Annotated in this window: 183 protein-coding genes, 3 tRNA genes and 1 riboswitch (2 of these 187 only partly in view); of the genes, 77 read left to right on the top strand and 109 right to left on the bottom strand. The window is 63.0% G+C overall.

Annotated features, from left to right (window positions below):
- The 3 genes in view from LDN82_RS07630 to LDN82_RS07620 are tightly spaced (at most 42 nt apart) and all read left to right on the top strand, a layout consistent with a single transcriptional unit that may run on beyond the window.
- Positions 1-720, top strand: partial view of a DUF2156 domain-containing protein gene (locus tag LDN82_RS07630; RefSeq protein WP_224166938.1) — the 3' portion only. Its footprint begins 1,779 nt before the window's first position; the window shows 720 of its 2,499 coding nt (coding positions 1,780-2,499); its start codon lies beyond the left edge, outside the window; its stop codon occupies positions 718-720.
- 25 nt (positions 721-745) lie between these two features.
- Entirely contained in the window at positions 746-2,029 is a 1,284-nt protein-coding gene (locus LDN82_RS07625; RefSeq protein ID WP_224166937.1) for an alpha/beta hydrolase-fold protein, read from the top strand.
- 42 nt (positions 2,030-2,071) lie between these two features.
- Positions 2,072-2,479, top strand: a complete 408-nt coding sequence (locus LDN82_RS07620; protein ID WP_224166936.1) for a hypothetical protein — start codon at positions 2,072-2,074, stop codon at positions 2,477-2,479.
- 46 nt (positions 2,480-2,525) lie between these two features.
- Here the strand turns inward: LDN82_RS07620 and LDN82_RS07615 are convergent.
- The 10 genes from LDN82_RS07615 to LDN82_RS07570 all read right to left on the bottom strand — a co-directional run bounded on the left by LDN82_RS07615 (position 2,526) and on the right by LDN82_RS07570 (position 14,034).
- Positions 2,526-2,598, bottom strand: a tRNA-Asn gene (locus LDN82_RS07615).
- Positions 2,599-2,714: 116 nt separating this feature from the next.
- A tRNA-Asn gene (locus LDN82_RS07610) sits at positions 2,715-2,787 on the bottom strand.
- 86 nt (positions 2,788-2,873) lie between these two features.
- Entirely contained in the window at positions 2,874-4,769 is a 1,896-nt protein-coding gene (gene dnaG / locus LDN82_RS07605) for a DNA primase (protein WP_224166935.1), read from the bottom strand.
- A 54-nt stretch (positions 4,770-4,823) separates the two neighbouring features.
- Positions 4,824-6,140: a deoxyguanosinetriphosphate triphosphohydrolase gene (locus LDN82_RS07600; RefSeq protein WP_224092138.1), complete on the bottom strand. Its 1,317-nt coding sequence runs from the start codon at positions 6,138-6,140 to the stop codon at positions 4,824-4,826.
- Between the two features lie 64 nt (positions 6,141-6,204).
- On the bottom strand, positions 6,205-7,386 hold the full coding sequence (gene dusB / locus LDN82_RS07595) for a tRNA dihydrouridine synthase DusB (protein ID WP_224166934.1): 1,182 nt from the start codon (positions 7,384-7,386) through the stop codon (positions 6,205-6,207).
- Between the two features lie 40 nt (positions 7,387-7,426).
- Positions 7,427-8,899: a YibE/F family protein gene (locus LDN82_RS07590; protein WP_224166933.1), complete on the bottom strand. Its 1,473-nt coding sequence runs from the start codon at positions 8,897-8,899 to the stop codon at positions 7,427-7,429.
- A 55-nt stretch (positions 8,900-8,954) separates the two neighbouring features.
- A complete protein-coding gene (locus LDN82_RS07585; protein ID WP_224166932.1) occupies positions 8,955-10,328 on the bottom strand; it encodes an FAD-binding oxidoreductase in 1,374 nt (457 codons plus the stop codon).
- A gap of 213 nt (positions 10,329-10,541) precedes the next feature.
- Entirely contained in the window at positions 10,542-11,504 is a 963-nt protein-coding gene (locus tag LDN82_RS07580) for a GNAT family N-acetyltransferase (protein WP_224166931.1), read from the bottom strand.
- A gap of 2 nt (positions 11,505-11,506) precedes the next feature.
- Positions 11,507-12,892 (bottom strand): glycine--tRNA ligase, encoded by a 1,386-nt coding sequence (locus LDN82_RS07575; protein ID WP_224166930.1) that lies wholly within the window; start codon positions 12,890-12,892, stop codon positions 11,507-11,509.
- A gap of 137 nt (positions 12,893-13,029) precedes the next feature.
- Positions 13,030-14,034, bottom strand: a complete 1,005-nt coding sequence (locus LDN82_RS07570) for a DMT family transporter (RefSeq protein ID WP_224166929.1) — start codon at positions 14,032-14,034, stop codon at positions 13,030-13,032.
- Between the two features lie 23 nt (positions 14,035-14,057).
- On the opposite strand from LDN82_RS07570, the gene LDN82_RS07565 reads away from it, so the two are divergent.
- Positions 14,058-14,285, top strand: coding sequence for an RNA-binding S4 domain-containing protein (locus LDN82_RS07565; RefSeq protein ID WP_224092129.1), 228 nt, complete (start codon positions 14,058-14,060; stop codon positions 14,283-14,285).
- Positions 14,286-14,352: 67 nt separating this feature from the next.
- Here the strand turns inward: LDN82_RS07565 and LDN82_RS07560 are convergent, their stop codons facing one another.
- Positions 14,353-15,003, bottom strand: a complete 651-nt coding sequence (locus LDN82_RS07560; protein WP_224166928.1) for a phospholipase — start codon at positions 15,001-15,003, stop codon at positions 14,353-14,355.
- A gap of 68 nt (positions 15,004-15,071) precedes the next feature.
- Here LDN82_RS07560 and LDN82_RS07555 point away from each other — a divergent pair, with 68 nt between their 5' ends.
- The 3 genes from LDN82_RS07555 to LDN82_RS07545 are packed head-to-tail and all read left to right on the top strand — an operon-like array spanning position 15,072 to position 17,531.
- Positions 15,072-15,917 carry an SGNH/GDSL hydrolase family protein gene (locus LDN82_RS07555; RefSeq protein WP_224092127.1) on the top strand — a complete coding sequence of 282 codons (846 nt, stop codon included), beginning with the start codon at positions 15,072-15,074 and terminating at the stop codon, positions 15,915-15,917.
- Positions 15,918-15,946: 29 nt separating this feature from the next.
- Positions 15,947-17,086, top strand: coding sequence for a winged helix DNA-binding domain-containing protein (locus LDN82_RS07550; protein ID WP_224092125.1), 1,140 nt, complete (start codon positions 15,947-15,949; stop codon positions 17,084-17,086).
- A gap of 43 nt (positions 17,087-17,129) precedes the next feature.
- Positions 17,130-17,531, top strand: a complete 402-nt coding sequence (locus LDN82_RS07545) for a hypothetical protein (protein ID WP_224092123.1) — start codon at positions 17,130-17,132, stop codon at positions 17,529-17,531.
- 6 nt (positions 17,532-17,537) lie between these two features.
- Here the strand turns inward: LDN82_RS07545 and LDN82_RS07540 are convergent, their stop codons facing one another.
- Entirely contained in the window at positions 17,538-18,659 is a 1,122-nt protein-coding gene (locus LDN82_RS07540) for a homoserine O-acetyltransferase (RefSeq protein ID WP_224092107.1), read from the bottom strand.
- Between the two features lie 14 nt (positions 18,660-18,673).
- Positions 18,674-18,788: riboswitch (SAM riboswitch) on the bottom strand.
- 151 nt (positions 18,789-18,939) lie between these two features.
- On the bottom strand, positions 18,940-20,295 hold the full coding sequence (locus LDN82_RS07535; RefSeq protein ID WP_224167492.1) for a bifunctional o-acetylhomoserine/o-acetylserine sulfhydrylase: 1,356 nt from the start codon (positions 20,293-20,295) through the stop codon (positions 18,940-18,942).
- 187 nt (positions 20,296-20,482) lie between these two features.
- Here LDN82_RS07535 and LDN82_RS07530 point away from each other — a divergent pair, with 187 nt between their 5' ends.
- Positions 20,483-21,121: a VOC family protein gene (locus tag LDN82_RS07530; protein ID WP_216925364.1), complete on the top strand. Its 639-nt coding sequence runs from the start codon at positions 20,483-20,485 to the stop codon at positions 21,119-21,121.
- Between the two features lie 160 nt (positions 21,122-21,281).
- Here the strand turns inward: LDN82_RS07530 and LDN82_RS07525 are convergent, their stop codons facing one another.
- The gene (locus tag LDN82_RS07525; protein WP_224166927.1) at positions 21,282-22,049 is read right to left on the bottom strand and encodes a type II CAAX endopeptidase family protein; all 768 of its coding nucleotides are present in this window, start codon (positions 22,047-22,049) and stop codon (positions 21,282-21,284) included.
- 112 nt (positions 22,050-22,161) lie between these two features.
- On the opposite strand from LDN82_RS07525, the gene LDN82_RS07520 reads away from it, so the two are divergent.
- Positions 22,162-22,818, top strand: coding sequence for a histidine phosphatase family protein (locus LDN82_RS07520; protein WP_224166926.1), 657 nt, complete (start codon positions 22,162-22,164; stop codon positions 22,816-22,818).
- A 41-nt stretch (positions 22,819-22,859) separates the two neighbouring features.
- Here the strand turns inward: LDN82_RS07520 and LDN82_RS07515 are convergent, their stop codons facing one another.
- From LDN82_RS07515 to tdh, 16 genes are all read right to left on the bottom strand, one after another.
- On the bottom strand, positions 22,860-23,651 hold the full coding sequence (locus LDN82_RS07515) for a DeoR/GlpR family DNA-binding transcription regulator (RefSeq protein WP_224092101.1): 792 nt from the start codon (positions 23,649-23,651) through the stop codon (positions 22,860-22,862).
- Between the two features lie 23 nt (positions 23,652-23,674).
- The gene (locus tag LDN82_RS07510) at positions 23,675-24,529 is read right to left on the bottom strand and encodes a class II fructose-bisphosphate aldolase (protein ID WP_224166925.1); all 855 of its coding nucleotides are present in this window, start codon (positions 24,527-24,529) and stop codon (positions 23,675-23,677) included.
- Entirely contained in the window at positions 24,511-25,512 is a 1,002-nt protein-coding gene (locus LDN82_RS07505; protein ID WP_224166924.1) for a hexose kinase, read from the bottom strand. Before LDN82_RS07505 ends, LDN82_RS07510 begins: the two co-directional genes overlap by 19 nt.
- On the bottom strand, positions 25,509-26,444 hold the full coding sequence (locus LDN82_RS07500; protein ID WP_224166923.1) for an ROK family protein: 936 nt from the start codon (positions 26,442-26,444) through the stop codon (positions 25,509-25,511). Before LDN82_RS07500 ends, LDN82_RS07505 begins: the two co-directional genes overlap by 4 nt.
- Before the next feature lie 8 nt (positions 26,445-26,452).
- Positions 26,453-27,370: an SIS domain-containing protein gene (locus LDN82_RS07495; RefSeq protein ID WP_224166922.1), complete on the bottom strand. Its 918-nt coding sequence runs from the start codon at positions 27,368-27,370 to the stop codon at positions 26,453-26,455.
- 202 nt (positions 27,371-27,572) lie between these two features.
- Positions 27,573-29,054: a potassium transporter TrkG gene (locus tag LDN82_RS07490; RefSeq protein ID WP_224166921.1), complete on the bottom strand. Its 1,482-nt coding sequence runs from the start codon at positions 29,052-29,054 to the stop codon at positions 27,573-27,575.
- Positions 29,044-30,225, bottom strand: coding sequence for a hypothetical protein (locus LDN82_RS07485; protein WP_224166920.1), 1,182 nt, complete (start codon positions 30,223-30,225; stop codon positions 29,044-29,046). Before LDN82_RS07485 ends, LDN82_RS07490 begins: the two co-directional genes overlap by 11 nt.
- On the bottom strand, positions 30,222-31,034 hold the full coding sequence (locus LDN82_RS07480; RefSeq protein WP_224166919.1) for a hypothetical protein: 813 nt from the start codon (positions 31,032-31,034) through the stop codon (positions 30,222-30,224). Before LDN82_RS07480 ends, LDN82_RS07485 begins: the two co-directional genes overlap by 4 nt.
- 93 nt (positions 31,035-31,127) lie before the next feature.
- The gene (locus LDN82_RS07475; RefSeq protein WP_224092085.1) at positions 31,128-31,526 is read right to left on the bottom strand and encodes a hypothetical protein; all 399 of its coding nucleotides are present in this window, start codon (positions 31,524-31,526) and stop codon (positions 31,128-31,130) included.
- An 18-nt stretch (positions 31,527-31,544) separates the two neighbouring features.
- Positions 31,545-33,521 carry an amino acid transporter gene (locus LDN82_RS07470; RefSeq protein WP_224166918.1) on the bottom strand — a complete coding sequence of 659 codons (1,977 nt, stop codon included), beginning with the start codon at positions 33,519-33,521 and terminating at the stop codon, positions 31,545-31,547.
- Positions 33,522-33,675: 154 nt separating this feature from the next.
- Positions 33,676-34,359 carry a response regulator gene (locus LDN82_RS07465; protein WP_224092072.1) on the bottom strand — a complete coding sequence of 228 codons (684 nt, stop codon included), beginning with the start codon at positions 34,357-34,359 and terminating at the stop codon, positions 33,676-33,678.
- Positions 34,356-35,870, bottom strand: a complete 1,515-nt coding sequence (locus tag LDN82_RS07460) for a DUF4118 domain-containing protein (protein WP_224166917.1) — start codon at positions 35,868-35,870, stop codon at positions 34,356-34,358. Before LDN82_RS07460 ends, LDN82_RS07465 begins: the two co-directional genes overlap by 4 nt.
- A 100-nt stretch (positions 35,871-35,970) precedes the next feature.
- On the bottom strand, positions 35,971-37,209 hold the full coding sequence (gene hutI, locus LDN82_RS07455) for an imidazolonepropionase (RefSeq protein WP_224166916.1): 1,239 nt from the start codon (positions 37,207-37,209) through the stop codon (positions 35,971-35,973).
- Between the two features lie 11 nt (positions 37,210-37,220).
- On the bottom strand, positions 37,221-38,318 hold the full coding sequence (locus LDN82_RS07450) for an FAD-dependent oxidoreductase (protein ID WP_224166915.1): 1,098 nt from the start codon (positions 38,316-38,318) through the stop codon (positions 37,221-37,223).
- Positions 38,319-38,572: 254 nt separating this feature from the next.
- Entirely contained in the window at positions 38,573-39,766 is a 1,194-nt protein-coding gene (locus LDN82_RS07445; RefSeq protein ID WP_224092061.1) for a glycine C-acetyltransferase, read from the bottom strand.
- Positions 39,767-39,813: 47 nt separating this feature from the next.
- The gene (gene tdh, locus LDN82_RS07440; protein ID WP_224092059.1) at positions 39,814-40,860 is read right to left on the bottom strand and encodes an L-threonine 3-dehydrogenase; all 1,047 of its coding nucleotides are present in this window, start codon (positions 40,858-40,860) and stop codon (positions 39,814-39,816) included.
- A gap of 107 nt (positions 40,861-40,967) precedes the next feature.
- Between tdh and LDN82_RS07435 the strand changes: the two genes are divergently transcribed.
- Positions 40,968-41,897, top strand: a complete 930-nt coding sequence (locus LDN82_RS07435; RefSeq protein WP_224166914.1) for a LysR family transcriptional regulator — start codon at positions 40,968-40,970, stop codon at positions 41,895-41,897.
- Here LDN82_RS07435 and LDN82_RS07430 read toward each other — a convergent pair.
- The 5 genes from LDN82_RS07430 to LDN82_RS07410 form a co-directional block, all read right to left on the bottom strand.
- A complete protein-coding gene (locus tag LDN82_RS07430) occupies positions 41,894-43,078 on the bottom strand; it encodes a Gfo/Idh/MocA family oxidoreductase (RefSeq protein WP_224166913.1) in 1,185 nt (394 codons plus the stop codon). The two genes, LDN82_RS07435 and LDN82_RS07430, sit on opposite strands and share 4 nt — an antisense overlap.
- A 28-nt stretch (positions 43,079-43,106) precedes the next feature.
- Complete coding sequence (locus tag LDN82_RS07425; RefSeq protein ID WP_224166912.1) at positions 43,107-44,159, bottom strand: LacI family DNA-binding transcriptional regulator; 1,053 nt, start codon at positions 44,157-44,159, stop codon at positions 43,107-43,109.
- 47 nt (positions 44,160-44,206) lie between these two features.
- Positions 44,207-45,865: a sugar ABC transporter substrate-binding protein gene (locus tag LDN82_RS07420; protein WP_224166911.1), complete on the bottom strand. Its 1,659-nt coding sequence runs from the start codon at positions 45,863-45,865 to the stop codon at positions 44,207-44,209.
- 69 nt (positions 45,866-45,934) lie between these two features.
- Positions 45,935-46,858 (bottom strand): carbohydrate ABC transporter permease, encoded by a 924-nt coding sequence (locus LDN82_RS07415; RefSeq protein ID WP_224092042.1) that lies wholly within the window; start codon positions 46,856-46,858, stop codon positions 45,935-45,937.
- Positions 46,859-46,889: 31 nt separating this feature from the next.
- Positions 46,890-47,915 (bottom strand): ABC transporter permease subunit, encoded by a 1,026-nt coding sequence (locus tag LDN82_RS07410; RefSeq protein ID WP_224092040.1) that lies wholly within the window; start codon positions 47,913-47,915, stop codon positions 46,890-46,892.
- A 212-nt stretch (positions 47,916-48,127) separates the two neighbouring features.
- Between LDN82_RS07410 and LDN82_RS07405 the strand changes: the two genes are divergently transcribed.
- A complete protein-coding gene (locus tag LDN82_RS07405; RefSeq protein WP_224092037.1) occupies positions 48,128-49,141 on the top strand; it encodes a formylglycine-generating enzyme family protein in 1,014 nt (337 codons plus the stop codon).
- Positions 49,142-49,204: 63 nt separating this feature from the next.
- Here LDN82_RS07405 and arr read toward each other — a convergent pair whose 3' ends face one another.
- The 6 genes from arr to LDN82_RS07375 all read right to left on the bottom strand — a co-directional run bounded on the left by arr (position 49,205) and on the right by LDN82_RS07375 (position 55,283).
- Entirely contained in the window at positions 49,205-49,615 is a 411-nt protein-coding gene (arr, locus tag LDN82_RS07400) for an NAD(+)--rifampin ADP-ribosyltransferase (RefSeq protein WP_224166910.1), read from the bottom strand.
- Between the two features lie 37 nt (positions 49,616-49,652).
- Entirely contained in the window at positions 49,653-50,213 is a 561-nt protein-coding gene (locus LDN82_RS07395) for a DUF5666 domain-containing protein (RefSeq protein WP_224092033.1), read from the bottom strand.
- Positions 50,214-50,308: 95 nt separating this feature from the next.
- Entirely contained in the window at positions 50,309-51,817 is a 1,509-nt protein-coding gene (gene gatB, locus LDN82_RS07390; protein ID WP_224092031.1) for an Asp-tRNA(Asn)/Glu-tRNA(Gln) amidotransferase subunit GatB, read from the bottom strand.
- On the bottom strand, positions 51,817-53,385 hold the full coding sequence (gatA, locus tag LDN82_RS07385; protein ID WP_224166909.1) for an Asp-tRNA(Asn)/Glu-tRNA(Gln) amidotransferase subunit GatA: 1,569 nt from the start codon (positions 53,383-53,385) through the stop codon (positions 51,817-51,819). The genes gatB and gatA overlap by 1 nt, the downstream gene beginning before the upstream one ends.
- Before the next feature lie 5 nt (positions 53,386-53,390).
- Entirely contained in the window at positions 53,391-53,687 is a 297-nt protein-coding gene (gatC, locus tag LDN82_RS07380; RefSeq protein ID WP_017199363.1) for an Asp-tRNA(Asn)/Glu-tRNA(Gln) amidotransferase subunit GatC, read from the bottom strand.
- A 156-nt stretch (positions 53,688-53,843) separates the two neighbouring features.
- The gene (locus LDN82_RS07375) at positions 53,844-55,283 is read right to left on the bottom strand and encodes a CitMHS family transporter (RefSeq protein ID WP_224166908.1); all 1,440 of its coding nucleotides are present in this window, start codon (positions 55,281-55,283) and stop codon (positions 53,844-53,846) included.
- A gap of 198 nt (positions 55,284-55,481) precedes the next feature.
- Here LDN82_RS07375 and LDN82_RS07370 point away from each other — a divergent pair, with 198 nt between their 5' ends.
- Complete coding sequence (locus tag LDN82_RS07370) at positions 55,482-57,227, top strand: ATP-binding protein (protein WP_224167491.1); 1,746 nt, start codon at positions 55,482-55,484, stop codon at positions 57,225-57,227.
- On the top strand, positions 57,220-57,879 hold the full coding sequence (locus LDN82_RS07365) for a response regulator (RefSeq protein ID WP_224166907.1): 660 nt from the start codon (positions 57,220-57,222) through the stop codon (positions 57,877-57,879). Before LDN82_RS07370 ends, LDN82_RS07365 begins: the two co-directional genes overlap by 8 nt.
- 13 nt (positions 57,880-57,892) lie before the next feature.
- On the opposite strand, the gene LDN82_RS07360 is transcribed toward LDN82_RS07365, so the two are convergent.
- Both LDN82_RS07360 and LDN82_RS07355 read right to left on the bottom strand, forming a co-directional pair.
- Entirely contained in the window at positions 57,893-58,285 is a 393-nt protein-coding gene (locus tag LDN82_RS07360) for a RidA family protein (protein ID WP_224092023.1), read from the bottom strand.
- A gap of 70 nt (positions 58,286-58,355) precedes the next feature.
- Positions 58,356-58,868 carry a GNAT family N-acetyltransferase gene (locus LDN82_RS07355; RefSeq protein ID WP_224166906.1) on the bottom strand — a complete coding sequence of 171 codons (513 nt, stop codon included), beginning with the start codon at positions 58,866-58,868 and terminating at the stop codon, positions 58,356-58,358.
- Positions 58,869-58,920: 52 nt separating this feature from the next.
- On the opposite strand from LDN82_RS07355, the gene LDN82_RS07350 reads away from it, so the two are divergent.
- The 5 genes from LDN82_RS07350 to LDN82_RS07330 all read left to right on the top strand — a co-directional run bounded on the left by LDN82_RS07350 (position 58,921) and on the right by LDN82_RS07330 (position 63,608).
- Complete coding sequence (locus LDN82_RS07350) at positions 58,921-59,238, top strand: hypothetical protein (RefSeq protein WP_224166905.1); 318 nt, start codon at positions 58,921-58,923, stop codon at positions 59,236-59,238.
- A gap of 165 nt (positions 59,239-59,403) precedes the next feature.
- Positions 59,404-60,522, top strand: coding sequence for an ABC transporter substrate-binding protein (locus tag LDN82_RS07345; protein WP_224166904.1), 1,119 nt, complete (start codon positions 59,404-59,406; stop codon positions 60,520-60,522).
- A 2-nt stretch (positions 60,523-60,524) separates the two neighbouring features.
- On the top strand, positions 60,525-61,454 hold the full coding sequence (locus LDN82_RS07340; protein WP_224166903.1) for an ABC transporter permease: 930 nt from the start codon (positions 60,525-60,527) through the stop codon (positions 61,452-61,454).
- A complete protein-coding gene (locus tag LDN82_RS07335) occupies positions 61,430-62,173 on the top strand; it encodes an ABC transporter ATP-binding protein (RefSeq protein ID WP_224166902.1) in 744 nt (247 codons plus the stop codon). The genes LDN82_RS07340 and LDN82_RS07335 overlap by 25 nt, the downstream gene beginning before the upstream one ends.
- 67 nt (positions 62,174-62,240) lie before the next feature.
- Positions 62,241-63,608 carry an LLM class flavin-dependent oxidoreductase gene (locus tag LDN82_RS07330; RefSeq protein ID WP_224166901.1) on the top strand — a complete coding sequence of 456 codons (1,368 nt, stop codon included), beginning with the start codon at positions 62,241-62,243 and terminating at the stop codon, positions 63,606-63,608.
- A 44-nt stretch (positions 63,609-63,652) separates the two neighbouring features.
- On the opposite strand, the gene LDN82_RS07325 is transcribed toward LDN82_RS07330, so the two are convergent.
- The 17 genes from LDN82_RS07325 to LDN82_RS07245 all read right to left on the bottom strand — a co-directional run bounded on the left by LDN82_RS07325 (position 63,653) and on the right by LDN82_RS07245 (position 94,187).
- Positions 63,653-64,861 (bottom strand): AAA family ATPase, encoded by a 1,209-nt coding sequence (locus tag LDN82_RS07325; protein WP_224166900.1) that lies wholly within the window; start codon positions 64,859-64,861, stop codon positions 63,653-63,655.
- A gap of 33 nt (positions 64,862-64,894) precedes the next feature.
- The gene (locus LDN82_RS07320) at positions 64,895-65,719 is read right to left on the bottom strand and encodes an inositol monophosphatase family protein (protein ID WP_224166899.1); all 825 of its coding nucleotides are present in this window, start codon (positions 65,717-65,719) and stop codon (positions 64,895-64,897) included.
- Positions 65,716-68,013, bottom strand: coding sequence for an NAD-dependent DNA ligase LigA (gene ligA / locus LDN82_RS07315; RefSeq protein ID WP_224166898.1), 2,298 nt, complete (start codon positions 68,011-68,013; stop codon positions 65,716-65,718). The genes LDN82_RS07320 and ligA overlap by 4 nt, the downstream gene beginning before the upstream one ends.
- A 68-nt stretch (positions 68,014-68,081) precedes the next feature.
- A complete protein-coding gene (locus tag LDN82_RS07310) occupies positions 68,082-72,542 on the bottom strand; it encodes an FtsK/SpoIIIE domain-containing protein (RefSeq protein WP_224166897.1) in 4,461 nt (1,486 codons plus the stop codon).
- Entirely contained in the window at positions 72,539-73,243 is a 705-nt protein-coding gene (locus LDN82_RS07305) for a hypothetical protein (RefSeq protein WP_224092011.1), read from the bottom strand. The genes LDN82_RS07310 and LDN82_RS07305 overlap by 4 nt, the downstream gene beginning before the upstream one ends.
- A gap of 48 nt (positions 73,244-73,291) precedes the next feature.
- On the bottom strand, positions 73,292-75,004 hold the full coding sequence (locus LDN82_RS07300; RefSeq protein ID WP_224092003.1) for a serine/threonine-protein kinase: 1,713 nt from the start codon (positions 75,002-75,004) through the stop codon (positions 73,292-73,294).
- On the bottom strand, positions 75,001-76,662 hold the full coding sequence (locus LDN82_RS07295) for an FHA domain-containing protein (RefSeq protein WP_224092001.1): 1,662 nt from the start codon (positions 76,660-76,662) through the stop codon (positions 75,001-75,003). Before LDN82_RS07295 ends, LDN82_RS07300 begins: the two co-directional genes overlap by 4 nt.
- Complete coding sequence (locus tag LDN82_RS07290; protein WP_224166896.1) at positions 76,649-77,551, bottom strand: protein phosphatase 2C domain-containing protein; 903 nt, start codon at positions 77,549-77,551, stop codon at positions 76,649-76,651. The genes LDN82_RS07295 and LDN82_RS07290 overlap by 14 nt, the downstream gene beginning before the upstream one ends.
- Complete coding sequence (locus tag LDN82_RS07285) at positions 77,548-78,933, bottom strand: RDD family protein (RefSeq protein ID WP_224091998.1); 1,386 nt, start codon at positions 78,931-78,933, stop codon at positions 77,548-77,550. The genes LDN82_RS07290 and LDN82_RS07285 overlap by 4 nt, the downstream gene beginning before the upstream one ends.
- Positions 78,926-81,445, bottom strand: coding sequence for a transglutaminase domain-containing protein (locus LDN82_RS07280; protein WP_224166895.1), 2,520 nt, complete (start codon positions 81,443-81,445; stop codon positions 78,926-78,928). Before LDN82_RS07280 ends, LDN82_RS07285 begins: the two co-directional genes overlap by 8 nt.
- On the bottom strand, positions 81,442-82,659 hold the full coding sequence (locus LDN82_RS07275; RefSeq protein ID WP_224167490.1) for a DUF58 domain-containing protein: 1,218 nt from the start codon (positions 82,657-82,659) through the stop codon (positions 81,442-81,444). Before LDN82_RS07275 ends, LDN82_RS07280 begins: the two co-directional genes overlap by 4 nt.
- A gap of 106 nt (positions 82,660-82,765) precedes the next feature.
- Positions 82,766-83,737, bottom strand: a complete 972-nt coding sequence (locus LDN82_RS07270) for a MoxR family ATPase (protein WP_224166894.1) — start codon at positions 83,735-83,737, stop codon at positions 82,766-82,768.
- A 54-nt stretch (positions 83,738-83,791) separates the two neighbouring features.
- Positions 83,792-89,881 carry an Ig-like domain-containing protein gene (locus LDN82_RS07265; protein WP_224166893.1) on the bottom strand — a complete coding sequence of 2,030 codons (6,090 nt, stop codon included), beginning with the start codon at positions 89,879-89,881 and terminating at the stop codon, positions 83,792-83,794.
- Between the two features lie 612 nt (positions 89,882-90,493).
- A complete protein-coding gene (locus tag LDN82_RS07260) occupies positions 90,494-91,672 on the bottom strand; it encodes an adenylate/guanylate cyclase domain-containing protein (RefSeq protein ID WP_224091990.1) in 1,179 nt (392 codons plus the stop codon).
- The gene (locus LDN82_RS07255; RefSeq protein ID WP_224166892.1) at positions 91,662-92,276 is read right to left on the bottom strand and encodes a PH domain-containing protein; all 615 of its coding nucleotides are present in this window, start codon (positions 92,274-92,276) and stop codon (positions 91,662-91,664) included. Before LDN82_RS07255 ends, LDN82_RS07260 begins: the two co-directional genes overlap by 11 nt.
- A complete protein-coding gene (locus tag LDN82_RS07250) occupies positions 92,269-93,222 on the bottom strand; it encodes a biotin--[acetyl-CoA-carboxylase] ligase (protein WP_224166891.1) in 954 nt (317 codons plus the stop codon). Before LDN82_RS07250 ends, LDN82_RS07255 begins: the two co-directional genes overlap by 8 nt.
- Positions 93,223-93,278: 56 nt before the next feature.
- Positions 93,279-94,187: an NAD(P)-dependent oxidoreductase gene (locus tag LDN82_RS07245; protein WP_224166890.1), complete on the bottom strand. Its 909-nt coding sequence runs from the start codon at positions 94,185-94,187 to the stop codon at positions 93,279-93,281.
- A gap of 216 nt (positions 94,188-94,403) precedes the next feature.
- Here LDN82_RS07245 and LDN82_RS07240 point away from each other — a divergent pair, with 216 nt between their 5' ends.
- The 5 genes from LDN82_RS07240 to LDN82_RS07220 all read left to right on the top strand — a co-directional run bounded on the left by LDN82_RS07240 (position 94,404) and on the right by LDN82_RS07220 (position 100,072).
- Positions 94,404-95,987, top strand: a complete 1,584-nt coding sequence (locus LDN82_RS07240; RefSeq protein WP_216925413.1) for an acyl-CoA carboxylase subunit beta — start codon at positions 94,404-94,406, stop codon at positions 95,985-95,987.
- A gap of 44 nt (positions 95,988-96,031) precedes the next feature.
- Positions 96,032-96,220 carry an acyl-CoA carboxylase epsilon subunit gene (locus LDN82_RS07235; protein WP_224093913.1) on the top strand — a complete coding sequence of 63 codons (189 nt, stop codon included), beginning with the start codon at positions 96,032-96,034 and terminating at the stop codon, positions 96,218-96,220.
- Between the two features lie 74 nt (positions 96,221-96,294).
- A complete protein-coding gene (locus LDN82_RS07230) occupies positions 96,295-97,977 on the top strand; it encodes a DUF885 domain-containing protein (protein WP_224166889.1) in 1,683 nt (560 codons plus the stop codon).
- A 106-nt stretch (positions 97,978-98,083) separates the two neighbouring features.
- Positions 98,084-99,517 carry a dicarboxylate/amino acid:cation symporter gene (locus tag LDN82_RS07225; RefSeq protein WP_224166888.1) on the top strand — a complete coding sequence of 478 codons (1,434 nt, stop codon included), beginning with the start codon at positions 98,084-98,086 and terminating at the stop codon, positions 99,515-99,517.
- 102 nt (positions 99,518-99,619) lie between these two features.
- Entirely contained in the window at positions 99,620-100,072 is a 453-nt protein-coding gene (locus LDN82_RS07220) for a YbjQ family protein (RefSeq protein WP_224166887.1), read from the top strand.
- Between the two features lie 7 nt (positions 100,073-100,079).
- On the opposite strand, the gene LDN82_RS07215 is transcribed toward LDN82_RS07220, so the two are convergent.
- Positions 100,080-101,366 (bottom strand): HNH endonuclease signature motif containing protein, encoded by a 1,287-nt coding sequence (locus tag LDN82_RS07215; protein WP_224167489.1) that lies wholly within the window; start codon positions 101,364-101,366, stop codon positions 100,080-100,082.
- A 180-nt stretch (positions 101,367-101,546) separates the two neighbouring features.
- Here LDN82_RS07215 and LDN82_RS07210 point away from each other — a divergent pair, with 180 nt between their 5' ends.
- Entirely contained in the window at positions 101,547-102,266 is a 720-nt protein-coding gene (locus LDN82_RS07210; protein ID WP_224166886.1) for a TetR/AcrR family transcriptional regulator, read from the top strand.
- Position 102,267: 1 nt separating this feature from the next.
- Complete coding sequence (locus LDN82_RS07205) at positions 102,268-104,793, top strand: MMPL family transporter (protein WP_224166885.1); 2,526 nt, start codon at positions 102,268-102,270, stop codon at positions 104,791-104,793.
- Between the two features lie 166 nt (positions 104,794-104,959).
- Here LDN82_RS07205 and LDN82_RS07200 read toward each other — a convergent pair whose 3' ends face one another.
- Positions 104,960-105,634 (bottom strand): HAD family hydrolase, encoded by a 675-nt coding sequence (locus tag LDN82_RS07200; RefSeq protein ID WP_224166884.1) that lies wholly within the window; start codon positions 105,632-105,634, stop codon positions 104,960-104,962.
- Positions 105,635-105,713: 79 nt separating this feature from the next.
- Here LDN82_RS07200 and LDN82_RS07195 point away from each other — a divergent pair, with 79 nt between their 5' ends.
- Entirely contained in the window at positions 105,714-106,370 is a 657-nt protein-coding gene (locus LDN82_RS07195) for a nucleoside triphosphate pyrophosphatase (protein ID WP_224166883.1), read from the top strand.
- A 60-nt stretch (positions 106,371-106,430) separates the two neighbouring features.
- On the top strand, positions 106,431-108,302 hold the full coding sequence (locus LDN82_RS07190; protein WP_224091928.1) for a biotin carboxylase N-terminal domain-containing protein: 1,872 nt from the start codon (positions 106,431-106,433) through the stop codon (positions 108,300-108,302).
- 83 nt (positions 108,303-108,385) lie between these two features.
- Here LDN82_RS07190 and LDN82_RS07185 read toward each other — a convergent pair whose 3' ends face one another.
- Positions 108,386-109,795 (bottom strand): MFS transporter, encoded by a 1,410-nt coding sequence (locus tag LDN82_RS07185; protein WP_224091926.1) that lies wholly within the window; start codon positions 109,793-109,795, stop codon positions 108,386-108,388.
- A gap of 293 nt (positions 109,796-110,088) precedes the next feature.
- Here LDN82_RS07185 and LDN82_RS07180 point away from each other — a divergent pair, with 293 nt between their 5' ends.
- The 4 genes from LDN82_RS07180 to LDN82_RS07165 all read left to right on the top strand — a co-directional run bounded on the left by LDN82_RS07180 (position 110,089) and on the right by LDN82_RS07165 (position 116,163).
- On the top strand, positions 110,089-111,501 hold the full coding sequence (locus LDN82_RS07180; protein WP_224091923.1) for an MFS transporter: 1,413 nt from the start codon (positions 110,089-110,091) through the stop codon (positions 111,499-111,501).
- Positions 111,502-113,748 carry a molybdopterin oxidoreductase family protein gene (locus LDN82_RS07175; protein WP_224166882.1) on the top strand — a complete coding sequence of 749 codons (2,247 nt, stop codon included), beginning with the start codon at positions 111,502-111,504 and terminating at the stop codon, positions 113,746-113,748.
- Entirely contained in the window at positions 113,745-115,310 is a 1,566-nt protein-coding gene (locus LDN82_RS07170; protein WP_224091911.1) for an FAD-dependent oxidoreductase, read from the top strand. Before LDN82_RS07175 ends, LDN82_RS07170 begins: the two co-directional genes overlap by 4 nt.
- 103 nt (positions 115,311-115,413) lie before the next feature.
- Entirely contained in the window at positions 115,414-116,163 is a 750-nt protein-coding gene (locus LDN82_RS07165; protein ID WP_224166881.1) for an MBL fold metallo-hydrolase, read from the top strand.
- A gap of 28 nt (positions 116,164-116,191) precedes the next feature.
- Here the strand turns inward: LDN82_RS07165 and LDN82_RS07160 are convergent, their stop codons facing one another.
- A complete protein-coding gene (locus LDN82_RS07160) occupies positions 116,192-117,601 on the bottom strand; it encodes an NAD(P)H-quinone dehydrogenase (protein ID WP_224091906.1) in 1,410 nt (469 codons plus the stop codon).
- 110 nt (positions 117,602-117,711) lie between these two features.
- Here LDN82_RS07160 and LDN82_RS07155 point away from each other — a divergent pair, with 110 nt between their 5' ends.
- Positions 117,712-118,530 carry a purine-nucleoside phosphorylase gene (locus tag LDN82_RS07155; RefSeq protein WP_216926922.1) on the top strand — a complete coding sequence of 273 codons (819 nt, stop codon included), beginning with the start codon at positions 117,712-117,714 and terminating at the stop codon, positions 118,528-118,530.
- A gap of 7 nt (positions 118,531-118,537) precedes the next feature.
- Here LDN82_RS07155 and LDN82_RS07150 read toward each other — a convergent pair whose 3' ends face one another.
- Entirely contained in the window at positions 118,538-119,833 is a 1,296-nt protein-coding gene (locus tag LDN82_RS07150; RefSeq protein ID WP_224166880.1) for an Ig-like domain-containing protein, read from the bottom strand.
- Positions 119,830-120,501: a hypothetical protein gene (locus tag LDN82_RS07145; protein WP_224091900.1), complete on the bottom strand. Its 672-nt coding sequence runs from the start codon at positions 120,499-120,501 to the stop codon at positions 119,830-119,832. Before LDN82_RS07145 ends, LDN82_RS07150 begins: the two co-directional genes overlap by 4 nt.
- A 502-nt stretch (positions 120,502-121,003) precedes the next feature.
- Between LDN82_RS07145 and LDN82_RS07140 the strand changes: the two genes are divergently transcribed.
- From LDN82_RS07140 to LDN82_RS07130, 3 genes are all read left to right on the top strand, one after another.
- Complete coding sequence (locus tag LDN82_RS07140; protein WP_224166879.1) at positions 121,004-122,605, top strand: glycoside hydrolase family 68 protein; 1,602 nt, start codon at positions 121,004-121,006, stop codon at positions 122,603-122,605.
- A gap of 93 nt (positions 122,606-122,698) precedes the next feature.
- A complete protein-coding gene (locus LDN82_RS07135; protein WP_224091898.1) occupies positions 122,699-124,336 on the top strand; it encodes a glycoside hydrolase family 32 protein in 1,638 nt (545 codons plus the stop codon).
- A gap of 101 nt (positions 124,337-124,437) precedes the next feature.
- On the top strand, positions 124,438-126,183 hold the full coding sequence (locus tag LDN82_RS07130) for a phospho-sugar mutase (protein WP_224091896.1): 1,746 nt from the start codon (positions 124,438-124,440) through the stop codon (positions 126,181-126,183).
- An 18-nt stretch (positions 126,184-126,201) separates the two neighbouring features.
- On the opposite strand, the gene nirD is transcribed toward LDN82_RS07130, so the two are convergent.
- Positions 126,202-126,570 carry a nitrite reductase small subunit NirD gene (nirD, locus tag LDN82_RS07125; RefSeq protein ID WP_224091886.1) on the bottom strand — a complete coding sequence of 123 codons (369 nt, stop codon included), beginning with the start codon at positions 126,568-126,570 and terminating at the stop codon, positions 126,202-126,204.
- A 282-nt stretch (positions 126,571-126,852) separates the two neighbouring features.
- Between nirD and nirB the strand changes: the two genes are divergently transcribed.
- From nirB to LDN82_RS07085, 8 genes are all read left to right on the top strand, one after another.
- Positions 126,853-129,513, top strand: coding sequence for a nitrite reductase large subunit NirB (gene nirB, locus LDN82_RS07120; protein WP_224166878.1), 2,661 nt, complete (start codon positions 126,853-126,855; stop codon positions 129,511-129,513).
- Positions 129,514-129,521: 8 nt separating this feature from the next.
- On the top strand, positions 129,522-130,556 hold the full coding sequence (cobA, locus tag LDN82_RS07115; RefSeq protein ID WP_224091884.1) for a uroporphyrinogen-III C-methyltransferase: 1,035 nt from the start codon (positions 129,522-129,524) through the stop codon (positions 130,554-130,556).
- A 10-nt stretch (positions 130,557-130,566) separates the two neighbouring features.
- A complete protein-coding gene (locus LDN82_RS07110; RefSeq protein WP_224091882.1) occupies positions 130,567-131,724 on the top strand; it encodes a uroporphyrinogen-III synthase in 1,158 nt (385 codons plus the stop codon).
- A 185-nt stretch (positions 131,725-131,909) separates the two neighbouring features.
- Positions 131,910-132,929: a LacI family DNA-binding transcriptional regulator gene (locus LDN82_RS07105; protein WP_224091879.1), complete on the top strand. Its 1,020-nt coding sequence runs from the start codon at positions 131,910-131,912 to the stop codon at positions 132,927-132,929.
- Positions 132,930-133,070: 141 nt separating this feature from the next.
- Positions 133,071-134,366, top strand: coding sequence for an extracellular solute-binding protein (locus LDN82_RS07100; RefSeq protein ID WP_224091877.1), 1,296 nt, complete (start codon positions 133,071-133,073; stop codon positions 134,364-134,366).
- A gap of 86 nt (positions 134,367-134,452) precedes the next feature.
- Positions 134,453-135,415 (top strand): sugar ABC transporter permease, encoded by a 963-nt coding sequence (locus tag LDN82_RS07095; RefSeq protein ID WP_224166877.1) that lies wholly within the window; start codon positions 134,453-134,455, stop codon positions 135,413-135,415.
- A gap of 1 nt (position 135,416) precedes the next feature.
- Positions 135,417-136,304, top strand: coding sequence for a carbohydrate ABC transporter permease (locus LDN82_RS07090; RefSeq protein WP_224091875.1), 888 nt, complete (start codon positions 135,417-135,419; stop codon positions 136,302-136,304).
- A 35-nt stretch (positions 136,305-136,339) separates the two neighbouring features.
- Entirely contained in the window at positions 136,340-137,875 is a 1,536-nt protein-coding gene (locus LDN82_RS07085; protein WP_224166876.1) for a glycoside hydrolase family 32 protein, read from the top strand.
- A gap of 12 nt (positions 137,876-137,887) precedes the next feature.
- Here LDN82_RS07085 and otnC read toward each other — a convergent pair whose 3' ends face one another.
- The 4 genes from otnC to LDN82_RS07065 form a co-directional block, all read right to left on the bottom strand.
- Positions 137,888-138,517 (bottom strand): 3-oxo-tetronate 4-phosphate decarboxylase, encoded by a 630-nt coding sequence (otnC, locus tag LDN82_RS07080; protein ID WP_224091873.1) that lies wholly within the window; start codon positions 138,515-138,517, stop codon positions 137,888-137,890.
- Positions 138,514-139,800 carry a 3-oxo-tetronate kinase gene (gene otnK / locus LDN82_RS07075; protein ID WP_224091870.1) on the bottom strand — a complete coding sequence of 429 codons (1,287 nt, stop codon included), beginning with the start codon at positions 139,798-139,800 and terminating at the stop codon, positions 138,514-138,516. The genes otnC and otnK overlap by 4 nt, the downstream gene beginning before the upstream one ends.
- On the bottom strand, positions 139,793-140,509 hold the full coding sequence (locus LDN82_RS07070) for an aspartate/glutamate racemase family protein (protein WP_224166875.1): 717 nt from the start codon (positions 140,507-140,509) through the stop codon (positions 139,793-139,795). The genes otnK and LDN82_RS07070 overlap by 8 nt, the downstream gene beginning before the upstream one ends.
- 99 nt (positions 140,510-140,608) lie before the next feature.
- On the bottom strand, positions 140,609-141,511 hold the full coding sequence (locus LDN82_RS07065; RefSeq protein ID WP_224091866.1) for a LysR substrate-binding domain-containing protein: 903 nt from the start codon (positions 141,509-141,511) through the stop codon (positions 140,609-140,611).
- Positions 141,512-141,679: 168 nt separating this feature from the next.
- On the opposite strand from LDN82_RS07065, the gene solA reads away from it, so the two are divergent.
- A complete protein-coding gene (solA, locus tag LDN82_RS07060) occupies positions 141,680-142,864 on the top strand; it encodes an N-methyl-L-tryptophan oxidase (RefSeq protein ID WP_224091864.1) in 1,185 nt (394 codons plus the stop codon).
- 60 nt (positions 142,865-142,924) lie between these two features.
- Positions 142,925-143,599 (top strand): haloacid dehalogenase type II, encoded by a 675-nt coding sequence (locus LDN82_RS07055; RefSeq protein WP_224091862.1) that lies wholly within the window; start codon positions 142,925-142,927, stop codon positions 143,597-143,599.
- 72 nt (positions 143,600-143,671) lie between these two features.
- On the opposite strand, the gene LDN82_RS07050 is transcribed toward LDN82_RS07055, so the two are convergent.
- Positions 143,672-145,120: a sugar porter family MFS transporter gene (locus LDN82_RS07050; protein WP_224166874.1), complete on the bottom strand. Its 1,449-nt coding sequence runs from the start codon at positions 145,118-145,120 to the stop codon at positions 143,672-143,674.
- A gap of 133 nt (positions 145,121-145,253) precedes the next feature.
- On the opposite strand from LDN82_RS07050, the gene LDN82_RS07045 reads away from it, so the two are divergent.
- The 3 genes from LDN82_RS07045 (at position 145,254) to LDN82_RS07035 (ending at position 148,604) form a co-directional block, all read left to right on the top strand.
- Positions 145,254-146,273 (top strand): LacI family DNA-binding transcriptional regulator, encoded by a 1,020-nt coding sequence (locus LDN82_RS07045; RefSeq protein WP_224166873.1) that lies wholly within the window; start codon positions 145,254-145,256, stop codon positions 146,271-146,273.
- A gap of 204 nt (positions 146,274-146,477) precedes the next feature.
- Positions 146,478-147,377: a helix-turn-helix transcriptional regulator gene (locus LDN82_RS07040; protein WP_224091852.1), complete on the top strand. Its 900-nt coding sequence runs from the start codon at positions 146,478-146,480 to the stop codon at positions 147,375-147,377.
- Between the two features lie 27 nt (positions 147,378-147,404).
- Positions 147,405-148,604, top strand: a complete 1,200-nt coding sequence (locus tag LDN82_RS07035) for an MFS transporter (RefSeq protein ID WP_224166872.1) — start codon at positions 147,405-147,407, stop codon at positions 148,602-148,604.
- 84 nt (positions 148,605-148,688) lie between these two features.
- Here LDN82_RS07035 and LDN82_RS07030 read toward each other — a convergent pair whose 3' ends face one another.
- From LDN82_RS07030 to LDN82_RS07020, 3 genes are all read right to left on the bottom strand, one after another.
- Positions 148,689-149,066, bottom strand: a complete 378-nt coding sequence (locus LDN82_RS07030; protein ID WP_224091849.1) for a metalloregulator ArsR/SmtB family transcription factor — start codon at positions 149,064-149,066, stop codon at positions 148,689-148,691.
- A complete protein-coding gene (locus LDN82_RS07025) occupies positions 149,035-150,312 on the bottom strand; it encodes an MFS transporter (protein WP_224091847.1) in 1,278 nt (425 codons plus the stop codon). The genes LDN82_RS07030 and LDN82_RS07025 overlap by 32 nt, the downstream gene beginning before the upstream one ends.
- Positions 150,313-150,475: 163 nt before the next feature.
- Positions 150,476-151,072 (bottom strand): dihydrofolate reductase family protein, encoded by a 597-nt coding sequence (locus tag LDN82_RS07020; protein ID WP_224167488.1) that lies wholly within the window; start codon positions 151,070-151,072, stop codon positions 150,476-150,478.
- Between the two features lie 196 nt (positions 151,073-151,268).
- Between LDN82_RS07020 and LDN82_RS07015 the strand changes: the two genes are divergently transcribed.
- The 11 genes from LDN82_RS07015 (at position 151,269) to LDN82_RS06965 (ending at position 163,086) form a co-directional block, all read left to right on the top strand.
- On the top strand, positions 151,269-151,694 hold the full coding sequence (locus LDN82_RS07015; protein WP_224091845.1) for a hypothetical protein: 426 nt from the start codon (positions 151,269-151,271) through the stop codon (positions 151,692-151,694).
- 149 nt (positions 151,695-151,843) lie between these two features.
- On the top strand, positions 151,844-154,576 hold the full coding sequence (locus LDN82_RS07010; protein WP_224166871.1) for a GMC oxidoreductase: 2,733 nt from the start codon (positions 151,844-151,846) through the stop codon (positions 154,574-154,576).
- Positions 154,573-156,603, top strand: a complete 2,031-nt coding sequence (locus LDN82_RS07005) for a hypothetical protein (protein ID WP_224166870.1) — start codon at positions 154,573-154,575, stop codon at positions 156,601-156,603. The genes LDN82_RS07010 and LDN82_RS07005 overlap by 4 nt, the downstream gene beginning before the upstream one ends.
- Positions 156,600-157,655, top strand: coding sequence for an alpha/beta hydrolase (locus LDN82_RS07000; protein ID WP_224166869.1), 1,056 nt, complete (start codon positions 156,600-156,602; stop codon positions 157,653-157,655). Before LDN82_RS07005 ends, LDN82_RS07000 begins: the two co-directional genes overlap by 4 nt.
- Complete coding sequence (locus LDN82_RS06995; protein WP_224166868.1) at positions 157,652-158,638, top strand: acetoacetate decarboxylase family protein; 987 nt, start codon at positions 157,652-157,654, stop codon at positions 158,636-158,638. Before LDN82_RS07000 ends, LDN82_RS06995 begins: the two co-directional genes overlap by 4 nt.
- Complete coding sequence (locus LDN82_RS06990) at positions 158,635-159,117, top strand: DUF1772 domain-containing protein (RefSeq protein ID WP_224166867.1); 483 nt, start codon at positions 158,635-158,637, stop codon at positions 159,115-159,117. The genes LDN82_RS06995 and LDN82_RS06990 overlap by 4 nt, the downstream gene beginning before the upstream one ends.
- Positions 159,114-159,608 (top strand): hypothetical protein, encoded by a 495-nt coding sequence (locus LDN82_RS06985; protein WP_224166866.1) that lies wholly within the window; start codon positions 159,114-159,116, stop codon positions 159,606-159,608. The genes LDN82_RS06990 and LDN82_RS06985 overlap by 4 nt, the downstream gene beginning before the upstream one ends.
- Entirely contained in the window at positions 159,605-160,966 is a 1,362-nt protein-coding gene (locus LDN82_RS06980; protein WP_224166865.1) for a patatin-like phospholipase family protein, read from the top strand. Before LDN82_RS06985 ends, LDN82_RS06980 begins: the two co-directional genes overlap by 4 nt.
- Positions 160,967-161,108: 142 nt before the next feature.
- Complete coding sequence (locus tag LDN82_RS06975) at positions 161,109-161,984, top strand: FAD-dependent oxidoreductase (RefSeq protein WP_224166864.1); 876 nt, start codon at positions 161,109-161,111, stop codon at positions 161,982-161,984.
- Between the two features lie 129 nt (positions 161,985-162,113).
- Positions 162,114-162,806 (top strand): deoxyribose-phosphate aldolase, encoded by a 693-nt coding sequence (gene deoC, locus LDN82_RS06970; protein WP_224091772.1) that lies wholly within the window; start codon positions 162,114-162,116, stop codon positions 162,804-162,806.
- 52 nt (positions 162,807-162,858) lie between these two features.
- A complete protein-coding gene (locus LDN82_RS06965) occupies positions 162,859-163,086 on the top strand; it encodes a hypothetical protein (RefSeq protein WP_224091770.1) in 228 nt (75 codons plus the stop codon).
- 124 nt (positions 163,087-163,210) lie between these two features.
- On the opposite strand, the gene LDN82_RS06960 is transcribed toward LDN82_RS06965, so the two are convergent.
- From LDN82_RS06960 to mfd, 4 genes are all read right to left on the bottom strand, one after another.
- Entirely contained in the window at positions 163,211-164,647 is a 1,437-nt protein-coding gene (locus LDN82_RS06960; RefSeq protein ID WP_224166863.1) for a glycosyltransferase family 4 protein, read from the bottom strand.
- A gap of 72 nt (positions 164,648-164,719) precedes the next feature.
- Positions 164,720-165,439 (bottom strand): glycosyltransferase, encoded by a 720-nt coding sequence (locus LDN82_RS06955; RefSeq protein ID WP_224166862.1) that lies wholly within the window; start codon positions 165,437-165,439, stop codon positions 164,720-164,722.
- A gap of 126 nt (positions 165,440-165,565) precedes the next feature.
- On the bottom strand, positions 165,566-166,375 hold the full coding sequence (locus tag LDN82_RS06950; protein ID WP_224166861.1) for a metal-dependent hydrolase: 810 nt from the start codon (positions 166,373-166,375) through the stop codon (positions 165,566-165,568).
- 4 nt (positions 166,376-166,379) lie between these two features.
- Positions 166,380-170,012: a transcription-repair coupling factor gene (gene mfd / locus LDN82_RS06945; RefSeq protein WP_224166860.1), complete on the bottom strand. Its 3,633-nt coding sequence runs from the start codon at positions 170,010-170,012 to the stop codon at positions 166,380-166,382.
- A gap of 57 nt (positions 170,013-170,069) precedes the next feature.
- Between mfd and LDN82_RS06940 the strand changes: the two genes are divergently transcribed.
- The 4 genes from LDN82_RS06940 to nhaA all read left to right on the top strand — a co-directional run bounded on the left by LDN82_RS06940 (position 170,070) and on the right by nhaA (position 173,874).
- Positions 170,070-171,641 carry an SDR family oxidoreductase gene (locus tag LDN82_RS06940; protein ID WP_224166859.1) on the top strand — a complete coding sequence of 524 codons (1,572 nt, stop codon included), beginning with the start codon at positions 170,070-170,072 and terminating at the stop codon, positions 171,639-171,641.
- A gap of 49 nt (positions 171,642-171,690) precedes the next feature.
- Positions 171,691-172,188: a DUF2505 domain-containing protein gene (locus LDN82_RS06935; RefSeq protein WP_224091751.1), complete on the top strand. Its 498-nt coding sequence runs from the start codon at positions 171,691-171,693 to the stop codon at positions 172,186-172,188.
- Between the two features lies 1 nt (position 172,189).
- On the top strand, positions 172,190-172,411 hold the full coding sequence (locus LDN82_RS06930; protein ID WP_224166858.1) for a hypothetical protein: 222 nt from the start codon (positions 172,190-172,192) through the stop codon (positions 172,409-172,411).
- Between the two features lie 164 nt (positions 172,412-172,575).
- Positions 172,576-173,874: a Na+/H+ antiporter NhaA gene (gene nhaA, locus LDN82_RS06925; RefSeq protein WP_224166857.1), complete on the top strand. Its 1,299-nt coding sequence runs from the start codon at positions 172,576-172,578 to the stop codon at positions 173,872-173,874.
- Between the two features lie 22 nt (positions 173,875-173,896).
- On the opposite strand, the gene sufU is transcribed toward nhaA, so the two are convergent.
- The 10 genes from sufU to LDN82_RS06875 all read right to left on the bottom strand — a co-directional run bounded on the left by sufU (position 173,897) and on the right by LDN82_RS06875 (position 188,664).
- A complete protein-coding gene (sufU, locus tag LDN82_RS06920; protein WP_223936373.1) occupies positions 173,897-174,349 on the bottom strand; it encodes a Fe-S cluster assembly sulfur transfer protein SufU in 453 nt (150 codons plus the stop codon).
- Between the two features lie 59 nt (positions 174,350-174,408).
- Complete coding sequence (locus tag LDN82_RS06915; RefSeq protein ID WP_224166856.1) at positions 174,409-175,737, bottom strand: cysteine desulfurase; 1,329 nt, start codon at positions 175,735-175,737, stop codon at positions 174,409-174,411.
- 115 nt (positions 175,738-175,852) lie between these two features.
- Positions 175,853-178,291 carry an ATP-binding protein gene (locus tag LDN82_RS06910; protein WP_224166855.1) on the bottom strand — a complete coding sequence of 813 codons (2,439 nt, stop codon included), beginning with the start codon at positions 178,289-178,291 and terminating at the stop codon, positions 175,853-175,855.
- Between the two features lie 467 nt (positions 178,292-178,758).
- On the bottom strand, positions 178,759-181,422 hold the full coding sequence (locus LDN82_RS06905) for a LuxR family transcriptional regulator (protein WP_224166854.1): 2,664 nt from the start codon (positions 181,420-181,422) through the stop codon (positions 178,759-178,761).
- Positions 181,423-181,460: 38 nt separating this feature from the next.
- Positions 181,461-184,202 carry a LuxR C-terminal-related transcriptional regulator gene (locus tag LDN82_RS06900; protein ID WP_224166853.1) on the bottom strand — a complete coding sequence of 914 codons (2,742 nt, stop codon included), beginning with the start codon at positions 184,200-184,202 and terminating at the stop codon, positions 181,461-181,463.
- Positions 184,203-184,344: 142 nt separating this feature from the next.
- Positions 184,345-184,929, bottom strand: coding sequence for an aminoacyl-tRNA hydrolase (gene pth / locus LDN82_RS06895; protein WP_224166852.1), 585 nt, complete (start codon positions 184,927-184,929; stop codon positions 184,345-184,347).
- 177 nt (positions 184,930-185,106) lie between these two features.
- Positions 185,107-185,682 carry a 50S ribosomal protein L25/general stress protein Ctc gene (locus LDN82_RS06890; RefSeq protein WP_224091717.1) on the bottom strand — a complete coding sequence of 192 codons (576 nt, stop codon included), beginning with the start codon at positions 185,680-185,682 and terminating at the stop codon, positions 185,107-185,109.
- A gap of 303 nt (positions 185,683-185,985) precedes the next feature.
- Positions 185,986-186,966 carry a ribose-phosphate diphosphokinase gene (locus LDN82_RS06885; protein WP_159697849.1) on the bottom strand — a complete coding sequence of 327 codons (981 nt, stop codon included), beginning with the start codon at positions 186,964-186,966 and terminating at the stop codon, positions 185,986-185,988.
- Between the two features lie 2 nt (positions 186,967-186,968).
- On the bottom strand, positions 186,969-188,468 hold the full coding sequence (glmU, locus tag LDN82_RS06880; RefSeq protein ID WP_224166851.1) for a bifunctional UDP-N-acetylglucosamine diphosphorylase/glucosamine-1-phosphate N-acetyltransferase GlmU: 1,500 nt from the start codon (positions 188,466-188,468) through the stop codon (positions 186,969-186,971).
- Between the two features lie 124 nt (positions 188,469-188,592).
- A tRNA-Gln gene (locus tag LDN82_RS06875) sits at positions 188,593-188,664 on the bottom strand.
- Between the two features lie 263 nt (positions 188,665-188,927).
- Between LDN82_RS06875 and LDN82_RS06870 the strand changes: the two genes are divergently transcribed.
- Positions 188,928-189,527 (top strand): TetR/AcrR family transcriptional regulator, encoded by a 600-nt coding sequence (locus LDN82_RS06870; RefSeq protein WP_224167487.1) that lies wholly within the window; start codon positions 188,928-188,930, stop codon positions 189,525-189,527.
- Between the two features lie 148 nt (positions 189,528-189,675).
- Here the strand turns inward: LDN82_RS06870 and LDN82_RS06865 are convergent, their stop codons facing one another.
- From LDN82_RS06865 to LDN82_RS06835, 7 genes are all read right to left on the bottom strand, one after another.
- The gene (locus LDN82_RS06865) at positions 189,676-190,572 is read right to left on the bottom strand and encodes an IS3 family transposase (RefSeq protein ID WP_263422302.1); all 897 of its coding nucleotides are present in this window, start codon (positions 190,570-190,572) and stop codon (positions 189,676-189,678) included.
- A gap of 17 nt (positions 190,573-190,589) precedes the next feature.
- Positions 190,590-190,889, bottom strand: a complete 300-nt coding sequence (locus tag LDN82_RS06860; RefSeq protein ID WP_224090242.1) for a transposase — start codon at positions 190,887-190,889, stop codon at positions 190,590-190,592.
- A gap of 814 nt (positions 190,890-191,703) precedes the next feature.
- A complete protein-coding gene (locus LDN82_RS06855) occupies positions 191,704-193,536 on the bottom strand; it encodes an ABC-F family ATP-binding cassette domain-containing protein (protein ID WP_224166850.1) in 1,833 nt (610 codons plus the stop codon).
- A 36-nt stretch (positions 193,537-193,572) separates the two neighbouring features.
- Positions 193,573-194,565 (bottom strand): 4-(cytidine 5'-diphospho)-2-C-methyl-D-erythritol kinase, encoded by a 993-nt coding sequence (locus tag LDN82_RS06850; protein WP_224091703.1) that lies wholly within the window; start codon positions 194,563-194,565, stop codon positions 193,573-193,575.
- Positions 194,562-195,443 carry a 16S rRNA (adenine(1518)-N(6)/adenine(1519)-N(6))-dimethyltransferase RsmA gene (rsmA, locus tag LDN82_RS06845; RefSeq protein ID WP_224166849.1) on the bottom strand — a complete coding sequence of 294 codons (882 nt, stop codon included), beginning with the start codon at positions 195,441-195,443 and terminating at the stop codon, positions 194,562-194,564. Before rsmA ends, LDN82_RS06850 begins: the two co-directional genes overlap by 4 nt.
- Positions 195,444-195,469: 26 nt before the next feature.
- Positions 195,470-196,612 (bottom strand): resuscitation-promoting factor, encoded by a 1,143-nt coding sequence (locus LDN82_RS06840; RefSeq protein WP_224166848.1) that lies wholly within the window; start codon positions 196,610-196,612, stop codon positions 195,470-195,472.
- Between the two features lie 294 nt (positions 196,613-196,906).
- Positions 196,907-197,803, bottom strand: coding sequence for a TatD family hydrolase (locus LDN82_RS06835; protein WP_224166847.1), 897 nt, complete (start codon positions 197,801-197,803; stop codon positions 196,907-196,909).
- Positions 197,804-197,961: 158 nt separating this feature from the next.
- On the opposite strand from LDN82_RS06835, the gene LDN82_RS06830 reads away from it, so the two are divergent.
- The 3 genes from LDN82_RS06830 to LDN82_RS06820 are packed head-to-tail and all read left to right on the top strand — an operon-like array spanning position 197,962 to position 203,114.
- Positions 197,962-199,050, top strand: a complete 1,089-nt coding sequence (locus LDN82_RS06830; RefSeq protein ID WP_224166846.1) for a MoxR family ATPase — start codon at positions 197,962-197,964, stop codon at positions 199,048-199,050.
- A 12-nt stretch (positions 199,051-199,062) separates the two neighbouring features.
- On the top strand, positions 199,063-200,613 hold the full coding sequence (locus LDN82_RS06825) for a DUF58 domain-containing protein (RefSeq protein WP_224166845.1): 1,551 nt from the start codon (positions 199,063-199,065) through the stop codon (positions 200,611-200,613).
- Entirely contained in the window at positions 200,610-203,114 is a 2,505-nt protein-coding gene (locus LDN82_RS06820) for a DUF3488 and transglutaminase-like domain-containing protein (protein ID WP_224166844.1), read from the top strand. The genes LDN82_RS06825 and LDN82_RS06820 overlap by 4 nt, the downstream gene beginning before the upstream one ends.
- 155 nt (positions 203,115-203,269) lie before the next feature.
- Here LDN82_RS06820 and LDN82_RS06815 read toward each other — a convergent pair whose 3' ends face one another.
- Both LDN82_RS06815 and rsmI read right to left on the bottom strand, forming a co-directional pair.
- Entirely contained in the window at positions 203,270-204,751 is a 1,482-nt protein-coding gene (locus LDN82_RS06815; RefSeq protein WP_223936356.1) for an NAD-dependent succinate-semialdehyde dehydrogenase, read from the bottom strand.
- 160 nt (positions 204,752-204,911) lie between these two features.
- Positions 204,912-205,733 (bottom strand): 16S rRNA (cytidine(1402)-2'-O)-methyltransferase, encoded by an 822-nt coding sequence (gene rsmI, locus LDN82_RS06810; RefSeq protein WP_224167485.1) that lies wholly within the window; start codon positions 205,731-205,733, stop codon positions 204,912-204,914.
- A 214-nt stretch (positions 205,734-205,947) separates the two neighbouring features.
- Here rsmI and LDN82_RS06805 point away from each other — a divergent pair, with 214 nt between their 5' ends.
- A complete protein-coding gene (locus LDN82_RS06805; RefSeq protein WP_224166843.1) occupies positions 205,948-207,777 on the top strand; it encodes a phospholipid carrier-dependent glycosyltransferase in 1,830 nt (609 codons plus the stop codon).
- A gap of 10 nt (positions 207,778-207,787) precedes the next feature.
- Positions 207,788-209,620 (top strand): AMP-dependent synthetase/ligase, encoded by a 1,833-nt coding sequence (locus tag LDN82_RS06800; protein WP_224166842.1) that lies wholly within the window; start codon positions 207,788-207,790, stop codon positions 209,618-209,620.
- A gap of 12 nt (positions 209,621-209,632) precedes the next feature.
- Here the strand turns inward: LDN82_RS06800 and LDN82_RS06795 are convergent, their stop codons facing one another.
- Together LDN82_RS06795 and LDN82_RS06790 are read right to left on the bottom strand one after the other, a co-directional pair.
- Positions 209,633-210,745: a TIGR01906 family membrane protein gene (locus LDN82_RS06795; protein WP_224166841.1), complete on the bottom strand. Its 1,113-nt coding sequence runs from the start codon at positions 210,743-210,745 to the stop codon at positions 209,633-209,635.
- A gap of 154 nt (positions 210,746-210,899) precedes the next feature.
- Positions 210,900-211,895, bottom strand: coding sequence for a stage II sporulation protein M (locus tag LDN82_RS06790; RefSeq protein ID WP_224166840.1), 996 nt, complete (start codon positions 211,893-211,895; stop codon positions 210,900-210,902).
- 129 nt (positions 211,896-212,024) lie between these two features.
- Between LDN82_RS06790 and LDN82_RS06785 the strand changes: the two genes are divergently transcribed.
- Entirely contained in the window at positions 212,025-212,828 is an 804-nt protein-coding gene (locus tag LDN82_RS06785; protein ID WP_224091645.1) for an RDD family protein, read from the top strand.
- A gap of 29 nt (positions 212,829-212,857) precedes the next feature.
- On the opposite strand, the gene LDN82_RS06780 is transcribed toward LDN82_RS06785, so the two are convergent.
- The 5 genes from LDN82_RS06780 to LDN82_RS06760 all read right to left on the bottom strand — a co-directional run bounded on the left by LDN82_RS06780 (position 212,858) and on the right by LDN82_RS06760 (position 217,597).
- On the bottom strand, positions 212,858-213,682 hold the full coding sequence (locus tag LDN82_RS06780; protein ID WP_224166839.1) for a pentapeptide repeat-containing protein: 825 nt from the start codon (positions 213,680-213,682) through the stop codon (positions 212,858-212,860).
- Positions 213,683-213,890: 208 nt separating this feature from the next.
- The gene (locus LDN82_RS06775) at positions 213,891-215,111 is read right to left on the bottom strand and encodes an Ig-like domain-containing protein (RefSeq protein ID WP_224166838.1); all 1,221 of its coding nucleotides are present in this window, start codon (positions 215,109-215,111) and stop codon (positions 213,891-213,893) included.
- Between the two features lie 146 nt (positions 215,112-215,257).
- Positions 215,258-216,736, bottom strand: coding sequence for an adenosylhomocysteinase (ahcY, locus tag LDN82_RS06770; RefSeq protein WP_224166837.1), 1,479 nt, complete (start codon positions 216,734-216,736; stop codon positions 215,258-215,260).
- A gap of 55 nt (positions 216,737-216,791) precedes the next feature.
- Positions 216,792-217,010 carry a hypothetical protein gene (locus LDN82_RS06765; protein WP_224166836.1) on the bottom strand — a complete coding sequence of 73 codons (219 nt, stop codon included), beginning with the start codon at positions 217,008-217,010 and terminating at the stop codon, positions 216,792-216,794.
- Positions 217,011-217,189: 179 nt separating this feature from the next.
- Complete coding sequence (locus LDN82_RS06760) at positions 217,190-217,597, bottom strand: DUF3499 domain-containing protein (protein ID WP_224091641.1); 408 nt, start codon at positions 217,595-217,597, stop codon at positions 217,190-217,192.
- Between the two features lie 111 nt (positions 217,598-217,708).
- Between LDN82_RS06760 and LDN82_RS06755 the strand changes: the two genes are divergently transcribed.
- Complete coding sequence (locus LDN82_RS06755) at positions 217,709-218,227, top strand: metallopeptidase family protein (RefSeq protein WP_224166835.1); 519 nt, start codon at positions 217,709-217,711, stop codon at positions 218,225-218,227.
- A 21-nt stretch (positions 218,228-218,248) separates the two neighbouring features.
- Here the strand turns inward: LDN82_RS06755 and LDN82_RS06750 are convergent, their stop codons facing one another.
- Genes LDN82_RS06750 through LDN82_RS22565 form a run of 3 tightly spaced genes read right to left on the bottom strand, consistent with a single transcriptional unit; the run spans position 218,249 to position 223,888 of the window.
- Positions 218,249-219,946 carry a DUF5719 family protein gene (locus tag LDN82_RS06750; protein WP_224166834.1) on the bottom strand — a complete coding sequence of 566 codons (1,698 nt, stop codon included), beginning with the start codon at positions 219,944-219,946 and terminating at the stop codon, positions 218,249-218,251.
- Positions 219,939-223,313 carry a glycosyltransferase gene (locus LDN82_RS06745; protein WP_224166833.1) on the bottom strand — a complete coding sequence of 1,125 codons (3,375 nt, stop codon included), beginning with the start codon at positions 223,311-223,313 and terminating at the stop codon, positions 219,939-219,941. The genes LDN82_RS06750 and LDN82_RS06745 overlap by 8 nt, the downstream gene beginning before the upstream one ends.
- A gap of 29 nt (positions 223,314-223,342) precedes the next feature.
- A complete protein-coding gene (locus LDN82_RS22565; RefSeq protein WP_263422286.1) occupies positions 223,343-223,888 on the bottom strand; it encodes a WhiB family transcriptional regulator in 546 nt (181 codons plus the stop codon).
- 366 nt (positions 223,889-224,254) lie between these two features.
- Between LDN82_RS22565 and LDN82_RS06735 the strand changes: the two genes are divergently transcribed.
- Entirely contained in the window at positions 224,255-224,950 is a 696-nt protein-coding gene (locus tag LDN82_RS06735; protein WP_224166832.1) for a TIGR03089 family protein, read from the top strand.
- A gap of 2 nt (positions 224,951-224,952) precedes the next feature.
- Here the strand turns inward: LDN82_RS06735 and LDN82_RS06730 are convergent, their stop codons facing one another.
- On the bottom strand, positions 224,953-225,519 hold the full coding sequence (locus tag LDN82_RS06730; protein WP_224091633.1) for a GtrA family protein: 567 nt from the start codon (positions 225,517-225,519) through the stop codon (positions 224,953-224,955).
- A gap of 273 nt (positions 225,520-225,792) precedes the next feature.
- On the opposite strand from LDN82_RS06730, the gene LDN82_RS06725 reads away from it, so the two are divergent.
- The 5 genes in view from LDN82_RS06725 to LDN82_RS06705 are tightly spaced (at most 52 nt apart) and all read left to right on the top strand, a layout consistent with a single transcriptional unit that may run on beyond the window.
- On the top strand, positions 225,793-226,932 hold the full coding sequence (locus tag LDN82_RS06725; protein ID WP_263422301.1) for a 5-(carboxyamino)imidazole ribonucleotide synthase: 1,140 nt from the start codon (positions 225,793-225,795) through the stop codon (positions 226,930-226,932).
- Positions 226,929-227,492 carry a 5-(carboxyamino)imidazole ribonucleotide mutase gene (purE, locus tag LDN82_RS06720; RefSeq protein ID WP_224091629.1) on the top strand — a complete coding sequence of 188 codons (564 nt, stop codon included), beginning with the start codon at positions 226,929-226,931 and terminating at the stop codon, positions 227,490-227,492. Before LDN82_RS06725 ends, purE begins: the two co-directional genes overlap by 4 nt.
- An 11-nt stretch (positions 227,493-227,503) precedes the next feature.
- Entirely contained in the window at positions 227,504-229,144 is a 1,641-nt protein-coding gene (locus LDN82_RS06715; protein ID WP_224166830.1) for an LCP family protein, read from the top strand.
- A 52-nt stretch (positions 229,145-229,196) separates the two neighbouring features.
- Positions 229,197-230,447 carry a mannose-6-phosphate isomerase, class I gene (gene manA, locus LDN82_RS06710; RefSeq protein ID WP_224166829.1) on the top strand — a complete coding sequence of 417 codons (1,251 nt, stop codon included), beginning with the start codon at positions 229,197-229,199 and terminating at the stop codon, positions 230,445-230,447.
- 3 nt (positions 230,448-230,450) lie between these two features.
- Positions 230,451-230,686, top strand: the beginning of a protein-coding gene (locus LDN82_RS06705; protein ID WP_224091625.1) for a peptidoglycan bridge formation glycyltransferase FemA/FemB family protein. The gene runs 700 nt beyond the window's last position; only the first 236 of its 936 coding nucleotides appear in the window; its start codon is at positions 230,451-230,453; its stop codon lies beyond the right edge, outside the window.

The raw sequence follows: 230,686 nt of genomic DNA, 5'->3' as shown, positions 1-230,686 counted from the left end.
GTCCAGGCCATGACGTTCAAAGGCAAGGAATGGCAGAACGTCCGGACCGCGCTGAACAGGGCGGAGAAGCTGTCCATCAAAGACCACTGGTACCACTACGCGGAGATGCCTCCGGGGATCCGGGCACAACTTGCCGAAATCTCGGAAGAGTGGGTGGCGGACAAGCCCCTCCCCGAGATGGGGTTCACGTTGGGCGGTCTCGATGAACTGAAGGATCCCGAAGTCATGTGTTGCGTCGCGGTGGACGACGACGGCCTGGTCCATGGGGTCACAAGCTGGCTGCCGGTCTTTACCGACGGAGTGGTGTCGGGTTGGACCTTGGACTTCATGCGCCGCCGAACCACTGGTTTCAAAGGGGTCATGGAATTCCTGATCGCCTCCGCTGTTACGCACTTCAAGGACGACGTTCCGCGCATCTCGCTGTCAGGCTCCCCGCTGGCCAACACGGGGGCAGCGACGGACGACGGTGACCACAGTGCCTTGGACCGGGTCCTGGCAATGCTGGGCAATGCACTGGAGCCCATGTACGGCTTCAAGTCCCTGGCAGCTTTCAAATCGCGGTTCCAGCCCGAGCACCGCACTCTGTACATGTATTACCGGGATCCGCTGGCCCTGCCTTCCATAGGCCTTGCTGTTGGGTCGGCGTATTTGCCGGGGTTGTCCCCCGCACAGAGCGCCGGTTTGCTACGCCAAATGGTTGCCCGGGAACCCGCCGCATGACTGCCGCCGGACGGACGCGGCAGTCATGAAGGGCCTCCTGGAAATCGAGATCAGCGGCCCTGTGGTCATGACGATAGCGGTGATTATCGGCGTCGGGCTTTTCCTGTTGCTGTTCCTCAGGCCGTCTTCGCGTTGGGTCATCACCGCGGTGGTTGGCATTGTGGTGACAGCAGCGCTGGGTTGGTTGACGGTCTGGATCGTGGAGGATGTCCTGGACGTCTTCCACGTGGGCCTGACACCCCGGGTGTGGTTCTGGGTGATCACAGGCTTCGCTGCACTTGGCCTGGCCGCGGTTAGTTTTCGCCACAGTCCCCGGTGGCGGAAGGCCGTGGCGGCGATATCGATTCCCGTGTTCCTCCTGGTCACTGCGCTGGGCGTCAACATGGAGTTCGGGCTCAACAGGACCCTGGGCTCAGCGCTGGGGATTTCCACTGAGGAAGCCATCCAACTGAGCAAGCCGGACCCGGATGCTCCTGTCCCTTCCGGGCCCCTCTGGCAGAACTGGAAACCGCCAACCAACATGCCAGCAAAAGGCGAAGTGGGAACGCAGGTCATTCCACCCACCGCCTCGGGTTTCAATGCCCGCCCTGCCGGGATCTACCTGCCGCCTGCTGCCCTGACGGAGAACCCACCCCGTTTGCCCTTGTTTGTCCTCATGATGGGCCAGCCGGGCCTGCCTGACCCCCAGTACGTTTCGGCCGCGTTGGACGAATTTGCTGCGAAGAACAATGGCTTGGCGCCCATCGCGATCGTGGCCGACCAGATCGGACCGGATCAGGACGACACTCTATGCCTGGATACGGCCAAGTACGGAAACGTGGAGAAGTACATCAACGTTGACGTGGTGAACTGGGCCAAGGCGAACCTGAACATCCTCCCGGACCGCGATCATTGGACCATCGCCGGATACTCCAACGGCGGGCAGTGCGCCATCTCCTTTGCGCTCAAATACCCGAAGATGTGGGGCAATGTGGTGGATATCTCCGGCGAGGAGTTTCCCGGGGCGGAGGACCCTGCAGGCAACCTTGCAGAGATCTTTGGCGGCAACCAGGCAGCCTATGACGCCCAGAAGCCCATCAACATCATGAAGGGCAAGCAATTTCCAGACACCACTGCCGTTTTCACCGTCGGCTCGGATGATGTGACCTATGTTGCAGCTGCGAAGGCTGTCTCGGCAGCTGCAAAAGCTTCCGGAATGACGGTGACCTATTACGAGGTGCCAAACGGCGGGCATGTAGGCATCGCATTGAACGCCGGCCTGACAAAGGGCTTTGAGGTGCTGTATCCGAGACTCGGCTTGTCCCCCTAGGCAGCCCTGTTGCCGGCCCGTCCCCGGCGATAAAGTTGAGATGTGCCACATTGGCAAGAGCTGCAGCCGCTTCCGGCACCTTGGCAGCGTCGGGATGAACGCATCCTGCCGCTGTGGTGGGACCGGCTGTGCTCCGTGACCAGTCCCCAGTCCGCTGCCCTCTATGCGGCAGGCCTTTTCACGGATGACCGGCGCCGGCCCATCGCCCAGTGGTACAACCCGGAAGCCGACGCCGCGTTGCTGGTTGCCCCCGAGACCTCACCTGAGTGGCCGGTCCAGCGCTTTGGAATCTTCTATGCACCGCCGGGTGGTGGGTTCACCCGCGTGTACTCCGCTCCCCACGAGTGGCATCCGCGCGAACCGCGGACACCCCCTACCGAACAGGAAGCCTTCCTGGCAGCCGTGGCCGAAGCCGCACGGTTCCTCCAGGTGGAGATGGATTTCGTGTAAAAAAGTGGACCCCGCACCAGTACGAAACCGGTGCGGGGTCCTTGCGCTCCTCCGACTGGACTTGAACCAGTAACCCTTCGATTAACAGTCGAATGCTCTGCCAATTGAGCTACGGAGGAATGAAGCGGTTATGACTTTAGCAAAGGTTTTAGGCGAATGCGAATCGGACGGAGATACCCCCTGGGGGTATAAAAAATACCCCCGTTCCGAAACTCCGGAACGGGGGTATTGTGCGCTCCTCCGACTGGACTTGAACCAGTAACCCTTCGATTAACAGTCGAATGCTCTGCCAATTGAGCTACGGAGGAATGAAGCGGTTACTAGCTTAACAGGGCCCCGCCGGAAAACGAAATCGAGCCTCCAGGCCGCTTCCGAGGGCCCTCGGCAGGGACCCTCAGGAGTCTGAACGCAGGGCTCGACGCTGCATTTCCAGCACCATCAGTTCGCGGTTCAGCCGCTGGAATTCCTCGGGAAATGCTGCTGCGTCAAGGCGCTGCAGCTGGCCCATCTTGTCCGCTTTAATGCGGGTGATCTGCAGTTCGAAAAGCCTCGCCAAAATGTCCCGGCAATACCGTTGCATGGCCTCCGGGGTACTGGCCGGCAAAGGAGTTACCGCCAACTCCGAAACCAAGGGCCGAAGAGGCTCCGGGACTTCCTGCCGGATGTGCTCCACCCATGCCACCGGATCAGCTGCGTGGGCCAGGCCTGTGGCACGCACAGCTGCATGCACCGCCGCATATGCAGGAGTGGCAAAATAGGACGCCTCAAAGCGCTCCCATGCCCCGTCGCCCAGGACTGAGGGCTCCTGGAGGACGACTTCCAGCGCTTGGCGCTCCATCCCTGCCACGGGGTCCCGCGGATCGGGACGATTGAAGACCTGACCGTTCGATGCCTGACCGTTCGACGATGCCGCCGTCGTCGTGGGTTGTTCCGCAGCACCGGACGGACTCGCGCCGGATGCCGCGCGCTTGGCTGCCGCCCCAACGTAGCGGCTGACTTCCTCAATCGGCATCCCCAACCAGCCAGCGAGTTCGCGTATGTAGGCGGGGCGGATGCCGGAGTCGCGGATTTGTGCCACAACGGGCGCCGCTTCCCGCAGCGCTGCGACCCGGCCTTCTACCGTGTCCAGGTTGTGCCTGCGGAGCGAGGCACGGATCGCGAACTCGAAGAGCGGCTTCCTGCTATCGATGAGTTCACGTACTGCGGCGTCGCCCTTGAGTTGACGAAGATCACACGGATCAGCGCCAGTGGGTTCCACCGCAACGTACGTTTGCGCGACGAACCGTTGGTCTTCCTCGAAGGCGCGGAGGGCGGCCTTCTGGCCGGCGGCGTCTCCGTCGAAGGTAAAGACAACCTCTCCCCCGGTGCCGTCGTCCGAAAGCAGGCGCCGGGCGATCTTGATGTGTTCGGTGCCGAACGCGGTGCCACAGGTGGCGACCGCCGTCGTGACTCCTGCAAGGTGGCAGGCCATGACGTCGGTGTACCCCTCAACCACCACCAGCTGCCGGTCCTTGGCGATGTTCCGTTTGGCGATGTCGATCCCGTAGAGGACCTGGGACTTTTTGTAGAGAGTGGTTTCAGGCGTGTTCAGGTACTTTGGACCCTGATCGTCCTCGTAGAGCTTCCGGGCGCCGAACCCGATGGTGTCGCCGGCGATGTCCCGGATGGGCCAAATGAGCCTGCCACGGAAGCGATCATAGATGCCCCGGTTTCCTTCCGAAAACATGCCCGTAAGTTTGAGTTCAGCATCGGTAAACCCGCGGCCACGCAGGTGCTTAAGAAGCGAGTCCCAGCCCTGGGGCGCATAGCCCACGCCGAAGTGCTCTGCTGCCGCACGGTCAAAGCCCCTCCCAGCGAGGAAGTTGCGGCCCTCGGCCGCTCCGGGGGTCAGCAGTTGGGCACGGAAGAACTCATCGGCGATCTTATGGGCATCCAGGAGACGCTGGCGCTTGCCCACTTCTTCGCGGCTTGGACCACTGCCACCGTCCTCGTACCGCAGCTCGTAGCCAATTCTGGCGGCCAGCTTTTCCACTGCCTCGTGGAAGGAGCTGTGGTCCATTTTCTGGACGAAGGAGATGGCATCCCCGTCTTCGCCGCAACCGAAGCAGTGATATCTGCCCACTTGGGGGCGCACAGTGAAGGATGGTGAGCGTTCATCGTGGAAGGGGCACAGGCCCTTGAAGCTGCCCAGGCCAGCACTCTTCAGGGTGACGTAACCGTCAACGACTTCCTTGATATCCGTGCGCTGGCGTACTTCGTCGATATCTTCACGTTTGATCAAGCCAGCCACGTGACCATCCTAGCCGCTCCGCCTTGACGGCCCTGTGCTACCAGAGCGACGGTGCTACCAGAGCGACGGCAGGCTCCCCACCAGGCGCTCGTACATGGCCAGCGCGGAACCATCCGTCAAAGACGCCACCTGGTCAATCACTACCCGCAGCCGGGCGCCATCATCGGCAGCGTCACGCCAGTCAGCAGCGAACATCGGCTCGAGGTGGCGGTCGCCCGTGGCATTCAGAACGCCCACCAGAGCGTGCAGGACTTCACGCTGGCGTTCGTAGACGGGCTGGCGGTGGTCCGTGGAAATGACGAATGTAGTGGCCAGGCCCTTCAGGACCGCGATTTCGGTCACGGTGTCCTCCGGGACCATGAGCTCGGCGCCATAGCGGGTCAGGTTGGCAGGGCCGAAATGGTCCCTGGTGGTTTCCATGGCGCTTTGGCAGAACCGGCCGATGAGCTGGCTGGTCATGTCTTTCAGCGCGGCCATGGATTTCCGGCTCCCGTCAGCCTCACGGACCCACACTTTGGTGGCTTCCAGCCGGGCAAGGGCAGCATCGATGTCAGCAGGATCGTTGTGTGGGAGGTACCACTGCTTGGTGTAGCCCACAACGCGGGCACGGTGGTCCGGATTCTCCATCCACTTCAGTTGGAAGTGGCCTGCGACGATTGCGTCTTCGACGTCATGGACCGAGTAGGAAATATCGTCCGCGAGGTCCATCACCTGGGCCTCAATGCAGGAGCGGTTACCCGGAGCGCCCTCACGCAGCCATTCGAACACGGGAAGATCGTCCTCATACGCGCCAAACTTGCTGGTGCGGTGGCCATGGATGACGGGGGCGTCGACGGCGGACCACGGGTACTTGGACGCAGCATCCAGGCTGGCGCGGGTCAGGTTGAGCCCGGCGGGCCTGCCGTCCTCGGCAAGGACTTTCGGTTCCAGGCGCGTCAACAACCTCAGCGTCTGCGCGTTGCCTTCGAAGCCGCCAATAGTATGTGCGACTTCGTTCAGTGCTGACTCACCATTGTGGCCGAAGGGTGGATGGCCAAGGTCATGGCTCAGGCATGCGGTATCCACAACGTCCGGGTCGCAGCCCAGTGAACGGCCAAGTTCGCGGCCTACCTGGGCAACCTCCAGGCTGTGCGTCAGCCTGGTGCGAACGAAATCGTCCGTGTCCGGAGCAACAACCTGCGTTTTCGCGCCCAGCCGCCGCAGGGCCGAGGAATGCAGGACCCGTGCCCGGTCACGTTCAAAATCGGAACGGTAGTTGGTTTTTCGCGGCTCTTCCACCCACCGCGCAGAATCCGCTTCGGTGTAGCCCGGAATTGCCTGCACGTAGTCGTGCGGCGTTCCGGTGCGTCCAAGCATCGCTTCGGTTCCCATGGGTATCTGCCTCCTTCAAGCGCCGTTGTATGGTGCCTCTTGAGCCAGTCTTACACGTGTGAAGCTAGCCTCCTGACACGTCCAGCTCTGCTGCGGAGATTTCGGCACTCTGTTCCGCGTTCAGCTGACGGCTCATGAGCCAATCCTTAGGCAGCGCAGGCTTCTTCGGTGATCCGGCACGGCCGCGCGGGCCCTCGGAATCGATGCCCGGATACGGCAAATCCATGTCCAGTTCATCAAGGAGTCCGCGCAGGACCTCGAGGGTGGGAACGGTGGCCAGCTTGGCGCGAAGCTCCCCGCCAACTACGTAACCCTTGAAGTACCAGGCCATGTGCTTACGGATTTCCCGCAGTGCCTTGTATTCATCGTTGCCGAAGGTCTCCACCATGAGCTCTGCGTGACGGTAGACGCCTTCGGCGACCTCCCGCAGCCCCGGACGGTGCCGCTGATCGCTGCCTTCGAACGCCGCCTGCAGGTCACCGAACAGCCACGGGCGTCCCTGGCAACCACGGCCTACCACCACGCCGTCCACACCGGTTTCCCGGACCATACGGACAGCGTCCTCTGCGGACCAGATGTCACCGTTTCCCAGCACCGGAATGTCAGGCAGCGCCTCACGAAGGCGGGCAATTGCGGACCAGTCAGCCTGGCCGGAATAGAACTGGGCGGCGGTACGGCCGTGAAGGGCGACGGCGGCCACTCCCGCATCGCGGGCGATCCGTCCGGCGTCGAGGTACGTCAGGTGGTCCTCGTCAATGCCCTTGCGCATCTTGATGGTGAGCGGGATGCCACCCTTGGAGGCTTCCTTCACCGCGGTCTGCACGATAGACGTGAACAGATCGATCTTCCATGGCAGCGCGGAACCACCACCGCGCCGGGTGACCTTGGGCACCGGGCAGCCGAAGTTGAGGTCAATGTGGTCAGCCCGGTCTTCTTCGACGAGCATGCGGACAGCCGCGCCGACCGTTACGGGGTCAACACCGTAGAGCTGCACGGAACGGACTTTCTCGTCCTCATCATGGGAGATGATGCGCAACGATTCCGGGGTCCGTTCCACCAGTGCACGCGAAGTAACCATCTCGGCCACGTACAGGCCACCACCGTATTCACGGCAGAGCCTGCGGAAGGCCGAGTTGGTGATGCCCGCCATGGGGGCAAGGATCACGGGAGTGTCCACGGTGATCCCACCGAGCTGCAAAGGCGGAAGCTCAAGCTTTGGGGCAGGGGGGGTTGCTACTACAGTCACCCATCCATTGTTGCAAATCAGGGCAAATCGACCCTTTGCCCTACGGAATCGGTTTTTCCCCGTCGCCCCGGCGCTCCGCCTCACGCTGGGCACGGCGGCTCCCCGGGCGGGCAGGCTTGCCGGCCGCGCGCGGAGACCGGCCGCCGTCGAGCGTTTCGGCCCTGCCGGAACCCACGACGGCGGCCGCAGCAGCGAGCGTACCGGTATCGTCCACGTCCTCCGGATTCACGGACAGTGCGGGCGCAGGGACGGCACCCTTCACGCCTGTGGCCTTGACCACCAGGACAGCTATCAGTGTGGTAACCGGGATGGCGAGCACCAGTCCGATGGAGCCGACCAATGTCCGGATGACTTCCTCGGACAACTCCGCACTGGTCAGGGCCTCGGCAAGTGGGCGGTCGTAAAGCATCACGATGATCAGGATCGGAAGGGCGGCACCAGCGTACGCGAAGGCAATCGTGTAAACCGTGGAGGCGATGTGGTCCCGGCCAATCCGCATGGCCGAGGAGAACAGCTTCCGGGCACTGGTGTTCGGGGCCAGTTCGTAAAGTTCCCACACAGCAGATGACTGGGTAATGGTGACGTCGTTGAGGACGCCGAGCCCGGAGATGATCAGGCCGCACAAGATGATGCCGGAGATTGAAATCTTGTCCGACATATTTATCAGCGTTGCAGCGTCATGGTCACCGACGCCTGCAAGGTTGGCAGCATCCGTGGCCCACGCCGCCAACAGCGCCGTAATGCCCAACCCGAAGATGGTTCCGAGCAGGGCCGTGGACGTCCTCGCCGAGAAACCATGGGCGAAGTACAGGACCCCGATCATGATCACCGTTGAACCCACCAAAGCCAGCATGAGTGGCGGCTTCCCCTCCACAAGCCCCGGCAGGATAAAGCTGACCAGCACGGCATAAGCGCCAACCAGTCCAAGGAGTGCCCGGAAGCCACGCCAGCGCGCCACAGCGATCACCACCACCGCATAGAGCACAGCCAGCAGGGCAATCGGCAGGCTCCGCACGAAATCCACAAAAACGTACGACGGCGAGCCGTTGGCCTGCGCCGCGCCTTGGACACCGGAAAGGTTCAGATAGCGGATCGAATCCCCCACATTCACGCCATGGGATTTAGCGACGTCGGGGTTGATCACCACCTTGACGGCTTCCCCGCCCTTGTCCGGCTGCGTGAAGGCGAAAGTGCAGTCGGATCCGCCGGACTGGCCTGGATCGGTTTGGCCTGCACCGGTTTGGCCGGTTTGTGTGCAGCTTTCCTGCACCACGCTCTGGATCTTTCCGGTATCGAAAGTCACCCCCGGGGCATCCTGGTAGGGACTCGCGAAGGAGATTCCCTCCCGGCTGCCCGAGGGCCACATGACCATCATGGCAATGACAGTGAGCACCCCAAGTGGAACCAGCACCGCAGCCAGGAGCCAGTTGGCGCGGTTCCGGGAGGCAATCGCCTGCGGGGTTGGCTCGGAACTTTCAGAATGACCGTGACCGTGGGAGTGTCCGTGACCCATCAGCTGCAAAACCTCATGGTTTCAAGCCTAGCCGGGTCACACGCAAACCCTTCCCTCAGGCTGGCTTGATGTTCTGGTTCACGTGGAAAAGGTTGCCGGGATCGTACTTGCTCTTGACCTGCACCAGACGATCCCAATTGGGGCCGTAATTGTCAGTGACCCGGTTCTGGTCTTCAGCGTCCATGAAGTTGATGTACCCGCCCAGCGCCGAGTGCGGTGCAAGGGCCGCCGCATAGCCTCGCGCCCAGGCGATGTTGGCTTCGTTATCCGTGGGTTCCATCCATTGGGCGGCAATGACGGGCGCAAACTTCATGTCACGGTGCGCAAAGGCTGTGTCATGGACGCCAACGCGTGAGACGGCGCCGTCGATGGGGTAGATGTGGACAGCCGTATTGACGCTGGTGACCGTCGCACCATGCTCAGCGTGAGCCTGGATGGCGCCATCACTGAGCTCGGGGAGGAAGTTCGCCTTCCAGTAGCCCTGCATTCCTTTCTGGTTGAGCGCATCGAAGGCAACGTTCAGGGCTGGGTACGGCATGGGAGCTACCAGTGAGCCCGCAACAGGGGCTGCGTCCAGGAAAGGCTGCCACCGCGCTTCGCCTTCTCCCAAATCCCCCGTCCACATCCCAACCACCACACAGACGGGCTTGCCGTGCCACTCTTCGGGTAGGAACGGGACTGGCGGGCCCTGGTGGAATCCCAGGAAAGCGCCGAACTCTTCGGGCGCGTTCGCGATGTAATCGCGGTAGAACCGGGCGACTGTGTCAGTATGTTCTGCGCCGTAGAGGATGACTCCGGCATGGACCATATCAACAGGATGGAGTTTGAACTCGAACGAGGTCACCACGCCGAAGTTGCCACCACCGCCCCGGAGCGCCCAGAACAGGTCCTCGTTCTGGTCCTCGCTGGCCACCAGGAACTTTCCATCAGCCGTGACCACATCGGCTGAAACGAGGTTGTCGCAGGAGAGACCGTACTTTCGGGCAAGGTAGCCTATTCCCCCGCCCAGGGTCAGTCCCGCAACTCCCGTGGATCCGACGATCCCGCCAGTGGTCGCCAATCCGAAGGCGTGCGTTGCGTGGTTGAAATCAGCCCACGTGGTTCCGCTTTCGGCCCGCGCAGTTGCGGTCTCCGGATCAACCCGCACCCCTGTACGGTTGACGAAGTCCAGCACCAGGGCGTCATCCGCTGTTCCAAATCCAGGAGCACTGTGTCCGCCGCCCCGAATGGCCAGGGGCATGGAATTCTCCCGTGCGAAGTTCACCCCCGCAATCACATCCGCAACTTGGGCCACCCGGACGATGCCCGCCGGACGTTTGTCGACCATGGCGTTAAAGACTGCCCGTGCCGAATCATATTCAGGGTCTTCGGGAGTGATGAGCTGTCCGCGCAGCTGATCCCGCAGCCCGTCCAAGGTCGTTCCGTTCATTGTTGTTACCGCCGATTCAGAGGAGACCGGAGCTGTTCCACAGACGCCGCTTCCCTCCGAGTGTGCCGGCGCGTGGCTTACGTCGCCTTCCTACTCCTGCGCCATGGCCGCGTCAAGGCTTTTCCACCACGAATGCGGGCTGAGCTTAAAGCGAGGATCCCGCCCTGCCCATCGGCGATGGGCAGGGCGGGATCCGGACATGCGAGTACGTGGTCAGTCGCTCACGATCAGTGTGTCAGCGCCACGAACGTGGGCCTTGCCCGACTCCAGCAAAGGTGCCAGAACGCTGCGCAGCGCCGTCATGGATTCGTCCACTTCCAACAGCACGGGGTGCTGGTACGCAATAAGCGCCAGAAGATCCCGTACGGCAGCTTCGGCGTCGTCGGCGGACAGCATGGGATCGTGACCCAGGAAGACATCCGAGGGCTCCTCGGAGTTCCCCTGGGCGTAGCTGATGGCGAAGGCCTGGATCTTACCTTTTCGGCTGGCCGGCACTCCCCCGCCAAAGGCGCTTGCCTTCGGAGCACGAAGCACAATGGCTCCGTGCGCCCCGGTGAGATCGTGCAGGAAGAGCCGCTGCACCGTAGCAATGCTGAGCTCGCCCGGGCTGTCCCAGTGGTGGACAGCTGAGTAGTAGCGGCCCACCACTTCGCTGAGTTCCACGGATCCGGTGGCGAGGTCCTCCACGCGCTCCGAGGCAGCTTCCTCGGAACCGTCGCCGAACCGCGGGAGCTTCAGCGGCTCAGGCTCCACTACTACCAACTGGGAACGCTGGATGGGTCCCAGGCCTGCGGCTTCGGCGAAAGCAGCCCCCGGGGTGCCCGGTTCAACCTTGCTGCGGAGCTTGGAAACGCCCGACGGCGAGTTCCCGGCTTCGCGGCGCAGCATGGTCAGCAGGGTGGCACCGACGCCGTTCCGGCGATGGTCCTTGGCAACCTCGATGTAAGCCCAGAGACGTTCCGGGTGCAGGGACGCTTCGTGAACCACGCCGGCCGCAACGGGGATGCGAACGCCGTCAACGACGTCTTCGGCAACGATGCAGCGGCGCCAAGGCTGGTTGCTCGAGGGCGCCAAAGCAGCACGGAACTGTTCTGCAGGGAGGGTCTCCGGGCCGCCCCAGATTTCCAGGAGGGCGAGGTCGTCGCCTTCCTTCCACTCGCGGTATTCCAAGGCCACGGTTAGGCGCCGATCAGTCGTGCTGCCAGGTAAGCCTCAACCTTGTCCAGGGACACGCGTTCCTGGCTCATGGTGTCGCGCTCACGGATGGTCACGGCCTGGTCTTCGAGGGTATCGAAGTCCACGGTGATGCAGAACGGAGTACCGATCTCGTCCTGGCGACGGTAACGGCGGCCGATGGCGCCGGCGTCGTCGAAGTCGATGTTCCAGTTCTTGCGCAGCTGGGTGCCCAGCGCCTTTGCCTTCGGGGACAGGTCCTCGTTGCGGCTCAGGGGCAGGACAGCTGCCTTGACCGGGGCAAGCCGCGGGTCCAGCTTCAGGACCGTACGGACGTCGACGCCGCCCTTGGCGTTGGGTGCCTCGTCTTCGGTGTAGGCGTCAATCAGGAACGCCATGAAGGAGCGGGTCAACCCGGCAGCGGGCTCGATCACGTATGGGGTGTAGCGCTCATTGGTGGCCTGGTTGAAGTAGCTCAGGTCCGTCCCGGATGCCTTGGCGTGCGTGGAGAGGTCGAAGTCCGTGCGGTTCGCGATGCCCTCGAGCTCGCCCCACTCGGAGCCTTGGAAACCGAAGCGGTACTCGATGTCCGTGGTGCCCTTGGAGTAGTGGCTCAGCTTCTCAAGCGGGTGCTCAAAGAAGCGGAGGTTTTCTTCACGGATGCCCAGGCTGGTGTACCAGGACATGCGCTCCTTCATCCAGTACTGGTGCCATTCCTCATCCGTGCCGGGCTCGACGAAGAATTCCATCTCCATCTGTTCGAACTCGCGGGTACGGAAGATGAAGTTGCCCGGCGTGATCTCGTTGCGGAAGGACTTGCCGATCTGGCCAATGCCGAACGGTGGCTTCTTCCGGGACGTGGTGAGGACATTGTTGAAGTTCACGAAGATGCCCTGGGCCGTTTCCGGACGCAGGTAGTGCATGCCCTCATCGTTGGCCACCGGGCCAAGGAAGGTCTTCAGGAGGCCGGAAAATTCCTGCGGCTCGGTCCACTGACCACGGGTGCCACAGTTGGCACAGGCAATGTCCTTCAAGCCGTTCTCGGCGGGGCGGCCCTTCTTTTCCGCGTACTCTTCCTCAAGGTGGTCGGCACGGTAGCGCTTGTGGCACGAGAGGCATTCCACCAGGGGGTCCGAGAACACCTCGACGTGGCCGGAGGCTTCCCAGACCTGGCGGGGCAGGATGACCGAGGAGTCCAGGCCTACGACGTCTTCGCGGCCGCGGACCATGCTCTGCCACCACTGGCGCTTGATGTTTTCCTTCAGTTCCGCACCCAGGGGTCCGTAATCCCACGCCGAACGGGAACCACCATAGATTTCACCGGCCTGGAAGACAAAGCCCCTCCGCTTGGAGAGGGAAATGACCTGGTCAAGGACGGATTTTGCTGCCATGGGTACTCCATTTGTTCTACAGGGCCGCTGGGTGCGGTCCGCGGTGGTTGCCCCGGATTCCGAACGAGGTTGTCCGGCGGGGTGGGCTGGGGAATTGGTGCGGATAATAACTGTGCAGAAAAGCTGCGTGTCCTAGCCTACCGGCCTTTGCCCGGGACCTTTCGTGCGAATGCTCCCCTGGGCCAGGGCAGCGTGGCCACGACGATCGCCGCGAGCGTCAATACCGTACCCAACACCGTGGGCAAGGCGACCACCGCACCGGGACTGGGGATCACGACGTCGAGCACTAAAGAACCCACCAGCTGCCCGGCGATCATGCCCAGACCGGTGACCAGCACGCCAAGGCTTCGGACCAGGAGCGCCGCAAGCCCAATGAAAAGGCAGCCCATGGGGCCGCCCAGGTAGAACCACCATTCACCCGGAAGCGGGTTGCCGGCGCCTGCCACGGAAAGCTTGATCAGCCAGGCAATCCAGAGGATGACGGCACCGGCGATGAAGTTGACCAGCGTGGCTGCGACAGGGGTCCCGTAGTGAACAGTGGCGGTTCCGTTCATGGCTTGCTGGAAACTCATGAGAAACCCTGCAGCCAGTGGCAACAGGACGGGCAGCACCAGGGAGGCGACGTCGGTATTGCCCCCGAACCGCGGGGAAACAGCCCAGGCAACGGCGGCTACCGTCAGCACACTGCCCAGGATCCGCACTCCGGTAATGGACCGTTTGCCGCCGGGACCTATTCCCATTCGGTCCACAAGGAGGCCGCTCAGGGTCTGCCCGGTGACCACCGCCACAGTGAACAGCGCAACCCCCAGCAGGACCACAGTGAATGTTTGCGCGATGACGAAGAGTGCACCGATCCCACCGGCCATGACGTAGAAGCGGGGAAAGCTACGGCTGCGGACCGCCGGGACGATGCGCCGAAGGCCTGCCCTGCCTTTGGGTGTGGCGAGGGAAATGGCCGCAATGAGGACGAGGCCTGTGGTGAAGCTCACCACGGCTGCGGCGATGCCATCGTCCAGCCGGGCCCCGAGAGCCCCGTTGATCCTTCCTTGAAGCGGAATGACCAGCCCAGTTGCTACTGCAACAGGGAGGCCAGCGGCGAGCGGAAGGGTGGAACGACGGGAAGACTGCGGCACTGACACCACACTACGTCAGGCATCATTGCTTTATGAGCAACCCGGAAATCGAAGAGGTCCCCATCCGCGACGACATGATCCGCCTCGGTCAGCTGCTGAAGCTGGCCAACCTGGTGGAGGACGGCGTGGAGGCCACCGAGCTCATTAAGAATGGCTTGGTGAAGGTCAACGACGAGATCGACGAACGCCGGGGCCGCCAGCTGCACGCCGGCGACACCGTCACCGTCAACGGCCAGACCGTAAGGATTATCTCCGCCTGAAGCAACGCGGGGTCACTTAAGGCCCATGGTGAGGCCATTTATGGGCCGTAAGTGACCCCGCGTTGCGTTAAGATGCGAGGACTTTGTGCGTCAGGAATTCGCCTACGTGGCCGATTTCCTGCTGATTAATGCCATGCCACATGCCTGTGTAGAGCACCTTGGTGAGGTCCACGTGCTTGCGCACCCACCCCATGGTGTATTCGATCTTGTCCGGAGTAATGACGGGGTCCTGCTGGTCGCGGCCCCAGAACATCGGCAAGGTGCCGTCCAGTTCGGCATCGCGGAAGGCGGGGTCATCGCCGGCGTCCACCACGAAACCCGAAAGCCCGACGACGGCAGCGAAGTCCGCGGGACGGTACCGGAGCATGGTGGTCGCCATGGCCATGCCCATGGAGAAGCCGAGCAGCGTCACTGAAGAATGATTGGCTTTGACCGTATCCAACCATTCAAGGGCATACTCGGCGGCAAGCTTTACTGCTTCCAGGGAATAGTCGATTGACGCAGTGAGCGGGAACCAGGTGAAGCCGGGGCCCATGGGCATCGGCGCGCGCAGGGAAGCCACCACAAACCCTTCGGGAAGCAGGCCCGCGAGGCTGAAGAGATCGTCCTCATTGGAGCCATAGCCGTGCAGCAGCACCAGAAGCGGCTTGCCCTCCCGTTCAGCTTCGTCATGGGACCACAGGACAACGGGCGCGGGGAATGCAACGGCTTCAGTCATGGGTCTATTCTTGCAGTTACTGATGAGTAACAACCTACGGTGGCGTAGGTTCGCAGATTCAAGGCAGGATGGAAAGCGTGAGTGACGTCAATTCATTGGTGAAGCCGGGCGAACCGGTTCAAACACACCCTTGGAGCCGTTACGTGGCACTGGGGGATTCGTTCACGGAAGGCATCGGCGATCCCGAGCCCCGGAACCCCGGCGGCTTCCGGGGATGGGCTGACCGTGTAGCGGAGGAACTGGGCCGCGGTCATGAGGATTTCGCTTATGCCAACCTTGCTATCCGTGGGCGGCTGCTGCAGCAGATCGTGGATGAACAAATTGGTCCTTGCCTGGAACTTCAGCCGGACCTTGTCTCGATTTCAGCGGGCGGCAATGACCTCATCCGGCCCGGTGGCGACCCGGACCTCTTGGCGGAGAAGCTGGATGCTGCTGTTCAGGAACTGGCCTCCGGTGGGGCGACTGTGGTGTTGTTCAACGGACCGGACACCGCGTCCTCGGTGTTGGGCCGCATCCGTGGCAAGGTGGCCATCTACAACGAAAACCTGAGGACTGTAGCTGCACGGCACGACGCCATCATCGCGGACATGTGGTCCCTGAGGCAGTTGGCCGATCCGCGGATGTGGGACGAAGACCGCCTGCACTTCTCACCTCTGGGACACCACACCATCGCGATGATGGTCCTTGAAGCGCTGAACGTCCAGCACACCCTTGAGCCCCTGGTGCCCAAGCCCCTGCCGGTCCGCACCTGGCGCGAGGCCCGATCCTCGGATCTGGTGTGGGCCCGCGAGTACTTTGTTCCGTGGGTTATCCGCAGGTTGCGGCATCGATCCTCCGGTGACGGCATTACCCCCAAACGCCCGACGCCGGGACCGGTCTTCGGCCCCAACGGCACCATGCTGCCGCGCGGCTGAGCTGATGGGACTGCGGCCGGGAGGATTCGATGCAGCCTAACAATGTTGTCCCCCTGCGCCTGCGCCGTCAGCAGCTGCGGGCTCCCTACGGCGAAAACGTTGATGATGTTCTGCGCAACCTCCTGGCGGTGCAGTCGCAGGAATTTCCGTATGCCAGGTGGAGCCTCGCCCAAAGGGCGGTCGGGAGCACTGCCGATGAGGTGGAGCAGGCGGTGGCTGACGGCAGGATCCTCCGGACGCATATCCTGCGGCCGACGTGGCATTTTGTGCACCGTGACGACCTCGGCTGGTTGATGGGTTTGTCTGCAGATCGCCTTCATCAAGGCAACAAGGGCATGTACCGGCAGGCGGGAGTTGATGAGCACGCAGCCGCCCGCAGTGGGCACATCCTTGCCGAAGCGGTGGCCGGTGGAGCCCACAAAACACGCGAAGAACTAGCCGGAATACTGGAAAAGGCGGGGCTCCCCGGCAAAGGCCTTGGCTTCGTTTACCACCTCATGCACGCCGAGATCAGCAAAATCCTGGTGAGCGGCAGCCCGGTCCGTTCTGCAGGGGGTGCACTGAAACAGACATACGCCTTGTTCGAGGAACGTGTGCCCGACGGCAATACGTCCCTGATGGAGGACGGCGACCGCGAATGGGCCTTGGGCCAGCTGGCCCTGCGGTACTTCAGCAGCCGGGGACCTGCCACCATCAAGGACTGTGCCGCGTGGTCCGGACTGACCATCAAGGATGTACGGCTTGGCTTGCAGGTAGCTGAAGAGTCCGTTCCGGGCGCCTTGGCAACCGTGGCGGTCGACGGCTTGGACTTCTACTTGCCAGCAGAAGATGTGGAGGCACTTGCAGCGACTCCCCCACCAGGTGACGATGGGCCAGGACTTCCCCGTGTCGATCTCATCCAGTGCTACGACGAGTACGTGATGGGCTATTCACAATCGAGGCACTACCTCGGCGGCAGGGCGCCCTATTTCCCCGAGGGCGATGCTCCAATTCACGTGGTGTTGCTCGATGGCAGGTTGACCGGATGGTGGCGCCACAGCTTCTCGGGTGGGATCTGCGAACTCGACATCAGAATGAACAGGCCACTCACAACAGCCGAACAACAAGCTTTGGAGGCAGAAGTGGAACGCTACGGGAGGTTCCTGGGCATGGAGACAAAGCTGGTGTGAAACTGCGGGACTAAGCTGGGTTAAGACCTAGGAGGCCTGCACCGTGAACAATCTGATCTTCTGGATCATCGTCTGCTCGTGGCTGATTCCCATGGGGATACGCATGTACAACAAGTCCCGGGCGCGGCGGCTCCAGGACCGCAATTTCCCGGGCCCGAATTATCCGGGCCCCGGCTATCCCCCGCAGAATCTTCCGGGACCGGGTTACCCGCAGCCGAATTATCCGGGCTATCCCACGCAGCCCACCACCATCCGCCCTGCCGATGCCCCACCGCCGCCAGGACCGGCGTCGAACGCTTCTTCACCTACGTTTCCGAGCCACCGCGGCTCTGAGCAGCAAGGCTTCCGCGCGCGCAAGCTGGCCGAACTGGACCTCAAGTTCAGCAACGGCGAAATTGCCATGGAGGATTACATGAAGCAGCGCGGCGACATCATGAACGGCTGAGCCGGCTTAGGCGAAGAAGGCCTCGCGAAGCTGCTTCGATAGTTGGCCGATTTCGGTCAGGAAGCCATCGTGGCCGATGGGGGCCTCGATCACGTGGACGGGCACATTGCCTGGCAGGTTTTGCGCCAGTTCCACTGACTGGGCCGGAAAATAGAGGCGGTCGGAATCGACGGCTGCCACAAAGAATTCAGCAGTGGCGGCAGCCAAGGCTTCCTTCAAGGTGCCCCGGCCCCGTCTGATGTCGTGGGACATCAGCGCCTCGGTGATGGCGATGTAACTGTTCGCATCGAACCGGCGCACCAGCTTGGTGCCTTGGTGGTCGAGGTAGCTTTCCACTTGGTAGCGGCCACGCTCCCCCAGGACCGCAGCGGCCAGGGGCGTCTCCTGGTGCTGGGCTTCCCGGCCGAAGCGGACATCAAGCTCCAGCGCTGACCGGTACGTGATGTGCGCTATCCGTCGGGCCAGGGCAAGGCCTGCCTCAGGAGTTGGTCCACCGTAGTAATCGCCGTTGTTGAAGTTCGGGTCCTGGCGGATGGCGAGCGTCTGCGACTGGGCGAAAGCAATTTGCTCGGCTGTGCTGTAGGCGCCCACAGAAATAACCGCGCACCGCTGAACACGCTCAGGGAAGGTGACCGCCCACTCAAGTGCCCGCGCCCCACCCATGGAACCGCCAAGGACTGCGTGCCATGCCTTGATCCCCAAGGCATCCGCGAGCCGGGCTTCAGCCACCGTGCTGTCGCGCAAGGTGATCAGTGGGAAGCGGGATCCCCAGGGCCGTCCGTCCGGCGCCTCTGACGATGGGCCCGTGCTGCCGTAACAGCCGCCGACAATGTTGATGGAGATAACGAAGAACCGGTTGGTGTCGATCGTCGCGCCGGGACCAACGAGTTGCTCCCACCAGCCTTCCTCATCAGTAGCACCGCGGGCCACATGCGTGCTGCCCGTCAGTGCGTGCTGAACCAGGACTGCGTTGGACGCATCCGCATTCAACTGCCCCCAGGTTTCGTAGGCAAGCACAACATCCGGGAGAAAACCGCCGGCTTCAAGTTCCAGTGAACCTACGCCGGCGTACTTGACCGTCCCGTCTTCTTTGCCCGGTTTGGGGGGTGCTGTAGCAGTAATGGTCATTCCTTTGACACCTAACCTCGCGCTTGCCTGCCGCCTTGCGTGCGACAGGCCAGGTCTTCACCCGGGGCACCCCACCGCGGAGGAGGGTTGCCGGCCAGCAAGCCGGGGCTGTCGCTGGCACTCATGACCTAATACGTAGAGTCTAGGAAAAATACCGCTGTCTTGGCGAAGAATGTGACAGCTGTGTGACGGTTTGGCGCCGCTTCGTTCAGGAACACGCACCGCGAAGGGCCGCCCGGCGAATTTTCGACGGCGGGCGGCCGCTCCCCCAGCAGCGCGATTAAGCGCCTTTGGCAGCCCGGAAACCGGCCTCAAGATCAGCAATAATGTCGTCCACGTGCTCTATTCCCACGGAGAGGCGGACAAGGCCTGGATTCACGCCCGCAACCAGCTGCTGTTCGACCGTGAGCTGGCTGTGGGTAGTCGACGCCGGGTGGATAACCAGCGAGCGGACGTCACCGATGTTGGCAACATGGGAGTGCAACTCCAGGCCGTCCACGAATCGCTTGCCGGCCTCGACGCCACCCTTGATGTTGAATGCCACCACTGCACCGGTACCCCTTGGCCCGTACTTACGGCCGCGGTCGTACCAAGGGCTGGACGGCAGGCCCGCAAAGGCAACCGATTCGACGTCGTCATGGGCTTCCAGCCATTCAGCCACTTTGGTGGCGTTCGAGACGTGACGCTCGACGCGCAGGCTCAGGGTTTCCAGGCCCTGGGCGATGAGGAAGGCGTTGAACGGGGAAACCGCCGAACCCAGATCGCGCAGCAACTGCACGCGCGCCTTGAGAATGTAGGAGAGGTTGGCTCCGAGCGCGCCATCCTTGCCAAGGTCCCGGGCGTAAACGAGTCCGTTGTAGCTGGGGTCCGGAGTATTGAATCCGGGGAAGCGCTCCGGGTCCTTGCCGAAATCAAAGTTTCCGGAGTCCACGATCACGCCGGCGATCGCCGCGCCGTGGCCGCCCAGATACTTGGTAGCCGAGTGCACCACGATGTCCGCACCCCACTCGATGGGACGGATGAGGTAGGGGGTTGAGAGCGTGTTATCCACGATGAGTGGCACGCCAGCCTCGTGCGCAGCGCGTGAAACACCCTCGATGTCCAGCACGTCCTGGCGCGGATTGGACACAACCTCGCCGAAGAACAGCTTGGTGTTGGGCTGCACGGCGTCCCGCCACTGGTCCAGGTTGTCCGGATCCTCCACGAACGTCACGGAGATGCCGAACTTCTTCAGAGTGTGCGCCAGCAGGTTGTAGGTGCCACCGTAGAGGCTGGGGCTCGCGACGACATGGTCTCCGGCCTCGGCAATGTTCAGGATAGCGAAGGTTTCCGCGGCCTGTCCTGAGCTAAGGAGCAACGCGCCCAGCCCGCCTTCGAGGCTGGCGATCCGCTGCTCCACGGCGTCTTGTGTTGGGTTGCCGATCCGCGTGTAGATCGGGGCGAGCTCGGCCAGTGCAAAGCGGTTGGCTGCGGACTCTGCGCTCGGGAAAACGAAGGACGTGGTCTGGTAGATCGGAAGCGACCGCGCCCCCGTGGCAGAGTCGGGCTCCTGCCCTGCGTGGATCTGGCGGGTTTCGAAAGACCATCCTTGGGACATTGGGTTCTCCTCTTCGTGGCGCGCGGGTTTGCCGTTGATCGCTGTAGGCGTGGGCTGGAGCCAGTCTAGGAAGCGTCCGGACACTTGGACAGCTTTGTGACGAAGGCAGTATTTTTCAGTCTTTACGCGACCCGGCGTGAAGCGTTCCGGCGGCGCACAATAACATCCCATGTTAGTAAGGCTTCCCTTAGCTGAGACCCCGATCACAAAGTGCCAAGATGAAGCCATGCGCATGGATCACGTCTCTTACGCTTGTGAACGAGATGGCCTTTTGGCCACCACCGAACGAATTTCCGCAGCTCTGGGAGTGGACGCAGTCCGGGGCGGAGTGCACCCGCGCTTCGGTACCCGGAACATGATCATTCCCTTGGCGGATAACAAATACCTGGAAGTCGTAGAGGTCCTGGACCACCCTGCTTCCGACAAGGCACCCTTTGGCCAGGCAGTCCGCGCACGCTCGGCGGCAGGCGGCGGTTGGATGGGCTGGTGCGTCGCCGTTGACGACCTCGCCCCCTTCGAGGAACGCCTCGGCCGGTCCGCAGTTCCGGGCAACCGCAAGTTCCCGGATGGCCGCGAACTCGTATGGCAGCAGATCGGCATTCTCGGCTTGATCGCCGATCCCCAGGTGCCTTACCTGCTCAAGTGGGAGGGCGATCCCTCACTGCACCCGTCCAAGGTCTATGAGAGTGACGTCAAGATGTCCAGCCTCACCATTGCAGGCTCGGCGGAACGCGTTACCGAATGGCTGGGCGAGCCCGTCGAGAAGCCGCTTGAGGACGTCGCTGTCCAGTGGATGGCCCCGCACGGTACGCCTGGCATCATGTCCGTCACTTTCGAAACCGCATCCGGCGCCGTCACCATCTGACGCACACCTTCCCTGGGGCCTGGTCCCCTCCAGTCCAGCATGTTGGGTCACAGGTCCAGTGTGTCCGGTCAAGCTTCGGCCGCCATCAGCGGGTGCCAACGACGTCACCCACCGATGGCGGCCGAATTTCTCTTTAACGGTGCCCTGGCTCCACGGCTGTCTAGCCCAGGCCTATCGCCTTGCCGAAGAGGCTGAAGCCAACGAACGCGACGATGTCCAGCAGCGCATGCGCAATGACCAAAGGCATCACCCGCTTCGTCTTGGTATAGATCCAGGCGAAGACCAAGCCCATGGCGAAGTTGCCGATGAACGGCCCGAAGCCTTGATACAAGTGGTAGCTGCCGCGAAGGGCCGCGCTCACGACAATGGCCAGCGGCGTGCTCCAACCGAATTTTCCGAAACGGTCCATGAGGTATCCCACGACGATCACTTCCTCAACGATCGCGTGGCGAATCGCGGAGAGAATCAACACAGGCACTGTCCACCAGTAAGCCTCCAGGCCGCTGGGCACAATGGCGGTGGTGATTCCCAGGGCACGGCCGGCCGCGTACAAGCCAAGTGACGGGATGCCAATGACTGCCGCGAGTCCCAATCCGTGCAAAAGGTCCTTGCCGGGGCGTGCGAAGTTGAACCCCAGCCGGGCAAAGCCACTTGCGCCTTCCCGCCCACCCTGGGCATGCGATGACAGGAAATAGAACACCAGGACCACCGGCACCAAAGCGAAGACAATGTCCAACAGTTGATACGTGAGGTCGAAGTACTCGCGGGTGCTTTGGGACCTGTTAAGAGTGGAGGTTGCCTCGGACAGCGGCGCCCGCGTCATCTTGTCCAGGAGCTGCACCACGGAATACACAGCTGATTGGCCCAAAGACAGGCCCAGTACGATGAGTACTTCGGCGCGCAGGCGGCGGCGGGAAGCAAGGAGCATGTACCTATCTTGCCTGCAGTTCCTGCCACTTTGCCGTGAACTGTGCACGTTCCCGCTCCATCCGTAGGCAGACCCTATGCTTGGTGGGATGAGTGCCCCAGGGAGAATCTTCATGATCCGGCACGGCCAGTCGGCCGCGAATGCCGACACGTCAATCTACAACCGTGTGCCGGACTACCGCATTCCGCTGACCGAACCCGGAATTGAACAGGCCCGGATAGCGGGCGAAGCCCTTCGGCGGAAGCTCGACGGCGAGCAGGTCTGTGTTTATGTCTCCCCCTATTTGCGGGCGTACCAGACTCTTGAGGCGTTGGACCTGGGACCGCTGATCGAGCGCGTCATCGAAGAACCCAGGCTCCGTGAGCAGGACTGGGCCAACTTTCAGATTGCCGGGGAGATCGAGGACCAGAAGGAGCTGCGCAACCTTTACGGCCACTTCTTCTACAGGTTCCGCGAGGGCGAGTCAGGCTCGGATGTCTACGACCGCGTGTCCTCGTTCATGGAGACCCTTTACCGCCATTGGGAAAAGCCGACGTATGCCCCAAATACCCTATTAGTCACTCATGGACTGACCATGAGGCTGTTCTGCATGCGCTGGTTCCACTGGACTGTTGAGTATTTCGAATCGCTGAACAACCCGGACAACGCCGAACTCCGAACGTTGGTAAGGACCGACGACGGCCAGTACAGCCTGGACAAACCGTTCAGCCAGTGGGTGCCAAGGGATGTTGACGATTCAGTGCTTCACGCGCCGAGAATGCGTTTCTAGCGGAAACGGCTGGTTACGGGACCGGTTGGTTGCAGGACCGGTTAGTTGGCAGGTGCGACGATAACTTCCGTGCCCTTGGCTTCAAACGCGGCCTTATCTTCAGCGCTGATCCCGGCGTCCGTGATGAGGTGCCGGAAGTCATACCCTGCCATGGCCGCAAAGGAGCGGCGACCTACTTTCGAGGAGTCAGCCACCACGTAGGATTCAGTGGCCCGGCGCGCCATGACGGTATTCACCATGGCCTCGCCTTCATCGGTGATCGTGGGGCCGAGGTCCGGGTCAACACCGTTGACCCCAATGAACGCAATGTCCAGGGCAACCTTCTGCATGATCACGTCGGTGTAGGGCCCCACGAGCTCGTAGGAACGCGGATTCAGGATGCCTCCGGTAACCATGATCTTGATGTTCGGACGAACGGCGAGCTGCGAGGCAATGTTGATCGCGTTGGTCACCACCGTGAGGGTTGGCCTGTTGGACGGTGCGTTGAGGTCCTCACGGGTGGACAACAGCTGCGCCAGCGCCGTGTTGGTGGTTCCCCCGCTCAAGCCGATCACGGCTCCGGGGCGGATCAGGGCCGATGCCGCCTGGGCGATCTCCTGCTTGGCCAGGGCGTGGTCGTCACGGTTATAACGGCCCGGGAGATCGTATGCAACGGATCCGGTGGTGGCGCCACCGCGGGTACGGCTCAGCAGGCGCTGTTTCGCAAGGCTGTCCAGGTCCCGGCGTGCCGTGGCCGGTGACACGCCAAGCCGCGTCACGATGTCCTCGACTTCCACATGGCCGGATTCGGCCAGGAGGTCAAGGATGGCAGTCAGCCGATCGGTGCGGGTCATGACGAGCCTTTCGCGGGGTCTGGCTATTTCGCTTTGGCGAACAGCGTGAGCATACGTGCGGATTCCAGCGCCAGTGCGTCCCGGCCGGCCTTGATGTACTTCCGGGAATCCACCACTGCGGGGTTGGCATCGAGGTACTCACGGACGGCACGGGTGAAGAACCCGTTCAAATGTGTGGATACGTTGATCTTAGTCATACCTGCCCCGATTGCGGCTACGAGCATGTCGTCTGTGACGCCTGAAGAGCCGTGCAGGACCAGTGGTTTTCCGACAGCAGACTTCAGCCGCGTGATCAAGTGCAGGTCCAATGCGGCGCTGCGTTCGGTCATGGCGTGGGAGGATCCAACGGCGACGGCGAGCGCATCTACACCCGTTGCTTCAACAAACGCCTGCGCCTCCGCGGGGTCGGTACGGACACCGGGTGCATGGGCGCCGTCCTTGCCTCCCACTTTGCCGAGTTCGGCCTCCACGTAAACGCCTCGCTCGTGGGCGTAGCGGGCTACCCGTTGTGTGACTTCGACGTTCCATTCGTAGGGCAAGTGCGCGCCGTCGAACATCACGGAGCCAAAGCCCAGGTCCACGGCCGCGATGGCGAGGTCCTCGGATTCGGCATGGTCCAGGTGAACGGCGACGGGCACTGATGCTTCGCGGGCGATCGCCAAAGCCGCCACCGCGATCGGTTCCAGTCCGCCGTGGTATTTGGCGCAGTTTTCCGAAATCTGCAGGATCAGTGGAACTCCCGCTGTCTCGGCGCCCGCCACCAGTCCCTCCGCTGTTTCCACATGGATGACGTTGAACGCGCCTTGGCCCGTGCCGTTGGCCGCGGCCTTGTCCATCAATTCCCGCGTGCTGACAAGGGTCACCGGGTCTCCTTCCATGTCACGATGAGTTGTTCTTCAAGTTCCTGGCACCTGGGCGAAATCTCGCCTGCTGCAGGCATGAGCACCGCCGCGGCGGACCAGGCTGTGGCCCGGCGCAGAATCTCGCGGGGTTCCGTAATGCCTTCGGCGAGGGCGACGGCGGCAGCCGCCACACCGGCGTCGCCCGCCCCTGTGGGGTTGCCGCTTAGGGGCCCGGGGAGGCGGGCACTCCAGTACCCGCCGGGCGCTGCGTGGTCGAAGGCGAGCATTCCGTCCGCACCGGCGCTGACGAGGACCGTCCGGGCGCCCATGGCAATCAGCGAGAGTGCGGCGGCTTCCACACCCGGCTCCCCCGTGGCTTCCGCGAGCTCGTGGTGATTGGGTTTCAGGACATCGGCACCCGCCTGGGCTGCGGTGATGATTCCGGGTCCAGAGGTGTCAATGATGGCCGGGATGCCGGCGTCGTGTGCCAGCTTCACCAGGGACGGGTAGAAATCGGCGGGTGCATCCGGTGGCAGGCTGCCGGACCCCACCAGCACAGCGGCCGGACCTTCTCCGTCATCGCCGTGCAGGGCTTTAACGACGGCGGCGGTCAGCGAGCGCCAATCGTCCGGCAGGAGTGCCTGGCCCTCCTCGTTGAAGATGGAGGTTTCGCCGGCGAGGGTGTCCACGAGCGCGATGCTGCGGCGTGTCTCGGCGGCGACAGACACCAGCGCATGCGGCACCCCGCTCGTCCAAAGTTCAGCGGCCAGGGTCTGGCCCGCGGCTCCTCCGGTAGGAGCGATGGCCAGCACGGGATGGCCTACTTGGTGAACCACCCTGGCAACGTTGAGCCCTTTACCCCCGGCACGGCTGATGGGTGTGGGAACCCTGTGGCTGGCGCCTTCGGTGATTCCGTGGACTGTGTAGGTCATGTCGATGGCCGGATTGGGGGTCACGGTGACAATCCGGGTTGCGGCATTTGGGGACGTGCCGTTGCGGGCCGCGTCCGGAGCGGTCATCGCGCACCATCCAGGAGCGCTCGTGCGTTCAATGCCGCTCCAAGGAGTCCGGCGTCCTGGCCAAGCTGGGCCTGGATGAGGCGTGGGCGTCGTTGGAAGTCCAGGATTTGGTCAACCCGGGCACGGAGCGGTTCGAGAAGGTCCTCGCCTGCTTCGGCCAGGCCTCCCCCAATCACTACCGCTTCTGTGCCGATGATGTTCACGCACTGGCAGATCGTGAAGGCCAGGGCGTCCACGGCATCTGCCCACACACGGGCAGCTACGGCATCTCCCTTCTGGGACCGGAGCAGGACGTCGCGGGCACCGTCCACGGCATTCCCCGACTTCCTGCTGTACCGTTTGGCGATGGCGCCTGCCGAACCCACGGCCTCGAGGATGGTGGCCCCTGTTGCGTCAGTTCCGGCGTCGGGGTCCGGTACCTGGGCGTGGCCGAGTTCGCCGGCGAAACCACCGGCGGTGACGGCCACACCACCGGAGAAGACTGCGGCGGCGATTCCTGTGCCCACCACCATGACCACGACGTCGTTGAACTCCTTGGATCCGCCGAAAGCGTGTTCCACGGCAGCGGCGGAGCGGACATCGTGATCGAACGCCACGGGAAGCCCCAGCCTCTTCTCGGCCTCAGCAGTGAACGGGAAGTTACGCCACCCGAGGTTCGCGGAGTAGATCCCGATTCCTCCCACGGAATCCACGATGCCAGGGACGATGACGCCCGCTGCTTTGGCCGGGATGTGCGGAAACTCGGATGCGAGCTCATCAGCGAGCCCTGCGAGCCTGTCCAGCACCGCTTCCCCTGGGTGCGCTGGATCCAGGGGCGTGGGTACCCGGCGCATGCCCAGGACGTTTCCGAAGGCATCCACGAGTCCGGCCTTGACGTCTGTACCACCAACGTCGAAGGCCAGGACCGCTGATTCTGCCTGCCCAAGAACCATGACGGGGCCTAGGCGGAGGGGTCGAGAATGACGGAGCGCGTCAGGTTACGGGGCAGGTCCGGGTTCAGCCCACGGACGCGGGCACGTTCAAGGGTTACTTTGTGGACGCGGGCCAGTTCAGCCAGCGGGTGCTTGTCCGTGTGGATGTAAAGGGCACCGGTAGCAGCCATGTCCTTGTCAAGGCCCTCCGGCTGTGCGCCGAACAGCCAGGTCACGCGTCCTGGCGCAGCGATGGAGATGGGACCATGGCGGTATTCCATGGCCGGGTAGGACTCGGTCCAGCCCTGCACGGCTTCGCGCATCTTAAGTCCTGCCTCGTGGGCCAGGCCAACCGTCCATCCGGTACCGAGGAAGGTGAATTGCTCAGCATCCAGGAGTTCCTGCGGCACGGGACCTGTCACTGCGTCCCTTGCGTCTTCGATAGCTTGCTTCAGGTCAATGCCAAGGCTGGCGAGCAAGTACACCAGTGCCGAGGTAGCGAACCTGGTCTGCACCACGGATCGCTCATCTGCGTACGGGAGTCCGATCACGGTATCGGCCAGGTGAGCGATTGGAGACGCCGTATCGCCAATGATGGCGACAGTGGGGACGATGCCCTTCAGCCCCGTCAGGATCTCCAGCACCTCACTGGTGGTGCCGGACCGCGTAATGGCCACAACGGCGTCGTACTGGCGATCCACACTGTTGCTGTTCAGGAAAGCCTCCGACGCCGCGAAGGCATCAGTCACGCCTTTGCCCGCGGATTCACGGGCGGCAGCATAGCTCTGGGCCATGAACCAGGAGGTGCCACAGCCGATGACGGCGATCCGCTGACCGTCGGCGGGAAGCAACTTCTCAGCACCGGCCTGGTCGATGGCCCGCTGCCAGACGTCGGGCTGTGATACCAGCTCTTCTTCCATGAAGGCGCCCAGTGTGTTCTCGCTCATCGTGTGTTTCACTCCTGCTCATCCAGTGACGTTTTATGATCTATAGAAACACTAAACGATCAATTTCGATCTCACAAGGATCATCTACTGGAGTGGATCAGGCAATTGGGCGCGCCAGTAGTCAGAACGCTCGTGCGGTCCGGCGAGCGGAAACAGTGCAGGAAACAGTGAAGCGGAGCAGCGAGCGTCCAACCTGTCCCTGTTAGCCGATGATGGGCCGTTCTTCGGGCAGGTTGAACAGGCGGGGGCGGGAGGACAGCGCCAGTGCGGAAGCGACCGTGACGGTCCCGATACGGCCCGTAAACATCAGAACCATGAGTACCCACTCAGCCGATGGAGGAAGGTTGTACGTGATTCCTGTGCTCATGCCAACCGTGGCGAACGCCGAGATGGATTCGAACAGGACCTTCTCCAGGCTGTAGTCGGTGAACATGAGCAGCAGCATGGTTCCGGTAATGACCGCAGCAATGCCGAGCAGGGCTACCGAAAGGGCCTGCCGAACCGAGGCAGGGCTAATGGACCGGTGGGCTATGGTCACATCGTCCCGGCCCCGGACTTCGTTCCAGATGGCGAACGCCAGGAGGAGGAAAGTGGTGATCTTGATTCCACCCGCAGTTCCAGCGCTACCCCCTCCGATGAACATCAGAATGTCGCTGACCATCAGCGTCTCTGGTGAGGCCACCCCGTAGTCGATGCTGTTGAATCCCGCAGTGCGCGGGAACACACTTCCGGCGAGGGAACCGACGATCTTCCCCGGGAGGGACAGCGGCCCCAGCGTTTCGGCCCGGTTCCATTCGAACGCGGCGAACAAAACGAAGCCGGCAATGAGCAGGAAGACCGTACCGAAGACTGTAAGGCGCAAATGAACCGTCCAGTTACGGACCCGCAGTCCCCCGCCGTTGAGCAAATGGATGAGGACGGGGAAGCCGAGACCACCTGAAATGATGGCCAGGCAGATGGGGACCAGGATGTAAGGATCTTCGCGGAAACTGATCAGGTTGTCGCTGTAGAGCGCGAACCCGGCGTTGTTGAAGGCTGACACTGCGTGGAAGACGCCATGCCATAGCGCAACAGCTGGGTTGGAGTCGTAGGCGAACCAGAACCGGACAGCCAGGACTGCAGCCGTTACCGCCTCAAAAACGACCATGATCCGGGCAACCCGGAACAGCACGGAGCGGACATCCCCGAGATTGAGGGTGTGCGTTTCCGACTGCACAACAAGCTGGCCGCGCAAGCCGATGCTTTTGCGGACCAGCAGGGCCAGCAGGGTCGCGAGGGTCATAATGCCGAACCCGCCAACCTGGATCAATGCCAGAATCACGACATGCCCGAAAGGGGTCCAATAGGTTGCCGTGTCAACGGTAATCAGGCCCGTGACACACGTCGCGGACACGGCGGTGAACAGGGCCGTCATGAGCGAGGCTGGATCAGTGCCGTTGCGGGAGACAGGCAGCATCAGCAGGGTTGCGCCGAGGAGGATGACCGCCAGGAAAGCGAGGGGTACTGAGCGGACTGGGTGCGAAAGGGCGCGCCCAAAGACGTTCTCACGCCGTGTCTGTGGGTCCCGGCGCTTCCACCGCAGGCGTGTGTTGCCGTTCCCAGCCTGGGGTGGTCCAGGGGTCCGGTTCGGCTTTGGGTTGGCCGATGACTTGGGGTTAGCCGACGGCTTGGGGTTAGCCGACATGGATGCCTGGCCGAAGGTCGGGGTCGGGTTCGTTTTCGCGGATGATTTCCCGGACCACAGGAGCGGTGTCGCCGCGGCCCAGCAGCAGGTAGCGCATCAGGTGTGCCAGGGGGTTGCCTTCGGACCATTCGAAATAGGCGTGGGGACGAACGCCTGTGGCGTTGCGGAGAGCCAGGAGGATCGCAGCGATCGCGTTCGGCGCGGCGGGGCTTTGGGCGCGCAGGACGCGGTGACCGGCAACTTCGACGCCGGTAACGGTGAGGGTATCGCTGAAGCTGGACGGGTCACTAACGTCGATTTCGAGGAAGATGACGTCGGCGGAGCCAGGTACCGGGTTCATTTCGCGCTGGTCGGTTTCCTTGGCCGCGTATTCGGCAGCGTCCCGTGCTTGAGGGCGATTGGCAATGAGGTTGAGCCGGCCGTCATAGTCGAGGGAATCTGCGATAAAACGACGCGCATTCTCGTCGAATTGGATTCGATCCACCCGCAACTCGGTCGTCCGGCTGACCCTGGAAACGAGGGACACCACGATGATGCCCAGGATGAAGAAGCCGGAGATGGTGAGTCCGTCAGGTTTCTCAATGACGTTCGCTATCAGGGCGTAAAGCAAAATGAGAGTCAGGACTATGAAGCCGCCGGCGGCCCGCCGTCGTTTTCGGCGAAGGGCGGAGATCGTCACGGCAGCCGATCCGGAAACCATCATGGCGAGGATCCCCGTGGCATAAGCTCCTGCCTGGGCGTTCACGTCTGCTTTGAATCCGATGGTGATCAGGATGCTTACGGCTGTGTAGACGAGGACGACGGGGCGCACTGCCCGGGTCCAATCCGGAGCCATGCCATAGGACGGAAGATAGCGCGGGACGATGTTGACCAGTCCCGCCATGGCCGATGCCCCGGCAAACCAGAGGATGAGGATACTGCTGATGTCGTATACCGATCCGAATCCTTCACCGAGCCTTTGGTGTGCCAGGTAGGCCAAGGCACGGCCATTTGCTGCCCCGCCTTCCCGGAAAGCTTCTGCGGGTATCAGAACGGTCGTGACGAAGCTGCTGCCGATCAGATAGACGCTCATGATGACAGCAGCGGTCGTAAGGAGTTTGCGGGTGTTCCTGATACGGACGGCGAGCCGTTCCCCGGGTGTCGTACCGTTCGCCGAGACCAGTGGCATCATGCTGACGCCGGTCTCGAATCCTGAAAGGCCCAGTACGAGGAGTGGGAAGGCGACAAGGGCAGGCAGGACCAGACCAGCCCACCCAAGCCTCCACCGGACGCGGCAGTCAGTGCTTCGGACCAGGAGGACAACAGAGCCGGAGAAGCTGCGATGTCCACGATCCCAACGCCGATGATGATGGCGTTCAGTCCCAAAAACACGGCTACGAGCGGGATCGCCACGGCCACGGCCTCGCTGAAGCCCATCAGGAACACCCCGCCCAGGATCAGGAGGAGAACCACCGTCACGGCGACTGCTTGGCCTTCAAGGAAAGGCGGAAGGAACGGGTTCTCCAGAAGGTGTACTGTTGCGTCGGCCGCGGACAGTGTGATGGTGATGATCCACGATGTCGCAACAAAGCCGAGAAGGACGAGTACGAAAATCTTGCCGCGCCAGAAAGGCAGCAGGTTCTCCAGCATGGCCACGGATCCCTGTCCGTGGGGACTTTCCTTTGCCACCCTTCGGTACATCGGCAGCATGCCCAGCAATGTCAGAGCAACGATTAACAGGGTCGCCAGCGGCGAAAGCGCACCCGCTGCCAGGGCTGCTATGCCGGGTAGGTAGGACAACGTTGAGAAGTAATCGACACCCGTCAGGCACATGACCTTCCACCAGCTTTGTTGGGTGGCATGGTCCTCAACGGATTCAGGACCGACGGGCTGATGGACACGGTGTTCCAACAACCATCGCACCAGCGGATTTCCTGATTGCCGTTTGCGTTCAGGGTTTGGGATGCTGTCCGGAATGTCCTTCCGGGCCGATGTTGTCACTGCCTCGTCTTCCTGTCTGCCGACGTGATCCCGGGGAGCGTAGCACCGGAGAAAACGTGGAAACAGGAAAATCGGGGATCCTTTACGGTTCCTTTACGCCCCGCCCCCTTCACGCCGGAATTGTGTTCCAGCACGCGGGATGCCCGCGGCAACATTTGCAGCCTCCTCATAGCTGGAGGGTAACTTTTGGCGGAAGGCGGCATCAGCGTCCACACGGAGCACGTCGGCGGCCAGCACCCGTACGTGAACAAGCTCCTCGTAGGATTCGCTGCAGCCGAGGACGTCTCCACGAACGTTGGGTCCGTGAGAAGCCGGGTCAGAGGATACCTGGAAAATGATCCACCAGGTATCGCCGGCATTGTCCCTGAAGAGGTAGCCCCCCGGAGGGCGATACGCTGCGCCGTCTACACCGCGTCCTCCGTAACCCTCCACTGAGTCCGGCGGTGCAGCGAACCTCACTCCGCCGTCGGTATCGCCTTGATGCGGGCCCATGCGGGAACACCTCCTTGGTCAGCCGACGTGGACCCACGGGCGTTGGGTGACATCGGGCACTGCCTCACGCAGCACTTCCCTTGTGACGGGAGCGATTTCGCCCTCGCCCAGGAACAGGAAGCGCAGGAGATTGGTGAAAGGATTTCCTTCGGTCCACCGGAAGTAGATATGTGGCATGAGCCCGGTGACGTCCCGGATATGGAGCAGGACGGACGCGATCGTGTTAGGTACCACGGGGCCGTGGACCTCCAGGATCCGGTACCCGTGCCGCGTCACGCCGTGTACTTGTAGTTCCGTTTCGAAGTCAGATGAATCGTCGACGATCACTTCGAGGAAGATGGCTTGCTGTTCCAGCGGCAGATGGCTGACCTCGATCGCTGAAGTGAGCTTGTCCCGGTACGCTTCGGCGGTGAGCCGCAGCGGTTCGTGGGCGATGATTGCGATGGGGCCTTCGAGGGTGTCGGACATGAATTCCAGGGCCTGGCGATCCAGATGGACGCGTGTGGCGTGGAGTTCGAAGGAGCGGCGGATGCGCGAGAGCAGGGAAATCACGATGATGCCCAGAATGAAGACTCCGGCGATCCTGATGCCCTCGGGCCGTTCGAAGATATTGGCGATCGTGGTGTATGTGAACACCAGGGAGATGATGCCAAAGCCCATGGTGCGTTTTCGCTGCCTGCGCCGGCGTGCAGAGAGCGTGACGGCAACGGCTGCCGAGGTCATGAGCACAAGAACGCCGGTGGCGTAGGCGCCGCCCTGGGCATCGACGTCGGCTTCAAAGAGGAAGGTGATGAGGAAACCGATGAGGGTGAAGACGAGCACCAGGGGGCGGACGGCTTTGGCCCAGCCTGGGGCCATGCCGTATCGGGGCAGGTATCGCGGGACGAGGTTCAGCAGTCCGGCCATGGCGGAGGCTCCGGCGAACCACAGGATTGCGATGGTGCTGATGTCATAGATGCTGCCGAATCCCACGCCGAGGTACTCGTGGGCGAGGAAGGCCAGGGCGCGGCCGTTGGCTTGTCCGCCGGGTTGGAATTCCTGTTCCGGGATCAGTACGACGGTGATGAAACTGGTGGTGACCAGGAATCCGCTCATGATGACAGCTGCGGTGGTGAGCATTTTGCGGGTTCCGCGGATGCGGCCTTCGGGGTTTTCCTCTGTGTCGGTGTCGTCTCCGCGGACCTGGGGCATGACGGCGACGCCTGTTTCGAAGCCTGACAGGCCGAGGGCAAGTTTGGGAAAGACGAGCAGGGCGATTCCCACCACCATGACCGGGTCCCCGTGCGAGGTCCAGAGCGCGTTCCACCAGCCGCCCATGGCCACCGGGTGCGTGAATACCTGGGCGAGGGTTACGGCCACGACCACGGCATTCAGGCCCAGGTAAAGGACGACGAGGACGACGGCCACTCCGATGGCTTCCTTGAAACCTCGGAGGAAGACCGCAGCCAGCAGAGCCAGAAGGAAGAGCGTGACGAGGATGTTCTGGCCCTGCAACCAACCTGGGGCGACAGGGTTCTGGATCAGGTGTGCACTTGCGTCCGCGGCGGAGAGGGTCATGGTGATCATGAAGTCGGTGGCGGCGAATCCGAGCAGGATGAGGACGAAGAGCTTGCCGCCCCAGCGTGGCAGGAGGCGTTCAAGCATGGCAATGGAGCCTTCGCCGCGATGACTTTCCCGGGCCACGCGGCGGTAGACGGGCAGGGCGCCGAACAGGGTGACGACGATGAGCACCATGGTCGCCAATGGTGAGATCACACCGGCGGCCAGGGCCGCGATTGCCGGCTGGTAACCCAAGGTGGAGAAGTAATCGACGCCGGTCAGGCACATGACCTGCCACCACGGATGCTTCTTCTCATTGGCCGCAGTTAGTCCGCCGGGACCCTGGTGCGTGCCTTTGCTGTCCTGGAGCCCGAACAACAACCAGTTTTTCAGCGCGGCTTTGCCGCCCGGCTTGGGCGCCGACGGGTCAGCCGGGGGCCTGCTCAACGTGGTCATGGTTTCCCTTCCGCGCGGTCAATGCACCGCGGTCACAGCCGAAGCTAACACCGACAGAAGGCATTGAAACGGGATAGGCATTTCTATTTACGAATCATTTACGCCCCTCCGGAACGCCCCGGCTGTCCCTTGAAGACATGCCCGTCGCTGCCGGTTACGGCTCGAAGCGGTAACCCATTCCGGCCTCGGTGAGCAGATGCCTGGGACGGGCAGGGTCGGCTTCAAGTTTGCGTCGCAGCTGTCCCATATAGACGCGGAGGTAATGCGTTTCTCCGTCGTAACCCGGGCCCCAGATCCTGGCAAGCATCTGCTGCTGGGTGATGAGCCGTCCCGGGTTGCAGACCAGCAGTTGCAGGATGGCCCATTCCCGCGGGGTCAGCCGTACTGGTGAGCCATCGCGTGTCACTTTCTTCTTTTCGAGGTCCACTGCGAAGTCCCCGACGTCGACAATCACAACTTGTTCGCCGCCGTCGGACGTGCCCAGACGGCGTTCGGCCACGCGTAACCGTGCCAGTAGCTCATCCAGGCCAAACGGTTTCGTGACGTAGTCATCCGCGCCGGCATCCAAAGCGCGGACTTTGTCCACGGACCCTTGCCGGGCAGACAGGACAATGATCGGGGTACTGCTGGAACGGCGGATCGCAGTGATGACGTCAACGCCATTAATGTCCGGAAGTCCAAGATCCAGAACGATGAGGTCCGGGTGGTTGGCCGTGGCCTGCTGCAGAGCAGCGGTGCCGTCCAGTGCCGTGAGCACTTGATATCCCTCAGCACGCAGATTTACCTGCAAAGCGCGCAGCAGTTGGGGTTCGTCGTCTACGACGAGTACAGTCCTCATGGCTCCCTTCGTTCCGGGGTGCCGGGTGCGTGATGTGGGTTTCCGTCCCCGGTGGAAAGAGGAAGGCGGATGACAACGGTCAGTCCCCCTCCTGGTGTCGGTTCCGCCCTTAGTTGGCCGCCCATCGCTTCGGTAAATCCTTTCGCAACGGCCAGTCCGAGTCCTATTCCCAAGCCCGCCGGCGCGTCGTCCAGCCGCTGGAACGGCTCAAACATCGCGATCACATCCGCGGCGGCCACCCCCTGGCCGTGGTCCACAATCCTCAGTTCTCCACAGGGGCGTCCTTCAATCGTGGCAACCCCTGGCCTATTGGCTGGTCCATTGGCAGGTCCCACGATGGCGATATCCGAGCCCGCCGCGTATTTCAGGGCATTCTCGACGATATTGGCAATGACGCGTTCCAGCATGCCGAGGTCGGCATCAATGGCTGGCGTGTCAGGAGCCAGATCGATCCGGATCGCTCCTGCCGGCAGACCCCGCAGCGCATCTTCGATGGCATCACGCCAGGTCACCGAAGATGTGAGCGGGGCGGTGGATCCGCTGGAGATCCGCGACATGTCCAACAGATTGCCCACCAAGGAGTCAAGACGGTCCGCGTAGGAGTCGATGGTATGGAGCATCTCGTCCTGCACGTCTTCGGCAAGCCGTCCCTTCTGGCGCTGCAAGGCGGTCACGGCCAGCTTGATTCCGGCCAATGGCGTCCGCAAGTCGTGGCTGACGGCATTCAAAATGGACGTCCGTATGCTGTTGCCCTCAGCCATTTTCGTGGTCGCCTTCAGCCGGAGCTGGAGTGCATGACGTTGCCGGAGTAAAAGCAGGTGGGTCGCGTGTGCCGCCAGCAGCCGCCGCTCTCCGGCGGTGAGGGTCCTGCCGGAAACCACAAGGGCCGTCCCGGTATCTGCCATCTCATACGCACCGCCGCCTGATTCAGCCGAGCCCGGAGGCTTTGGCTGCGGTTCACCCGACTGGGCCTGGAGTTCCCAGCCCTCGCCTGTTCCGGGGGTCCTGGTAAACAAGCCCACCGAGCGGACCTGAAAGGTCTCCCGGACCTTATCCAGAAATGCCGCAATGGTGTCGTTCTCGATCAGGGCGTCCCTCGCCAACTCCAACAGTGTCCCCGCCTCGGCACGGGCATGAATAGCCTCCTGGGCCCGCTTGGCCGAGAGGCCTACGACCAAGGACACAGCAATCCCCGCCCCCAAAAACACGAACAAGGCAAACAGAATCTGCGGGTCATTGATTCTGAAAGTCCCGACCGGTTCGGTCTCGAAATAATTCAGCAACAACGAGTCCAGAATCGCGGCCAGCACGGCAGGCCAGAGACCGCCGATGAACGCCACCGCCATCACTCCGGTCAAATGCACCAGTACATGGGTGGCAAAGTTCAGATCCGGGGCTAAGGACATCACCGTCGTGGCCAGTACGGGGATGAGTACCGCCAAAATAAACCCCGCCGTGGTCCTGGCCCGGCCCAGCCCTCCTGAGCGTATCCGAAGAATTCCCCTTGCCATGTCCACAGTCTGTCAGCTGTGCCAGCGTTCTGGCTGAATGCTGGATCAGAAAGGGCGACGTCCCCACCGGAACGCCGCCCTACCTTGCTTTCAACCTGCCTTAGACGGCGCGAACGCCCGCCCGCCACACAGAATGCGTCAGGGGAATCCCTGGCCGGTACGCCAAGTGCGTTGCCGACGGCGCCTTCAGCATGTGAAGGTCCGCGCGATGACCGACGGCGAGCGAACCCACCGCCCGTTCGCCGTCGACGTCGTTCCCTGACTCCCGACCCAACGCCAGCGCGCCGCCGTACGTCGCCGCCCGGACCGCTTCATGGACGCTGAGGTGCATCTGCAGGACCGCCGTGGTCACACAGAAGGCAATGGAACTCGTGTAGGAGGTGCCAGGGTTGCAGTTGGCGGCCAGGGCGATCTGGACGCCCGCATCGATCAGCTCCCGGCCAGGCGCGAGCGGCTGTCGCGTGGACAAGTCACAGGCAGGCAAGCACGTTGCGACGGTTCCACGGACGCCACTGCCCGTGGCCGGGTCCCATCCCGCCCAGGTTCCCGCGAGCGCGTCAATGTCCTTGTCCGAAAGATAGTTCACGTGGTCCACGCTGGCGGCCGCGAACTCCACGGCCAACGCCACACCTGGCCCCTCGCCCAACTGGTTGCCATGCACGCGCAGTCCCAACCCGGCATCCCGGGCAGCCGTCAGGACCCGGCGCGACTGCTCCTCCGTGAAGGCACCGCGCTCGCAGAACACGTCCGCCCAGCGCACGTGCGGCAGGACGGCGTCGAGCATTTCACCGCAGACCAGGTCCGTATACTCCTCCGGATCGGAGCCGGCCGGCACCAGATGCGCGCCGAGATAGGTGACCTCGTCCACCAGCGCCGCGGCGATGCGTGCACTCCGGGCTTCGTTCTCCACGTCCAAGCCGTAGCCGGTCTTGCTCTCAAGGTAGGTAGTTCCCTGCGAGACGGCTTCCTCCACCCGGTCCTGCACCAGGCGGGCGAGGTCGTCGTCGCTAACGCTGCGCGTGGCACCCGTGGTGACGGCAATCCCGCCGGCGCTATAGCTCTGCCCTGCCATCCGGGCCTCAAACTCGGCTGTGCGGTCACCGGCGAAAACGAGGTGGGAGTGCGAGTCGACCCAGCCGGGCAGGACGGCGCGGCCTTCGGCGTCGATCTTTGTATCGGCCACGGGAGCATCGTTGCTGGACCCGATCCAGGCAATGCGCTCGCCTTCGAACACGATCGCGGCGTCCTTGAGGACACGATGCTCCAGGTCCTGGGTCATCAGCTCGCCGATGTTGGTGATGAGAGTGCTGTTTTGTCCTGGACTGCTGATTCCGCTCATGTCCCTATTGTTCAGCGCCGGATGGACCAGCGGACGGCCGCAAGCTGCTCAGCTGTCCGGGATTCCGGACTGTCGGCCTCTACGTTTCCCAGGATGAGGTCTGCGGCAAGTTCAGCGATGGCCGAGGACGTCTGGAATCCATAGCCGCCCTGCCCCGCCAGCCAAAAGAACCCCTTCGCTTCGGCGTCGAAACCAACCACGGGGATTCCGTCCGCAGCTTCCGTGCGCAGCCCCGTCCACGCCCGGTCCACTGAACGGATGCCCAAGGATGTCAGTGAGTTGAGCTTGCTGATGAGTTTGTCCACATCGCCGGCATAGGGTTTGGCGTCTTCGGCACCGCTGGGCACGGTTTCCGACGGAGAGATGAGCACCTGGTCACCCTCGGCGCGGAAGTAGAACGAGTGGTCGGCGGCAGCCACCATTGGCGTTTGCCGCGTCAACGATTGCTCGACGTTCACAATCGCCGCAGTCCGCCGATACGGCTGCAATCCCAGCTTCTCCACGCCGCTGATAACGGCCAACTCATCCGCCCACGCACCTGCGGCGTTAACCACGACGGCGGACTGGAAACCTTCCGTTCCGGCACCCACCTGCCAGCCGCTTCCGAGCCGCTGGGCCGAGTGAACGCGCGCACCGGTGATGATGTCGGCCCCGGCGGCCTCGGCCCTCGTCCGGTGATCTTCCAACAAGGCGGGTGCATCGCAACCAAACGAGCCATTGTCCAATCCTGCCGCCGTGAACGAGTCCGGCTTCAGGACCGGGCAGAGCTGCATGGCTTCTGCATGGGTGATTGTGTGCATGTTGCCGCTGGCCTCTGCCTGGACAGTTTCCTCATCGCCCACCAGCATGAAGCCGCGCGGGGTAAGGACGGGCTCAGGAAGTTCGGCGTCGCGCGCCCTCATCATTTCCAAGGTCCGGACAGTCAACTCCTGCACCACGGGCGGACCGTAGCTTGGGATCAACTGGCGGGCCGACCTCGAAGAAGTATGGAAAGCCAACGACTGCTCCGCCTCCACCAGTGCCACAGTGCACTTCCCTGCAAGCGCGGACGCCAGGGAAAGCCCCGCAATGCCGCCGCCAACGATTACCACGTCATAATTCGAAGCCATGGCTCCATCCTGTCAGAAGGCATGACGGGTGCCCAGATCGATGCGCTCTCACATCCAACCCCCAAACGGCCCGATCTTCTCTCACATCCAACCCCCAAACGGCCCGATCTTCTCTCACATCCAACCCCCACCGGCCCGATGCTCTCTCCCTTGCGTCAAGAAAGTGAGTGAACATCCGCCGGAAGCCCGCAGGATGTGAGAGCGGATCCGGTCAAAAGGGGCAGGATGTGAGAGAACATCGGGGGCAGGGCAGCTTACGCGACCGCTGCGCGACTCTTCACGAACGCCTGAACGCACGCTTCGACGTCGTCCGCGCTGTGTGCGGCGGAAAGCTGGACGCGGATGCGGGCCGCTCCCTTCGGCACCACCGGGTAGCTGAAGGCGGTGACGAACACACCGTGACCGAGCATCTCGTCGGCCACCTTTGCGGCCACGACGGCATCCCCGAACATGACGGGAATGATGGCGTGTTCGCCGTCGAGCAGCTCGAAGCCTTCCTCGCTCATGCGGCGACGGAAGAGGGCAGCGTTCTCGAACAGGCGGGTGCGGAGTTCACCGGATTCCTGCACGAGCTCGATCGCCTTGATGGTGGCGGCCACGATGGCGGGCGCCAGGGAGTTGGAGAACAGGTAGGGGCGAGCTTTCTGGCGCAGCATCGCGACGATCTCGCCACGGCCGGAAACATAACCGCCGGAGGCGCCACCGAGGGCCTTGCCGAAGGTACCCGTGAAGATGTCCACGCGATCCGAAACACCAGCGTGTTCGGGAGTACCGGCACCCGTGGGGCCCATGAAGCCGACGGCGTGGGAATCGTCCACCATGACAAGTGCGTCGTGCTTCTCGGCGAGGTCACAGATGGCTTCAAGCGGCGCGAGGTAGCCGTCCATGGAGAACACACCATCGGTGACGATGATCTTCCGACGGGACCCCTCGGCCTCAACGAGCTTGGCCTCAAGGTCAGCCATGTCCTGGTTGGCATAGCGGAAGCGCTTGGCCTTGCTCAGGCGAATACCGTCGATGATGGATGCGTGGTTGAGGGAGTCCGAGATGATGGCGTCTTCAGGGCCGAAGAGCGACTCAAACACGCCGCCGTTGGCATCGAAGCAGCTGGAGAACAGAATCGTGTCCTCGGTGCCCAAAAACGCCGAGACACGCGCCTCGAGTTCCAGGTGAAGATCCTGGGTGCCGCAAATGAAGCGCACAGAGGCCATGCCAAAGCCGCGCTCGTCCATCGCGGACTTGGCTGCGGCGATGATGTCAGGGTGGTCGGCAAGGCCAAGGTAGTTGTTGGCGCAGAAGTTCAGCACGGTGTTGGCTGGCTGGCCGAGTTGGCCTGCGGCGATGTGGCTGGCCTGCGGGGAATCGATGTGGCGTTCAGTCTTGAAGAGGCCCGCGCTGCGGATCTCGTCGAGTTCGCCTTGGAGTTGGTCTTTGATGGCTGAGTACATGGGGTGCTCCTGAATACGTCGGGAAGGGTTCGGTGGCGGCAGCGGGGTTACAGTTCGGTCCAGTCGAGGACCACTTTGCCGCCGGTGCCTGCGCGGGCGATCTCGAAGCCCTTTTCCCAGTCGGCTGCGGACAGCTTGTCGGTGACGACTGCGGAGATGTTCCGGTGCAACACGGGGTTGGAAGAAAGCATGGCGCTCATCGCGTACCAGGTCTCGAACATCTCGCGGCCATAAATGCCCTTGAGCGTGAGCATGTGGGTGACCACCTTGCCCCAGTCGATGTCGATGGACTGGCTGGGAAGTCCCAGCATGGCGATCCGCCCGCCGTGGTTCATGTTGTCGATCATCTCAGGCAGGGCGGTGGGGTGTCCGGACATTTCCAGGCCGATATCGAATCCTTCGCGCATACCCAGCTCCCGCTGTGCATCGCGGACGCGCATCCTGGAAACGTCGACGGCGAGGTCAACACCCATTTGACGGGCCAGTTCCAAGCGCGGAGCGGATACGTCAGTGATAGCGATCTTGCGGGCGCCTGCGTGGCGGGCGACGGCGATGGCCATCAGCCCGATGGGTCCCGCACCGGTAATGAGGACGTCTTCGCCCACCAAGGGGAAGCTAAGCGCGGTGTGGACGGCATTGCCGAAGGGGTCAAAGATGGCGCCGAGTTCCGGCGTGACGGATTCGTCGTGGTGGACCCAGACGTTGGTCTCCGGAATGACCACATATTCGGCGAAAGCACCATCCCGCTGCACTCCAACGGAGACGGTGTGGATGCACATCTGGCGGCGCCCTGCACGGCAGTTGCGGCAGATTCCGCAGACGACGTGGCCTTCGCCGGAAACGCGGTCCCCTACTTTGACGTCACGGACGTCCTCGCCGACTTCCACCACTTCACCGTAGAACTCGTGGCCCGCGATGAGCGGCGTTTCGATGATGCTTTGAGCCCAGGCATCCCAGCTCTGGATGTGGAGGTCGGTACCGCAGATGCCCGTGGTCATGACACGGATCTTGACGTCGCTGGGTCCCGTTTCGGGCTCGGGGCGGTCAACGAGTTCGAACCCTGCGTGTGGTCCGGATTTGTAGAGAGCCTTCATGGGATTCCTCACTGCTGGGGCTGCTTCGCTGCTGCTGACTCCATTAGAGCGCCGCCAACGATTTAGCACAACTAGATTCTTCTCAATCAACGATTTAGGATTTACTAATGGAAATACATCAGTTGCAGATGCTCCGTGAACTCGGTGACCTCGGGAGTGTAAAAGCTGTGGCTGAGACTCTTATGGTCACCCCATCGGCCGTTTCGCAACAGCTCGCACTCCTGCAGAAATCGGTGGACGTTCCACTGACGCGCAAGGAAGGCCGCGCCCTGGTGCTGACCGACGCCGGAAAGGTCCTCGCCGAGGCCGGGGCCGCCGTCGTGAACGCCATGGCGGATGCGCGGGCGGCGATCGGCGCCTATCACGACGCTCCCTACGCGCCTGTGAGCGTCAGCGCCTTCCACAGCGCGGGACAGGCGCTGTTTGCGCCGTTGGCAGCGCTGTTGGCGTCCGACGGCGGAAGGTCGCCAAGGCTTCGACTCTCGGATGAGGATGTGGCGCAGGAAGATTTCCCGGGGCTGGTTGCACGCTACGACCTCGTCCTGGCACACAGGATGGACAACAGCCCGCCCTGGCCCGAAGACAAAGTGGCCGTGATCCCGCTGGCGGACGAGCCCCTGGACGTCGCCCTGCCCGCGGACCACCCGCTGGCGTCCCGGCGCGAACTGAATCCGTCCGACGTCGTGGGTGAAACCTGGGCGACCAGCCGCGACGGCTACTCCCCCGCGGACGTGCTCGCCGCCGTCGTTGCCGTGAGTGGACGGCCCGCCGAAGTGCTGCACCGCATCAACGACTACTCAACTGTTGCCGCGCTTGTTGCGGCGGGCGGTGCAATCGGACTCCTGCCAAGGTTCACGGCACGGCGCGTCCTGGATGCCGGTGTTGTGCTGCGGCCCCTTTCCGGCGTGAACTCGGTGCGGAAAATCGACATCCTCGCACGCCCGGAAACGCTGAAACGGAAATCGGTCATGACGGTTTGCGAGTCACTTCAAACCGTCATGACCGAACTTATCGAGCTATCCAGCCCCGCTGGCTAGTCGCGGACCAAGGCGGGCTGGCCGGCCTCGAAGTATGCCACGAGCCCGGCAGGCAGGGCAGGGACTTCCCGCGCGCAGCCGTCGCCGCGCAGCGATTCGGTGGCGAGGATGCCGGCCGCCACTGCTTGCCGTGCAGCCACCGGACTGGTTTGTGTGGGGCCGCCCTTGGAGGCGAAGCGCAGGAATTCCTCAATCAGGCGCGGGTCTGCGCCCCCATGGCCTCCGTCACCGTCCTGGATCGTGTGCACCTCGTCCGGTGGAGCGTAGCCGGAAGTCCGGCTGGTCCAGACGTTGATGGTCTGCCCTGGCCCGTCGCCAAAGTTCTCGATTCTGCCTTTGGTGCCGATGATCGTGTAATTGCGCCAGTAATCGGGTGTGAAGTGGCACTGCTGGTAAGAGGCCAGCACACCGTTGTCCAGGACCATGTTCATCATGGAAATGTCCTCGACGTCGATCACCTCCGCCAGATCCTTCTGCTCCGTGGGGGGCCAGTTCTCCACGGAGAACCATTCGCCCATGCGCTTGCCGGAGTTGTTGCTGCGCCTGCTGACGTTGCCATAGACCGCAAGATCGCCGACGGCGGCAACCCGCTTGGTGTACCCGCCGGCAAGCCAGTGGATCACGTCGATATCGTGCGCGCCCTTTTGGAGGAGCAACGAGGTGACATTGGCGCGCTGGGCATGCCAGTCCTTGAAGTAGTAGTCCCCACCATCGCCAACAAAGTGCCGGCACCAGACGGCCTTGACCTCACCGATCCTGCCCTCCTGGATGATGTGGCGCATCTGTACTACAACCGGCATGTGCCGCATGTTGTGCCCAACGTAGAGGCGCGTTCCGGTCTCATACGCCGTCTTCAGGATCAGGTCCGCTGCCTCCAAAGTGATATCCAGCGGCTTTTCGCAGAAGGTCGCAATGCCGGCCTTAAGCGTACGGACCGCGACGGCGGCATGCTGGTTATCGGGCGTTAACACCAGGACGGCGTCCAGGTCGCTGGCGAGCACTTCTTCGAGGTCGCTGGTGATGCGGGCCGAGGGAATGGCCGCCGCGGCATCCGCCCGTCCCCTCTCGCTCACGTCGCAGACGATGGTGACTTCAGAGCCCTTGCCCGGCTTGTGGGCGTGTCTCCACAACCCGGAGCGCAGACCGAAACCCACGATGCCGACCTTCAAATCCTTTTCCATGAGGTGCAATTTCCTTCTGCTGGTTCGTCTAATAAAGTCTGGTTGCGGAGCTGCGGTGGGGTGCCGATTCGCGCACGAACAGGTGCCATGGGAAGTCCAGGACCGCAGGCTCACGCCTGGCGTCAGGCGCAGCGGATGAAGTAGCCCTCTGCAAAAGAAGCCTGGCAAGCTTGCCGAAGAAATCCACGGGGCCCACCGTGCTGAGCGACGGCGACATGCGCTCCCCCTCCACCGTGTTGCCCACACCGATGATGTCCACGTCCACGCCAACGGCGAGCCCGATCCGTTGAGCCGCATTGATGGCTGCGACGGCGGCGAAGTCCGTGGTGGCGTAGATGGCAGTAGGCCGGTCCGGCAGGCTGAGCAGCCGCGTTGTGGCAGCATAGGCACCGGCAGATGTGCCATCGAAGAGGCCCACGTAATCCTCGTTATCCGGGATGCCGGCTTCCGCCAAGGCATCTGCGTAGGCCCGGTAGCGGGTGCCGCCAGGGGCGCCGGCGGCCGTGGCCGGGGTGAGGCAGGCGATCCTCCGATGGCCGTGGAGGAGGTGCTCCACGGCCATCCGGCAACCCGGGCCTGCAATGGACCTGATGACGTCAAAGCCCTCGGGTTCAAGCCCTTCGTCGAAAACCACCAGCGTGGTCCCGTGCTCCGCGAGCTTCCGCAAGGCATCCCGCTGGTCGGGACGGACTGCATCCACGAAGACGGCATCGGCGTTATGAGTGCCAAGGACCTTCACCCAGTCGGCGTCGCCGAGGATCATCGGCGTGATTCCCAAGGGAGCTGCCGCCTTTTGCACCGCCTCGATGACGGATAACGACCAAGGATCGGAGAGCATCGTCAATGACAGGATGACGGTGTTCGTCCGCCCTGTCCGGATAGCCCGGGCAGCCTGGTTGGGGCGGTAGCCCAGGCGCTCCGCAACAGCCTTGACCTTCTCCGCCGTCGGGTCCGAAACTCCGGGTCCCGCGTCACCGCGCCGACCCGACAACACATAGGAAACCGTGGCCGTGGAAACGCCCGCGAGTTCGGCCACCATACGGATGGTGGGCCGGACGCCTGTGTTACCCGCTTTTGCCATGAGTTCCCCCTGCTTGTTCGTTTCTGATGCCGTCTTGTTTTTTGAGGCTAACTCCTGAATACGGGAGCAGCGGGATCCAACGCGGCCTGGTATTCGTCGCGCATCTTGTCACCACCTTCGCTCTTCCAGCGCTTGACCGCATCCTTGAGTTCATCGATCCTGGCCCGTCCGGTGATGATGTCCACCACCTTGTCGCGGAGCTGTTTGGTGATCTTCGCCCCCATCTTGGCGTTCGTATCCGAGTAGGAACCATTGGTGGGGTTGCGCCATGCGAGCTCCAGCAATTTTTCTTCCTGCTGGCTGACATAGCGGGTGTCGTCGTCGAATCCCGGATTGAAGATGACGTTCTCCGGGCTGGACATGATGTTCAACGCTGAAACCAGACCGGGGGCATTGGTGGTTCCAGTCTCCGTACGCACGGGGTTGCCCGAGCCGTCCAGTGTGTAGTCCTGGCCGAGCTCGCCGAAGTTCTTCTGCATGTACTCAACCGTGCCGAAAGGTGCCGACAGGTAATTGATGAGGGCCAGGAGTTCACGGATCTTGCCTTCCCCGGCCTTCTTGAACGGCGTGAAACCCACCGTCCCATAGCCCATGTCGTAGGTTGGCTTGACCTTCCCGTCGGCGCTGAACGGAATAAGGATGTCGAACTTTGCGGTCTTGTTCAGTGCCCGGTAGCTACGGAGGTCATGGGGACCCACCACCACCTGTGCCGCCACACTGCCATTGGCAACCCGGGAACGAATGTCCGTGGCCTTGGAATCCGGGTAGAAAACGCCGGCTGCAAACATCCTGGCCGTGAATTCAACGCCGGCCATGTACTCGTCCGTTTCGTACAAATGCGTCAACGTCCGGTCCTTGTTGACGGCCCAGCTGTTCGGAGCGCCAAACCACTCGGTAACCATGTGCAAGGCATTGATATAGGCCGGCTCAAGGGCATACTTCTGATCGCCTGGACGCGTCAGTTCCTTTGCCTTGTCCAGGAACTCGTCCGCGCTCGCGGCCTCAAAACCACCTACTTGCGCCCAGACGTCGTGGTTGCCCAGGTACACCTGACCGAACGGGGTGCTCGGGATGGGCGCTCCCCAGATCTTGCCGTTCACGACGGCGGTCTTCCAGGAATCGGGCTTGAGCGCCGCCAGGTTGGGGTACTCAAGCACTGCGTCACCGGAGAGGTAGGGCGTCAGGTCCTGAAACTTCGCCTCGAGCATGGGGCCAACATTGGGAATTCCCTGGTTCGGTGGAACCCACATCATGTCCGGCAGCTCATTGCTGGCCAGGACGGTGGCGAACTTGGCCGGATAGCCGTCTCCGATGTCCTCGGCAATCTGCAGTTCCAGGTCGCCGCCGAGCTTGGCGTTGAGCCGTTGCCAGAAGGGGTTGTCCTTCAGACCGGGACTCATGGTGTCGAAGGTTTCCGTCAGACCGGTCACCTTGCCCTTAAGCGGCGGAGCCTTCACGGACTGCACGGCGGTGGGCAGCTTGAAGTATCCGGCTTGCAGGCCTTTGGCGTTGCCGGCAAGGTCTGGAGTTACGCCGGTGAATTCCTTGTAGGTGGGCAGCTTGACCGAAGCGGAGGCTGCGGCGCCTCCAGTGCCTGCGGCTCCGCCACCACCGCAGGCGGACAAGCCGACGGCGGTCACGGCCAGGCCTGCGAGGCCAAGGAAACCGCGGCGGCTGAATCCAGCCTGTGAGGTAGTGCTCGTCATGGCATAAGCCTTTCTGGTTGTTTGCTGGTAGTTGATGCTGTGCTTGTTGCAGGTATGCCGCGGGAACGGCTAACCCTTCACGGCGCCGGTGATGACGCCCTTGGCGAAGTGCTTTTGAAGGAACGGGTAAACCATCAGGATGGGAACCAGGGCCACCACTACTACGGCCATCTGGATGGATTGCGGAGGCGGTGTGGTGGTAATTCCGAGCTGGTCTGCCGCCCCGCTGCCCTGTACTACGAAGTTGCGGAGCAGCAACTGGATGGGCCATTTACTGTGGTCATTGATGTAGAGCAGTGCGTTGAAGAACGAGTTCCAGAATCCAACGGCATAGAACAAGCCGACGACGGCGATAACGGCCTTGGACAGTGGCATGACGATCCGCCAAAGGATCTGCCAGTCGTTGGCGCCATCGATCCTGGCGCTTTCGATCAATTCGCCCGGGATGTTCATGAAGAACGATCGCATCACCACGAAGTTGAAGGCGCCAAATATGCCCGGAAGGATCAGCGACCACAGGGAATCCAGCAGCCCCAGCTGTCGAATCATGAGGAAGGACGGGATGAGGCCCGGCGCGAACAACAGCGTGAACAACACCGCAAGCACCACGGGGCGGCCGAAGAGGACTGACCGGCTGGTGGCGTATGCCATGGTGATGGTGACGAACAGCGCCAGGATGGTGCCCACGGCGGTGATGAGCATGCTCACCCCCAGGGATTGCAGGACCATGGGGCCTTTGAAGATCGTGGCGTAAGCCTCCAAGGTGGGACGTTCCGGCCAGAGCACGAATCCACCGGCCTGTACGAGTTGTTCGGTGTCCGCCAGGGACGTGGACACCACCAGGAGGATAGGGGTCAGGATGGAAAGGCTGAAAAGGACGAGGACCACGGCCTTTACCGTTTGGTACAGAGGAGAAGGGCGTTCCTTCCAGACGGGTCGTTTAGGGCTGTAGGTCAATTCCCGCGGTTTCCTCGTGAAAAATGTTGTTGCCATAGGGTTCTCCTTGTGCAGCAGCCGCGTGGGCTCAGCGTGCTTGCTTTGCAAAAATTCCGTCTTCGCCGAAGCGGTGGGCAAGTTTGTTGGCGCCGTAGATCAGCAGGGCACTGACCACACCCTTCGCCAGGCCCGCTGCGGCACCTGAACTCCAGCCGCCACCGACCACGCCCGTGTAGTAGGTAAAGGTGTCCAGCACTTCCGCCGCCCCGGCACCCACGGCATCGCGTTGGAGGATGAACTGCTCAAAACCGACAGAGAGAATGTCGCCAATGCGCAGGATCAGGAGGAGCACGATCACCGGCCTTAGCCCAGGCAGGGTGATGTGCCACATCCGGCGCCAACGTCCCGCGCCGTCAGCGGCCGCTGCTTCATACAAGGAGGCATCGATGCTTGCCAGGGCGGCGAGGAAAATGATCATGGCCCAGCCGGCGTCCTTCCAGATCATCTGGACAACCACCATCAGGGGGAAGGTTTCTGGATTGGTCATGAACGGAATCGGATCCATGCCCATATCGCGGAGCAGGTTATTGACGAAGCCCGCACCGCCCAACATCTGCTGGAAGAATGCGATCACCAGGACCCAGGACAGGAAGTGGGGCAGGTAGGCAATGCTCTGGAAAATCCTGCGGATCCGCGTGCTGATCAGGGAGTCAACAATCAGTGCAAGCACCAACGGCACCGGGAAAAGGAAAACCAACTGCCAGGCCGCCAGGTAGAGCGTGTTCCAGAAGGCATGGATGAAGTCGGGATTGCCGAACAGGTCCACGAAGTTCTGCCAGCCAACAAAGAGGCTGTCCCCGATGCCGAGGTAGGGCTGGTAGTCCTGGAACGCGATGACGTTGCCCAGGATGGGGATGTAGAAGAACAGCAGCAGGAAAGCGATGCCCGGGAGCATCATCAGGAGCATCTGCTTGTCGCGCCTCAGCCTTGAACGGAAGCTTTGTTGAGGTGCCCTGTTGCCCTTGCGCCTCCCCGTGCCGGATTTTCCCGGCAATGGCTCCGGGACGCGGCGCGCTTCCGGCAAAGCCGGAGCTTGTTGCGTCGTCGAGTTCATGCTGTCTCCTCAGTGCTGGGGCAAGGGTTATCAGTGTTGATTGAAGAGTGTGATTCAAAACACTCCCGTTAACCGTTTAACAAACGATAAACGACGACCAACATGTTTGCAAGATCATGATTGAAACTAAGGATAGAAATCAGTTTTGATCATTCTTGGCGGTGTGGCCCACCCCACTAAGATTGATGGAGAACCGCAGAGGGAAGGCTGACATGGCAGATTGCTGCAGCCCGGGCGCCGGCGCCCGGGAACACACCACACCCGGACTGACGCTCCCACTACGCGCGGCGGGCGGACACCGGAACCCGACGACCGGCGTCGTACGTTCGGGCCACGACGCCGCGGCAGCGGGTCATGGCGACGTCCAGATCCCGTCCGGGACCTTCGCCATGGGCGATCCTTTCGGTGAAGGGTACGACGGAGACGGCGAGACTCCAGTCCACGAGGTGTCCGTATCCGAATTCACCATCAGCGCCACCGCGGTCACAAACACGGAGTTTGCGGCGTTCGTGGATGCCACAGGGCACCGCACGGAGTCTGAAGAGTTCGGGACCTCTGCCGTGTTCCATCTTGCAGTCAAGGCCGAGCCGCACGACATCCTGAACAGAGTCAACAACGTCCCTTGGTGGCTCAATGTCCGTGGCGCCGACTGGGCCCACCCGGCCGGACCCCTCTCGCACTGGAAGGACATCCCTGACCATCCTGTGACGCACGTGTCCTTCAACGACGCCTTGGCCTACTGCGCATGGGCTGGCCGACGACTGCCCACCGAAGCGGAATGGGAGTATGCAGCCCGGGGCGGCGCGGCCGGGCAGCGCTATCCATGGGGCAACGAACTTCACAATGACAGCGTCGAAGGCAGCGCCCGGCACAACTGCAACATCTGGCAGGGCGAGTTCCCCGTGCGTAACGACGTCGAGGACGGCTACCTCACTACAGCGCCGGCCAGGTCCTTCGCCCCCAACGGCTATGGGCTCTACCAGACCAGCGGCAACGTCTGGGAATGGTGCAACGATTGGTTCCTGCCCAAGTACTACAAGACGTGCCTGAGCGCCGGAACCGTAAAGGACCCGCAGGGCCCAACAATTGGCCGCGGAAGGGTCATGCGCGGCGGCTCATACCTATGCCACGACTCCTACTGCAACCGTTACCGGCTGGCCGCACGGAGTTCCAACACGCCTGACTCCGCCAGCGCCAACCTCGGATTCAGGACCGTAGCGCTCTAAAGCCCCCGGTCCGGCGAGGGTCCCCGGTCCGGCGAGGGTCCCTGGATCCGGCAGAGATCTCAGTCAGTTGATGATTTCGCCGCGCTCGTCAGCCAGAATTGCTGCCAGGCGTTCTTTCCACGCCCGCAGCGCCCCGGGCTCCAGTCGCGTCCAATCGGTGACTTCGCCGAGGACCCTGAGCGGGGCCGCGCTGCGGTATGACCGGGTGGGATTGCCTGGGAATTTCTTGTCGGTCACGTTGGGATCGTCCTCGAATGCGCCGGTCGGCTCGACGACGTAAACGCGCGGCTCCGTGTCCCCGGCCGCGAGTTCGGCAGCCAGTCCCGCGCCATCCCGCAGAGCTGTGAAGTAGATGTGGTTCATCACGACCTCGGGACGGTAATTCGACCTGAAGCCAGCGCTCAGGAGATCACCTTCCCGAACGTCGGCCTTCGTGCCATGAAAGAACGGACCCTCGTCCAGCGGTTGATTCACAGTTACACCCTAAACGCAGAACGCGAGGGGCGACTGGTCATAGTCCCTGATGTCCGCGCCCCTTGGGGCCGTGGCCTTTGAGGGCTGCCGGAAGCTCACCGGCTACAATGCGCTGCGCCGTCACGGTGTCGCCGTCTTTGGACCCGGCTATCCTGACGGTGTCTCCGGCTTTAAGGTCCGATGCGGCAGCTGAAGGCAGCGTAGGCTTGCCCTTGCCGTTCCGGAGCTCCGAAAGTTTAGTGGGCATCCGTGAGATGCGCGTATCTGAAGTGATCGCGTAGCTCTGCGTGAAGCCATCATCGCTCTTCACCGTGATCGAGGTGCTGTTCACGGACTCGATCTTGCCTGTCTGTGTGACCACAGTGCGGAATGTGCCGTCCGGCTCTTTCACAACGTGCTCGCCATGGATCCCATGGGCTCGCCCTTCAGGGCGCTTGGCGCCGTCAGTCGTGGTGGGACTTGGTGATGCGGTAGCGCTCGACGGCGATGGGCTGGGTTGGGTGCCTGCCCACACTGCGGCTGCCGCGCCGCCGGTCAGGGCGACGGCAATGCCGCTGGCGATAAAGGCCTTGCGAAGGCCCGGTGTAATGGTGGCCATGCATCCATTCTGCTCCTGGCCGGACAAAAAAGTAGCTGGCAGTTGCGGTTGTTCTGAGCCTTCAAAACAACGACAACTGCCAGCTACTTGGGTACTTAGGCCTGTACGCCGAGCTTTTCCAGGATCAGTTCGCGTACACGGCCGGCGTCGGCCTGGCCACGAGTGGCCTTCATGACACCGCCCACGATCGCACCGATGGCCTGGACCTTGCCACCACGGATCTTCTCCGCGACGTCAGGCTGTGCTGCCAGTGCGGCATCGATGGCTTCCAGAAGGGGACCGTCGTCGGAAACCACCGCAAGGCCGCGCTTTTCAACGATCTCGGCGGGTGTACCCTCGCCTGCAAGTACGCCGTCCAGGACCTGGGTGGCCATCTTGTTGTTGATCTTGCCGTCCTCGACCAGCTTGTTCAGCTCAACGATGACCTGCGGCGTGACACCGAGAGCGGAAGGATCGACGTCGGCAACCTTGGCGCGGCCAACGATCTCACCCATCCACCACTTCCGGGCAACATCTGCGCTGGCACCGGCCGCGATAGTTTCCTCGATCGAGTCCATGACTCCGGCGTTGACCACATCGCGGAACTCCAGATCCGAGTAGCCCCATTCTTCCTTGAGCCGCTTGCGGCGCTCGGCCGGCGGCTCCGGAAGGGTGGCGCGAAGCTCCTCCACCCACTCACGGGAGGCGACGACGGGAACCAGGTCCGGCTCAGGGAAGTAGCGGTAGTCGTCGGCGTCGGACTTGGCGCGGCCCGACGTCGTCGAACGCGTGTCCTCGTGCCAGTGGCGCGTCTCCTGGATCACCGGCTGGCCGGAGTCCAGGACGGCAGCGTGGCGCTGGATCTCGTAACGAACGGCGTGCTCGACGGCGCGCAGCGAGTTTACGTTCTTCGTCTCCGAACGGATGCCGAAGCGTTCCTGGCCGTGCGGGCGCAGGGAAACGTTGGCGTCGCAGCGGACGTTGCCGCGTTCCATCCTGGCGTCCGAAACACCAAGGTTCTTCACGATTTCGCGGACCGCGGCAACGTAGGCCTTGGCCAGTTCAGGGGCACGGCTTCCCGCACCCTGGATGGGCTTGGTGACGATCTCAACGAGCGGCACACCCGAGCGGTTGTAGTCCACCAGCGAGTAGTCGGCGCCCTGGATGCGACCTGCGGAGCCACCCATGTGGGTGAGCTTTCCGGCGTCCTCTTCCATGTGGGCACGCTCGATCTCGACGCGGAAGACGGTGCCGTCTTCGAGCTCGATGTCGAGGTAGCCGTCGTACGCGATCGGCTCGTCGTACTGCGAGGTCTGGAAGTTCTTCGGGGTGTCCGGGTAGAAGTAGTTCTTCCGGGCGAAACGGCAGTACTCGGCGATCTTGCAGTTCAGGGCAAGGCCGATCTTGATGGAGGACTCCACAGCGGTCTTGTTCACCACAGGGAGGACGCCGGGCATGCCGAGATCCACCTCGTTGACGTTGGTGTTCGGCTCATCGCCGAAGACGTTCGGGGCGGAGGAGAACATCTTGGTCTTGGTGTTGAGCTCCACATGGACCTCGAAACCCAGAACAGGATCGTACTTCTCCATGGCCTCTTCGAAGCTCAGGGTTGCGTCGACGGACATTAGTTTGAACCTCCGGCGGAGTTGGAAGCGGCCCCGAGAGCGGGTGTCTTCAATTCGGGAGCCTGGGCAAGAAGCGGGCCGCCCCACTTTTCTTCCAGAATGGACTCAAGCACAGCACCCACACGGTACAGGCGGGCGTCCTGGCGGGCAGGGGCCAGCAGCTGTACGCCGACGGGCAGACCGTCCTCGTCAGCCAGGCCGCCGGGCAGCGACAAGCCCGGGATCCCAGCCATATTGGCCGGAATGGTGGCGACATCGTTCAGGTACATGGCCAGGGGATCGTTCGCCTTCTCCCCCAGTTTGAACGCTGTGGTGGGAGCCGTAGGCGAAATGAGGACATCCGCCTTCGAGAACGCGGCGTCGAAGTCGCGCTGAATGAGCGTGCGGACCTTCTGCGCCGAACCGTAGTAGGCGTCGTAATAACCAGCGCTCAGGGCATAGGTGCCCAGGATGATGCGGCGCTTGACCTCATCACCAAAGCCAGCGGCACGGGTTGCACCCATGACGCGCTCGATCGTCAGGGGGCCGTCCTTGGGCAGGGCACGCAAGCCATACCGAACGCCGTCGAACTTGGCCAGGTTGCTGGACGCCTCGGACGGCATGATGAGGTAGTAAGCGCCCAGGGCGTACTTCAGGTTGGGGCAGGAAACCTCAACGATTTCCGCGCCGGCATCCTTGAGCAGCTGAAGGGACTCGTTGAAGCGGTTCTCGACGCCGGCCTGGTAGCCCTCGCCGTGCAGTTCCTTGATGATGCCGATCTTCATGCCGGCAACATTGCCTACGCGGGCAGCAGCAGCCAGGTTGTCGAACGGATCGGTCAGGGACGTGGAATCGAACGGATCATGGCCGCCGATAACTTCCTGCAACAGAGCCGCGTCCAGCACCGTGCGGGACACCGGGCCAATCTGGTCCAGCGAGGACGCCATGGCAATCGCGCCGTAACGGGAAACTGCACCATATGTCGGCTTGACGCCGACGGTTCCGGTGACAGCACCGGGCTGGCGGATGGATCCACCGGTGTCAGTGCCCAGCGCCAGCGGCGCTTCAAAAGCGGCGACGGCGGCAGCCGAGCCACCGCCCGAACCACCAGGAATGCGGTCCAGGTCCCACGGGTTCCGGGTGGGCCCGTACGCCGAATGCTCCGTGGAGGAACCCATGGCGAACTCGTCAAGGTTGGTCTTGCCAAGAATCGGCATCTTCGCAGCACGGAGCTTCTTGATCACCGTGGCGTCGTACGGGCTGTGCCAGCCCTCAAGGATCTTCGAACCAGCCGTCGTCGGCTGGCCAATCGTCACGATCAAGTCCTTCACAGCGATCGGCACACCGGCCAGGGCATGAAGCTCCCCGGCAGCGGCGCCACCAGCGGCGCGCGCAGCGTCAACCTCGGCCGCAACAGCCAGGGCTTCCTCGGTATTAACATGCAGGAACGCGTTAATCTGGCCGTCCACGTCAGCAATACGGTCAAGGTGCGCCTGCGTCACTTCAACAGCGGAAACCTCGCGGGCGGCAAGCTTCGCAGCAAGATCGGCAGCGGAGTGGCGAATGAGTTCGTTCTTCAGCTCAGTCATGGTAATTAGTCCTCATCCAGGATTGCCGGGACCTTGAAACGGTTCTCGTAAGCATCCGGAGCGCCGGACAACGCCTGCTCAGCCGTAAACGTGTGGCCCACGACGTCCTCGCGGAACACGTTGGTCAGCGGAATCGGGTGGGACGTGGCCGGGACATCTTCCCCGGCGGCTTCGCTGACGGACTTCACCGAATCCACGATGACGGCAAGCTCGACCGCCATCCTGTCCAGCTCTTCGGCACTCATTTCAATGTGAGCGAGACGCGCAAGATGCGCGACGTCGTCACGGTTGATCGCAGCCATGGATCTCCCCTGCAAAGTTCAAATGGTTTTCCGAACCAGTCTACTTGGCTTGGGTGAGCCGCCGTACGCCGAAGCACAACAACGCGGGGTCACTTACGGCCCATCCAAGGTGCCTGGATGGGCCGTAAGTGACTCCGCGTTGCTTGATGGGGTTGTTTAGCCGATGCCGATTGCTCCGGTCAGGACTCCGACAGCCAGCATGACGATCGAGATGACTGCCGTGCGCCAGAGGACCTTCTTGTGGTGGTCGCCCAGGTCTACCTTGGCCAGCGACACCAAGAGCAGGATGGCGGGGACCAGCGGGCTCTGGAGGTGGAAGGGCTGGCCGGTGATGGAGGCGCGGGCCATGTCCGCTGCGCCGACGCCGTAGTGGGCTGCGGTTTCACTGAGGACCGGAAGTACGCCGAAGTAGAAGGCGTCGTTGCTCATGAAGAAGGTCATGGGGATGCTCAGCACGCCGGTGATGACTGCCATGAAGGGACCCATGTCCGCGGGGATGATCTGGACGAGCCACTCGGACATTGCCTTGACCATGCCGGTGCCGTTGAGGACACCGGTGAGGACCGCAGCGGCCATGACCATGCTGACGACGGCGACGATCGACGGCGCGTGGGCGATCAGCTGGGCGCCCTGGTCCTTGACCTTGGGGAAGTTGACCAGCAGTGCGATGGCCGAGCCCACCATGAAGACGAACGGGAGCGGGACGATGTTCGCTACCAAAGTGACCATGACGGCGACCGTGAGTCCAAGGTTGAACCAGAACAGTTTGGGACGCAGCGTGGTGCGGTTGGGATCCAGCGCGGTATCAGCCATGGCGGTGTCGTGATCGTCCACCAGCTCTTCAGTACGTTCAAGAACTGCGACGCCGGCGCCTCCGCCGGTTACCGGCTTGGGCGCGGTTGTGGTTGAGCCGGTGCGGGCAAAGCCGCCGTCGAACGCGTCGGAAGGATCGGCGACGTCGCCCCAGATTTCGGGGGCGGTGGTGCGGAGGCGGTTACGTTCCTGCAGACCAAGCAGCCAGGAGAAGACGAGCACGACGATGAGGCCAACGATGAGGGACGGGACCATGGGGACGAAGACGTCGTTGACGTCCAGCTTCAGTGCTGTAGCGGCGCGGGCTGTGGGCCCGCCCCACGGCAGGATGTTCATGGTGCCGTTCGCGAGGCCGGCCACGCAGGTGAGGACCACGGGACTCATCTTCAGGCGCAGGTAGACCGGCAGCATGGCGGCGGTGGTGAGGATGAAGGTGGTTGAGCCGTCGCCGTCCAGGGAGACTGCCGCAGCGAGGATCGCGGTACCGAGGACTACCTTGGCGGGGTCGTTGCCAAGCTTGCGCAGGATGAACTTGACCAGGGGGTCGAAGAGCCCGACGTCGATCATCAGGCCGAAGTAGATGATGGCGAACATGAGGAGCGCGGCCGTGGAGGTCATGGACTTCATCGAGTCCATGACCATGGGACCAATGCCCAAGCCGGCCCCCGCGAAGAGACCGAAGATGGTGGGGACGATGATCAGCGCCAAGACGGGCGTCAATTTTTTGGTCATGATCAGGACCATGAATACCGCAATCATTGCGAATCCAAGCAAAACCAGCACGGCCGGCTCCTTACTACTGTGAAGGGCACCACTTCGATGTGATGCGCACTACAGACGTTATAGTGGCGCCCGTCACGGGCTGGGGTTTCCGGGAATTGTTGGGAATACTGATCATTGCGAGCGTTTTGCGCATTGTGCTCAGTGCTTCAATGGAGCTGGAGGAAAGGAGTAACGGTGCCGCGCTTTAGCAGGGTCAGTATGCGCTTCTCCACCCAGACGCTCCTCCTCCAGCTGGGGGTAGTTCTGCTTGTAGTGCTCCTGAGCGGTGCCGTCCACGCTTGGCTGGTTTACGAACGGATCGGCGACGAAGCCGAAAACCAAGCACTCACCCTCGCCCGCACAGTTGCGGCGGATCCCGACATCAGGGAAGACGTCCAGGCCATCAGCAAAGAAGAAGGAACCCCGCCAGCCAGCGTTCTGGCGGCCGGCCCCTTGCAGGCAGCAGCGGAAGCGGTCCGGGTCCGCACCGGGGCACTCTTCGTGGTCATCACGGACGAAACCGGACTCCGGTTGGCCCACCCGGACATTGCGCGGCTCGGTGAACGCGTCAGCACAGATCCCTCAGTAGCTTTGGCAGGCCGGGAAATCACCACCCGCAACACGGGCACTCTGGGTCCATCAGCGGGCGCCAAGGTTCCGGTCTACGCACCCTCGGCTGAGGGCGCAGGCACGGCTGGATCAATCGTGGGCGAAGTCAGTGTGGGCTACTCCATGGAGTCCCTCAGCAAGAGCCTGGCACAGGACATTGTGCCCATTGCCCTGACCGCCGGCGGCGCACTCCTGGCTGGCGTCCTGGCTTCATTCCTGCTCCGGCGCCGCCTGCAGCGCCTCACCTTGGGTTTGGAACCAGAGGAGATCAGCACCCTGGTCCACGATCAAGTGGCAGTACTCCAGGGCGTGGACGAGGGCGTGATCGGCATCGCGGCCGATGGACGCATCTCCGTGTTCAACGCCGCTGCCGCCAGGCTCCTGGACCTGCCCGACGCCACCGGACAGGACTGGGCTACAGCCAACGTTCCCGGTCAACTCAAGCAGCTCACCCAGCCGGCAGCCCGTGACGCCGAAGCCGTGGAACTGGTAGCCGGTGGACGGGTCCTGGTGGCCAGCGCCCGAAAAGCCTGGCACCGCAAGGAAGACCTCGGCTGGGTGGTCATGCTCCGCGACCGCACCGAACTGCAGCAATTGACCCGCCAGCTGGACGCCGTGGGAACCATGTCCACCGCCCTGCGTGCCCAGCGCCACGAATTCGCCAACCAACTCCACACCATTGCCGGCTTCATGAGCATCGGCCAACACGAGCAAGCCAAGGAGTACCTGGCAAGGATCTCCGCCACCGGCCCCCTCAAGTTCCCTGTGGAGCAGGCGGAACTCCTTCAGGACACGTACTTGCAGGCTTTTGTCGGCGCCAAGAGTGTGGAGGCCTCCGAACGCGGAGTCGCGCTCCGGATCGGGCCGGAAACGTTGGTCCGGGGACACGTGGCCGATCCGCAGGACGTCACCACAGTGCTCGGCAACCTGATCGACAACGCCGTGAGTGCCGCCGTCGCCGGTTCCGCTTCGGAGCGTTGGGTGGAAGTTGAGTTGCTTGACGATGCCGGCCAGGACAACGGAACCCTGCATATCGTCGTGGGCGATTCCGGAGACGGTTTGGGGAACCTGGAACCTGAGGAAGTCTTCGCTGAAGGATTCACGACGTCGGAACAACCGGTCCGCCAGGGGGCCGGACAAGGTTTGGGCTTGGCTTTGGTGCGGCAGTTGGCCCGGCGTCGGGGTGGGGACGTCCGCGTCCTGGAGACCGGCAGGAAAGGCGGCCCCGGAGCTGTCTTCATGGCCACAATTCCTGGCGTGTTGGGGCGATCGGCCGACGCCGGCGCTGAAGCCCCAACCGGCACGGGGGCTGGAAGGGAAGCTGACAGGACAATGCGGGAGGACAGCAGTGGCTGAGGATTTGAGGGTGCTCATTGTGGACGATGACTTCCACGTTGCCCGGCTGCATGCAGCCTACGTGGACTCAGTGGCCGGATTCATGGCGCTCGCTCCTGCCGGTTCCGCGTCCCAGGCTTTGCAGGCGATCCACAGCCTGCGTCCTGACCTGGTGTTGCTGGACGTGTACCTGCCGGACGGTTCAGGGCTTGATTTGCTGGGCCAGCTGGACATCGATGCCATCATGCTGACAGCGGCCTCTGATGCCCCGTCCATCAGGGTTGCCATGCGGCGCGGCGCGCTGGGGTACCTGCTAAAGCCCTTCCCCGCGGAATCCTTGTCCCAGCAGCTGAGGTCCTATGCACGGTATCGCCGGATCCTTGGACAGCAAACCGGCGTTGACCAGACCACGATTGAACGTGCCAAACGGGCACTGATCCCAGGTGACGTGACGCCCGCTCAAAAACCACGCTCGGCAACCGAAGCGGCGGTCCTGGAATCGCTGCTTCCGGGCGAACAGTACTCGGCCGCCGAAGTCGCGGACCGGGTGGGCGTTTCCCGGGCGACGGCGCAGAGGTACCTGTCCTCGCTTGCCGACGATGGCGCCGTCGAAATCCAATTACGCTACGGAAGCACGGGCCGCCCGGAACACCGCTACGGCATCCCGGGCTAACCCAAGCAGGGCCTTACGCGGACTTCTGCGCGACGAGCTCGATTTCCACCAGCATCCTGGAATCCAGGAAGGGCAGCACGTGCACCAGTGCCAGGGTGGGACGAATCTCTCCGAAAACCTCGCCGTGGGCCCGGCCGGCGTCTTCCCACTTGCTGATGTCCGTCAGGTACAGCTTGGACTGAACCACGTCCTCGTAGGAGAACCCCGCTTCTTCCAGGACCGCTCCGAGCTTCTCTAGGATGTATTTGGTCTGCGAGTAGAAGTCATCGCCGACGATTGCATCCTGCCCATCAACGACGCCGGAAGCCGCCGTAGCAGAAATGAAGAGTGTGTTGTCCACCTGGACCGCGCGGGAGTACCCCAGGGTCTGTTCCCAGACGGAACCCGTGCCATATGTCTTGCGCATGCCGCGCCTTTCCTGATCGCTGTGCCCGTTCCGGTTGTACAAACCTGGCGGGGGTTTACGAAAGGAAACTTTATGGCTGCTGGAGGTCCAGCCTGTAAACGAACAGCTTTATGTCGGTGCCGGGCACGAACCAGTCGCGGTGCGGAGCGCGGGCAAAACCGGTCCGGGCGTAGAGGGCATTGGCGCTCTCCCACGTGGCTCCCGTAGTGAGGGAGACAGCACCGATGCCGTCCATCGCTTTGGCTTGCTCGACGACGGCCTGCACCAAAGCCCGTCCGGCGCCGGAACGCTGTACAGCGGGATCTACCACCAGGGTGCGCAGTTCCAGTTCGTCTTCCAGGCCGATGTCAGAGAATCCGCCACCGGCCGGTGCTGCCGTGACGGAACCGATCACCTGGCCGTTCCGTTCCGCGACGAAGATTTCGGCGTGCTCCGCGCGCGCTGCCACGTCCTGGAGTTGCTGAAGGTACGGGTGGTCCGCGCTGCCGTAGTACCCCGCGGTGACGTATGAATCCTGCGTGATGCGGGCAACGTCGTCATAGTCTTCGGGCAGGGCTGGGCGGACAGTAATCGACGAATGCACTTATCAATGGTAGTGGCGCGGTCACCGCACCATACGCCAAACAGCCCTTTCCGTGACCGAACTATCAGTCAGCCGCAGAATTTCCGACGGCGGATTGTTGCGTCACGTTGTTCCGCTGCCAGTCCTTGGGCACCCTTTTGTGTTGCTTTCCATGGCCCTGGATTGCGTCCTGTGGCGTGCCGTGAAGCCCGGTTTCCCGCTGTTGCGGGCACGTGTCGAAGAGCTGGCGAAGGGTGCGGGGACCGTGCTTGAGTTGCCACACGGCAACCGCACATTGCCCTTCACCGCGCTAAACAAACTGCGGATTGGAGATCCCTGGGAAACACCGATCACTAAGAAATACCGATCACCAGGAAATACCGATCCCTAAGAAATACAGAACAGGAGGAACGATGCCCCAGGCCCATTTCAGCGCGACGCAGGCTCGCACCTGCTGTCCGTCCTGCCTTCAGAAATAAGCGATCCGCACCACCGCCGCCCGTTTGAGCCCTTGGCTCCGGGCTGAGGCGACCCACCCGCACCTGAAAGGCTTTACATGTCCGCGTCCCCCCGCGTTCGAACACGGATCAACACAAATCATCAACGCACTGCACCCAACCGCCGCCAAGTCCTCGGCGCCTTCATCGCCCTCCCCGCCCTCGGCCTATTAACTGCCTGCGGCGGTTCGGCCACGGCTGGTGGCGACGCCACACAGGCCGCGCAGGTCACGGCACCGCTGGCCACCTCCGTCCCGGAAGGGACCACGCTGGTGGTGGGCGACCCCACGGTACAGGTCGCCTTGGAACTCTCCGGCCTGGACAAGAAGCTCAGCTTCCCGGTGAAGTTTGCCAACATTTCCGGCGGCCCGGCCACCACCGAAGCGTTCCGGGCCAACGCGTTGGATGTCGGTTCCGTGGCCGACATACCTCCCATCCATGCCACGTGGACCGGCCTGGATGTCCGGATCATTGCGGGCGTCTTTCGCAAAGACGCCGTGAACCACCCACTTTATGAATTGGGTGTGGCCCCGGGCGCCGGGATTACGGAACTCCAGGGCCTTCGTGGCAAGAAGATCGCCTACAGTCCCGGCCAGGCGCAGGGCGCGCTCGTCCTGCGCATCCTGGAAAAGGCAGGCCTGGAACAAAAGGACGTCAAGCTCGTGGAACTGCCCAGCACGGGGGACACGTATTCCACCGCCCTGTCCAGCAAGCACGTTGATGCTGCCCCACTGGGAGGCGTCCAAATCAAGCGATACCTGGCCAAGTACGGCGCCGACGGCGGAACCACTCTCCGCCACGGACTCCGCGACGATCCCGGTCACCTGTACGCGCCGGCAAAGGTCTTGGAGGATCCGGCCAAGGCTGCCGCACTTGCGGAGTATGTGAAGCTCTGGGGACAGGCACAGCGGTGGATCCAGGACCACCCCAGGGAATGGCTTGAGGGCTACTACGTCAAGAACCAGGGGCTCTCCCGCGAGGACGGCCAGTACCTGATCGATGCCGCCGGCGAGCGCGATCTCCCTGCCTCGTGGACGGAGGCCATTGCCCGCCACCAGCAAACCATCGACCTGCTGGCACGCGAGCAGAAAAAGCCCAAATTGGACGCTGCAAAGCTGTACGACCTGCGCTTCGAGGCTATAGCCGGCACGGCCTACGCTGCGGCAGGGGGCGCCTAGCCATGACAACAACTGCTGCCCAGCACGCGACTGCCGCTACCGCGCGAACCCGCACGGCTCCCCCACAGACGCGCGACGTCGGCACCCAACCGGGCGCCGTCGTCGAACCTCACCTCGACCCGGCATTGACGGGCCGCCCCGATGTCAGGCCCGTCAGCCGCCCCCTGGGTCCTGGACCAAGACGCCGCCTGGCCGGTTTGGTGGGCCCCGCCGCCCTGATCCTGCTCTGGGTGGTTTCGGCCGCTACAGGCCTCCTGGATCCCCGGATCCTGTCCGAGCCGTGGACCGTAGTGTCTACGGCGGGCGAGCTGATCGCGGACGGCCGACTCCAGGAGAACCTTGCAATCTCTGCCCAGCGTGCAGGCTTCGGGCTGTTGTTCGGGATTGTGGTGGGAGCCGTGCTGGCTCTCCTGGCTGGGCTGAGCCGGGTGGGTGAGGCCTTGATCGATGGTCCTGTGCAAATCAAGCGCGCCATCCCCGGCCTGGCCCTGATCCCCCTGCTGATCCTTTGGTTCGGCATCGATGAAACCATGAAGGTCCTCACCATCACGTTGGGGGTGTTCGTGCCGATCTACCTGCAAACGCACGCCGGACTGCGCGGAATCGACCTGCGATACGTCGAGTTGGCACAGACAGTTGGGCTAACCCGGTCCGGGTTCATCCGTCGCGTGGTGCTCCCCGGGGCGCTGCCCGGATTCTTCCTGGGGCTCCGCTTCGCCGTCACTGGCGCTTGGGTGTCCTTGGTGGTGGTGGAGCAGATCAATTCCACCAGCGGCATCGGCTACATGATGGAGCTCGCCCGCACGTACGGCCAAACCAACATCATCGTCCTGGGCCTTGCCGTCTACGGCGTCCTGGGCCTGCTTTCCGACGCAGCCGTCCGGCTCCTGGAACGAAAGGCATTGTCATGGCAACGCACGTTGGCGGGCTGAGTGCCTCGCAGGGAGTCGGGCCGCGCACGGCACCTTCCCACGAGGTCTCCGTACGCAACCTCATCCGAAGCTTCGGTCCCAAGGGCGTGCTCAACGGGGTGGACCTGGACATCGCTCCGGGCGAATTCGTTGCCCTGCTTGGCCCCAGCGGCTGCGGTAAGAGCACACTGCTCCGTGCCCTTGCCGGCCTGGACCGCGACGTCCGCGGGAGTGGGATCGTCAAGGTCCCGGACCAGGTGTCGGTGGTGTTCCAGGACTCGAGGCTCCTTCCCTGGGACACCGTCCTGGGCAACGTCACGTTGGGCCTCAGATATGACGACGCCGATGCCCGCGGACGCCGTGCACTCGCCGAGGTGGGACTCGCCGGCCGCGAAAAAGCCTGGCCGCACGAGCTGTCCGGAGGTGAGCAACAGCGCGTTGCCTTGGCGAGGTCGCTGGTGCGGGAGCCCCGGCTGCTTCTTGCCGATGAACCCTTCGGTGCCCTCGACGCCCTTACCCGCCTGAAGATGCACGCGCTCTTGAAGGAACTGGTTGCCGCGCATCGCCCCGCCGTCCTGCTCGTCACCCACGACGTCGACGAGGCCATCACCTTGGCCGACCGCGTGATCGTCCTACAAGACGGCCGTGTAGCCCTCGAGCGCCAGGCCGGAACCGGCGTCGGGCATTCATCGCTGAGGGGCGAGTTGCTCGCCGCCCTCGGCGTCCACGTTGGTGCCTGAAACCCAACCTTCACCAGAACCCAACCCACACCAGAAATCACCCCTCACCAGAATCAAGGAGAAACCCATGACCGCCCCACAACGCCAACTCCACCTCAACGCCTTCCTGATGAGCACTGGCCATCACGAGGCCTCCTGGCGCCTGCCGGAAAGTGATCCTTTCGCCTCCACCAAGGTGGAGCACTACCAGCACCTGGCCCGCACGGCGGAACGCGGAAAACTCGACTCCATCTTCTTCGCGGACTCCCCCGTCCTCTTCGGCGAGGTAGGCCGTCGCCCTGCCGGCAAGCTGGAACCCACGGTGCTGCTGACCGCCATCGCGGCGGCAACCCGGAACATCGGCCTGATCGCCACAGCCTCCACCACCTACAATGACCCCTTCAACCTGGCACGGCGCTTCGCCTCGGTGGACTGGGTCAGCGGTGGTCGCGCCGGTTGGAATGTCGTCACGACGGCGGGGCCGGACGCTGCGCGAAACTTCGGCGTCGATGACCAGCCTGCGCATGCCGTCCGTTACGAGCGGGCGGCCGAGTTCATCGAAGTATCCCAAAAGCTGTGGGACAGCTGGGAAGACGACGCCGTGCTGGCCGACAAAGCGGAGGGAGTCTGGGGTGATGACACCAAGATCCGCACCATCGAGCACGAAGGCAAGCATTTCCGCGTACGTGGTCCCCTGAACGTCCCCCGTTCCCCCCAGGGCCACCCGCTGATCGTGCAGGCGGGATCCTCGGAAGACGGTAAGAAGCTCGCCGCCCAGTACGCCGAGGCCGTGTTCACAGCCCACCAGACAGTGGAGGATGCGCAGGCTTTCTACGCCGATTTGAAGGCCCGCACCCTGGCCGTGGGGCGCGATCCCGAGGGCATCAAGATCCTGCCCGGCATCGTCCCGGTCATTGGTTCCACGGAGGCAGAAGCGCTGAAGCTTGAGCGTGAACTCGACGAGCTGATCAAGCCTGAATACGCCCGCGAACAGCTGGCAAGGACCCTGCGGGTGGCCCCCGCGGACCTTCCGCTGGACCAGCAATTGCCTGCGGACCTCCCCTCCGAGGACGAGATTGAGGGAGCCAAGAGCCGGTACACGCTGATCGTGGAGCTTGCCCGCCGTGAACAGCTTACGGTCCGGCAACTGATCGGCCGTTTGGGCGGCGGACGTGGGCACCGCACCTTCTCAGGGACGCCGGAGCAAGTGGCCGATGCCATCCAGGACTGGTTCCAGGCAGGCGCCGCCGATGGCTTCAACATCATGCCGCCCGTCCTGCCGTCCGGGCTGGAGGTCTTCGTGGACCAGGTAGTGCCGATCCTTCAGCAGCGTGGCCTGTTCCGCGCCGAATACACGGCGTCGACGCTGCGCGGACACTACGGGCTGGCACGCCCCGGGAACCGCTTCTCCGGTTCCGCGGCGCAGCAGCTCACATCCATCGGTTCGGCCTTCTGATGACTGGCTGGCCCCGGCCGCGTGCCTGGCGCTGTGGTTCGAGGTCAGCGTTTGGGCCAACTCCACAATGGGCCTTCCAGGGATCCGAGTCCCTTGATCCTGGTCTCGCCCAGATCCTTGTAAAGCTCGTGCTCATGGGCCGCTCCGCTTTCCCGGAGCGCCCTGAGCAGCGCTTCGGAGTGTGTCACCACGATGATCTGGCTGTTGGCACTGGCTTGGATGATGAGTCCAGCCAGTGCCGGCATCAGGTCGATGTGGAGGCTCGTCTCGGGTTCGTTGAGAACCATCAATTCCGGAGGCCGGGGAGTGAGCAACGCGGCGGTCAGGAGCAGGAAGCGTAACGTACCATCCGAGAGTTCGGCCGCTTTCATGGGCCGCAGCATCCCAGGCTGCCGCAACTCAACGGTGAAGCGGCCGTCGCTTACGGCTAATTCGAGGCGGCTTCCCGGAAAGGCGTGATCGATCGCTGCGTCCAGCTGCCGTTCAAATCCCACTTCACGCAGGGTCTGCAGCGCCGCCGCCAGGTCCTTCCCGCTGTGGTGCAGCACGGGAGTGCGGGTGCCGAGTTGCGCCTGCCGGGCCGGGGCTTCGGCATCTGTCCGGAAGTGATCGTAGAACCGCCAGGAACGCACGGAGTCCCGGACCCGCAGTACTTCAGGAGCCCGGTCCTGGTCCGAAACTTCCGTCAGCATGCTTTGGAAAGTATCCAGCCGGCGCGAGAGTTCGGTCCATTCACCGTCAGGCCCACGGAGCTTCGGAAGGCTTCCTTTGCGATCCACCAACAGGGAACCTGGCCTTGCGATCGGTCCGGAAAAGATCTGCTCGCGCTTGACCTCGGGATCCAGGCTAAAAGCCGAAGGACGGGGCCTGCCTGTTTCCTGGTCAAAGCCGGCGCCACTGGACACGGGCATGCCCAAGTCCACAAGGTAACCGAAGTCGTCACCCGAATACCCCAGTTTCAGGTTGACGGAATCCCGGCGGAGGGTACCTTGGACCGGAACTTCGCCCCGCCGCATTGCCTCGCTGATTGATTCAGGACCGGCCCACAGCGTCGATGCCAGCCCGCCATCCCTGGCCAACGATCCCACCACGTTTCCGGAGTCGCCGCCGGCGCATTCGGCCAGCAGGCGCAGCGCACGGTACAGGGAGGATTTGCCACTGCCGTTGGCCCCTGTCACCACGTCCAGGCCATGCAGCTCAATCGCGAGATCGCGGATGGAGCGGTAGTTGGCGATGGCGAGGGTCTTGATCATGGCGAGGGGATGCTGGTCATGGGTACAGGAAGATCACAGGGGAAATTTGCCGGACAGCTCCAAGGCCCCTGCGCACGTCCACGCGGCCAGGCGATCCTCAAGTGTTGGACCGCCGTCGAGTGGGCTCGCGAGCCGTGGCCTTCGCACCCAACAGCCCGCTTCTTCGGCGATCAGGGCGCCGGCAGAGAAATCATGCTCGTTCAATCCGCGCTCCCCAAAGGCGTCGTAGGTGCCATCTGCCACCAGGCACAGATCCAACGCCGCGGACCCCAGCCGCCGAACATCCGCGAAGCCGTTCATCAGATCGGCGAGGCCTTCTGCCTGATTGGCACGGGTATCGGGATCGTAACTGAACCCAGTGGCAAGGATGAGGCCGGTGCGTCCGGGAACGGGGCCCGCCAAACGGGTAGTCTCCCCCGCGACTTCCAACCAGGCGCCCTCGCCCCGGGCGGCCGAGTAGACCCGACCCAGGGCCGGCGCATGAACTACTCCCGCCAGCCAGACGCCGTCGGCATCCGCCACGGCCACCGACGTGGCGTAATAGACGATGTTGCGGATGAAGTTGGTAGTGCCATCAAGGGGATCAATGGACCAGCGGTAACCCGAGGCTTGCTGGGGCCGGGTGGTGCCGTGCTCCTCCCCCGTGATGGCGTCGTTCGGCCGGGCCGCAAGGATAGCCTCGCGGACTGCGTTCTCTGCTGCGACGTCGAACTCGGTCACCCAATCGCCGGCATCGCCTTTGTTGGATATTCCCAATCCCACGCCGCCTGTGCCCGCGGCAGCTCTCCGGGACAGGACAGCCGCGCCCGCAGCAGCAGCGCGTTTCGCTACGGCGAGCAGCTCGATGGCGTCGGTCATTCTGCTTCTGCTTTCACTGTCTCTGCAGCATCGGCCTCGGCTGCAGCGTCAGCGTCGGCCTCGGTGTTCCCCGGGCCCTTCTCCAACAACTCGCGGAAGCCGTCCTCATCCAAAATCGGAACACCGAGCTGCTCGGCTTTATCCAGCTTGGTCCCGGCACTTTCACCAGCCACGAGGTAGCTCGTGTTCTTGGACACCGAGCCGGAGGCCTTCCCGCCTCGAATGATGATGGCTTCTTTGGCTTCGTCCCGGCTGAAGTTTGGCAGGGTCCCCGTAACCACGATGGTGAGGCCCTCAAGGGTTCGCGGCACGCTGGTATCGCGTTCGTCTTCCATCCGCACGCCGGCAGCTGCCCAGCTGTCCACGATCTCGTTATGCCAGTCCACGGCGAACCATTCCTTCAGGGCCGCCGCGATGGTAGGTCCGACGCCGTCAACATGCGCAAGCTGCTCTTCAGTGGCGTTGCGGATCGCGTCCATGCTGCCGAAGGCCGTCGCAAGGGCACGGGAGGCTGTGGGTCCCACATGGCGAATGGACAATGCCACGAGGACACGCCACAGAGGCTGCTTCTTCGCTTTCTCCAGCTCGGCAAAGAGTTTTTCCGTGGTTGCCGTTGGCTTTGAAGGCGACTTGGCCGTTCCCCTTGAGTAGAAGTACGGAACAAGCTCATACTGGCCCGTGCCTACACCCTTGGACCTCTTCTCCCGGCGGATCATGACATTCGCCAGATCCTCAGGCTTCAAAGTGAACAGCACGGCTTCGCTGGTCAACGGAGGAGTCTCCGGCTCTGCCGGCTGCGTCAAGGCGATCGCTGCTTCCCAGCCCAGGGCCTCGATATCGAACGCACCGCGGCCAGCCAGATGGAAAACACGCTCACGCAGCTGCGACGGGCAGGACTTGGCATTGGGGCAACGGATGTCCACGTCGCTTTCTTTTGCCGGTGCCAATGGCGTACCGCAGGACGGGCACTCGGTGGGCATCACGAATTCGCGCACGGGCGGGTCCTGTTGGTCTCGCAGCGCCAGCACGGGTCCAACGATCTCGGGGATCACGTCACCGGCCTTGCGGAGAATCACGATGTCGCCGATCATGACGCCTTTGGCCTTGACCACGTCCTGGTTGTGCAGAGTGGCCATTCCCACGGTGGAACCCGCGACCTTCACCGGCTCCATCATTCCAAACGGCGTGACGCGCCCCGTGCGGCCCACGTTGACGAGGATGTCCAAAAGCTTGGTGTGGACTTCCTCCGGCGGGTATTTGTAAGCGGCTGCCCATCTGGGGACGCGGGAAGTGTAGCCGAGGGCGCGTTGTGTGGCGAAGTCATCAATTTTGACCACGATGCCATCGATTTCATGAAGGAGGTCGTGCCGGTGCTCGCCATAATGGGCGATGAATTTCAGGACGCCTTCAAAGGAATCCAGAACCTTGAAATAGGGGCTGACAGGCAGTCCCCAGTCAGCCAGCAACTTATAGGTTTCGGATTGGCTCATGGCATTCAGGCCCTCCCGGGCACCGATGCCGTGAACGAACATGCTCAGTGGACGCTTTGCTGTTTCTGCCGGGTCCTTCTGGCGGAGCGAGCCCGCAGCCGCATTGCGTGGATTGGCGAGGGGGGCCTTGCCTGCCGCAACCAAGGCTTCGTTGAACTCAACGAACGCCTTGGAAGGAATGAATACTTCCCCACGGATTTCAACTTCCGAAGGATAACCCGAGCCGCTGAGTTGACGCGGGATCTCCTTGATGGTGAGCACGTTATGAGTGATGTCCTCACCTGTTGTGCCGTCACCCCGGGTGGCAGCGCGCACCAATTTTCCGTCCCTGTACAGCAGGTTGACGGCGAGTCCATCGATTTTCAGTTCAGTCAGCCAGGCAATGGGCGGGACGCTGTCCCCGAGCTTGGCCACGGAAGCTTCAGCCTTACGTACCCAGGCTTCGAGCTCCTCGAGGGAAAAGACGTCGTCCAGGCTGTACATCCGCTGTAGGTGCGCGACGGCAGTAAAGGCGGCAGAGACTTCGCCGCCGACTTCCTGCGTAGGCGAGTCATTGGAAACGAGTTCCGGATGCAGCGCTTCGATTTCTTCCAGGCGACGGTAGAGTTCATCGAACTCGGCGTCGGAAACCGTGGGCGCGTCCTCTTGGTAATAGGCATACCGGTACTTGCGAACGAGGTCCGCAAGTTGCTCATACTCATCCCGCAGGCTCTCCGACGGAGGTGCTCCCTCTTCTGCGACGATGGCCGCAGCGGCATCCTGGGTTGTGGTGTCGACCGGATCTGGATTCTCTGGTGTGCTCACAGGTCTATCTTGCCGCAAGCCGCGGACATTATTGTCCTGGCGGAGCGGGGGCCCGTACCAGCCAGTTCCTAGCTACGGTTCTCCGGCGGCATGGCGACCTGCAGCTTGCGTACCTTTCCACGTCCCACGATGTACCCGCGGCCAGGGATGAAGTCCTTGCTGATCCGGCCCAGCGAGGTGTTAAGGAGGGTATCCCCTTCCACATCCCCAGGGTTGAGCAACAGTCCACGCCTGCCCGATTTGAAGGGCTGGGCCAAGGACCATGCCTGGGACCACGTGGACGTTTCGGATTCGCCAACAACCCATTGATCGGCCTTGATGGCAGCCGTGACCAACCGTCCCACGCCCGATTCCGCCAACGTGTCCGTGAACTCCGTCAGGCCTTCGATGAAGATGGCCATGGTGCCCGGGTTGTCCGTGGCTTTGTCGATGAGATCATCCACCACGTCCGAGACCTCGTCAGGCCCCACCAGGGACCTGCTCCAGATGTTCAGGGAGGCAACCGCGGAGCGGCGGGAGCCGATGTAGATAAGGTCCGTCCGCGGGTTGGACCGCCGCAGGGCGTACGCCAACGTGACCAACGCAACTGTGCGTCCGGCACCCGGCGGCCCCGCGAGCAGGAGCGAACCCTTTGCAGCGATGGTGGCCGAACCCAAGGTCTCATCGTCCACGCCAATAACAGGATTGTCCGGGGCACCCGAAGGCAGGATATCCAAATCCACGAGTTCCGGAAGCCGCTGTATCTTTGGCGCCTGCTCCAGGCCCTGGCGCACCATGGCCTGGCTGAGTTTGGACACTTCGCGGGCCTGCAGCGCCAGGTTCGAGTTGCCACCCAGCACGGCCAGTTGGACTTCCAGGCCATCGAGCAAACCGCGGCCGGGGGGCGAGGCTGAGTTGAGGACGTCCTTGGGCACATCGAGCGTCATGTAGTCGTCTTCGGAGCTAAGACGCAGGACCAGGCGTTTTTGGATCGAGGCAAGGAGCGACGCCGGCACAGAGTTGGTTCGGTCACCGCTCACTACCAGGTGGATACCCAGGGGACGTCCATCCGTTGCCAGCTGGAGGAAGATGTCCCACAGCGCGGACAGGTTGCTGTACTCATAGCCTTCACGGAAGGCGGACATGCCGTCCACCAGGATGAAGATACGCTTTTCGTCCGGACGGTTTGCGAGCTGCCGGTATTCAACAATGGTGGAGGCCCGGACCTCGGCGAACCGGGCGGCGCGGTCATCGGCAACCTCCTTGAGCCACCGCAGAAGGCGGCCAACCCGCTCCACATCGTCCCCGCTGATGACCTCCCCCACGTGCGGGAGTCCCTCCAGCATCTTCAAACCTGAAGAACCACAGTCGATGCCATACACGTGGACGGGCCCACCACGAGGTGTGACGGCGGCGGCGATCGCGATTCCGCGCAGCGCCGCCGACTTGCCCGAACCACCCGTACCGTAGACGGCCATGTTGCCGTCCTTGTCCGGTTCATAGAACACGGTGGGCTGGTCCTGGTGTGCGGGGTCATCGGCCACGCCTAGCAAGAGCCGCTCGTCCGTGCGCGGGTTTGGCAATTTGGAGAAGTCGTAGGTCATGGCGAGTTCGTTCAACCACGGCTTGCGTGGTGGCTCAATCGCCAGGAAGTCCGCGGCCCGGATAATGTTGCCTGTCATTCTGGCGATGTCGTTGGGGCCCGCAGGTTCTTCCTCCACAGCTGTGGCAGGCGGCGGCTCCCAGGAGGGACCGGATCCGAAGGCCATCTCCACGATGTCGATCCGGGGGCGCTGCGGCTTCTCGGTGGTCCAGCCACCCGCGTATCCGGTCTGGAACCCCTGGATGCGGCCCGGGCCGGTTTTCGCAGCACCACGGCCTGGAATGGACGGGTCGAAGTATGCCGCCGTGGGGACGCCAAGAATGTCCACGGCATCCACTTCATCAGCCATCCGCAACGCGACCCGGAGGTTCGTGTTTGCACGCAGGTTGTCCTTGATGACACCCGCGGGGCGCTGGGTGGCGAGGATCAGGTGCAAACCCAGCGAACGTCCACGGGCAGCAACGTCCACCACGCCGTCAACGAACTCGGGGACTTCGGTGGCAAGCGCCGCGAATTCGTCCACGATGATGATGAGGTACGGCGGCGCCTCGGGGTCTGCTTCACGCTGCAGTGCCAGCAGGTCCTTGGCCTTTTTACGGTTCAGCAGGCGTTCCCGATAGTGAAGTTCGGCCCGCAACGAGGTCAGGGCCCTGCGTACCAGGTGCGGAGACAGGTCGGTGACGAGCCCCACGGTGTGGGGCAGGTGCAGGCAGTCCGCAAAGGCCGCACCACCCTTGTAGTCCACGAACAGGAAGCTGACGCGGTCCGGGCTGTAGGCCGCTGCCATTCCCATCACCCACGACTGAAGGAACTCCGATTTACCTGCGCCGGTGGTTCCGCCCACGAGCGCGTGGGGTCCTTCGTTCTTAAGGTCCAGGTAGAACGGTTCAACGCCCTTGGAGCCCACCAAGGCACGCAGGCTTCCGTTGTCCTTGCGGTTGGGCACCGCCGTGGCATGGACTGAATTGTTCTCCTGCCAGCGTTCGGCAACGGCCTGCGGGTTGTCCATGAGTTCCTTGCCGATCAAAGTGGCATAGGAAACGGCACGCGGGAGGTCCGAATCGTCCTCGAGCGGATTTCCGACATCCACCAACGGCGACATCATGCGCGCCAGCTGCGTGGCGAGACCGGCGTCGAGGCTTTCGCAGCTCACGGGGTAGGTGTGGCGGCCAAGCCGTACCTGGCCGGTAGTGGTGCCGTGATCGCCGTCGACGGAGAGGAAGTCCCGGCAAGCGGCAGGCAAGGACTGCACATTCGCTGCCACCCACATGACGTGCACCCCGAAGTCCGGGCCGCGTTCCACCAGCCGCGTCAGCCGTCCCCGGTCCACAGGTGCATCGTCCTCAACGACCACCAGGACAGCAGGTACCACGGGACCGGGAATCTCTTCATGCTCGTCCTTGAGCGCGGGGCGTGGCTGCGGACCAGGCTCATTGGCCTGGGCCTCGCGCTGCTCCACCAGGTCCTCCAGGCGCGAGAGCAGCGAGGCACCAGCAGCAGGGCCGGCGGCCAGATGGTCGCCGGAGAGCGGGCTGTGACCGGAACCAACGTGCGGGAGCCACTGCAACCAGTCCCAGCGCTCACGCGAGCGGGCCGAGGTCAATGCAGTCAGCACCACCTCCGCAGGCGAGTGGAGGCCCACCAACTGAAGCACCATGCCCCGGGCGACATCGTCCACCACGTTGCGGTCCCCTGCCACGCCGAACGAACCCGAAGTGCGCAGCTGGGACACGATCGGCACGCCATCAATGACACGGACCTGCTGCAGGCATTCCTGGATTTCCCTCATGTACCGGGGTTCGGTTTCGTTGGCGCCGGGTTCTTCGAACTGAATCCGCGACGGCGAAGATCCGAGTCCGAACCGGACACCAAGGAAATGCTGATGCTCAGGACGGTTGGTCCACAGGAGGGGGCCGAGTTTGTAGATCGCATCCACGGTATCGCTGACCGATGGTGCTTCCTGGAGCCGCACGGCCCGTTCAATGTTCTGTTGCCGGTCAATGTCCTCCCGGAACGCAAGCATGGAAGCCTGGAACTGCTTATGGCCTTCCTTCGCCTGGCGTTTGCCCTGCATCTTGTGGTCCACATAGTGGCCAACGATGAACAGCGGCATCATGGCCATGAAAAGCACCGAGAGCAGGTTCTGGGTGAAGGCGAAGAGGACGCCGCCCATCAGAAGCGGTGCGATCAACATGATGTACGGGAATGGTTGGTGTTCAGGCCGTTTCGGCCCGGCCGGCGGCACACGTTTGGGAGACTCAAACCTCGGCAGCACACGAGGCGAGCGGTTGAAGTCCACCAGCGGCGATGATGGGCCGCCGCCATGGTTCCGCGACAGTGACACAACCCCAACGGTGGTATCGCCCAAGGTCACCGTATCGGAGGATTCAAGCGTTGCCCGTGTGACCGGCAAACCTTCCATGAGGAGTCCGTTGGCCGAGTTCGTGTCCACGATCTCCACGGTCTCGCCAACTGTGATGCGTGCGTGGCGCTTGGACGTCAGCGGATCCGAGAGACGGATGTCGGCGTCCCTGTCCCGGCCGATGTAGCTGGTGCCGAAAGGCAGCGAAAATTCGCGTCCGACGTCGGGCCCTGACATGACGCGCAACGTCGCCGCGGCTGGTCCCCGGTTTTGGCCGTTGGTACCACCGTTGCCGTTCGACGCGAACTGCTCGCCCACCTGCGCGAGCGAAACCTTGGAGCCAGGCCGCAGTCCGGACTCGAGCAGGTTGTCCGAGGGCCTGAGGACATGGCCGGAAAGCCCGCCGCCCACGAACGCTTCGTCCACGCTGATGGACAGGTTCGACGGCGGTTCGGTGCCCTTGCGCGCGGGGTCGGCAACCCAAAGTTCAGTGGCGATGTCCGCCACGGTGGCGCGACCATCCACCGTAACGGCGAGGTCCTTCGCTTCCGCGGGGTCTCGCCGCAGGGTCAAGCGGAACTTCATGCTTCGTCTACTCCAGACATGGATTCCAGAAGGTACAGGTCCGCGGCTGTTACCAGGTGCGAGGTCACGGCGTGCTCCACCAGGCGGGCGCGGCGGTTGGTGGCGAGTTTGCCGGCGCCACCACGCAGGCCCACGACGCCCACGCGGTCCAACTTGTCGCAGACGTTGTCCAGCTTGCGATTGAAGCGGGTCAGGGCCCAACCAAGCCTCTTGGCCGCCTCCGCCGACGACGGAATAGCGCTGAAGCCGGTGCCATCGCGGCGCAGCATGGGCTCGGCGAGGGCGACGATCAGGGCTTTCTGCGAGTCGGTAAAGACCACAGGCCCGATAGTGGTGTCCCCCGCTTGGTCCTCGTCCCTGGCTTCATGCCGGAAGGACGGCGTCTTCAAATGCACGGCGAACTCGTACGTGGTGGGCCCCGCAGTGAAGATGACGTTGGTGTGGCTGAAAACGAGTGGAATCCGGGCACCGGGAGCCAGCCAGGCCTGCATGCCGCCCGATCCGTCCGCGACCGTAGCAGAGAGCATGCTGCCTACGTTGCTGAGCCACCACATGCCGTCATACCGTGCAATCTGCAAAAAACGCCGGTGCAGGTACGGGTTGTCGTCAACCTCCAGGTCGCCTTCCCTGCCGATGTCAAAGACGTCTTCGTCGGATGGTTCGTACCATTCGCCACAGAAATCTATTGCTAGATCCCCCATGATCTGTGCCTCCTCAGTCGGCTGTAAATGTGTGTCATGCGGCCGCTTCTAGTCCACGCAGGCGACAGAACCCTCGCCCCCGGACGAGGCACTGCCGTCAACACGGACAATGATCACCTGAATACAGAGCGGCGACTCCGTACCATAGGCCAGTGCACGTGGTTCCAGTTCGGAGTTGCTGTATTCACTTTCGCTGAGGACAACCGTCTTGTAGCGCCATTTGTAAGTGTCGCCCTCCTTGGGCTGCGGGTTCTTCCACTCGAAATCTGCGAAGTCGGGTTTGCCCGGCCTGCGTTTGCCGACCAAGCCTTCCACGTCCGGAACCCCACCATCGCCCAAGGCGTCGACCGCCGGCTTACTCGCCGTCTCCGTGGGCGCAACCTTCGGCTGCGCCTGGGCACCCAGGACCACGCCCACCACAATAGCGACCACCAAAACCGTGGCACCCGTCGCCGCCAGCCACAGATTGCGCTTGCCATGATCCGCGCCGGGAGCAGCGGCTTGGGACGCCGGCGATGCCCCTGCAGGCGCCTGGGAACGCCGGACTGTTGCGCCCACGTCGTCCTGTGGACGTGAAGGCTGCCAGCCTCGGAGTACCGTCGACTCCGCCACGTCCGGTTGCCCAACCTGCCGGTAGTCCCAAACCGGCGCTTGGAATTGCGCTGGGGCTTGCTGGGCAGGAGCTTGGGCTGGCCGGGCAGGAGCCTGGCCTGGCTGGGGAGGAGTCTGGGTGGCGCCGGGCACAGTGGACGGGAAGGTCCGTGCCGGGAACGTGGGTGCCGAACCAGTAGTAGCGGTTCCCGAAGCGTCCGGATCGATTGAAGCGATACTGCGGACGCGCGTTTCCTCGAAGTTGTCGTCCGGGTGTTGCTCGTCTCCGTGACCCGGTTCCTCGAGCACCTCGAAGGGAGTCACGGACAAATTCAGCTCGGTCTGGATCCGCTGCAACGCCAAGGCAAAAGCGTGGGCCGACGAGTAGCGGGATTCCGGTGACTTCGCCATGGATGTAGACAGGACGAGTTCCAGCGACTCCGGAACATCGGCACGGCCGAGCCTGGGCAGGGGCGAGTTGGTGATGCGGGAGATCAGTTCCCGCTGCGAGTTGTCCTGGCCGGGAAGAACAAACGGTGAACGGCCAGCAAGGAGCGTGTACAGGGTGGCACCGAGGGCCCAAATGTCCACCGGAACGCCGTCAACTGCCCCGCCCCGGAATTGCTCCGGCGGTGACCACGGGATGGACATTCCGGCGTCGTCCTCGGTATCGGCCCCAATGGTCCCGGAAATGCCGAAGTCGGTGAGGGCGGGACGGTTGTAATCGGTGACCAGGATGTTGGCGGGCTTAATATCGCGATGCACGATGCCGGCCCTGTGGGCGGTCTCGACGGCGGATGCCACCTGGATGCCGACGGCCAGGACCTCATCGACGCTGAAGCGCTGACGGCGGTAGCGGACATCGAGGCTGGGCCGGGAGCAGTATTCCATCGCCAAATAGGAATGGCCGCTCTCCGTGATTTCCGCCTCGAAAATCGTCACGATGTACGGGTGCGAGGACAACTGTGCCATCAGGTTCGCTTCGGACTCGAAACGGCGGCGTGCCCCTTCGGTCTTCAAGTCGGACAGCAGCACTTTGACTGCTACTTTACGGCGCGGCCTGTCCTGCTCGTACAGGTATACGTCGGAGAAACCACCGGAGCCCAGCAGGCTGATGTACTTGAAACCGGGAATGGGTGGAGGCGGCGCGGGGGGCCTCTTGGAACTCAAAGAATCTCCTCGAAACGCAATGAAATGTCGTCGCCCAACTCAGCTATGTCGCCGTCCAAAAGGATGGCCATCTCGTTTTGGGCGAGTCTGCGGGGTGCTTGGCCTTCTCGAATGAGCACGGTTCCGTTCGTCGCTTTGAGGTCGCACAGCATGACGTGCCAACCCTCCAACCGAACCTCGACGTGTGAGCGGGAAATGTCCCCTCCGGGGCTCTCCACCTGCACCAGCCGCGGCATGGTGCCGCCTTGCACGCGGGACACTGACGGCTGCCTGCCAATGACGAGTGACTGGTCCAGGTCGATCAGCTCACCAGTGGATAAGCGCATTCTGCCCAGGCGGGGTCGCGGGACCTGAAGCGAATCACCGGACAGCGCGAAACCACACGTGGCACATTGAGCGTAGGTCGGCGGGTTGGCATGACCTTGGGAGCACACCCGCGCTAAAACGCTGGGACCGTTGCCGGCCCGGGCATCCTTCGGTGCAACCCCGGGCCCAGGACCCTGGGCGTCAGGGCTGGCGATGCTGCTCTTCATGATCGTCTGCCCGTCATGGTCAGCATCGTCATCCGCGGGGACACCATCCATGAACGGACCATTCGTTGGCATGCTGGGTCCAGGCGCGGGCATCGACGCCAAACCCACCGGCGTCGACTCCCATTCCGCCGGAACCTGAGGCGCTGAAGCGGGAGGGGCTTGCGGCGGAGCAATCGATTCGGCCCGTCCCCCAGAGGCAGGCACCTCGCCGGGGCTGCGCAGCCAGGGAACGGACTCGATCAGTGCAGGCACTGCCGTGGGTGTTGCCGACGGCGCTGTTTCTGATACCGAATTTTGTGGCGCAGGGGCATGGGCCGCCGGAGCATCGTGATCCTCGGATTCCTCGTCCGCGCGCACCGCAGCGTCTTCGATGTTGCGCATCACCGTCTTGTCCCACAGGTGGTCATAGTTGGTGGTGGTCTCCAGCGCAGGAACTATGGGATCCGTGGTGCTGGTGTGGACGGGCACGCCCAAGGATTCTTCAGCGCTTTCGGTATGCACATGACCTTCGGAAATTCCGGGCGCGATGGTGAGGCCCAGGTCCGCATCGTCGTAGCCAATCATGGTTTCATCGGAAACCGCAGCGGGCGCCGGAACATTCACAGCGCCGGCTTGGAGTACCACCTCGAGGGAGGCCAGGAGGACCACACCCTCCCCCAGCGGCAGGCTGCCGTCCGGCGTCGAGGTTTCACCAGGTCTTGCCGGGATACCAAGGTCTGCCGGAACGGAGGAGGAACGGGTTCCCGCGCCTATCCGCAGGACGTAGGAATCAGCCGCGGTGAGCCGGCGTTCCGTCCAGGTAGTCACGTCCCGTCCAGATAGCACCTCTTCCCCGGCGGACATCTTCACAACGAGTTCAAGGTCGCCGCGAAGGAACACGCGCAGGGCGTCCTTGGAATCGATGATGCCAAAGGGCGGAATACGGCTGAGGGAAACCCCGAAAGCCTCGGTCACTTCGTGGAGGACCTCATGGGCTTCGGGCGCGGACGCGAGAAGGTCCCACACCGAATCGATCAGGGCAGGCGGGGTATCGGGGCCGAGCAGCACCACAGTGCCCTGACGGATGACGCCGAACCAGTCACCACGCTGGTATCGGGCGTGGGGTGGCTTGTTACTGCTTTCCATCTACGCCCTCCTCCTGGTCCGTTCCTGTCACCCAGGCCCTGGGCAGGGTGTCCTCCTCCACCTCGGATTCGGTCTCCGGGCGCGGCGCCGTGGTGGCGATGCCGGCATCGTTAAGGACGTTCTTGGCGTCCACCACAATGACCGTGACGTTGTCCCGCCCACCGCTGCGCAATGCAGCCTGGATCAAGGCATCCACCGCGTCCTGCGGATGGGCCACGGTGCTGAGGATGCGGAACAGATGGTCATCCCCCAGTTCGCCGTTCAGCCCATCGGAGCAGACCATGATCCGGTCCCCCTCCTGAATGGGCAGCAACCAGAAGTCCGCCTCGGTCTCGTCGCCAGTGCCCAAAGCGCGCGTGACCACATGCCTGCGCGGATGAACGGCCGCTTGCTCCGCCGTGATGTCACCGGAGTCCACCAGTTCCTGGACTTCTGAATGGTCCACGCTGACCTGGGCGAAATCACCCTGGCTAAGGCGATACGTCCGGGAATCCCCAATGTTCATGACCAGCCAATAGGGCACGCCCATTTGTTCCACCACCACGACGCCGGAGAGTGTGGTGCCCGCGCGCCCTCCCGTGGCTTCGCGGATGCTGGCATCGGCCTTTAACAGGCACTCCTGCAGGTCCGCTGCCGAAGCCGAACGGACCCCTGCCGCCAGGACAGGGGAACTGCCAAGGGTCCGCACACACACGCCACTGGCGATTTCGCCTGCCTCATGGCCCCCCATGCCATCGGCCACCGCGAAGACCGGATCCGATGCAATGAACGAGTCCTCGTTCAGTTCGCGACGCAGTCCACGGTCCGTCCCGTATCCGTAGCTGAGTTGAAAGGCGGATCCAGCGGCGTTGGCATCCGGGTCGGCGGGGCCGGCCGGCTGTGAGTTCATGCTTGTCCTAGGTGGAAGGAACGGTCCCCGAAGTGAACGGTGGAACCTGGTCTGACGAAAACTGCTTCCCCCGGATGAAGCCGGGTCTGGAGGCCGTCGGGCGTAGTGACAGCGCTTCCATTGGTTGAGTTGCGGTCCGTAACCCACACGCCATCGCCATCAACCCGGAGATGCAAGTGGGTCTTGGAGATGGACCTTCCGGGGTCCGAAACACTCAACAACTGCTCGGCAGCTTCCCCGGGCTGGGGTGCTGGGTTGCGGCCAACCAGGACGGTTCCACCCAGTTCGACGTCCTGGCCGTCGTCAACACGGATCCGGAGCACGGCTTCCGCCCGGGCAGTTCCGGGCCGCATCTGCGTCTTCTCGACGTCATCGTCAGGGTGTGCGGGGGCAACAGGAGCTGGCCGCGGATTGGATACCTGCCGCGGTGCGGACACGGGCTGGGCAGCCGACATTGACGGGACCGGTGACACCACCGGCTGCACGGGCGGTAGCTCCACGGGCGCGAAGCTGTAGGGCCCCTGGATACCTCCAGTGGCAACCGGGTTGCGGCCCGCGTGGACGTCGAACACCAAGGACTTCGCGGCTTTGTCATGCCATCCACGCAGCTTGCCGTTCCTGTCCCAAGCACTGGAAACAACCACCAGGACGGCCCAGACCACACCCAGGACCATAAGAGGGAGGGCGATCCACAGGACCAATCCAAGCAACCCAACGCCCAACAGCACCGCGCCGAGGATTGCCGCCAGCAGGAGGAGCCCGCCCGTGAGAATGCCACGGACAAAAACGACGCCGGCGCCGGGCGCGTAGCCGTCGGCATCGGAGCTGCGGATTCCCATCAGTTGATTACCAATGGTGTTTCCAGACCTGGCTTCGATTCCCAGCAGCACAAACATGTACAGGACGGTGACACCGAGGCCGATGCTCCCCAAGAGGACCAGCAGAGCGGTGTCATAGACGATAAAGCCGTTCCGCCGGGTTTGGGTGATACCGGCAATGCCCAGTGCGAACGCGGTTGTCAGGACGGCAACAGGTCCCAACCAGTCCAGCACTGCCGCGCCGAGGCGTTTTCCGACGGATGCCGGTACCAGCTCGAGCTGTGCAGTCATTGTGGTCCCTCCCCCTGGCCCCGGATGTACGTTTACAGCAGCTTCACGTCCCGGCTGCATCGGTGCTGTGGACGCCGGCACTACCGAGATACTACCGGGATCGGGCAGGCCTTGCCGGGTGGCGAAGTCAAGGGCGGCAGCCTGGGCACGGTTGACGTTGCGTTCCTTCCGGGCTCCACGATTGGTCAGCGGCGATCCGCAATGAGTACAAAAGGCTGCGCCGGGACGCACCGGGTGTTTGCAGGCCGGGCACAGCTCAGCTTCACTACTCATCAACGCTGCCCTTCTTCTTGAACAGGGTGCGGTTGGTGAAGATGGCACCCTTCCTGGAGACCCTGGGTGTCTGTTCGCGCCGGCGCAGTGCGGCCCGGCCATCGGAAAGCAAAGACCTCGGCGAGAACCGGGCCTGCTGCCGCTTCCAGAAACCAACGCTTCCTGTGATGTCCTGAAGCGAGGAATCCACGATCTCCCAATACTCCTTGACTTCCTCCTCGCTGGGTTGCCCTGCCCCGAAAACTGCGGCGTCAGCCCTGTGCGCCAACATTGTGGTGGTGGTTCCGGTCACCGGGAATGCATCCGCAATGACGGCAGACGATTCCCGCCGCGTGGACTTAGGGTCAATCGAGGCGCCCATGTCAGTAGCAAGGCTCAACACCTCGTTCCACCCACCGCCGACCCGCTGGGCGGGGTGGCCATCACGAAAACGTGCCTTCCGGCGTCGTGATTTCAGCAGAAGTATCAGCAACAGCGGCACTGCGAGAATTCCCAGCGGAATCATCGCCACGCCGATCGCGGCAAGCAGCGGCCCCCAGAACAGCCAGGGGTTGTTTTTCTTCTCATCGGCATCCAAGGCATCCGGGGTGGAGTCCGGCGGGAGGTCCGCAGGCTCCTGCGGCGGGGGCGGCGGCTGCAGCACCTGCGGCTTGGGCTTGGACTTGTTCTCAGGATCCGGCGGGATGGGCACGTTGTCCTTGGGCGGAGTCGGATCGAAGGACACCCAGCCGACGCGGTCGAAGGCCACTTCCACCCACGCGTGCACGTCCTTACCCATGATCTTGACGTCCCCTGCACCGTTTTCCGGGCTCTTGGGATCCGGATAGAACCCCATGACAACGCGCGAAGGGATGCCGAGGTGACGCAGCATGAGTGACATCGCGACGGCGTACTGTTCGTCATCACCCAGCATTTGCTTGGCGGAGAGCAGGCTGCGAACGCGTGCTGCACTGTGGCCAGGCAAACTGGGCAACTGGCCGTCAGCAACCAGGCCGTTGCTGAACGCCCCGCTCTTCTGGAAATGGGCCTCTATCTGCCGTACACGGTCGATGGCCGTGGGAGCGTCAGCCGAGAGCTCGTTCGCCTGCGAGGCGACGATCGGCGGTACTTCCTGGGCTTCGGGCAACGTGAGCTTGGCGAAGTCGTACTGCGTCAGCTGGCCATGTTCAAGGGTTCCCGGATCAGAAACCTGGACTGTGTAGTTGTCGCCTTTTGCCAGGCCCTTGGTGGTCACTGCCGTATCGGTGCCGGCATTGAAGTACAGTCCCGACGCCGCACCGGAGCTCTGCAGGAAGCTCATGCCCGTGGTGTGGCGGCCTCCCGGGACAAAATATCCCTGGTAATCCTCGATGTTGATTTCCAGCGTGTAATTGGTGCCGGCTACCGGGCTTCCCGTATCGGCCAGCGTGTTAAGCGAACGGGCATCACCCACCTTGCTGAAGTTGCCGGAACTGTTGGGATCCATGGTGTAGTTCAGGCCGTTAAAGGCATCCAGCGCCGCGAGTCGTACGCGTGCATCCTTGGGTAGGCCCTTCACTGTGAACAGCGTGTGGTCTTTCTCGTCCTTCACGAAATTCCGGAAGCTTGCAAGGGGCGTGATGTAGTCGCGGGGATCGAACGGCGGAACGATCGTGTTGCGCAGTACCTTCCGGTCGTCGCTGGCTGTCACCAGCGGCGAAGCGACTGCAGTGATCCCGACTGCCGCGACCACCACGGCAGCAGCAGTCCCCAGGCGCCGGAGCTTCCCGCGGCGGGCCGCACCGGCGTCGAACTGCGCCCTGTTGGCCGAAACGGTCTTGGTGCTGCTCTGCCGGAGTGCGTCGCGTCGGAACGCCGCCCAGGCGATCGAGACAATGGTCAAGGAAACGCCGCGCTCCACATTTAGGAACCCCGCGCTGGTGCTGAAGGCGACGCCGGTAACGAAAAGGACCAGTACCGGCAACAGCGGCCAATATGGACTCTTCAGGCGCCACGTCAACAAACCCGCAGCCAGCGCAGTGATCATGGAACTGAGGAAGGGCACAATGAGCATGCCGTTGGCCGTGCCCACGGGCACGCCGACGGTCAGCATATCCTTCCATGCAAAGACGATCCCCAGCAGCAAAGTCCGCAGCGATTCCAGGCTCGGCAGGAACCCGAAGACGGCTGGGTCGGGCACTGCCAAGGCAGAACCGAACAGCATGTAGGCACCGAATCCCAGTGCGGTGGTGATCAGCAGTCCCAAGCGAAGGTGCGCGTTCAGGATCGCTATGCCGAGTCCCAGGAAAATGCCGCCCAGCCCGGCGATGATGTAATGCGGATCGCCACCGAAGCTCAGGCTGAAGCCAAGCACACCCAGGAACAGCAGGACCACCAGGGCGCTGCAGTCCACCGCAAAATGCCAAAGGGGCCGGGCGTCGGCAAATATCGAGCCAGCGCTGGCGCGCCCGGCGCCGCGGTTGGTGTCCCTGCGGTTGGTGTCCCTGCGGTTGGTTTCCCTGCGGCGTGCGCGAAGATTTGGTGCGGTGCTCATGCTGCCGCCTTTCTCAGCACGATTGCCAGGTCATCGAGGTCGCCAACGGTGAGGACCGTCAGGTCTGCAATATTGGCCCTCGACGGCGCCGCTCCGGGTTGGACGCGGACGGCCAGGCTGCGAACGCCCGGCGGAACGGACGCGGCCGCGGTGCGGAGCTGGGTAGCCGTGACGTGGCTCCCTACCACGAGGAACACCACCGATGCGTTGGGAACCGTGTCCGAGAGGTTCCGTGCGAGGTCGACGGCGGTCTTCCGCAGGGGTGTCCCCACAATCCTGGTCATGTCGTCCAGCAGGTTGCGGCCCGTTTCACAGCGGAGCGGTCCCTTTTGGGTCAGGACGTCCAGCTCACGCTGCTCTTTGATAGCCTGGCGGCCGATTGACGCGGCGACGGAAATCGCCATCTCGAACTCGCCATCCGATCCGTATTCATCCGTATTGATGGACAGGGAAATAGCCAGGTGCGCACGGCGGGTTTCCTCGAACTGCCGGACCATGAGTTTGTTGGTGCGGGCCGTCGTCTTCCAGTGAATGTGACGGCGGTCGTCCCCGGGAACGTAGTCGCGCAGTGCGTGGAAGGACACATCGGCACTGGATAGTTCCGTGGTGGGCATGCCTTCAAGGTCGCGGATGAAGCCGGCAGCCGAGCCTCCCAACGGTACGGTGCGCGGGTGGACGAAAAGGTCCACCGGCTCAGTCCAGAGCACGCGCCGCCGCAGCAGATGGAGCGGATCTGCACGCACGGAGCGTACGGGACCGACAACAATCACAGCACGCCGCGCCGTCGGAATAGTGAAAAGGTCCTCATGTACCTGGGCCGGCTTCATGCGGGGCAAATGGAAGACAGCCGTCGCGGCGCCCACCGGCAACTCCAATGCGGCAGGCAACAGTGGCCTGGCCGAAACGTTGGACACGGCGATGCTGCCCACTGCGTCGTCCCCCACCGCCACACGGGTCCGGGCCAGATCCAGGACCACGCCGTAAGCCGAACGGCCCACGATGAAGCCCACGGCCAACACAAACAGCAGGAAAGCAACCATCGCGGCAGACTTCGCCTCCTGCCAACCCCAGGACTGCCCGGCGATCCATAGTCCAATGGCCGCAGCAAGGACTACCCAGCCGAGCACACTCACCACGGAAAGGACAGGCCAGACGAAGCGAAGCCACAGGTCCCGCACCTTGGCCCATGCCGGTGCGACAAACTCGCCTGCCATTCCCACAGCTTCAGCCCATACGGCCGAGGGGTGGAGCTTGCCAGGCTTCTGGATGCCTGGTTTGCGCTGCCAGGCACCGGCTACTTTGCCAAGCGTCCGCACAGCCCTATGCGCTCGCGCGTTGCTGCGGGGCCGCGACCTCGGCCAGGACACGCGCGAGGACCACCTCCGGCGTCGCACCGGAGAATTCAGCCTCGGGATCCATCACCAAACGGTGTGTCCAGATCACGGGAGCAAGTTCCTTGATGTCGTCTGGAAGAACAAAGTTGCGTCCCTGCCCGGCGGCCCAAACCTTCGCCGCGCGAACCATGGCCAAAGCACCACGGACGGAGACGCCAAGGCGGGTCTCGGAAGCGTTGCGTGTCTCTTCGCAGAGCCGAGAAATGTATTCCAGCACTGCAGTGTCCACATGGGTGGTGGCGGCGAGATCCGCCATGTCAGCCACGGCCTGGGTGGTGATGATGGGAGTGAGGTCCTTGGAACGGTCCTTCAAGTTGGCCCCTCCCAGGAGCCTCACAGTGGAAGCGTGGTCCGGGTAGCCTATGGACGTCTTGATCAGGAACCGGTCCAGCTGCGCTTCGGGCAGGCGGTACGTACCGGCCTGTTCAATCGGGTTCTGCGTAGCCAGGACCATGAACGGACGGCCTGCCTCGTACGTGGTGCCATCCACGGTGACGCGGGATTCCTCCATGACCTCCAGCAATGCCGACTGGGTCTTCGGCGAGGCACGGTTGATTTCATCGGCCAGGACAATGTTGTTGAAGACCGGGCCCTTGTGGAACTCGAATTTCTGGGTCTTCTGGTCATAGATGGTCACACCCGTGACGTCCGAAGGCAGGAGGTCGGGAGTGAACTGGATGCGGTTGTGGGAACCCTGGACTGTCGCGGCCAAGGCACGGGCAAGCGAGGTCTTGCCAGTGCCAGGGGCATCTTCGAACAGGACGTGGCCTTCAGCCAGCATCGCCGTAAAGGTGAGGCGGATCACATGATCCTTGCCCAGAACGGCCTGGCCCACGTTGGCAACGAGCTTCTCGAACGTTTCTGCAAACCACGCGGCCTGCTCGTTTGTCATGGTCATGGGGTTCATTCCTTATCTGGGTATGACGGGTTGGGATGACGTGTGGTGGGCAATTCAGCAACCGCCGGGCCGGGGTCCGTAGAGATCCACCGTGGTGGACTTGACGAACCAGCCGTCCTTGGCAGTGCCTTGGAGCCGGTACCAGGGCGTGCCGTTGCCGTAAATGTCTTTGGTGCAATTGATGGTGATCTTGCCCCAGGAGCGCTCCACCCAGCCGACGCCGCAACTGGCAGGGCTGCCCGGAGTGTACGAGTCAGGCAGACCGGGCTTACCCGGGCACGTGCGGACACTGCTGGCGTCCACCTGGATCTGTGAAGCCGGCGGCGGTGGGGTGGGGTCGTCGCCGCTGGTGGAGTTGGCGCTGCCGGCCGGACCGGCCACAACAGTCACTGCCCTGACCTTCAGGTTGCGTGTGTTGTTCCATCCACCACCGGAGGCATCAAAGCTCGTGGCCTTACCCACGCCGCTCCAGCCGCCACCGTCCAGGCTGACCTCGTAGTGATCCAAAGGCCGGCCGTTCATGGATGGGTTGTTCCACGTCCAGTGCACCTGGCCATCGCCCTTGGCCGACTTTCCACCGTTGACATTCGGCGCGTTCGGAGGCCCATAGGGGTTCCCCGTCCCGATCGCCTTGGCATCGCCGGACATGCCGTTCTTCACTGAAGTGGCAATGATGTTAACCACCACGTTGTCGCCGTTTGGCTGGCCGCCGATGTCTCCGCCGCCGCGGCCAATCGGGCCCGAACCGTAGGCGGTCTGCCAGCGGTAGGTGATTTCGTTGTCCTGCGAACCATTGCGTTCCGCGGCGGTCAGCGGGGTAAACGTCACCCGTAGCTGTCCACTGGTGCCGGTTGCAGTGACCGAACCGCTTCCTACCGTGCCTGGCTTGCCCGCCGCGCGGATAGCAGCCGACTGCTGGCTGACTCCGCTGACGCCGGCCTTGTTGGTAGCCGAAACTGTAAAGGTGTAGTCAGCTTCCGCGTTTGCCACGGTGACATTCTGCGATGTGGCGGCTACGGATTGGGAACCCACGACGGCGCCACCCCGGTAGGTGGTCAGCGTGTAGGCAGAGACGGGGTCGCCATTGTTGTTGGGAGCTACCCAGCTGACCTTCAACTGGCTCTGGCTGCCAACTGATCCGGCGCCGGACACAGAAGGAGCAGCCGGTGTTGCCGGTACCCCTGCCGGAGTTTCCGCGGCGGAGTAGGGACTCCACTCCGAGGGTTCTTTGGCGTCGTTCCTGGCCAGGACACGGACCTTGTAAGCAACGCCGTTCGTCAGGCCTTTCCAGACGTAGCTTGCGCCGGTGAGGTTCTGGATCTGGGGATTCTGGCCCGTAGGAGCCGGGGAGATCTCAAGATCGTATGACTTGATGGGCGAGCCCTTGCTGGCAGGCGGGACCCAGGCTACGGACAACTGCTTGTCCCCGAACTTGAGCGTGGGCGCCACGGGGGTGTCCGGTTTGACGTCGGGTCGAACCTCCGCGGAGACTGGCGAGCGATCGGACTCATTGATGGCGTTGGTGGCCGTCACTGCGAAGTGGTACTTCACGTTGTTGGTCAGGCCCGTCAGGGTGCAGGTGTTGGCAGGGCAGTCCTGTTTGAAGCCACCTTCGCCGTACACCGTGTACTTGGTGATGGGCGAACCACGGTCGGCAGGGGCATTCCAGGTCAGCAAGGCTGTCTGGTCGCCGACACTCTGCGCAAGCGGAGTCGTGGGAGCAGCCGGCTTATCCTTCACCGTGAGCCGGATGCGTGCCGTGGAGTACCGCGAGAGCTCCCCGGTCTTGTCCTGCACCGTGTATGCCACAACCAGTGTTCCGGTGAAGCCCGTTGCGGGCGTCACCGTCACGTTGCCACCACTGGAATCCGCCGTCCCCTGGCCGGTTTCCGTCACGGCGGAGACGATCTTCAGCGGCGTATCCGGGAATGGGTTCGAATCGTTCGCCAGCGCATTGACTGTGACCGGCTTGCCCGATTGGGCATCAGGTTCCACGTCATCATTGGCAACGGGTTTAGGGCGGTTGGATGCAGACAGGGAGAGCTTGTACGTAGCAAGGGCTTCCAGTCCGCGGCGGTCCTTGGCTTTCACCTGGACTGTGCCGCCCTGGCCGATCTGCACTGAATCTTCGGCGGACACCTTGAGTGTCTTGCCATCTACGTTCACCCGGAAACCGCCGGGTGCCGCGCCCACCAGTTCGTAGCTCATGTTCTGGACGTCGTCGGCATCAGGATCCGAGGTCAGCTTCTCCAGATCCAGGCTCGCCGAGTCCCCCTTGGGAACCTCAACCTGGCTGCCAAGCAGCGTGGGCGGATTGTTCTTGTTGGGGTCCGGGAGCACCTTGGTACGGATGCTGAGCGTGGACTTCAAGCCGTTGGGATCGTCAGGGCCGGTTCCATCCGTGACTTCAAAGCTGATGGAACCAGGGCCCACGTATTCTGCGCCTGCCGTGTACTTGATCGCAGTACCACCGTTGGCAATGGGGTCGCTGCCATCGGCGCCGATCAGCTTGATGCGGTCTGCCTGCGTCAGCCGGGGGGAACGTCCATCACGGACCTTGACCCAGTCGGCCAAATTTACGTCGACGGACTGGCCTGATACCAGCTCCACCACCTCATCCTTGGCCAAGGTGGGAACCTGCTGCCCGATGCCCGGCACCCAGATGATGGCCGTGGACTTCTGTCCGTCCACGTCCTCCACCGTGTAGGGAACCAGTTGCGGCTGCTCGGTGAGGTCAATAACCACGTTGCCCTCAGACCCGGGCCGGGCCGTCTCCAACCCGGTACTGATTTTGAGGTTCTCCCCCACACCATCAGGGTCTTCGTCGTTCTTCAGGACGGGGACGTCCACGGCTGTCTTCCCGAGAGTCTGGGCCGATGTCACGCGGTCGTCGCGGGCAATCGGGGCCTGCAGGGGGATATCGTTCTTGACGATCACCCGGATGCTGGCCTGGCCCACGGCGTCGCGGTCGTCGGCCACAGAATAGCGGACGTTGACCGTCCCTTCGGCAGCAGGCGCCGTAATAAGGATGCGCCCACTGGTCTTGCTCACATGGGCATCCAAACCGGCGTCAGCTTCAATACCATCGGCCACGATCCGGATCAGGTCACCATCCGGATCAGTGTCGTTGGCAGTAGCATCCATGGCAATCTGCCGGCCCGGACGGACCTTGACTTCGTCATCCACCGGAGCCGGCTTCTGGTTGTCTTCACCGCGCGGCGCAACCCCGACAGTGACAGTTCCCGTGTTGACGGCTCCTTGGCGGTCAATCACCTTGTATCGGAACGTATCGGTACCTGCGCCGTCGCCTGCGCCGACGAAATCGATGAAGTTGCTTCCCGCCGTCGCAGTTCCCATGCTGGGTGTGCTGTCGATGCCGGTGAGCTGGACCGAGTCGCCGTCGGGGTCTATGCCATCCAACGGAACCGGAATGCGGACGCTGCCGCCCGCCACTACGCGCGCCGTTAGGTTCTTGGGCTGTGGCCGCGAATTCTGGGCGCCTTCCAACGGGAGGATATGGATGGTCACTGCAGCGGCGCTTTTCTGCCCCTGGGGATCCACGGCGTTGTAGATGGCGCGCACCGTCTTGGGGACAGGACCAGCGATGAAGCGGAGCGTGTCTTCGGAAACGAACGCCTTGCCGTCTTCTTCGGCAACGGGCTGGGCCAACACAGGATCAACAGAGAGCTTTTCGCCCTGCGGATGTGTGTCGTTGTCCAGGACAGGAATGGTGACGACGTCGTTGACGCGTACGTTCACCTCGTCGGGTTTCGGCTGGGGAGCCTCGACGACGGCGGGGGCCGGCACCGGGACGACGCCCACCGTTCCGGTGGCCGAGGCGCGGCCGTTGGACATGGTGTAGCTGAACACAAAAGGTTCCTTGGCCCCGAGGACGTCGGTGATGCGAAGGACGCTATGGTCGATCACACTGACCGATGCCGAGGAGCCGTCGGGAACCGTAACCGACTGGAGGACGAGGACCCCGCCGGAAGGATCGGAGTCGTTGGCCAGCGGATCAACCAACACGCTTCCACCCACAGGCAGCAGGGCGACGTCGTGGACGGCAACCGGGGCCCCGGCGTCCTTCCCGGACTCCACATCCACGCGGATCAAGCCCTGGCTGCTTTGTGGTCCGTTGCTGGCAATGTAACTCAAATACACGGGACCGGGCGTGTTGCTGCGGAACGTGAAGGTCCCGCCGTCGGTGACCGGGCCCAGCTCTGCCGGGCCGGCAGCCTCAACATGGGCCACGCGCAAGGCGCCACCGTTGGGGTCGACGTCGTTCTTCAACGGGGAGATGACCAGGTCTTGGCCCACCACCGCTGTGACGTGGTCCGCGTTTACCACCGGCGCCAAGGCTCCCGGCGGCTGCACGTTCACCACCACCCGGCCTGTGATGGTGGCGCGGCCATCCCAGACGGTGATGGTGACGTTCTTTTTTCCGGGCGCAGCGCCGGAATCCTGGTACGTGAGCAACCCATCCCGGCGGACCTTGACCTGGTCCTGGTCATTGTCAGCCTTGGCGTCCAGCAGGACGAGGTCATCGCCGTCGGGGTCCATCCAGTCCGTAAGGATGTTTTGGCTAACGGATTTGCCTTGCTCCACGAGCATCGTGGTGGGCTCGGCACGCTTGAACAGTGGAGGCTTGTTCTCTTCCGGAGCGACGACGTGCAACGTCACCTTCCCGCCGGCTGACAAACCCCGGCCATCCGAGGCGTTGTAGTCGAAGACCTCCGTGCCAGGCTTCGCGGTGGGAGGGACCTTGATCTGGAACGCTGAGCCACCGTAAATGCTCTCCAGCGCACCCGACTTGGGGCCGTTGGCGCCAACCGAGGCGGTGAGGACATCGCCGTCGGGATCCGAATCGTTGTCCAGGACGCCCAGGACGGAAGTACGGCCGGGACGTACGCCGAACTCATCCGGTTTGGTCTCGGGCGGACGGTTCGGCTTGGTACGGTCCGGGAGGACGTTGATGGTGTTGTTGTCCGCGGATTCCTGGTCCTGGTCATCGGATTGGTTCTTTGGCGGGACAACATCGTCCCAGTTGTTCACGAGCTGCATGTTCTGGTTGACCAGCCACACACTGCCGGAGTTGATGTCGTTAAGGACCACGAGGTCCCGGTTCACGCGGAAGACATAGCTGGGCGAGGCACTGGCCTTGGGTACGTCGTTTTTCTTATCGTCTGCGTCGTTATCGCAATCGCGGACATATTTGTTGGCCCCTGCCCACGCTGCGTGCACACATTTGCTGACCTGCACTGGCGCGGCGGGAACTCCCTCACCGTCCACGTTGACGGTCGCCGCCGTGGACCCGTCCAAAGGCTGCTTCAGGAGGGCTTTGCGGGTAGCGATGGCCACATAGCCGCTGTCTTCGCTGCTCTGCTGGAGCTTGGCTTCCCGGGCGTCCTTCAGCTGGAGCTTGCGGCCACCGGGAAGGAAGAGGTTTCCGGACGCGGCATCGAGCACCACTGGTTTGTCGCCCACAACAGCAATCTGCAGGTCACCGGCGCCCTTGAGCTCGTCCACCTTGGTTACGTCCGAGGCAGTCCGTTCGCCGTTGGCGTCCACGGTGGTGATGGTGATTTCGCCCTTGCCCGGGTCCGCCGTGTAAATGCGGTTGTCCTGTCCGACGGCCGACACCATGTTCTGCGAGCCAGTGAGGACGGGTTCGGTGGATTCTTCGTCGAAGCCGTTCACGGTGGATGGCGAAAGCGCCCACACTTTTCCACGGGCGGGGTCCGTGACTGAGAGGACGCTGGAACCGTAGCTGACTTGCGAGGACGAGGGCAGTTGTTTGTCGCCGCCCAGCTTCAGGTTCGCCGCAGAGACCTGGTTGATAGTGGAGCCGGACTCATCGTCCACAAAAACATTGCCGTCATGCTGCAGGACATCGAAGGTGGTGGTGGCCGGTGTCACAGCTCCATCAAGAACCCGGGAGGGATAATTCAACCGTCCCACGGCGTTCTTGGTCTTGCTCACAACCCACACGCCGCCATCGTTCAAATCGACCTCGGCCGTCTTGAACCCCGGGTAGAGGACTGCGCCCGCTACCAGCAAGGCACCGGCCGCAGTCACGGCAGTTGCAGATACGAGTTTCCTGTTTCGACGCTTTTTCAGCCCCAGCTTGCCGAAGAAAGATGTCACAGCCCCAAAATTCCCTTGTTGTACAGCCGCCCCCAGGCGGCGTCCAGACCAACCGGCATGTGCCGGCAGCCTTGCATTCCGCAGTACCCCCATACGGCGGCGGAATTTTCAGTCCCTAAGACTATCCCACGCACCGAACGAGGAGCCAAGGGAACCCGAGATTGGACTCTCCATTGGCTTTGACAGCCTATGGCCTTCCCCGGGGACGCGGCGATGGGGAGAACTCCCCTCGACCGCTCTTCAGAATTCTAGGTTATTCCATCGAATTGTTAAATTCGGCCAATGCTCGCTCACATCCCACCGGCTTCTGCCCGATGCTCGCTCACATCCCACCGGCTTCTGCCCGATGCTCGCTCACATCGTGTCCTCTTCGGGGGAAGGCGGCGCAGCAGTAGCTCGACGCCGGGCACCCACGGAAAGTGCCAACGTCGGGCCTCATCGTGCAGCGACAATCCCACGCTCAGCGCACAACGTGAGAGAACGATCACCAAAAACCCGCACGACGTGAGAGAACGATCACCAAAAGCCCGCACAACGTGAGAGAACGATCACCAAAAACCGGCAGGACGTGAGAGAACGATCACCAAAAACCCGCAGGATGTGGGAGAGGGTTTAGTCCAACACCAAGCCCTTGCCGCGGCCGCGCGCGAGCATCACGGGGTGGATCTCGCCGAAACCACGGACATTCTCGGACTTTTGCGGGACCAGCACGAAGCGTTCGTCCTGCCCGAGCGCGGCAGCGGTCATCGCATCAACCAGGACCGTCCCCGGCTGGGCAAGGGTGGTCAGCCGCGCAGCAAGATTCACGGTTGGGCCATAGATGTCGCCGAGTCGGGACAGAATGCGACCCCACACCATGGACACACGCGCCTGGGGCAGGATCTCGTCTTCAGTGAAGGCCTGCGCCAAGGCGAGGGAGATTTCCGCGCCAGCCGCCGGGGTCTCGGCAATGTAGAGAACTTCGTCGCCCACGGTCTTCACCAGGCGCCCACCGCCCACGGAAATGATCTCGGCGCATTTGTTCTCGAAGCGCTGGACCATTTGGGCGAGGGTTTTCTCGTTCATGCGACGCGAGAGGCTTGTGTAGGAGACGAGATCGGCGAACCCTACGGCACGGGCCAAAGGCAAGGGGGAATCGTCTTCGTCCCCTTCGCGTCCTTCTTCGCTCGCTTGCAAGCCCGCCTCGGCACGGACGGCAAGCCGCTGAACGCCGGCATTGAGTTGGCGGCGGTACGAGTAGACCAGGATCTCTTCCAGGGAATCCACCAGCGCCGGCAGCTGACCCACAAGCTGTTTGCGGGCCACGGCATCCGGAATTCCCTGCTCCTGGACCATGTCCTCAACCAGTGCTTCGATCTGCCACACCACCATGCGGTCCGTCATCTGGCCGATCGATCGGGTGACGGATATCGCCGCTTCCTCGGTGAGGATCCCGGCACGGACAAGGTCAAGGATGGTGGACAATGCTGCTTGGTCACGCTCAGTAAACGCGACGTCGTCATCGCCGAAATTGGGGAAGCCCAAAGCCCTCCACAACTTCCGTGCGGAAAGAATGGAGACACCGGCACCTGCGGCAACTTCACGACGTCGGAGCTTGCGTTCGCCGCCAAGCAGCCTCGCCTCAAGCGCTTTGATGGCCAAGCGCTCTGCCGACATCACGCCGGTCGGCGGGCCGGTAGTCACCGGCGCTTGGGCGGGCGCAGGTTCCGTGTCCTCGTCCACTGAAGGTTCGGGTACGGCGTCGAACTCCTCGTCCAGGTCCTCGCCGGACTGCTGATCCTCAACGCTCATCTCTTCCACCTTCTCTCAATTCCCACGGCAACCCATCAACGTCCTGCAGGACTTCACCCTCAAAAATTCCACCGTTGGCCTCTAAAGTTCCAGCACTGGGCAGTTCATCCATGGCGTCAAGAATGTAGCCCCTGAATTTTCCGACCTCCGGAACGTCCGTCAAGACCGCTTCGCCAGAGGGCCCGGTATCCAAGGATATATTCCCTGAGTGCAATGTCCGCTGCAGCAGGTTCTGGTGGACCCCCACGCTGCGGACCGCCATCAACGACACCTGCCAGTCGCCGCGACGAAACATTCCGTACTTGGCAATTATCCGGCGGCTTGTCAGGATGAACCTGACTGAACGCCACTTCAACACCCGCCTGAGGCTGTAGGCCACCAGCACGAACCCTGCCACGGCCACACAGGCGCCGACAAGCCACGGCGTCCATTCCACTGTAATGAATGGGGCCAGGCGTTGCGGATTTCCTTTGATGATCCACGCACACGCGTAGGCTGCCAGGGCAGGAACAACTATGAAGGCCAGCGTTGGCAAGAACAGCGAGCGGGCCTGTTGCCGCGTGATGGTGATGACCTGCTCCCCCGGAAGCAACTCTTTACGCATAACCGCTTTCCGTAGCCCGCAAATGGACCACATCACCAGCCGTCACAACATGTTCCCGGCCGCCGTGGTCCACCACAAGGAGCGAGCCGTGCTCGTCCAACCGGGAGGCATGGCCCACCACTTCATGATCACCGGGAAGGTGCGCGCGTACCTCGCGTCCCAACGTGACCATTGCCGACTCAACGCGCTTATGCAGCGAGGGCCCGCCTGCCAACCCTGCCGCGGGGTCGCCTTCCGAATTGCAGAAGCTGCGGTAAAGCCGGCTGAAGCGTGAAAGGTAGCTCTTCAGCAGCGCGGTGCGGTCCGTCGTCGTGGCCCCCTCCAACGCCAAGGATGTAGCGGTTGGTACCGGCAATTCATCCTGTGACAGCGAGACATTGAGCCCAACACCCAGGATCACTGCGGGGACCGACCCGTCACCCAGTGGCGTCATTTGGGCCAGGATTCCGGCGATCTTCCGTCCATTAACCAGGACGTCGTTGGGCCACTTGATTTCTGCCGTAACGCCAGCCGTTTCCTGCAAGGCTTCGCGCAGGGCAACGGCGGCGAGCAGTGAGAGCCACGAGTAACTCTGCGTCGGCACGGGCATGCCTTCGGCTGTGACGGGACGCAGCACCATTGACACTGAAACGGCAGAGCGCTCCGGAGATTCCCAGTGCCTATCCAGCCGTCCGCGTGCCGCCGTCTGGTGTTCGGCCGTCAAGACGGCGAGATCAGCCCATTTCTTAGGCTCCACGGTTACGGCGCGGACCAGGTCCTGATTGGTGGATCCCGTGGACTCGACAATATTCAATTGCGAAATGCCGGTTGCCGACAGGAAATCAGGCTCAAGCAATGCCTTGCGGTCCAATGCCTCGCGGTCCAGCGCCTCACGGTCCAACGAGGGCCGGTCTTCCCCGGGCATGGGGACGAGGGGTTCGCTGCTGGCAGGCTGTTCGGCATCCATAGCTGAATCCTATCCAGTTGCGGCCCACAGAACCTGCCCGAAACATGGGAATCCGCTTAGAGGAAGATGTCCGGCACCAGACGGTCTTCAGGCGCACCGAGGCTGTATGGCGCAAACTCCTTCACGCCAGCAGCCCTGAGGACTTCTTCGTCCGTGTAGAAGTTCCCCGAACCCGTGACATCGTCGGCAAGGTTGGCGCCAGTCAGAACAGCGTGCGCAGCATCGGCCATGATCGCCGGTCCGCGGGCGGCCTTCACGATCTGCTGCCCACCAGGCATGTTCCGGATCGCCGCGGTGTCGATCAGCGTGCAAGGCCAGAGCGAGTTGACCGAAACGCCGTCGTCCTTAAGCTCTTCGGCGAGCCCCAGGGTGGTGAGGCTCATTCCGTACTTGGCCATGGTGTAGGCCAGATGCATCCCGGCCCATTTTGGGTCGAGGTTCAGCGGTGGAGACAGCGTGAGGATGTGCCCGTTCCCGGATTCCCGCAGTGCAGGGAGGGACAGCTTGGAGAGCAGGAATGTTCCCCGGACGTTAATGTCCTGCATGAGGTCGTAGCGCTTCATGTCAATCGCGTCCGTGCGCGAGAGGTCGATGGCTGACGCGTTGTTGATGACGACGTCGATTCCCCCAAAGCGCTCGACGGCGGCACTCACGGCTGCGGCGACGTCCTCGTCATTGCGGACATCGCCCACGAGAGGCAGCGCCTGGCCACCTGCGGCGACGAGTTGATCGGCAGCGGTGAAGACAGTCCCCTCAAGTTTCGGGTGGGGTTCCCCGGTCTTGGCCATGAGTACGATGTTGGCGCCGTCGCGGGCCGCGCGGGTGGCGATGGCCAATCCGATGCCACGGCTGCCGCCGGACATGATGACGGTGCGGCCTTTGAGCGAACCGCTGGCTACATAAGGGGTGCTGCCCTTCGGCTTACTCTCTTCGGAAGCTGGGAAAGCATCGTTGCTTGGAGTCATGGAGACACTCTAACCCAAGTATGTTACTGACGGGTAACATACTTGCAGCTTTGGCTTGGGCGCTGAAAATTGTAGGGTTTCTACAGCGGTTCGCGGCAATGGCGTCACTAGACTGGCCAGCGGGGCCTGTTCTTTGTACGGAAGCTACTTAAGTCAGCTACTTGTTTGCACCAGAACTGCGCCAGCGAAAATCAGCTACAGAGCCGGAGACACTTGATGAGCCACGATCTGACAACGACAGCGGGAAAGATTGCAGACTTCCGCGACCGCCAGGCCCGTGCAGAACAGCCTTCCGGCCCGGAAGCGATCGAAAAGCAACACGCGCGCGGTAAGAACACCGCCCGCGAACGCATTGACCTTCTGGTCGATCCCGAATCTTTCGTTGAGTTCGACGCCTTGGCCGTCCACCGCTCCACCGCCTTCGGCATGGAGAAAAAGAAGCCCTTGGGCGACGGCGTCGTGTCCGGTTACGGCACAGTGGACGGGCGCCTCGTTGCCATCTACAGCCAGGACTTCAGCGTCTACGGCGGCTCCTTGAGCCAGGTCAACGGCGAGAAGATCGTCAAGGTCCAGGAATTCGCCCTCCGCAATGGCTGCCCGGTAGTCGGCATCAACGACGGCGGTGGCGCGCGCATCCAGGAAGGCGTGGCTTCCCTTGCCATGTTCGCGGATATCTTCCGCAACAACGTCCACGCATCCGGCGTAGTCCCCCAGATCTCGCTCATCATGGGCCCGTGCGCCGGCGGCGCTGCCTACTCCCCCGCCCTGACCGACTACGTCGTCATGGTGGACAAGACTTCCCATATGTTCATCACCGGCCCCGATGTGATCAAGACCGTGACGGGCGAGGACGTGGATATGGAAACATTGGGCGGTGCCCGCCAGCACAATGCCACCACGGGAACCTCCACGTACCTTGCCTCCGACGAAGCCGACGCGATCGAATTCGTCCGCGAACTCCTGGATTTCCTGCCTTCCAACAACCTCTCGGAGGCCCCGGTTGTAGAACACGACCAGGAATTGGAACTCGACGACGACGACCTCGCCCTGGATGGACTGATCCCGGATTCGGCCAATCAGCCCTACGACATGCGCAAGGTCATTGAGCAGATCGTGGATGACGCCCACTTCCTTGAAATGCAGTCGCTTTACGCGCCCAACGTCATCATTGGCTACGGTCGGGTCGAAGGCCACACGGTGGGCATCGTTGCGAACCAGCCCATGCAGTTCGCAGGAACCCTGGACATCTCCGCGTCCGAGAAGGCCGCCCGGTTCGTTCGGCACTGCGACGCTTTCAACATCCCCATCATCACGTTGGTTGACGTGCCCGGCTTCCTCCCCGGCAAGGACCAGGAATTCCAGGGCATCATCCGCCGAGGCGCCAAACTCCTTTATGCCTACGCTGAGGCCACGGTGCCCAAGCTCACCGTCATCACCCGCAAGGCGTACGGCGGCGCATACATCGTGATGGGCTCCAAGAAGCTCGGCGCGGACCTGAACCTCGCCTGGCCCACCGCCCAGATCGGTGTCATGGGCGCCCAGGGTGCAGTGAACATCCTTTACCGTCGCGACCTCGCAGCGGTTGCCGAGGCCGGCGGCGACGTCGAGGCCAAGCGTGCCGAGATCATCCAAGGCTATGAGGAAGAGCTCCTCAATCCTTACCAGGCAGCTCAGCTGGGCTATGTGGACGCAGTCATTGCACCCTCCGACACACGCCTCCAGATCATCCGCGGCCTACGCGCTCTCCGCGACAAGCGCGCCAGCCTGCCCACCAAGAAGCACGGAAACATCCCGCTGTGAGCCCGGCACACGAGAGCGCTGCGGCGCCCGAACCTGTTGCTCCCATGTTCTCCGTGGTCAAGGGAGAACCCACGGCCGAAGAGCTCGCGGCGCTTGCCGCCGTCGTCGCTTCCGTGGGAGTACCCCAAACGTCGGCGCCTGCAAAGCCGAATGTTCGTCATTGGGTGCGCCGTCAACAGTTGCGCCTTGACCCCACACCGGGTCCGGGCGCGTGGAAGCGCAGCCGCGGATAGCTTCGCTTCTCCCGGGAGGGGAAGAAAGTGCAACAACCCTTTCACGTGAGCCGACTCCCGGTTAGGCTCTGTGGGTGACTACTGCAAACACGCCTGCACGAGCCAAGACCGCCATCGATTCCGTTGCTGACGCGTACACGGAAAAGCTGATCGAACTCAATCCCAGCTTTGCCACCACGCTGGGGTTGCCGGGGCACGAGACTGAATATCAGGACTACTCGCCGGCGGGTGCCGAGGCGCATGCGCAGGCCACCCGGGAGGCGCTGGAATCGTTGGCGGCCTTGGAACCGACCGACGAATCCGACGTCGTCACACTTGACGCAATGCGCGAGCGGCTTGGCCTGGAGCTGGAGATCCATGAAACCGGCTGGGATGCTGCCGACCTCAACAACATCGCCTCGCCCGCGCAGGATATCCGCGCCATCTTCGACCTCATGCCGACGGACACTGTTGAGCAGTGGGAACACATCGCAGGCCGTGCCGCCAACGTTCCCGGTGCAATCGAAGGCTACATTTCCTCGCTTCGCGCCGCCAAAGAAGACGGCAAAGTAGCCGCCGCCCGCCAGGTTCGGATCGTCATCGAACAAACCGGCCGGTACGCCGCCAAGGACGGCTTCTTCGCCAAGATGGCGGCCGGAGCCACACTGGCTGGTTCGCCGCTTCCGGCGGACCTTCAGTCCAAGCTCGACGCCGGAGCCTCCGCCGCGCGATCAGCCTACGAATCGTTGGGTACTTTCCTCCAGGACGAGCTTCTCCCCGTTGCCCCGGAAAAGGACGCGGTGGGACGGGAACGGTATGCCCTGGCTTCCCGCTCGTTCCTCGGCGCGGCCGTAGACCTCGAGGAAACATACGCCTGGGGCGTCCAGGAGCTGGAACGGCTCATCAGCGAACAGGAAAAGGTAGCCGCGCAGATCAAGCCCGGTGCCAGCATCGAAGAAGCCAAAAGCATCCTCAACAATGATCCGGCCCGCCAAATCAAGGGAACGAACGCCCTGAAGGCGTGGATGCAGGAGCTCTCGGACCGCGCAGTATCCGAGCTCGCCGACGTCCATTTCGACATCCCGGATGTCATGAAAACCCTCGAATGCATGATCGCCCCCACCGACGAAGGGGGCATCTACTACACCGGCCCGTCCGACGACTTCTCCCGGCCCGGCCGCATGTGGTGGTCCGTTCCCGCCGGCGAAGACACCTTCACCACCTGGTCCGAAACGACCACGGTTTACCACGAAGGCGTGCCCGGCCACCACCTGCAGGTCGCCACCGCCACCTACCGCCGCGAACTCCTGAACAACTGGCGCCGCAACGCCTGCTGGGTTTCCGGACACGGCGAAGGTTGGGCACTCTACGCTGAGCAGCTCATGCTGGAACTGGGCTACCTCAAAGACCCCGGCGACCACATGGGCATGCTGGACGGCCAACGCATGCGCGCCGCCCGCGTTGTGTTCGACATTGGCGTCCATCTGGAACTGCCCGTCCCCGAACGCTGGGGCACGGGAACCTGGACTCCCGAGAAGGGCTTTGGCTTCCTCAAATCCAACCTCGACATCAGCGAAGGCCAGCTCCAGTTCGAATTCACCCGCTACCTCGGGTGGCCCGGGCAGGCACCGTCGTACAAGGTGGGCCAGCGGCTCTGGGAGCAGATCCGGGCCGAGCTTGAAACCCGCGAAGGGTTTGACCTGAAATCGTTCCACAGCAAGGCACTAAATATTGGCTCGGTCGGCTTGGACGTGCTGCGGCGGGCGTTGCTCGGGTGAGTCTTCGAGACGCACGCCACACCGGGTTCGGGAATAACTTCACAGCTAGGTAACATTTCTAAACGTTCGTTAGGTGTGTTATTTGAAGTGCACCTAGCGTGTTCCCGTGAGCACCTCAACCAACACTTCCCCATCAGCTGGAACGACCGGCTTCCGGCTCCCCAAGTGGGCAGGATCCTTCGGCGTCCAGATCATCGCGGCCCTCATCATTGGCCTCGTACTTGGCCTCATCGCAAAGTACACCGGCAGCACCAAGGCCGCCCCGAACGGGCTCGGCGCAACTCTTCAAACGATTGGCTCCAGCTACGTCTCGTTGCTGCAGACCGCCGTCGTTCCTTTGATCTTCACCGCGGTAGTGAGCTCCATCGCGAACCTTCGCCAGGTTTCCAACGCCGCCCGTCTGGCATGGAACACGCTGCTCTGGTTTGCCATCACTTCGCTGGTTTCTGTGCTCATCGGCATCGGCCTGGGTGTGCTCTTGCAGCCTGGTGCAGCTACCGGGATCACGCAGAAGGCCGAGTACGCCGGCAAAACCGGTGACTGGTGGGCATTCCTGATCGGGCTGTTCCCCAAGAACTTCCTCGGACTCGGCGCAAGCTCCACTGTCACGGAGAGCGCCAACGCTGCCACCACGGTCAGCACCTCCGTCAGCTTCAACGTACTCCAGATCCTGGTGGTCGCGATCGCCGTAGGCATCGCTGCTCTCAAGGTCGGCAAGCAGGCAGAAGCGTTCCTGACCTTCAACGCCTCCGCACTGGCCGTCATCCAGAAGGTCCTGTGGTGGATCATCCGCATCGCTCCGCTGGGCACTATCGGCCTGATCGGTAACGCAGTTGCCATCTACGGCTGGGACACCATCGGCTCCCTGGGCAAGTTCACTGCCGCCATCTACATTGGCCTGGCACTTGTGCTCTTCGTGCTCTACCCCATCCTGGTCCGCGTCCACGGCCTTTCCATCAAGCAGTACTTCTCCGGTGTTTGGCCGGCCGTGCAGTTGGCATTCGTTTCCCGTTCCTCGATCGGTACGCTGCCGCTCACGCAGCGCGTCGCCGAGCGTAACCTTGGCGTCCCGTCCGGCTATGCTTCGTTCGCCGTGCCGCTCGGTGCCACCACCAAAATGGACGGTTGCGCGGCGATCTACCCCGCCATCGCAGCGATCTTCGTGGCCCAGTTCTTCGGTATCAACCTGGACTTCAGCCAGTACCTGCTGATCGTCCTGGTCTCCGTGCTTGGTTCCGCTGCCACGGCAGGTACCACTGGCGCCGTCGTCATGCTCACGCTGACCCTGTCCACGCTGGGACTGCCGCTGGCCGGCGTCGGACTCCTGCTGGCGATCGATCCCATCCTGGACATGGGCCGCACGGCCGTCAACGTGGCAGGCCAGGCGCTCATTCCTGCAATCGTCGCCAAGCGCCAGGGCATCTTGGACGAATCGCTGTACAACGCGCCCCGCAATGGTGCCGCGTTCGCTGACGAGTTCGCCAATGACACCGCTGCTGCCGCAACAGAGGCGCGCGAACTGGCCGACTCAAAGGCCTGATCCTAGCTCTGGCCGGTTCATCACCGCCTCACAGACAAATCCCCCGGGAATCCCCGGGGGATTTGTCCGTTTAAGGGTGAAATTCTGGGTAGGCTCAGGTCCATGTTGATCGTCACCTCCAATGAGATACCCGGCCACCGCATTGATGCCGTCTTCGGCGAAGTCATGGGCCTGACCGTCCGCTCGCGCGATATTGGCTCGCAGATGCTTGCTGGCTTCCGCTCCCTCGGTGGCGGGGAGCTGCCCGAAATGACCAGGGCGCTCTACGAAAGCCGACAGGAAGTCATGGCCCGCATGGTCAACGAAGCACAACAGCGCGGCGCCAACGCAATTGTCGCCATGCGCTTCGACACCTCCGAAATGGGGACCAACTGGACGGAAGTCTGCGCCTATGGCACGGCCGTCTACGTACTTCCGCTCGGCGAGGGCGAGCCCGGCGCCACGGGACAGTCGGTGTACCTGACAAAGAACGCAGGCCAACAGGCCGCCCAGCCGCAGCAGAACACTCCCCCGGCTCCCCCGCAGCAGCAGCCCACACCTCCGCACCAGTTCTGACCCTGACTCAACCTTGTTCGGGATCCTTACTGCCAACGCCGTTCCCGTGCGTCCCCGGCAGGGCGCGCGTCCCCGGCAGGGGCGGGGCCTTGGACCGGTATCTGTGTCCGGTAGGCGTAATGATTTCCAGTGTGTGCATGCCGGGCTTCCCAGCCAGCGGCTTTGCCGTCCAGCCGGGGTTTTCCTTGGTGTGGTTGCACTGTTCGCAGAGTCCAGCCCCGTTTGCCAGATCGGTTGGTCCACGATTTTGCCACGGAACGATGTGGTCGATATGCCGAATGGGCGCGTCACAATATGGTGTTCGGCAGGTATTGTCCCTTGCTTCGATGAAGCGCCGCATTCCGACAGGGAAGAGGCGCGCCTTTGAGTCCGTCGACACAAGTTCACCGGTACCAGGTGCTGTGAACAGCCTGCGAAGCCACACGTCAATGCCCGGTTCTTGAGAAGTCTGCCCGCGAGGGTCCTGCCCGCTGGCCGTAGCCACGCCCTCACCTGCTTCGATGAGTGACCGCCCAGCCGGCAGGAACAATCCCGTATCCTTGAGCCGTGCGGGCTCAGTGTCGCCTTGGAAGAGGGTGCGGTCGGTCATAATGAGCTGGACCTCCACCTTGGAAATGCCGCCAGCGGTACCGGTAAGCCGATCAACCAAAGTATCGGCCATGACTTGCCCACGGGAGCGGTCATCTCCGCTGGATTTGGCAGTGTCAGCGAATTGGCTGAGGGCTGCGTAAGCTGCAACGCCTTGGGCTACGGGCAGCAGTGCGGTGAGGTAGGTCATCGTATCCGGTGCAGGGCGGAGGCTGACGTGCCGCTCCGTGGCTGCGCGGGCTGCGCGCTGGGTGACGGAACGGGGGTCACGGCGGTAAGCGGCTGCTTTGACTGCAGCGATGATGGCGCGGTCTCCGGCGCAGTCGAAGGTTCCGGTGTCGGCGGCGAGTTCTTCGTCGACCGCGCAGCGGTCTTCCGAGGAGAGGCAGGCTGTTTCCTTTACCAGCAGCGTCGCCCGCCACTCGTTGAGCTGGCCAGCCTCCACCGCAGCCAGGGTGCGTGGCATCTCAATCAGCAAAGCCTTTGCCAGGCCCAGCAACCGGGATCCTCGGTTCGGCGACTCCCGCCTGGCCAACGCCACCTGCGCGGCCACTCCCTTGCCCTGCTCCGAGGCGGGAACGCCGGACTCCGCCTGCGCCTGACGCTGGGCCAGATCAAAGGCCACAGCAATCCTGGCCTGCAGACCGGAGATGGCGGACTTCATGTCCTCCAACACACGCAGTTGGTCAATCAGGTCACTTGCAATCGTGCCTGCCCGGACAGTGTTGCCCGGGTGAACGGGCGGGAGCGCCGCGACTGTACTCCCGCTGCTCCTGCATCTTGTCCATGCCTCAACTCTCCCAAAGGGGTACGACAATTTTTAGTAAAGACCGGCAGAGCCGATGAAATATTGCGCAGAGTGCAAACTTGCACTTAGTGTAAGTATGTGACTTCAATCAGCAGCGAGCCGGGCACCGTGGAATCGGCCGAACCCTCCGGACCTTCACGGCGCGAGCTCAACAAGGCGGCAACCCGGGCCTCCATCACCACCGCAGCCCTTGACCTTTTGCGCACCAACGGCCCGGGCAATTTCACGGTGGAGGACATCACTGCCAGCGCTGGCGTTTCGCGTCGCACGTTTTTCAACTACTTTTCGAGCCTCGAGGCTGCCCTCGCGTCCGTGGCCGACGGCTTCATGGATCGCGCCCTCGAGCAATTCCGCCTGAGGCCAGCGGAGGAGTCGATCCTCGAATCCGCACAGGCCGCGCTGATGGCCCTCGCTGACCCCATGTCCGTAGCACCCATGGCCGAACTCTTCAGCCTCACCCACGAGAACCGTTCCCTGGCCCGTTCCGAACTCGAAGCATGGGAGTACTGCACAGGGCAGATTATCGACGCCGCCCGCGGCAGGCTTGGCCCGGACACCAGCGAGCTCTACCTGCATGCCCTGGCCGGATCCGTCATCTCGTGCGGCAAGGCAGCCATGACAGTTTGGTTCGCCGAACGTGGTCCTGACCTATCGGCCGAATCGCTGGCGGTTCTGCGCCAGTACCTCATCGACGCCATGGGCCTGCTGGGAGCCGGCTTCGCGCCGTCGTCGGAAGCCACTCCGCAAGCGGCGTCAGCTGCGCAAGCATCATCCTCCTCCTCCACAGATCGGTTCTGACATGGCCTCGTTCCTCTACCGTCTCGGCAAGTTTTCCTACCGCCGCCGCTGGCTGGTCATCTCGCTGTGGCTGGCAGTCCTCCTGGCCGTGGGAGGTTCGGCCGCCGCGTTCCACGGCAGCATGTCCAACAACTTCAGCATCCCCGGCACGGAAACGCAGAGGATGGCCGACAAACTCAAAGAAGCCCTGCCCGACGCGTCCGGCGGCTCGGCGAGCGTGGCCTTCGACGCCGGCGACTCCGGTTTTGACCAAGCCAAGAAGGACGCCGTTGCCACTGCGCTCACCAAGCTTGAAGCCATGCCGGACGTGCAGGGAACGGTGAATCCGTTCACCACGCAGGAGCAGCTGGACAAGGCCGCGGCCGACATCGCCGATGGCGAAGCGAAGGCTGCCGAAGGCAAGACCCAGCTGGACGCAGCCCGTGCCCAGCTGGAAGCGGGCGAAGCCCAGCTTGCCGGTGCGGAACAGCAGATGACCGCAACAGGCCTCACGCCGGCACAAATCGAGGCCCAACTTGCGCCTCAGCGTGCCGAACTCGCCGCCAACAAAGCAAAGCTCGACGCCGGTGCCAAGGAAGCAGCGGACGGAGCCACCGCGTTGGCCTTGGGAAAGCGCCAGCTGGAGGCCTCCCAAGGGATGCGCTTCGTGTCCACTGACAACAAGGCCGCCATCGCCCAGGTCCAATTCAAGACCTCCATCAATGCCGTTGATCCCGCCGTCCGCAAGCAAGTTCAGGACATTGTTCAGGGCGTCTCCTCGGCCGGTGTCACGGCATACGCCAGCAAGGAAATCACCGAGGACGTCTCACAGATCTTCGGAGTGGCGGAGATCGTCGGTGTCGCAGTGGCAGCCCTCGTTCTGATCCTCATGCTGGGCACGCTCATCGCAGCCGGCCTGCCCCTCGTCATGGCCCTCATCGGCGTGGCGGTGGGCGTCGGCGGAACATTCGCGCTAACCGGCGTGATCAACATGAGCTCCATCTCCCCGATGCTTGCCCTGATGCTCGGGCTTGCAGTCGGCATCGACTACTCCCTGTTCATCGTCAACCGCCACCGCAACCAGCTCCTCGCCGGAATGGACGGCGAGGAATCCGCAGCCCTCGCCACCGGAACATCAGGCAACGCCGTACTGTTCGCGGGCCTCACCGTCATCATCGCGTTGGCGGCACTCGTGGTCCCGGGGCTGCCCTTCCTGGCTGTCATGGGTGTTGCCGCCGCAGCGACAGTTGCCGTCGCCGTCGTCGTTGCTTTGACCTTGACGCCCGCCGTTCTGGCTTTGATCGGCCCCAAACTCATCTCCAAGCGAGCATGGGCCAAAGCCGCCAAGCACAATGCCGAGCCGGGCCACGAAGCCGCGGATCGGGCCCTGGAAGAAAAGCGCAGCAGCAGCGGCTGGGGCGGCTTGGTCACACGGCATCCTTGGGTTTCCCTTGTAGCCAGCGTGGTTCTGTTGGGCGCCCTGGCGCTGCCGGCTTCCCAGCTTCGCCTGGCACTTCCCGACGGCGGATCCGAGCCAGTCGATTCGCAAGCCTTCAAAGCCTACGACCTCACGCGCAGCAGCTTCGGCGAAGGCGTCACCGGACCGATCGTCGTCGTCGCCGAATTCCCGGAGGGGCTCAGCGAAACCGATGCCAAGAACAAGCAGTTCGACGTCGCGGAACAGCTGCGTAGCGTGGAAAACGTCACGGCGGCCGTGCCTGTGGCCCTGAGCGAAGATCGCCGCACGGCCGTCTTCCAGGTCATTCCCAAAGAAGGCCCAGCCAGCGCCAGCACAGTCCAGGTAGTTTCCGACATCCGGGCCAAGGGCACTCAAATCCGCGAGAACCTCGACGTCAGCATCGGCCTCACCGGCCAGACAGCCGGCAACATTGACGTCTCCGCAAAGCTCGGGGCTGCACTGCCGCCGTACTTGGCGATCGTCGTCGGACTTTCGCTGATCCTGTTGCTGCTCGTCTTCCGCTCGATTGTGGTTCCTCTGCTCGCCACCGGCGGGTTCCTCTTGTCACTGGCCGCCGCATTCGGCGCCGTCGTGGCCGTCTATCAATGGGGCTGGTTGGGAGCAATTTTCGACGTCGCCAACCCGGGCGCCGTCCTGAGCTTCCTGCCGATCATCCTGATCGGCGTGCTGTTTGGCCTCGCGATGGACTATCAGGTGTTCATAACATCCGGCATGCGTGAATCATTTATGCATGGTGAGAACGCCAAACACGCTGTTCGCACCGGCTTCAGCCACGCCGCAGCAGTGGTCACCGCAGCCGCGATCATCATGGTCAGTGTGTTCTCCGGCTTCATTTTCAGCCACCTCACCATGGTCCGGCCGTTGGGCTTCGCGATGGCGTTCGGTGTGCTGATCGATGCCTTCGTCGTCCGCATGACAATCGTTCCCGCCGTCATGTACCTGCTTGGCGAGAAGGCCTGGTGGTTGCCCAAGTGGTTGCAGCGCATCCTGCCGGATGTGGACGTCGAAGGCGCCAAACTGAACCGGAGCGACCGCCGCAAGGCCGGCTCCGAGGAACTGGTCCACTGATCCTCGCTCACATCCACCACCAATCTGACCGGCCCTCTCTCACATCCACCCCCAATCTGACCGTCCCTCTCTCACATCCACCACCGATCTGACCGGTCCTCTCTCACATCCACCCCCGATCTGACCGGTCCTCTCTCACATCCTGCAGAACGTCCGACGTCGGCGCTCAACCTTGGCGCCGACGTCGGGCGTTTCTGGCGTCGATCCGAATCAGAGCATCGATAACCTCGGCAGCCGTGCGGCGAGTGAGGGTCGGCGGCGGCACGTCGTTGGGCCATTCCTGCCCGCGGGAGACCCAACCGGTCTTTAATCGCGCCGCGCGTCCACCCGAGATATCGGCGATGGGATGATCTCCCACCATCCAGCCATCGGTCAGATCGCAACCCCATTCCTGCGCCGCCAGCCGAAAAATCCCAGCATCAGGCTTCTTCATGCCAACAGCCTCGGAAATCACGACGCAATCGACGTAGGGTTCAATTCCTAGGTGTTCGATCTTCTGTGTCTGCTGCGCCGTCGCCCCATTCGTGACGATGCCAATCCTCCATCCGGCCTCCCGCGCCTCCCTCAGTGCGATGCGCGTACGCGGATCCATGGTCATCAGTTCCACATGCTCAAAGAGCAAGGTGTCTACCAGGGCTTCGATTCCACGGTCCATGCGAAAACGCTGTTTGATGGCGAGAGCCAAGGATCCCCGCGGCTCATAACCATCCCGGTCTGCAGTGATGAGCCATGCTGCATCAGAATGCGGCCTGCCAAGCGAGCGCACGAAATTCGTAGCCCAGCAAGCAAAGGCCGAAGTCCTGTCGACCAAGGTGTCGTCCAGGTCCACGAGCAGCAGCATTCGACCAGCGTAGGCGATGTGAGAGAACATCCCCCCAAAACCGGCAGGAAGTGAGAGAACAACGTATTAGGCTGGGACGGTGACCCGATTGATCCTTGCCTCGCAATCCCCTGCCCGCACCAAGTTGCTGAGGGAAGCGGGAATCCAGCACGACATCCTCGTCTCGGACGTGGATGAGGACGCGGTGCAGGCGCACTACGGCGTCACGGACGCGCACGACACTGCGCTGCTCCTGGCCCGGGCAAAGGCTGAAGCCGTGGCCGCGCTACCCGAGGCCGAGGGCGCCCTGGTGATCGGCTGCGATTCGGTTTTCGAGTTCGACGGCGAGTCCCACGGCAAGCCCTACACGGCGGAGGTCGCCCGCGAGCGGATGCTGCGCATGAGCGGCTCCAAGGGTGTGCTGCACACGGGTCACTGGCTTGTTGATTGCCGGGACACCGCAGCCGACGTGGACGAGAACGAGCCCGCGGACGGAACGGGAGCGACGGTCGGCTCTGTGTCGAGTGCCGAGGTTCACTTCGTTGAGATGACGGCGGACGACATCGACGCCTACATTGCCACCGGAGAACCGCTGCACTGCGCGGGCTCGTTCACCATCGACGGCCTGGGCGGCGCATTTATCCGCAAGGTGGACGGCGACCCGCACGCCGTCGTCGGGCTTTCCATCTCTACCCTGCGCGAACTGCTGGTCCACGCGAACGTTGGAATCACCGAACTGTGGGACGCGCACCAGTAGAAGCGATTTGTAGCAACCCTACAAAGGAACATCTCCTCACACACGGAATCCCCCATCAATATGGGCGGAACCCTCACAATCACGCTAGGCTCCTCAAGGACAGAAGGAGTCAACAACTTGTCAGCTAACCCGGCGCAGCCCATTTCCAGCCCTCTTACCAAGGTCTTGATTGCCAACCGCGGCGAAATCGCGGTCCGCATCATCCGAGCCGCCCGGGACGAAGGCATCGCCTCCGTAGCCGTCTACGCAGACCCGGACCGTGACGCCCTGCATGTCCGCCTCGCCGACGAAGCGTATGCCCTTGGCGGCAACACCGCAGCTGAGTCGTACCTGGTCATGGACAAGATCATTGACGTCGCCAAGCAAGCCGGCGCTGATGGGATCCACCCTGGGTACGGTTTCCTCGCCGAAAACGCAGAGTTCGCTGCCAAAGTGATCGAGGCCGGCATCACCTGGATCGGTCCCTCCCCCGAGGCAATCTCCGCCTTGGGCGACAAGGTGCAGGCGCGCCACATCGCCGAAAAGGTGGGCGCCCCGTTGGTTCCCGGCACCGCCGACCCCGTCCAGGACGCGGATGAGATCCTGAAGTTTGCCGAGGAATTCGGCCTGCCCATCGCCATTAAGGCTGCGTTTGGCGGTGGCGGACGCGGCATCAAGGTTGCCCGCACCATGGAAGAGATTCCTGAGCTGTACGAATCCGCAGTCCGTGAGGCCATTGCAGCTTTCGGCCGCGGCGAATGCTTTATCGAGCGCTTCCTGGACGCCCCGCGCCACGTCGAGACGCAGTGCCTGGCGGATGCTTACGGCAACGTTGTGGTTGTCTCCACCCGCGACTGCTCACTGCAACGCCGCAACCAGAAACTCGTCGAGGAAGCCCCGGCTCCCTACCTGAGCGAGGAGCAGAACAAGCGGCTCTACGAATCTTCCAAAGCCATACTGAAAGAAGCCAACTACCTCGGCGCCGGAACCTGCGAGTTCCTCGTGGGCCAGGACGGCACCATCTCCTTCCTCGAGGTCAACACCCGCCTCCAGGTGGAGCACTGTGTTTCCGAGGAAGTTACGGGCATCGACCTCGTACGCGAACAATTCCGCATTGCGCGCGGCGAAGTACTTGGCTACGAGGACCCCGAGGTCCGCGGCCACTCCTTCGAGTTCCGCATCACCGGCGAAGACCCCGGCCGCAACTTCATGCCCGCGCCCGGCACGGTCAGCACGTTGAAGAACCCCACTGGCCCGGGCATCCGCGTGGACTCCGGCATTGAGCAGGGCGACGTCATCAGCGGCAACTTCGACTCCATGCTGTCCAAGCTGATCGTCACCGGCGCCACCCGCGAACAAGCCCTCCAGCGCTCGCGCCGTGCCCTCGAGGAGATGGTGGTGGAAGGCATTCCCACCGTCATCCCCTTCGACCTCGCAGTGGTCACCGATCCCGACTTCGCACCGGCAGATGGCCCGTTCAAGGTCCACACCCGCTGGATCGAGACCGAGTTCGTTAACAACATCCCCGCTTGGACGGCCAGCGGCGCAGGTGCGGAAACGCCCGACGCCGGTGAGCGCCAGCGCGTCGTCGTCGAGGTTGGCGGCAAGCGGCTTGAGGTCGTTCTGCCGTCCGGCTTGGGCGCCAGCGTCGCCGCTGTTTCCAGCGGCTCGGGCACCAAATCGGGCAAGTCCAAGAAGCGTTCCCGCTCGGCAGGCGCTGCAGCCGCTGCCGCCGGCGGGGATGCACTGACCTCGCCGATGCAGGGCACCATCGTCAAGGTCGCAGCTGCCGACGGCGACGTCGTGGCCGAGGGCGATCTGATCGTTGTCCTGGAAGCCATGAAGATGGAGCAGCCATTGACGGCCCATAAGTCCGGCACAGTTCGTGGCCTCGCAGCCAGCGCCGGTGAGACGGTCGCTGCAGGCGCTGTCATCGCCACGATTGAGGACTAAGCGAGCTTCGAGGACTAAGCCAGCTTAACGACGTCGGCCCCGCACCTTCCGGTGCGGGGCCGACGTCGTTAATGTCCCCAAGGTCAGGCGACGTTGTTCTCGTAGTCCATGTCCTTGGTTTCGCGGGTGAACCAGAGCGCCACGAAAGTGACTACGGCGGCGATGGCCATGTACACGCCCACCAGCCAGGTGCTGCCGTTGGCTGCCGACCAGAGAGCGATGGCGACGAACGAGGCGGGGGCCGCTCCGATCATGGACGACAGGTTGTACGCCACAGCAGAACCGGTGTAACGGACGTTGGCCGGGAACAGCTCGGGCAGGATGGCTGCCATGGGGCCGAACGTCAGGCCCATGAGGGTGAAGCCCACAATGAGGCCAACCATGGCTGCTGCCTGGCCGGGGCCAAACATGGTGAACCACAGCGCACCGAATACGAAGATGCCGGCGGTGACGCCGAGCAGGAACTTGCGGCGCCCCCACTTCTCGGCCAGAGGTCCGGAAACCACGGTGAAGATACCAAAGAACACGACGCCGATGATCAGCATCCAGAGGAAGTCGGACCGGGTGATGCCCAGACCGGGAACAAACGCCGCAATCTGGTCCGCCGTCATGGGCTTGCCGGCCTTTTCGGCCGCGGCCTGGGCGCCGGCCAGGGTTGGCTTGGTGCCGTAGGACAGCGTGAACGTGGTCATGATGTAGAAGAGCACGTAGGTGGCGAACATGATGAAAGTGCCGGCCAGGACCGGACGCCAGTGGCTCTTGAGGGTCGCGGCAAGGGGCAGCTTCTGAACCTTTTCCTGTTCGATCACCTTGGTGAAGGACACGCTCTCCACCAGCTTCAGGCGAACGTAGAGGCCCACAATGACCAGGACTGCGCTAAGGATGAACGGAACACGCCAACCCCAAGCGAGGAATTCTTCGGCCGACAGGGCAACGTTCATCCAGATGAAGATCACGTTGGCGATGATGAAGCCAATAGGGGCACCCAGCTGCGGGAACGTTCCATAGATGGCACGCTTGCCCTCGGGGGCATTCTCGGTTGCCAGCAAAGCTGCACCGGACCATTCACCACCCAAAGCCAGGCCCTGGAAGAAGCGCAGGATTACCAACATGATCGGGGCCAGGATCGCCCACCCCTGCATGGATGCCGTGGGCAGGAGTCCGATCAGGAACGTTGCGATGCCCATGGTCAACAGCGAGGCAACCAGGGTGCCCTTGCGGCCGATCTTGTCACCAAAGTGGCCAAAGACGACGGCGCCGATGGGACGGGCGAAGAAGGCAACACCGAAGATGGCGAACGCACTGAGCAGCGCATTGATGTCAGTGGCGTCGGGGAAGAAGAGCTTGGGGAAGACGAGCACTGACGCAGTGGCATAGGCGTAGAAGTCGTAGAACTCGATCGTCGTGCCGATCAGGCTGGCGAAGATCACTTTGCCCCGCGAGTTCACTGGCTTGGTGTACTCGCCTTCCTTGGACGTAGCAGTCGAAGACATGTAGTAGCAGCTTTCGTTCACACCGGCCGATGGCCCTGGGAGCCTGCCCGGCGAAGGATTATTCGAGAGTTCAATAATAGTTCCCGCAGTCCATTGACTGGACAACTAAGTCCACTATGCGGACTAGTCGAAAAGTCTCACACTGTGGTCCGGGCCACACTACCTCACCATTGCCTCACGCGCTGGTGACCCCGCCGATAGGGAAATGTCACAGCACGTTTACAAAGGGCGACGGTCCGCGAAACGCGTGAAACCTACCTTGGAAGAACAACGTCCCCCAAAGGAGGCACTCCGTGACTGTTGACCGCACTGCAGAAGAACTGGCCCCCACCCAGTCCACTGCTACCGCCGTTCCCACCCTTGAACACCGCCCCGGGCGCTGGATCGCCAACTGGGATGCCGAGGACAAGGGCCAGTGGGAAGCCGAAGGCCGGTCCATCGCCAAGCGCAATCTGTACTGGTCGATCTTCGCCGAATTCCTCGGCTTTGTCGTATGGCAGCTCTGGTCGATCGTTGTCGTCCAGCTCCCCGCAGCAGGTTTCAAGTTCGACACCAACCAGATCTTCTGGCTCATCTCCATCCCCAGCCTCGTAGGCGCCACGCTGCGAATCCCCTACACCTTCATGGTGCCGAAGTTCGGTGGCCGCAACTGGACCATCGTCTCGGCACTGCTCCTCCTGATTCCCGCCAGCGGCTTGGCGATCTGTGTTTCCAATCCGGAAACTCCGTTCGGTGTCATGCTCCTGGTTGCAGCCCTCGCTGGCTTCGGCGGAGGCAACTTCGCCAGCTCGATGGCCAACATCACCTTCTTCTACCCGGCCCGCGAAAAGGGCTGGGCACTGGGGCTGAACGCCGCGGGCGGAAACCTGGGTGCCGCCATCGCCCAGCTTGTGGTTCCCATCGCCATCACCCTGCTCGCAGCTGGAACGGTCAACCTCCCCATGGCCGGCATTATCTGGATCCCGCTGATCCTGATCGCGGCCTTTGGTGCCTGGAAGTACATGAACAACCTCACCAGCGCCAAGGGTGACGTGGCCGGATCCGTTGCGGCCCTCAAAGAACCACACCTGTGGATCATGGCGTTCCTTTACATCGGCACGTTCGGTTCCTTCATTGGCTTCGCCGGCGTCTTCCCGAAACTGATCAAGGACTACTTCCCCGATTTCTCCTCCATCCACGTCGGTGCGGTGGCCTTGTCCCTGGCATTCCTAGGCCCGCTGGTCGGTTCCCTTGCACGTCCCTACGGCGGACGCATGGCAGACCGCATGGGCGGCGCCCGGATGACCATTACGTCGTTCGCTTCGATGGCCGTCATCACCTTGACCATGATCTGGACCCTTCCGCTGAAGAACTTCTGGCTCTTCCTGACCCTGTTCCTGCTGCTCTTCGTAGCCAGCGGATTCGGTAACGGTGCAACGTACCGCATGATCCCGGTGATCTTCGCGACCTCCAGCCGGGCAGCCCGCGCAGGTGCCCCAAGCACCACCACGGCACGGTTGGCTTCCTCCTCACTGGGCCTGATCTCGGCGATCGGTGCCTACGGCGGATTCGTGATCCCCCAGGTACTGAACGCATCGAACACAGCAAGCGGCTCCTACACCCCGGCGTTCTACGGATTCGTTGGAGCCTACGTCCTGATGCTCACCGTCTGCTGGGCCTGCTACATCCGCCCCGCCCAGAAGCGCAACACGATCGGACACATCTAGATGCCCAACGGCGCCGATACCCACTGCCCGTACTGCGCGCTCCAGTGCGCCATGACGCTGGCCCCGGCTGCTTCGGCAGCCGGCGGCCCAGCGCCGGCGTCCTCGTCCGAGGCAGCACCGGCAAGCCCTGCCACACCCGCGATGCGCGGTGAAGTTGCCGTGCCCCTGGAAGTTTCAGGGCGCGACTTCCCCACCAACCGGGGCGGGCTGTGCCGCAAAGGCTGGACATCGGCGTCGTTGTTGCGTCACAACGGCCGCGTCACCGAACCAATGCTCAAAGGATCCGACGGCGTCCACCGGCCGATTTCGTGGGACCAGGCCCTCATGCTTGTCACCGCTGCTGTGAAGGACACCCAGAAGCAGTACGGAAACGACGCTGTCGGAGTTTTCGGTGGCGGCGGCCTCACCAACGAGAAGGCGTACATGCTGGGCAAGTTCGCCCGGCTGGCACTGCGCACCTCACGCATCGATTACAACGGCCGCTTCTGCATGTCGTCGGCGGCAGCGGCAGGCAACCGCGCCTTCGGCGTTGACCGCGGCCTCCCCTTCCCCGTCACTGACCTGGACTCCGCTTCCGTGATCCTCATGCTCGGCTCCAACGTCGCCGAGACCATGCCTCCGTTCGTCCAGCACCTTCAGGGCGCGCGCGACGCCGGCGGGCTGATCGTGGTGGATCCGCGCCGTTCGGCGACGGCAGCGTTCACGGGCGACGGCGGCGGCATCCATTTGCAGCCAACGCCCGGCACAGATTTGGCCCTCCTTTTGGGCATCAGCCACGTTGTGGTCCACGAAGGCCTGGCTGACACGAGCTATATCGAGGCAAACACCAAGGGCTATGCCGCCGTGGTTCGCAGCCTCAACGCCTTCTGGCCCGAGCGCGTCCAGTCCATCACCGGCGTCCCGGCCACCCTCATCCGCGAAACCGCCCGGCGTCTGGCCCAGGGCGCCCGCAACGGCGGGAGCTATATCCTCAGCGGCCGTGGAGTGGAACAGCACGTCGATGGAACTGACACCGCAACCGCAGCCATCAACCTCAGCCTGCTCCTTGGCCTGCCCGGCTCGGCCCGCAGCGGCTACGGCACGCTGACCGGCCAAGGCAACGGCCAGGGTGGCCGTGAGCACGGCCAGAAGGCCGATCAACTCCCCGGCTACCGCAAGATCACCGACCCCGCTGCACGCGCCCACGTGGCCAAGGTCTGGGGCGTCGACGAGTCACTGATCCCGGGAGCCGGCTTGCCCGCCGTCGAGCTTCTTAAGTCCCTGGGACAGCCCGACGGCGTCCGTTGCCTTTTCGTGCATGGCGCCAACGTTGTGGTTTCGGCGCCGGATACCAACGCGGTGACCCAGGGACTTCGCAGCCTGGACTTCCTGGTGGTGTGCGACTTCTTCATGTCCGAGACGGCCGTTGAAGCCGACCTCGTTCTCCCCGTCACCCAGTGGGCCGAGGAAGAGGGCACGCTGACCAACCTCGAGGGCCGCGTGATCCGCCGCCGCCGGGCACTCACCCCTCCCCCGGGTGTTCGCAACGAACTGTGGCTCATGTCCCGGCTCGCCGGGATGCTGGAAGCACCCTCCACGTTCAGTGACGACCCCGAGACAGTGTTCGAGGAACTGCGCTTGGCCTCGGCTGGCGGTCTGGCTGATTACTCCGGTATCGACTACGACATGCTGGATCGCGGCGAGGCTGCCTACTGGCCGTACCCCGTGGGCAGCCAGGGAACGCCGCGCCTCTTCGCTGACGGATTCGCCCACGCCGATGGCCGCGCCGTGATGGTCCCGGTTACCCCCTCCAAGCGGGCTGTACGTTCGTTTGCGGACGACTCCCTGGCACTCGCCACTGGCCGCCTCCTGGAGCACTACCAGTCCGGCGCCCAGACCCGCCGCGTGAGCGAGCTGCTGGCTTCCCAGCCACAGGCCAAACTCCTGATTCACCCTGGCACGGCAGCGGCGCGTGGCATTGCCGACGGCGATTACGCAACCGTGACCAACCAGCGCGGTGAGGTCCTGTGCCGGGCGGAGCTTAGCAATTCGGTCCGCCCGGACACTGTGTTCCTGCCGTTCCATTTCCCGGGCCAGGAAAACGCCAACCGCCTCACGGAGGCGGTCACCGATCCCATTTCCGGCATGCCGGAGTTCAAGACCAGCCGGGTATGGGTCCGGCGGGCAGCGTCCACCACAGTGTCAGCGGCTCCAGCCGCTGTGCCTGCCGGATCCGGGCTGCCCCTGCACGCCAAGGAGGCATCATGAGCGAGCGCATTGTTGTTGTTGGATTCGGCCCGGTTGCTGCGCGACTGGTGGACGAACTGCTTCCCGCGGTCCGCACAGGACTCGTGCAACTTCTGGTGGTCGGACAGGAAGCTGAGGCCGCTTACAACCGCGTCATGGTTGCAGAACTCGGCGTCGGACGGACCACTCTTGAAGCCCTGGCAATGGCCGACGCTGTTGAACTGGAGGCCGACGGCGTTGACGTGCGGTTGGGTGTCAAGGTCAAGAGGATTGACCGCGCACGCCAGCAGGTGATTCTCTCCGACGGCACCAATGAACACTACGACCGTCTGGTGTTTGCCACCGGCTCCCGGCCCGTCATTCCCAACCTCACCGGGTTGAACCCCGATCCTTCTGGCCCCGTGCTTCCGCCAGGTGTCACTGCCCTGCGCGATCTTCGCGATGCCGCGGTACTCCGCGAAGCTGTGGCCGGCGGCAAGCGCGTCGTGGTCCTGGGTGGTGGCGTCCTTGGCCTGGAAACCGCCCTCGCCGCCGCGGAGGAAGGGGCCCAGGCAACCGTGGTCCACAACGGCCCCTTCCCTTTGGGCCGCAGCATTGACCGCGGCAGCGGTTCCGTCCTGACGAGCAGCCTTCGTGCGGGCGGCGTCCGGATGGCCGGCAATGCGAGGTCTACCGGCGTGGAAACCGCTGGCCCCGGCGGAAGCTTCTCTGCGCTGCTGCTGGAAGACGGCTCGGCGATCGACGGCGACCTGCTGGTCCTCTCCTGTGGAGTCCGCCCGCGGATCGAGCTGGCTGAAGGCTGTGGCCTTCCGACCGGCGCTGGGATCCTGGTGGACCACCATCTCCGCACCTACCACGAGCCGCACATGTTCGCGATCGGCGATTGTGCAGAGGTCCGCTGCCTTGACGCTTCCTGCCTTGATTGCCGGACTGCCACCGGCCCCTCCGGCTTGATAGGCCCGGGCTGGCGTCAGGCCGAGTGGCTTGCTGAATATTTGGTGGTCCTGGCACAAGACGGCCAGGAAGCCGCGGATGCGCTGGACGCCCTGCCCACGGAAAAGCCGGGCGTTGTGGTCCTGAAGGCGCGGGGCATCAACCTTGCCCTTGCCGGCGACAACCAGGCCGATCCGTGGGACGAAGAGCTGCTTGAAGCCGGGGCCGCATCCGGCCGGGCACGCCGCCAAATCTCCCAGTGGGCCGATCCCGAGCACGGCCGCTACGTCAAGATGACCACCCGTGGCGGCGTGTTGGAGGGTTTGGTGGCCGTGGGCATGCCGCGGACCGCTGCTGAGCTCGTCGTCCTTTTCGAACGTTCCTCAGAGCTACCGGCGGACCGTTCCCTGCTGCTTCGCCTGGACGGCCCTGACCAGTTGGGTTCAGGCAGCGCCACCAGCAACGATCCCCAGCGCACGGTGTGCCGTTGTGCCGGGGTCAGTGCCGCCAGCATCGAGGATTCCGTGTTGGAAGGTTGCAGCACTGTTGGCGAGGTCTCCAAGGCCACACGCGCCGGCACAGGCTGCGGAGGATGCCACGAGGACATCAAGGGGCTCATCGAAAAACATTTCCAAGCGGCTGCCGCCTGAGTAGCTCGCTCGGTTCGCGGGAAAGCTGCGGGTTCGTGGGAAGTTTCCCTGCGTGCTCGCACGCTTCCCGCGAATTCGTTGCCGGGGCTTCTAGACTTTCGGGGTGAAGATCTCCGAACCCGCGCCCGGCGTCCACTTTGTTGAAGGACCTGCGTCCAACTGGGTCATTCTCCGGGATGCCCCGGCCTCCGCGGACAGGTCCGCGTTCCTACTGATCGACAGCGGATACCCTGCCGATAGGGACCTGGTCCTCGAATCGATCACCGGGCTCGGGCTTGAGCCGGCTGATGCCAAAGCCATGCTCATCACCCACGGCCACGTGGACCACACGGGCTCGGCTGCGTACTTCTCCAGGACGTTCGGCACGCCCATCCTGTGTTCCCCCGAGGAATTGGCCCACGTGCAGGGCAAGGAAAAGCATCAGGTCACCATCGGCCAGGTGCTGGCACGGGCGTGGCGGCCACGTGTTTTCCGCTGGCTGCTCCATGTCATCCAAGCGAAAGCCCTCCAAGCCGAGCCCGCAACGCGTGCCGAGGCATGGGATGAGGACAGGCTCCGGAGCCTGCCTGGCCAACCGGAAGCGATCCTCTTGCCCGGTCACACCCCAGGCAACGTTGCCCTACTGATCCCCGGGGCGCAGGCCATCGCCGTAGGTGACACATTTGCCAGTGGCCACCCGATCAGTTCGAAGTCCGGCCCACAGATGCTGCACCGGATGTACCACTCGGATCCGGAGACCGCCCTCGCAGCGGCACGCTCACTGAGCAAGATCCAAGCCAATGTGATCCTGCCGGGGCACGGCCCAGCGCTGCGCATGTCCTTGGCGAAAGCCGTCGCCGCCCTGCGCACCTAAGAACACAGAACGCCCAAGGGGCCTGCAGCTACATGTGCACGTGCAAGCGCCGCGCTGCCTCCGAGATGGACCCTGTCAGTGACGGGTACACCGTGAAAGCGCTGGCGACGTCGTCCACGTGCAGTTTCTGCGTGACGGCCACGGAGATCGGGAAGATGAGCTCGGAAGCGTTGGGGCCAACCACCACGCCACCGATCACGGTGCCGGAACCCTTGCGGGCGATGATCTTGACGAAGCCATCCTTGGTGTTGCGCATCTTGGCGCGGGCGTTGCTGAGCAGCGAGAGCATCACGACGTCGCCCTGGTACTTGCCGGAGGCGAGGTCGGCCTCGGAAACGCCCACCGAAGCGATTTCCGGGGAGGTGAAGATGTTGGACGCCACCTGGTTGAGCTTGAGCGGCTTCACGCCATCACCCATGAAGTGGGCAACCGCGATGCGGCCCTGCATGGCAGCGACGGACGCCAACGCGAACACGCCGGTGCAGTCGCCGGCAGCGTAGATGTTGGGGGCAGTGGTGCGCGAAACACCATCCACCTTGATGTGCCCGGACTCCGTCAAGGTCACCCCGGCTTCCTCAAGCCCGATTCCCGCTGTGTTGGGGATGGAACCAACGCACACCAGGCAGTGCGAGCCCGTAACCACCGATCCATCACCAAGGGTGACCTTCACGCCGTCGTCCGTCCGCTCAACTGCGTTGGCGCGCGACCGGGACAACACGCGTACGCCCCTGCGCTCGAACACGCCTTCCAGCAGTTTGGCAGCGTCCGTGTCCTCACCGGGGAGGACCTGGTCGCGGCTGGAAATCAGCGTGACCTTGGAGCCGAGGCCGTTGTAGGCAGATGCGAACTCAGCACCGGTTACACCGGAGCCCACCACGATCAGTTCCTCGGGCAATTCGTCGAGGTTGTAGATCTGGGCCCAGTTGAGGATGCGTTCGCCGTCGGGCTTGGCGGTAGGGAGTTCGCGCGGGTGCGCCCCCACCGCCAGCAGGATGGCATCGGCGTCGATGGTGCGGACGCCTTCAAGGGTCAGCACCTCAATGGTGTTGTTGTCCAGCAACTTGCCGGAACCGATCACAATCTCAACGCCGAGGCGCTCCAGCCCCGTGCGGATGTCGTGGGACTGTCCACGGGCCAGATCCAGGACGCGATCGTTGATGTGCTTCAGGTCGGCGCGGGGCTTGGAGCCGCCACCGTCACCGTCGAATTTGACGCCCAACTCGTCCGCCTCACCGACGCGGGTCATGAGGTCGGCGGTGGCAATAAGGGTTTTGGAAGGCACGACGTCGGTCAGCACGGCGGAGCCGCCAAGGCCTGCCCGCTCGATGATGGTGACTTTTGCGCCAAGGGACGCGGCCACCATGGCGGCTTCATATCCTCCGGGACCACCTCCCAGAATCGCGATACGGGGGGAACTGAAGTCAACTTGGGTGGTCACAATCCTCAATTCTCGCTCATTGCACGGCAGGCTGCCAGTCAGCCAAGCCTCACCCGCCGGCGCGGACGGGTCCCTACCAAATTGCCGCACACGCAAGGTAGCTTGTACCAGTGAGTAACACTGAGCTGATGAACACAGACCCCTTCGAAGCTGCGCGGGCCGCGGCGGACTTCATCGCCGCCGAGACCGGCGTAGAGTCCCACGACGTAGCCTTGGTGCTCGGTTCCGGCTGGGCCGAAGCTGCCGATCTCATTGGCGAAACCACCGCCACCTTGAATGCCTCGGAGGTTCCCGGTTTCCATCAACCTTCCGTTGTGGGCCATGTTGGAACCATCCGCTCCGTCCTGACCAAGGAAGGCAAGCGCGCTCTGGTCCTCGGAGCCAGGACGCACTACTACGAAGGCAAGGGTGTCCGGTCCGTGGTCCATGGCGTGCGCACTGCCGCAGCCGCGGGCTGCAAGACGCTGGTCCTCACCAATGGCTGCGGTGGCCTCAACGAGGAATGGACCCCGGGCACGCCTGTTCTCATCAGCGACCACATCAACCTGACCGCCACCTCCCCGCTCGAGGGCGCCACGTTCGTGGACCTCACGGACCTCTACTCCTCACGCGTCCGGCAACTGGCCCGCGAGGTGGATCCCTCACTGCAGGAGGGTGTCTACGCCCAGTTCAGCGGCCCCCACTACGAGACGCCTGCCGAGGTCCAGTACGCCAAGCGCATCGGCGCTGACCTCGTGGGGATGTCCACGGCGTTGGAAGCCATCGCCGGACGCCATGCAGGCATGGAGGTCTTCGGCATCTCGCTGGTCACCAACCTTGCCGCGGGCATCAGCCCGGTTCCGCTGAGCCACGCCGAGGTCCTCGAAGCCGGCCAAGCGGCGGGCAAGCGTATTTCCACGCTGCTGGCGGAGATCATCGCGAAGCTCTAAGGCAGCGCTAGCCCTTTACCGGCCCCTGGGTCGGAATCGTTGGACCAACGCTGACCACTACCCCGTTGCTGGACACGCCTTCCACCGTGGCCGTGATGGTCACCTGACCTTGCACGGGGCCTCCCCGCACCAACCCATTGCTGACGGTGGCGATGACCGGGCGGCTTGACGCCCATGCAATGACCGGCTTCCCGGGTTTGCCGTCGCTGTACGTGACGGTGGCGGTCAGTTGGACGGTGGCGCCGGGCTCGAGTGCGTGCGGGCCAGCAGGACCCACGACGACGCGAATCACCGCATGCTCCACGGTCACCTTCGATTGCGCTTTCCATTCCTTGCCATCCGCGTCCACGTGCTTGGCTTCGATGAGCACTTGCCCTATGCCCTGCGCGGTCAGGAGTCCGGAGGCGGAGATTGTTGCGATCTTCGGGTTGCTGGTGGACCAGGTCACGTTGGACTCGGGTTTGGTGGACCCGTCCGTGTACGAGGCTACTGCGGTCATTTGGTGCGTCTGCCCTTGTTTGATCGTGAGTTCGGCGGGCTCAATCGCCAGGCCGGAGAGCTTGGCCGGCGGTGCCGGGTTGACGGTGATGCGTGCGGTGGCTTCGAACCCATCCTGCGACGCGGAGATGATGGCCGTGCCCGGCGCTGCGGCGGTGACCAGGCCGTCGCCGTCCACGGTCGCAATGCCAGGATCACGGGACGCCCAAATAGCTGTGACGTTGAGCCTTCCGAGTGACCCATCGCTGTACGTTCCCTCGGCGACGAGCGGTACCTTGCCTCCAGGATTTGTTTCAGCGTCACCCGGAGTGATGCGCAGGGCCGTGAGCGAGGCCGTTCCCGGCGGGGTGACCTTGAGCTCGAAGCGTCCGGAGACGCCGTCGAGCGTTGCTGTCAGGCCAGCGACACCCGGCGCGACCGCCGTCGCCTGGCCATCGGCAGTGGTTTCGGCCACCGCGAGGTTGTCCGAGGCCCACTCGACGCCATCCTGTAACGGGCGCCGCGTGCCGTCGCTGTAGGTCGCTTCCGCGGACAACTGAAGAATGGCCCCGGGTTGGAGGGAGCTCGCCGGAGCGCTCACCGCGATGGATTCCAGCACTGCTGGTTGCCTGTCAAGGAGCACGCGGACAGCCACCAGCCCGGCCGCCACGAGCACCGCGGCCACGATCACCACCACCCAGGTTCGCACCAGCCTTCGCCGGATCGTGGACATGCCTTCGCCCAACGCCCGGTCCAGATCGGCCGGGTGGGTCTGCGCATGAAGCGCGGCCTCGGACAACAACCGCTCCCGCAGCGCGTCCCTCACGGCCGGCCTTCTTCCAACGCCAGGCGGTTGGTTTTCTCTTCGGCGGCCGCCAAGGATTTGCCCACTTCCAGGGCGGGACGATCAGTCATCCCGGCAATCTCGCCAACGGTCAGGTTCGCGAAGACATGAAGCACGACGGCGACCCTCTCGTCGTACGGCAACCGCGCCAAGGGAGACTTGCCGGCCTTAGGCTTCTTCGTCTGGCCGGCACGACTCTGCAGCCAATGTTCGTGCTTCTTCAGCAGCTCCACGAAGACGCACAGCGTGTAGACGCGCAACTGGGGTGTCACCGGCCCCTTCCACGCATTGGTGGACTGGGACCACGCCGCCTCCAGCAAGCGGCGTGCAGTTTCCGGGTTGTCGCAGAGCAAGTGGGCACAGTACTCCATGTCTCCCCTCTGCCGTTCGAAGACGCTGCGGAGCTCGTCTTCGCGGTCTTTGAGGGCGGGCGCGAGTTTGATGCTGGGGGAAGCCCCCAGTTCGATTTCCCGGATGGCGGGCATGAGGACGGCAACGGCCAGGGTCAACAGGCCTGCCCCGATGGGGACGGCGGACAAAAGATCCGGAACCAGCCAGCCTGCCACGATCGCTGCCAACGCAAGGAGCGCGAGGACCAGCCGCAATGGAGTCAGGGAGGACCGCCAACGCCGCTTCGGTAACTCACACATGCTGCACCAGCTCACACCAGGCGGGGTCCGGCTCGCAGGGGTGGCCGGAATCGCTACCACATTTTACGTCCACCGATTGGACTTTTAGAAGGATTTTCCCGCTGGGGACTGCCGCATAAGCCAGGAAATGCGGGGCGTCAAGTCAAACGGACCCCGCGTAAACGCACAGTTAATTCTCAGAATAAGTCAGTTTTATTTCGACATATTTGATCGAGGCGCCGGGTTGTGGCACGCGCGCGCATTGGAGAATGTAAACGCTTGCACACATATGTCTGACAAGTGATTTAAGGCCGTGAAATGTTGTTTGATTTGACCCCTCACACGTGTTTAGCGTGGGAGTCGTTCCGGTAAGTCGACGTACTGGAACCACCGCGGCGAGAACCCCATAAGGGATCGCCGCACCTCGAAACGATGGCGTCCCTCGAAGACGCCTTCAGCGGATCGACGGACGCCGGAGTTGATAGCACTCCACGAAGTCCAACACTCCGCGAGAAGAGCAAGCATGAACACGCACTCAACCCCAACACGGCCGCGCCGCCGTCTGCGACAGGCAGCCGCCCTCGCAGCCGCAGCCAGCGTTGCCGGCAGCATCCTGCTGGTGACCCCGGCCGCGCAGGCCAACCTGCCGGCCGACCCGCCGTCGAACACCATGCCGGCACCCACGCCCGGCTTCCCACTGCCCTCCGTCCACACGCAGGAGGCGTACGACCCCGCCGCCGACTTCACGTCCAAATGGACCCGGGCAGACGCCAAGCAGATCATGGCACAGAGCAACACCAACGTTGCTCCGGGCCAGAACTCCATGAGCCCGGACGTCACCATGCCGGAAATCCCCAAGGACTTCCCCGCCATGAACGACGACGTCTGGGTGTGGGACACCTGGTCCCTGACAGACGAGAACGCGAACCAGATCAGCTACAAGGGCTGGGACGTCATCTTCTCCCTGGTAGCTGACCGGCACGCCGGCTACGGCTTCGACCAGCGCCACTGGAACGCCCGTATCGGGTACTTCTTCCGCAAGACCAACGCCGATCCGGCCAAGGACAAGTGGAACTACGGCGGACACCTGTTCCTGGACAACACGTCCATCGGCAACACCGAGTGGTCCGGCTCGACGCGCCTCATGCAGGGCAACAAGATCAACGTCTTCTACACTGCAACCACGTTCTACGACGTCGCTGAGCGCAACGCCGGTGGCGGCGGCATCGCTCCGGATGCTGTCATCGCCAAGGCCCTGGGCAACATCCACGCCAACCAGGACGGCGTGACCTTCGACGGCTTCGAGCACACCAAGCTGCTGGAGCCGGACGGAAAGATGTACCAGAACAAGGCCCAGAACCCGGGCTTCGCGTTCCGTGACCCGTACACCTTCGCGGACCCGGCGCACCCGGGCAAAACCTTCATGGTCTTCGAAGGCAACACCGGCGGCAACCGCGGCGACTACAAGTGCAAGCAGGAAGACCTCGGCTACCGTCCGGGCGATCCTCACGCCGAGACCGTGAACCAGGTCAACACCACCACCGGCGCCTGGTACCAGACCGCCAACGTGGGCCTGGCAGTTGCAGACAACAAGGACCTCACCAAGTGGAGCTTCCTGCCCCCGATCCTGTCCGCCAACTGCGTCAACGACCAGACTGAGCGTCCGCAGATCTACATCCAGAACGAAAACGGCAAGAACAAGTACTACCTGTTCACCATCAGCCATCAGTTCACCTACGCAGATGGCATGCGCGGCCCGGACGGCGTCTACGGCTTCGTGGGCAACGGCGTTCGCTCCGACTTCCAGCCGGTGAACAACAGCGGCCTGGCCCTGGGCTCCCCCACGGACCTGAACATGCCGGCCAACGCGCCGGAGGGTCCGGACCCGCGCCAGAACGGCCGTCAGTTCCAGGCTTACTCGCACTACGTACAGCCTGGCGGCCTCGTGCAGTCGTTCATCGACAACGTGGACGGCGTCCGCGGCGGCTCCCTGTCCCCCACCGTGAAGATGAACTTCCAGGGTGGCGTGACGCAGGTTGACCGCACCTTCGGCAAGAACGGCCTCGGCCCGTTCGGCTACCTGCCCACCAACCTCCGCGTTGGCGGCGAAGGCCTCTACAAGTAGGCCGCAACACCCCCGGCCTTTAGGCCACGGCGGGGGTGCGGGCTCCACAAGGGCCGGCACCCCTGCCACTCCCCAACCCCAGGATCTCTCCCCATGACTTACCCCAATCCCCGCCTGTCCCGCCGTCATCTGCTGGCCGCAAGTGCCGCCGTCGTGGTCGCCTTTTCCGCCGCTGCCTGCACTGCTCCAGCACCTGAAAGCCCGACGTCGGCCCCCGTCCCGGGCGGGCACCGGCCATCCGCTTCGGATCCATGGCGGCCGGCAGCCCACCTGACTGCTGAAAAGAACTGGCTCAACGATCCCAACGGCCTCGTCTACCACAATGGGACCTACCACGCCTTCTACCAGTACAACCCTCGGGGAAACTCGTGGGGCAACATGTCCTGGGGCCACTCCACCAGCACGGACCTGGTGCACTGGGAACAGCAGGCTGTTGCCATGGAGGCAAGCCCGCAGGAGGAAATCTTCTCCGGTTCGATCGTGATGGATAAGAACAACGCGTCCGGGCTGGGGTCCGCGCAGAACCCACCCATGGTGGCCCTCTACACCAGTGCATATGGAAAGAACGGCGCACTCCCCCAAGGTGCCCAGGCACAGTCCGTGGCCTTCAGCCTGGACAACGGAAGCACCTGGCAGAAGTACAAGGGCAACCCGGTCCTGAACCTCGCGCCTACCAACAACAACTTCCGCGACCCCAAGATCACCTGGTACGAGCCCGGCCGATACTGGGTGATGACCACAGTCGTGGCGGATGCGCAGGTAGTGAAGATGTTCAAATCCACGGATCTTCTCCACTGGGACTTCCTCAGTGATTTCTCCGGGGTCGGCGCCCAGGGCGGACTCTGGGAGGTGCCGGAACTTGTCCAGATGGACGTAGAAGGCTCCACTGCGAAGAAGTGGGTCATGCTGCTGAGCATCAACCCCGGCGGCATCGCGGGCGGCTCAGGCATGCAGTACTTCGTCGGCGAATTCGACGGCACCCGTTTTACGGCTGAAAACGCCGCGCCCGCCGATGCTCCGCTCACCGAATCCCAGTGGCTGGACCATGGCGCCGACTACTACGCGGCAAACTCCATCTCCGGAGCACCTGGCGGCAAGCCCGTGCTCCTTGGCTGGATGGGCAATTGGGATTACGCCCAACACGTTCCCACCACGCCGTGGCGCGGGTCCATGGCAATCCCCCGCGAACTCACCCTGGTACGGGGCGAAAAGCGCTTGGAGCTCCGCTCGGCGATCGCCACCCAGGCCCTTAACACCATGGCTGACAGTTCCGGTGGTGAGGTGAAGAGCAAAAACCTCACCGTCGGGCCGGAGGCGCAGGATCTTGGCGCCGATTTCTCCGCCCGTACGCAGCTCATTGACCTTGAAATGGACCTTACCTCCGCGCGGGAAGCAGGTATTCTCCTTCGTCGATCGGCTGATGGCAGCGCCAGCCTGCGTATCTCCTACAACAAGGAAAAGCGCACGGTAAAGGTCGACCGTTCGAAGGCCGGGACAAGCAATTTCTCGGAGAAATTCAGCCCCTATCACGAGGTTGCCCTTCCCTCCTCCGGCAGCGACAGCAAGGTCCACCTGCGTATCCTCCTGGATTCCTCGTCCGTGGAGGTCTTCGCCCAGGATGGTGCGGCAGTCATTTCGGACATCTTCTTCCCGGACTGGGACAACACAGGATCTTCTGTGTTCAGCATGGATGGGAACACCGACTTCACTGTCCAATCCCGCTCGCTCTAAAAGCAACGCGGGGTCAGATACGGCCCATTACGACGAGATTTATGGGCCGTATCTGACCCCGCGTTGCCTTTGACGTGGGCAATGAGGATAGTTTTGTCCCTATGACATCAAGCGATGCCGCCCTTAACCAGCTGCTCACCGACGCCCGCGAATGGGCTTCCCACGATCCGGACCCCACGACGTCGGCAGCTCTCCTTGAGCTCACCGACCTCGCCAGCGGCGGTGACGCAGGAGCAGTCCAGGAACTGGGCGACAGCTTCAATGGCACCCTGCAGTTTGGCACCGCCGGCCTTCGAGCTGCCCTCGGACCAGGTCCCAACCGGATGAACAGGGTGGTGGTCCGCCGGGCGGCGGCCGGCTTGGCTGCTTTCTTGACCGAAGTGGTAGCCGCAGCTGCGCCGGGTACCCGGCCGAGCGCCGTCGTCGGCTTTGACGCCCGCTACAACTCGGACATCTTCGCGCAAGAGACGGCCGCAATCTTTACGGCAGCAGGCATTGAAACCTTCCTGATGCCGGCAGCGCTTCCGACGCCGTTGCTCGCCTACGCGGTCAGGTCACTGGATTGCGACGGCGGTGTCATGGTCACAGCGAGCCACAACCCGCCGCAGGACAACGGTTACAAGGTCTATCTGGGACGCCATGCAGTATCTGAAAGCGGGCGCGGTTCCCAGATCGTGGCGCCGTACGATGCTCAGATTGCCGAAAAGATTGAGGCCGTGGGCGCGTTGGAGTCGATCACGCTGGCAGACGATGGCTGGACTGTCCTGCCCACCTCCATCACCGCTGACTACCAAGCCGCGATGGCAGGCTTGGTGGATGCAGAGCACTTCCCCGCCCGGGACCTGAAGATCGTCCTGACCCCCATGCATGGCGTGGGTGGTGAAACAGCCGTATCCGTGCTGAACGCAGCCGGCTTCGCAAATGTCACGCTCGTGGCGGAACAGGCCGAGCCGGACCCTGATTTCCCCACGGTCGCATTCCCCAACCCGGAAGAGCCCGGCGCCCTGGACCTGGCTCTTGCGGCTGCTGCGGACCTAGGTGCGGACATCGTCCTGGCCAACGATCCCGACGCCGACCGGGCGGCGGTCGCTGCGGTTGACCCCGCAACGGGAGCCTGGCGGATGTTGCGCGGGGACGAAGTGGGTGCGCTCCTGGGCGCCCATATCGTTGCGCGTATGGCCGCCGGTGCCGGCGAAGAACCCCGGGCAGGCGTCTTCGCCAACTCAATCGTGTCCTCGCGGCTGTTGTCACGCATTGCGGCTGCGGCGGGCTATGCCCATGAGGAAACGCTCACGGGCTTCAAGTGGATTTCGCGCGTCCCGGGGCTCACCTATGGGTACGAGGAAGCGCTGGGTTATTGCGTGGCACCGGATCTGGTCCGGGACAAGGACGGCATCTCGGCGGCGGTGCTGATCGCGGAATTGGCGGCAACCGCAAAGGCCGAGGGCAAGACGATCTTCGACACCCTGGATGAGCTGTACCTGGTGCACGGGCTTCATGCGAGTGACCAGTTGAGCATCCGCGTGGCGGACCTGGGTCTCCTGGACGCCATGATGAACCGACTACGCGTCAACCCGCCGGAAGCGTTTGGAGGCTCCGCCGTCGAGGTTTTCACCGATCTTGCCGAAGGCAGCGAATCCCTGCCGCCCACGGACGGGCTTTTGTATCTCACACGGGACCAGAGCCGCGTGATCATCCGGCCCAGCGGCACCGAACCAAAGCTCAAGTGTTACCTGGAGGTGATCCAGGCTGTGGAGTCGGCGGCAGAGCTTCCTGCTGCACGCCAAGCAGCGCGGACATCCCTGGACGATGTCCTTGGGGATGTCCGCGAGGCGTTGGGTTTGTAGCCGCCGGAGTCCGGCGTTTTAGAGTTCAACCTCGATGTAGCCATCCACAAGGCGGGTGGCAAAGGTTGCGAGCTTAAGGTTGGGGTCGGTGAAGCACTCACCGGTTTCGAGGTCGTAAACCTCTTTGTGCAGCGGCGACGCAATGGTCGGCCGGCTGCCGCGGGACCCGATAATGCCGCGGGCCATGACGTTGGCCAGGGTGGCCGGGTCCTGCTGTGCGACGGCGAAGACTTCGCCGGGTGCGATGCGGAACAACGCTACCTGGCGGCCCTCGATCAATGCCGCTTCGCCCCAGGCCACTTCGAGTTCATCCACTGCGCACACACGGTGCCATTCGCCAACGGCGGTAGTAGTCAGCTCGTCGGCACGGTCCAGAATTACGGTCATTTCAGCCCCTCTCACTGTGTCCGGGCGCTGGCAATTTCCACCTTCACTCCCCCGGACCGGGCCACGCTTGCGGCCACTCTTCAAAGCTAGGGCGCGGGTGTTTCATCGGGGGTCCGCATTTGTGTCCGGTGCGTAAAAGAGACCTCACACCTTGCGAAATGCGTTCGTGATGCAGAAGTTAAGATCACGAAACAAAGGGGAAACTGAAGCGAAACTGCCCGTCCCTAGGCTGGAAGCACAAGTTGCGGAGATCCGTCTGCAACATCTGCGAAAGGCCCACCAGTGACCGGACACACTTCAAGTACAGAGAACCCGCGCCGCATCGTTGTCGTCGGAGGCGGCCCTGCGGCCCACCGTTTCGCCGACGCAATGTACAACCGCGGTCTTGAAGGCTGGCAGGTTACGGTTCTGACGGAAGAGGCGCACCTCCCCTACGACCGCGTTGCCTTGAGCAAGGCGCTGACGGAAACCGACGTGGACCTCACCCTGGGCGATGCTGCCATGTGGGACCACGAGGCCCTGACGCTGAAGACCGGCGAGCGCGCAGTCAAGATTGATTCCGTTGCCAAGAGTGTCCTCACCGCGGCGGGCAACAAGTACGAATACGACCACCTGGTGGTTGCCTCTGGTTCCGATGCAGCCCGGCTCCCCATCCCTGGCTCCGAGCACACCCACGTCTACCGCACGCTCGAGGACGTTTGGGCGATTAACAAGGCCATTGCGGAGCTCCGCGAAAAACTGGGCCGCAAGGTTAACGCGGTCACCATCGGCGGTGGCTTGCTGGGCCTTGAATCCGCTGCAGGCACCGAGCAGCTGGGCGCCACGCCGATCGTCATCAACGGTGCGCCGTGGCTCATGAACACGCAGTTGGATGAAGGCGCCGGCCAGGCACTTGGCCGCCTGATCGAGGCGAAGGGCTTCGAAGTCCACGGCGGTGTCTTCCCGTCCGAGGTACTGACGGACGACGACGGCCAGGTCACCGGCGTCCTGATGGCAGATGGCCGCATTATTGATGCGGACCTCGTGATCGTGGCTATCGGTGTAAAGCCGCGCGATGATCTCTTCCGCGCAGCTGAGGGCGAAGAGCAGCTGTTTAGCCTGGGCCAGCGCGGCGGCGTGGTGATCAACGATTTCTGTGCCACCGAGGTGGACGGTATTTGGGCTATCGGTGAAGTGGCCAACTTCGAGGGCATGTGCCTGGGCCTCGTTGCTCCGGCAAACACCATGGCCGAGATCGTTGCGGACCGCCTGCACGGCGGCGAGGCAACCTTCCCGGGATTCGACACCGCCACCAAACTGAAGTTGTCCGGCGTGGATGTGGCGAGCTTCGGCGATGCCTTCGCCAAGACCGAGCACTCCCTCGAAATCGTCTACGCAGACCCCGCCCGTGGCGTTTACCAGAAGATCGTCACCACTGACGATGCCAAGACTCTCCTGGGCGGCATCTTCGTCGGCGATGCTTCGCCTTACATGAGCCTGCGTCCGCTGCTGGGACGTGAATTGCCTGCCGAGCCCGGCGCCTTCCTGAGCGCTGCCGGTGGCGGAGAGGCTCCGGAAACCGAGCTGCCTGACGATGCAATCCTCTGCTCCTGCAACAACGTGTCCGCCGGAACCATTCGCGACACCATCAATGGGTGCGGTGCCTGCGAAGGCAACGCACCGGTCCAGGAACTCGGTGAAGTCAAAGCCTGCACGCGTGCCGGCACCCAGTGTGGTTCCTGCGTCCCCATGCTGAAGAAGCTCCTCGAAGGCGAACTGAAGAAGTCCGGCATCGAGGTTTCCAAGGCCCTGTGCGAACACATCAGCCTGTCCCGCCAGGAGCTGTTCGACGCTATCCGTGTCCTGGAACTTACCTCCTTCGAAGACATCATGGCCAAGTACGGTACGGGTGCCGGTTGCGATATCTGCAAGCCGACCATCGCCTCCATCCTGGCCAGCCAGCACTCCGCCTACGTCCTGGACGCCGGCCGTGGTTCCCTGCAGGACACCAACGACCGCGCCTTGGCGAACATGCAGAAGGACGGCACCTACTCGGTGGTACCGCGTATTGCCGGTGGTGAAATCACCCCCAAGGGTCTCGGTGTCATCGCAGCGGTCGCGGAAAAGTACAACCTGTACACCAAGATCACCGGTGGCCAGCGCATCGATATGTTCGGCGCCCGCCTCGAGCAGCTGCCGGACATCTGGAAGGAACTGGTTGATGCCGGCTTCGAATCCGGCCAGGCCTACGGCAAGAGCCTGCGCACGGTGAAGTCCTGCGTTGGGTCCACGTGGTGCCGCTTCGGCGTCCAGGATTCCGTAGCCATGGCCATCGCCCTGGAACTGCGCTACCGGGGCCTGCGCAGCCCGCACAAGCTGAAGATGGGCGTGTCCGGTTGCGCCCGCGAATGCGCCGAGGCCCGCGGCAAGGACGTCGGCGTCATCGCCACGGCTGACGGCTGGAACCTGTACGTCGGCGGCAACGGTGGTGCTACCCCGGCACACGCACAGTTGCTTGCCAAGGACCTGGATGACGAAACACTGCTGAAGTACATCGACCGCTACCTCATGTACTACATCCGTACCGCCGACCGCCTGCAGCGCACGGCGCGTTGGCAGGAAGAGCTCGACGGCGGCATCAAGCACGTCGAGGAAGTAGTGGTACACGACTCGCTTGGCATCGCCGAGGAGCTTGAAGCGGCCATGGCCAAGCACATCGACACCTACGAGGACGAGTGGGCTGAGACCTTGAAGGATCCGGAGCGCCTCCGCCGTTTCCGTTCCTTCGTCAACGCCCCCAACCAGAAGGACGAGTCCATCTCCTTCGTTCCGGAGCGGGGCCAGATCCGCCCTGCGACGAACGAGGAAAAGGGCGGCGTGCTCATCGCCTCCACCATCCCGGTCCGCCGCGAAACTGTCGGCGCAGAACCCGTCGGCGCAGAACCCGTCGGCGCAGAGAAGTAGGGGAACCCATGCAGCTCACCATTGATCTCACAGGCCGCGACGTCCTCGTCACGGGATCCGAAATAGCCGCCCGCCAGGCCGTCCGCCGCTACGAGGCTGCCGGGGCCAACGTTTACCGCCTCAGCACCCCTGCCGGCGCACCCGGCGACGGACCTCTGCCCGAGCGTCCGTTCCTGGTAGCAGTGGTGGACGACGGCGACGCCGGTTGGGAGCCTTTGGTTGAACGCTGCGGCGGTGCCGGTATTCCGGTAGCTTTCGAGCCGGCACCAGGCATCGAGGGGCATGTGACCCTGGTGGGCGGTGGTCCGGGCGCCCTGGATCTCCTCACGGTTGGTGCGGTGGACGCCCTCCGCGATGCCGACGTCGTGTTTTACGATCGCCTGGCCCCGTATCAGGAGCTGGCCGACCTGACGTCCGGCGAGTTGGTGGACGTTGGAAAGCAGCCCGGGCACCACAAGGTCACGCAGCGTGACATCGAGAAACTCATGGTGGAAGCTGCGCTCCTGGGCAAGAACGTGGTCCGGCTTAAGGGCGGCGATCCATACGTCTTTGGCCGCGGCGGCGAAGAAGTGGCAGCCTGCGTTGCCGCTGGCGTTCCCGTCCGCGTGATCTCCGGTGTCACCAGCGCTATCTCTGTTCCGGCTGCAGCGGGAATTCCGGTAACGCACCGCGAGGTAAGCCACATGTTCACCGTGGTTTCCGGACACGCCCCGCTGACGGAGAAGGAACACACGCACCTGGCAGGACTCGGCGGCACGATCGTTGTCCTCATGGGCATCGGAACCCTCCCGCAGCTTGCCGCCGGTTTGCGCCGGGCGGGCATGGAGGCTGACATGCCGATGGCCGTAGTGGAGCGTGGCTACCGCCCGGGCCAACGCACCACCATCGCCGATCTGGGTACGATCGAAACGGCAGCCACTGGTTGCAGCAACCCGGCCGTGCTGGTCATAGGCGAGGTGGTCCGGGTGGCTGAAGCCAACCGTAATCATGCCGAAGCATCCGCTGAACTGAGCCGACTCGCGGCTTCGCTCCTTGAAGCCTGAAAGTAAATCAATGACTGTTGCACGTGCCCTTGAAATCCAAGACGTCACAACCGCCACGGACGTTTCAGAAGCTACCGAAGCGCCGCTGGACGGGTTCCGCATCGGCGTTACCTCGCATCGCCGTTCCAGGGACCTCATCGAGGCCCTGGAACGGCGGGGTGCGAGCGTGCTCCATGCCCCGGCCTTGAAGATCGCGCCCGTGCAGGAGGACATGGTCCTCATCGAGGACACCCGCACCATCATCGCCGCCAAGCCGGATATCTGCATCGCCACCACGGCCTACGGCATGCGCCGCTGGTGCGAGGCGGCGGACTCCTTCGGCATCGGCGAGCAACTCCTGGAAACACTCTCGGCCTGCCGCATGTTCGTTCGGGGACCCAAAGCGCGCGGTGCCGTCCGCGCGGCCGGCCTTGCCGACGTCGGAATCAGCAGTGACGAAACCACAGCGACACTTGTGGACATGCTCCTGGCGGAGGGTGTCCGGGGCAAGACGGTGGCTGTTCAGCTGCACGGGTACACCGATGTACGCCAGCTGGAGCGCCTCCGGATGTCCGGCGCCACGGTCCTGACGGTGACGCCATACCGGTGGGTCAAGCCCGACGGCGAGGACAAACTCCCGCGCCTGATCGAGGCCGTGTGCAATGGCAACCTTGACGTCCTGACCTTCACCAGCGCCCCAGCAGTGGACGCGATGTGGAGCACGGCGCATGAGATGGGCCTGTACCGGCAGCTCATTGAAGCACTCAAAGGGCCCGTCACGGTTGCCGCCGTCGGGCCTGTCACGGCACAGCCACTGCTCGACGCCGGCCTGACGCCACTCATTCCCGACCGTTACCGCATGGGCGCACTCATTCGCCTGGTGACGGAGCACCTGTCCTTGAACCACGTGCGCCGCCTGGAAACCAAGAGCGCCACCATCGAACTCCGCGGACGCTGCCTGCGGATCAACGGCGAAGTAGTGGAACTCGCTCCAGCGCCCCTGCTCTTGCTCCGGGCCCTGCTGGGCGCCGGTGGTGCGGTGCTGTCCCGTGAATCGCTCTCGGACCTCCTGGACCTCCGCGGTTCCGTGCACGCCCTGGACATGACAGTCAGCCGGCTGCGCTCCTCGCTTCCTGACGGCAAGCTCATAGAAACGGTCGTGAAGCGCGGGTACCGGCTGCGGGCTTAGGTTCCCTGGGTTCGCTAGCCCGGGGCAAGCCCGCCCGCAGACCCTCGCTCAAGAAGGCACCGCAACGTCCAGGACGTTGCGGTGCCTTTCGCTTTTAAGGGCGTGCCCGTTGTCCTTGACAGTTGCAAAACGTTTTAGGTAATGTGATCCAAACAACATTCAAAACGTTTTGCAAAGGGCTGTCGATGACGACGAAGGTAGGAATCCGCGAAGTGGCGAAGGCTGCCGGCGTTTCAATCACCACTGTTTCCCATGCACTCAACGACGCCACCAGCGATCGCGTGAACCGCAAAACGCAAGAACACGTCCGGGCGGTGGCCAAGGATCTGGGCTACGCCCCCAATCGCCTGGCCAGCGGACTGCGGAACCAGCGTTCGCAGATCATTGGCCTCGTCAGTGATCAAATCACCACCACGCCCTTTGCCGGGGCCATGATCCGTGGCGCCCAGGAAACCGCGTATCAGCGGGGCTACCTGCTGATGGTGCTCAATTCGGGGCTTGACAACGATCTTGAGAAACACGAAATCCAAACCCTCCAGCAACACCAGGTGGACGGGATCGTTTACGCCCGGATGTACCATCAGGGCGTCACCGTTCCCGAGGAGCTTTACGAAGTCCCCACGGTCCTGCTGGACGCGGCCTCCGCTGACAGTTCAATCTCCTCAGTGGTCCCGGATGAAATCGCCGCCGCGGAAAGCGCGGTGGAAATCCTGGCTGCTGCAGGGCATACAAGGATCGGGATGATCAACAATATTGACGACATCCCGGCCACGCACGGACGGCTGGAGGGCTACCGAAACGCCCTCCTTCGCAACGGGCTGCCGGAAGATCCACGGCTCGTCGCCTCCGCGGTCTCGGACACTGTCGGCGGCAGGCAGGCAGCGGCACAACTGCTGTCTTTACCTGATCGGCCCACTGCCCTGTTCTGCTTCAACGACCGCATGGCCATGGGCGCCTACCAATCAGCTTCGGCAGCAGGCCTTCGCATCCCGGAAGACCTCTCAGTGGTGGGAATGGACAACCTCGAACTCATCGCAGATGCGCTGTGGCCAGGGCTGACCACTGTTGCCCTTCCGCATTACGAGATGGGGTGCTGGGCCGTTACGCGGCTCCTGGACGACATTGAAAAACCCGGCACGCCGCCGGGGCAGAAAAAACTCATCTGCCCCGTCATCGAACGGGGTTCGGTGGCACCGCCACGCTGACATAAACCACCAACCCACACGAAACACCACGTCACAACACCGGAAGTCCGCAAGAAGAGGGGCGCAGCCGTTGCAGCGGCTGCGCCCCGAAGGACCCGGGCCAATCATCCACACCCAAAATCAGCAGAAAGATTGACAATCATGAACAAACGATTCACGCGGATCCTGGCAACCAGCATAGCTGCGGCGGCCCTCGTCGGCAGCCTGGGCGCCTGCAGCAAGGGCAGTTCCTCGTCCTCAAGCGACGGCCCCAAAGAGATCACCATGTGGACCCACGCCGCCGGAAACCCGGAGGAACTGGCGGCGACCCAGGCGATCGTTGACTCCTATAACAAAAGCAGTGGCGCGAAGGCGCAGATCAAGGTGCAGGCCTTCCCGCAGGAGTCCTACAACGACTCCGTCGTAGGGGCGGCGTCAGCCGGGAAACTTCCCTGCATCGTGGACATTGACGGGCCCAACGTTCCCAACTGGGCATGGGCCAAGTACCTGGCGCCGCTGAAGCTGTCCGCGGACCTTTCCAAGAACCTCCCCAGCACTGTTGCCAAGTGGCAGGGCGAGACCTATGCGGTTGGGTACGGCGACGTCGCTTTGTCCATGTTTGCCCGCAAATCCGATCTCGCAGCGGCGGGCGTCCGCGTCGCCACCATTGAGAAGCCATGGACGAAGGACGAGTTCCAGGACGCGTTGACCAAACTCAAGGCACTGGGTAAATGGGATTACCCACTGGACATGGGTACTGCCGGAACCGGCGAATGGCTGCCCTATGCGTACTCGCCGTTCCTGCAGTCCTTCGGCGGAGACCTGATCAACCGCGAGGACTACCAGTCGGCCGACGGAGCCCTGAATGGCGATAAGGCCGTCGAATGGGCCAAGTGGTTCCGCGGGCTGGCGGATCAGGGCTTCATGGCGACGAAGAGCGGGAAAGATTCCACCCAGGACTTCCTGAACAACAAGAGCGGCCTCCTCTACACCGGTTCCTGGGCCGGGGACAAGGCCCGGGCTGCCCTGGGAGATGAGCTGGTGGTCATGCCCAGCGTGGATCTGGGCAACGGTCCCAAGATCGGCGGAGCTTCCTGGCAGTGGGGCGTCACCAGCGGCTGCAACAACATGGATGCCGCGATGGACTATCTGTCCTATTCCTTGAAGCCTGAAAACGTGGCGTCCGTCATCAAGGCAACTGGAGGCATCCCGGCCACCAATGAAGCCGCGGCCCTGATTCCCGCATTCGCCGAGGGCGGTGCCAACCGTATCTTCATGGAGTTCTCGCGTCACTACGCGGTGTTGCGGCCCGAAACCCCGGCTTACCCGTTCATCGCCACCGAATATGGCAAGGCTGTCCAGGACATCCTTGCCGGCGCGGACCCCAAGACGGCCCTGGACAAGGCGGTCAAGGCGATTGACGCCAACATCAAGTCCAACGGCGGCTACAAGAACTAGCCGACGGCAGCCGGACGGGCGACGGCGGCACTCACCCTGCCGCCGTCGTCGGACCTCCCGGCCCCCGACTGTCTACGGAGAACCCCATGACAACCACCCAAATTCCCCCAAGTCCTGGCCGCCGCGTGGCGGCCCCCGCCCCGGCGGCACCGCCCAGCAAACCCCACCGCCGGCCGCGCTACCTGCGCGAGCAGCTGAGCGGGTGGGCAATGATTGCGCCCGCCGCAGCCCTGCTTCTGCTCTTTGTGTTCCTCCCCGCGATCCTGGGCTTCGGCCTGGCCTTCACCAATGCCCGCCTTGTGTCACCGCGACCCGTTGAGTTTGTGGGTGCGGACAATTTCGTCCGCCTCTTCACGGATCCCACGTTCTGGCGCGCACTGCTGAATGTCAGCTACTTCGCGGTTGTAGTGGTGCCCGTCCAGTCCGGCCTTGCCCTGGCGATGGCGCTCCTGATCAACAAGAAGTTCCGTGGGGTGAACTTCTTCCGCACCCTGTACTTCCTTCCGGTGGTGACGTCCATGGTGGTGGTGTCCCTGCTGTGGCTGTTCATGTACCGCAAGGACGGGCTGATCAATGAGTTCCTGTCCGCGGCCAGCTTCGGCCTGATTGACGGCCCGGACTGGCTCAACGATCCAGCCACATCCATGCCTGCCATCATCATCCTGTCCATCTGGCAGGCCGCCGGCTTCCACATGATCATCTGGCTTGCCGGCCTGCAGAGCATCTCCGGGGAACTGTATGAGGCAGCCCAGCTTGACGGGGCAAGCCGCTGGCACCAGTTCCGTTACGTGACCTGGCCGGGCCTCAGGCATACCCGAACCCTGATCCTGGTGACCATCACCATCCAGGCGCTCGGGCTCTTCGACCAAGTCAGCGTCATGACCCAGGGCGGGCCGCTCGATTCCACCACCACCATCATTTTCGAGGCGGTGCGCTCCGGCTTCAAGCAGCAGGAAACATCCTATGCATCGGCCATCTCCCTCGTATTCTTCGTCCTGGTGCTGCTGATCTCCGCAGTGCAGCGCTACCTGACCCGAGAGAAGGACTGACATGAAAGAGACACTCACATCCAAGAGTCTCAGCAGTGCAGGGACCATGCTGGTGCGGATCCTGTTCGCCGTCGTCGCCGCATTCCCCCTCGTGTTCATGCTGGTGTCTTCACTCAAGCCGGACCAGCAGATCTTCGGGGACATGTCCTCGGTGGCAGCCTTCCTTCCCATCGGCAATATCTCGTTCGACAACTACGCTGCTGTATTTGACCGAGTGCCTGCCGCCCGCTTCCTGATCAACTCCACCGGCGTTTCTGCTGTGACAGTGGTGTTGGGGATCTTCATCAACAGCCTCTGCGCCTTCGCCCTGTCCCGGATGGAGGTCCGCGGCAAGCGCATAGTGTTCACCGCGATCCTGGCCACGCTGATCGTCCCCTTCCAGACGCTGGCGCTGCCGCTGGTGTGGTGGGTGAACCAGTTGCCGTTCTTTGAGCTCAACGGGTTCAGCCTCGAGATCTCCAAGGGCTGGCTGGACACCTACCAGGTCCAGATCATCCCGTTCATCGCCAATGCGTTCTCCATCTACCTGTACCACCAGTACTTTGAGTCGATCCCGAAGGAACTGGATGAGGCTGCGAGGATTGACGGCGCTGGCTGGTTCAGAATCTACCGCCTGGTGGTGATGCCCCTGGCAGGCCCAGCGACAGCCACGGTGGCGATCCTGACGTTCCTACCCGCCTGGAACTCCTACCTTTGGCCGCTCATGGTGGTCCAGTCCGAGGAGCTCCGGCCCGTCATGATCGGCATCCAATACTTCTTCCAGCTCAACGTCTCCTGGGGCGAAGTCATGGCTTATGCCTCCCTCATTACCGTCCCGGTGGTGGTGCTGTTCATCGCGTTCCAGCGCTCCTTCATCAACAGCATCGCCTCCAGCGGCGTCAAGGGCTGACCATCTTGTCCCTCATGCGAAAGGGAAATACTCCTATGCACACAACCGCCGACCTCGACTGCCGGTACCGGCCCCAGTGGCACTACTCCGCGCAGCGCAACTGGCTCAACGACCCCAACGGACTTCTCTACTCCAAGGGCGTCTACCACCTGTTCTACCAGCACAACCCGGACGGCGATACGTGGGGCAACATGTCCTGGGGCCACGCCACCTCGGTGGACCTGCTGCGTTGGGATGAGCAGCCAGTTGCCATCCCCTGCGATGACGATGAAGCCATCTACTCCGGCTCCGCTGTGGTGGATATCCATAACACGAGCGGTCTCGGCACCGCAGACAACCCGCCCCTCGTGGCGATCTATACGAGCGCCTACACCTCCGGCTCGCCCATGGCCGGCCTCCAGGCGCAGTCCCTTGCCTACAGCACGGATGACGGCGCCACCTGGACGAAGTACTCGGGAAACCCTGTGCTGGACAGGGCCTCCCCGGACTTCCGTGATCCGAAAGTCTTTTGGTACGACGGCGACGCCGGCAGTTACTGGGTCATGGTCGCCGTCGAGGCAGCCCGTCGTGAAGTCGTGCTCTACAGCTCACCGGACCTGCTGTCCTGGGAATACCTCAGCACCTTCGGCCCGGCGAACGCCACAGAAGGCGTGTGGGAATGTCCGGACCTGTTTGAACTTCCAGTGGACGGCGACGCCTCCAACACCCGGTGGGTTCTGGTGGTAAACCTCAGCCCGGGCGGTATCGCCGGCGGCTCCGGCGGCCAGTACTTCCTCGGAACGTTCGACGGCGTGACCTTCCATTCCGAAACAACCGTCACCGAAGGCCTCCAGGCTGACGACACCCGGATGGCCGAGTACGGCTGGCTCGACTGGGGCCGGGACTACTACGCCGCCGTGTCCTTCAGCAACGTACCCGGCGGACGCCGGCTCATGATCGGCTGGATGAACAATTGGCAGTACGCCGCTGAGACACCCTCAGACGGCTGGCGCAGCGCCATGTCGCTCGTTCGCGAAGTGAAGCTGGTTTCCCGAGGCGGGCGTCCCGTGTTGTTACAGGAGGCAATTGACCCTTTCGAAGACCATGCGACGGAGAATTTGGCACTGGGCCGGCAACGGCTGGAACCCGGCCTGACGTGGCTTCCCGAAGAGGTATCCGGGGACGTGCTAAGGATCGATGCCGAGTTCGAGCCCGGGCAGGCCGGAAGGGTCGGCATCGTGCTGCGGGCCGACCCCCGGCAAGGGGTCGCACCGGGCGGCTTTTCCGCAGGTATGGAGTGCACAGTACTGGCCTACGACCCGGCGACGGGGGAACTCAGCCTGGACCGCACCGAATCCGGCAACGTCGGATTCCACGAGGCATTTCCTTCAGTGGATCGCGTTGCTGTACCTCTGGAAGATGGCCGGATACGGCTTCGCATCTTTGTGGACCGCTGTTCCGTCGAGGTCTTCGCCCAGGATGGCAGGGCGACCATCACCGACCAAATCTTTCCGGCGGACTCCAGTACGGCCCTTGCCCTCCTTGCAGAAGGCGAGGGCGCCAACCTGGTGAGCTTCGCCGTCGTGCAGTAACGGCAGCACCAACTACACGCGGGGTGCGGAAAGCCGGGCCACCTGGGCGGGTTGGAGGGGTCGTGTCGCGTGGCCTTGAAGGAGGAAGAACAGTCGGGCTGTTTCTTCTACTTCCTCAACAGCGTCCACCGCTTGTGGCAGGGAGGGCGCGGAAACGATCGGTCCGTGGTTGGCCAGCAGCAGGGCACGGCTCGATGCCGCAGCTTTTTGGGCCGTCACGCCCAAGCCCTCGTCGCCCGGCGCGAAATACGGCAACCGGACCAGCCGTCCAACCCTCATGACAAAGTAGGCCGTCAAAGGTGGCAGAACGTCTTCGTCATCCAGGTCCGCCAGGCACGAAAGGGCGGTGGCGTAGGTGGAATGCAGATGGACGGCGGCATGGTCCTGCGGCCTTGCCTTGTACATCGCCAGGTGAAGAAAGGCCTCTTTGGAGGGGCGGCCCCCGGACAGGTGTTCTCCGGCGCCGGAGACCATGGCCAGATCTTCGGTCCTGAGTTCGCCCAGGGAGGCGTTGGTGGGGGTGACCAGCATTCCGCCGTCCACCCGTAGGCTAAGGTTTCCGGATGTTCCCCGGGTCAGCCCCCTTTGGTGGAGGGACCTGGCCAACCGGACGAGCTCCTGGCGGCTGTCCATGCCGGTCATCGACCATGGTCCCATGCATCAAGGAAGAGCCGCGGGTCTCCGAGGTTTCCGGATTTGAGCAGGATGGACAGCCCTGGGTCGGTTTCGGTTTTCAGCCATGGCACGCCGGGTGAAACTTCCTTGCCGACGCGGGCTGTCGTAATGCCGAGCCTGCGGACCACGGCGCCGGAGGTTTCTCCGCCGGCGATTATGAGTTGCCGGCAGCCCATGCCGACGAGTCCTTCGGCGATCGCGGACAGGGCGTCTTCGGCTATTTCGGCGGCCCTGGACTTGCCAAGATGCCTTTGGGCACTCAAGACTTCCTCTGGAGAAGTAGTGGAATGGATCAGGATGGGGCCGCCCGGCAGATTTTCCCGGGCGAACATCAGCGCTTCGGCCACTACGTCCCGTCCTTCGGCGATGGCGACAGGATCCACCTGGAAGCAGGGGTGCACCTGGCGGAACACTTGGATTTGGGCGTTCGTCATCTCCGAGCAACTGCCCGCGACCACTGCGGCCGGACCGGTCGGACGGCTGGCATTCCCCAAGTCCGGTGTGACACGGTGCCCACGTGCCGCCGCCAAGCCTCCCACCAGACCCGATCCGCCAGTGACGAGCGGGTGATCCAGGAGTGCAGTCCCGAGCACCGCGAGGTGGTGGTCGCTGAGTGTGTCCACGACCACGTACCCGGCACCTTGACTGCCCAGGGTTTCGAGTTCCGCTCCAACCGCGGATGCTCCTGCTTCTATAACGCCATAGCCGACGTGACCCACCGGGTTGTTGGTTTGGGCCTGGAGAAGTCGTGGCACGTTCGAATCGGTCATCGGGGTCAGCGGGTGGTGACGCATGGATGATTCCTGCAGGAGGTCCGTACCGGCGAACAGAACGCCGTTGTATACGGTCCGTCGTAATGCAGGAGTTCCTGGAGCAACGACTGTGACCATGCCGGCCGGGACTAACTCTTCGCGTAGGGCATCTGCCACTGGGCCGATGTTGCCTTCCGGAGTTGAGTCGAACGTGGAGCAGTACTTGAAGTAGAGCTGCTGCACGCCGAGGGATTTCAGGGCACGCGCCGCGGCCAGAGACTGTTCTACGGCCGCGGCGGCCGGGACGCTGCGGGTCTTCAGTGAAATGACGATGCAGTCAACATCGTGCAGCTTCGTTGATGGATCAGGCGTGCCGAAGGACTGCACTACCCGCATTCCGGCGCTGGCAAGGGTGCCGGCCACGTCCGAGGCTCCTGTGAAGTCATCGGCGATAACGCCCAGCCAAGGGGCATTGGCCTGCGTTGGTATGTCAGACATGCTTCGGATCTTTCTCGGTTACCGGCGCTGTTGATGAGTCGTGGGAAGGAAAAAGAGAGCTGAGCTGGCTCATTCCAGAATCCGGCGAAGCCAGCACAAGAGGTCCTCCCAGCTCTCCCTGGGTGTGGTCAACGACGCGGGCCATCGACGCTTGGGCGAGAACGATCACATCGCAGTCCGCTGCCAGTTCCGAGAACGCGGCGAGCACCAAGCTGTCATGCAGCTGACGGTCACCTGCTCGCAGAGCCTGGAAAGCGCCGTCGACTATTCTGGCGGTGATGTCGGGCTTTTTGTTCCGCCTTTCGGCGGAGTCCCGGACAAGGCGGGTGGTTGGTCCGAGGGTTGCGGACAGGGTCGCGAGCACTCCGATCCTGTCACCCGATTCGACGGCGACCCCGGCCATGGGAGCGTCGATACGCAGGACGGGGATGGAGACAAAGTCCTTGGCGGCGATTGCGGCCTCGCCGATGGAGGAGCAACTCACCAACAATGCCTGGGCACCTGATTCCTCGGCGTAGCGCGCATAGTTGACCAGCCGTCGTCGAACATGCCCTGGCGTTGTTCCCATGGCAATGGTGTCCTGGAGCAGGGATTCGTCCACGTAGTGCAGGACACGAAGGCCCGGGACTAACTCGGAGGCCAGGGTTTCCATGTCCTTCACCAATCCGGGGACGGTGTGCAACAATGCAAGTACCGGGGGGTTAGTCATGCAAATGAGCGTATGGCACAAAAAGCCAATGATTATAGGCGCATCAGACAACCCATTCTTTCTGAAAACGAAAGAAGTGGTCCCCTTTAGTGAGGAAAGCTAGGACCCCAACCTCGCGGCCAGCCCCTGGCGCAGATGGTCAATGGCCGCAGTGATCCGGCGGGGTGTTTTGGCCGTGGCAGGGTAAAGGGCAAAAATATCGGCGCTTGGGGTCGGGACGTCCGGGAGGACCTGCTGGAGTACTCCCTGACGGATCAGCGGGTTGACGTGCCAGGTAGAGCGCATAATCAAGCCGAGGCCCTGGATGCACCAGTCGGTCACTACGTCTCCGTCGTCGCTGATCATGCTGCCTCTGACATCGACGTAATCCTGCCCCTGTCCGCCAAAGCGCCACAGCGAATAGTCGGCGTTGTTTTCCCGCAGGACGATGCAGTTGTGGCGCTCCAGATCCCTGATGGTCCGCAGCGGAGGGGCACCTTTCATGTAGCCCGGCGCGGCGCACACAATCCTCCGGTTCGGCGCGAGGAGTTTTCCCTTGAGCCTGGAGTCCGACAATCCTCCAACGCGGACCGCGATGTCGAAATTCGTGCCGGCTATGTTCAAAGGCAGCGGCGAAAGCTCCAGGTCTATCTGAATCAGGGGGTGCTGCCGGACGAACTCCCCCAGCAGCGGCGCAATGTGCTTGCGTCCAATGCCCAGGCTCGAGTGCACACGGAGGCGCCCCTTGAGCTCACCATGCTGCACGGACAGCGCGTCTTCGAGATCTGTTTTCTGCTGCAGGATGGCCACGGCACCTGTCGCATAACGTTGTCCCTCTTCGGTGAGGGTCAGTCGGCGGGTGCTGCGCCGGACCAGCGCTACCCCAAGCCGTGACTCCAGCGCAGCAAGCCGTTTGCTGACGGCTGACACCGACTTTCCCCAGTTCCTGGCTGCTTCCGTGAGGCTCTGGGAACGGGAGATTTGTTCAAAAAACTCCAAATCATCGATCGATGTAAGGTCCATCTCTTGCTTCTTTCGTTTTTGGAAACAATGCATTGTCTCACAGCCCCCTAATCGGCCTCTTTTTGTGTCGTACGCTCGAGTGACTGGAAGCACAGCCGACGGTGGAGCTCTTCAACTGAAACCCGAAACCGGAAAAACGGCGCGCAATAAGGGAAAGCAAGGTAAAGCATGACTGCACTCGAAACGGACGTCGTCATCGTCGGTGTCGGCTCCGTAGGAAGCATGGCAAGTTGGCAGCTCGCCTCCCGCGGTCAGCGGGTCATCGGAATTGACAGGTTTTCAATCCCGGGCCCCTTCTCCGCCTATGCCGGGGAATCCCGTATCTTCCGCAAGGTTTACGCAGAAGGCGGGCACTACACCCCTCTCCTGCAGAGGTCACAGGACCTTTGGCGTGAACTGGAGAAAGCCACCGGTACCGAGCTACTCACCACCACCGGCGCTGTCACGATTTACGACGACCACAACCCGCGGCTGGCATCCCTCCTTGCAGCGGGGAAAGACAACGGCCTTGACTACCAGCTTCTCCGGGGCGAAGAAGCAAGGGCAAAGTATCCCGAACACGTGATTAGGGACACTGACGTCACGATTCTTGATCCGGAGGGCGGTTACCTGAAGTCGGAGAAGGCCGTGACGGTGGCCCTGGCAGAGGCCGCCCGCCTTGGCGCCCGGTTCCTCGGAAACCGGAAAGCACAGAGCGTTGAGAAGCATGGTGACCGATACCTCGTGCGGACAGACCAGGAAGAAATCATTGCCTCCCGGGTGATCATCTCCCAAGGCAACGGTGCGGGAGCACTCTGCAAAGAACTCGGCGTCCACCTTTCCGTCCTGCCGCAGATCCTTACCTGGTTCCCCGCTGCGGACCCGGCAACATTCTGCAGGGAAGACATGCCGGTCTTCCTCAGGAGGGCCGAGGAAGACGGCAGGCCGGACAAAGCCCAGTTCTACGGATTCCCGAGTGCTGACGGCTGGACGGTGAAAGTCGTCGCGAGCATATTCCTGGATGAGGTTGAGTCCATGGAGAAGCCTCCTACCTGGGATCCCAGGCATTTGAACACCATCCGGGCGTGGGTCCGGGAGTTCATTCCCGGACTGGTTCCGGAACCCCTTCGGGTTGCCGTGTGCGCGGATGGTCACTTACCTGACGCGACCGGGCTGCTGGGGCTGGTTCCCGGAATGGAAGGCGTGGTGGCCGCCGCAGGCTTCTCCGGCCACGGCTTCAAGATGGCCTCCGCGCTGGGAGCCGTTGCCGCAGACCTCGTGCTGGACGGAACAACGGCCACCGACGTCAGTTTCATGAACCCCGCGAGGTTCCTCGGACCAGACGCACGGCTCTCCTCACTGGCTCTGGGTTGAGCCTAAGCATCCCCTCCTCTACCCCCAAAAAAATACAAGATCCTTAAGAACGGACGAATCATGGCAGACACGAACTTTCGGCCGAAGTACATCTCCTACGATGTCTACGGAACGCTGATCAATTTCAACATTTACCCCACCACCCAGCGCTTGCTCGCCGATCGCATCCCCGAAGAACAGTGGCTTGCCTTCAAGAAGGTATTCCGCGCGTACCGGTTCGACGAGGTCAATGGCGACTACAAGCCCTACGTCGAGATCCTTCAGAGTGCCTTTGACCGCGCGTGCAAGCGGTTTGGCATTGGACCGACCCCTGGTGCCGGCGCAGAGCTTGCTGAAGCGGTACGCAGCTCCGTCGCCCACGAGGATGTGCCGGCTGCGCTGAAGCTCCAAGGCGACAACTACAAGCTCGTGGCCCTGTCCAACGCCGACGACAGTTTCCTGGACATCAGCATTCCCAAGCTCGGTGCAGAGTGGCACGCTGTGTTTACCGCTGAGCAGGCCCGGGCCTACAAACCGCGTCTTCAAGCGTTCGAGTACATGCTCGATACCCTGGATGCCAGGCCGGAGGACTTCCTGCACGTCTCCTCGCATCCCCTGTATGACCACATCCCGATGTACAACCTGGGCTTCCGGGACCTTGTCATGCTGGACCGTGGTGCTGAACCCTTCGCCGACGGGTACAACATCGCCACTGTGAAGTCCCTGGACGAGCTCAACAGGCACCTCGGTCTATAGATATTCGCAAAAACCGCCGGAGGGGAACGACGCATTAAGCGGCGCTCCCCTGCGGCGGTCTTGGAAAGCCGGCTAGTTCTTGTGCACCAGGTAGATGGCGCCGGTGGTCACGTCCCCTTCCAGGGCCTCCAGCGTACGTCCACGGGTTTCCGGGACCTGGGTGTAGATGAATACCAGAGCGAGAATGCCCACAACACCAAACAGGAAGAACGTTCCCGTGATCCCCATCCCGGCAACGAGTGTGGGGAAGAAGAGACCCAGCAGGGCGTTTGCGATCCAGAGGCAGAAGACGGACAGGCCGATGGCGAAGCCGCGGACGTGCAACGGGAAGATCTCGGACAGCATCACCCAGACCGCAATGTTCAGGAACGTCTGCATCGATCCCACGAACGCCACCACCAGGAAAAGGATCACGAACGGCCTGGCTGCATTGCCCACGGGGAGGACGATCGACGCGATGCCGATAAGGAAGTGGCAGACCGTGGTCAAGGTGAAACCAAGGAGCAGCGTGGTGCGGCGGTTAACGCGCTGCATCAGCGTCAGTGCAATGACACCGCCGACGACGGCGATCACACCGGGCGCGATGTTGGCGATGAGGGCGGCGTTGGAGTCGAATCCGGCCTCAACGAGTACGGATTGGCCGTAGTACATGATCGAGTTGATGCCCGTCAGCTGTTGGGCCACACCCAACCCGATGCCCACAAGAATGATGCGCAGGATCCACTTGTCCTTCAGTGCACCCCAAGAGGTAGCCCTCGATGCCCTTTCTTCCTCCGCGAGGTGCTTTACGTCTGCCATTTCTGCCTCGGCGCGATCGTCCGAACGAATGGTCTTCAGCACCGCCAAGGCCTCCGGGTTTCTGCCCTTTGAGATCAGCCAGCGAGGAGATTCCGGCATCCGCAGCATGCCAAAGAACAGTGCGATGGCGGGAAGGGCGGCAACAGCGAGCATGATCCGCCAGACCCCTTCAACTTCGCCCCAGACATTGCCGATGATGGCGTTGACAACGAACGCAGCCAGCTGGCCGATGACGATCATGAGTTCGTTCCGCCCGGCCAGGGAACCACGGATTTCGTAGGGCGCCAGCTCGGCAAGGAAGACGGGCACCACAGTGGAAGCACCGCCTACGGCCAGGCCGAGGATGATGCGCCCAATGACCATTACCTCGAAGCTCGGCGCCGAGACACAGGCCAAGGTACCAATGAGGAACAGCACGGCCAGGAGGATGATCGTCTTCCTGCGGCCCCAGCTATCGGAGAGGCGGCCACCTCCGACTGCTCCGGCAGCTGCGCCAAACAACAGCGAACTGGTGACGATCCCTTCCGTGAGTGGCGTCAGGGCGAGGTCGGCCGTCATTGGCCTCAGTGCGCCGTTGATGACACCCGTGTCGTAGCCGAACAGCAGGCCGCCGAACGTTGCCACCAAGGCAACAAGGCCCAGCCGCTTACGGTGTGGGCCATTGGTTAGCGGGGGAAGGGCGGCATTGCCGGTTCCTTTGCTCTGCGTTTGCGTAGCAGACATCAGGACTCCTTTGTCAGTGTGTTGCGGGCCATACTCGCCCGCGCTGAATCCAGACTAACGCGCGAAAGGCTTAAATGTAAGGTCAAACTAACAAATGATAAATTTACCCGCTTTGCCCGTGGGAGGATGAACTATGGCTCCTGACCCTCAACACCGCCCCGCCACGCAAAGCGACGTCGCGCGCGAAGTGGGCGTGTCCCGCACCTTGGTGTCCTTCGCCTTTCGCGGCGCGCCAGGTGTCAGCCACGAGACGAAGCAGGCCATCTTCGAGGCCGCGAAGCGTCTCGGGTACCGGCCCAACGCGGTAGCAGCCGATCTGGCACGCAAGCACCGTTCCGCCGTCGGGCTTTATCTGCTGGATATCCGCAACGAGATTTACGCTGATGTCCTCAGCGGCGTTCGCACAGCGCTCCCCCAAGACAACAACCGGCTCATCCTGAGCGTTTCGCGGTCCGTGGACGGTGTGGATCCCGGCGCGCTGGAATCGCTTATTGAGGCCCGGGTCGGAATTATCATCGCCGCGACGCTGCTGGACTCGGACGAACACGTGCAGGAGATGGCCCGGATCGTCCCGTTGGTGAGTGTGACCCGGCCGGTGCCCGGCGTGGACAGTGTCTACTCGGATGACCTTGCGGGGGCTCGGGCGGCAACTGAACATCTACTTGGCCTCGGGCATACGCGCATCGCCCATCTCTCTGGCCCGGTCTACGACGGCCACGTCGTCCGCCGCCGGAGTTACGAGCAGACAATGCACGACGCCGGACTCACGCCGCAGACGGTTGCTGCAGAGGACTTCACGCCGGACGCAGGAGAGCGGGCCGCCGCACAAATACTGAACCAGCACCACCGGCCCACTGCAATCTTCACCCACAACGACCAGCTGGCCCTCGGCGTCCGTGAAGCGGCCTACGCACGGGGACTCTCGATTCCCGAAGATTTGTCCCTTGTGGGCTACGACAATTCCAGGACAGCACACCTGCACGGCATCGACCTCACATCCGTGGATTTGCATGCCGTTGAATTGGGCCGGACCGCCGGCACAGTAGCCCTGGAGCGGCTCAATAATCCGGATGCCCCTATCGCCGACGAACGCCTCATGCCGCAGTTGGTGGTGCGCAACTCCACGGCGCGGGTCAATCACATTTCGGGATAGTTGGCCATGTGCTGGGCGGGGCCCTGCCAAGGCGCGTTTGCTGTCGTCCTGGACGTTGCCTGTAGGAGTGTGTTGGCCCGCTGGCTTTGATCGCGGCATGGGACTCCTTCAAGAAAAGCAGCCCTTTCCCAGGGAGGGAGTACCTGCTGTGCGGTGTACTGGCAGTGCCTGTTACGGGCATTTGGCCGCACGTAGCCTTGGACGATGGACAACAACAAAGAAGTCCGCGACTTCCTCATGACACGGCGGGCCCGCATCACACCGGCCCAAGCGGGCTTGGCCGCCTACAGTGGGACGCGCCGGGTAGCGGGGCTAAAACGCGAGGAAGTAGCCATGCTGACGGGCGTCAGCACCGAATACTATGCCCGCCTGGAACGCGGAAACCTCAGGGGCGTCTCCGATTCCGTCCTTGACTCCCTGGCCAGTGCCCTTCAACTGGACGAGGCTGAACGCTCGCATTTACTGGACCTGGCCAAGGCGGCGGCGCCGCCCCGGAATTCCGGCAACCGCACACCACGAGCCGAGATCCGTCCCAGCATCGAACGGATACTCTCCGGAATGACCAGCACTCCGGCCTACGTCCGAAACGCCAGGATGGATATTGTCGCCGCCAACAGCCTCTGCTTCGCCCTCTATACCGGCATCCTTGCCCCGGCGACCCTGCCGCTGAATCTTGCCCGGTTCATGTTCCTGGATTCCCGCTCCAAGGAGTTCTTCGTCGAATGGGAGACTGTCGCGGATGATTTTGCGGCCGCCCTCCGCGTGGAGTCCGGTCGTCGTCCCCGCGACCGCTACTTGAATGGCCTGATTGGCGATCTCGCAGCCGGGAGCACTGAATTTTCCACGCGCTGGGCCCGGCATAATGTGCGTTTCCACAGGTCAGCCCACAAGAGGATGAGGAACCCGTTGGTTGGTGAAGTCGAACTGACGGGTGACGCCCTGGAGCTGCCCGGCGATGGACTGACACTGATCGCCTACACGGCTGAGCCTGCCAGCCAAGCTGAAGAACAACTGGCCTTCCTCGCCAGCTGGAGCAGCACCGCCAATCCGGTGACTGCCGCAGACGGCCGCACACAAACAGCACCGCCGGCATCGGCCGGTTAAAACAAGATGCCGTGGAAAGTGCTGCCCGTGAAACACGTTCTTACTTCTTCAATGGCCTTGTTGTGGGGCTTGCAATTTGCTTTCCTCACTCCGGCACTCGCGTTGATCCTGGTGGATCTGTTCGACGCTACGCCTGCGGATGTTGGCTGGGTTCTTGCTGTCTACAACGCTGGAGGGTTCGTTGCCTCGCTGCTCATACCGGCTTACGCGGACCGGAAAAACGACTACATACGGCCCATGCTGTTTTGTGGTGTTCTTGCACTGGCCCTTCCGGCCCTACTGGCTCTCACCACCACCCTTCCCGTTGCCGTGACCGCCCTGATTGCGTTGGGTGGCCCCTCGGGCGTTGGCATGTCGCTTCTCTTTGCACACCTGAAACACTCGGGGGCAAGCCCTAACGATGTCGTCAACACCCGGGCAATAGTGTCCTTCGCGTGGGTAGGGGGACCCCCGCTTGCCGCGTACATCGTCGGTGTCTTCGGCAGCCGGGCGATTCTGCTGGCGCTGGCGGCAATTGCGCTCCTCAATCTCACGGCAACCGGTGCCGCGGCCCTTCACCGTAAAGCAGCCCGGGCGGCGAGCACGCTACTTCATGAGAGGGCGGGAGATGATGGGCCTATCCCGGCGAAGTTGGCCGTGATAGGCGTGGTGGTGGGCTTCATCGTGCTCCAAGCCACCGATAGTGCGGCTGTGACCATCATGGCCCTGTTCGTGAATGAGCGCATGGGGCAAGGACTCATCTGGGCCGGGGTCGCTTTGGGAGCCTCAGCAGCCCTGGAGATCCCCGCGCTACTCTTCGTCGGGCGTTTGAGCCGAAAGTATTCAGGGAAAGCCCTCATCGCTTCAGGGTGTTTGGCCGGCCTGGCGTACTACGCAGGAATGACCTTTGTGGCCGACCCCGCCACGCTCATCGCTCTTCAGGTTCTCCACGCGTGGTTCTTCGGGGTGGTGGCCGGCGTGGGCCTGACACTGTTCCAACAAATCATCCCCCGACCGGGACTGGCATCGGGCTTGTTTACCAACACCCGTCGCCTTGGCGCAATCGCATCCGGTCCGATCATCGCCGTCGGGTCCGTGTCATCCCTTGGTTACCAGGGCGTCTTTGCCGCCTGTGCGATTCTCACCCTGGCGGCCTTGGCAATCATCGAGATGACAGCACGGGGCCGAAAGCAACCACAGCTCCCCGCAGAAAGTCGGGCCCAGCTTGAGGAAGCGGAGTTACCTTAAGAGGCCTCAAAGACGAATCCGGCCCGGACACGTGTCCGGGCGGGATCTGTGTCGTGTCCAGCTGGCCCGCGACTCCTGTCGAGGTTAGTCGTGGGTGGGTTCGCCGGTTATCCGGTGATCGGCGTGATTGATGGTCTCTTGGATCAGGCGCAGCAGGTGGCCGTCGTGCAGGGAGTAGATCACGTGCCGCCCGTCTTTGCGGGTATCGACCAGTCCGCTGAGACGGAGCTTGGCCAGATGCTGGCTGACCACCGTCCGGGGAACAAGTGCTTCGTCGACGAGTTCTGTAACGGACTTCGGGCCTTGGGCGAGTTGCCAGAGCAGGTGCAGGCGGGTTGGTTCGGCCAGCATCCGCAAGGTACCGGCAGCGCTCTCGAGCAGTTCCGGGTGGGGGGTGACCAGGTGGAACAGCGAGGGCGCCTCCGAAGGGTCAGGGAACGGGCTGCTCGGCTGGCTGCTCAACGTAGCGCTCCTTCAGATCGGGTGCACCTGCTCCCCCGGCGTCATGCCGTGGCCAGGACAGGAAAGCTCCTGCACTGCCTAGTATCGCAAGAATTGTCAGCGCCCCCGCAGCCCAACCCAAACCGGCGGCAGCACCAAGCCAGCCAGCCAAGGGATAGCTGAGGATGTAGCAAGCATGCGAGAGCGAGAACTGGGCAGTGAATAGGTAGGGCCGGGTCTGCTCCGTGGATGCTTCGCGCAGCAGGCGCGAGGCCGGGGTGAGGATGGTCGAATTGCCTGCGCCCAGCAGGAACCACAATCCCAGCAACAGCCACCATCCCGCTTCAGGCTCCGCCGTAAGGGTGACGGTCGTGGCCCCAATCATCGCCGTCGGAATCAGCGTGGCACCCGTGAGCATGACCGTCCGGTCCCCGAACCGTTCCAGCATCCTGGGTGCCGAGATAGCAACAATCATTGAGCCCACTCCGAAGCAGGCGAGGGCAAATGCCAAATCTGCCTCAGGCCGGTGAAGGATTTCACGCACATAGACAACGGAGCTGACCAGTACTAGCGCTGTGGGTGCTGCCACCACTACGTTCAGGGCGAGTAGGGATCTGAGTCTCCGGTTCCGCCAAAATATCCTGGCACCCAAGGTGGTGCGGTGCCAGAGAGATCCCTGGGTGGTGGAGCCAGCCGGAGAGGGGGGAATGGCAGTCATGGCCACCAGGCCAGCGGAAACCAGGAACCCGGCGACTGTGCCCAGGAACAGGTTGTTGTAGCCGGTGATACTCAACAGCATGGCCGCCGCTGCGGGGCTGACGAGGGCTTCCATGTCGTACGCAAGCCGCGACAAAGACAAGGCCCGCGTGTAGTCTCTTGCATCCTTGAGCACAGTGGGAATCAGGGATTGGAACACCGGCGTGAATGTGGCGGATGCCGATTGCAACAGGAAAATCACGACGTAGATTTGCCAGGCTTCGGTAATGAACGGCAGGCACAGAGCCATGGCAGCCCTGACCAGGTCCGCGCTGACCAGCACCGGCTTCTTCGGAAGGCGATCCACCAAGGCGTTGATCACTGGGGCGAGACCAACATAAGCCAGCATCTTTATGGTTAGCGCCGTTCCCATCACGGCACCCGCATTGCTGCCAGCCAGGTCAAACGCCAGCAGCCCAAGAGCCACAGTCAACAAGCCAGTTCCCACCAAAGCCACGATCTGCGCAGAAAACAGCCGCTGGTACGTTGGGTTCCGCAAAACCGACAACATCGAAATCCGACCTCATCTATAAGTACACATGTGCACCCATGCGCACTTGTTGCTTAAAGACTAGGTGGTGAGGCCGTTCGGCTCAAGGTGAATGATGAATGGGCTGGATGTGAGTGCAAGCTCCAGCGCTGACGGGACGTCTTAGCGGCCGTGACGCGGCCTCTTAACGGCCCACGCTATACCGCACATGGGTGACGAGTTTGGTGCCGGCCACTTCCGTGGGTTCAAGCTTGAGATTGCCCACGCCGTCCAACAACCGCTCGCCTCCACCCAGGATCATGGGCGAAATGTGGAGCCGCAACTCGTCCATCAGCCCTGCGTCAAGGTATTGGCGGGCTGTCCGGGCCCCGCCGGCGATGGCTACGTCTTTGCTTCCTGCGGCCTTCCGTGCCTGGGCAAGGGCGGATTCGATCCCGTCGGTCACGAAATGGAAGGTGGTGCCGCCCTGCATCTCCAACGGCTCATGCTGATGGTGGGTCAGGACGAAAACCGGCGCGTGATAGGGCGGTTCCTCACCCCACCAGCCCCGCCATTCCTCGTCCCACATGTCCGGCCCGGGGCCCGCGAACATGTTCCGGCCCATGATGAAGGCACCGGCAGCGAGGATTTCTTCAACCTGGGCCGCGTTGGCTTCGGCCTCTTCAAACATCCATCGGTGCAGCAGCTCTCCGCCGTCGCCCAGTGGCTCCGACATTCGCTGGTTGGGACCGGCGACGAAGCCGTCCAGGGAGATGGTCAGATCGCACGTCACTCGGCTCATTTGCCCATCATGCCACTGGGAAACCCGATAGGGCGTTGCTTCCTGACCTTGTTTGGCAACGAGTACCGCCATAATCAACCTCCTTTGGGTGATTTGTGGGCCGACGCCCGTCAAAGAGGGTCAGGAAGCCAGTGGCCACCCTCGCCAAATCCCCACCCGCAGCGGAAACTGGGGCTACACATCTCAGGAGGACCACATGACATCCGTGCTGTTGGAGCGACTCAACATCCTGGTCGGCGAATGGGAGACTACTGCCCCCGGCATGGACGCTGTGGGCCGAACAACGTTCGAATGGCTGCAGGGCGGCGGTTTCCTGATCCAACGCTCCACTGTGGAGAGGCCGGAATTCCCGAATGCTATCTGCACTATCGGCGCTACAGGATCAGACGGCGCACTCCAGCAGCACTACTTTGATTCCCGAGGCGTCGCCCGCGTCCTGGACATGACCCTGGAAGGGAATGTGTGGACCCTTTTCCGGGATGGCCCCGATTGGCCGCAACGCTACATTGGCCACATCAGCGAGGACGGGAACACCATCACAGGCCGCTGGGAACGGGGAAACTACCTCGGTGCACCGCTTGAGCACGACTTCGACCTGAACTTCACCCGGATCATCGCGTGACATCCGGCCAGCCGCGCTGGATCACAGGAATAACTCCACCTCATGGACAGATCCCCGGCCCGGTGGGAACATAAGGGCGATAGTCCGGAGGCACCGCCCGGTCACGCCGGAGCTGCCTTCATGTCAGCTTTCCTCTGAGAGGAACGGCCATGGGTCGTCTGGGGACCGGGAACAGCGGGAATGCGGGTGCGGATCCCGCGCCCGATCCGGCACGCCACAGTGCACAGGACATCGAAACACACCACATCGAAAAAGTTGACGCCGTGGTGGTCGGTTCCGGGTTCGGTGGTTCGGTGGCTGCACTTCGCCTGGCCGAGGCCGGACAATCCGTGGTGCTCATGGAACGTGGCAAGCCCTATCCGCCCGGTAGTTTCGCGCGTTCGCCCGCGGAGATGGGCCGGAATTTCTGGGACCCGGACCGCGGTCTGTATGGGCTTTTTGATGCCTGGACATTCCGGGGCACGGAGGGCCTGGTGTCCAGCGGCCTGGGCGGCGGTTCGCTAATCTACGCCAACGTCCTCCTGCGCAAGGACGAGAAATGGTTCGTCAACGAGTCCCCCATCCCTGGCGGCGGTTACGAGAATTGGCCTTTCACGCGGGCGGACCTTGACCCGTACTACAAGGCCGCAGAAGACATGCTCCAACCGGTCCGTTATCCGTACCATGACACGCCCAAAACCCTGGCCATGGAGAAGACAGCCGCAACCCTCGGCCTACCCATCAGCAGGCCACCCATTGCCGTCACGTTTTCCACGCAGCCCACCAAGGAACCTCAAACCAACAGGCCACTCCCCCTCCCGGAGTACGGCAGCATCCACGGTCCAAACACCGTCCGGACCACGTGCACGCTCAGCGGTGAATGCGACATAGGCTGCAACGCCGGTGCCAAGAACACGCTGGACCACAACTACATCTCGGCAGCCGCTCATCAGGGGGCGGATATCCGCACATTCCACGATGTCCGCGGGATCAGGCCACTTGCAAGGGGAGGATACGAGGTCCGCTATGTGGTGCACGATCCTGAGCGCCAAGGCGAACTCCTCAAGGAACGAATCATTCACTGCCGCCGGCTCATCCTTGGCGCCGGCACGTTCGGCACCAACTTCCTGCTCCTGCGTAACCGAAGCTCACTGCCCGCCCTGAGCGACGCCCTGGGCACCCGTTTCAGCGGCAACGGCGATCTCCTGACGTTCATCATGGGCGCCAAAACTCCTGGCGCGAATGGTTCGCCACCGGGAGTGCGAACCCTCACCGGCAGCCGTGGGCCAGTCATCACCACAGCGATCCGGATTCCCGATTCCAACGACGACGACGGCGATGGCCGCGGCTACTACGTGGAGGACGCCGGGTATCCGGCCTTCATGAACTGGCTCATGGAGACCGCCCAGCTCAGCACCACGGTCAAGCGGACAGCCAAGGTTGCCCGTCAACTGCTGAAGGACAGATTGTTCGACGCCGGGCGGTCCAACGTTTCGGCCGACCTCGCCGCCGCACTGGGTGACGGTCGCCTATCCTCCAGTTCCGTGCCGCTGCTCGGGATGGGAAGGGATATCCCCGACGGCGTCATGACCCTTCGCGACGGAAGGCTAGCCATTGCATGGACGATGGCCACGTCCAAGGACTACTTCGGACGCGTCCGCGGAACGATGTCCGAGATCGCCAAGGACCTCGACGGGGACTTCATCGACAATCCCCTGTGGTGGGCCAAGCGCGTCATCACGGTCCACCCGATTGGAGGCGCGCCGTCCGGCCGCCATCCCGGCGAGGCGGTGTGTGACTCCTACGGTGAGGTGTTCGGTTATCCCGGCTTGTTCGTCATGGACGGGGCAGCCATGCCTGGCCCGGTGGGCGCCAACCCTTCGCTGACCATTTCCGCTTTCGCCGAACGCGCATGCCACCACATCCTGGAGGACGGCCACGTCCCTAAAGACACTCTCAATGCCGGACACAGGGGAATTTCCCCTGCCGATACTGCCGGAAGTGACGACTGGACCAGTGATGATCTGCTTGGCGCTGACGACACTGCGAACGACGTCGACGCCTCGGTTCCGCGCGAATTGGCGCCGGACGCGACCAAGGGCAAGGGTGCGCGGGAGGAGCGGCCTGCGAGCGCAGTTGAGGATGGCGCAGCTGCCACGACGGGAACCAGGAGCCGTGGTTTGGGGTTGCCGCAACCCCAAGACGTGCAACCGGCTGCAAGAGACGCGCGGACGTCTGTACGGTTCACGGAGCAGATGCACGGCTGGTTCAGCCCGGGAATCACTGACCCCGAGAAGGGGCGAAGCCTGGGCAGGGACCGGAGCCGCAGGATCATGTTCGAGCTGACGATTACCGCAGAGGACATGGACGCGTTTGTGGAGGATCCGAGCCACCCGGCGAAGGCGGAGGGGTATGTGCTCGCAGACTATTTCGGTGGCCGGATGCCTGTGGAGCGCGGCTGGTTCAACCTCTTTGTGGAGGACGTTTCCGACGACGGCAGGCCGGCCAGGCGCATGCTCTACCGGTTGTGGCTGCGGGACCCGGGCGGGACACCGTTCACGTTCACCGGGTACAAGTTGATCCATAACGAGGCAGGGCTGGATATTTGGCAGGACACCACAACGCTGTACGCGAGAATCCTGCGTGGCCACGTTCCGCCGTCGGAAGCCTCTGACGTCCAAGAGCCCGGCGAGGAGGACGTCTTCGGTGCCGGGATTCTGTACATCCGCCCGCTGGACTTCGCCAAGCAGCTGACCACCTTCCGTGCCGAGGGTCCGGCGCCGGCCGCGGGTTTGGCTTCCTTCATGAAATTGTTCGCCGGTGAGTTGTGGCAGGTCTACGGGCGGGGCCTCAAACGGGTTCCGTTCCCGGTCCGGAGCCCACTGCGACGGCCACGCAGATGAAGAGCTGGGAGCTTGCGAGGCATCGTGCTGTCCTGGGCTTCACTCCCCAGGCAGCGGTTCGCTGGCTCTCGCCGATGTCCCTGGCACGGACGGCATTGAAGGTCATGGCAGCTACTGTTTTCGCGGACTTCGGCGACAAGAGGGAACTCGAGGGGAGCTTCCCTGGGGATCCCTTGCGCTTGGACAAACTTCCCGTCCCTGGCCAACCGGCCCAGCCGCCGGTCACAAGCCGGGGGCTCCCGTCGCCCGGGGATCTTGAGGCGTCCCGCACCGCAAAGCCCAGCGAGCCCTTGGCGCCCGCGGATCTGTGGCTCGATTACACCGCCGATCTTGGAGACGGCTTCGACGCGACCTACTCCGTCGCGCTGCTGCTTGCCGAGGACAAGCTGACGGTTGACGGCCGTGATCTTCCCCGCGGGAGGGTCCTGGTCCTGGGCGGCGATGAGGTGTACCCCGTTGCCTCACCGGCCGCCTACGAGAACCGGATGGCAGGACCATACAGGATGGCGCTCCCCAGTCCTGCGTTGCAGGGCCCGCTGAGCGCCCTAAAATCCGTGCCAAGCACGCAGAGTGGGCCCCACAACGAGACACCCATCATGCTCGCGCTCCCCGGCAACCACGACTGGTACGACGGCCTCACTTCGTTCATCCGGATGTTCACCCGGCAACGGAGCATCGGGGGCTGGCGGACCATCCAGACCCGCAGCTACTTCGCGGTCCGGCTCACGGGTCAATCACCCACGGAGGCTTCCGGCGAACGGCAGGACGGCACGCCCGGCTGGTGGATCCTGGGCCTGGACAGCCAGCTGGGACAGTACATCGACGAACCACAACTGGACTACTTTTACCGGAACGTCACCCTCCAGCTCCAACCCGGAGACGCCATCATCCTGTGCGTGGCAGCTCCCTTTTGGGTTGACGCCGGGCACCCGGGACCCAATGAGTTCAGGCAGGTCAACTTTTTCGAGCAGGACTACCTTCGCCGTCGGTTCAATCCCGTGACGGGCCTGTTCGAGCCCACCGGCGCAAACGTCCGGCTATGGCTCACCGGCGACCTGCACCACTACTCCCGCTACGAGGAGCAAACCTCTCCTGACGGAACGCAAATGATCACCTGCGGCCTGGGCGGCGCGTACCTTTCAGACGCCCATTGGCTCCCGGAGCGCCTCGTCCTTCCCTGCCACGACAACGCCCCGGGCCTGTCCTCCAGCGTCACCCAAGCCGGAAACGCCCACGGCGGCAAGGACCAGGAACCCCCACCCCGCCACTTCACCCGCATGCCTACCCTCTACCCGGACCAGGCAGATTCCCAGTTGCTCGGCCCCCGGCTCGCTAACCCCTTCTCGCAATATTGGCTTCCCATCCGCAACCCTGGCTTCGGTTTGTCCCTGGGCATTGTGCACGTGATCGCAACACTAACGCTTTGGACAGTCTTCAGCGCTTTCCGCGGGGAATCCTTCGTGGACAGCCTCCGCAGCCTGACCCGTGGAAACACGCTGCTCCTCATCGTGATCCTGATCCTTGCGGTGCCGCTCCTGCTCGCAGTCCTCTCACTGGTGGCACGGCTACTTGGGCTGGCCAAGGCAGGGATCGTGGTCTTCACCCGCGGCGCGCTTTACCAGCTGTCCGCGCTCGCGGTGAGTGCCGCCGTCGTGATCCTGCTTCCCTGGCCGAACGGCTGGCCCGACGTCGTCATCCTGCTGCTGGCGCTTGCGGCGGTGTACCTGGGCGGCTGGGCCGTTGGCAGTGAGGCCTTCGCGCTGTTCATCCTGGCGACGCCCAGCGGGGAGGTCTCTACCTGGAAAATGTCCGGCCAATCCATCGAAGACCATAAAGGCTTCCTACGCCTCCACCTCGCCGCCGACGGCACCCTCACTGTCTACCCGCTGGTGGTGGACACAGTCTGCCGCGATTGGCAGCTGGCCCGGAACGACGACGGCGCGCGGCTGGTTCCGCAGTCCGGCCTGCCCGCCGTGCGGCTGCTTGAAGAACCCATCACCATCACGCGGAAAGGAACCGCACCATGATCATCACCCGTGCCGAGCACCGGACCGAGGTCATCCCTTTCCGGGCCCGGGACAACACCCCGTTGAGCCTGGTCCATGTGACATCGCCCGTGGAGGTGACCAAAGGACCGGTCATGCTGGTCCATGGTTCCGGCGTCCGGGCAGAGCTGTTCAGGCCTCCGGTCCGGACCACCATAGTGGACGTCCTGCTGGAGGACGGATGGGACGTGTGGATGCTGAACTGGCGGGCATCCATCGATCTCGATCCCCTGTCCTGGACGCTCGCCGACGCCGCCGTGTACGACCACCCGGCCGCAGTCGAGCACGTGTTGAACGCCACCGGCGCGGAAACGATGAAGGCCGTCATCCACTGCCAGGGATCGACGTCGTTCACCATGTCCGCGGTGGCCGGTCTCCTGCCCCAGGTGGACACGATCGTCTCCAACGCGGTGTCCCTTCATCCCGTGGTGCCGGCGTTCTCGCGGTTGAAGATCGACTACCTGACGCCGGTGGTCAAGGTCTTTACTCCCTACTTATCCCCCGCGTGGGGCTATAAATCGCAGGGCTACTTCACGCGGGCCATCCGGGGCTTGGTCAAAGCCACGCACCGCGAGTGCGACAACATCGTCTGCAAGATGGTCAGCTTCACCTACGGCAGCGGCCGTCCGGCCCTTTGGGCGCACGAAAACCTCGACGACGCCACCCACCAATGGCTCAGCGGTGAGTTCGCCGAGGTCCCGGTGACGTTTTTCGAGGAGATGGGCCGCAGCATCAAAGCCGGCCACATGGTGGCTGCCGGAGACCATCCGGAACTGCCGGATAACTTCGTGGCCGAGGCTCCCCAAACCGATGCACGGTTCGCATTCATCGCCGGGCTGGACAACCTCTGTTTCCTTCCCGAAAGCCAGCAACGCACCTTCGAATTCTTCCAACAACACCGGCCCGGAAAGGACTCCCTCCACCTCATCCCCGGCTATGGCCATCTGGACGTCTTCTTCGGCGATCATGCATGGCAGGACACCTTTCCGGTCATCGTCCAGGAGCTCAACGGAACCAAGGAACCGAACTCATGAAAACACTCACCGAACTGGTTACTCCCCTGCTCAAGCTCATGCCGTCCCCGGTTCCCCGCCGCCAGGAACGGCTCCGTGGCCAGCACGCACTGGCCGATGGCATCAAGTACCTCATGCCGGTCAATTCCGACGACTCCCCCGTGCTCATGGCCGCTTTCCCCATCAACAAGAAAGCCGCGGCGGCAGCACTCCCGGGCACGGAGATGCGGCCCTTCAGCCTGGGCGGCAAAGGGCTGCTGGTGGTCACGGTTGTCAACTACAAGTCAACGGACATCGGCAAGTACATCGAATACTCACTGGCCATCGCCATCACGCACGGCAGCAGGCCGGCCCCACCCATCCTCCCGCTGATCTTCCAGAAAACCTTCAAGCTGGGCCAGTTCGTGGTGGACCTCCCCGTCAGTTCCGAGGTTTCCGTCAAGGGAGGCAAGGGGATCTGGGGCATGCCGAAGCATCAGGCCAACCTGGACTTCGTGGTCACTGATTCCACCGTGTCAGCACAATATGACAAGGACGGCCAACTGGGTTGCTACATCGAAATTGAACGTCCTGAACCCCTCGGGTTGCCGCTGAAACTGGCAGCCTCAAACTATTGCGTCTTCCGGAACATGCTCTGGAAATCGGACATCTACTTCGAAGCCACCGGGGACATCGCCCTGGGCGCCCAGGCCAAGGCGCGCCTCATCCTCGGTGACGCGCCCGGCGTCGAGCCTTTGAAGAACCTGCAGGTTGAGAGTAAGCCGGTCTTCACCGCCTGGCTGCCGCAGGCCCACGGTGTCCTGGACGACCACTACGAAGCCTGGTTCCTCACGGCACCCTCAGAATCCGCTGCCGCCGCCCTTCGGGGAGGCGACATGCTGGACAGCGTCGTGAACCTGGGCCAGAGCCAGGAATGGCTGGCACCGCCGGACCGGAGCAGGATCGCAGGAACGGCACCAGGCTCCGGCGCCATCCCCCGCGCTACTCCGGGAAGCATCCAATGAACTGGCTACTCCTCATAAACGCGCTCTACTTCCTGTTCGGCGCAACCATGTACGTGGGCACCATGTGGGTCCTCAAATTCTTCCTGTACCCCACATGGCGCTCACTCGCCCGCGAAAACGTAGACATGCACTTCGGTATCCCCACCCGCGCAGCCACCAAGTTCTTCACCATCGTTGTGCCCATCATGTTCATTTCCGGCGGCATCCTGGTGTGGTCCGAGTGGGGCACCATCCGCGTCATACCAGCCATCATTTGCCTGGTGGGCATCATCGTCCTGACCTGGGTGGGCCAAGGCATCATCATCCCCATCAACAAGCGCATCCGCGGCGGCGACTTCGCAGACGACGCCGAACTCCGCTCCCTGCTGAAACGCTGGATGATGCTCAACGACATCCGCTTCTACGTCTCAACACTGACATGGGCCGCGATGGTGTGGCTGCTCGTTGACCGCGGTCGCCTGCTGGAGTCCTTCGCATGACCGCCCATCAGCCGGCACAGCCGGCCCACCATCACGAGCCCCATAACCAGCCTCACCACCAGGCCCGGCGCCCCGGCCTGATCGCCTGGGCCACCGCCGATCCACTGCGCGCCGTCCTGGCAGCGATTGCTGTCATCACGGTCCTGACCGGTGCCGTGCAAGTTCCCTTTGGCGGCACGGTCCTGCAACTGATCGGGGCCGACTCCACGCCCGGAATGCGGCAACTCTTCGGAACTGTGGGCATGTTCATGGTGGTGGTGGGCGGACTGCTCCTCCACACACTGCTCAACGCCGTGCCCTCCCCCGAGGTGGTGCTCTGGTCCGGGCTGCAGAAAACCGGGGCATTCGGAGCCGTCGGCATCGGGGTACTTAACGGCGTCTTCTCACCCATCGCGCTGCTGGTGGCCTTCTTTGACCTCGCGACGGCGGTGCTCCTGTTCCTCTATTGGCGCAGGATCAGTGGAGCCATGGCAGCAGGAACCGAACTGTGAAGCGTTCTTTGGTGCTCGCCGGTGGCGGAATGCGCGTAGCCTGGCAGGCCGGCGTCATGCGGGCGCTCGCCGAGGAAGGCCTGGAGTTCCAGCATGTTGACGGCAGTTCCGGAGGGATCCTGACGGCGGGGATGCTGCTGTCCGGGGTGACACCCAAGGAAATGTGCACGCGCTGGTCCGGCGTGGACGTTAAGGACTTCGGCTCGGCACTGCCGATCGGTGACTACCTCAAGGGCCCATGGGCGCTGCCCGCTATTGGTGACGCGGACGGCATCCTGAACAAGGTCTTTCCCGCCCTGGGGATCAACGACGCGACTATCCGTGGCCGCGCGGCGGAACAGGGCGCCGTCGAAGGTTCCTTCAACGTGGTGGAGTTCACCGGGAAGCAATGCCACGCCATCGACGCAACAGCGATTGACGCGGAGCTCATGGCCGCGGGAATGTCGCTTCCCCTCTTCCTGACGCCGCTGCGGCGGGACGGGAAGATCTGGACGGATGCGGTCTGGATGCGTGACGCCAATGTAGCCGAAGCCCTGCGCCGGGGAGCGGAGGAAGTGTGGCTGATTTGGTGCATCGGCAACTCGCCATATTGGGGCGACGGGCCCTTGGAGCAGTACGTCCACATGATCGAAATGAGCGCCATGGGAGCCCTCCTTGCGGATTTCGAGGTTGCAAGCGCGGCTGGACGCGAGTTTGTCCTGCATGTGGTGCGTCCTGAAAACCCGCTCCCTCTGGACCCCGAGTTCTATCTGGGCAGGATCGACGCCGACACCCTGATCGGAATGGGTTACCGTGACGCCCGTACGTACCTGGACACCATGACGCCAGTTGGCGTGCCGAAAGACGCGAGTTGCACAGCCATGACAGAACCAGCGGCCGGCGTCCGTTTCAACGACACCCTGCGTGGAGAACTGGATGGCTCACCCCTGACGTTCAAAGCCACCGTCATGCTGCCCACGGCCGGGTCCGGTGTGCCCGCGCAGTTCACGGGATACCTGGAGAACCCGCTATTCGGCGGCCGCGTCTTTTTCGCGGATGGACGCGTTCAAACGGAAGGCCACGACGTCACCTACCGTGCACGGATCAGGCTCGACGGCGGGTGGCAGGATGTGTCCCTGACGCGCACCTTGCGGGACGATCCCGGTCCGGATGCCTGGACCGACTCGCGCCAGGCAGTATTGCACGTTCACGGCCCGCAAGTGGACAAACTGACTGCCGGACTAACCATGAGCCTGGCCGACGCCGCAGGGCTCCTGGCCTCGGTAGAGCCCGTGGGTGCCCACGGCTTCGTTGACCGGGCAGAGGCCGTTGCCAGCTTCGCCGCCAACGGTCTACGGGAGTTGTTGGCACGGTACTGACCGCCACTGTGATCCACGTTATTACCGGCGGGTAAACAGCGCACTACGGATCTGCAAAAGATGGCAACAACGGGGAAACACCCGCGAAAAACCGGGACTCTACGCTGATGATCAACAGGTCACGCCAGCGAAAGGGCCAAACATGTCCTCCACCCCCCTTCACATTGTCATTGCAGGCGCAGGTCCGGCCGCCCAGGCTTTGGTGCGGCGGCTGGCCGGTGATGGATCAGACTCCCGGCAACGCCCCTTCGATGGCACCATCACCGTGCTCAGCAATCGCGACGAATGCCCCGACGCGCTCCTGGAGCTGGCAGAACTGCCGCAGGTCTCGGTCCGGTTCGGGCAGGCTGCAAGTTTCATTGACGCAGAAGCGAAGATCGTCACCACCGTGGATGGCATGGAGTTCTCCTACGACCAACTGGTGATCGCCACGGGGTCGGCTCCCAGCCTCCCGCCGGTTGTCGGAGCCGAAGCCAGCCTCAGCTACTCCACTATCGACGACGCCGCGAAGATCGGCGAAGCGGTCAAGGACGTCACCAGAATCGTTGGCCGGCGGCCGTTGGGAATCCTCGTGGGCAATGGTCCCGCAGCGGGCCAGGCAGAGGCCGTACTCCGGGCCCGCGGAGTCCGTCCCGTCCGCACCACCCTCCGCCCAGCCGCCGTCGTTTCTTCCAACGTAGACACGCTTGTATCCGATTCCGCCGTGCCGCCCACCGGGATCGTCTTCGAAGACGGCAGCAGCATGAACGGCGACCTCGTGGTCCTCGCCGAAGAACGTACGGCGCGCGCCGAACTCGCGGAAAGCGCGGGCCTCCAGATAGCTTCCGACGGCGGCATCGCAGTAGGTCGCGACCTCGCTACCTCGGTTCCGGGCATCTGGGCGATCGGCGACGCCGCTTCCTGCGACGGCCTTCGCCTGGGCCTTCTCCTCTCTGCCGAGTCCTCCGCCATGCTGTGCGTTTCCGGGATGCTCTTGGGCGCATGGGGCAGCAACCAGCAGGCCGCGAAGGCGGCCTAGCAGTTGCCTCCAGCGTGGTGGTACGCCTGCAGTGCCACGAGGGAACATGATCGTGGCAAGATGGTCCTTTGACGGGCAGTGACAACCCTGCGGCCATCGGGCCGGCCACGCCCGGCACGGAAGGATCCCATGAGCAACGAAGCCGTCGCGCCTGCAAGCATCGCCTCGTACATCGACCACACACTGTTGAAGCCCGAGGCCAGCGAGGCCGAGGTTTTGAAGGTGTGCGCCGAGGCCGTCGAGTACAAATTCAAGTCCGTCTGCGTCAATCCGATCTGGGTCAAGACCGTCACCAAGGCCCTCAAAGGCTCGGGCGTACTGACCTGCTCCGTCATCGCTTTCCCCCTCGGCGCCACGCCCAGCGACGTCAAGGCGTTCGAAGCCCGAGGCGCAGTTTTGGACGGCGCGGATGAAATCGACATGGTGATCAACATGGCGGCCGCCCGTGCGAATGACAAAGGCGCCCTGGTGGATGACATCACCGCCGTCGCCGAAGCTGTCCACGCCGGCGAGGCAATCCTGAAGGTCATCATCGAGACGTCCATGTTGACCGATGAACAGAAGGTCATTGCCTGCGAAGCCGCCGTGGAAGCAGGAGCCGACTTCGTCAAGACCTCCACCGGATTCAATGGCGGCGGAGCCACAGTTGAGGATGTTGCCTTGATGCGCAAGACGGTAGGGCCCGATGTTGGGGTCAAAGCGTCAGGCGGAGTGCGGTCCCTGGCTGACGCACAGGCTATGATTGCTGCTGGTGCAACACGTATCGGAGCGAGTTCCGGAATAGCCATTGTCAAAGGTGAACAGGGTTCATCGGATTACTGAGGCGTCCGCGACAGCCACAGATTTTGAGCCCTGCGGGGCCGAGGAGGAATGAATGTCCAAGAACGCAACAAGCGCGCCCATTGAAAAAGAGAACAACCTCGGCGTAAGCATTGTCCTGTTCGTGATTATGATCGTGCTCTTCCTGGGCGCCATCTACTCCCTGTCCTTCCTCAGCCTGGACAACCCGTGGCCGATGGCCGTGTGCCTGGGCCTGTTCGCCCTCGCATTCTGGATTCCGCAAACCATCCTTGGCCGCTCGGACTCAGCCGGCGAAAGCTAAACTTTCACGCAACATGGGATGGCCCGGGCGAATGCCCGGGCCATCCTGTTTTCTCCGACACGCAGGAAGTCTGCACCTTTGGCGATGGTAGCCAACGCCACGAAGCCCCCTGCGGCCACCGATCCTACTGGTCATCAACCGCATCAGAAGGCGTGAAACCGCTCCCCGGCCCTGCCAGCAAGGTGCCCGGCCCTGCTGGGCGCAGTTCTGCGGCGACAACACCGATGCGATTCAAGAGGGCAGAGGCCTCAAATTCATCGCGCCCCTTAATCAGGACCTCTACCCCGCCCCGGACTTCCCGGATTTCATCTGTCCGCCGAAGCACGCTGCGGAGGTCTGCGCCGGCGGGAAGCTCGAAGCGTGCGAGCGTTGACATGTCCGAGCTAAAGACGCCTGGTTCGGTGCTCGTCCGGCGTTCCGCCTCCTCCAGCAGCACAGCGGCCAGCAGTTCGGAGCTGCGGTCCCAGGTGAAGCAGCGCGCCCAATCCTGGCACTGCGCAGAAACCTCAAGGGCGGTATCGGGATCGAGCAAGGCTTCAAGGGCCGTCACCAGGGCAGTGCCAAATTCCTGCGGGGTTTCCGCGAGCCAGCCCGTCCTTCCGTCCACTACCGAATCCCTGATACCGGGAACGCGCAGTGCAACACAGGGAACGCCCCAGGCCGCAGCTTCAATCACCGAGCAGCCCCACCCTTCAGAGGCCGACGTCGACACAGTGAGCCAAGCACGGTTAAGCAGACTGTCGCGGAATGCGTTGGGCTGATATCCGTGAAACGTCACCACATGGTCCAGGCCGAGATCCATGGCCAACTGCTGCAAGCGGGGCCTCTCCGGACCGTCGCCCACAATTTCCAGGCGCAGCTTGGGAACGCTCCGTGCAGCAGCGGCGAACTGGCCCAGCAGCACATCCAGCCGCTTGTGCGGCACGAGGCGGCTGACCACGGCGATGGTGGGGTCCGCATCCCTGGGTCCAATGGTCGCCGGAACGTCGATGGTTCCGTTGGGCACCACGTGAATGGGTCCCGTAAATCCGAGTTTTCGCAGTTCCAGCCGCGTGGACGGCGATACGGCAACAATGGCCCGCTGGCCATACACTGCCTTGGCACCGCTGTTTTCCAGGAACCGCCCCAAGGCCGCAAGTGGCGGGGAGAACCTGGTGCTGAATTGCTCCTGGTGTACATGGTGTACCAGTTGGACTATCGGGGTCTTAGCGGACACAAACAAGGGTGTAAAGAAGGGGATTCCGTTCTGGCAATCCACAATCGCGTCGAAGTTCTGGCCTGTTTTCACGAGCCTGCCGGCTGCTTGCGCATAGATAGCCAAAGGCCCTCCCGCCCGGAGGATCCGAATGCCGTCGATGACATCCTCGGCCGCCTGGCCAGGCTCCCGGCCTGTAAACCACGTGACCTTGGCTCGGCTTTCAACCCATCTCCGGGAAATCTGGTGCATATATTGCTCGGCCCCGCCCGCTTGCGAATGCCTGACGTCCCGCCAGTTCAGGACAAGCACATGTTTCCCAGCGAGATCGGTGATGGCGGTTTCGGCTGCCAGTACCTCGGTCATGGCATGGTCTTCTGTAGCTGGAGAACTGACGCAAAACTCGCTATGCCGTCGTGCATGGGCCGGAAAGTGGACTCAGCCCCGTCCGTCCATGCCACGGGCAACTCGATGATCCTGGCGTTTTGGTGTTGAAGTCGAAGAAGCAGTTCGACGTCGAAGGCAAATCCGGAGGCCCGGCACTGGACCATGGCAGCAGTGAGCGCGTCCCGTTCGAAGAACTTGAAACCGCACTGGGTATCGAAAATGCCCTTGACTTTTGTTCGGGTGAGCGCGGAACGCTTTCCCTCCCATCCGTCTCCCAAGCTGTTGTGGCCGTACCAGTGTGGATCCAGGCGCGTGCCTGGAAGCAATCACAGCGGCCGCACCTTCCTGGAGATACGACATTGCCGATGTCAGCGTTTCCAACGGAGTAGCCATGTCAGCATCAAAGAATCCCGTGAACCGCGACGTGCCGCTGAGGAGACCCCGACGGACGGCGGCACCCTTGCCACGACGCGAACAGCCAATGACCGAAATCGGCACGGCGGTTCCTCCATCAGGGAAGAGACGACGAATTACGGCTCCCGTTTCATCCACGCTGGCGTTGTCCACTACGACGATCCGCGAGGACCACGGCTGGGCGGACAGGAAGTCGGTGGTCTGGATCAGTGTGCGGGGAATCCTCGCGGCCTCGTTATACGCCGGAATGATGACTTCAAGATCAACGTGCGAGCGCCGCAACGATGCTGCGCGCCCCTGTGTGGGCAGACTTTGCCTACTGCCGGTGTGGATGCCGTGTGAACGGACCAAATCCATCAAAACCCTCCATTTTTTCCAAACTGGGTACAAGTGCCCGTCTGGAAGTGGAGGGAGGCCGCAAGTCGTGACGCTGGTTTGATGGAAGCTTCAATCGACGTGCATGCGGACCGTGCGCCGACCGAGTCAGGGCAGCTGCAGCATCCCGCCCAGCGCCGAGAAAATACCCGGCCAGTGTTGCCCCGCCAGAGCCCAGGCAGCCACGCCCATGCCCACCATGGCGTATCCGCTGACAGGAATCAGAACCAGCCACTCGCGCCGTGATCCGGCCCTGCCCAGCAGCGGAATCGAAAAGGCCCCGTTGGCCCGCCAGATGCCGCTGATCAGTGATTTCCGCAGGAATTTAGGTGGCTTGATGACGATAGGCCACAGCAACGGCACACCGCCCACCGTAATCATGTCTCCCACGATGTGGACCACGACTCCCGTCAGCATTGACAGCGGCAGCCATCCCCACTGATCCGGCGCAAACCAGGTCACCAGGCCAGCCATCACCACGGCGAACACCCAGTTGGTGATCCACCCCGATTTGGGAAACAGGTTCAAAGCCTTGGCGGCAAGGTTGATCATGAACATGCACAGCAAACCCGCGCCGACGGAGAGCTTCCCCACCGGTGTGACCATCTGGAATTGAGCTGCCATGGCCGCCAGCACAACGAAGGCCGAGGCTCCCAAGAGTGAGTGCGTCCCTTGCCGGTGGCCGCCACTGGCTTTCTCGATTCCCACCGCAATCACATTGGACAGCGGCGGCAGCGAATTCGCTATGGTGCTGTGCCGGTGGTCCCAGTCGCACACCAACGCGGTGCCCGCCGTCGCCATGGCTCCGATGAGGATGCCGGTGGAGTCCAGCGGGTACCACCCCAAGGCGTAGGGTCCGGTCGAGGCAATAGCAATCCACGCCGCGGCTCCTGACGCGGCGTGGTGTCCTCCCATCATTCGTTTAGCCTGCCTTTACGGGTACATCTGAGAAGATCGCTTCGATCACGTTGTTGGCCCACTGGAGGATCTCGGCGTCCTGGAGATCACGGCCGCCGATCCTGGCTGTCTTGGGCTTGGGGATCAGAACCGCATCCAAGGCAGGCTTGACCTGGGAACCCGGGTACATGCGGTTCAGCCGCATGGTTTTGGACTCAGGCAGTTGCGCCGGCGAGAAGCGGATGAAGTTGCCTTGGAGCGCGACGTCGGACAGCCCGGCTTCGCGGGCCCCCACCCTGAAGCGGGCCACGGCGATGAGGTTCTGCGCCGGCAAGGGCGGCTCACCGTAGCGGTCCACGAGTTCAGCGAGGACCTCGTCGATAGCTTCATTGGTCACCGCCGCGGCCAGTTTCCTGTAGGCCTCCAGGCGCAGCCTCTCACCGGGCACGTAATCATGCGGCAGGTGGGCGTTGACGGGCAGTTCGATCTTCATCTCGGCGGCCTTCTCCTCGGCCTCACCGCGGTACTCGGCAACAGCTTCACCGACGAGCCGGATGTAGAGGTCGAAGCCCACGCCCTGGATGTGGCCGGACTGCTCCCCGCCCAGCAGGTTGCCTGCACCACGGATTTCGAGGTCCTTCATTGCCAGCTGCATGCCGGCGCCGAGTTCGTTGTGCGCGGCCACAGCCTTGAGCCTTTCCAGCGCCACCTCGCCCAACGGCTTTTCAGAGGGGTAGAGGAAGTACGCGTAGGCGCGTTCACGGCCACGGCCAACACGGCCACGGAGCTGGTGCAGCTGCGAAAGTCCGTACTTGTCGGCACCATCCACAATCAGGGTGTTGGCGTTGGAGATGTCCAGCCCGGTCTCAATGATGGTTGTACAGACCAAAACATCGAACCGTTTCTCCCAGAAGTCCACAATGATCTTCTCGAGGCGGCTCTCGGACATCTGGCCGTGCGCTACTTCCACCCTGGCCTCGGGGACCAGCTCGCGGATCTGCGCTGCGATACGTTCAATCGAGGACACACGGTTATGCACGAAGAACACCTGCCCTTCACGCATGAGCTCACGGCGGATGGCCGCTGACGTCTGCTTGTTCGTGAAGGGACCCACATAGGTGAGTACAGGGTGGCGTTCCTCCGGCGGAGTTGCCAGGGTGGACGTCTCCCGGATGCCCGTCAAGGACATCTCCAAGGTACGCGGAATCGGCGTGGCACTCATGGCCAGGACGTCCACGTTGGTGCGCATCTTCTTCAGCGCTTCCTTGTGTTCCACACCAAAGCGCTGCTCTTCATCCACGATCACCAAACCCAGGTCCTTGAACTCAAAGTCCTTGGACAGCAGCCGGTGTGTACCGATCACGACATCCACCGCACCGCTCTTGACTCCCTCGGCGGTTTCCTTAGCTTCCTTGCCGCTCTGGAACCGGGAAAGAGGCTTTACGCGCAGCGGGAATCCCGAGAAACGCTCAGTGAAGGTCTCGTAGTGCTGCTGGGCCAACAGCGTGGTGGGCACCAGGACCGCCACCTGCTTGCCGTCCTGAACAGCTTTGAAGGCCGCCCGGACTGCGATCTCGGTTTTGCCGTAGCCAACGTCGCCGGAAACCAAGCGGTCCATGGGGATCTCCCGCTCCATGTCCGCTTTGACCTCGTTGATGGTGGTCAGCTGGTCCGGGGTTTCCACATAGGGGAAGGCTTCCTCGAGCTCCCGCTGCCACGGAGTATCCGGGGCGAAGGCATGTCCGCGGGATGCCATCCGGGCCGAGTAGAGCCGGATGAGTTCTCCGGCGATCTCCTTGACGGCTTTGCGTGCCTTGGACTTGGTACTCGCCCAGTCGGCGCCGCCCATCTTGCTGAGCGCCGGGGTATCCCCGCCGACGTACCGCGTGACCTGGTCCAGCTGGTCCGTAGGGACAAACAAACGGTCCCCCGGAGCGCCACGCTTGGAGGCTGCATATTCCAACACCAGATACTCACGCAGCCCGGCATCGGACGACGACGTACCCGTCACCTTGCGCTGGATGAGCTCCACGAACCGGCCGATTCCATGCTGCTCATGGACCACGAAGTCGCCTGCGTGCAACTGCAACGGGTCCACGGCATTCCGTCGCTTGGACGGCATGCGCCGCATGTCCTTGGTGGAACTGGCGGTGGCGCGCCCCAGCAGGTCCGCTTCAGTCAAAAGACCCAGTTTGAGGCCGTCAAGGACAAAACCACGTCCGACGGCGGCAGTGGTCACCTCGATGATGCCCGGCTGGGGATCCTTAACCAGCGAGTCCACGCGTGCACACGGAATGTCGGCGTCATGGAAAAGCTCAACCAGGCGCTGGGCAGGTCCTGGCCCGTCAGTAACAACCACCAGGCGCCACTGCTCCCGGACACGGGAGCCAATGAAGTCCAGCATTTCCGCCACCTCGCCCTGGTACCCGCGGGGTTCCCGGGCGTGGAGGTTGAGGACGTCGATGTCCAGCACCAGGTCCTCGTCAGTTGCGAGCGAGGTGATGGACCACCATGACACCCCGTGTTCCAAGGCGGCAGACCGGGTGTCAGTCAGCGAACGGAAGCTCGCGGCGTGCAAGTCAGTGGAGGCCTGGGAGGACAGATCCAGTGGCGCGGAACCGCCGTCGGACGCCGTTGACCAAGCAGCTTCCAGGAACTCTTCGTTGGTAGCAGCGAGGTCGTGCGCACGGGTGCGCACTTTTTCCGGCTCGATGACCACGCTCAGGGAACCGGCCGGAAGCTGGTCCACGAACGGGACCATGGCATCCACCAGCACCGGGGCCAGGGATTCCATGCCCTCAACGGCGATCCCACCCGCGATTTTCTCCAGCATGTCAGCCGCCGCCGGCATATCTGCTTTGAGCTTGGCAGCACGGGACATGACGGAGGGCGTGATCAGGATTTCGCGGCACGGCGGCGCATGCAGTTCCGTCGGGTGGTGTATCCCGGGTGCAGACAGAGAGCGCTGATCGGCCACGGCAAACCAGCGCATCTGGTCAACTTCATCGCCGAAGAACTCCACACGGATGGGGTGGTCCTCGGTGGGCGGGAAAACGTCCAGGATACCGCCGCGAACCGCGAATTCGCCTCGGTGGGTCACCATGTCAACGCGGGCATAGGCAGCGTCGGAGAGGGCGCGGACAACATCGGTGAACGAACGTTCCTGCCCTACCTGCAGCGTGACGGGGACGAGGTCACCCAAACCGGCCACGATCGGCTGGACCACGGCGCGAACCGGGGCAACCACCACACGCAGGGGTGCCGCCGTCGAGGTTTCAGGGTGGGTCAGGCGGCGCAGGACCGAGAGCCTGCGGCCCACGGTGTCCGAGCGCGGCGAAAGCCGCTCATGCGGGAGGGTTTCCCAACTCGGGAAGGTGGCCACAGACTCCGCGGGCAAGTACGAGGCGAGCGCCGCCGTCAGGTCTTCTGCCTCACGCCCGGTGGCGGTGACCGCCAGCACAACAGGCGTGCTCCCGGTTTCAGTTTCCAGGGCAGCAAGGCCATCGGCCATTTCCGCAAGCAGCACTGCCCGCATCCCGTTAGGGGCGCTGATCTGGTAGTCCGTGCTCCGGGCCGAAAAGGGCCGCTGAGCTTCCGTTCGGACGCGCGCAAAAGTCTTGTCCTCCGCCAGTGCGCGGCGCAGACCGTTGAGGCTCATGGCTGAAACTCCTAGGGTGGGTCCAAGGGCAGGCAACACAAATGCCCGGAAATTCAAATGAATGCCGGGTCATTCCAGCCTACCCCTCCCTCCAGCCCAGGAGTTCCTTTGCAGCCATCACCAAACAAGCCATCCAAGACAGTCCTCGTTACGGGCGCCACCGGTTACATTGGAGGCCGCCTGGTCCCCCGGCTTCTCGAGGCTGGCCACCGCGTGAAGGTGGTGGTCCGCTCCCCGCAGAAAATCGCCGATGTTCCATGGCACGACGACGTCGAAATCATCACGGATTCCCTGTCCGACGCCGGAAGCCTGGAGAACGCACTCCAGGGCGTGGATGTGCTCTATTACCTGGTTCACTCCATGGCTTCGGGCAGTGGATTCGAGGCGACGGAAGATGCCATGGCACGCCTCGTGGCGGACGCAGCGACCCGGGCACACGTCACAAGGATCGTCTACCTCGGCGGCCTGCACCCGGAGAACGCAGAGCTCTCCACGCACATGCGTTCCCGCGAGACGGTGGGACGCGTCTTCCTTGATTCCCAGGTGGATTCCATCGTGTTCCAGGCCGGAGTCGTTATCGGTTCGGGTTCGGCGTCGTTCGAAATGATCCGCCACTTGGCCGATACCCTGCCCGTCATGCCGGCGCCCAGCTGGGTCAATAACCGCATCGAAGCCATCGCAGTGCGGGATGTGCTCCACTACCTTGTGGCTGCTGCAACGCTCCCGGACGGCCTGAACCGGACGTTCGATATCGGCTCCCGGGACGTCCTGAAGTACAAGGACATGATGAACGAGTACGCCCTGGAGCGGGGCCTGCCCCGCCGTCTGGTGATCGCCCTTCCGGTTCCGGCGCCCAAACTCGCCGGGCTTTGGGTTGCACTGGTCACGCCCATTCCGCTGTCCATGTCCTTGCCGCTGGTGCAGTCACTCCAGCACGATGCCGTATCGCGGGAGCACGACGTCGATCATTACATTCCCCAGCCCGACGGCGGCCTGACGCCGTACCGCCGTGCCGTCGGCTTGGCTTTGGGCAAGGAACGGGACGGGCAGGTGGAGACCACCTGGGCAAATGCCGGAATCGACGCCGACCCTCTTCCCAGCGATCCCGACTGGGCCGGTTACAAGGTCTTCCTGGACGAGCGGACCTTCCACAGCGACGCGAAGCCTGAGCATGTGTGGACCATCATTGAGGGCATCGGTGGCAAGAACGGCTGGTACTCACTTCCGCTGGCATGGCGGGTGCGTGGATGGCTGGACAAGCTCACCGGTGGGGCGGGCCTGTTGAGGGGCCGCAGGCATCCGAAAAAGCTGGGCAGCGGCGAGGTGGTGGACTGGTGGCGGGTCGAAGCCATAGACCGCGGACATTTGCTGCGTCTCCGGGCCGAGATGCGGGCACCCGGGCGTGCATGGCTTGAGTTGGCAGTGGAGCCCGACGGCGGCGGGAGCCTTTACAAGCAACGCGCCATCTTCTTCCCACGCGGTTTGGCGGGCAGACTTTATTGGCTGGGCGTGTACCCGTTCCACGGGATCATCTTCCCGTCCATGGCACGGAACATTTCCGCGGCAGCAACCAGAGTTCAGGAGCAGGAACAGGAGCAGAGTTCCGGCGTGGCCACGGACACCCCGTAGGATGTTGGGAGCTAAAAAGCTTCACCACCAACATATCCACGGAGGACCAATGGCCCTGAGTGCATCCACCACCCTGCCCCACAGCGTTGACCGCGTTGCGGCCGTATTTGTCGACGAAGACTTCCTGCGCCACACGAGTGAACTGGTGGGCGGCTCCTTGGAATCGTTCACGATCGACGGCGACCCCGCCGGCGCTTTCAGCACCACCACGGTTCGTACGCTCCCCACTACCCGCCTGCCGGATATCGCCCGCAAGTTCGTCGGCGAGAGCCTGACTGTCACGCAGACCGAACAGTGGGAGGCACCGGCAGCCGACGGCTCCCGCGCCAGCAAGATCGCCCTTAAGGTCTCCGGCGCTCCGCTCGACGTCACGGCAGTCCAGCGCCTCGTGGCTGAAGGCGGGAACACCCGGATCGAGCTTGAGGGCAACGTTTCCTCGTCGGTTCCGTTCCTCGGCGGCAAGATCGCCGATGCTGCTGAGCCGATGGTTGGCAAGGCCCTGAACATCCAGTCGCAGCAGGCGCAGGCCTGGCTCGAAAGCCACTAGCATGCAGCTCCCCGCCATTCTGGGCTGGGTCCTGATCGTTGCCGGCGTGTGGTCCCTGGTTGTATGGCCGCAGTTCCTGAAGCGCGTCATGAAGGATCCCCGGGCCCGCGACGCCGCCGGCAAGGCCACCAGGTTCCTCACTGTCCACGTCGTCCTGGTCTCCATTTCCATGGTGCTGGGACTCGCGACGGCGGCCATAGGGGTTGCAGGGCTCGTTTCCTAGCGCTCGTCCCACCCAACTAGGTCGCAGTAGCGCGCGTTTTGAGCCCTCATAACGCGCTCTGCTGCTACCCAGTTGGGTAGACTGGGCTTTGGTGTGCCGGGAAGTCTGGTCGGCGGTGTCTTTGCGATGCCCGCCTTTCGACCACTCGACCCACAGGAGCTTCCGTGGCCAAACAACCCCTGACCACCACCGTTTTCAGCCGCTCCAGCTACCCCGAGTACCGCCGGATCCTCTCGATCCTCCGAACAGAGACCGTGGGCGGCGCCCTCCTTCTGACCGCCACTGTGATTGCGCTGATTTGGGCCAACTCCCCCGCCGCTGAGGGTTACTTCGCATTACGCGATCTCAAAATAGGCTATGAACCCTGGCACCTGCAGCTGAGCCTGGGGCATTGGGCCTCCGATGGCCTGCTGGCTGTGTTCTTCTTCCTCGCGGGCCTTGAACTCAAACGGGAGTTCGTCGCCGGGGAACTCCGCAAACCTGCCCGCGCTGTTGTACCCGTTGCCGCGGCCGTCGGTGGAGTGGTCATCCCCGCCCTGATCTACGTCCTCTTCAACCTCGGCTCCGCCTCGGAGACACTCAAGGGCTGGGCCATCCCCACGGCTACGGACATCGCCTTTGCCCTGGCCGTCCTTGCCGTGATCAACACGCACCTTCCCGCAGCCCTGCGGACCTTCCTGCTGACCCTCGCAGTAGTTGACGACCTCATCGCCATCGGCATCATCGCGTTCTTCTACTCCACGGGGATTCAGCCCCTCATGCTCCTGGCCGCGCTGGTACCGCTGGCGCTCTTCACCTTCCTGGTCCAGAAACGGATCCGCAGTTGGTACTTCCTGCTCCCCCTTGCCCTGGCCACGTGGGGTCTCGTCCATGCGTCCGGTATCCACGCCACAGTGGCCGGGGTCCTCTTGGGCTTTGCGGTTCCGGTCTTCAACAGCGGAAGAAAGGGCGAGCCGGCCGAAGGGCTCGCCGAGCACTTCGAACACCGGCTACGCCCCTTCTCCGCCGGGTTCGCAGTACCCGTCTTCGCCTTTTTCTCCGCAGGCGTGGCATTGGGCGGGTTGGATGGCATGCGGGCGGCGCTCAGTGATCCGGTGGCCGTGGGAATCGTTGCGGCGTTGGTGCTGGGCAAGGCCATTGGCGTCTTCGGCACCACGTTCCTGGTGACCAAAACCACCCGAGCGAGCCTGGATTCCAGCATTGCCTGGATCGACCTCTTTGGGCTGGCTTTGCTGGCCGGGATCGGATTCACCGTCTCACTGTTGATCGGCGAGCTAAGTTTCGGCACCGGATCCGCACACAACGACCACGCCAAGGTGGCCATCCTGGCCGGTTCCCTGATCGCGGCGCTGCTGGCCGCCGTCGTACTTAGGGCCAGGAACCGGCACTACCGCCTGGTTCAGGTGGAAGAACAACGGGACGACGACGGCGACGGCGTGCCTGACGTCTTCAGCCGCACCTAGCGGCACACTGCTCTGCGGGCTGTTAGGCCGTCGCCTGGTTCAGCGCGTCCTCTGCGGCAACCCACGAAATCATGGCGCATTTGACCCGGGCGGCGTAGCGGGCCACGCCTTCGAATGCGGCGGCGTCCCCCAGAATCTCCGGATCCGCCTGCACCTTTCCACGCGAGCGAAGGACTTCACGGAAGTTATCGATCACGGCGTGCAGTTCCTCTACGGACATTCCCTCGCCAAGGTCGGTCAACACTGAGGCCGACGCCATGGAGATGGAACAGCCCGCACCATCCCAGCTGATCTGCTTGACAGTTCCATCGGCAACAGCCAGACGGAGCGTTACCTCGTCCCCACAGACCGGGTTGAGCTGGTGGGATTGGCCGGTTGACGTGCCCGTTGGAGCTTCTGTGTCCGCGAGCCCGCTTCCGTGCCGCTGCTTGGAGTGGTCCAGGATGATCTGCTGGTACAGCTGGTCAAGACTCATGGTGCTGGTTACCCGTTCGTGGAAGTGTGTGGGGAGCGCCCGAAGGCAGACGCCCTGGGTCAGGCCTGGAAATAGGCCCGGACGCCAGACACGGCGTCAAGGAAGGCATCGACGTCGTCTGTGGTGTTGTAAAGGTACGTACTGGCCCGGGTAGTAGCGGTCAGCCCCAAGCGGCGGTGCAGCGGCTGGGCGCAATGGTGACCGACGCGGACGGCGATGCCGCGATCGTCAAGGAACTGGCCGACGTCGTGGGCATGGACACCGGCGACGTCGAAAGCAGCCAGCCCGATGCGTTCCGCGCCGGAAGCAGGACCCACCACGCGGATGCCGTCGATGCCCTCAAGTCCCTTGACCAGGCGCTGACCCAGCGTAGCCTCCCAGGCATGGATGCGGTCGATCCCGGTTTCGGACAAGTAGTTCACGGCAGTGGCAAGGGCAACCGCCTGGGAGATGCGTTGTGTCCCGGCCTCGAAGCGCTGCGGAGCAGGCAGGTATTCGGCGCGCTCCATAGTTACCGTGGTGATCATGGACCCACCGGTGAGGAACGGCGGGAGGACGTCCAGGAGTTCCTGCTTGCCGTACAGGACACCGACGCCCGTGGGAGCCAGCATCTTGTGGCCCGAGAACACCGCGAAGTCGACATCCAGGTCCTTGACGTCAATGGGCATGTGAGGCACCGACTGGCAAGCATCAAGAACCACCAATGCACCCACGCGTCGGGCGAGAGCCACCAGTTCGGCAACCGGGTTGATGGTTCCCAGGACGTTGGACGCGTGCGTGAAAGCCAGCAGTCGGGTCCGCTCCCGCACAATTTCTGCCGCGGCATCGAGCCGGAGCGCGCCGTCGTCCGTGATGGGAATGTACTTCAGTGTGGCGCCGGTGCGGAAAGCGAGCTCCTGCCAGGGGATCAGGTTGGCGTGGTGCTCCATTTCCGTGACCACGATCTCGTCCCCGGGACCGATGGCCAGCTCCTTCAACGCCGAACTGCCGCGGCCCTGAGCAGCCCACAAGGCGGCGTTGGACAAGGCATAGCTGATGAGGTTCAGGCCCTCCGTAGCGTTGGACGTCCACACGGTTTCCTCGTACTGGGCACCAACAAAATCCGCGACAGTTTGGCGGGCGTCCTCAAAGACCTCAGTCGCGCTCACCGCAAGTTGGTGTGCGCCACGGTGAACCGCGGCATTGCGCTGCTCGTAGAACTCCTGCTCGGCCTCTATGACGCTCAAAGGGTTCTGCGAGGTGGCCCCGGAATCGAGATAGATCAACGGTTTGCCGTTGACCAGTTGGTCCAGGACGGGGAAGTCGTTCCGGATCCGCAGCACCTCCGCATTGTCCATGGCAGGAACCACGGACTGCTGCAGTGAGGCGGGAGTTGATACGACTGTCAAGGGGCGCTCCTTGGAAATCCTTCAGGGACACTCAATTATCCCACGGCGCGACGTCCCCGGAGATGTGCCCTACAGCACGTCGGCGTCCTGCAGTATCTCAGTGCCCCGCTGTACTTCAATGTCCCGCTGTACCAGGCAGCCATCCCAGCGGCGGAGCAACATCGCTGTCGAAAGCCCCATGCAGCCGCTCCATCAAGGTCCAGGCGCGGCGGCTCGCCGCGCTGCGGGTCCTCGCTTCGTAGCCACTGGCCGCCCGGGCGTAACACAGGGCCGCTTGCGCGAACTGCCGGTCCCCGGAAAGGCTCTTGCCGGCAGATTCAAGCACCTTGGGGTCATTACCCAACAAAGCCGTTGCGAAAGTTCCCGTCGCCGCAGCGCCGGCGCCCCGCAACGAGGCGGCAAGCTCGCTAAGGCGGCGCTGCACCACAAGGTCCTCGACGGCGGACCCGCTTGCGTTGAGCATCATGAGGGTCAACGCCTCGGCTTCCATCAAATGACTTTGCTGGTCATGGAAGGCCTCGGCTGCCGCAAACAAGTGGCCGGGCTTGCGCGAAACCTTGTCCTGGGCTGCCGCCACGAACAGGGAGCTGAACTGGGACAACAGGCCATTTTCAGTTCGGCCGGCCCCTTCCTTCACTGCCATCAAGCTCTTCCGCACCCTTGCCATTGCCAGCTCCGAATCACCGCACAGCGCCGCGGAGTACGCCAGCATCGCCGTTGCCAGCTGCAGAACCGGCGGCAGGCCGGCGTCGTGCAGTTCAGCCACAACGGGTTCCAGCGTTCGCAATGCGGCCCGGGGCAGGCCTTGGCTGAGCTGCGCATAACCCCGCGCTACATCCAGGCACCATGCCAGGTGCGCTGGCACTGCATAGGTCCACGGGCAATCCAGGACGGAGTCCAGCCTGCTCCATGACAGGTTGTGCCGCAGATGGAAAACGTGGCGAAGGAGCACCCCTGGCCGGAACATCTCCAGCGCAGGGTCGGCATCAGTGGCAGCCAAGGCAGCGGAAGACTTTTCCAACGCCTGGGGAGCGTCCCCGGACAGCAGGAGCTGTTCGGCCATGTGGACATTCCACATGACCCGGGCGGCTGGATCCGACGGTTCCTGCGGCTCCTGGGCCCCGCCGTCGGGCGGCATGGGAGAGGCCGCCCCCAAAAGACCCAATGCCATCAACCGGCGTGCAGCCTCCGCCTGCACCTCCGCCTGCGATCCACCCACCAACTGGCGCAACTCCGGTGCTGCTTCCTTGAGCTGGCCTTCGGCAATGAGCGCCCTGGCCCGGATCATCCTGGCGTCATCCCGGTGGCCTGGACCGTTAATACCCATGGAAGCCCTGATGGCCAGCTCAGCGGTGGAGGGTTTGTCAGCGGCAGGCGCTGCAGCCAGGATGAGTTCATCGGAGAGGCTCAGCCCGCAATCGAGGGTCCACGTCATCCAGCGCAGCATGGCGGGCGCAGAATCCGCTGTGAGTCCCGGCTCCTCGATGCCAAGCCGGAGCGCCGTGCTGCGCGAGCGGGGAACGGACAGCCGGATGCCCTCGCCCCGCAGCCATGAACTCGTACGGACAAGCGGAGGCCTTCCTGGGAGGACCCTGATGTGGTGGGCGTCAAGAAGGTGTTCCACGGCCTTCTGGCCGAAGCTGTGTTCAACAACATCCAGGGCCAGAGGCTCGGCGAGCGCAATGACCTCCAACGCCTTCAGTTCTTCCGCAGCATGGTGGGAGATATCGGCCCGGACGTGCTCAACCACCCCGGGCCATTGACAATGAGCCCGTACGTCGAGGGTCCAGTATCCGTCGCGCTGAACCAGGAGATGGGCGTTGCGTGCATCCTGGATCGCCAGGCAAAGGAGTCCCACGTTAAATCCGCACATCGCCGCCAGAAGACTGCTGGCGCGCCTTTGAACCTTTCCGCCCAGCACGTCCTCGCAGAGAGCCTGTGCCTCAGTGAACGTAAAGGGAGCCAGGACATACTGCTCCAGGAAGCCCTCCTCCCACAACTGGTACAGATCCGGCGGTAGCGGGCGGCGGCTGTCGGCCGTAGCTACCAAGGTGGCTCCGAATCCCGGCATCAGCTGCAGCAAAACCGCCAGTGACGCAGGATCGACGAAGTGGATGTCGTCCACGAGGAGGACCAGTGGAGGCCGTTTGGGCCCGGGGTGGCGCTTGCTTCGACGCCGGGCAACCGGGGGCGTGTACAGGTATTCTGCTGGACCGAGGCTTTGGGTGAGCGCCCGCAGGACATGAAGTCCCGGGAGGGCCGTTTGTTCGCCTGGGGGCTCCACTGCGGCGCTCAACGCACCATAGACGGTTGTCTGGAGTTCCGGTTTGCCGGCGAAAGTGCGGACATCCATGGTGTCCGGTAGTCCTGCTTTGATGGAGAGCAACAAATGGCTCTTTCCAGATCCGCTGTCGCCGATCACAACAATGCCGTTGGTGGAAGGAGAGGGTACTGCCGCGAGGATCAGATCCAGGATCTGCTTCCGGTCCGGGAATGTTGACGGCCTCAGCCTGACTGTGACAGCGTCTTCGTCCAGCCAGGGGTCCGGCAACATGCACACTCCAATAGCAGCAGTCCCTTGGTCCGGGAGAATTTAGGCTTCCGCGATTTTGCGGGATCCCTGGCCTAGAAGCCGGCGACGGCTGGGGGGAGAGTCTCGGTCTCAGAAGACTCTGTCGCCGCCGGCTTCGTCCAGGGCCGGACCGCCTTTCGGTGGCCGGAGCATCGGCTCAAAGAGACCACCGATGCGGTATTTCGATGTGGAATTCGGGGATGCTTGGGGCTTTCCTTCCTTCCAAGATCAGTTAACCGCGTGCCGGAAATCAGAACACCAGTAATCGGTACTCGATTAGTAGGGCGGTTTCCGGGCCCCGATACTCTGTTGTACTCAGTCCCCTGGAGGGGCACTACTTGGTCCAGGCAGGGAAAGGGCGCGGGTTAGTCCATTGATTGGTGGTAATTGGTGCAATACCGCAACCACGTGGTGTTTACAGGCTCCCGGAGCTACTCAAACGCCGTGCATCAATTGCGGACAGCAGCCCCAAGGTCCTCGCGCCGGCGGATGCCCAGCTTGGCATAGCTGCGGTACAAGTGGCCCTCCACGGTGCGGACAGAGACCATGAGTTTCTCCGCGATCTGCCGGTCAGTGAGTCCGGAAACGGCCAGCGCCACAATATCCTGCTCGCGCCGGGTCAGGGGCACGGAACGGTCCACTTCGGTGTGGGGGTCGTGGAGCTGTGCGTCGCCCAGGCTGGCCTCGCTGACGTCGCGCAACACGGCCGCCTGCCGCGCCTCGGGCCGTTTGCCCTCCGCGTCAAAGGCAACGGCGGCTTTGTCGAAAGCTGTCGCCGCTGGCCCGGGCATGCCTCCGGCGGCCAGCAGGTTGCCTGCGTTGACGAACGCATCGCCAGCGCCGTCCACTTGGGCGGTGGCCAGCATGTGCCAGCCGCCTGCCCATGCTCCAGCCATTGACGAGGCAGTTTCCTGGATGGCTTCCATGACCTGTCCGTCCCCCAGCTCTGCCCTGAGGACCAGGTTCTGGAGCAGGACGCCCGGAAGTTGATGCAGATGCGTGGAATCAGGGAGGCTCCGCAGTTTCTCCAGCCCTGTTCCTTTATTCAAAAGCTCCTTTGCGGCCAGGGTGAAGATCTCGGCCAGGGCTTCAACATAGGCGCCACCGGCAGCCGGGACCACCACCGTGTCCATGGACAGGCGTTGGGCCAGTTCATGGTTTCCTGACCGGGCCGCAACGTAAAACGCCAGCGCGTTGCCCAGGCGGCGCAACCTCTGCGGGTCCTTCACACGGAGTGCCTCCACTGCGGGAATCAACACAGCGCTGGCTTGTTCCAACCGACCCTGCCGGAGCAAGGACAATCCTTTGAGCGCCTGGATGTCGCCACCGAACGTTATCAACCCCATGGCGGAGCTGGCGGCGTAGCGGTTCAGGGCCGTCTCGGCGGCCGCCCAATCCCCCGACTCCAGCGCAGCCAAGGCATAGCGGACCAGGATGAAGTCGGTGAAGTACAGGAGGTCGTCGTGGTGTTCATCCAGCAACACCAGAGCTTCCCTGCCCATCTCCAATGCCTGCACCGCCTGGCCCTCCACCATCAGGAGCTCGCACTGCATTGCCAACAGGAAAAGCTGGTTCATGACTAAATCGGGCTCGTCCGCGGCAAGACCGGCCTGGAACGTGGCAAGTCCCTCACGAAGCTCTCCATAGCGGCCGTCATGGGCCAGCGCCGCCAATTCCAAAGCCGCCGCGTGTCGTCGGATCTGTTCGACCACAGGGTCCTGCGCGTTGCGGCCCGCCACCAGTGCGTCGGCGGCAGAGTGGACGTCAGCCAGGATGTCACCGGAGCTGTCCCCCATCGCGGACCTCGCAGCTCCCCACAGCAGTCCGGCGCCCAGGGGCCCGGACGGATCGGCGTCCAGGAACCCGGCATCTTCCTCGAGCAGCTCCACGGCACTGCGGTAGTCGCCGTCGTTGTATTTGACCATTGCCATCACGGCACGCGCACGGGGGCGCAGCGCTTCGGAGCGAACCTTGGCAGCGGCCTCCAGCGCGAGCGGATTCTGCAGGAGTTTCGCGGCGAGGAACGCTGCCCTCAGCAGCTGTTCGTCGTCGACGTCGGCACCACAGTCCAGCGCCCAACTCACCATTCGGAGCAGGCCCTCTGCCGTTGATGGTTCCGCGGGCAGGTGCTGAACCATACGCTGGCGGATCTGGAGGCTACGCGCGGGCGAAACAATGTGGCGAAGCGCCTCACCATACATCGGGTGCCACATTTTCAGGGGACTACCAGCGCCGTTACTGGAAATCACGAGCCTGTTGTCCATCAGCGACCGCAACGTATCCCTGCCCACGAGCGCGTCGAGTACGGCGGCGGGGACGGGTTCGGACAAGGCGATGATGTACATCGCTTCCCGTTCAGCCTCGCTGGTTCGCAGGACTTTGTTCCGAACCACTTCAGAGAGGCCCTCGCCGGTGCCGGAGAGGGCCCTGGTGAGGAACCAGACGCCATTTCGACGCACCAGGTTTCCGTCAGCTTTTGAGTCTTCCAGGAGGCAACGGAGCAACAGGGGGTTACCCTCCGAAACAGCATGCAAAACATCAGTGGTGCTTGCCATGACCGACCCGCCCAAGGTTTTCCCGGCCAGCTCGGCCACTTCTTCCTTTTCCAGGGGGTGGAGTTCGAAGCGCTCTGCCAGGCCGTCGTACCAGAGCTGGAGAAGGGCAGGAGGAAGTCCTGGCCGCGGCCTGCTGGTCGCCACCAGCCTCGCCCAGCCAGCCGTCACCAATTCGGCCAGAATCTGTGTGCTGGCCTCATCGAGGTCATGGGCGTCGTCTACAACCAGAAGGAGCCGTGCGCCTTCGCTTCCGCGCCTTTTCTCGAACTGGGACCAAAACTCGCGAAGAATCGCCACCGGCGAGGTGGCCTGCTCCACAGGCAGGTCCAGGAGGTAGGGCGCCAGGACACCGAAAGGAACAGCGGACAGTGCCGGACTTCCATGGATCCGCATCACTACCATTTCGCCGGCCAGGCGGGCAGCGATCTCGGCGGCCATGGCCGTTTTGCCGATGCCGGGATCGGCAAGGAGCAGGACGGCGCCCGCGCCCTCCTGCCTCAATATTTCGGTCGCGAGGTCCAACTCCGCGTCCCTGCCAACAAGGTACTCAGCCTGCATGGGCACGCACCCGGTTGACGGAAACTACGCTCCTCAACTCACAGGAGACCATTGAGCTCGCCTCGGGATGAAACGCCGAGCTTGGTAAACACTTGGTACAGGTGTCCCTCAACGGTCCGCACAGACACCCCAATATCCATAGCGATTTCACGATTGCTGACACCCTTTCCGGCCAGTTTGGCAATTTGCCGTTCACGCTCGGTCAACACCGGTGCGTCGCTTCGTGGTTGGATCGGCAACGCCGCGACTGATTGTTCCAGACGCTCAAGCCTAAGCTGCGCGGTCCGGGCAGCCGTGGTTTCACCTGCATTACGGGCAAAGTCCAAGGCCATGGCAACGCACCTGGCTTCGACCACCAACAAATCCAGTGCAGCTGCGGCATCGGCGGCCGCCAGAAGAGAACGGGAACTCCGGTTCAGGGATCCGCGAGCGAGGTCGCGGGCGATCTGTGCCAAGGGGCCTTGACGGTTAGTGGCAACTTCTTCCAGCAGCTTGTACTCGGCGTCCGTGCCCTCCACCGTGGCGCCGAAAAGGCAGATGCCCGCTGTTGTGAAGCGCCTCTTGGCGATGTCCTGATGGACCCGGGCCAGCAGCCGCTGTTTGACGTCCGGGTCCCCCATCCATCGCCCTGCCATTTCAGCACAGAACTCGGCAACGGACTCGGAGAAATATGTTCCAACACCCCGGCAGGTGCGGTACAGGTCAAGGTAGCGTCCGGCTTCGAGTGAATTTCCCAACTGGGCATAGGCAAAGGCGGTAGCTGCGTAGGCAACCTTGACCATGTTCATGGCGGGGCGGAGCTCCAGCTGCGCGGCGGCGGAACGCAACGGTTCGATCGCGCTAGCGGGTTTCCCTGCGTAAGCGTAGGCGAGGCCTACGCCCAGTTCGGTGATCGCACCCCGGTACTGCAGGCGGGAAGGCGTGGAGGGCGTCCGGCGCATGAGCTCGATGCATTTCCGCCATTGTCCGGACAGCAGCAGCACTCCGAAAGCCTGCCGCGCGAAAGACTCCTCCAACTGCGCCGGCCTGTCATTGTTCCCCAGCTGCCGGGACACGGTGCGTGCCAGTTGCTGCGCTTCCAGTTCCCGGCCCATCACGCAACGGGCTTCAATGAGGCAAAAGGCGGACTTGAGCCAGTGTTCCCGGTCCACGGCAGGGTCCTTGGCCAGTTCCTCTTCCAGGTCCTCGGCCACAGCTGTGTATTCGCCCATGTACGTCTGGTATTCGTAGTTGCAAAGCAGGAGCCGGTTCCGGGCCCGCGTGATCATCTCCGGCGTGTATTTCTCCGGATTCGAAACGATGGACTCCAAGGTTTCATTTGCCGCCGCGATCACTCCGGGCACCATAGCCGAGCGGCCGTCAATCCATGTCATGGCCTGGCACTTGGCCGCTGTTACTTCTGAAAACTCCATTGGGTCCAAAGCCGCAATGTGTGCCTCGGAAACCTCATCCAAAGCCTGGGCCGCGTGCAGGGGCAGGTCCAGCATGAGGTAGGCAGCTGACTTCAGGCGCTGCCCCGGCACCCATTCGGGATCCTTCGGATCCAGGGAGAGTGTGCATTGGATGGCAAAGTTGGGGTCGTAATCGTCCAGGGCCGCCCGGCCTGCTGCCAAGGCGTGCGCGGGCGACGGTGACGGCTCATCCTCACAGGCATGCATCCACGCGGCGTAGCTCAGCAAATCCTGTGGAGCCAACCCAGCCAGCTCCGGCTCCTTGGGTCCAAGAAGCATCAACCTCAGCTCGCGACGGCGCCGGGTACTCAGCCAGCCCCGAACAACCTCACCCACATAGGCATCCCGAAGGGACACCCAGTGCTCGCCGCTGCGGTCAACGCTCAGGAGCCCGGATTCCTCCATCTCCACAAGCACTTCCGTGCCAAAGATCGCTGCAAGATCCACCAGGGTGGCGCGCTGCGCACAGGCCAGAACCTCGACGACGGTCCGGTTGGCCTGCGGTTCGCGCGCCAACCTGGAACGGACAAAGTCCTCCACAACCGTGGCGCCTTCAAGCTTGATCCGGTCCCTGAGCGTCCACACGGAATCGTTGAGGACGAGGTTGCCGGAATGGCGTTGCTCGTCCAGGAGCGCGTGCAGCAGCATCGGGTTCCCGCCGACAGCGGAGTGGAGTGAGCCAACCAGGGTCGAAGAAACGTAGTGGCCCAGCACCGAGCCGAGAACCTGCTTGGTCTGTTCTTCGCTCAGCGTGTTCAGATGGACTTCGCCCAGTTGCTCCTCAAGGACCAGCCGATGAAAATCAGCGGGGAGATCACTGGAGCGTTGAACAGTGGCGATCACCTTGGCCGTTCCAGTGGCCATCAGATTCAGCAGCACGCCCGTACTCATGGGATCCATACCGCCGGCGTTGTCCACGATGAAGACAGTCTCGCGGCCCGCGGCTTCTTTACGGATCAGGGAGGTAATCGCGTGCAGAATGCCCGTGGGCGAACTGACGGCCTCGGACGGCAGCCTCGCCAGGAGGAATCCGAGGCACCCGTAGGGAGTCTGGCCGTTGGCGACCGTGTTGCGTAATTGCAGGCTGTGGATTTTGGGGCCCAGCGAGGAAACTACTGCCCGGGCCAGGCCCGATTTGCCGATTCCCCGTTCGCCCGTGAGCACCACACCGTACGATTCCGGGGACTCCAGATGCTTGGTTGCCCGGGACAGATCCTGGCTCCTGGCCAACAATGACCATGTTTGCCGATCGGATGGACCGCCCACAAGGTCCGGAGCCGCAGCCCTCGCTGCGCCTCCACCGCCTTTGTTTAGCAACTCCGCCGACATTCGCATCCTTCGCTACAACATCCGCGACAGTCCCCCACCGCTTACCTGCGTACCATGCACACTACCTCCGGGCGCCGACAGTTTGTAGGGCTAAGGGCGCCTCGTATCATCAGGCTTTCCTCAGGCTTTCCTCAAGATTTGCTCAAGTTCTTGCCGCATGATGCTTCTGCTGCGCCGCAAGGAGCCCCTCATTGACCAGAAGTTCCACCGCGTCAGCGGCTTCGTCCAGCAGAAATGGCAATTCCTTCTTCTCGGGCGCTGCAAAATCCCGGAGGACAAAGTCCGCGGTATCCATACGTCCCGGAGGCCTGCCCACGCCTACCCGCACCCGCAGATAGTCCTTTGTTGCCAGCGCCTTGGAGATATCGCGGAGGCCGTTATGGCCACCCTCGCCGCCACCTATCTTGAGCTTGACCGTGTTGAAGGGGATGTCGATCTCATCGTGGACGGCAATGACGTGATCAGGCGCAATGTCGAAAAATTTGCTCAGCCCCGCGACAGGACCACCGGAAACGTTCATATAAGTCATCGGCTTGGCCAGCACTATGCGGGGCCCGCCAATCCCCAGCCGGCCCTCCACCACCTGCGCCTTGGCCTTGTGGGTCTTGAACTTGCCGCCCATCCGCGACGCCAGCTCGTCAAGCACCATCTGGCCCACGTTGTGCCGGTTGTTGCTGTACTCGCTGCCGGGGTTGCCAAGGCCAACTATCAGCCAGGTGTCAGTCATGGTCTCATCCTAGGGAATCTGGTCAGGAAATCCGGTCAGCGAATCTGCTCGGCTAACTTGCCTGACCGGTATCGGAATCGCGGGGGCGCGCGGGATTACGCGGGAGTGAAAGAAGAAAGTGGCCGGGACCCAAGGGGACCCGGCCACTCAAAAGGCGTTTGCCTATGCAGTCAAAGACTACTCAGCCGCTGCTGCGGTGGTTTCTTCTTCAGCCTCAGAAGCGGTCTCGGCGATGCGGACCACAAGGGTGTCGCCTTCGGTGAGCAGGGTGGAACCCTTCGGCAGGACGAGGTCCGATGCGTGGATGTTCTCGCCGGCCTTGCGGCCTTCGATGTCAACCTCGACGGCGGTGGGCACGTGGGTTGCCTCGGCCTCAAGGGAAACCGTGGTGGCTTCGAGGCTGGCAACAGCACCCGGAGCAACTTCACCGGAAACGTGGATGGCGATGTCGACGGTAACCTTCTCGCCAGCCTGGACGGTCTGGAGGTCAACGTGCTCGATGATCTGCTTAACCGGGTCGCGCTGGATGTCCTTGACGAGCGTCAGGTGCTTCTCGCCGTCGACGTCGATTGCCAGCAGGGCGTTGGAAACGCGGACGGCCAGCGTGGTGGCGCGGCCGGGCAGGTTGATGTGGATCGGCTCTGCGCCGTGGCCGTAGATGACAGCCGGGATCTGGCCGGCCATACGTGCACGGCGGGCAAAACCCTTACCGAATTCGGTGCGCAGTTCTGCGGTGAGCTTCTGCTCAGACATGTGTACTCCTTGATTACTGTGGCGTCCGGGAAACTCCGGACAAGTCGATCAGCAAGGGCGGAGGTCTGTGGACCTTCTACGCCCGGCGACCGTTGCTGTCCAGCAGCAAGCCCGCCTGTGTCGAAGGAGATGCAGACCCAGTCGATAACGGAGACCCGCAATTCCGGTTCAAAACGCGCACCGGATGTGCTCTCCCTCGCCAAGGTATCCCCAAGAGTTTACCAGCGGATACCTTCATTACTGAAAACGGGCCATCCACACGCCCGGAGGCGGCGGATGGCCCGTCATGCCAGTAGTCCGGCGTCAGGCTTTGCCGTCGAACAGGCTGGTGACCGAACCGTCGTCGAACACTTCACGAATGGCACGCGCGATCAACGGTGCGATGGACAGCACCGTGAGCTGCGGGAAACGCTTCTCTGCCGGGATGGGCAGGGTGTTGGTGACAACCACTTCGCGTGCGCCCGAATCAGCGAGGCGCTGCGCTGCCGGGTCCGAGAAAACGGCGTGCGTGCAAGCGATGATGACATCCTTGGCGCCAGCGTTCTTCAGGACCTGGACGGCACCGGAGATGGTTCCACCGGTGTCGATCATGTCGTCAATAAGCACGCACGTGCGGCCTTCAACCTGGCCAACAACGGTCTTGGAGACAGCCTGGTTGGGCACGGTGAGATCGCGGCTCTTGTGAACGAACGCCAGCGGGGCACCGCCAAGGCGTTCCGCCCACTGCTCGGCGACACGGACGCGGCCGGTGTCCGGCGAAACAACGGTGATGTTGTCCGCCTCCACCTTGGTGCGGATGTAGTCGGCCAGCAGCGGGATCGCCATCAGGTGGTCAACCGGGCCATCGAAGAAGCCCTGGATCTGGGAGGTGTGCAGGTCGACGGACATGATGCGGTCCGCACCGGCAGTCTTGTACAGGTCCGCAACCAGGCGGGCGGAAATGGGCTCGCGGCCGCGGCCCTTCTTGTCCTGGCGGGAGTATGGGTAGAACGGTGAAACAACCGTGATCCTCTTGGCAGAGGCGCGCTTGAGGGAGTCGATCATGATCAACTGCTCCATGAGCCAGTTGTTCAGCGGGGCCGGGTGCGCCTGGATGACGAACGCGTCAGTGCCGCGGACACTCTCAGCGGAACGGACGTAGATTTCCCCGTTGGCGAAGTCATAGGCGTCGATGGGCAGGAGCTCAGTCTCCAGCTCCTTCGCGATTTCCTGCGCCAGCTCCGGATGTGCCCTTCCGGCGGCGAGAATCAATTTCTTCTCGCCGTGTGCGGTAATTTCGCTCATGCCTATTTGCCCTCTTCTGTGGTTGCTGGAGATTGTGAGGATGTGGAGGCGGGGGTCAGCATGGACTCCTGCGCGGCCTGGGCCAGCTTCGCTGAGTTGGTACCGGGGCGGTTGGCCAGTACCCAGCCTTCGGCGTTTCGCTGCGCGGCCAGGCTAATGGCGAGGGCTCCAGGCGGGACATCCTTGCGGATGACGGCACCGGCGCCGCTGTAAGCGCCATCACCCACGGTCACCGGAGCTACAAAGACGGTGTTTGAACCAGTCCGCACGCCCGAGCCGATCACCGTGCGGTGCTTCTTCTCGCCGTCGTAATTGGCCGTGATGTTGCCGCAGCCGATGTTGGTGTCCTCGCCGATTTCAGCGTCACCTGCGTACCCGAGGTGGGACAGCTTGGAACCGCGGCCGATGGTCACGTTCTTGGTTTCGTAGAAGGCGCCGATCTTGCCGGTCTCTCCCAGTACCGTGCCAGGGCGGAGGTAGGTGAACGGTCCAACGGTTGCCCCGGCTCCAATGATGGAACCCGAGCCATGCGTGCGGGTCACCTTGGCACCTTCGGCAACGTTGACGTCCGTCAGCGTCGTATCGGGACCCACGACGGCGTCCCTCGCCACAGTGGTGGAACCGTGCAGTTGCGTATTGGGCAGCAACCGGACATCTTCATCGAGCCTGACCGTGGAGTCGATCCAGGTAGTGGACGGATCCACCACCGTCACGCCCGCCCGCATCCAGGACTCGACGATGCGGCGGTTAAGTTCGGCACCGAGCGCGGACAGCTGGATGCGGTCGTTGGCACCCTCAACCTGCCAGCGGTCCTGGGTGACGACCGCGGCAACCCGGCCACCGGCGTCGCGGGCCAGTCCGAGGACATCGGTGAGGTACATCTCGCCCTGCGCGTTGTCAGTGGTGACCTGCGTCAGCGCGTCGCGCAGCACAGCGGCGTCGAAAGCGTAAATGCCGGAGTTGACCTCAAGGATGGTGTGCTCTGCTTCGCTTGCATCCTTGTGCTCGCGAATGCCGGTGACCGTGCCGTCTTCGGCACGCAGGATGCGGCCGTAGCCCGAGGCGTCGTCCAATATTGCTGTGAGCACCGTTACGGCGTTGCCCTGGGCCTCATGGGTGGCCACGAGTTCGCCCAGCAATTCGCCGGTCAGCAGGGGCACATCTCCATAAGTGACAACCACAGTGCCGGTGAGTTCCGCTTCGGCGTCGAGGGCGTTGAGGGCGACCTGGACAGCGCGTCCCGTGCCCGGGATCTCGTCCTGGTCAACGATCAGGGCTTCCGGATCCAGCGCGGAGACGTGTTCTGCCACGCGATCGCGCTCGTGCCGGACAACAAGCGCAAGTTTCAGGGGGCTGATGGAACGGGCGGCGAGGAGGGCGTGGCCCACCATGGAGAGGCCGCCAATTTCGTGGAGAATCTTGGGAGTCCGCGACTTCATTCGCGTCCCGGCACCTGCAGCCAAGACGATGACTGCTGCGGGACCGGTGGTTTCGGGGCTCACGTACTGGCTCTCCTTGCTCGGTTTTGTCCCGGGTAACCCGGCTTCGGAATGCTGCCATTCCAACTGTGGACCCAGGCACCGTTCGAGCTGTTCCAGGTACAGAGTGGAGCGCATTTTCCGACCGTTCCGCCCATAGGATTCGAACCTATACTCCACGGCTCCAAAGGCCGGGGTGCTGCCATTACACCAGAGCGGACCGTGCATGCTTGCACCCCCAGGCGGCAGGGCCTGACGGTATCCCGGATCACCGGGATGCACACACAAGAATCTAGTTTGCCATGACCTTTGCATGGTTCGCGACTTGACCCACTCTGACGGGTCTCCGGATGCCCTGTTACGGCCCGCCCCGATCAGCCGCGCGGCGGGTTAGGGCATGATGGACACGTGAGCAAGCGCACTGAACTTTCCCGGCCCGCAGCCGCCGTCGAGCCTCTGGGAGACCGCCCGATACGGTCAAGGATGACCGGACAACAGCGCCGCTCCCAGCTCATCGGCATTGGCCGGTCGCTCTTCGCAGCCAAAGGCCTGGACGGCACGACCATTGAAGAAATTGCCGCCAGCGCGGGCGTCTCCAAGCCGGTGATCTACGAGCATTTTGGGTCCAAGGAAGGCCTCTACCGGCAGGTTGTCGAAACCGAATTCCGCATACTCCTGGACTCCATCACCGAGGCATTGAGCACCGATGCCAAACCCCGCGTCCTGGTGGAGCGCGCTGCGCTGGCACTCCTTGGCTACATCGAGGAGCGCACAGACGGCTTCCGGATACTCATGCGCGACGCACCACCGTCCCAGCCCGAGGGCGCCTTCTCCACGTTGCTCTCGCACGTCACAGCGCGTGTGGAACACCTGCTCTCCGACGAATTCGCCCGCCGTGGATTCAGCGCTGCAGATGGCGCCATGTACGCCCAGATGCTCGTCGGAATGGTCGCGATGACAGGCCAATGGTGGCTGGACAGTCGTGAGCCGGACAAACGCGCGGTAGCCGCCCACCTGGTGAACCTGGCCTGGAACGGACTGACCGGGCTGCAAAAGGAGCCCGGCCTCCGATCCGACCCCTGATCCGCTCTCACTTCCGGGCGCCTTCCGGGCGATGCGCGCTCACTTCCCCACTGCTTCCGGGCGATGCGCTCTCACATCCCCACCGCTTCCAGGCGATGCGCGCTCACTGCGCTCGTCAAGTTTGTGAGACAGTTCTCGTTGTTGTTGGTTAGGCGGCCAGGGGTCCCTGAACGGTGGTTTGGTAAGCGGTGTGGGCTGTTACGGGTGGTGCGCCGCCGGCCCGGCGGTTGGGTCGGCGGCGGTTGTACCAGCCCTCGATGTAGTCCATCACGGCGGTCCGGGCGGCGAGCCTGGAACCGAAGCGGTGGTGGTGGTAGAACTCGGTTTTGAGGTGGGAGAAGAAGTTCTCGGCGACCGCGTTGTCCCAGCACACCCCTACCTTGCCCATGGACTGAGTGACCGCGTTCGTGCCGCACCATTGCTGGAATTCCTCAGAGGTGTACTGGGCGCCGCGGTCGGAGTGGAAGACCACAGAATCCTCGGCGAAGCGGCCGTGGTTCCGGGCCATCTGCAGGGCCGCGGTGCACAGGCTCGCACGCATGTGTCCGGCCATGGACCAGCCAATGACCATGCCGGAGAACAGATCGATGACGGTGGCCAGGTAGAGCCAGCCTTCGCCGGTGCGCAGGTAGGTGATATCGCCGACCAGACGGGTCCCGGGCACGGTGGAGGTGAAGTCGCGTTTGCCGTCGGTGTCGAGCATGTGGTTCTCGATGTGGGCGGTCTTGGCCTGCGGGTCCTGGACCGTGGTCTGTTTCCAGGCCCGAGTTCGGATGGCACGCAGACCGGTCTCGCGCATGATGGCTCCGACGGTTGGGGCGGAGACCTTGGTCCCGGCCGCGTTCAGCAACAAGGCCAACTGGTCCCGTCCGGCACGGCCTTCCTCCTTCGTATAGAGGTCGGTGACCGCGGTGACCAGATCCTCATGCCGCACGGCACGTGGTGAGGGCCCGGCGGGGTTGCGCCACCGATAGAACGAGGCCCGGGAAACCTTCAATGCCCGGCACAGCCACACCACTGAATGGTTGGCCTTCTCCGCTTCGATGAACTCGTAGAAATCCTCTACTTTTGCTTCGCGGCAAAGAAGGCGCTGACTTTTCCCAGGAACTCGACCTCGGCCTTCAACCTGGCGTTCTCGGCCAAGGCCTTTTGGTGTTCTTCCCAGGCAACCGGGCCCCTGTCCTCGGACGGGACAGGGGCATTTGGTTGACGTTCCCGATGTCGGTGAAGCCAGTTCCCCAGCGTGCTTTCCTTCACCCCGATCTCCTCGGCGACCTGCTTCACCGAACGGTTCGTGGACAGCACCAGCCGCACTGCTTCCTCACGGAAAGCGGCATCATATTTTCTTCTGGGCGTGGTCATCTGAAACGAATCTCCCATCAAGCTGTCTCAGAAAACCATACGGCCGCACACATCCCCACCGCTTCCAGGCGATACGCGCTCACATCCCAACGCCTCTCGGGCGTTCCGCTCTCACATCCCAACGCCTTCCAGGCGATGCGCGCTCACATCCGAACGCCTTCCAGGCGATGCGCTCTCACATCCGAACGACCCCGGTCCATAAATCAGCCCCTGACCGAAACTTCTGCGGACACTAAAAAGAGGCTGCCGGAGGCCCGCCACAACGTGCTTTCACATCCCGAGTGACAAAGCGGCCCGGGTTTCCTTCAACATCGAAGCAACGCCAACCCCGGATCCACCGTTGTTCCGACACTCCCGCCCGGGCAAGGGCAAGCCCTGAGGAAGTGATAGAGCAACGGCTAAAACGCTGCGGGACGTGAGAGAACGATCCGCAAAAGCCCGCTGGACCCGAGAGAACGATCCGCAAAAGCCCGCTGGACCCGAGAGAACGTCCCGCAAAAGCCCGCTGGACCCGAGAGAACGATCCGCAAAAGCCCGCTGGACCCGAGAGAACGATCCGCAAAAGCCCGCTGGACCTGAGAGAACGTCCCGCAAAAGCCCGCTGGACCTGAGAGAACGATCCGCAAAAGCCCGCTGGATGTGAGAGAGCGTTGCAGCAGCGGCGGGCGTCCGGAAGCGTGCGTCAAAGGCGAGGAACGAGCCAGCACGCGGAGGATGCGCGCCGCTGCGCCGCCAGCCGCCACTCGCCAGCCGCTGCGCCGCCAGCTGCCACTCGCCAGCCGCCACTCGCCACGGCAACACCGCTGGCCGCGCCCTACTCACCGAGGATTTCGGCGGCCTCGAGCCACTCGAGCTCCAGGCCTTCTTTCTCCTCAAGGAGTTCCTGCAACTTGGCATTGAGTTCGCCCAGTGCGTCGAAGTCCCCGGAGTCGGACTTCGCGGCCATTTGGGTGTGAAGCTTTTCCTCCTGCTGGGCTATCTTGCCGAGCTGGCGGTCGATCCTGTTGAGGTCCTTGCGGGCTTCACGCTTTTCGGCTTCGCTGGCACCGGACGGAGCGGCACTCGACGACGTACCGCCACCCGCAGAAGTCGGCGCACCGGATCCGCCGCCAACAGCGCCGGAAGCAAGTGCCGCTTCACGCAGTTCCAGGTATTGGTCCACACCGCCGGGCAAGCCACGGAGTTTGCCATCGCCAAGGAGTGCCATCTGGTTGTCCGTGACGCGCTCAAGCAGGTACCTGTCGTGGCTCACGACAACCAGCGTTCCGGGCCAACCGTCCAGGACATCTTCGACGGCGGCCAGGGTGTCGGTATCGAGGTCGTTGGTGGGCTCGTCGAGCATCAGTACATTGGGCTCCCCTACCAGCAGGCGCAGGAGTTGGAGCCGGCGGCGCTCACCACCGGAGAGGTCCCTGACGGGTGTCCACTGCTTTTCCTTGGTGAATCCGAGCTGCTCTACGAGCTGGCCGGCGGTGAATTCCTTACCGCCTACGCTAAAGGACCGCTTTTCCCGCTCAATGACTTCAATGACGCGAAGGTCCGAGACGTCGTCGAGCTCCTTCACGTCCTGGGTGAGGACAGCCGTCACCACCGTCTTGCCGCGCTTGACCTTGCCGGAGGTGGGCTGGATTTCGCCGTTGAGGAGCTTGAGCAGCGTGGACTTGCCGGCCCCGTTGACGCCCACCAAGCCCAGCCGTTCGCCAGGTGCGAGCCGCAGGGTGATGTTGTCGAAGAGTTTCTGCCCGTCCGCTCCGTCAACAAAATCGAGGGTCACGTTCTCGAGGTCCAGCACGTCTTTGCCCAGCCGCGCGGTGGCCATCTTGCTGAGGGCTACGGAGTCGCGGGGATCCGGCACGTCGGCAATGAGGTCGTTGGCAGCTTCGATCCGGAACTTCGGCTTGGCAGTTCGTGCCGGCGCACCACGCCGGAGCCATGCCAGCTCCTTTTTGACGAGCTGCTGGCGTTTACCTTCGACGACGGCGGCCATCCGGTCCCGCTCGGCGCGAGCCAAAACGTAGGCAGCGTATCCGCCGTCGAACATGTCCACCATCGCGTCATGGACTTCCCAGGTGTAGTTGCAGACTTCATCAAGGAACCAGCGGTCGTGGGTGACCACCAGGAATGCGCCTTGGTTGGCGCGCCAGCGAGTCTTGAGGTGCTTGGCCAGCCAGGCCACGCCTTCGACGTCGAGGTGGTTGGTGGGTTCGTCCAGCATGATGACGTCGTGGTCTTCGATGAGGAGCTTGGCCAGCGCGACACGACGCTTTTGCCCACCGGAGAGTGCGTGCACGTTGGCGTGCCAGTCGACGTCACCAACCAGGCCGCCCATGACTTCGCGGATCTTGGGGTTGGCGGCCCATTCGTGGTCTGCGCGGTCGCCGACGATCGCTGCGCCGACTGTCAGGTCGCCGTCGAGCACGTCGCCTTGGTCGAGGTAGCCGACGTTGACGTCACCACGTTTGGTGACGCGGCCGGAGTCGGGCGTGGAGCGTAGGGCGAGCAAACGCATGAGGGTTGATTTTCCGTCACCGTTGCGGCCGACCATGCCGATGCGGTCGCCATCCTCCAAGCCGAGGGTGACGCCGTCGAGGACAGTGCGGGTCGCGAACGAAACGGTGAGGTTTTCGCCGCCGAGCAGGTGGGCCAATGGGTACTACTTTCTACTGCTGGAATGCGGGAGCTACTAAAGGAGGGTATCGGAGATGATCCGGGCGCCGGGCACGGGTCCGTGGACGGCAACCGCAGTGTGGCCTCGATGGGTCAGCTCTTCAGCGAGGACGCTGGCGGACACCGAGTCCCTGGCAAGCAGTGCGATGGTGGGCCCGGAGCCTGACACCATGCCTGCCAATGCGCCCCGGGCTTCGCCTAGCCCGATGGTGTCCCTCAACTGTGGGGCAAGCGCAATGGATGCCCGCTGGAGATCGTTGATCAGCACCCGGCTGAGCGCCTCGGGATCGCCGTGCCGCAGGGCCTGGAGGATGGTGGGGTCAACGTCAACGGGCTCCGGAATTTCCACGCCTTCGGAGTCGCGGAGTCCGTCCAGGGTGTGGAACACGTCAGGTGTGGAGAGCCCGTAGTCGGCAAATACCAGCACCCAGTCCATTTGTGCCTTTGCCAGTGCGGGCGACAATTTGTCGCCGACACCGAGTCCGACGGCGGTCCCGCCCAGCAGCGAGAACGGAACGTCTGCGCCCAACTCGGCTGCCAGGTGTGCGAGTTCCTCGCGGGAAAGGCCGCTGTTCCACAGGGCATCGCATGCGAGCAAGGTAGCGGCGGCGTCGGCGGAGCCCCCTCCCATACCTCCGGCGACAGGCACACGCTTGGTGATTTCAAGGTGGACGCCGGTTGGTTTCTCGGATAGCTCAGCCATGATGGCTGCCGCCTTGTAGGCCAGGTTGCGTTCGTCCAGGGGAATATCGACGCCGTCCAGGTCCAGGGTGCTGTTGGGGCTGATGCTGACGGTAATCCCTTCAGCCTCGGTGCTGGTGGCCGCCACTTCCTCGTACAGGGAAACGGCCAGGTAGACGCTTGCCACGGAGTGGTAGCCGTCGGGGCGCAGCGGACCAACACTTAGCGAGACGTTGATCTTCCCCGGCGCTTTGACCCGGACCGTCCTGGCATGGAAGCGATCGCCTACGTATGGCAGGCTGCTGGGTTTGCGGGTGTTCGGACTCATGCGTCCGCTGGGTGGCGGGCTTCGGCGATGCGGACGTAGGCAGAGATGTCCAGGACCTCGCCCCGGGCTGTGGGATCAACGCCTGCGGCGACCAGGCACCGTTCGGCCTCTGCCGCGCTGCCTGCCCATCCGGCCAACGCCGCGCGGAGGGTCTTTCTACGCTGGGCAAAAGCGGCGTCGATGACAGCAAACACCTGTTCCCGGGTGGCGTGCGTGGCGGGTGGGTCATGGCGCGTAAAGGCAACGAGTCCGGAGTGGATTTTCGGAGCTGGCCAAAACACGTTCATGCCGATCACGCCGGCCTTGCGCATGTGCCCGTACCAGGCAGCTTTGACCGACGGCACACCGTAGATCTTGCTGCCTGGAGTTGCTGCCAGGCGGTCCGCGACCTCGTCCTGGACCATGACCAGGCCGTGCTGCAGGCTCGGGAAGTGTTGCAGCATGTGAAGCACCACGGGGACGGCCACGTTATACGGGAGGTTGGCCACCAGTGCTGTCGGTTGCACGGGCAGTTCCGTGACCCTCATGGCGTCCGAGAGGACCAGGTGGAAGTTGTCTTCAGCCTCGGGTCGCCATGCACGAACAGTTTCGGGGAGTTTCCTGGCGAGCACGGGATCAATCTCAACGGCCACAACAGTCTTGGCCGCATCCAGCAGCCCCAGCGTCAGGGAGCCAAGGCCCGGGCCCACCTCAAGCACGGTTTCGCCGGCGTCGATGTTGGCGGCTGAAACAATCCTGCGGATCGTATTACCGTCAATGACAAAGTTCTGGCCCAACGTCTTGGTGGGGCGGACACCGATTTCCTCGGCTAACCGTCGGATGTCGGTGGCGCCCATCAAAGGCACGACGGCGGCGGGTTCGGAATTCGGTTCAGTCACCTAGGTATCGTATCGCCTGTGCGGGGTCACGCTGCGTGCGCGCAGCCCCAATCGCTGAGGCCGTTCCTGGCGTAGAGGCGGTTGGCGATCTCGATCTGCTGTGCTTTGGTGGCAAGGTTTGCAGTGGGGGCGTAGGCGCCGCCGCCATTGGCCAACCAGGTGGGGCTGGAGAACTGCAGCCCGCCGTAGTAGCCGTTGCCGGTGTTGATGGACCAGTTTCCGCCCGACTCACACTGGGCGATCCTGTCCCACATAGCTTCGTTCGGGGCGCCGGTGGGACCACTGGAAGTGGCAGCCTTGGCAGCGACGGGGCGGGCCTTCGTTCCGACCATGATCTTTTCGGTGACGGGCTGGGTGGTTACATTGCTGGATACAAGGGTGCGGGAAGCTTCACGGCCATCCACCAATACCAGCTTGAAGGTCTTCACAACGGAACCTGCGACGCCCTTTTGGGTCACTTTCTCGTCGCCTTTGTAGAGCTCGGCACTATCGGTGCTGACGCTATCGAACGGTACTTCCTCAGTAGCTTCAGCGGTCTTGCTGGTGTCCACGCGGGAGACCTTGATCACCATGTCCTGGATGACCGGTGCGTTTCCGGGCTGGGAGACGCGATCGCTGGCGCCCAGGGTGACTCCGGCATCCTTCAGGACGCTGGCGACGTCGGGCGCCGTCGTGGTGGTGCTGGTGTCCTTGCCGTCAGCTACCAGGCTGATCGTCTTGGGTGTGGAGATGGAAACGAAGGAGCCTGTGACAGCCAGCGAGGCGTCCTTCGGCTGGGAGATTTCGGAGGAGCTCGCGACTCCCAGTTCACTCACCAGGCCGGCGACGTCCGGTGCGTTGGTGTTGACGGTCTTGCGGGCGCCGTCCAATTCGATGGAGACGGCCTTGGCGAGGTTGATGTTGACCACCGAGCCGTTTTCCACTTGGGTATCAAGATCCGGTGAAACGCGGTCTGCGTCCTTCAGCTCGACCTTGGCTGCCTTGACCACTTGGTCAACGGTGCCGCCGAAGGTCTGAATGGAGCTCACCTTGCCGTCTACGTTCAGGGTGATTGTCTTGTTGTTGCCGACGAAGGCGACTACACCGACCACCAGCGCTGCAACAACCAGCAACTGGGCACCGACTTTGAGAAAGCTGAACTTGCCATCCGTTGTGAAGAACTTGATCACGATTGCCCATAACTCTCAGACCATCCGGGCACGGGGAAAAGCGCAAAAAATAATGCCAGCCGCAAAACTGAGGGGCCAGGCAAAAAAGCCTGGTCCCACCCTCTGCTGCCGGCATCTGCGCCGCCAAATACATTCAACTAAAGAGCCCGGACGAATCCGGACCAGTTTTCCGAAGGCCTTCCCCGACCCCGGCTACTTGTTGTACACAGTAACCGATCTGTTATAAACGGACCAAGAATTCTACATACCGGGTATTCATCGCCGACGGTCCCACGGAGCTTCGAACGCCCCCGGTCAGCCCCACGATCCGTAGGCATTTACCGTATTTTCAGCCAGCCTGGCGCAAAGTTCCGAAAGGTCATCTTCTGTCACTTCCGCCATCGAGCGAACTGTGTACGGCACCATGTAGCTCGCATTTGGCCGCCCACGGTACGGGTGTGGCGTGAGGAATGGCGAATCTGTTTCCACCAGGATCCGGCTGGGCTCCGCAATAGACAACGCTGCCCTCAGGTTGCCGGCATTCTTGAACGTCATGGTGCCCGCAAAGGACATGTACCAGCCGTTCTCATTGCAAATGCGTGCCAGCTCCTCATCACCGGAGAAGCAGTGGAAAACTACCCGCTCCGGGGCCCCTTCCTCCTTCAGTACCTGCACTACGTCATCGTGGGCGTCGCGGTCGTGGATCTGCAGAGTGAGGCCTAGCCGCTTGGCGATGTCGATGTGCCTTCGGAAGGAGTACCGCTGATGTGCCAGCCCTTCACCGTGGGTTCGGAAGAAATCCAACCCTGTTTCGCCGATGGCACGGATCCGCGGGTGGGCAGCCAGTTCCTCGATCTCTGCCAGCGCCGATTCCAGCTCCCCCCGCCCCGCGTAGATGGGTGCGTCGTTGGGGTGGATGGCAACCGCTCCCAGCAAGCGGGCATCGGCCTGGACAGCTTGTACCGTGAAGCGCGACGATTCCAGGTCGCAGCCAACCTGGATCGCCCCTTGGACACCAACAGCTTCGGCGGCATCCATGGCGTCCGCAACGCCGACTTCGATCAAACCGTGCCGAAAGTCCAAGTGGGTGTGATTGTCCATCACCGGGACGGGAAGCGGTTCCGGGGCCGGAGGGTACTCTTTGCGGGAATCCGAGGCTTCTGTTGCACCGGAGGACGCGCGGTAGGGAGCGGGGGCGAGGGAATTGCACATGTTCCCACCTTAATCGGACCGCGGTCCCCCGTGCTGCGGGACAAATTCCAGTTGGCACATAAATTCGCGGAGCACTATGTCAGGGACGGCCAAAGTCTGGGTAGTCTGGAACGGACAGACGGCCGACACCGGCGTTGGCCACGGCTGAAGGGCAATCCATGGAGTCCAAGCGACAAGTCACCGTTGAACCTTCCCGGCTACAGGGCGAGGCGTACAGTGCGCTGCCCCGGGAAGCCGCCGCGCTCAACGGACACAAGCCGCAGGTCATGGACGCCGAACGTTTCCACGATGCCAGCGAGCGCATCCTGGCATCCATCGGCAAGGTCATCGACGGCAAGGCGGACGCTGCGAAGCTGGCCCTGACAGTTCTCCTGGCCCAAGGCCACCTCCTGCTGGAGGATGTGCCCGGCGTTGGCAAGACCCTGTTGGCGAAGACATTGGCCCGAACCGTGGACTGCACGGTGTCCCGTATCCAGTTCACTCCGGATCTGTTGCCATCGGACGTGACGGGCGTGTCCATCTACAACCAGTCTTCGCGGCAGTTCGAGTTCCGGCCCGGCGCGGTGTTCGCGAACATCGTGATCGGCGACGAAATCAACCGCGCCTCAGCCAAGACCCAGTCCGCGCTCCTGGAGTGCATGGAAGAACACCAGGTGACGGTGGACGGGCATTCGTACCAGCTGGGATTGCCGTTCATGGTGGTGGCAACGCAGAATCCCATCGAAATGGAGGGCACTTATCCGCTGCCCGAAGCCCAGCGCGACCGCTTCATGGCCAGGATTTCCATGGGCTATCCGGATCGGGATGCCGAGATCGAGATGTTGGAAACGCATCAGGCGGCCTCTCCCCTGATCAAGGTAACCCCAGTGGTCACGGCAGCCGATGTGGCAGCCATGATTGCAGCCGTCCAGCAGGTCTACGTGTCCACGGCCATCAAGGAATACACCGTTGCCATTGGCCGTGCCACGCGTGAAAGTGCCCGCCTTCGACTCGGTGCCAGCCCGCGGTCCTTGCTGCAGTTGCTGCGCGCCGCGAAGGCCACGGCAGCTTTGGATGGACGCGATTTTGTCCTTCCCGACGACGTCGTGGACGTGGCCGAATCGGTGCTCGCCCACCGCATCATCCTGGACCGCAAGGCTGCGAGTTCCGGCGACACGCCCCAAACAGTCCTGCGGGGCATCCTCGCTTCCCTCCCGGTTGCCCAGGAACCGCCTGGCGCGTGGCGCAGGGACAAGCAAAGCGCATAGGAGACAGCGGGCATGGCACTCGTGGATCGGCTCCCCAAGCATTTGTTCACCAGCCGCGGATGGGGATTGCTCGCCGCCGGGGTGGCCTCGTTGGTCTGCGCCTACATTATGGGCAGACGTGATCTGCTGACTCTGGCCGTCCTTTTGTTGATCCTTCCTTTGGTTGCACTGGCTGGTGTCCGGGTCTGGAAACCCAAGTTCCAGGTGTACCGGGAATTCAATCCCTCCACCGTGGAAACGTCCACCGCCACCACCGTTCGCCTGGCGGTCGCCCGATCCACGTTTTCCACCGGCCACGTGATCATGGAGGAGCAACTGCCTCCACGGTTCGGTGATCCGCCGGCTTTCCGTTTCCCGGCCCGGTCTGCAACAGGCGGCACCAGCCGCTACGAATATCATCTGCGATCCGGCAAGCGGGGACAGTTCCGCATAGGTCCTGTTACTGCCGAGTTCAGCGACCCGTTCGGCTTGTCGTTGCGGCGCCATGCCATCGACGACGGCGACCTCCTCACCGTGACGCCGGCCGCCGTCGAACTTCCCGTAACGGGACTCGCCGGGGCGCGTGGGAACGATGGCGTAACGGCCACCCGGATCAGGGCGAACCCCAGCGACGACGACATCATGACGCGCGAATACCGGCACGGCGATCCGATGCGGCGCGTCCACTGGCCCGCCACGGCGCGGCACGGACAGCTTATGGTCCGCCAGGAGGAATCGGTCACCACTCCAGAAGCCACCATCATCCTTGACCAACGATTCGCGGCCTTCGCCTCCGGCAGTGCCTCGGTTTTCAGCTCGCACGACGACGACTCGGACCTGGTGACCAGCCCGAATTTTGAGTGGGTTGTGACAGCGGCAATGTCCATCAGCGCGCACTTGGCCGAACGGAACTACTCGCTGCGCGTCCTGGACGCCTTCGGTAGCCCGGCCTTCATTCGCTCGCCGTCGGCACCGGATCCGGGCGTGGAAGAGTTCAGTGGCGTTGCCGGCCTTCATGCCATTGCCGAAGGTTTGGCCGCCATTGAGTTGAGCGGACCGAAGCACCACTGGGTTGACCACCACAGGGCTGAACATCACAGGGTCGGAGAAAATAGTCCGGGGCATGCCCGGCGCTCCCCCGAACCTACCGGTTCCGTGCCTAACCACAGTGGGGTCTTGGAGGTGCCGGGCCAGGAGAGCGTTGATTCGGTCTTCGACGACCGCCTCATGGACAAGCTCGCTGCGCATCGTTTGCGCGGGCCGCTTCTTGCCTTGCTTGGCAATCTGACCCTTGCCGAGGCCAAAGCCCTTGCTCAGGCGGCCGGCTATGGTGCCAACGCCTTCGCGATAGTAGTCACGGACCCTCAAAGCAGCAACGAGTCCCGCAACCATGACTCCCGGAACCCGGACTTTCGAAACAAGGACGATGTCCTGGAAACCTTGAGGCAGGGCGGCTGGAAGGCTGTTTCCGTCACCTCGAAGACACCACTGACAGCGGCCTGGTCCGGCTTCGACGAAGGCGGCCTGCTGGTTGCTGCGAGCGCGGCAATGGACGTACGGCGCGGAGCGGCGGTGCCGCGATGACCGCAACGTCCCATCGTGGGTCCCCTGCAACATTCCAGCGGGGCGTTCCCCAGCAGGGTGCCAGCGGAGACGGGCCCGCCCCCGCTTCACCTCAACAACGGCCGCAGGCTCCCGGCCTCTACCCGTGGATCATGGCTGGTTCCGTTGCCGTGGCCGTTCTTGGTGCGGCCATATCCCTGAATGGAGTGTTCAGGGGCTGGGCCTGGTTCATGCCGCTGATCACCACTGTTGTAGTGGTGGCCCTGACCCTGGCCATCCTGCGGACCCTCCGGATCCAGCCCTTGGTTACCACGCTGGGTGCCTTGGCAGCATTGGCCGGCATACTCAGTTTCACGTTCTGCCGGCAGGACAGCTTCTTGGGCTTCATCCCCACTACCGGGACGTTTGCCGCGGTAGGCCGGCTCATCAAGCGGGCCGCCGAGACGGTTGTGTCCGAGAGCGCTCCGGTGGCCCCCAACGCGGGGATTGTCTTCGTCACCTGTGCGTGCCTGGGACTTCTGGTGATCCTGATCGATGCTTTGGCCGTCCCGCTATCGATGCCGGCGGCCAGTGGAATCGGACTCCTTGCGGTCATGGTGGTTCCTGCAACCATCAAGCCGCAAAGCGTAGGTGTCGCTGGATTCGTTGGGGCCACGGTGGGATATCTGCTCATTCTTGGTTGCAGCCATTGGTTCGCCCCTGACGCCAGGCTGCAGTCCGGAGCACCACGAAGTTCCGGCCAGATCAGGCGCTCCCTGGTGACGGGGGCGCTGGCACTGGGTTTGGCATTGGTTGTTCCGCTGGCCATTCCAGGGTTTGAAACAGGCACCTTTCCGCAAGGCTCGCGGTTGAGCCCCTGGGGTACCTCGAACGGCCTCAATCCGATGATCACGCTGGGTAACAGCCTTCGCAGTCCCACGGGGGCAGGACGCATCACGTACTCCACCAGTTCCAGCGCAGCCACTTACCTGAGGTCTGTCACCATTGACCACTTCGACGGCGAAACCTGGGCACCTGATGACCGCTCCGCCACACGGCGGGCCGGGGTGGACCGGATAGAGCCGGGTTACTCCATCCAGGGAGAAGTCGTGAATGCGGTGACGTCCATCAACGCGGGCTTGTTCACCAGCCCGTACTTACCGGCGCCGTTCGCCCCCGTGTCCGTTAACGGGCTGAACGGCCGTTGGACCTGGGATCCGGCCACCCTCAGCATCATGAGTACGGAGACGAGCACGCTGGCCCAACGCTATGTGGTCTTCTCGGCGGCACCCAAGATCAGTGCGCAGGCCCTGTCCCAGGCAACAGGTAAGCCAAAGTCCATTTCGGAGGACTTCCTCCGCGTTCCAGGGAACCTGCCAAGCATTGTTCGCCAGACGGCGGAGCAGGTCACGTCTTCGGCAGGCAACAACTACGCCAAGGCGCTGGCGATCCAGAAATACCTGCGTTCCAGTGAATTCACGTATTCCCTTCAAGCGCCGGTGCAAAACGGGTATGACGGCAACGGGTTGTCGGTCCTGGCGGACTTCCTGGCGGTCAAGAGCGGCTATTGCGTCCACTTCTCCTCCGCCATGGCGGTGATGGCCCGCGTGGAGGGCATCCCCAGCCGCATTGCGGTGGGATACGCACCCGGGCGGCTGACGGGCGAGACCGTGGCTTTGGTTGGCCAGGGATCGTTCCCTGAGTATGAGGTAGATGCCCGTGACGCGCACGCGTGGCCCGAGCTCTACTTCGAAGGACTGGGATGGGTGCCCTTTGAGCCGACTCCATCCCGTGGGGTTGTTCCGGAATATGCCACCGAGTCCTCAGTCCCGGGCAGCCTGAGCACCAATGCTGACGAGAAGGACGTTCCAGGCACCGCCGTGACGCCTCCCCCCACCACCGTTCCGCTGCCGGGAGGCGACGCGCAAACTGCCGGCTCTGCGCCACGTGACCCGCTGCCAACGGTTATTGCCACGATTGCGGCAGTGCTGTTGCTCGCTGCTTTCCTTGGCTCGCCGAGGCTGAGCAGGGTAGTCGTGCGACGCCGCCGGCTCAGTCCAAAGGAACCAGCGGATCGTGGATCGCCTGACGCTTACCACGACTCTGCAGCTCTCGCATGGGCAGAGTTGCAGGACCTCGCCACTGACTATGGTGTACCGTCCACTCCCAGTGAAACGCCAAGGCACTTTTCGTCCCGGCTCCGTTCAAGTTCCATTCTGGGTGAGGCCGGGGGTCTCGACGACGCCGCACACGGCGCCGTCGCTTCACTCACCACGGACTTCGAACGGCAACGTTATGGTCGCCCGATGGAGGCAGCCTCGCCGGCTGCCGCCAGGATCGCTGTTGTTCGTGACTCGTTACGGAACAATGCCAACTGGCTGGTTCGCTTCCGTGCCAACTGGCTGCCGCCGTCGCTCATGCGCCGCTGGTTCCACGCACTCGGTGCCCCCTCCCGCGCTGTGGGGTCCCTGTTCCGGCGGACGGGGCAAGGGATTGCCGGATCATGGCGCGCGCTCAGGGGACTTCTCCCGCAACGCCGCTAAGACCGCGATCCCACGTGGGAACAGCAAAGGGCCCGACTCCGGAACTTATGGCTGCGGGGTCGGGCCCTCTGCTTGTCTCTACCGTTCTTGTTGCGAGAGCGGTGGACGGAACCCCTGGACTGGTCGGGGTACGGGACTCAGTCGGGGTACAGGACCTAGTCGGCGTACGGGTCGGCGATACCTACGTACTGGGTGTAGAGGTACTCTTCGATGCCTTCGGAGCCGCCTTCGCGGCCCAGGCCGGACTGCTTGACGCCACCGAACGGTGCAGCGGCGTTGGAGATGACACCGGCGTTGAGGCCGAGCATGCCGGTCTCAAGCTTCTCGCTGACCCGCAGGCCCCGGTTGAGGTCCTTCGTGAAGACGTAGGCAACCAGGCCGTATTCGGTGTTGTTGGCCAGGCGGATGGCGTCGTCTTCGGTGGAGAACGTGACGATCGGGGCCACGGGTCCGAAGATTTCTTCCTGGAGAATGCGGGAGTCGGCGGCGACGTTCTTCAGCACAGTGGGCTGGTAGAAGTAGCCGGGACCGTCGACGGCGGCACCACCGGTGACTGCTGTGGCACCTCCTGCTACGGCTTCGGTGACGAGGGCGTGCACGCCATCGCGGGCCTTGCCGTCGATCAGCGGACCAACCTTGGACTCCGGCTCGGTACCGCGGGCTGTGGTGAGCGAACCGATCTTCGCGGCGAACTTCTCGGCGAAGGAGTCGGCGATGGACTCGTGCACGATGAAGCGGTTTGCTGCGGTGCAGGCCTCGCCCATGTTGCGCATCTTGGCGGCGATGGCGCCTTCAACGGCCTTGTCCAGGTCAGCATCCTCGAAGACGACGAACGGTGCGTTGCCGCCAAGTTCCATGGACGTGCGCAGGACCTTGTCCGCGGCTTCACGGATCAGGGCCTGGCCAACCGGGGTGGAGCCGGTGAAGGAGATCTTGCGGAGGCGGTCATCCTTGATCAGCGGTCCGGTGACAGCACCGGCCGTGGAGGTCTGGATGACGTTCAGGACACCTGCGGGAAGGCCGGCTTCCTGCATCACCTGCGCGAAGAGCAGGCTTGTCAGCGGGGTGAGGTTGGCGGGCTTGAGCACCATGGTGCAGCCAGCGGCGACGGCCGGGGCTACCTTGCGGGTGGCCATGGCCAGCGGGAAGTTCCACGGCGTGATGAGCAGGCAGGGTCCAACCGGCTTCTTCTGAACCAGCAGGCGGTTCTTGCCGTCCGGAGCTGCGGAATAGCGGCCCGAAACACGGACAGCTTCCTCGGAGAACCAGCGCAGGAATTCGGCGCCATAGGTGACCTCGCCGCGGGCTTCGGCCAGGGGCTTGCCCATTTCGAGGGTCATCAGCAGCGCGAAGTCTTCGGCGCGCTCGGTGACGAGTTCGAAGGCACGGCGCAGGATCTCACCGCGTTCGCGCGGTGCCGTGCGTGCCCAGTCAGCCTGGGCGGCAGCAGCGGCGTCCAAGGCCGCGGCACCGTCTTCAGCACCGGCGTCGGAGATGCTGAGCAGGACCTTGCCCGTAGCCGGGTCCTCAACATCAAAAGTCTTTCCGGATCCCGCCGGACGCCACTGACCGTTGATCAGCAGGCCGGTGGGGACGGAAGCCAGCAGTTCGCTTTCGCGTTCAACCGTTACAGTCATGGCGACTCCTTCGTCTTGGGTGCATTGGAGGGTTGCACCACTAGGGTTCCTTGCCAGAATTGGCTTGAATTACTGCCACGGTACTGCCATGCAAGAAGCAGTGTCTACGCCTTCACGCACTGCCATGCGCCCGCCAAATTGTGCACCTGCACAGGGATGATCAGCGTGCTGCAAGCACCGCCGAATACAGCTCCCGCTTGCTGACACGGGCGTCATCGGCCACGGCGGCGACGGCTTCCTTCAACCGGATTCCCTGGGAGATGAGCTCGTTCACGGCAGCTACATGGTCTTCCGGCTTGCCGGGAGCCTGCTCGGGAGCGCCACCCACAACCACGGCAATTTCGCCGCGGACTTCATTGTTTTCTGCCCACTCCAGGAGTTCGCGCAGTGTTCCGCGGATGACTTCCTCGTAGGTCTTGGTCAATTCACGGCAAACAGCCACCCGGCGTTCCGCGCCGAAGCGCTCGTGCAGTGCCCGAAGCATCACTTCAAGCCGGTGCGGAGCCTCGAAGAACACCATGGTGCGGCGCTCGTCAGCCAAGTCCGCCAGGCGGGAATTCCGCTCCCCCGACTTCCGTGGCAGGAAGCCTTCGAAGCAAAACCGGTCTGTGGGCAGTCCGGAAAGCGCAAGGGCCGTCAGCACGGCGGAAGGTCCCGGCACGGCAGTGACGGTCAGGCCTGCGGCAACGGCTCCCTCCACTAAACGGAAGCCAGGGTCTGAAACCGACGGCATTCCGGCGTCGCTGACCATCAGGATGGTTTTGCCGGCCCGCACATACTCCAGCAGTTCACCGGTCTTGGCTACCTCGTTGTGTTCGTGATAGCTGATGACGCGCCCGGACACCTCCACGCCCAAGGCCTGGACCAGACGATGCAGGCGACGGGTGTCCTCGGCTGCGACGATGTCCGAGGTCGCCAGGAGTTCGATCAAGCGGGAGGAAGCATCGCCCACGTTGCCGATGGGAGTGGCAGCAAGCACAATCCTGCCGCTTGCCGTGGTTGCGCCCGTGTCGGCACCGGCTTCGGGTTCCTGGGCCGCGTCCGGTTCATCAACCGCCGATGCATCATCAAAGGGGGCTTCGTCCGGGGTGCTGTGTTGTTCGTCCACCTGCCAAGCCTAATGCCGCGCGCACCTCAACGCCGCAGCAAGAGCGCACTTCAACGCCGCAGCAAGGATGGAACGGTAGCATGGGCGGGTGAGCCAGTCCCCCGTTCCCACCACCGATTCCGGAACCCCCGCAGTGTCGGCATTACCTTCCGGAGCCACGGACGTGGCGGCAAGCAACGGCTCCGGAGAGCCGACCCAGGAAACAGCGGCCAGGGGAACTACCTCATGGCGGCCTCCGTCCAGGCAGGACGACCCCGCTGGCAGCAACAGCAAGCTGCCTCCCGGACGCGGGCTCGAAGGCCACCGCTGGATCGCCAGACCTGCTGCGGCCTTCTCGGTGGACGCCCTGACATCACGTTTGATCGGCGGGATCCAAAGCTGGCGGGACTACCCGCCGTCGCTGCGTTTATGGTTCTGGTTGATTCCCGCCATTACCGCCGCCATCGGCGGAATCCTGCGCTTCTTCCGTCTTGAGGTCCCCCACAGCCTGGTCTTCGACGAAACGTATTACGTCAAAGACGCGTATTCGTACCTCGTCAGCGGATACGAACGCAGCTGGCCAGCCAACGCCAACGATTCCTTCAACGCCGGCAATCCCGAGATCCTGCTCAATACCCCGGAGTACGTGGTTCATCCTCCGGTGGGGAAATGGATGATTGCCTTCGGCATGTGGTTGTTTGGGGCTGACAATCCGTTCGGCTGGCGTTTTGGTGCCGCCCTGACCGGGACTCTCACGGTCTTCCTGCTCTCACTCATCACGCTGAAGCTCTTCCGTTCCCACACGCTTGGCGCAGTGGCCGGCTTGCTGCTCGCGGTTGACGGCCACCACCTGGTGTTGTCGCGAACGTCCCTGCTGGACATCTTCCTTGCGTTCTGGATCCTTGCCGCCTTTGGTGCATTGCTTTTGGACCGCGACGACGGCCGGCGTCGCCTTGCTTCCAGGCTGGCCGCCCGTGCGGCTGCTTCATCCGACGGCCGGCCCCCGGCCAAGCAACTGTTGGCCGGCCCCTGGTTGGGGATGCGTTGGTGGCGCCTGGTTGCCGGGATTTGCCTCGGACTGGCTGTGGGCACCAAATGGTCTGCGCTGTTTTTCGTCGCCGCGTTCGGCTTGTTGACCGTCTTCTGGGACATGAGCGCCCGCCGCATTGCCGGGATCCGCAGCTGGCCCAGTGCAGCGGTCATCAAGGATGGACTTCCGGCTTTCCTGACCATTGTCCCGATCGCGGCGGCCACATACGTCGCCACGTGGACCGGCTGGTTCCTCTCCAAGGATGCCTACTACCGCCAGTGGGCGGCCACCAATCCGGCGCCCGGGTGGGATTGGCTGCCCAATTCCGTGCGTTCCCTGGCGCATTACCACCTTGAAGCGTACAAGTTCCATCAGGGCCTCAGTGCCGACCACCCCTACGAATCCAGCCCCTGGACCTGGCTGGTCATGGGCAGGCCCACCTCGTTCTATTACCAATCGCCCAAGCAGGGCACTGCCGGCTGCATTGCCGAGACGTGTTCCTCGGCCATCCTGCCCGTCGGCAACCCCGTTGTCTGGTGGGGCGGCACCATTGCCCTGGTGATCCTGCTCTTCTGGTGGGCAGGCCGACGGGATTGGCGCGCCGGGGCCATCCTCGTTGGAGTCGGGGCTGGATACCTGCCGTGGTTCATGTATCCCGAACGCACGATGTTCATCTTCTACGCAGTTTCCTTTGAACCGTTCCTGGTGCTGGCCCTGACGTATGTCCTGGGGTTGGTGCTGGGCCGCACCACCGATCCTCCTTGGAGGCGGAGATACGGACTCTACATAGTGGGCTCGGTTGTGGTGCTGGCCGTGCTGGCAACAGCGTTTTTCTACCCCGTACTGACCGCCGAAGTCATCAGCTACCAGGAGTGGCGGATGAGGATGTGGATGCCATCGTGGATCTAGGAGGAGGATCGTGAGGGAGGCAAGCACGGAGCTTCTGGTCGAGGCCGACGAGAATACCAACGTGACCGACCTCCTTCTGGAACGATGCGCCAAGGACCCGTTCGGCAACCTTTACGCCCACAAGACAGCCAATGGGTGGCTCAACGTGCCTGCTGCACGCTTCCTCGCGGACGTCCAGGCACTGGCCAAGGGCCTCATTGCAGGGGGCGTCAACCCCGGCGATCCCGTAGCTGTGCTCTCCCGCTCAAGCTTCGAATGGACCTTGGTGGACTTCGCCATCTGGATGGCTGGCGGAGTTACCGTACCCATTTATGAAACGTCTTCGGCGAGCCAGATCGAGTGGATCCTCGCCGATTCCGGTGCCCGGCGCATCTTTGTGGAAGACACCTCCAAAGCAGACCTGCTTCACGCCCTCGTTGAGAAGTCCACAGCTTTGGGTGAGGACCCGGTGACGATCATCCGCATGGAGCACGACGGTGAGGCGCCGAACCTGACCAGCCTTGCCGCCGTCGGAATTGGCATTATGGATGCCGAGCTTGAGCGCCAGCGCAGCGCCGCCAACTTGTCCGATGTAGCCTCGATCGTCTACACCTCCGGCACAACCGGCAAACCCAAGGGCTGCGAAATCACGCATGGCAACTTCGTGCTCGTTGCCCGGAACGTCATCCCGTTCCTCCCCGAACTGTTGATGCAGCACGGCGCGCGAACGTTGATGTTCCTGCCGCTGGCACATGTCCTGGCAAGGGCAGTCCAGGTGGTCTGCCTCACCGCAGGCGTCACGTTGGGGCACAGTCCGGGTGCCAGCGGCCTCATGGCGGACCTGGGCGCCTTCAAACCGACCTTCCTGCTCGCAGTTCCCCGCATCTTCGAAAAGGTCTACGCCGGCGCCGGACACAAAGCGGCAATGTCAGGCAAGTCCCGGCTGTTCGCCGCTGCGTCCGCGGCCGCCGTCGAATATTCGACGGCGGTAGAGCTCGCCGCCCGCGGGCAGGGGCCCGGTCCGGGTTGGTTCCTTAACCTCAAGCATTCGGCATTCAACAAACTCCTCTACCCCAAGGTGCGGGAGGTCTTCGGCGGCGCCATCGGGTACACCGTGTCCGGGGCCAGCCCCCTCAGCCTCCGGGAAAACCATTTCTTCCACGGTGCCGGGATCCCTGTCCTTGAAGGCTATGGCCTCACCGAAACCACTGCGCCCTGTACCGTCAACACGCCAAGCATGTCCCGCATAGGGACCGTTGGCATACCGCTGCCCGGCACCACCATCCGGGTGGCCCCGGATGGCGAGGTGCTGGTCAAGGGGATCGGCGTGTTCAAGGGCTACCACCGCAATGAGGCCGCCACCGCTGAGGCCTTCGTCGACGGCTTCTTCCGCACAGGAGACCTTGGCGAGCTTGACCCGGACGGGTTCCTCACCATCACAGGCAGGAAGAAAGACCTGTTGGTCACCGCAGGGGGCAAGAACGTCGCACCCGGTCCCCTCGAAGAGAAACTGCGGGAGCACCCGCTTGTGGGACAGGCCGTGGTGGTGGGCGACGGCAAGCCGTTCGTCGCAGCACTGGTGGCCCTGGATCCTGAAGGGCTTGAAGACTGGTGCGCCGAGAACAAGCGCGACGCCATGTCCCCCAGTGAAGCCGCCGGGGACGAGCGCGTTCGTGCAGCAGTTCAGTCTGCGGTGGACGAAGCGAACACTCTGGTGTCCTCGGCCGAATCCATCCGTAAGTTTGGCTTTATCACTGCGGATCTCAGCGTCGAGTCCGGGCACCTGACGCCGTCGCTCAAGCTGAAGCGGGCCGCGGTGGTTAAGGACTTCTCCTCGTTGGTGGAGAAGCTTTACGAAAAGTAGCGCCCCGCTCGTTTATGCGACGGTTTCGCCGGTGTCCTTGCGGACACCAGGGGTATCGCTTTCGTCGTCGATCTCCGTTGAGGATGCTTCTTCTTCGGCCGCTGACTTTGCGTCCAAACCACGACGACGACGCGTTGGCCAGGTGAGGATGAAGGTGATCGTTGCGGCCAGGAACACGAGCGCTCCAATGACGATTCCGGCATCCACCCAGAACTGTCCCGGGAAGAGACGAATGAGCGTGTCTTCCAGCGAGAATGTCCAGGTTCCATTGGCGAAGAAGATCCGGTGGAACTCCGTGAAGAACTGCTGCCAGCTCAGGGCTGCCAGCACTCCAAGGCCGATGATGATGACCAAGGTGACGATGGAGCCGGCGAAGAGCCCGCGCCGAACACCGCCTGTACTGCGCTTACGCAAGTAGGCAATGGCGATGATGCTCAAAAGAATGAGCAGCAGGCCGGCACCGAACGAGGACAGAATGACCATCTTCACGTCCGCCATGTGCGCGACTTCGCTGTCCTTGAAAAGCTTGGCACCGTCCTGGTTTACCAAGCCACCCAAATATCTGGGCCCGGACCAATTGCTCAGGTAGTCCACAGCATAGGAGCCGTAAGTCATGCGATCGTCCGTGCTGAACCCGTAACCGTCTCCGGGGAAACCCGGCCGGTTGTATTCAACCCAGAGGAAGAGGGGGCTGGTCACTGCGCGGACAGCCAGCACCAAGAGGATCACAGGAAAGAAGACGGCGAGCAATACCTGGAAAATGCGGGGGCCGATCGGCTTGACCTTTGCAGCCTGTTCGCGTTCCGCATTACGCCTGGCAACTTCGTCCTCCGGCGGACGAACCTGGAGGGCCGACGTCGGCAACGGTTCCGAATAGTGTGCCGGTTGGCGACTTGCGGGCGCATCTGCCACCGTCTCCGCGAAAAGCGGTGGCTCCGGCTCAACGTCCGCAGCCTCGGCGGCCTTCCGGTCAGCGCGGCTCTCTGGCTGAACGGGGACCGGACCTGAGGGAGCAGCAGAAGAACCACCAGGCGCCTTGGGCTTCATCCAGTCAAAGGCCGGCTCGTCGGGGTCCTCGTGGACGTCCGTCCCCGGATCTTGTGGTTTTGGGCTCTTGTCACTCACAGCGGTTTCACTTCCGTAGGCATCCCACCGGCCTGACCATGCTGCCGGCACTCTTGTCTGCATTCGAGCCTACAGTCCGGCTTTGGGCGGAGACGAGGAGCCACCCCGCGTTGGGCAAGATCGAAACGCAACTGTAAGGTGCGGGCGTGTCCGCCTAGACAGCAATCCCCCGGTAGCCGGCGTCATGGCTGTCAAGATCGCCGGTAGCGCCCGAGCGGAATGAACGTCCACCCACAACCAGGGTGTACGTCCAATAGGCCACCAGGACCAGCGCCCCGATCGCGATCTTCATCCAGACAGGCAAGGGGCTTGGTGTCACGAATGCTTCCACCAGGCCCGAGATGAGAAGAACGAGGACCAACCCGAGGGCAACCGTGATGAGCGAACGTCCTTCGTCCGCCACGGCCTGCATCCGGGTCCGGGGTCCGGGCCGGACCATCGACCAAAAAATCTTCAGCCCGGCTGCGCAGGCGATGAACACCGCGGTCAATTCCATGAGCCCATGCGGAAGGATGTAGCTGAAGAAGACATCCAACTTTCCCGCGGAGGCAAACACGCCGGCTGCCGCACCCACGCCCTGGGCGTTGAGGAAGAGAATCATGGGCACCCAAAACCCCGTAATTCCGAACGCAACGGCTTGGGCTGAAATCCAGGCGTTATTAGTCCAGACCGCGCCGGCAAAGGACGCCGCCGGGTTCTCCGAGTAGTAGTCGATGAAGTCATCTTCAATGTACTGACGCACCCTGTCATCGCTGCCAAACGCGGCCCGCAGCGCCTCGGGCGACGTTCCGATCCACAGGGCGTACGCCCCACTCACCAGCACGAAGAATATCCCACACCACACTGTTAGCCATCGGAGTCTGTAGAACGCCGCCGGCAAGGCGATAACGAAGAAACGGGCGAGGTCTTCCATGAAGTTCGAACGTGCCCCGGTGAACCTGGTTCGAGCCTGGGCAAGCGCGGCAGACAGGGATGAGGACAGCGCCGTCTCGGGAGCCACCGAGCGGATGAGGGACAAATGTGCGGAGACGGTCTGGTACAGGCGCAATAGTTCGTCGGCCTCGGACCCAGTGAGCCGCCGCTTATGTGCCAAAAACGTCAGCCGCGACCATTTGTCCCCATGCACGGCCGAAAAGGCATCGATGTCCACGGCACCACCCTATCCCTGCCTGCCCTATCCCTGCCTGCCCTATTCCTGTCTGCCCTGATGGTCGCGGCTAGACTCGTTGATGCGGGTACATGATGCGCCCGCCGCGATTGCTGGCCACCGGGGGCGGATTTGAGTTCAATCATCACAGGCGAGGCAGTGGTCCTGGAGTTGCGCCCGGCGTCCTTCGCCGCCCGCGCGCTGGGGCTCATTCTGGACGTCATTGCCAACGTCCTGCTCCTGATCCTCCTCATCATCCTGGTCCTCTCCGCCGCCCGGGATCTCGATGAAGCCGCGGTCCGGGCCATGGTCCTGGCCTGTGTCGTCTTCTCCTTCGTCATCGTTCCCGTCGGTGTGGAGACGCTCACCCGCGGCCGCTCCTTGGGGAAGCTGGCCGCGGGCCTGCGTGTGGTCAGGGACGACGGCGGCTCCATCCGGTTTCGGCACGCGGTCATCCGTGGGCTGCTCGGGTTCCTCGAGATTTACATGACTTTCGGTGGCCTCGCTATCGGAGTGGCGCTCTTCAACGACAAGTCCAAGCGCCTCGGCGACGTCGTAGCCGGCACTTACTCCCTGCGGCAGCGCGTGCCCTCCGAGCCGAGGATCTTTCCCGGCGCTCCGCCATACCTCCAACCATGGGTGGCCTTAGCGGACATAGGCCGGATCCCCGACGCCACAGCCCGCCGGGCCGGAACCTTCGTTCAGCAGGCGTACCTCATGGCACCATCCTCACGCGCCAGGATGGCCGCAGCGCTGGCCTCCGAGCTGGCCAACTACGTCGCGCCGCCACCGCCAGCGGGAACGATTCCCGAGGACTACATAGGGGCAGTCCTCGGTGAGCGACGCAACCGCGAATTTGCCCGCCTCCGCACGGCGGAACAGCGCAACGCCGCCATCGGCGAAAGGCTCCGCAAGCTGCCGTTTACCCAGGGCTGAGACAACGTCGCAGCCTTTCGCCGATGTTCCTAGTGCCAATGGGCAGGCGTAGCGAGTCTTTCAGGCAGGCGCGTTTCCCGGTTTCCTTGGGCGGCGTTGATTTGCGGTTGGGTGAGGTAGAGGGACCTTGCTAGGTTGGCGCCGTGGAGACGGGTATCGCGCAGATCGGCGCCGAGGAGGTCAACGGCGGTTAAGTCACTACGCTCCAGGTTTGCCCCTATCAGGTAGGCCCCGCGGAGGTCCGAGCCGCATAGCTGCCGCTTTGCCAAATTGGCACCCATGAGGTCGGCACCCGGGTGGATTCCGCCGTCGGGCATTTCACGGCCCTCAGCCGCATATGAAGCGCGCACCTCCTCGCTGACCTCCATCAAAAGGGCGCGCACCCGGGCGTGTAAATGTCCGACGTCGGCAGCCAGGACTGCGGACACCTCGCCTTGGGATGTGGTTTCGATATCTGCGGAAAGCCCGCGGGCGGTGGCCGCCAGCTCGGGATCGAAAGCGCGTTGTTCAGCTTCGGCCAAGTACCACAACATTTCGTGCAGTTGCTTGACGATCTTGAAGACAGCGAACATCGAGGCCTTGGACTCCGGATCCTGGACCCAGCTCGTACCCCCAAACGTGCGTTGGGAAACCACTTGGCCTGCGCCGAAGCAGTCAAAGACAGTACATCCGCTGAATCCGCGGGGCCGCAAACGTTGATGGATGGTGCAGGAAAAGTCGCTGGCCATGTTCGGGCAGGCTGAAGCAGCCGGTTTATCGATGGCGAAATCGGCTGAGCGGGCAAAGCCAAGGGCGGTGCAGCAGAGGGCGAAGCAATTGCTGCAGTCCGGGCGAAGGGTTGGCGAAATAGTCATTAGTGCTCCAAGCGATGAAATGGAATCCGGTGGAAGGAGCCGGGAACCCTGCGCGGGTTCCCCTAGGGAAGACTCGTAATCACCACGGAGGGCAGCACAAATAACAGGTCCGGCCAGGTGCCGGAACCGGAAAGGAGAATCAAAGACCGCAAGAAATAATCACTGCCTCGATATTAACAGCAATTCTGTCCCCGGCTGGAGATGGAGGCTACCGCTGGGCGTAGCTGGCCCAGGGGATGTTCCAGTCGCCGAACCCCTCCAAGGGTTCCACAGCCGGCGCACCAGTATTCAGGATCTGCACCACATCACCGGTTTTCATGTTGTTGAAGAACCAGGCAGCATCCTCGGGCAGCAAGCCAACGCAGCCGTGGGAGACGTTCACGCGGCCAATGGCGCCCCAAGCGGACTCCAGGGCTTGGTGGACATAGACGCCGGACCACGTGAGGCGGTTGGCATAGTCCACCACCATTGGAGCGTAATAGCCCTTGTCCCCGGGTTTGAGGCCGATGCTTCCAGCGTTGAAGTTGGATTTGCGTTCTTGTTCAAGGATCACGGCATAGCCGGTGGGCGATAGCCAGTCTTCGCCACCCAGCGATACGGGTGCGGTGTGCATCAGTTGGCCATCGAAGTACACGTTCATGGTCTTGGTGTTGTCATCCACCACAGCCACGCGTTGCGGTCCCGTAGTGAAAGTGGAAACGACATCGCCGTTGCCGATCATCTTGTTGCCGAAATCGACGCCCAGGAGCTTCATATCCACTGTGACCGTGGTTCCCGACGCCCAGAAGGCCTCCGGACGAATGCGGACCTTCTTGTCCGAGTACCAATGCCACGCCACTGGCTGGCCCGATGAAACGGTGATGGCAACGCGCTTTTCCATCGCGGCCTTGTCAACCACAGGTTCACTGAAGTTGATTTCGATCGGCTGGCCCGAGCCGGCAACTGTGCCGTTACGCGGATAAATGGAAGCATCGGCCTCGTAGGCGGCAGAAACCGTGGTGAAGGTCTGCGTCTTCTTCGTTTCCTTACCTGCGGTGTCCACAATGGTGAAGGAATAGCTGTACTGGGTCTTGAACTTCAGGACCTCAAGGGTTGTCCATGTGCTGCCATCCGCGCTGGTCTTCCCCTGCACAGGTGTACCGCCTTCAACCGGCGCCAGCACAACATCCTTGACCTTGCCGTTGACGGCCTTGATCTGCGGGCCAACCACTGGATTCCACTCCACAGCGCCATCCAGCGGTGTGATGCCCAGTTCGACGGGTTTGGCCTCCGGCGTCGGAGTGGACTGGGTTGTGGCCACGCCGTTGGGGGTGGAACCGGACAGCAATCCAGGAACAGTGGCAACGCCAATACCGCCCACGACGATGGCCGCAAAGACCCCTGCAATGGCAAGGATCTTGCCCGTTTTCCGTTTGGCGACTTCCGTCATGGTTCCCGTCTTCCTGTCCCCCGGCAAGCAATACTGAACACCCAATTCTAGCCGAAAGGCCGGCCACGCTGGTCACGTGTCCGGCCTTTCACTGCGGCTTGGGGCTACTGCTTGGAGGTTACTGGCACCGCAAAACTGAACTTGGCCTAGTAGCGGTAGTGCTCCGGCTTGTATGGGCCTGCAACATCCAGGTCCAGGTAATCCGCCTGATCCTTGCTCAGTTCCGTCAACTCCACGCCAAGCGCATCCAGGTGCAGGCGGGCTACCTTTTCGTCCAGGATCTTGGGCAGGACGTAAACCTGCTTCTCGTATTCGCGTTCCCCGGCCGGCTGGTCCTTCTTGGTCCAGAGTTCAATCTGCGCGATCGTCTGGTTTGTGAATGAATTGCTCATCACGAAGGACGGGTGGCCCGTTGCGTTGCCCAGGTTCAGGAGCCTGCCTTCAGACAGCACGATGATCGACCGTTCGGAGTCGGAGCCGGCATCGAAGACCCACTCGTGAACCTGGGGTTTGATCTCCACCTTCTTGACGCCGGGAACCTTGGCAAGACCTGCGATGTCGATCTCGTTGTCGAAGTGGCCGATGTTGCCCACGATCGCCTTGTTCTTCATGCCCAGCATGTGCTCGGCCATGATGACGTCCTTGTTGCCGGTGGTGGTGATGAATATGTCACCCTGGGCAAGGACAGATTCCAGCCTGGCCACTTGGTAGCCGTCCATGGCGGCTTGCAGGGCACAAATGGGGTCTATCTCGGTAACTACAACGCGCGAACCCTGGCCGCGTAGTGCTTCTGCCGCACCCTTGCCGACGTCGCCGTAGCCACAAACCACGGCAACCTTGCCGCCCATGAGGACGTCCGTTGCACGGTTGATGCCGTCCGGCAGCGAGTGGCGGATGCCGTATTTGTTGTCGAACTTGCTCTTGGTGACGGAGTCGTTGACGTTGATGGCCGGGAACAGCAGCTTGCCCTGTTCGGCGAGTTGGTACAGACGGTGCACGCCCGTGGTGGTTTCTTCCGTGACACCCTGGATCCGGGCGGCCACGCGTGTCCACTTCTGCGGGTCCGCGGCCAGGGTCCGGCGAAGGAGGTCCAGAATGAGGACGTACTCTTCAGGATCTTCCTCGGTGGCTGCGGGAACGGCGCCTGCAGCCTCGAAATCGACGCCCTTGTGCAGCAGCAGGGTGGCGTCGCCGCCGTCGTCCAGGATCATGTTGGGACCCAGCTCCGGGTCGGCGTCCGCTCCGGGCCAGGTAAGGATCTGCTCTGCAGTCCACCAGTATTCCTCGAGGGTCTCGCCCTTCCACGCGAACACGGGAACACCCTGCGGATCTTCCGGCGTGCCCTTACCGACGACGACGGCGGCGGCGGCTTCGTCCTGGGTGGAGAAAATGTTGCACGAGGCCCAACGAACTTCGGCGCCCAGGGCGGTGAGGGTTTCGATGAGGACGGCTGTCTGGACCGTCATGTGCAGCGAACCGGCGATGCGGGCGCCCTTGAGCGGCTGCGAGGGGCCGAACTCAGCACGAAGTGACATGAGGCCCGGCATTTCGTGCTCAGCGAGACGGATCTGGTGGCGGCCTGCCTCGGCAAGTGAAATGTCAGCCACTTTGTAGTCGAAAGTCATGGAAGTCCTTATGGATGTTTAGGCGTACCGTGCGGGATTGCTGTTCTGGAAGTACTCAGCCCTTGGCGTTGTGCTGGCTGGAGCTTGCGGCGTTGGAAGCAGCCAGCAGTTCCGGCGGCAGAAGCAGGGGAATGCCGTCCTCAATCGCGTAACGGACCTTTTCACCGTTCTCGGCGGTAGCCGTTGACACAAGGTCCTCCCCCTCCTGGACCAGCGATGAACCCGTCACTGGGCAGCGCAGGATGGACAACAGTTCAGGACTGACCTTTGGCATGAATGATGCTCCCTGGATGGCGCGGGCATGGCGCCGCTGGCGGATTTATCTGCAGATTCCAGCCTACAGCGCAGGACCATCCACCAAGGAGCCGACGAAGATTTGAGTCCGGGGTTGCCGTACGTGTCCGGGGTGGCCGTGCGTGTCCGGGGTGGTCGTACGGCAGGGCCAGGCCGGACCTAGGACGGTTCGCGCAGTATCCGCAAGTGGCCGCGGCGCGCACCTTCAACCATGGCGGGAGGCTCCACATGCGGCCGACTGGAACGCGGCGGGGTGTCCGTTGCCGCTGAAGCTGCTTCCCGCACCGCGTTGGCAAGAGCCAGCAAATCATCGGGGCCAGGCTCCGGAGGTGTCGTTGGCATAGCCAGGCGCAGCACTTCCCAGCCCCGCGGGACCGTCAGGGATTCCGCATGCTGGGCGCAAAGATCGTACGCATGCGGTTCGGCGTACATGGCCAGCGGGCCGAGGACCGCTGTGGACTCGGCATACACGTACGTCAAAGTAGCCACCGCGGATTGGCGGCAGGCGGACCTTGAACACTGACGAATAGCACCCACAACATCCCAGATTAGCGCCCCTTGGCCCATAACCTGCGCATTGGCTGGCCGTGCCCACCCGGAAGGTGCAGTCAGCGCCGGTCACGGCGCGGTGTTCGCCATGATGTCGCGTTGGCGGTTCCTCGGGACTAAAGTCGATATATGCAGTCACAGCCACATGTTCCTGGCTTCACAATCCGGTGGACTGACGCCGAAGGCGATCAGGCAAAGGAACACACCGGCACGGATGTCCGCGGTTTCCGGCGGCGCCGGAGAAACCGTCACGGCAGAGGACTGCGTGGGGAACTCATGCTCCCAAGTCTTCCCGGCTTCCGGACCCGCGCCGAACGTTTCGATGACATGGTGCTGGACTCAGCCGAACGCCTCCAGGATATGTGGGGCAAGCAGTTGGATGGCGTGCTCTTCGCCGTCGACGAAATCCCGCCGAATCTGGAGCAATTGGTCGCCGAAGGTACGGCAGCCCCGATGGGCTCCTACACTCCGGGCAGCCGCGGCGAAGCACCCATGATCGCTGTGTACCGCCGTGTCGTCGAACAGACAGCCGGAACACGGGAAGAGCTCCAGGACCTCGTTCACGACGTCGTGGTGGAGTACACCGCGGAAATGCTCGGGGTACCGCCGGAGACGCTGGATCCGGTGTACCGGCGTCGCTACCAGTAGCGCCCGCGGGTCCCAACCCGCCTAGTAGCCCACCGTCACAGGAACTTTCTCGAGCCCCGCAGCAGCATCCTGGATGCCCAGCACTGAGACGTCGGCGCGGTCCTGCCTACCCAGGATAAGTGCCCCGTACGCAGGGTCCCCGGATGCTGAAACCACGTACCCGGCAACCACTGCTTGTCCGGATTTTGCTGGAAGCTCGATCAGCGATGTTGTGCCACCGGACATGTCCACGTCCACCGACTTGCCCACCTTCCCATCGGCTGTCACCGGTGCGTAGCTAACAGTTGCGCGTCCCTCAGGAACGCCAAAGCTGAAGGAGTTCTGCCCATCACGGGGCACGGCCACCACATGCTGGCTTCCCAGCCTGGCCGAAGACGGCGACCACGCGAAATCCGTTGGATCCTCCGCTTTGGCCCCCCGTGTGATCCGGGTTGAAGCGACGAACGCGACATCGGAACTCGCACTCACGGTGTAGCTGCCGGCCGGAACGCCGTCCAGGTCCAACGTAGCTACCGTGCCGCCCTTGACCGTGACTACTCCCCCATTGGGGAGCTGGCGCTCACCGTTCGCGCCGTACAGCCGGACCTGAACCACGGCGTCCGTGGACCCGGGTACGGCTATTTGAAGCGCCGGAACGGCGTCGGCAAAGCCGGATTTACTGCCAAGTGCCTTGATCGCCGCTGCATCCTGGATGTCGACGCCGGCCATCACTTGGAGGTTGGACGGCCCGGAACCCGGGGCGAGGAACTCCACCCCGCCCGGCACCAGTCCGCGCAGCACGCTCTGCTGAATGGTCCCTGCAACGGGTCCACCCGAGCTGCGTACGTGCACTGCCAGTTGGGATTCGCCCGGGGCAAGGCCGGCAAGGTTTACGGAACGCGTTGTCCCGGGAGCCACCAGAAGACCCCGTGCGCCCGGCGCCTGGATCTGCCCCTGGGCCCCGAAGAGGTCCAGGTTGACGGTGGCAGGCGTCTCGGATGCATTGCTGAGGTTCAGGACCGCGGTCCGGCCAAGCGCGGTGTCCGCGCCCAACAGCCAAGCATCATTTCCGGGCTGCTGGCACGGAGCCGCCGCAAGGCCACGGAGGTCGCCGTCGTTGGCTGAATAGCTCAGGTTCGCGGCCAAGGAGGCTTGTTCGTTCCCGAGCGGGTCAGCACCCACCACGGTAGGAGCTGTCACCGGGCTGATGGTCGCAGCCGCTGCCGTCAGAACCGGTGGACCGGAACTGGCCGATGGGGTACTCGTGGGGGTCTTTGCAATTTCAGCAACTGCGCCGCCTGCCAATGACGTTACTTTACTGCCCGGAATGGTGCCTGCGGGATTGCTCAGGACCAGTGCGTTGAGCGCACTGGTGGCGGTGGTGGAAACCGGGCTGAATTCAGCATCGGTGTCCACATCGGTTCCGGTGACAAGGCGCGCTGGTTCCGGGCAGACGCCCAGGGAGCGGCCCGCCGGAACGTCGGCTTGCCGGATGTCCGCTGCAGATCCGCCTGAGGGCCCTGGAACCATCGAGGTGGCCGCAACCGCTCCGCCTCCCGCGGCAAGGATCACCGCTGCGGACAAAACCCCTGTGATGATGCCCTTGTTGGAACTGCGGGCGCCCTTGCCGGAACGGGCATCTTTGGTGGAGTTGGGTGCATCTTTGGTGGAACTGCGGGCATTCTTCGTGGAACCGCGCGTCGCGTTATCGTCCACCTGCTTCTTTGGGTCCTCAGACACTGCTGTACTCCTTACGGAGGGAGACTTCGTCCCTCGACATGCCGGTTCGCGAGCGGCGTGCGGGCATCGGAACGGCCAACAGCACGGTTAGGCCGAACACCACGGCCTGCAGGATGCCAAACCAAAGCCCCCAAGGGTTGGTGTACCGGATTTCCAGGTCGCCACCAGTGGCCGGAAGTTCGAAAGCCTGCGCCCACCCGGAGGTGGTCGACTTCAGCTGGCGCCCATTCATCCAAGCACTCCAGCCAGGATCGGACCGTTCAGCCAGGACCAGCCGGCGGCCTTCGTCGCCCGCCGACACAGCTGTGTCCACGGACACCTCTGCTGAGGGCAGGGAGCCGATGGCCTCACCCTGGGCGTTGAGAATGCGAACCCTGTGGGCCGTGTCTGCAGCGGTGGCGGCAGAGGAATTCCTCGGGGTTACGCGCCACAACCACCCGGCGTCGGTTTGTCCAACAGCAACGAGGCCCGGAACGGCGTCGATCCTGCTGGCGGTCAGCTGGGCGGCGTCATCAGCGGCCTTGAGCACCACAAAACCGGCACCGAGCTGCTCCAGATCGTTGCGGGGGTCCACACCTGTGCTCGCCACAATGGTGGCCACTGCCCTGCGGAGGGACGCGGTAGCGGCGTCGTCGGTAGCAATCTCTTCACGGCCGGGCGCCCCAATAATGGTCCTGGCCGAGGCGATGGTAGACAGGCTGTCCAACGTAGTCCCGGCACCACGCATCAGAGAGGACGTAAAGGCGCCCTGCTCGCCGCTGGTGATGACCAACGTCCGCGTACGTTCCGGTCCCTCACCGCGGTCGACGGCGGTGGCCGGCAAGGTGCCGTTGTCCACCGGCCGCACCTGGCGTGCAGCGCCCAAGGAGAGCTTCTTACCCGCCTCTGATCCAGGGGCGTCAGCTGTATCGGCAGCGACCGGGGCCTCAGAGACGGGCCGCAGGACGTTTTGTCCCGCCCATGCCGCAATCCCGGCCAAGGGTCCGCCCAGCAGCAGCGCAAGGGCAACACCCGACGCCACGCGCCGCAAGGGCGACTTCCAGCGGGCAGCATCAGAAGTCCTGGTGGGAACTGCAAAGAGCTTATCGGCACCGAGCAACGCCGCACCGAGCAGCAGGATTCCGGCTGCAGAAACCGCCGGGCCGGTGAACGGACCAACAATCACGTTGTTGTTGACTCCGGTGGCCACATGGCCCATCAGCCAACTGCTGGCCAACGTAGCCAGCGCGGCCAACCAGAAGACGCGGACAAGGGCGGTGCGCTTGCCGGGAAGGAACAGTGCCGCTACGGCCAAGAGAAGGACAGGGACGCTCACCAGCAGAGCAAGCACCAGAGCCCAAGGCACAGCGCCCGGTCCGAACATCCCAAGACCCGTAAGGCCGCCGTCGATGTCGAAAGCCAGGGGCTGGCCCAGGAACTGCTGCCACAGTGGTGCAGCGTCGAAACTGAGCGGCAGGCCCGGATCGGCAAGCAAGGAGCGGGGGCGGTCAAGAACCGAAATGCCGTAGGGAATGAACAGCGCGGCGCTGGGCAAAAGCGACCACCAGAGTGTCTTTCCCCGCGTTCCGAGCACCACGGCCGCCAGGACGACGACCACCGTCAGCGGCCCCAGGAGCGACGGCGCGGATGCAGTGATTGCAGCCATCGCCAAGCCGGCAGCCGCCGCTGCGGTCCAGGACGGCGTGCCGTTAATTCCCGGTTTACCGAGCACGGGCGAGGGGCGACGCGTGAAAGGCGCCCTTGCGGCATTGGCCCGGCCTATCGCAGAACCGGACGCGCGTATCAGCGCCAGCAGCAGCAAAGGCATCAGCACGTGGGCCACCAAGGCTCCCGGCCTGCCTTGGTTGATGGCTACCAGCAGGGCAGGTGCCCCGGACCAGGCAAGAGCGGCAACAACCCGGAACCGGCGCCGGGCGGTCAAGGCCCCGGCAGCGAACCAGGCACCGATCGCAGAGAGTGGCATGGCCAGTATCAGCAACCACACGGTTGCCGAGTTGCCATCGCCACCCCCAAACAAGGAAAGAAGCCACAACACGTAAGCGAAGGGATCGGCGTGCCCAGGCAGTCCCGCACCGAGGGAAATCCACCATGTAGAGGCGTTGGCCCAGATATCGGAGGGTGACCCGGACAACGGGAGGAGTCCTCCTCCGGCCACGGTTCCTGTGCGAAGGAGGCCGAAAAGTCCAACGAAAGAAGCGGCGAACGTGATGAGGGCAGCAGCAACTGCACCAGTGCCAACCCACCCGCGTTCGTTGGTGGCCAACGCCTCGAAATCGTCAGAGGCATCGCCGCTGGGTTCGGGGGCGAGAAGATCGGAGGCTACGGTAGTTTCCTCGCTTGGGCGGATGGCCTCCAGCAGGGAACGCCGGTTGGCGCGGACTTCACGCGAGGACGTTTGGAGGCCCCGGACCACCGAACGGTGTACGCGGCGGGTCCTCGCCGCAATCCGGCGGCCTCTTGCGATAGCCAAGGGCCGCACCAAGCCGGCGATAGTGGCCGTGAACTGGGAGAATCCGTAGCCCGGTTCCTTGACCAGAATGCTCAGCACCAGACGGACAAGTGCGCCCAGGAGCGCCCCCACTGCCTGGAACGGCAGGTTCCACCACGGCGTGTGTTTGAGGCGCATGTGAATTTGCGCTTTGCGCGCCGCGGAGGACGTACCAAGACCGTGCGGGCGGTGCTCCACGTGGAACATGCGCGCGCTTGGCACCACCACCACACGGTTTCCCGCAAGCCAGTTGCGCCAGCAGAAATCGACGTCGTCGCCGCTGCCGGGCAAGGCAGGGTCAAAGCCCTGCAACTGCTCCCAGACGTCCCTGCGGATCAACATTCCGGCAGAGTTCACGGCAAAAGTGTCAGAGCGGGCATCATATTGCCCTTGATCTACTTCGTCTGCGTCGATCAGGGTGAGGCGTTCGGCCCAGCGGCTGGTGGATAATCCAACGTCCACCAGATGACGGTCGTCCTGCCACCCAAGCTGCTTGCAGCCGGCAACTGTTACCGAAGTGGTCCGTTCCACTGCGTGGAGAAGCTCGGCCAAGGCATCAGGAGCAGGAGCGGCGTCGTCGTGAAGGAGCCAGATCCATGGGACGGCACCGGCCGATTCTGCGCTTTTGGCAACGTCCTCATTCCTGGCGGCATCCCTGGGAGCAAGCTCGTCCAGGCCGGCCTGGACAGCGGCGCCAAAGCCGGACTTGGGCTGGACGAACGTGGTGACGTTTGCTTGACCCAAGGCCTCACGAAGCAAGTCGAGGGAGTTGTCCGTGGATCCTGTATCAATGCCAATGGCGGCATCTGCCGAACGCGTCTGGTTCGACAGTGCCGCCAAGGTCCTGGGGAGATAGCTCCCGCCGTCGTGGGCAACCACGACGGCGGTAACGTGTACTTCCTTAAGAATTAGACTGCCCGCTTCCTTAACCGGCGACGTTCGCGCTCGGAGAGCCCGCCCCAGATGCCGAATCGTTCGTCGTTCGCGAGGGCGTACTCAAGGCACTGCGACCGGACGTTGCACGCTCCGCAGACCTTTTTTGCGTCCCTGGTTGATCCGCCCTTTTCCGGAAAGAATGCTTCCGGATCTGTCTGGGCGCACAGGGCGTCAGTCTGCCAACCGAGTTCGCCCTCGTCATCGAAGTCACTTTGGCCCGGCAGTCCGATCCACACCGGCTGTCCTGGAATTTCCTGGGGACGACGCAACTCCATGGGAGGGTCGTCCAAGTCTTCGTCCGGCCCGGCAGGCAGGTCCCCGATCAACGCTTCGTGCGCAGCGAGGAGGGCAGTTGCTTGATCCTCCAACGACTGCTGCACGTTCTGGTTGTATCGGTCTGCCGCTTCCGGGTCCGCCGGGTCCACGTACCAGTCCCCTGGCACTTCCCGCGAACGGTATTTCACCGACGCATGTTCTGCGACGACTGCATCTTCCTGGATACGCAACGCTTGCCCCATGGCGTCCCTCCTGATTTTGCAGCTGCTGCTTGGATGTGTTTCCGATTTCCGGCGGTGTTCCGGGAATCTGTGCAGCGGCGTTGATTACTAATTACACGCGTGTAACTACCCACCAGTCAAGCCGCGCCGGGATAATAATCAAGAATCTGTAGAAACGTGGGATGCGCCACGCCCAACGTTTTCCGCCGTGGCGCGGGCCGGCTGAGGCTAAAACGGAAGCCCCGCATCACTTTGGATGAACAACTCCTGACATTCCGCGGAATTCCCAAGACCCACACAGGATGTCCATCGACTGGACTTAACGGAGGTGTGTTGCATTTCACATTCTCCGGCGGCTCGACGCTCCCACCGTGGCAGGATTGATGCATGAGCATCCCGGCAGCGAACCTGATGACCACCCTGCGATCCGGCCATTCCACATCCCCGAGGCTGACCTGGTACGGCCCTGATTCCGAGCGCGTAGAGCTCTCCGGGCGGGTTTTGGACAACTGGGTTGCAAAAACCAGCAACCTGCTGCAGGACGAACTGGACGCCGAGCCGGGCAAGGCTATCAGGCTGGACCTCCCGGCACACTGGAAATCGTTCGTGTGGGCGCTTGCCGCGTGGCAGTTGGGCATGGAGGTAGTCTTCGACGGCACGGCAGCGGACCTGCTGGTGACAGATACTCCCGACGACGGCGCCGCGGCCGGCTTTGACGCGGTCGTCGCCGTACCCCTCGCGGCACTTGCGATGCGCTGGCCCGGCGAGTTGCCGCCCGGCGTCGTGGATTTTGCTGCGGAAGTCCGGTCGCACGGTGACGTCTTCATGGCACACAACGAACCGGAAGCCGGCCTTCCGGCCGTCCGCGGCAGCGCGGGCCACACCCATGACAGCCTTCTGGACGGATTCGCCGCTCCCCAGGAACCGGGCGTCCGGCTTCTGGTTCGGGCGGCCGATGGTTTGGAGCCGGGCCTGGCAGCAGCGTTGGGCGCGTGGAAAGAAGACGGCTCAGTGGTGCTGGTGCATCCCGACCTGGAAGTGACCGCGCACCTGCTTGAGAATGAGCGCGTCAGCCGATCCTGAGATCAGTTCTTGATGGAGGGCAATTCGCCGGTTGCAGGACCTCCGGTGCCCGCCTCGGCAACTGACTTCTCCTTGTGATGGAGCTCCAGGATCTCGTGGTCGTGGGAGTAAGCCGGCTCGGCATCCAGCTCTTCGTTGAAGACCCAGAAGCGGTATGCGAAGAACCGGAAAATGGTGCCCAGCACGAGTCCGACGACGCTCCCTGCGATAAACAGCGACGGCTTGTCATTCAAGTCCAGCACGTACTTGGCGAACCACACACAACCGGAAGCAATCAGCAGCCCGACGAAGTTCATGACGGCGAACAGAACGGCCTCACGGACCACGTTCGCCTGTTTGCGGTGGCGGAAGGTCCAGAAGCGGTTGGCTACCCAGGAGAACACGCTTGCAACGATCGTCGCAATGGCCTTGGCCCAGACTTCGCTTCCGTGCATCGGGCCCGAAAACAGCCAGATGTAAACTGCCGAGTCAATGACAAAAGCAACACCGCCTACGGCGCCGAACTTTGCTACCTCGCGCCAAAAAAGCGAGGCAAGTCCGCGGATGCGATCTGCAAGTGTGGTGATCATGACCCTCCATGGCCGTTGAAAAGTGGGCCGATGGGCCACATCCATTTTAGCGCCCATTTCCAACCGTTCCCTTTGAGTCCCCTGTGAGAACGCCGATACCGGGGCCTGCGCCACTGTGAAAACCGGACCAAACCAACGGCGGAAACCAGATCTCCCTCATCTACCCAGGGGACGTTACAGCGGCTGAATCAGTGTTCGGGCGACTGGTTCGGTAGGCTGAACCTTGTGACTTTTCCAGTAATTGGTGTTGTTGGCGGCGGCCAGCTCGCACGCATGATGGCCCCGCCTGCTACCGCTTTAGGCTTCGAACTACGGGTTTTGGCTGAGGGCGAGGACGTTTCGGCTGTCCCCGCTGTGGCCAACGCCCCCATTGGCGACTATAAAGACCTGGACGCCCTCCTTGAGTTCTCCAAGGGCGTGGACGTCCTGACCTTCGATCACGAACACGTTCCCACGGAACATCTGCGTGCCTTGATCGACGCCGGCGTCAATGTGCAGCCCGGACCCGACGCCCTGGTGAATGCGCAGGACAAACTCGTGATGCGCGCGGCCATCGATCGCCTCGGGCTGCCCAACCCGGAGTGGGCCGCCGTTGACTCAGTAGAAGAACTGGTGGCATTCGGCGACAAGATCGGCTGGCCCGTAGTGCTTAAGACACCGCGCGGCGGCTACGACGGCAAGGGCGTCCGCATTGTTGACTCCGCCGATGATGCCGCTGGTACTGCGGATTGGTTCCAGGCCATGAGTCCCCTGCTTGCAGAAGCAAAGGTGGACTTCAGCCGCGAACTTTCCGCCCTTGTAGCCCGCACGCCGAGCGGCGAATCGCGTGCCTGGCCCGTAGTTCACACCATCCAGGTTGACGGTGTGTGCGATGAAGTTATCGCCCCCGCCCAGAACATTCCACTCGAGGTTGCCGCGGCTGCCGAGGGGGCTGCACTACGGATCGCCAACGAACTCGGTGTTACGGGCGTCATGGCTGCTGAGCTCTTCGAGACCCCTGGGGTTGGTGCCGGGTTCCTCATCAACGAACTCGCAATGCGCCCCCACAATACGGGGCATTGGACGCAGGACGGATCGATCACCAGCCAGTTCGAACAGCATCTGCGTGCGGTTCTGGACCTGCCACTGGGCGCCACGGATGCTGTGGCGCCGGTATTTGTCATGAAGAATTTCCTGGGCGGGGACAACCAGAACCTCTTCGAGGCCTTCCCCATGGCGTTGGCTTATGAGCCGGCAGCGAAGGTGCACTGCTACGGCAAGTCCGTGCGGCCAGGGCGGAAGATCGGCCATGTCAACCTGGCCGGCACGTCTGCCTCGGAGGTAGATTCCGTCCGACAACGCGCCACGGCAGTGGCCAACATCATCCGTGACGGCCGGATGCCCGCACAGACCACCCCCGAGGAGACCGAATGACATCAGCATCAACAGCCCCACTCGTAGGTCTCGTTATGGGCTCAGACTCCGACTGGCCCGTCATGGAAGCCGCCGCGGACGCCCTGGCTGAGTTCGGCATCCCCTTTGAGGCGGACGTCGTCTCGGCGCACCGCATGCCCACCGAGATGATCCGCTATGGCCAGACTGCCCACGAGCGCGGCCTGCGCGTCATCATCGCCGGAGCAGGCGGCGCAGCACACTTGCCTGGAATGTTGGCTTCGGTCACTCCCCTGCCTGTGATCGGCGTCCCCGTCCCCTTGAAGACCTTGGACGGCATGGACTCACTTTTGTCCATCGTGCAAATGCCTGCCGGGGTCCCCGTTGCCACGGTCTCCATCGCGGGGGCCCGGAACGCAGGACTCCTGGCTGTACGGATGCTCGCCTCCGGCACGGATGACCTTGCCGTCCGTCTTCGTGAGGACCTGCTCCGCTTCGCGCAGGAGCTGAACGACGTCGCCACCAAGAAGGGCGAAAACCTGCGCCACAAGGTGGAAGAGGTCTTTTCCCCTGCCAACGCTTCCGCCCGGAGCAGCCGCTAGGAAGGCAGCGGATGACCACCATGCACAAGAATTCGAATCAGTCCGGCGCCGCGCTGACTGATCCAGTCCGCTATCCAGCCGGGGCCAGCGCCCCGGTGCGGACCAAACGCGCCTTCGTGCTGGTCCTCCTCACGCTCTTCATCCCCGGCAGCGCCCAGATCGTGGCAGGTGACCGCAAGCTGGGCCGCCTCGCCCTGCGCATCACCCTCACTGTGTGGGCGCTGGCTTTGCTGACGCTCTTGATCGCTTTGGTGAACCGGAGCATGCTGCTCAGCATCGTCACCCATCCGGTGGGATCGCTGTTCATCATCGTTGTCCTCGTTGCCCTTGCATTGGGCTGGGCCTACCTGTTCCTGAACACCCTGCGGATCATCAGGCCCAACCTGCTGGCACCCGGTATGCGGCCCATCATTGCCGTCGTCCTTGCCGTGACAACAGTCCTGGCCAGCGGGTCATTGGGCTACCTCGCGTATGTCCTGAATGTCAGCCGCAACGCGATCGGCAGCATCTTCAACGCCGGCCCAGCCATCGATCCCGTGGATGGTCGCTATAACTTCCTGATGATGGGAGGCGACGCCGGTGATGACCGTACGGGTAGGCGTCCGGACAGCCTTTCGGTCATCAGCGTCGACGCCAAAACCGGTGAAAGTGCCATAATTTCCGTGCCCAGGAACCTGCAGAACGCCCAGTTCAGCGAGGACTCCCCCATGCGGAAGATCTACCCCGACGGCTATAACTGCGGCGATGAATGCCTCATCAACGCTGTCAACACCGAGGTCACCAACAATCACAAGGACCTGTACCCGGGGGTTGCCGATCCTGGCGCACAGGCCACCCTGGAAGCTGTATCCGGGACCTTGGGTATCACCGTGCAGGCGTATGTGCTGGTGGATATGGACGGGTTCGCAAAGCTCATCGATGCCATGGGCGGCATCCGCATCAAGGCTGGCGGCTGGGTACCCATCAGTGGTCCCGTCACTGACGAGGCCAACGGGATCCACGGCATGCCCGATGGCTGGATCCCGGCTGGCGACCAGCACCTGGATGGCTTCCACGCCCTTTGGTACGGCCGTTCCCGCGAGTTCGTTGACGACTACGCCCGCATTGCACGCCAGCAATGCGTACAGCAGGCCATGCTCAAGCAGCTGGACCCCGGAACGCTGCTGACGAAGTTCGAGGACATCGCCAACGCAGGCACCAAGGTGGTGGAATCCAACATCTCCTCCGCGCAGCTCGGAAGCTTTGTGGACCTTGCCTTGAAGTCCAAGAGCCAGCCGGTCAAGCGCCTCACTATTGGTCCTCCCGATTTCGATGCCTCCTTCTCCACGGTGCCGGACTTCGATCTGATCCACTCCAAAGTCCAGGAGCTGTTGACATCCAAGGACAGTCCCAAGGCCAATGACTCCATGGTGTCCAACGACGCCAAGGCGGGCTCTCATGTCGTGGCGGCGGGTCCGGTCCAGGGCAGCCTCCCGGCCGGACTGCCGGCGGGCCAGCAGCCGTCGCCGTCGTCCTCTGATTTCACGCCCGTGACCACCACGCCGGACGGTACGCCCATCACCGAAGAACTGCTCAACGGCCTCAAGGCCCAGGGTGACGAGCAAGGCATCCGGGACCTCGTGGCAACCAATGGGCAATGCGCCCCGCTGTAGCCCCAGCAGCACCACCACCCTACGTTCAGCGCGACGATAAGGACTTTCCTTCGTGTATCAGATTGAGAATGTTTTGCGGCCCTACGCGTGGGGTTCGACGACGGCGATTGCCGGCTTGCTGGGGCGGCCGGCGTCAGGTGGTCCGGAGGCAGAAATGTGGATCGGCGCCCACCCCGATTCGCCGTCCACAGCCATTCATCCGAATGGGGTTACCCAACCGCTCGATGCCCTGATCGCATCGAACCCAACCCACTTCCTGGGAACCGACAGCCTGGCCGAGTTCGGGCCCCGGCTACCGTTCCTCACCAAGATCCTGGCCGCCGAGCAGCCACTTTCCTTGCAAGTGCACCCGAGCCTGGAGCAAGCTCGCGAAGGCTTCGCCCGTGAGAACGCCGCAGGGATCCCCGCGGATTCCCCCGAACGCAACTACCGGGACGATAACCACAAGCCGGAGATGATTTTTGCGCTCACGCCGTTCCGGGCGTTGTGCGGGTTCCGCTCCCCTGCAGCAGCCAAAAGCGTTTTTGAGCACCTTGCCTCGTTGTTGGATTCCGCCGCAGTGGAGGTCCCCGCAATCATCAGCGACGTCATCTCCGACCTCAGCCTTCCCAACGAATCCGATGCCCTCAAAGCTGCCTTCACCCGCCTGATTGAGGGCGGCAGCGACGTCTCGGATGCCATTCATGAGGTAGAAGCCGTCCTGCGTGCAGGCGCACCCCAAGAGCCCCACGAAGATGCGCTGGCCGCAATGCTGGGAATCAATGAAGCTTTCCCCGGCGATCCCGGTGTGCTCATTTCCCTGCTCCTCAACCACCTTTCCCTTCAGCCGGGCGAGGCCGTGTACCTGCCGGCCGGCAACGTTCACGCCTACCTGCACGGCCTGGGCGTGGAAGTCATGGCTTCCTCGGACAATGTGCTGCGCGGCGGACTCACGCCCAAGCATGTGGATGTCCCGGAACTGATCAAGACCATCCGCTTCGAATCGATGGGCGTACCCCGCGTTGAGGCCAGTGGAACAGAGTTTGGCCAGGAACTGTACCGCCCGCCCTTCAAGGAGTTCCAACTCCAGCGGATCGAACTCGGCCCGGGCGCCGAACCGGTGCCGCTGGCACAGTCCGGACCCGCCGTCGTCGTGGTTGTTGCCGGTTCCGTGGTGCTCGATTCGCCCAAGAGCGACCTCCCGCTGCAGCGCGGCGGCGCTGCGTTCATCCCTGAGGTGGAGAACCCGGTGAATGTTCATCCTGTGCAAGGCGCCACCGAAACAAGTATTGCCTTCGCCGTGACCACAGGACTGGGTAACTGAGCCGTGGACTTTTTTCTGCAGTCGCCCGCTTGGGCTGACGTCCAGCGTTCGCTCGGCCGCCGGGTCCATGAGCAGTCCGGCCCCGGCTGGAGCTTCCTCGCCATTGAGGAAAAGAACCCGGCTGGCAAGGTCATCTACGCCCCTTATGGGCCCGTGGCAAAGTCCGTGGACGCCTTCGACGCCGCGACGGCTGCCTTGGTGGAATTGGCGAAGAAGGAACGTGCTGTCTTCGTGCGCAT

The sequence above is a fragment of the Arthrobacter sp. StoSoilA2 genome, assembly GCF_019977195.1.
Classification (GTDB): Bacteria; Actinomycetota; Actinomycetes; order Actinomycetales; family Micrococcaceae; genus Arthrobacter.
This window is presented reverse-complemented; position numbering and strand designations above follow the sequence as displayed.

Excerpts from the sequence above, each read along its gene's own strand:
- LDN82_RS07430 (WP_224166913.1), bottom strand. The coding sequence starts at position 43,078 with ATGGAAAAGGATTTGAAGGTCGGCATCGTGGGTTTCGGTCTGCGCTCC.
- LDN82_RS07460 (WP_224166917.1), bottom strand. The coding sequence starts at position 35,870 with ATGGCAAGGGGAATTCTTCGGATACGCTCAGGAGGGCTGGGCCGGGCC.
- solA (WP_224091864.1), top strand. The coding sequence starts at position 141,680 with ATGACTGCACTCGAAACGGACGTCGTCATCGTCGGTGTCGGCTCCGTA.
- cobA (WP_224091884.1), top strand. The coding sequence starts at position 129,522 with ATGCAGCTCACCATTGATCTCACAGGCCGCGACGTCCTCGTCACGGGA.
- LDN82_RS07325 (WP_224166900.1), bottom strand. The coding sequence starts at position 64,861 with ATGATCAAGACCCTCGCCATCGCCAACTACCGCTCCATCCGCGATCTC.
- LDN82_RS07335 (WP_224166902.1), top strand. The coding sequence starts at position 61,430 with ATGGCAACGCACGTTGGCGGGCTGAGTGCCTCGCAGGGAGTCGGGCCG.
- pth (WP_224166852.1), bottom strand. The coding sequence starts at position 184,929 with ATGACTGACACCTGGCTGATAGTTGGCCTTGGCAACCCCGGCAGCGAG.
- LDN82_RS06965 (WP_224091770.1), top strand. The coding sequence starts at position 162,859 with ATGTCCAAGAACGCAACAAGCGCGCCCATTGAAAAAGAGAACAACCTC.
- LDN82_RS07220 (WP_224166887.1), top strand. The coding sequence starts at position 99,620 with ATGTTGATCGTCACCTCCAATGAGATACCCGGCCACCGCATTGATGCC.
- LDN82_RS07425 (WP_224166912.1), bottom strand. The coding sequence starts at position 44,159 with ATGGCAAAAGCGGGTAACACAGGCGTCCGGCCCACCATCCGTATGGTG.
- LDN82_RS07600 (WP_224092138.1), bottom strand. The coding sequence starts at position 6,140 with ATGGGAACCGAAGCGATGCTTGGACGCACCGGAACGCCGCACGACTAC.
- LDN82_RS07525 (WP_224166927.1), bottom strand. The coding sequence starts at position 22,049 with ATGCTCCTTGCTTCCCGCCGCCGCCTGCGCGCCGAAGTACTCATCGTA.
- LDN82_RS06760 (WP_224091641.1), bottom strand. The coding sequence starts at position 217,597 with ATGGGCCAAGGGGCGCTAATCTGGGATGTTGTGGGTGCTATTCGTCAG.
- LDN82_RS07250 (WP_224166891.1), bottom strand. The coding sequence starts at position 93,222 with ATGGATGCCGAACAGCCTGCCAGCAGCGAACCCCTCGTCCCCATGCCC.
- LDN82_RS07270 (WP_224166894.1), bottom strand. The coding sequence starts at position 83,737 with ATGACCATGACAAACGAGCAGGCCGCGTGGTTTGCAGAAACGTTCGAG.
- LDN82_RS06830 (WP_224166846.1), top strand. The coding sequence starts at position 197,962 with ATGGAGTCCAAGCGACAAGTCACCGTTGAACCTTCCCGGCTACAGGGC.
- LDN82_RS07235 (WP_224093913.1), top strand. The coding sequence starts at position 96,032 with ATGTTCTCCGTGGTCAAGGGAGAACCCACGGCCGAAGAGCTCGCGGCG.
- LDN82_RS06825 (WP_224166845.1), top strand. The coding sequence starts at position 199,063 with ATGGCACTCGTGGATCGGCTCCCCAAGCATTTGTTCACCAGCCGCGGA.
- LDN82_RS07360 (WP_224092023.1), bottom strand. The coding sequence starts at position 58,285 with ATGCGCAAGACATATGGCACGGGTTCCGTCTGGGAACAGACCCTGGGG.
- LDN82_RS07245 (WP_224166890.1), bottom strand. The coding sequence starts at position 94,187 with ATGACTCCAAGCAACGATGCTTTCCCAGCTTCCGAAGAGAGTAAGCCG.
- LDN82_RS06730 (WP_224091633.1), bottom strand. The coding sequence starts at position 225,519 with ATGATCACCACACTTGCAGATCGCATCCGCGGACTTGCCTCGCTTTTT.
- LDN82_RS07175 (WP_224166882.1), top strand. The coding sequence starts at position 111,502 with ATGCCCAACGGCGCCGATACCCACTGCCCGTACTGCGCGCTCCAGTGC.
- LDN82_RS07000 (WP_224166869.1), top strand. The coding sequence starts at position 156,600 with ATGATCATCACCCGTGCCGAGCACCGGACCGAGGTCATCCCTTTCCGG.
- LDN82_RS07395 (WP_224092033.1), bottom strand. The coding sequence starts at position 50,213 with ATGGCCACCATTACACCGGGCCTTCGCAAGGCCTTTATCGCCAGCGGC.
- LDN82_RS07110 (WP_224091882.1), top strand. The coding sequence starts at position 130,567 with ATGACTGTTGCACGTGCCCTTGAAATCCAAGACGTCACAACCGCCACG.
- LDN82_RS06815 (WP_223936356.1), bottom strand. The coding sequence starts at position 204,751 with ATGACTGTAACGGTTGAACGCGAAAGCGAACTGCTGGCTTCCGTCCCC.
- LDN82_RS07370 (WP_224167491.1), top strand. The coding sequence starts at position 55,482 with ATGCGCTTCTCCACCCAGACGCTCCTCCTCCAGCTGGGGGTAGTTCTG.
- LDN82_RS07070 (WP_224166875.1), bottom strand. The coding sequence starts at position 140,509 with ATGACTAACCCCCCGGTACTTGCATTGTTGCACACCGTCCCCGGATTG.
- sufU (WP_223936373.1), bottom strand. The coding sequence starts at position 174,349 with ATGAGTCTTGACCAGCTGTACCAGCAGATCATCCTGGACCACTCCAAG.
- LDN82_RS07145 (WP_224091900.1), bottom strand. The coding sequence starts at position 120,501 with ATGTGTGAGTTACCGAAGCGGCGTTGGCGGTCCTCCCTGACTCCATTG.
- LDN82_RS06780 (WP_224166839.1), bottom strand. The coding sequence starts at position 213,682 with ATGACTATTTCGCCAACCCTTCGCCCGGACTGCAGCAATTGCTTCGCC.
- LDN82_RS07090 (WP_224091875.1), top strand. The coding sequence starts at position 135,417 with ATGAAAGAGACACTCACATCCAAGAGTCTCAGCAGTGCAGGGACCATG.
- LDN82_RS07510 (WP_224166925.1), bottom strand. The coding sequence starts at position 24,529 with ATGGAAGGAGACCCGGTGACCCTTGTCAGCACGCGGGAATTGATGGAC.
- LDN82_RS06765 (WP_224166836.1), bottom strand. The coding sequence starts at position 217,010 with ATGCCAAAGGTCAGTCCTGAACTGTTGTCCATCCTGCGCTGCCCAGTG.
- LDN82_RS06940 (WP_224166859.1), top strand. The coding sequence starts at position 170,070 with ATGAATGCCGGGTCATTCCAGCCTACCCCTCCCTCCAGCCCAGGAGTT.
- LDN82_RS07420 (WP_224166911.1), bottom strand. The coding sequence starts at position 45,865 with ATGACGAGCACTACCTCACAGGCTGGATTCAGCCGCCGCGGTTTCCTT.
- LDN82_RS06890 (WP_224091717.1), bottom strand. The coding sequence starts at position 185,682 with ATGTCTGAGCAGAAGCTCACCGCAGAACTGCGCACCGAATTCGGTAAG.
- LDN82_RS07290 (WP_224166896.1), bottom strand. The coding sequence starts at position 77,551 with ATGAACTCACAGCCGGCCGGCCCCGCCGACCCGGATGCCAACGCCGCT.
- LDN82_RS07100 (WP_224091877.1), top strand. The coding sequence starts at position 133,071 with ATGAACAAACGATTCACGCGGATCCTGGCAACCAGCATAGCTGCGGCG.
- LDN82_RS06910 (WP_224166855.1), bottom strand. The coding sequence starts at position 178,291 with ATGTTGCCGGACCCCTGGCTGGACGAAGACGCTGTCACAGTCAGGCTG.
- LDN82_RS07105 (WP_224091879.1), top strand. The coding sequence starts at position 131,910 with ATGACGACGAAGGTAGGAATCCGCGAAGTGGCGAAGGCTGCCGGCGTT.
- LDN82_RS07260 (WP_224091990.1), bottom strand. The coding sequence starts at position 91,672 with ATGAGCGTTGAGGATCAGCAGTCCGGCGAGGACCTGGACGAGGAGTTC.
- LDN82_RS07560 (WP_224166928.1), bottom strand. The coding sequence starts at position 15,003 with ATGACTGAAGCCGTTGCATTCCCCGCGCCCGTTGTCCTGTGGTCCCAT.
- LDN82_RS06775 (WP_224166838.1), bottom strand. The coding sequence starts at position 215,111 with ATGACGGAAGTCGCCAAACGGAAAACGGGCAAGATCCTTGCCATTGCA.
- LDN82_RS06950 (WP_224166861.1), bottom strand. The coding sequence starts at position 166,375 with ATGATGGGAGGACACCACGCCGCGTCAGGAGCCGCGGCGTGGATTGCT.
- gatB (WP_224092031.1), bottom strand. The coding sequence starts at position 51,817 with ATGTCCGTCGACGCAACCCTGAGCTTCGAAGAGGCCATGGAGAAGTAC.
- nirD (WP_224091886.1), bottom strand. The coding sequence starts at position 126,570 with ATGACCGTAATTCTGGACCGTGCCGACGAGCTGACTACTACCGCCGTT.
- LDN82_RS06960 (WP_224166863.1), bottom strand. The coding sequence starts at position 164,647 with ATGACCGAGGTACTGGCAGCCGAAACCGCCATCACCGATCTCGCTGGG.
- mfd (WP_224166860.1), bottom strand. The coding sequence starts at position 170,012 with ATGAGCCTCAACGGTCTGCGCCGCGCACTGGCGGAGGACAAGACTTTT.
- LDN82_RS07505 (WP_224166924.1), bottom strand. The coding sequence starts at position 25,512 with ATGACCGCTCCGGACGCGGCCCGCAACGGCACGTCCCCAAATGCCGCA.
- LDN82_RS07515 (WP_224092101.1), bottom strand. The coding sequence starts at position 23,651 with ATGACCCGCACCGATCGGCTGACTGCCATCCTTGACCTCCTGGCCGAA.
- LDN82_RS06955 (WP_224166862.1), bottom strand. The coding sequence starts at position 165,439 with ATGGATTTGGTCCGTTCACACGGCATCCACACCGGCAGTAGGCAAAGT.
- LDN82_RS07255 (WP_224166892.1), bottom strand. The coding sequence starts at position 92,276 with ATGCGTAAAGAGTTGCTTCCGGGGGAGCAGGTCATCACCATCACGCGG.
- LDN82_RS06985 (WP_224166866.1), top strand. The coding sequence starts at position 159,114 with ATGACCGCCCATCAGCCGGCACAGCCGGCCCACCATCACGAGCCCCAT.
- LDN82_RS07045 (WP_224166873.1), top strand. The coding sequence starts at position 145,254 with ATGGCTCCTGACCCTCAACACCGCCCCGCCACGCAAAGCGACGTCGCG.
- LDN82_RS07625 (WP_224166937.1), top strand. The coding sequence starts at position 746 with ATGAAGGGCCTCCTGGAAATCGAGATCAGCGGCCCTGTGGTCATGACG.
- LDN82_RS07205 (WP_224166885.1), top strand. The coding sequence starts at position 102,268 with ATGGCCTCGTTCCTCTACCGTCTCGGCAAGTTTTCCTACCGCCGCCGC.
- LDN82_RS06935 (WP_224091751.1), top strand. The coding sequence starts at position 171,691 with ATGGCCCTGAGTGCATCCACCACCCTGCCCCACAGCGTTGACCGCGTT.
- LDN82_RS07345 (WP_224166904.1), top strand. The coding sequence starts at position 59,404 with ATGTCCGCGTCCCCCCGCGTTCGAACACGGATCAACACAAATCATCAA.
- LDN82_RS07450 (WP_224166915.1), bottom strand. The coding sequence starts at position 38,318 with ATGGCTTCGAATTATGACGTGGTAATCGTTGGCGGCGGCATTGCGGGG.
- LDN82_RS06860 (WP_224090242.1), bottom strand. The coding sequence starts at position 190,889 with ATGACCACGCCCAGAAGAAAATATGATGCCGCTTTCCGTGAGGAAGCA.
- LDN82_RS07025 (WP_224091847.1), bottom strand. The coding sequence starts at position 150,312 with ATGTTGTCGGTTTTGCGGAACCCAACGTACCAGCGGCTGTTTTCTGCG.
- LDN82_RS06715 (WP_224166830.1), top strand. The coding sequence starts at position 227,504 with ATGACCACCATGCACAAGAATTCGAATCAGTCCGGCGCCGCGCTGACT.
- purE (WP_224091629.1), top strand. The coding sequence starts at position 226,929 with ATGACATCAGCATCAACAGCCCCACTCGTAGGTCTCGTTATGGGCTCA.
- LDN82_RS06835 (WP_224166847.1), bottom strand. The coding sequence starts at position 197,803 with ATGTGCAATTCCCTCGCCCCCGCTCCCTACCGCGCGTCCTCCGGTGCA.
- LDN82_RS07585 (WP_224166932.1), bottom strand. The coding sequence starts at position 10,328 with ATGAACGGAACGACCTTGGACGGGCTGCGGGATCAGCTGCGCGGACAG.
- LDN82_RS07590 (WP_224166933.1), bottom strand. The coding sequence starts at position 8,899 with ATGGGTCACGGACACTCCCACGGTCACGGTCATTCTGAAAGTTCCGAG.
- LDN82_RS07020 (WP_224167488.1), bottom strand. The coding sequence starts at position 151,072 with ATGAGCCGAGTGACGTGCGATCTGACCATCTCCCTGGACGGCTTCGTC.
- LDN82_RS07200 (WP_224166884.1), bottom strand. The coding sequence starts at position 105,634 with ATGCTGCTGCTCGTGGACCTGGACGACACCTTGGTCGACAGGACTTCG.
- deoC (WP_224091772.1), top strand. The coding sequence starts at position 162,114 with ATGAGCAACGAAGCCGTCGCGCCTGCAAGCATCGCCTCGTACATCGAC.
- tdh (WP_224092059.1), bottom strand. The coding sequence starts at position 40,860 with ATGAAGGCTCTCTACAAATCCGGACCACACGCAGGGTTCGAACTCGTT.
- LDN82_RS07065 (WP_224091866.1), bottom strand. The coding sequence starts at position 141,511 with ATGGACCTTACATCGATCGATGATTTGGAGTTTTTTGAACAAATCTCC.
- LDN82_RS07530 (WP_216925364.1), top strand. The coding sequence starts at position 20,483 with ATGCGCATGGATCACGTCTCTTACGCTTGTGAACGAGATGGCCTTTTG.
- LDN82_RS06820 (WP_224166844.1), top strand. The coding sequence starts at position 200,610 with ATGACCGCAACGTCCCATCGTGGGTCCCCTGCAACATTCCAGCGGGGC.
- LDN82_RS07015 (WP_224091845.1), top strand. The coding sequence starts at position 151,269 with ATGACATCCGTGCTGTTGGAGCGACTCAACATCCTGGTCGGCGAATGG.
- LDN82_RS07465 (WP_224092072.1), bottom strand. The coding sequence starts at position 34,359 with ATGAGGACTGTACTCGTCGTAGACGACGAACCCCAACTGCTGCGCGCT.
- ahcY (WP_224166837.1), bottom strand. The coding sequence starts at position 216,736 with ATGACTTTCGACTACAAAGTGGCTGACATTTCACTTGCCGAGGCAGGC.
- LDN82_RS06930 (WP_224166858.1), top strand. The coding sequence starts at position 172,190 with ATGCAGCTCCCCGCCATTCTGGGCTGGGTCCTGATCGTTGCCGGCGTG.
- LDN82_RS06870 (WP_224167487.1), top strand. The coding sequence starts at position 188,928 with ATGACCGGACAACAGCGCCGCTCCCAGCTCATCGGCATTGGCCGGTCG.
- LDN82_RS07475 (WP_224092085.1), bottom strand. The coding sequence starts at position 31,526 with ATGGGCCCGCATCAAGGCGATACCGACGGCGGAGTGAGGTTCGCTGCA.
- LDN82_RS07320 (WP_224166899.1), bottom strand. The coding sequence starts at position 65,719 with ATGACCGACGCCATCGAGCTGCTCGCCGTAGCGAAACGCGCTGCTGCT.
- LDN82_RS07415 (WP_224092042.1), bottom strand. The coding sequence starts at position 46,858 with ATGGCAACAACATTTTTCACGAGGAAACCGCGGGAATTGACCTACAGC.
- LDN82_RS07555 (WP_224092127.1), top strand. The coding sequence starts at position 15,072 with ATGGAAAGCGTGAGTGACGTCAATTCATTGGTGAAGCCGGGCGAACCG.
- LDN82_RS07470 (WP_224166918.1), bottom strand. The coding sequence starts at position 33,521 with ATGACCACGTTGAGCAGGCCCCCGGCTGACCCGTCGGCGCCCAAGCCG.
- LDN82_RS07445 (WP_224092061.1), bottom strand. The coding sequence starts at position 39,766 with ATGTACTCAGCCATCAAAGACCAACTCCAAGGCGAACTCGACGAGATC.
- LDN82_RS22565 (WP_263422286.1), bottom strand. The coding sequence starts at position 223,888 with ATGGGGCAAGCGTTGCGTATCCAGGAAGATGCAGTCGTCGCAGAACAT.
- LDN82_RS07575 (WP_224166930.1), bottom strand. The coding sequence starts at position 12,892 with ATGGCAGCAAAATCCGTCCTTGACCAGGTCATTTCCCTCTCCAAGCGG.
- LDN82_RS07330 (WP_224166901.1), top strand. The coding sequence starts at position 62,241 with ATGACCGCCCCACAACGCCAACTCCACCTCAACGCCTTCCTGATGAGC.
- LDN82_RS06755 (WP_224166835.1), top strand. The coding sequence starts at position 217,709 with ATGCAGTCACAGCCACATGTTCCTGGCTTCACAATCCGGTGGACTGAC.
- LDN82_RS07340 (WP_224166903.1), top strand. The coding sequence starts at position 60,525 with ATGACAACAACTGCTGCCCAGCACGCGACTGCCGCTACCGCGCGAACC.
- LDN82_RS07435 (WP_224166914.1), top strand. The coding sequence starts at position 40,968 with ATGGAAATACATCAGTTGCAGATGCTCCGTGAACTCGGTGACCTCGGG.
- LDN82_RS07185 (WP_224091926.1), bottom strand. The coding sequence starts at position 109,795 with ATGTCTTCGACTGCTACGTCCAAGGAAGGCGAGTACACCAAGCCAGTG.
- otnK (WP_224091870.1), bottom strand. The coding sequence starts at position 139,800 with ATGTCTGACATACCAACGCAGGCCAATGCCCCTTGGCTGGGCGTTATC.
- LDN82_RS07490 (WP_224166921.1), bottom strand. The coding sequence starts at position 29,054 with ATGTCGGCTAACCCCAAGCCGTCGGCTAACCCCAAGTCATCGGCCAAC.
- LDN82_RS06900 (WP_224166853.1), bottom strand. The coding sequence starts at position 184,202 with ATGTCGGCGGAGTTGCTAAACAAAGGCGGTGGAGGCGCAGCGAGGGCT.
- LDN82_RS07485 (WP_224166920.1), bottom strand. The coding sequence starts at position 30,225 with ATGATGCCACTGGTCTCGGCGAACGGTACGACACCCGGGGAACGGCTC.
- LDN82_RS07495 (WP_224166922.1), bottom strand. The coding sequence starts at position 27,370 with ATGAGCGAGAACACACTGGGCGCCTTCATGGAAGAAGAGCTGGTATCA.
- gatA (WP_224166909.1), bottom strand. The coding sequence starts at position 53,385 with ATGACTGAGCTGAAGAACGAACTCATTCGCCACTCCGCTGCCGATCTT.
- LDN82_RS07275 (WP_224167490.1), bottom strand. The coding sequence starts at position 82,659 with ATGGCAGGCGAGTTTGTCGCACCGGCATGGGCCAAGGTGCGGGACCTG.
- hutI (WP_224166916.1), bottom strand. The coding sequence starts at position 37,209 with ATGAGCGGAATCAGCAGTCCAGGACAAAACAGCACTCTCATCACCAAC.
- LDN82_RS07135 (WP_224091898.1), top strand. The coding sequence starts at position 122,699 with ATGACTTACCCCAATCCCCGCCTGTCCCGCCGTCATCTGCTGGCCGCA.
- LDN82_RS07520 (WP_224166926.1), top strand. The coding sequence starts at position 22,162 with ATGATCCGGCACGGCCAGTCGGCCGCGAATGCCGACACGTCAATCTAC.
- LDN82_RS07285 (WP_224091998.1), bottom strand. The coding sequence starts at position 78,933 with ATGAGTAGTGAAGCTGAGCTGTGCCCGGCCTGCAAACACCCGGTGCGT.
- LDN82_RS06975 (WP_224166864.1), top strand. The coding sequence starts at position 161,109 with ATGTCCTCCACCCCCCTTCACATTGTCATTGCAGGCGCAGGTCCGGCC.
- LDN82_RS07305 (WP_224092011.1), bottom strand. The coding sequence starts at position 73,243 with ATGGGGGATCTAGCAATAGATTTCTGTGGCGAATGGTACGAACCATCC.
- LDN82_RS07130 (WP_224091896.1), top strand. The coding sequence starts at position 124,438 with ATGACATCAAGCGATGCCGCCCTTAACCAGCTGCTCACCGACGCCCGC.
- LDN82_RS07240 (WP_216925413.1), top strand. The coding sequence starts at position 94,404 with ATGAGCCACGATCTGACAACGACAGCGGGAAAGATTGCAGACTTCCGC.
- LDN82_RS06995 (WP_224166868.1), top strand. The coding sequence starts at position 157,652 with ATGAAAACACTCACCGAACTGGTTACTCCCCTGCTCAAGCTCATGCCG.
- LDN82_RS06725 (WP_263422301.1), top strand. The coding sequence starts at position 225,793 with ATGATGGCCCCGCCTGCTACCGCTTTAGGCTTCGAACTACGGGTTTTG.
- LDN82_RS07170 (WP_224091911.1), top strand. The coding sequence starts at position 113,745 with ATGAGCGAGCGCATTGTTGTTGTTGGATTCGGCCCGGTTGCTGCGCGA.
- LDN82_RS07190 (WP_224091928.1), top strand. The coding sequence starts at position 106,431 with ATGGGCGGAACCCTCACAATCACGCTAGGCTCCTCAAGGACAGAAGGA.
- LDN82_RS06990 (WP_224166867.1), top strand. The coding sequence starts at position 158,635 with ATGAACTGGCTACTCCTCATAAACGCGCTCTACTTCCTGTTCGGCGCA.
- LDN82_RS07410 (WP_224092040.1), bottom strand. The coding sequence starts at position 47,915 with ATGAACTCGACGACGCAACAAGCTCCGGCTTTGCCGGAAGCGCGCCGC.
- LDN82_RS07540 (WP_224092107.1), bottom strand. The coding sequence starts at position 18,659 with ATGACCATTACTGCTACAGCACCCCCCAAACCGGGCAAAGAAGACGGG.
- LDN82_RS07055 (WP_224091862.1), top strand. The coding sequence starts at position 142,925 with ATGGCAGACACGAACTTTCGGCCGAAGTACATCTCCTACGATGTCTAC.
- LDN82_RS07050 (WP_224166874.1), bottom strand. The coding sequence starts at position 145,120 with ATGTCTGCTACGCAAACGCAGAGCAAAGGAACCGGCAATGCCGCCCTT.
- LDN82_RS06905 (WP_224166854.1), bottom strand. The coding sequence starts at position 181,422 with ATGCAGGCTGAGTACCTTGTTGGCAGGGACGCGGAGTTGGACCTCGCG.
- LDN82_RS07010 (WP_224166871.1), top strand. The coding sequence starts at position 151,844 with ATGGGTCGTCTGGGGACCGGGAACAGCGGGAATGCGGGTGCGGATCCC.
- LDN82_RS06735 (WP_224166832.1), top strand. The coding sequence starts at position 224,255 with ATGAGCATCCCGGCAGCGAACCTGATGACCACCCTGCGATCCGGCCAT.
- LDN82_RS07405 (WP_224092037.1), top strand. The coding sequence starts at position 48,128 with ATGGCAGATTGCTGCAGCCCGGGCGCCGGCGCCCGGGAACACACCACA.
- LDN82_RS07040 (WP_224091852.1), top strand. The coding sequence starts at position 146,478 with ATGGACAACAACAAAGAAGTCCGCGACTTCCTCATGACACGGCGGGCC.
- LDN82_RS06850 (WP_224091703.1), bottom strand. The coding sequence starts at position 194,565 with ATGAGTCCGAACACCCGCAAACCCAGCAGCCTGCCATACGTAGGCGAT.
- LDN82_RS07280 (WP_224166895.1), bottom strand. The coding sequence starts at position 81,445 with ATGAGCACCGCACCAAATCTTCGCGCACGCCGCAGGGAAACCAACCGC.
- LDN82_RS07295 (WP_224092001.1), bottom strand. The coding sequence starts at position 76,662 with ATGGAAAGCAGTAACAAGCCACCCCACGCCCGATACCAGCGTGGTGAC.
- LDN82_RS07550 (WP_224092125.1), top strand. The coding sequence starts at position 15,947 with ATGCAGCCTAACAATGTTGTCCCCCTGCGCCTGCGCCGTCAGCAGCTG.
- LDN82_RS07085 (WP_224166876.1), top strand. The coding sequence starts at position 136,340 with ATGCACACAACCGCCGACCTCGACTGCCGGTACCGGCCCCAGTGGCAC.
- LDN82_RS06885 (WP_159697849.1), bottom strand. The coding sequence starts at position 186,966 with ATGAGCGAAATTACCGCACACGGCGAGAAGAAATTGATTCTCGCCGCC.
- otnC (WP_224091873.1), bottom strand. The coding sequence starts at position 138,517 with ATGACCGGCATGGACAGCCGCCAGGAGCTCGTCCGGTTGGCCAGGTCC.
- LDN82_RS07140 (WP_224166879.1), top strand. The coding sequence starts at position 121,004 with ATGAACACGCACTCAACCCCAACACGGCCGCGCCGCCGTCTGCGACAG.
- LDN82_RS07500 (WP_224166923.1), bottom strand. The coding sequence starts at position 26,444 with ATGGTTCTTGGGCAGGCAGAATCAGCGGTCCTGGCCTTCGACGTTGGT.
- LDN82_RS07310 (WP_224166897.1), bottom strand. The coding sequence starts at position 72,542 with ATGAAGTTCCGCTTGACCCTGCGGCGAGACCCCGCGGAAGCGAAGGAC.
- LDN82_RS07005 (WP_224166870.1), top strand. The coding sequence starts at position 154,573 with ATGAAGAGCTGGGAGCTTGCGAGGCATCGTGCTGTCCTGGGCTTCACT.
- LDN82_RS07095 (WP_224166877.1), top strand. The coding sequence starts at position 134,453 with ATGACAACCACCCAAATTCCCCCAAGTCCTGGCCGCCGCGTGGCGGCC.
- LDN82_RS07565 (WP_224092129.1), top strand. The coding sequence starts at position 14,058 with ATGAGCAACCCGGAAATCGAAGAGGTCCCCATCCGCGACGACATGATC.
- gatC (WP_017199363.1), bottom strand. The coding sequence starts at position 53,687 with ATGGCTGCGATCAACCGTGACGACGTCGCGCATCTTGCGCGTCTCGCT.